We start from the raw sequence: 221,470 nt of genomic DNA on the forward strand, positions 1-221,470 counted from the left end.
TCAGCGGCTCGTTTGAGAGACACCCAAGTAGCACGGGGCCCGAGAAATCCCGTGTGAATCTGGCGGGACCACCCGCTAAGCCTAAATATTCCCTGGTGACCGATAGCGGATAGTACCGTGAGGGAATGGTGAAAAGTACCCCGGGAGGGGAGTGAAATAGTACCTGAAACCGTGTGCCTACAAGCCGTGGGAGCGTCGGATGGGAGCTTGCTTCCATCTCGTGACTGCGTGCCTTTTGAAGAATGAGCCTGCGAGTTTGCGGTGTGTTGCGAGGTTAACCCGTGTGGGGAAGCCGTAGCGAAAGCGAGTCCGAATAGGGCGTCTGAGTAGCACGCTCAAGACCCGAAGCGGAGTGATCTAGCCATGGGCAGGTTGAAGCGGAGGTAAGACTTCGTGGAGGACCGAACCCACCAGGGTTGAAAACCTGGGGGATGACCTGTGGTTAGGGGTGAAAGGCCAATCAAACTCCGTGATAGCTGGTTCTCCCCGAAATGCATTTAGGTGCAGCGTCGTGTGTTTCTTGCCGGAGGTAGAGCACTGGATAGGCGATGGGCCCTACCGGGTTACTGACCTTAGCCAAACTCCGAATGCCGGTAAGTGAGAGCGCGGCAGTGAGACTGTGGGGGATAAGCTCCATGGTCGAGAGGGAAACAGCCCAGAGCATCGACTAAGGCCCCTAAGCGTACGCTAAGTGGGAAAGGATGTGGAGTCGCAGAGACAACCAGGAGGTTGGCTTAGAAGCAGCCACCCTTGAAAGAGTGCGTAATAGCTCACTGGTCTAGTGATTCCGCGCCGACAATGTAGCGGGGCTCAAGCGTACCGCCGAAGTCGTGTCATTGCGATATATACCCCCAACGGGGATCGTGATGGGTAGGGGAGCGTCGTCTGCCGGGTGAAGCAGCCGCGTAAGCGAGTTGTGGACGGTTGACGAGTGAGAATGCAGGCATGAGTAGCGATTCACACGTGAGAAACGTGTGCGCCGATTGACTAAGGGTTCCTGGGTCAAGCTGATCTGCCCAGGGTAAGTCGGGACCTAAGGCGAGGCCGACAGGCGTAGTCGATGGATAACCGGTTGATATTCCGGTACCCGCTGTGAAGCGTCAAACATCGAGCCCGCTAATGCTAAGGCCGTGAAGCCGCCCCGGAGCCTTCGGGCAAAGGGGAGTGGTGGAGCCGCTGAACCAAGGTGGTAGTAGGTGAGTGATGGGGTGACGCAGGAAGGTAGTCCAGCCCGGGCGGTGGTTGTCCCGGGGTAAGGGTGTAGGCCGGTGTGTAGGTAAATCCGCACACCTTGTGGCTGAGACCTGATGCCGAGCCGATTGTGGTGAAGTGGATGATCCTATGCTGTCGAGAAAAGCCTCTAGCGAGTTTCATGGCGGCCCGTACCCTAAACCGACTCAGGTGGTCAGGTAGAGAATACCGAGGCGTTCGGGTGAACTATGGTTAAGGAACTCGGCAAAATGCCCCCGTAACTTCGGGAGAAGGGGGGCCACATCCGGTGACGGCACTTGCTGCCAGAGCTGGGGGTGGCCGCAGAGACCAGCGAGAAGCGACTGTTTACTAAAAACACAGGTCCGTGCGAAGCCGTAAGGCGATGTATACGGACTGACGCCTGCCCGGTGCTGGAACGTTAAGGGGACCGGTTAGCTCCATTTCGGTGGGGCGAAGCTGAGAACTTAAGCGCCAGTAAACGGCGGTGGTAACTATAACCATCCTAAGGTAGCGAAATTCCTTGTCGGGTAAGTTCCGACCTGCACGAATGGCGTAACGACTTCTCGACTGTCTCAACCATAGGCCCGGTGAAATTGCACTACGAGTAAAGATGCTCGTTTCGCGCAGCAGGACGGAAAGACCCCGGGACCTTTACTACAGTTTGATATTGGTGTTCGGTTCGGCTTGTGTAGGATAGCTGGGAGACTGTGAAGCGCTAACGCCAGTTAGTGTGGAGTCGTCGTTGAAATACCAGTCTGGTCGTGCTGGATGTCTAACCTGGGTCCGTGATCCGGATCAGGGACAGTGTCTGATGGGTAGTTTAACTGGGGCGGTTGCCTCCTAAAGGGTAACGGAGGCGCCCAAAGGTTCCCTCAGCCTGGTTGGCAATCAGGTGTTGAGTGTAAGTGCACAAGGGAGCTTGACTGTGAGACCGACGGGTCGAGCAGGGACGAAAGTCGGGACTAGTGATCCGGCGGTGGCTTGTGGAAGCGCCGTCGCTCAACGGATAAAAGGTACCCCGGGGATAACAGGCTGATCTTCCCCAAGAGTCCATATCGACGGGATGGTTTGGCACCTCGATGTCGGCTCGTCGCATCCTGGGGCTGGAGTCGGTCCCAAGGGTTGGGCTGTTCGCCCATTAAAGCGGTACGCGAGCTGGGTTTAGAACGTCGTGAGACAGTTCGGTCCCTATCCGCTGTGCGCGTAGGAGTCTTGAGAAGGGCTGTCCCTAGTACGAGAGGACCGGGACGGACGAACCTCTGGTGTGCCAGTTGTTCTGCCAAGGGCATGGCTGGTTGGCTACGTTCGGGAGGGATAACCGCTGAAAGCATCTAAGCGGGAAGCCTGCTTCGAGATGAGGACTCCCACCCACTTGATGGGGTAAGGCTCCCAGTAGACGACTGGGTTGATAGGCCGGATATGGAAGCACGGTAACGTGTGGAGTTGACCGGTACTAATAGGCCGAGGGCTTGTCCTCAGTTGCTCGCGTCCACTGTGTTGGTTCTGAAACCACGAACAGCCCCGTCATTGTTGGCGGTGTGGCGTTCACAGTTTCATAGTGTTTCGGTGGTTATAGCGTAGGGGAAACGCCCGGTTACATTCCGAACCCGGAAGCTAAGCCTTACAGCGCCGATGGTACTGCAGGGGGGACCCTGTGGGAGAGTAGGACGCCGCCGAACAATTATTGAAAAGGCCCACACCTTACGGTGTGGGCCTTTTTGTGTTTCAGGACGGTTGGACCAGTTTCGTGTCGTAGGCCAGGATGACCGCCTGGATGCGGTCGCGGGAACCGGTTTTTGCGAGGACGCGGCCCACGTGGGTCTTCACCGTCGACTCGGCCAGATGGAGGCGCGTGGCTATCTCCGTGTTCGTCCAGCCCTTGCCGATGACCGTCAGGATTTCCCGCTCCCGGTCGGTGAGAGCGGCCAGGCGGGGATCCTCCTGCACCGGCTCCGCCGAGGAATCGGTGGGCAGGTGGTGGACGTAGGCGTCGAGGAGGCGGCGGGTCAGGCTCGGGGCCACGACCGCGTCGCCCGTGGCGACCGCGCGGATGCCGGCCAGGAGCTCCTCCGGCTGGGCGTCCTTGACCAGGAAGCCCGAGGCGCCCGCGCGGAGGCCGGCGTAGGCGTACTCGTCCAGATCGAAAGTGGTGACGATCAGGATGCGGGTGCGGTCGCCCGCGGCGGTGATGCGGCGGGTCGCCTCGATGCCGTCCAGGCCGGGCATGCGGATGTCCATGAGGACGACGTCGGGGTGCAGCTCGGACGCCATGCGGACCGCTTCGCTGCCGTTCGCCGCCTCCCCCACGACCGTCATGTCGTCCTGGCTCTCCAGGAGCATGCGGGAGCCGAAGCGCTGCAAGGGCTGGTCGTCGGCGATGAGGACCGTGGTCACTGCGGGTTTTCCTCCGGGAGATGTAGGCGGACGCGCCAGCCCCGCTCCGGGTGAGGGCGAGGGCCGGCCTCAAGTGTGCCGCCGTAGAGGGCCGTTCGCTCGCGCATTCCGGGCAGTCCGCGGCCGCCCGCGGGGCTCTGAGGGCGGCTGCCGTTGCCGGTGTCCGTGATCGTGACGGTGACCGCGCCCCTGTCCTCGTAGGACAGCTCTATGTCCGCGGTGGCGTCCGGGCCGCCGTGTTTGAGGGTGTTGGTGAGGGCTTCCTGGATGACGCGGTAGACCGTGAGCTGGCGGCCCGGGGGAAGGGTGGGGCTTCCGTGGGCGGTGGTGTGGATGGTGAGGCCTGCGGAGCGGACGCCGTCGAGGAGCTGGTCGAGGTCCGTGAGGCCGGGTTGTGGGGTCCGGTCCGCCTGTTGTTTCTCCTCCTCGCCGAGGACGTCGAGGAGGCGGCGGAGTTCGGTGAGGGCCTGGCGGCTGGTGGTGGCGATGGCGTCGAGGGCCTGGGCGGCGCGTTCCGGGGACTTGGTGGCCGCGTACCGGCCGCCGTCGGCGAGGCCGGTGATGACGGAGAGGTTGTGGCCGATGATGTCGTGCATCTCGCGGGCGATGCGGGCGCGTTCGGCGGCGGTGGCGAGCTGGGCCTGCTGGTCGCGTTCCCGCTCCAGGCGGCGGGCGCGGTCCTCCAGGGCCTCGGTGTAATTGCGGCGGGTGCGGACCGTGACGCCGATGAGGGCGGCCACCGTGATGGACATCAGCTGCGAGCCGATCTGCTGGTCCCAGGTGCCTTCCCCGTGCCGGGCGACCGAGACCAGGACCGGGGCGATCACCAGGGCCGTCGCCCACCACAGATCGCGCAGGGCGCGGCGCAGGGCCAGGTGGTAGACGAGGACCAGTTGGAGCAGGGCGGCCTGGAGGGCGGCACCGGTCCAGGCGTTGACGAGGGCGAAGGGGACCGTCGCGGCGAGGGCGGCCCCCGGGTGGGTGCGGCGCCAGAGGAGGGGGAGGGAGAACCCGAGGCTCAGAGCCAGGAGGAGCCCGCCGGGGACGTCCAGGTTGTGGGCGTTGTGCCGCCAGCCGCCGCCCGCCCAGTCGATCAGGGCGGCCGTCACCCAGAAGCCGGCGAAGTGCAGGTCCCACAGCAGCGGATGGCGGTGGTCGAAGGCGCGCACCCGGCGGGTGAGGCGGTGGGCGTATTCGGTGAGGGGCTCCGTCGCCCGGTCTTCCGTCGTCACGGGGTCCATGGTGAGGGGTCCCGGGGCCGGGTGTCAGACGTCTCGGCGGCGCAGGACCCACGCGGCCATGGCCAGGGTGGTCGCCGTCCACAGGAGCATGGCGAGCAGGGCGCTTCCCGGGGAGGCGGCGCCGGGCATGGGCTGGGCCGTGGTGAGGGCCTCCAGGGCTTTGCCGGGGAAGTAGCGGACGGCGTTGTCGACGGCGTCGTAGGGGAGCATCGCCAGGACCTCCGGGAGGATCATGATCAGGCCGATGAAGGCGCCGATGGCCGTCGGGACCGAGCGGAGGAGGGCGCCGATGGCGAGGGCGAGGACGGCGAGGAGGGTGAGGCCGGCCGCGTTGCCCGCGAGGGCGCGCAGGACACCGGGGTCGCCGAAGGAGGCGGACAGGTCGGTGCCGGTGAGGAAGGACTGGGCGAGGGGGAAGGTCAGGAGGTTCGTCGCCAGGGTGAGGGGGAGGACGATCGCGGTCAGGACGGCGGCCTTGGACCACAGGACGGGCAGGCGGCGCGGGACGGCGGTCATCGTGGCGCGGATCTGGCCGGTGGAGTACTCGCCGGCGGTGGCCAGGATGCCCAGTACGCCGAGGTTGATCGTGGCGAACTGGGTGCCGAGGAGGACGAACATGACGGTGTCCATGCCGCCTTCGCCCGAGCCGTCGTAGGCGGCGCCGAGGCCCGCGCCCATCGCGGCGGTCAGGAGGCTCGTGACGGCGAGGTTGATCCAGGTGGAGCGCAGGGTCCGGAACTTGTGCCACTCGGAGTGCAGGACGCGTGCCGGGGTCACGCGGTAGGGGAGGGTCGCCGTGGTCATGCCGCTGCTCCTTCGAGGGTCGCCGGGTACTCCACGGCGTCGCGGGTGAGGTCCATGAAGGCCTCCTCCAGGGAGGCGGCGTTGGGAGTCAGTTCGTAGAGGGGGATGCCGTGGGCGGCTGCCGTGCGGCCGATGTGTTCGGCGTCCGTGCCGTGGACCTGGAGGGTGCCGGGGCTGTCGGGGGTGATGTCGACGCCGGGTGCGGTGAGGACGCGGACGAGGTCGGCGGCCTGCGGGGTGACGACCTTGACGGTGCCCGCGCCCGAGTCGCGGACGAAGTCGGCCACCGTGGTGTCGGCGAGGAGGCGGCCCCGGCCGATGATGACCAGATGTTCGGCGGTGAGGGCCATCTCGCTCATCAGGTGGGAGGAGACGAAGACCGTGCGGCCCTCGGCGGCGAGGGACTTGAGCAGGTTGCGGATCCACAGGACGCCCTCCGGGTCGAGGCCGTTGACCGGCTCGTCGAGGATGAGGACCGCCGGGTCGCCGAGGAGGGCCGCGGCGATGCCGAGGCGCTGGCCCATGCCGAGGGAGAAGCCCTTGACGCGGCGGTCGGCCACGTCGGTCAGGCCGGTGAGGCCGAGGACCTGCTCGACCCGTGCGCGGGGGATGCCGTGCGTGTGGGCGAGGGCGCGCAGGTGGTGGCGGGCCGTGCGGCCGGGGTGGACCGAGCGGGCCTCCAGCAGGGCGCCGACCTCGGTGAGGGGTGCCGGGTGGGTGGCGTAGGAGCGTCCGCCCACGGTCGCGTGGCCGCGGGTGGGGGCGTCGAGGCCGAGGAGCATGCGCATGGTCGTGGACTTGCCGGCGCCGTTCGGGCCGAGGAAGCCGGTGACCGTGCCGGGGCGGACCGTGAAGGACAGGTCCGTGACGACCGTGCGGTCGCCGTAGCGTTTGGTGAGTTCGTGTGCCGTCAGCATGCTTCGATGCTCGTGCGTGCGGGGGCGGCGGGCGTCGGACCGGCGGGGTAATCGGGGTGAGCGGTGTCGTACCCGGGTACTACCGTGACCCGCATGAGCTATGTGATCCGGTCCGTCCGTGCCGACGAGTGGCCCGCGGCGAAGGAGCTGCGGCTCGCGGCGCTGCGGGACCCGGTGGCGCACCTGGCCTTCCTGGAGACGTACGACGAGGCCGTGGCCAAGCCGGACTCGTACTGGCAGGAGCGGACGGCCAGGGCCGCCGACGGGGCGGACCAGGCGCAGCAGATCATCGCCGAGGGGCCGGACGGGCGGTGGGTGGGGACGCTGACCGTGCTCGTGGAGGAGCCCGGGACGACCGACTGGGCCGGGTTTCCGGTGGAGCGGAAACAGGGGCACGTGGTCGGCGTGTTCGTACGGCCCGAGGAGCGCGGAAGCGGGCTGACCGAGGTGCTGTTCGACGCGGCCCTGGAGTGGTCGTGGGGGCGGGGGCTTGAGCGGGTGCGGCTCATCGTGCACGAGGAGAACGGGCGGGCGCAGCGGTTCTACCGGCGGGCGGGGTTCCTGCCGAGTGGGGTGACGGTGCCGCTGGGGGACGCCGGGGAGCTGGAGCTGGAGTTCGTGCTCGAGCGCGAGTGACGGGCGGTCCTGGGGCGGTCTGGGGCGGTCCTGGACCGGCAGTTCGTCGTGCGGCCAGGTGACGGGAGCTGGACCGGCAGTTCATCGTGCGGCCAAGTGACAGGGGCTAGACCGGCAGTTCGTCGTGCGGCCAGCGGGCGCGGCCCTGTTCGCGGGACCGGAGCAGGGCCAGGGTCGGCATGCCCCGGTCCGCTCCGGTGGCCAGCAGCTCCGGGAGCTGGGGAAGCGGGGCCACGGCCGCGACGTCGTCCAGGACGAGCGTCAGTGGTGGGTCGAGGCGACCGGAGGATGACCGTTCGGCCATGCGCCGGCCGCGCTCGACCACGCTGGAGACGAGGGCCGTCAGGAAGGGCATCGCGCCCGGGTTGGTCCTGGGGTCCTCGATGGATTCACCCACCACATAAAGCGTGCCCCCTTCGTGGACGAAGGAATCCAGGGCGAGGGCGTCACTTCGGTTGGGAGTGCACGCGTTTCGGATGTTGACCGTGGAGAGGGCCGCGAGAGCGCGGGTGGTCAGTTGCTGGGCCATGTCGCGGCGTTCCGGGTGTGCCGTGAGGGCGCCTTCGAGTTCGCCCGCGGAGCCGGGGGCGGCCTTGGGGTTCGTGCGGAGGATGCGTACGGCGTCCTGGATCTGGGTGCCCTGGGACCAGCGGTGGACGTGGCGGATGGTGCGGCCGTCGACGGCGGCGGCGTGCAGGTAGCTCCGCAGGAGGGTGGTGGCCGTGTCGGTGACCGCCTGGTCGAGTTTGGCGGTGGGGCGTACGGGGGTGAGGAGGGCCGTGGCTCTCGCTGTCGCCGTTTCCCTGTCCTCGCAGCCGGTGGTGGGGGACCAGTGGAGACGGGACGGGGTGTCGCAGAGGTGGGTGGGGTCGTAGAGGTGGGTGGGGCCGAGTTTCCCTCGGGCGTCCTTTGTTTCCTGCCAGAGGGTGGGGTTGGACGTGACGACCAGGGTGGGGCCTTCCGCGTCGCGTACCGCCTGGGTGGCGGTTGTCTGGCGGGTTTCCCTTGGGGCTACGTGGATTTTTTCCCACCCGCCCACCCGTTCCTGGCCGAACAAAGAAGCCGGGGTCGTGGGGATGGCCGCCGGGGGTGAGGACGGAGTCGCCGTCGGGTGCGGGGGGTGGGTGAGAGGGGCTGTCGGGTCCAGGGGGTGCGGTGGTTGGGGGGCCGTTGCGCGGCGGGGAGTGGGGACGTCGTGCTGCGCCGACGTGGGGGTCGTGGGCGGCTGCGGTGATGCGGGTGCCCCGTGCTGCGCTGACGCCGATACCTCGGGCTGCGTCGGTGTCGGTGCCCCGTGCTGGGCGGGTGTGTGGGGCGCGTGCGGGGCCGGCGTCGGTGCCTCGTGCTGCGTCGGTGTCGGTGCCCCGTGCGGTGCCGGTGCGTCCTGCTGGGCCGGTGTGTGGGGCGCGTGCTGGGTCGGGGGATGGGGCTCCTGGTGTGCCGGCGGATAGGGCTCCTGGTGTGCCGGCGGTCGTTCCACCGCCGTCGCCTTCTCCGCCCGGCGTCGGGCTCGGCCCGCGCGCCAGCGGGCCACCGTGCCGAGGACGAACACCGTCAGGACGAACAGGACCATCAGCTGGCCGATGAACAGGCCCCAGAACAGGCCGTAGCCGGAGAGCTGGCCGGGGGGTGCGTCGGGCCAGGCGCCGGGGATGTCGTGGGGCTCGGCGATGAGGCCGCGCATGGCGAGGGGAGTGCGGGTGAAGGTGACGCCGGACGGCCAGGCGCCGTGGGCGAACCAGCCGGCGAGGCCGGTGGCCGTCCACACCAGCAGGGTCATGCCGAGGAGGAACGCGAGTATGCCGACCAGCAGCCCGTCGGGGATGCCTCCCTGGCCGTCCCGCTGGGTGCGGCGGTCGTCCGGTCTCACGCGTTCCTCCCCTGCGTACGCCTACGCCACCGTCGATTCGGAGCCGCCCATGTGGTGTTCCACGAAGGCCGCGGCCCGTTCCTCGGCCTCGATCTCGGCGGCGTGCAGGGCGTCGTCCGGGAGGTCGGCGGAGGACTCGGTCATCGCGCGGTCGGTGAAGACCAGGGGGCGTTCGGTCTCGGTGACCAGGTGTTTGACGACCTGGACGTTGCCGTTGACGTCCCAGACGGCGATGCCGGGGGTGAGGGTCGGGATGATCTCGACCGCCCAGCGGGGCAGGCCGAGGACCCGGCCGGTGGCCCTCGCCTCGTCGGCTTTCTGGGCGTAGATCGTCCTGGTCGAGGCCATCTTCAGGATCGCCGCGGCTTCCTTCGCGGCCGCGCCGTCGACGACGTCGGAGAGGTGGTGGACGACCGCGACGAAGGACAAGCCGAGGCGGCGGCCGAACTTCAGCAGGCGCTGGAACAGTTGCGCCACGAAGGGGCTGTTGATGATGTGCCAGGCCTCCTCGACCAGGAAGATGCGCTTCTTCCGGTCGGGGCGGATCCAGGTGTGCTCCAGCCAGACGCCGACGATCGCCATGAGGATGGGCATGGCGATGGAGTTGCGGTCGATGTGGGACAGGTCGAAGACGATCAGCGGGGCGTCGAGGTCGATGCCGACCGTCGTCGGGCCGTCGAACATGCCGCGCAGGTCACCGTCGACCAGGCGGTCCAGGACCAGGGCGACGTCGAGGCCCCAGGCCCGTACGTCGTCTATGGCGACGTTCATCGCCTCGGCCGACTCGGGCTCGGGGTGGCGCAGCTGCTCGACGATGTCGGAGAGGACCGGCTGGCGGTCGACGATCGTCTCGTTGACGTAGGCGTGGGCGACCTTGAGGGCGAAGCCGGAGCGTTCGTCCAGGCCGTGGCCCATGGCGACCTCGATGATCGTGCGGAGCAGCGCGAGCTGGCCCGTGGTGGTGATCGCGGGGTCGAGGGGGTTGAGGCGGATGCCGTGGTCCAGGGCGGCCATCGGGTCCAGGCGGATGGGAGTTATCCCCAGCTCCTGGGCGATGAGGTTCCATTCACCCACTCCGTCCTCGCCCTGGGCGTCCAGGACGACGACCTGACGGTCCTTGAAGCGGAGCTGGCGCAGGACGTACGTCTTCTCCAGCGCCGACTTGCCGTTGCCGGACTCGCCGAGCACCAGCCAGTGGGGGGCGGGGAGCTGCTGGCCGTAGAGCTGGAAGGGGTCGTAGATGTAGCCCTTCCCGGAGTACACCTCGCGGCCGATGATGACGCCGGAGTCGCCGAGGCCCGGGGCGGCGGTCGGGAGGTAGACCGCCTGGGCCTGGCCCGTGGACGTGCGCACCGGGAGCCGGGTCGTCTCGACCTTCCCGAAGAGGAAGGACGTGAAGGCCTCGGTGAGGACGGACAGCGGATCCCGCATCAGGTCCTACCTCCGAATGCCGGTGGCGAAGGGAAGGGTGTTCACGAAGGCGCGGTGGTGCTCGCGGTCGCACCACTCCAGCTTGAGGTACGACTTTCCGGCCGAGGCCCTTATCGTGCGCTTGTCGCGCGCGAGGGCGTCGGGGGAGCGGGAGCTGACGGTGATGTAGCCGACGAGGTTGACGCCGGCGGCGCCGCTGGCGAGGTCCTCGCCGCGCTGGTCGAGCCGGGAGTTCGCGGCCACGTCGCGCGGGTCGACGGTGCGGTTCATCTTGGCGGCGCGGGACGCCTCGGCCTCGTCGTTGGTCTTCTCCGTGAGCATGCGCTCGATGGCGACCTCGGTGGGTTCGAGGTCCATGGTGACGGCGACCGTACGGATGACGTCCGGGGTGTGGACGAGCAGCGGGGCGAGGAAGTTGACGCCGACGGGGGTCATCGGCCACTCCTTCACCCAGGCGGTGGCGTGGCACCAAGGGGCGCGGGTGGAGGACTCGCGGGTCTTGGCCTGGAGATAGGTGGGCTCCATGGCGTCCAGCTCGGCCGGCCAGGCATTACGTTTCGTCATCGCCTGGATGTGGTCGATCGGGTGGTCCGGGTCGTACATGGAGTGGATCAGCGAGGACAGCCTGCTCTGGCCGAGGGGCTGGCGGACGCGGATGTCGGCCTCCTGGAGGCGCGAGCAGATGTCCGTGAGCTCGCGGGCCATGACGACGGCGAGTCCGGCGTCCCGGTCGACCTTGCCGCCGTGGGCGCGGGCGGCCCGGGCCATGGCGTTGGCCTCGGCGGCGAGGTCGCGGGTGTAGTGCATGCAGGCGACGAGGTAGGCGCGGTGCTGCTCGCTGCTGGTGGACACCATCGACTGGAGCTGGTCGTACGACTGCTGGAGCCAGCCCGGTGCCTTGTCGTCGCCGCGGACGGCGACGTCCTTGGCGTGGGCGTCCGGGTCGGCGGGGAGGGTGCGGGCCAGCATCTGCAGGCGGGTGACGAAGCCGTCGCCGTTGGCCACGTGCTTGAGCAGCGTGCCGAAGCGGTCGACCAGGGCCTCCTGGTCCTCGCTGTCGCGCAGGCCGACGCCGGGGCCCTCGATCTCGATGGCGGCGGTGACGGTCTTGCGGTCCGCGTGCAGCAGCACGGCGATCTCGTCCGGGCCGAAGGGAGCGGACAGCCAGGTGATGCGGCCGATGCCGGGGGGCGGGCCGATCTCGACCTCGCGGCCGTCGAGGTGGGTGCCGGCCTCGACGGCGGTGGAGCGGTAGGTGGCGCCCTGCTTGAGGGTGCGCTTGTAGCTGCGGTTGATCTCGAACCACTTGTAGAACGTGCGGTGTTTGTACGGCACGTACACCGCGGCCAGCGCCAGCATCGGGAACCCGGCGAGCAGCACGATGCGCAGGGACAGCACCGGGACGAGGAGTCCGCACATCATGCCGAGGAACGCGCCCACGACGATCAGGGCGATCTCGCCGGTCTCGCGGTTGCGGCCGATGATCGCGTTCGGCCGGGCGCGGCCGATCAGATATGTCCGGCGGGGCGTGACCGGATGGGACACGTGTGACTCGGTCGTCAACGCCCTTCACCTCCCGTGCGGTTGGTACTGCTGTTGCGGGTGCTGCTGGCGTGGGGCGTGTTGACGGGGCTGCTCGAACGGGGGGCGGGTGCGGCGGAGGGGACAGATCCGCCGCCGCCGTTCGAGGGGCGCGTGCTGTGCGCGGCGACTCCGCCGGAGGCGGGGTTGCTGGGGCGCGGGGCGGAGGACTGGCTGCCTCCGCCGTTGTTGTCGGCGCGGGTGCTGTGGGTCTTGATGCCCTGCGCGACCAGGGACGCCGGGGAGCTGATGACGGCCGCGGCCTTGCTCTCGGCGCCTCGCATGATGCGGTTGTTGCGGGAGCCGGCGATCTCGTCGCCGAAGCCGGGGACGAAGCGGTAGATCATCGCGCTGGCGAAGATGGCGAGCAGGATGATGGCGAGGCCGGAGACGACGGCGGAGAAGGCGTCGGGGCCGTCGTCGGCGGAGAGCGCGCCGGCGAGGCCGAGGACGATGACGATGACGGGCTTCACGAGGATGACCGCGATCATGATGCCGGCCCAGCGGCGGACGTGGCCCCAGAGGTTCTTGTCGACGAGGCCGGCGTAGACGACGGTGCCGAGGAGGGCGCCGACGTAGAGGAGGGCCGCGCGGATGACGAGCTCCAGCCAGAGCACGCCGGCGGCGAGGATGCTGACCAGGGAGACGACGATCAGCATGATGGGGCCGCCGCCGATGTCCTCGCCCTTCTTGAGGGCCTCGGAGAAGGTGCCGAAGAAGGCGTCGGTCTGGTCGCCGGTGGCTTTGGCGAGGACCTCGGTGATGCCGTCGGTCGCGGAGACGACGGTGTAGAGGATCAGCGGGGTGAAGGCGGAGGCGAGGACCGTGAGCCAGAGGAACCCGATGGCTTCGGACAGGGCGGTGGTCAGGGGGACGCCGCGGACGGCTCGCTTGGCGACGGCCAGCAGCCAGAGCAGGAGCGTGAGGATCGTCGACGCGGCGAAGACGACCGCGTACTGCTGGAGGAACTTGGGGTTGGTGAAGTCGACGTTGGCGGTCTCCTTCACGGCGTCGCTGAGCTTGTCGACGGTCCAGGAGGCGGCGTCGGCACAGCCCTTGGCGAGGGAGGAGAGGGGGTCGAGGGTGGAGGTGGGGTTGATGGAGGGGTTGCCTCCGCCCGTACCGCTCCCGCTGCCGGTGTCGCCTTCGCAGATGTCGCGGGCCTCGCCCCTGAGGAGGTCGCACGCGTTGTTGCTGGGTGACGGGGACGGAGTGGGGGCGGCGAAGGCACGGGTTGCCAACAGGACCGTGGCCGTCTGCACCGCCGTGACCGCTGCGGCGAGCTTGAGTACGTGGCGCTTACCGGGCATAGGTGTACCCTCCGTACTCCTCGACAGCCTTGGTCATGTCCTCTGCGGTGGATGCTCTTTGGTCGCGTCCGACCGGGACGGGGCCGTCCTCCTGGGTGAAGTCGGTGACCTTCCAGTCACCGTCGACCCACTTCAACTGGTAGGTCGTCGTGTACCAGCTCTCGGTCACGGGGTTGGTGGAGCCCTCCCCCGACAGGCCGAAGAGGGATGTGTACCAGAGCGCGACCGTGGCGGTGCTGCCGCTGAAGGACGTGACCTTGGTGCCGACCGGGATGACGCGGGAGACGAAGGTCTGACCGCTTGGCGCGGCGCCGTCCTTGTCCAGGCCGATCTTCTCGAGGAAGCTCTGCCGGGAGTAGACCTGGTCGAAACGCGGCAGCTGGGCGGCAGCGACGTCGGGTGCGTACACGGTGTTGACGATCGCGTGCCGCTTTTCCGTGTTGTACATGTCAGCGGACCCGAGCGCGATGCCGTAATTGGTGGCGGCGGACTGGGCACCCTGCTTGTCCTGGGCATAGCCCGTGGGGATTCCGTCCGTCTTCGCCCCCACTGGTCGCTTTCCGGAGGGTGCCGTAGCCGAGGTCTCCGGCTTGCTGCCGGAACCGTCCGTCGAAGACGACGAATCACCACCCCCCCGATTCGCGAAGGCGATCGCTGCGATCAGGAGGACCACCACGCCTACCACCGTCACCAGGCTGCGGGATGAGGAGCGTGGGCCGCGGCGGGGGGTGCCGTAGGGGTCGGTGTCCGTGCCGGGCAGGCGGGTGCGGGTCTGGCCCGTGCCGCCGTAGGGCTCGCGCTCGTCACCGAGACTCATGCCGCGTACGCCCCCTCGACGTCGTGCGGAGACACTTCGTACTCCTCGTACGACGGTAGCCGTGCTGGTTCCCGCGCGGGCGCGGTGTGGTGACTCGACATCAGGGAAACGCAACCTCAGCCGGTGGGCACGACGGGCGGGTGGGATGGAGGGCGAGCCGGGCTTGCCCGGCCGGGGCGGACGGTGCCCGGCCTACACGGCCATGCCGTACACGATGGTGAAGAGCGTGCCGAGGGAGCCGATGATGAAGACTCCTGTGAGGCCGGCGATGATGAGGCCCTTGCCCTGTTCCGCGCTGAAGGTGTCGCGGAGGGCCGTGGCACCGATGCGCTGCTTGGCGGCGCCCCAGATGGCGATGCCGAGGCAGATCAGGATGGCCACCGCCATCACGACCTCGATCATCACCTTGGCCTCGTTGCCCAGGCTGCCGAAGGGGCCCCAGTCCGGAGCGATCCCGCCGATGATGGTGTTGATGTCTCCCTTATCGGCCGCAAAGAGCATGTAAGTCACCGCCCCTGTTGGGTAGTTCCGCATCCTCTGCGGTCGTGCAGAGGTCAGGCCTCATTCTCGCCGACAATGACGCTGTCGTATGTCGACTTGGCGTCATTGATTGGCGGGTTTCGTACGAATACCTTGCCACCGTTCGGCGCCGGCCCCTAAGGGAGGCGACGGACGGTGCACGAAGGATCGTATGGTCACTCTGTGTATCACGACAGGTCACGCCGGGCAATGAGGCCTGAGCGAAACCTGGGGTGCGGTTCCGTCGTTGTGCCCTCTTGCGATTTTTCTCACTTTTCCGTGCGGTTTCTGACGGCTGGTCGGGTGAGTGGTCGCGCCGGTGTTCCCCGGGTGAAGGCTACCCGGCACGGCGAACGGGCCGCGGCTGGGTTGCCGCGGCCCGTTCCTCCCCTGCCCGCCTCGGGCCCCCACGGCCCTCGGCGGTGTTCCTCGGTGACGGTCCGTCACGAGGTGGTGGGTGTCAGCCGGTGAAGGCGCCGAGTCCCTGGGGGGTGCCCCAGCCGGTCGGGCCGTCGTAGCCCGTCCGGGCGGTGCAGAAGTAGCTGGTGGCGCAGGTTCCGTTGCTGCCGCTGGTGACGTCGTTCAGGGCGGAGGTGTTCGCGTAGGGGAACGCGGCCGGGTAGGAGCCGCTGGACGGGGTGCCCGCGAGGGCGTAGACGCTCGCGATGATCGGGGCGGAGGCGCTGGTGCCGCCGTAGGTGGCCCAGCCCTGGCCGTCGGCGCCGTAGGTGTCGTAGACGGAGACGCCGGTCGCCGGGTCGGCGACGGCCGAGACGTCGGCGATGGTGCGCCTGGCGCAGCCGGTGTCGGTCTGCCAGGCGGGCTTGCTGTCGTAGGCGGAGCAGCCGGAGCCGGTGCCCTCGGTGCTGCTGGTCGACCAGACGCTCTCGGTCCAGCCGCGGGTGGTGGAGGAGGTGGTGAGCCTGGTGCCGCCCACGGCCGTCACGTACTTCGACGCCGCCGGGTACTCGGCGCCGTAGCCCGCGTCGCCCGCGCTGACGGTGATGGCGACGCCGGGGTGGTTGAAGTAGGTGGAGTCGTACGTCGCGTCGGCGGAGGACTCGCCGCCGCCGTAACTGTTGGAGACGTACTTCGCGCCCAGGGCGACGGCCTCGTTGACGGCCGTGCCGAGGTTGGTCATGGTGGCGGACTTGGCCTCGACGAGGGTGATGTGGCAGTTCGGGCAGACCGCGCCGGCCATGTCCAGGTCGAGGGAGATCTCGGCGGCCCAGCCGCTGTTGGGGGCGGGCAGGGAGGTGGTGGAGCCGGTCTGGCCGACCTTCCTGAAGCAGCCGTTCGCGGTGGTGCAGGCGGGCAGGCCGTAGTGCGAGCGGTAGGCGGCGAGGTCCGACTCGGCGTTCGGGTCGTCGTAGGCGTCGACGATGGCGATGGTCCGGCCGGTGCCGTTGTTCGCGGAGGCGGAGGTCAGGCCGTAGGCGGCGCGCAGGTCGGCGGGGCCGTAGCCGGAGGGGCTGGTGGCGTCGGCGGCCTTGGCGGAGATGCCGTGCTGCTGCTGGAAGGCGGTGCGGCCGCCCGTGACGCGCAGGGCGTTGCAGGCCATCTCGCCCTGGTGGCGGGGGAGGGCGCAGGAGCGGGTCCAGGTGACCTGGGGGGCGCTCGCCCGGGCGGTGTCCGCGTGGGCGGCGGTGGCGAGGCCGGTGAGGAGGAGGGCGGCGGTGGCGGTGACGGCGGAGCCGATGCGGCGCCATCTGCGGCGGCCGGCGGCGGAGTCGGTGGGTGTCGTGCGCAAGGTACAGCCTCCTGGCAGTGGTGGACAGAGGCCTGCGGGTGGGGTTCCGCCGGTGTGGTTCCCGGCGGGGGCGGCGACCCGCGACGACGATCGCTTGTTGGGTACGTGACAACAAGGCGGGTTTCGGAATCCTGACTTCCGCCTTACTGAAAGGGGTGCGGTGCATACCGGCCGATGACGGGCCGATGGCCGGCGAATGGCTGCGGCTTGACCCGGGGGGAGGAGGAGGGGCGGATCGGCTCGGCCCAAGGGGCCCGGAATCAGCGGGGCTTGAGGCCGTGCAGGAGGAGGTGGACCAGTTCGTCGATGCCGTCGAGGGCCGTCCCGGGCGCGAGCATGCCGCCCGCCGCGAAGGAGGCGATGCCCTGGAGGGTGGCGCCGGTCAGCAGGGTGAGGTGCTGCGGGTCGCCCGCGACGATCTCGCCGCGCTTCTGGGCGTCGGCGATGACCCGCTCGAGTGAGCCCACCGTTCGGTCGACGGCCGCCGCCATCTGCTCCGAGGCGTCCGGCTCGTGCTTGCGGGCGTACATCAGCTCCAGCAACTCGGCGTTGTCGATCGCGAAGGCGAGATAGGCCCGGGCGAGGCCGGTGAGCCGCTGTTCCAGGGGGAGGGCGGGGTCGTCGGCGCCCTCCAGGGACTGGCCCAGCCGGTCGTACCCGGCCAGCGCGAGGGCGTTGAGCAGGGCCTGCTTGTCCTTGAAGTGGCGGCCGGGGGCCGCGTGGCTCACGCCGGCCTCACGGGCCAGTTCGCGCAGCGAGAGCGCGCCCACCCCCTTCTCCCGCAGGGTGCGCTCGGCACCCGCGAGCAGGGTGGAGCGCAGGTCTCCGTGGTGGTAGGGGCGGCTCTCCGGCATGCGCACATCGTATCCCGATGTTGACGACGTCATCATTGTTGGCGCCGCCAGCATTGTTGTCATTGACAGCATTGTTGGCGGCGTCTACATTCGGTGCATGGCTGAGACAACGGACAGCAAGAGCAGCGCCGCGTGGAGCGCGCGCCGCCTCCCCGACCTCACCGGGCGGACCGTCGTCGTCACCGGTGCCAACAGCGGCATCGGCCTCACGGCGACCGACGCGCTGGCCCGCGCGGGGGCGCACGTCGTCCTCGCCGTCCGGGACCCGGAGCGCGGCCGGGCCGCGGCGGCCACCGTGCACGGCAGCACCGAGGTGCGCCGGCTGGACCTCGCGGACCTGTCCTCCGTACGGGCCTTCGCGGAGGCCTGGCGGGAGCCGCTGCACGTCCTCGTCAACAACGCCGGTGTGATGATGCTGCCGAGGCAGCGCACCAAGGACGGCTTCGAGATGCAGTTCGGCACGAACCACCTCGGGCACTTCGCCCTGACGAACCTGCTGCTGCCGCACCTCACCGACCGCGTGGTCACCGTCTCCTCGGGCGCCCACCGCTGGGGCGGCGCGCGGATCGCCTTCGACGACCTGGACATGACGTCGCACTACACCCCGCAGCGCGCCTACGCCCAGTCCAAGCTGGCCAACCTCCTGTTCACGCTCGAACTCCAGCGCCGGCTGACGGAGGCGGGCTCGACGGTCCGCGCCCTGGCCGCCCACCCCGGCTACGCGGCCACCAACCTCCAGAGCCACGCGGCCCACCCGGCGGCACGCGCCCTCATGCGCCTCGGCAACCGGTTCTTCGCCCAGGACGACAAGGCCGGCGCCCTCCCCACCCTCTACGCCGTCACCCAGGACCTGCCCGGCGCGAGCTACGTCGGCCCCGACGGCCTCGGCGAGCTGCGCGGCGCCCCGACCCTGGTGGGCCGTTCCCGCGCGGCCAGCGACCCGCTGACGGCCCGTCGGCTGTGGCGGGTGTCGGAGGAGCTGACGGGGACCTCCTTCCCCCTCGCGCGGGACGAACAGACCCGCGTCTGACGCTCTTCTCACCTTCGTCGGGCACAGTCCCTGCGATGAAGCGCGTCCTGGCCGTCGCCGTGCTCCTCGTCGCACTCGTCTCCGCGTCCACCGCGACCGCCGACGACGGGCTCGGGCCCTTCCGGGTGACCGTCGCCGCGGGGAACGCCCGGGTCGGGGTGCTCGTCCCCGCCGCGCGGGCGGGGCGGTTGGCCGGCGGGCACTTCTGCACGGCGTCGGTGGTGGCCGCGCCGCACCGGAACCTGGTCGTCACCGCGGCGCACTGCCTGGGCGGGGACGGCGGCCTGGTCTTCGTGCCGGGGTACCGGGACGGCCGCGCGCCCTACGGCGTGTGGAAGGTGAAGCGGCGGTTCCTGCCGGCGGGGTGGGTCCACGGGCGGCACGAGGACAGCGACGTCGGGTTCCTCGTGGTCGCCCCGCGGGACGGCAGAGAGGTCCAGGACGTCGTCGGCGGGAACGCGTTCACGACCGGTACGGCGACGGGCGCCACCGCGGTGACCGTCACCGGGTATCCCAACTCCCGTGAGACGCCCGTCAGCTGCACCGACAAGCCGGTCGCGCACAGTGCCACCCAGCAGCGCGTCGCGTGCCCCGGCTTCAGCGGCGGCACCAGCGGCAGCCCCTGGGTGAACGGGAACGGGCAGGTCGTCGGCGTCCTCGGCGGGCACGACGAGGGCGGTGCGACCCCGGGCGTCTCCTACAGCGTGGTGCTCGGCGCGGAGGCGGAGCGGCTGTACCGGGAGGCGGCGGGCGATCCGTGACGCCCGCCCTGCGCCGCCCGCTCCGGTCGTGCCACCGCCGTGCCGTCCGCTCCGGTCGTGCCCCCGTCGTGCCGCCCGTGCCGTGGCCCGTTCCTCCTTCCGTCCCCGACTTCCTCTCCGTGATCATTCCGGAGCCCGGTGGCCGCCTCTACACTGACCAGGCGACGGACTCCCGGTCGGTGAGGGGCGGTTGACAGTGCGTAAGGCGTGGATCGTGGCGAGCGTTGCGATCAGCTCCGCCCTGGCCTTCGTGATGCTGCTCGTCGTCGGGGTCTACGTCGTCGCCGGGAACCTGGTCAACGGCGTGGGCGGCGGGGCGAAAACGCTGGCCAAGGGGTCGGTGCCCGCCGCGTACGCGGCTCTTGTGCAGAAATGGGGCAATCTCTGCCCCGCCATCAGCCCGGCCCTGCTGGCCGCCCAGCTCTACCAGGAGAGCGGCTTCAACCCGAAGGCACAGAGCCACGCCGCCGCGCAGGGCATAGCGCAGTTCATCCCCGGCACCTGGGCCTCCCACGGCATCGACGGCGACGGCGACGGCGACCGGGATGTGTGGGACCCGAAGGACGCGATCCCCTCGGCCGCCTCCTACGACTGCGAACTCGCGTCGTACGTGAAGAAGGTCGGCGGGAATCTGACCGAAAACATGCTGGCCGCGTACAACGCGGGGGCGTACGCGGTGATCAAGTACGGGGGCGTGCCGCCGTACAACGAGACGCAGAACTACGTGAAGAGGATCACCACCCTCTCGAAGAGCTTCGCGGCGCCCGTCGGGCGGGTCGACCCCTCCGAGCAGGCCGCCGGCGCGATCGAGTACGCGCAGAAGAAGCTCGGCACGCTCTACCTCTGGGGCGGCACCGGTACCCCTGAGCAGGGCGGACGCTTCGACTGCTCGGGTCTGACCCAGGCCGCGTACAAGAGCGTGGGCATCACGCTCCCGCGCGTCGCCAACGACCAGTACAACGCCGGACCACACCCCTCCCGGGACGAACTGCTGCCGGGCGACCTCGTGTTCTTCTCGGACGACCTCACCAATTCGCGTGCCATCCGGCATGTCGGCATTTATGTCGGAGGTGGGTACATGATCGACGCGCCGCGGACGGGCGCGGTCATCCGGTTCGACCCGATCGACACCCCCGACTACTTCGGAGCCACCCGAGTCACCGAAGATGGCGCGAAAGCACTGCCCACGACGGTGTGAACCGAGTGTGAACCCACCCCCTGAGCTGCGAAGACGTGTCTCTCTTCGATAACGTCTGCGTGATCATTCGGTGGAGTGTGGAACGTATCAACGGGGACCATGCGTTCCTGGTGACGTAGCCGAGCAGACGTCACTGGGCACGTGTCACGCACGTGTGCAGCGGAAGCGGATCTACAACCACGGGGGTGGCAGGAACGGCGCACGCACAGGTGCGCCGGGAGAGACGACGAAGGGGCCGCAGCACCATGGCTGGACTCGCCGAATCCGGGTCGAACCCCGACGTCGACCTGCTCTACGACATCAATGGCCTGGCCAAGGACGCGCCGGCGTGGTTCGACCGCGTCATGGAGTACGTCGGTGAGTACGGGCTGCTGCTCGCCATCGTCCTGCTCGTCGTGTGGTGCTGGTGGTCGGTGCGGCGGCGCGGGGACGAGGACGCCGCGTCCACCGTCGCGGCCCTGATCTGGGCGCCGCTGGCGGCGGGCATCGCCGTGCTGGTGAACGTGCCGATACGGGGATTCGTGGAGCGGCCCCGGCCGTTCCTCGACCACCAGGGGCTCGAGGTGCTCGTCAAGGGCAAGACCGACTACTCCTTCGTCAGCGACCACGCGACGATCGTCATGGCGCTGGCGGTCGGCCTGTTCGTCGCCAACCGCAGGTTCGGGCTGATCGGGCTCGTGCTGGCGCTGTTCGGCGGTTTCATCCGCGTCTACATGGGCGTGCACTACCCGACGGACGTCGTGGGCGGGTTCGCGCTGGGAACGGCCGTGGCCCTGCTGCTGTCGCCGCCGGCCATGGCCCTGCTGACGCCGGTGACGACGGCGATCGAGCGGTCGCCGCGCGCGGGGTGGCTGATCCGGGCCCGGGGAAGAGGACCGGTGGACCAGGACACGGTGATCCCCGGGGCGCGCAGTGAGCAGTCCGGGGCGTCCGAGCGGGACCTCGCCGCGTAACGCTTCGGGCGGCCTCAGAGGGCTTGCGGGTAGGTGAAGAAGCGCGTCGGGTCGTACTGGTTCTTCAGCTTGGCCAGGCGGGTCGCCGCGTCGCCGTAGTACGCCTTGCGCCAGTCGGTCAGCGTGGGGTCCGTGTAGTTCTGGTAGGCCGCGCCCGAGGCGTGGGGCCGCATCGACCTGTGGGCGGCGGCCAGCCAGTCGCGGGCCGTGGCGCCGCTCGTGCCCGGGCGCCAGGAGGCGATGTACTGGGCCAGCATGCGGGAGCGGCGGTGCACGAACGCCGTGGAGGTCGGCGGGACGCGGTTGACCGCTCCGCCGAGGGCGGTGAGCGCGATGCTGCCCGTGCCGCCGCGGACCGCGCCGATCTGGGCCAGCAGGGCGCGGATTCCGGCCGTGGACAGGGAGCGGTCGAAGAAGTCCGACGCCGCGGCGTAGGTCTCGCGGCCCAGCGCGCCCTTCGGGGAGCGGCCGGGGGTCGAGCCGGGCAGGTGGCACTGCGCGTCCGTCGGGAACGAGGAGCAGCCGGCGTACACCTCCATCGACTCCTCGTACGAGCGGCGCTTGAGGGAGACGCTGCGGGCCGGGGCGCCGACGCGGTCGGCCAGGCGGTCGACGGCGTTCTTCAGGTCGCCGTAAGTGCCGAGGGAGAAGGCCGCGACCGAGACGGTCGGGGTGCCGCCGGCGGCGCTCGCCAGGTGCAGGGACGACCAGATCTCGTCGGGCTGTGCGGGGCCCCACTCCTGCCAGGCCTTCACCACCGCGGCCCCCTTCGACCAGGGCCAGGACAGGTAGGCCGAGACGCCCTGCGGGGCCGGGTGGGTCTTGAAGTGCAGTTCCGTGACGACGCCGAAGTTGCCGTTGCCGGCGCCGCGCAGGGCCCAGAAGAGGTCCTTGTGGTCGCGGGCGTTCGCGGTGAGCTGCTTGCCGTCGGCGGTGATCAGGGTGGCCTGGGTGAGACTGTCGCAGGTCAGGCCGTAGGCCCGGGAGACCACGCCGTGTCCGCCGCCGAGGGTGAGGCCGGAGACGCCGACGGTGGGGCAGGAGCCGGCGGGGATCGTGACGCCCTTCGCGGCCAGGGCGCGGTAGACGTCGATGAGTTTGGCACCGGCGCCGATCACCGCGGTGGTACCGGAGGCGCGGACGCGGTTGAGCTTGGAGACGTCGATGATCAGGCGGCCGTTGCCGGAGGACCAGCCGGCGTAGGAGTGGCCGCCGTTGCGGATCGCCACGCGCAGGGCGTGGCCGCGGGCGTAGGACAGGGCCGTGCGGATGTCGTCCGGGTGGGCCACGTAGGCGACGGCGGCGGGCTTCAGGGTGTCGAAGCGGGTGTTGTACAGCTGCCGGGCCGTCGCCCAACTGCTGTCGCCGGGGCGGACGAGGGGCCCGTCGAGATCGCGGGCGAGGGCGGACCAGTCGGCGGCCGCGCCGCGTGTGCGCGTGGTCGTGGCGGCGGCCGTGGCCGTGGAGTGGGTGTCCGACGCCGTGCAGGCGGTGGTGAGGGGGGCGGCGGCCGCGGCGATGCCCGCCGTGCCGACCGCGAGGAATGTACGCCGTTCCATGGGGCCTCCCGGTGGTTCCGTCGGGGGAGACGGGGTGGTGGGGTCCGGGGTTCCACGCGATGCGAACACACCTTAGGCGAGCCCCTCGTGCTGCTCCGCGTCCGAGCGGGCCTGGCTTCGGGCCCGTCTCGCCGGGCCGCGCCAGCCGCAGGTGCAGCGGGCCATGCAGAAGTGGCCCATCTCTGTTGTCGTCGTGCGGTGTTCCGGGAGGTTGGGGGGAGGTTCCAGCCCGTCCTGCTGCGCCACGGCGACCACGTTACCCAGCGCAGGTAAAGGCTTCGTATGGCGGTGGCGGCGCGCCGGCGTGACGAGGGCACATACCCGTCGTTAACCGGAACAACACGGGGGCCCGTGACGGACGTACCGGCTGGGGGTAGGCAGGCGATGACTGGGCGGCAGCGGGAACGGCGGCACAGGCGGACGGGTGCGGCACTCGCCGCGGCCGGGGCCGTGGCCGGTGCGGTACTGGGAGCGGGCGGGTGCTCCGGAGGAGACGCGGTCGCCGGGGACTCCCGCGGCGGGGACGCGGTCCTCGTGCTGCGCCGGGCCGCCGACCGGCTGGTGGACGCGGGGAGTTCGAAGGCCCGTACGTCGATGGAGATGGCCGCCGGTGGGACCCGGGTGACCATCCGGGGAGCGGGGGTCTACGACTACCGCAAGCGGCTCGGGCAGCTGAAGGTGCTGCTGCCGCAGGATCCCGCGGGGGCCGCCGAGCGCCGGCCCATCACCGAACTGCTCGCGCCGGGTGCCCTGTTCATGAAGAACCGGGGCGCCGGTGTGCCCCCGGACAAGTGGGTGCGGGTGGACACGCGGACCCTGTCCGACGGGAACCTCGTCACCGGCGGGGCCACCGACCCGTACGCCGCTGCCGAGGTGCTGCGCGGCACGAGGTCGGCGACGTACCTGGGTCGCACCGAGGTCGCGGGCACCGGGGTGCGGCACTACCGGGGCACGGCCGACCTCGGCGACGCCGCCCGGCGCGCCTCCGACGGCAACGCGGAGTCCCTGGGCGCGGCGGCGAAAGGGTTCGCCACGGCCGAAGTGCCGTTCGACGCCTACCTCGACGACGAGGGGCGCATCCGCAAGGTCCGCCACCGGTTCAGCTTCCTGAACGGGCAGCAGAAGAGCCCCGTCGCCGTCGCCTCGACCACCCTGCTCTACGATTTCGGGGCCTCGGTGCGCGTGCGGCTGCCGGACGACGGCGACATCTACGCGGGCAAGATCGCCGAGGAGTGACCGGCGCGAACTAGCCCGTCCGTGCCATGCGCGGTGTGTAGGCCGCTCCCTACTCTAGGAAGTCGGTAACGGCAGAGATGAGGTGATGCACGTGGCTCCGGTCGGCGGTACGGCAGTTCAGGACCACGTGGCCCTCGCCGAGATCGAGCTGTGCGGAGAGCTGATCATCGCGGCCTCGGCCGCCCAGGAGCGGCTCAGCCTGGAGAGCATCGACGAGGTGCTGAAAGTGGCCGAGGAACGGGCCACCTCCGGAAGCTGAACCGGGGCCGTGCTCACGTCCGCAGCATGCGGGCGATCGCCTGGGTCGCCTCCTTCACCTTCGCGTCGATCTCGTCACCACCCTTGAGGGCCGCGTCGGCGACGCAGTGGCGCAAATGCTCCTCCAGCAGCTGCAGGGCGAAGGACTGCAGGGCCTTGGTGGAGGCGGAGACCTGCGTGAGTATGTCGATGCAGTAGACGTCCTCGTCGACCATGCGTTGCAGGCCGCGGATCTGGCCCTCGATGCGGCGCAGGCGTTTGAGGTGTTCGTCCTTCTGCTTGTGGTACCCGTGCACGCCGTGGTCGTGATCGGTCACGACGTCCGCAGCGGTGGTGACTTCCGTGACGTTCGCGACATCCGTGCCGTCGGAGGGCGCTCCCGCGCCGGCCTTGGTGGTCGTCATCGCGTCCTCCTGGGCAGTGAGCCGACATATACCCCTAGTAGGTATATGGTACCGAACTTTACTGGGTATACGCCCCTTGGCCGATGCCGTACACAGGCGTACGGAACGGCTGGATCCTGCCCCTGGACCGCCCCCGTGCTCATCACTGTGCCTGATGGGCGACACTGGTGGGCGGCCCGATAGCCGTGGCCGGATGATGCGCCTAGCATCAGCCTGACCGAAACCGAAGCACCCCGAGGACCCCACGTGCGCTTTCGTCTGACCCCCAGGGAGACGAGCTTCTACGACATGTTCGCCGCCTCCGCGGACAACATCGTCACGGGCTCGAAACTCCTGATGGAACTGCTCGGGGCGGACGCTTCCGCCCGGGCCGAGATCGCAGAGCGTATGCGGGCAGCGGAACACGCAGGTGACGACGCCACGCACGCGATCTTCCACCAGCTGAACTCCTCGTTCATCACGCCGTTCGACCGCGAGGACATCTACTCCCTCGCGTCGTCCCTCGACGACATCATGGACTTCATGGAGGAGGCCGTCGACCTGGTCGTCCTCTACAACGTCGAGGAACTGCCCAAGGGCGTCGACCAGCAGATCGAGGTCCTGGCGCGCGCTGCCGAACTGACGGCCGAAGCGATGCCGCACCTGCGCACCATGGAGAACCTCACCGAGTACTGGATCGAGGTCAACCGGCTGGAGAACCAGGCCGACCAGATCCACCGCAAGCTGCTGGCGCACCTCTTCAACGGCAAGTACGACGCCATCGAGGTCCTGAAGCTCAAGCAGATCGTGGACGTGCTGGAGGAAGCGGCGGACGCGTTCGAGCACGTGGCGAACACGGTGGAGACCATCGCCGTCAAGGAGTCCTGAGCCCTTCATGGACACCTTCGCTCTGGTCGTGACCATCGGGGTCGCGCTCTTCTTCACGTACACCAACGGCTTCCACGACTCGGCGAACGCCATCGCCACGTCCGTGTCGACGCGGGCGCTGACGCCGAAGGCCGCGCTGGCGATGGCCGCGGTGATGAACCTCGCCGGTGCCTTCATGGGGTCCGGGGTCGCCAAGACCGTCAGTGAGGGGCTGATCCAGACGCCCGTCGGGTCGAAGGGGATGGGGATCCTCTTCGCCGCGCTGGTGGGCGCGATCGTCTGGAACCTCATCACCTGGTACTTCGGGCTGCCCTCGTCCTCCTCGCACGCGCTGTTCGGCGGCATGGTGGGGGCGGCGCTGGCCGGCGGCACGACGGTCTACTGGCACGGAGTGCTGGAGAAGGTCGTCATCCCCATGTTCATCTCCCCGGTGGTCGGTCTGCTGGCCGGTTACCTGGTGATGACCGCCATCATGTGGATGTTCCGGAAGGCCAACCCGCACAAGGCCAAGCGCGGGTTCCGCATAGCCCAGACCGTCTCGGCGGCCGGCATGGCGCTGGGGCACGGTCTGCAGGACGCGCAGAAGACCATGGGCATCGTCGTGATGGCGCTCGTCATCGCGGATGTCGAGGACTACGGCGACCCGATCCCGGTGTGGGTGAAGGTCGCCTGTGCGGTGATGCTGTCGCTGGGGACGTACGCCGGCGGCTGGCGGATCATGCGGACGCTGGGGCGGAAGATCATCGAGCTGGACCCGCCGCAGGGGTTCGCGGCCGAGACGACGGGGGCGTCGATCATGTTCGCCACCGCGTTCCTGTTCAAGGCGCCCATCTCCACGACCCACGTCATCACGTCGGCGATCATGGGCGTGGGGGCCACCAAGCGTGTGAACGCCGTGCGGTGGGGCGTCGCCAAGAACATCATCCTGGGGTGGTTCATCACGATGCCGGCCGCCGCGCTGGTGGCCGCCGCCTCGTTCGGGATCGTGAACCTGGCGTTCCTGTAGGCGTCCGGAGTACACGAACAGGCCCGCCCCCGGGAGCCAGGGGCGGGCCCTTTTTCGGCCTCGCGGTGGCACCGCCATGCAGCACCGCGAGGAGTCTCGGCGGAGTCGGACCGATCAGCCGAAGCGGCCGGAGATGTAGTCCTCCGTGGCCTGGACCGACGGGTTGGAGAAGATGCGCTCCGTGTCGTCGATCTCGATGAGCTTGCCGGGCTGGCCGACCGCCGCGAGGTTGAAGAACGCCGTGCGGTCGGAGACCCGCGCCGCCTGCTGCATGTTGTGCGTCACGATGACGATCGTGAAGCGCTCCTTCAGCTCGCCGATCAGGTCCTCGATCGCCAGGGTGGAGATCGGGTCCAGGGCCGAGCAGGGCTCGTCCATGAGCAGGACGTTCGGCTCCACCGCGATCGCCCGCGCGATGCACAGACGCTGCTGCTGACCACCCGACAGACCCGAGCCGGGCTTGTTGAGGCGGTCCTTGACCTCGTTCCAGAGGTTCGCGCCCTTGAGCGACTTCTCCACGACGTCGTCCAGCTCGGACTTCTTGTACGAACCGTTGAGCCTCAGGCCCGCCGCGACGTTGTCGTACACCGACATGGTGGGGAAGGGGTTCGGCCGCTGGAAGACCATGCCGACCTCGCGCCGCACGGCCACCGGGTCGATACCGGCGCCGTAGAGGTTCTCGTCATCGAGCAGGACCTTGCCCTCGACGCGGCCGCCCGGCGTGACCTCGTGCATCCGGTTCAGGGTGCGCAGGAAGGTGGACTTGCCGCAGCCGGACGGGCCGATGAAGGCGGTCACGGACCGGGGCTGGATGGTCATCGAGATGTCCTCGACGGCCAGGAAGGAACCGTAGTAGGCGTTGAGGCCGCTGATATCAATGCGCTTGGCCATGTGAATCACTGCTTCTTTCGGGGGTTCGGGTCGCTGATCGGCCACACGCGGCGGTAGCCGCACATTTACGGGCTAGCGGCCCGTCTTCGGGGCCTTCCAGCGGGCGATGCCCCGGGCCACCAGGTTGAGGATCATGATGAAGGCGATGAGCACCAGAGCCGCCGCCCAGGCGCGGTCGTACGCCGGGCCCTGACCGCCACTGTTCGCGAACTGCAGGTAGATGTACACCGGCAGGGACGCCTGCGGATCCTTGAACGGGTTGGCGTTGATGAAGTTCGTCACCCACACCACCAGCAGCAGCGGAGCGGTCTCACCGGTGATACGGGCGATCGCGAGCATCACACCGGTGGTGATACCGCCGATGGAGGTCGGCAGAACCACCTTCAGAATGGTGCGCCACTTGGGCACGCCCAGCGCCAGCGAGGCCTCGCGCAGCTCGTTCGGGACGAGCTTGAGCATCTCCTCGGTGGAGCGGACGACGACCGGCAGCATCAGGATGGACAGGGCCATCGAGCCGGCGAAGCCGGAGTAGCCCATGCCCAGGATGATGATCCACAGGCTCAGGATGAACAGACCCGCGACGATCGACGGGATACCCGTCATGACGTCGACGAAGAAGGTGATGGCCTTGGCGAGCTTGCCGCGGCCGTACTCGACCAGGTAGATGGCGGTCAGCACACCGATCGGCACGGAGATCACGGTGGCGATGCCGACCTGCTCCAGGGTGCCGAGGATGGCGTGGTAGATGCCGCCGCCGGGCTCGGTGTCGGCGATCACGCCCATCGAGTGGCTGAGGAAGTAGCCGTCGAGGACCTTGACGCCGCGCTTGACCGTCGCGTAGATGAGCGAGGCCAGCGGGATGACGGCGAGCAGGAAAGCGACCCAGATCAGGCTGGTGGCCACACGGTCCTTGGCCTGGCGGCGTCCCTCGACGCGCGCGGAGATGCCGTACGACCCGAGGACGAACAGCAACGCGGCGATCAGCGCCCACTGGATGTTGCTGCCCAGCCCGGCGGCCGTGCTGATGCCGAGGCCGAGGGCGATGGAGCCCGCGGCGACCGCCCAGGAGAACCACTTGGGCAGCGTGGCGCCCTTGAGGCTGCTCGGGCGCTTGGCGGAGAGAGTTGCGTTGCTCATGCGTTGGCCCCCGAGAACTCCTTGCGCCGCTCGATGATGAGTCGGGCGGTGCCATTGACCAGCAGTGTGATGACGAAGAGCACCAGACCGGAGGCGATCAGCGCGTCACGGCCGTTCTCGGTGGCCTCGTTGAACTTGCTGGCGATGTTCTGGGCGAAGGTGCCGCCGCCCGGGTCGAGCAGGCTGGCGTTGATGTCCATGATCGGCGACAGGACCATGGCGACCGCCATCGTCTCGCCGAGCGCGCGGCCGAGGCCGAGCATCGAGGCGGAGATGATGCCGGAGCGGCCGTAGGGGAGGACGGACATGCGGATGACCTCCCAGCGCGTGGCGCCGAGGGCCAGGGCCGCCTCCTCGTGCATCTGCGGGACCTGGCGGAAGATCTCACGGCTCACGTTCGTGATGATCGGCAGGATCATGATCGCGAGCAGGATGCCGACGGTGAACAGGGAGCGGGGCGCGCCGCCGTTCCACTCGAAGATGCCGGTCCAGCCGAGGTACTGGTCCAGCCAGCCGTACAGGCCGTCCAGGTTCGGCACGAGGACGAGGGCGCCCCACAGGCCGTAGACGATGGACGGTACGGCGGCGAGCAGGTCGATCACGTACGCGATGGGGCCGCCGAGCTTGCGCGGGGCGTAGTGCGTGATGAACAGGGCGATGCCGATGGAGATGGGCACCGCGATGGCCAGCGCGATGATCGACGACACGACCGTGCCGAAGGCCAGGACGGCGATGCCGAAGACCGGCGGGTCGCCGGTCGGGTTCCACTCGAAGGTGGTGAAGAAGTTCGCCTCGTCCTTGCTGATCGCGTTGACGGCGCGCAGGGTCAGGAAGACGGCGATGGCCGCCATGACGACCAGCAGGAAGATGCCGGACCCGCGGGAGAGGGCGAGGAAGACGCGGTCCCCGGGGCGGGTGGCGCCGCGCGCGGCGCGCTTCTGCTCGGTCTGGGACGGCTGTGGTGTGGGCGGAGCGGGCTTGTTCTCTGTCGATATATCCATTGAGGTCTCCGGTCTGCGAGCCACCGTCCTGGGCGGCTCATGACGGAGCCGCCCTTGGTCGGGAGGCTCCTTGCGGCGGTGCACCGGATCGTGCGGCCCGCTTCGGTGGGAGCGGGCCGCACTCAGGTCAGCTCAGGCCCTTGATGGTCTCGCGGACCTCAGTGATGATCTCGTCGGGCATCGGGGCGTAGTCGGCGTCGGTCAGCACGCCCTGGCCTTCCTCGGACGCCATGTAGCCGAGGAAGGACTTGACGGCCGGCAGGGTCTCCGCCTTGTTGCCCTTGTCGCAGACGATCTCGTACGTGACCAGCGTGATCGGGTAGGCGCCCTCGGCCTTGGTCGCGTAGTCCAGCTCCAGCGCCATGTCCTTGCCGGTGCCGACGCGCTTGGCGGCGGCGATGGCCTTGGTGGCGTTGTCGAGGGTGGCCTCGACCGGCGTGCCGGAGCCCGTGTCGAGCTTGACCGTCTTCATGCCGCCCTTGGCGTACGACAGCTCGAAGTACGAGATCGCACCCGCGGTCTGCGTCACCTGCTGCGCCAGGCCGGAGGAGCCCGACGCGGACTGGCCGCCCTTGGCCTCCCAGGACTTGCCCGGCTCGTACTTCCAGTCGTTCGGGGCCGCGGCGGCCAGGTACTTGGTGAAGTTGTCCGTGGTGCCGGACTCGTCCGAACGGTGGAACGCCTGGATCTTGAGGTTGGGAAGCTTCGCGTCGGGGTTCAGCTTCTTGATGGCCTCGTCGTTCCAGTTGGTGATCTTGCTGTCGAAGATCTTGGCGAGGGTGGCGGAGTCCAGGACGAGGCTGTCGACGCCCGGGACGTTGTAGCCGACGGCGATCGGGCCGCCGACCATCGGCAGGTCGATGGCCTGGCCGCCCTTGCAGACCTTCTTGGAGTCGGCGACCTCCTTGGAGTCCAGCGCGGAGTCCGAGCCGGCGAACGCGGTCTGGCCCTGGAGGAACGCGGTGATGCCCGCACCCGAGCCGGTCGGGTTGTAGTTCACCTGCACGCTCTTGCATGCCGCGGTGTACTGCTTGACCCAGGCGTCGACCGCGTTCTTCTGCGCGGAGGAGCCGGAGGCCTGGAGCTGGCCGCTGGCGTCGCCGCAGTCGATGTTGCCGGCCGCCGCGGTCTGGGTGCCGCCGCCGTTGCCGCCGGTGTCGTCGGAGCCGCACGCCGTGAGGGCCAGGGCGCCGGAGACGGCGAGAGCACCGAGAGCGAGGGCCCGCCGGTTCTTGCGCTGAAGCTTCACTTGAGTTCCTTCCAGGAGCCGCCGTCCTGAATTCGGCGGCGTGCGAAAGTCTGGGTGTCGCGGACGCGGACTCGCACCACCGCAGGCACGGCTCGCGTCGGTAAGGCCGAAATTAGGCAGATCAGGTGAAGCCGCCGATGGCCGCAAATGAACGGGGGGTGAACCCCTGCCTAAGGCCTGGTTAGGTCACGGAATGCTTACGGGGAGAGCACGTACGCGTTCCGCTTCCGGGGCGGACCGACGAGATCCGGTCAGCCGGCCGTGCGCGGCAGGTGCAGTACGGCGAGCAGCGCGTCGACCAGGGGGCGGTCGTAAGGCTGGGTGAGGCGGGCGCGGGCCGCCGCCGGGGCCAGCCACAGGATCCGGTCCACCTCGTCCGTCGGGGAAAAAGCGCAGCTCACCGCCTCGGCTGCCCAGTAGCGCACCTGCTTGGGGCGGCCGTTCGCCCGATAGCGCAGGGTGGGCAGCTCGGCGCCCGGCACGGCCCGGCAGCCGGTCTCCTCCGCGACCTCGCGCAGGGCGCCGGCGAGCGCGTCCTCGCCGCGCTTCAGCTTGCCCTTCGGCCAGGACCAGTCGTCGTATTTCGGCCGGTGGACGAGGCACAGTTCCAGCCCGCCGGTGACGGGGGAACGGCGCCACAGGACGCAGCCGGCCGCCTGCACGGTGCGGTCCTCGGGGGAGCTCACCGGGTGCTCACCGCCTCCTTCTGCCAGGCCTGCTGGAACGCGAACCGGGCCGCCTCCACCTCGTGCCGCTGGTCGGCGTGGAGCACGCCGAGGGCGTACGCCGTGGCCGGGGCGATGCGGGGGGTGCGGGCCGCCTGGGCCGCCGCCGCCGCTGCCTCCGAGGCGTCGCGGTGCCGGTTCAGGGCCTGGCCCGCGGAGAGCAGGCGCAGGTCGACGACGGTGTTGCCCTGGGGGCCGCAGGCGGCCTCGCGGGCGTAGCGGTGCAGGCGCAGCAGCAGGCGGACCTGGTGCCAGGGGGCGTCCTGCGGGTGCGGGACCGTGTCCGGGGACAGGCCGTGGACGAGCGCCGCGGCGTTGTACGGGCTGCCCGCGGTGATGAGCGGCAGGGCGGCCACGGCGTCCCTGAGGCGTTCCTCCGCCGCCCTGGCGTGGGGGCGGAGGTCGGCGGCGGCGGCCGTCGCGGTGAGGGGGACCTCGCTGGCCAGGACCGCGACCTTGTCCGCGATGGCGTGGAAGCGGCTGCTGCCCAGGGCTTGCAGGGCTGTGGAGTGGGCTCGGGTGCGGGCGAGGGTGAGCTGGCGGTCGAGCAGGGCGCCTGCTTTGGCCGCTCCCACGGTGAGGTTGCCGCGTTCCTGTGTCGCCGTCTGGCCGGCCGGGGCGCCGGCGCGATGGCCCGCGGCCGGCTCGGTCGCCTGTGCGGGGAACGCCGTCGACCCCGACAGGCGGTGCAGGGCCGACAGCAGGCGCTCCAGGCGGGCCGTGTACGCGTGTTCCATGGCCAGGGTGCCCGAGACCCAGGCCAGTTCCGGGCGCATGCCCTCGCACCAGTCCGTGTCCAGCAGGGGCTGGAACGTGTGCAGGCTGGCGCTGATGCGGCGGGCCGAGCGGCGCAGGGCGCGGGCCGCCTCGGCGGATCCCTCCGAGCCGTTCGCCCCCGACCCCGTCTCCCGGTGCAGGCGCAGCGCTCGGAGGAACTCCGTGGCCTGCGCCCGCAGGTAACCGGCGAGGACGTCACCGGTGGGGGCGGGACCGGCGGACCCGAGCTGGGGATCCGTCGGGTCAAGGTGTTGCTGTGCCACGCCGGCGCCTCCGGGCGTCTATGAGCATCTCCTGGACGTTGCGCAGGGGCTGGCCGTCCGCGTCGGTCGCATGCCGGGTCCAGTCGCCGTCCGGGCCGAGGTGCCAGGAGGCGGTGGCGTCGGACATGCCGGTCTCCAGCAGCCGGTTCAGGGCCGCCCGGTGGGCCGGGTCGGTGACCCGGACCAGGGCTTCTATCCGGCGGTCGAGGTTGCGGTGCATCATGTCGGCGCTGCCGATCCACACCTCGGGCTCGCCGCCGTTGCCGAAGGCGAAGACCCGGGAGTGCTCCAGGAACCGGCCGAGGATCGAGCGGACCCGGATGTTCTCCGACAGGCCCGCGACGCCCGGGCGCACCGCGCAGATGCCGCGCACCCAGATGTCCACCGGCACGCCCGCCTGGGCGGCCCGGTAGCAGGCGTCGATGACGGCCTCGTCGACCATCGAGTTGACCTTGATGCGGACGTACGCGGGCCGTCCCGCGCGGTGGTGCTGGGTCTCCTTGGTGATCCGCGAGACCAGGCCGTCGCGCAGTGACTTGGGGGCCACGAGCAGGCGGCGGTAGGTCTCCCGGCGCGAGTAGCCGGAGAGGCGGTTGAACAGGTCCGAGAGGTCCGCGCCGACCTGCGGGTCGGCCGTGAGCAGGCCGAGGTCCTCGTAGAGGCGGGCCGTCTTCGGGTGGTAGTTGCCGGTGCCGACGTGGCTGTAGCGGCGCAGCGTCTCGCCCTCCTGGCGGACCACCAGCGACAGCTTGCAGTGGGTCTTCAGCCCGACCAGGCCGTAGACGACGTGGCAGCCGGCCTCCTCCAGCTTGCGGGCCCACTTGATGTTGGCGTGCTCGTCGAAGCGGGCCTTGATCTCGACAAGGACCAGGACCTGCTTGCCGGACTCGGCGGCCTCGATGAGCGCGTCGACTATCGGGGAGTCGCCGGAGGTGCGGTACAGGGTCTGCTTGATCGCGAGGACGTCCGGGTCGCCGGCCGCCTGCTCCAGGAAGGCCTGGACGGAGGTGGAGAACGAGTCGTACGGGTGGTGCAGCAGCACGTCCCGTTCGCGCAGCGCGGCGAAGATGTCCGGCGCGGACGCCGACTCGACCTCGGCGAGGTCGCGGTGGGTGCCGGCGACGAACTTGCGGTACTTCAGCTCCGGGCGGTCCAGGGAGGCGATGCGGAACAGGCCCGTGAGGTCCAGCGGGCCGGGCAGCGGGTACACCTCGGCCTCGCTGATCTTCAGCTCGCGCACGAGGAGGTCCAGGACCTCGCGGTCGATGGACTCCTCGACCTCCAGGCGCACCGGCGGCCCGAAGCGGCGCCGCATGAGCTCCTTCTCCAGGGCCTGGAGCAGGTTCTCCGCGTCGTCCTCCTCGACCTCCAGGTCCTCGTTCCTCGTCAGGCGGAAGGCGTGGTGCTCCAGCACCTCCATGCCCGGGAACAGCTCCTCCAGGTGGGCGGCGATGACGTCCTCGATGGGGACGTAGCGGCCCGGGGAGCTCTCCAGGAACCGGGACAGCAGCGGCGGCACCTTCACGCGGGCGAAGTGCTTGTGGCCCGTGACCGGGTTGCGCACGACGACGGCCAGGTTCAGGGACAGGCCGGAGATGTACGGGAAGGGATGTGCCGGGTCGACCGCCAGCGGGGTCAGCACGGGGAAGATCTGGTGCCGGAACAGGGTGAACAGGCGGGCCTGCTCCTTCTCCTGGAGCTCGCTCCAGCGGACCAGGTGGATGCCCTCCTCCGCGAGTGCGGGGGCGACGTCCTCGTGGTAGCAGGCGGCGTGCCGGGCCATGAGCTCGCGGGAGCGGGCCCAGATCATCTCCAGCACCTCGCGGGGCTGGAGGCCGGAGGCGGAGCGGGTGGCCACGCCGGTGGCGATGCGGCGCTTCAGACCGGCCACCCGGACCATGAAGAACTCGTCCAGGTTGCTGGCGAAGATCGCCAGGAAGTTCGCCCGCTCCAGCAGCGGCGTGTTCGGGTCCTCGGCGAGTTCGAGCACACGCTCGTTGAACGCGAGCCAGCTGCGCTCCCGGTCGAGGAAGCGGCCCTGGGGCAGCTGCGGCCCGTCGTACGGCGACTCCTCGTACGCGTCGAGGTCGGCGTCGATGTCGGGTTCCAGGTCGGAGACGGCCGCGGCCACCGTGTGCGGGCGGTGGGCTGCGATGGAGCCCACGGAGGGCTGCGCGTGCTGGACCTGTGCCTGGGTGTTCGGCTGGCTCATGGACCCATTCTTCCGCGCCGCGAGCATCACGGGCGCGTCGGAGAGCGCGGGCGGGAGCGGGGGCGTCACATGAGTGTTCCCGTTTCCCTCAGGCCCCTGCTGGGGCGGCGAAGGCTCTGGCACGGCGGGAGTCATTGGCCGAGCGTCGCAAGCTCGTCTGAATCGATGGTTACGGAGACATGACGTGCGGGATAGCGGGGGGCGGCTCGCGGGCGTCCACAGGCCCGGGGCGGGGCGCGGGCGGCTGCCCACAGGCTGTGGACGGCTCCTCCCGCCGCCCGCCGGCGCCGGCCAAGCCGTGCTTTCTTGAATCCTCCCCTCCCTGAGGGGGAGGGGATTCCTGGCTCAGGCAGCCTCCTGGAGCAGCGCTCCAGGAGGTCTTGCGCCATCAGCACCAGCCGGGTTGAGACCAGCCCGGAGGAGCATCACGCGTGCGGAGTTCTTGTCCCGTGGGGAGACCGCCCCGCATGCGGTGCAGGTGTAGGTGCGCTCACCCAGCGGCAGTGCATGCTTGGCTCTCGACATGCAGTTGGCGCAGTCCATTGTGGTGTGCGCGGGGTGAACCAGGCGGACGTCACGCCCGTGCTTGCGGCCCATCTCCAGCAGAGCGGCCTTGCGGGCCATCGTGCTCTTGGCAAGAAACCGGGGCTTGAAGTCCTCGACCGCGATGGCGTCGTGGTCGCGGACCACCCTCTTGGCCCACTTACGGCCGGTGTCCTGGCGCTGCCGGGCCACCTTCTTGTACGCCCTCGCCCGCAGTTTTTTCGCCTCGCGGTAGCCCTTCGATGCGGGCTGGCCCTTCTTCGGCCTGCGACGGGCCATCATCCGGTCATACCGGATCAGCTTCGTGCCGGCCTTCCTGCCATGCTGGGCATGGGGCAGGTCGTGCGCGTCGGACGTGGTGGTCGCGGTCTGTCTCACACCCCAGTCGACACCGAGCACCCGACCGGTCTCCGGCAAGGGCTCGACGGCCGCAGGGAGGACGAAGGAGCCGTACCAGTGCCCGAGACTGTCCTGGTACACACGCACCGAGGACGGCTCAGCCGGCAGCTCCCGCGACCACACCACCCTCACCACGATGCCCCCGGCCAGGTGCAACCGGCCGTCCTTCAACCGGAAGCCGCGCCGGGTGTAGTTCAGGGTCGGCAGCGCCTCGCGCTTCTTCTTGTACGTCGGCATCCCCACCCGGCGCGCCACGGGCAGACGTTCCTTGATGTCCTTGTGCGCCTGGGCGCGGAATCGTCCTCCGGGCCTCGGTCAGCATCCGGTCGAGCTGCGCCGGGCCGCACGTCTGCTTCTCCCCCGTCTCCCGGTTGTGCAGGTACACGGCCCTGGACTTGGCGACACACTCGTTCCACAGCCAACGGCACCGGTCCCACTCCGCCACCAGCGCCGTCCGGGCAGCGCAGGACAGACGCAGCCGGAAGGTGTAGCGGGCATGCCCGGCCCCTCCACGTACGCCATCGCGCTCCCTCTCGTCATGACAAGGCGTCCCGAACCCTGCAAAGGACCATACGTACGATCGCCGTACGCACGTCCACAAATCCCGCGTCCATCACCCCGACCAGCGACAACAGGCACACGCGTTCGCATCACAAGAGAAACATCGGACAGCCCTACGGGCGCTCCGCGCTCAGAACGGGACACGGCGACGCTCCGCGTCGTAACACCCGGGATGCGATTCATCCCCGGCGTGAACGCCGGAGCATACTCGCAAGAAACAGGTTGAACCGTTCGGGCCGGGCGGGTCCTCGTCGTCCCGGCCGTGGCGGCCTGGTGGACGGTCGCGCTGCTGCTCGTACCGCCGGACATCCGGCCGCCGGTCGCCGCCCTGACCCTGGAGGCCGGTGCGACCTTCGTGCTGGCGGTGGCCGGTGCGGCGGCCATGGTGCGCTTCAGCGACCTCACCCGGCCCGGACCGCCGGCCGCGGCCGGCCTGCTGACCACGGCGCTGCTGGCCCTGCTGTTCTGACCGGGACGCTGGGCGCTGTTCGTACCGGTCGAGGACGACCGGTGGGCGGCGGCGCACGACCGGTGGGCGGTACTGCTGGCCGGGGCGGTGGTGGCGGGCGTGGTGTGGGTGACGGAGCCGGTGCGCCGATGGTCCTTGCGGCGGGCCGGGCCCCGTCAGGAGCATGCACCCGTGGACCTCAAAGCCGTACGGGCCTTCGTCGCGATCGCCGACTCCGGGCAGTTCCAGAAGGCCGCCGTGGACCTGTCCCTCACCCAGCAGGCCGTGTCCAAGCGGATCGCCGCGCTGGAGAAGGACCTCGGGGTGCGGCTGCTGGTCCGTACACCCCGGGGCGCGGAACTCACCATCGACGGACAGGCCCTCCTGCCCCACGCCCGCGCCCTGCTCCGGGCGGAGGAACGGGCGGTGGCCGCGGTACGCCCGGGGGACCGCGCGCTGCGCGTGGACGTCGTGGGCCGCAGGGCCGCCACGGCCGGCCTGGTGCGGGACTTCCACCGCACCCGCCCGGACATCACGCTGGACGTCATCGCGCTGTTCGGCGCGGACGCGGCGGTGACGGCCGTGCGGGACGGGGCGGTGGACGCCACGTTCCGCGCGGTGACCATGCCCGGGCACCGGCTGCCGGACGGCGTCTCGGCGGTTCCCGTCCTGGACGAACCACTCCGCCTGTGCGTCGGCCCCGACCACGAGTTCGCCGACGCGCCCTCGGTCACTGCGGCGCAGCTGAAGGGGCAGCGGATCTGGATGCCGGGCAACACGCCGGGCACGGAATGGTCCGCCTACTACGACGAACTCGCCGAGACCTTCGGCCCGACCATCGACACCATCGGCCCCAACTTCGGCATCGAGGCGCTCCTCGACACCATCGCGGACTCCCCGACCCTGGCGACGTTCCTCAGCGAACGCACGCCCCTGGTCTGGCCGGCCGACCACGACCTACGCCTCGTTCCGGTGATCGACCCGACCCCGGTCTACCCCCACTCCCTGCTCTGGCGAACGGACAATCCCCATCCGGGCCTGGCAGCACTCCGGGACCACCTGGTGGCCACACGGCCGAGGTTGACGGAGGGGGAGGTGTGGAAGCCGGGTTGGGCGAGGTGAGTCAGCCCTTCACTCCGCTGAGAAACGCCGCCCACGGCTCCGACCGGAACACGAGCACGGGGCCGTGCGGCGTCTTGCTGTCGCGGACGGGGACTATGCCGGGGTGGTTGTCGGCGACTTCGAGGCAGTTCGTCCCGCCCCCGTCGCTGTAGGAGGACTTACGCCACACAGTGGTGCTGGGGTCAGGTGTTTGGCTCATGATCTGTACTCCTCCAGAAGGCGCTTCATGAACGCCGTCGATTCCGCCGGGGTCAGCGCCGCGTCCCGGGCGAGATCGTAGGACAAACGGAAGCGCAGCACCTTGTCCGGATCATGGATCAGTTCGCCGTAGCCGATGCCCTCCGTCCAGGCAACGGGATCACCGACGCGTTGCCAGAAGAGCCAGAGGTGACTGTCCATGAGGTCGTGCACGCCCGCTGTGAAGGGGAGTACCTGGATGGCGACGTTCGGCAGCTCCGCCGCGTCCACCAGGTGTGACAACTGCTCTGCCCACACCTTCGCGTCGGGGACCGGCCGCCGCAGCGCACCTTCGTCCAGGATCACGCGCACGTTCGGTGCGGGGTCGCGATAGAGCAACTCCTGCCTTCCCATGCGCGCGGCCACCTGTTCCTCGAGTTCATCGCCGTTGCCAGCTGTTGTCTGGGCTCCAGACAACCCTGACAACACCGTGCGGGCGTAGCCCTCTGTCTGCAAGAGACCCGGCACCCTGAGCTGGAAGAGCCACATGATCCGTGCCGACGCCTCAAGGTCCATGAACGCCTTGTACTTGTCCTTGATGACCTCCCGTCGCGCCTCGCGCCACTCCCGAACCAGCAGGTCACCGGAGCCGTAATAGCTGTCCAGGTCCTCCATGACCGTCCGCTTGGAGAGCCGGTCCCCCTTCTCCAGACGGCTCAGGTAGCTCTTGTCGTAGCCGGTGTCCTCGGCCAGTTGCCCGAGCGACTTGCCCTCCTTCTCCCGCAGAAACCGCAGCGTCCGACCGAGCGCGGCACGCCCGGACTCTTCCGGTACGTCAACGACTTGGTCCACGTCACCCCTCCCCGTCGCCTGACCCGCCAGGCAACACCTGGCCTCTTCCGCAGCGTACGCGCGATCAGTGACGATCGAGACACGAACGGTAATCACGGCCCCCGCCCGTCCTCATGCCCACAAAGCCGGACAGTTGCCCCCAGCCAGCTGTCAATGTCCTGTCATACCCGTCGGTAGCGCGAACTCCCGCCTCTCATCTGACATCTTCATCGCCGTCAGAGAACCGCAAGCAGGAGTGAGCCCCCCACATGCGACTCACACGCAAGTCAACTCTCAAGAAATGCGGCGCAGTTGCCGCCTCCGTCGTCCTCGCCATAACCGGTCTGCTGGCCGGCGCGGGGACCGCCACCGCCGGGCCCGCCGGGGCCACCAACATCCGGGGCGTCGACCCGGGTGACACCGACCGGATGATCGAGCGGCTCTGCAGCCAGGAGACGAGCCTCACCGGCGTCTACGGCGCCCTGAACGTCGACACCGGTGAGTTCAAGACCCGCGACGAGTACCTGCGGGACGTCTTCGGGCTGTGGAAGCCCGCCGGGCCGTGGGAGTTGTTCCGCGGCTGGTGTGGATACGCCGAGGCCTCCACCTGGTCGATCAAGGGCGACACCGTCCGCACGTCCCGGTGGATCGGCAACAAGGGGTCCGCCGACGACAAGGAGACCTTCGTCAGCAGCTACAGCACCAAGACCTTCGCCAAGAAGAGCGTCGGCGGCACCATCAGCCTCTCCCTCGCCAAGAGCATCTTCTCCGGCACCGTGGGCGGCAGCGCCGGCTACGAGTGGGGCTGGGAGAAGGAGTCCCGGTTCGAGACCCGCAGCGAGAAGACCATTCCGCCCTGCCGGCAGGTCGCCGTGACCTGGACGCCGTACCAGCGCGTGGTGCGCGTGAACCCGGTGTTCTACGTCGAGGACTACGAGTGGAACAAGGGCAACGGCGACCGGACCGTGCACAGCTGGCGCGACCGGGGCTACCGCACGATCTACTCGCACGGGTACTACATCGACGGCATCTCCGACAAGCTCCTCCCCAACGGCCAGCCCGACGGCCGTGAGGACAAGATCGAGGAGAAGCTCGACCCCAAGTCCTGCACCCAGTAAACGGCTTGGGCAAGGCGGCAACCTTTTCGTGCGGGGCGGCGACCCCACCGCGGATCATCCCCCCGCACGGAACGGATTCGCCGCATGAGTGAGCCGCGCAGCACCCCCCGCCACCGCAGAAGCCGCACCGCCCTGGCGGTCGGGGTCCCCCTGGCCCTGACCGCCGCCGGCACCCTCGCCTACGGCACCGACCTCGGCGTCCTCGGCCTCACCGCGCAACAGGCCTCTGCCGCCGCCCCGTCCTGGGCCGCCGACACCGCCGACGGGTTCGCCTCCGTCAACTCCCTCGGCCAGAACGGGACGTACGGCGGGCGCGGCGGTCAGGTCGTCACCGTGAAGACGCAGGCCGAGCTGGAGAAGTACGCCACCGCGACCCAGCCGTACGTCATCGTCGTCGCCGGGGCCATCACCATGAACCCGGTCGGCAAAGAGATCAAGGTGCAGTCCGACAAGACCATCGTCGGGGCCGGGACCTCCGGGCACATCGTCGGCGGAGGGTTCTTCCTCGGCCAGGGCGTACACAACGTCATCATCCGGAACCTGACCATCCGGGACTCGTACCAGGGCGTCTGGAACGACAAGGACCACGACTTCGACGCGATCCAGATGGACGGCGCCCATCACGTGTGGATCGACCACAACGACCTGCGGCACATGGCCGACGGGCTCATCGACGTCCGCAAGGACTCGACGAACGTCACCGTCTCCTGGAACAAGCTGAGCGACAACAACAAGACCTTCGGCATCGGCTGGACCGAGAACGTCAAGACCGACATCACGATCCACCACAACTGGATCCGCGAGACCGAGCAGCGCAACCCGTCCACCGACAACGCCGCCCACGCGCACCTCTACAACAACTGGCTGGAGGACGCGCCCGGCACGAGCATCAACTCGTCGTACGGGAACTACTCGCGCGGCGCGACCAAGATGGTGCTGGAGAACTCCTACTTCCAGGGCGTGAAGAACCCCGTCATCAAGGACAGCGGCGCCGCCGTCGTGCAGCGCGGCAGCGTCTTCTCCGGGACCAGCGGGCGCAACGAGACCGGCGGGACCGCCTTCGATCCGAAGGCCTACTACCCGTACACCCTCGACAAGGCCGCCGACCTGCCGTCGATCCTCAAGTCCGGTGCCGGGCCCCGCGCCTCCCTCGGCACGACCGCCGCTTCCCCCAAGGCCGCCGCCGCGACCACCCTCACCGTCGCCAAGGACGGCAGCGGGCAGTACACGAGCGTCCAGGCCGCCGTGAACGCCGTGCCCGCCAACAATCCCTCCCGTGTCGTCATCGCCGTGAAGCCGGGGACGTACCGGGAGCTGGTGAAGGTGCCCTCCAACAAGCCGCACGTCACCATCCAGGGCACCGGCGGCAGCCGCAAGGACACGACGATCGTCTACAACAACGCGTCGGGTACGCCGAAGCCCGGCGGCGGCACGTACGGCACCGGCGGCAGCGCCACCGTCGCCGTCGAGGCCGACGACTTCCAGGCGCGGAACCTGACCATCTCCAACGACTTCGACGAGAAGGCCAACCAGAACCTCAACGGCCACCAGGCCGTGGCGCTGCGGACCGCCGCCGACAAGGTGTTCCTCGACGGGATCATCGTCAGCGGCGACCAGGACACCCTGCTCCTCGACACCGCGGCCAAGGACCGGCTGGGCCGCGTCTACGTCAGCAACTCCTACGTCATCGGCAACGTCGACTTCATCTTCGGCCGGGCCACGGCCGTCGTCGACAGGTCCGTCATCACGCTGAAGAAGCGCTGGGACGGCACCTCGGCCGGGTACGTCACCGCGCCGAGCACGGCCGCCAACCGCAAGGGCATCCTGATCGCCAACTCCACGGTGAACGGGGACGTCTCGGCCGGCAGCTTCTACCTCGGCCGGCCCTGGCACGCGGGCGGTGACGCCTCCCTCGACCCGCAGACCACCGTCCGCAACACGAACCTGAGCAACGCGATCAAGTCGACCCCGTGGACCGACATGAGCGGCTTCTCGTGGAAGGACGACCGGTTCGCGGAGTACAAGAACAGCGGTGCGGGCGCCGGTTCGGCGAGCTCGAACCGGCCGCACCTGACCGATGCGCAGGCCGCCGACCAGGAGGTCGCGGACTGGCTCGCGGGCTGGACGCCCTCGGCGTCCTGACGGCTCCCTTCCGGGTTCGGCTGACCATCCGCGCCGAACCCGGAAGGGCCACCACCCCTACTGCTTCCAGGCGTAGTGCAGCCGGTCCAGGCCGCTCTGGTTGTTCACCGTCAGGCTGAGGTTCGTGCCCGTGCCCTGGAGCGTGGTGAGGGAGTAGGTGTCACCGTTGCGCAGGCCGGGCCAGTAGACCGAGCCCAGGCCCAGCTCCCGGATGGTGTCGGTCGCGGCCTGGATGTACGCGACCTCGTTGGAGCCGCCCACCGGGCCGTTGTAGTCCAGGCCGGTGGTCATGGAGGCGCCGAACTCGTCGAGGATCGTGCGCGAGGCGCAGTCCCCGATGCGGGCCTTGAAGTCCTGCTTCCACTGGTCGACGCTGGTCCAGTCGGTGTGCCAGAAGCCGTAGTTGTGCAGGGCCAGGCGGGTGCCCTTCAGGCGCGGGTCGGCGCAGACCGGCTTGACGTCCTCGCTGTACTTGTAGCCGCCGATCAGGACCCGGTCGCGGGGCACGTTGTTGTGGGTGGTCACCCACTTCGCCGCTATGTCGGTCCACTCCTGCGCGGTGTAGCCGAACGGCTCGTTCATCGGCTCGAAGTACACCTTGGAGTTGCGGGCGTAGGCGGAGGTGAGCCGCGCCCACATCTGGTCCCAGGACGCCTGGTTGTCGATCTTGCCGTCCTTGGCGTTGTCGGCCTCCCAGTAGCCCAGGATGACCTTGAAGCCCTTGGCGGTGGCGGCGTCGATCGCGCCCCGGTACGACTTCCAGAACGGGCCGTTCACCGAGCTCGGGTTGACCGGGAGGCGGACGGTGTTGGCACCCAGCTCGGCGAAGCCGCCGATGATCGCCCGGGACTTGGCGTAGGTGGTGGCGTAGCTGTCGGAGGTGGACAGGCCCGAGGGCACGACCGCGTCGTCGGCGTAGTTGTCGCGCGGGTCGGCCCAGTTGACGCCCTTGAAGTCGCTGACGGGCGGCGGTGCGGTGGGGGAGGCGGCCGCGGGGGAGGCGAGGACCCCGCCGAATGCCGTGGCGCAGGCGAGCAGCGCCCCCAGGCCGGCTGTCCCCCGATGAGTCTTTCGTGACACGACGTCCCCTTCTGAGCAGTTGCGTGCGCGAGAACTCGCGTACTGATCGGCGGCTCGTTGGCTCCCGCAAAGTAGAAGAGGGGCCGAACAGAGGTCAACACATCTGCACACCAAATCTCATCAAGAACGCAGCCGTGCCCCGCTGTCGGCCGTCGGGCCCGGCTACGACCCCACCGAAAGCCCCGACCCCGACACCCGCACCCGGATGCCGTCCTCCTCCACCCGTACGTCGTCCAGCCGTACGTTCCCCTGCTCCGGCTTCGGCAGTTCGAACGCCAGGGACAGCCGGTCGGCCAGGACCGGGCGGGTCAGCCCGGACAGGGAGTCGAGGAGGTCGGGGTCGAGGCCGAGGCGGCGCAGCACCTCCGGGTTGTCCAGGGCCAGGTCGATGAGGTTGAGCTGTTGGGCCTGGCGGGCGAAGCGCGGGGAGCCGGTCAGTTCGGTGAGCTTGCCGTCGTCGGCCAGGGCCTCGCGGACCGTCGCCTCGGGCACGCCCATGCGCTGCACGATGGCCGGGACCGACAGCAGCGCCCTGGCCTTGCGGGTCTCCCGGGCCAGGTCGGCGCTCCCCCGGGGCGTCAGGTGCAGGCCCTCGGAGGCGCGGGTGCCGGGGCGGTAGGTGGCCAGGTCCCCGATGTCCAGGCGCATGCCGCCGATCTCCGTCGCGATGCCCCGTTCCCCCTGCCGCTGGATCCGGGCCTCGGCCCGCAGCCGCAGGTCGTGTCCGGCGACCGGCAGGGTGCCGCGGGCCCGGACCCGGTCGCGGCCCTCGCCGGTGAACGTCACCTGGGAGGCGCCGAGTTCGCGGTTGAGGTCGGCGAAGGACAGCAGGACGTCCCCCTCGAAGCGGGGGACACGGGCGCCGCGCACGGAGGTGAGCCCGTCGGCGTCCAGCCGGATGTCATGGGCCGTGGCCGACACCTTCGCGAGCGAGACCCGGTCGGCGGCGACGTCCGGGACGGTCACCTTCACCGAGTCCAGCCGCTTGTCGGCGAGTTGGGTGAGGAAGGGGAACCCGCCGATCTCCACCTCGGGCGCGGCCGCGAGGTCCAGGCGGTCCTTGAGCGTGTCGGCGGCCCTGTGCTCGGCGTACAGCACGGCCCAGCGGTCGCCGAGCGCGGTGAACGCGGCGAGCACGGCGAGGCCGACCACCGCCTTCACCGCGAGCGGCAGTCCGGCGAAACGATTCTTCCTTCGACGGCCGCCCCGGCGGTGCACCGGTGGGGCCCAGGCGTCCTCGGCGGCCTCCTCGGAGCCCTCGGGGTCCCAGGATTCCTTCCGGAACTCCTCCAGAGGGGTCTCCTCCAACGGCCCGTCGTCGAGGGCGCCGAGTTCCTCATAGGGGTTCGGACGCGGATGCGCATCAGTGTGGTGGGGGGTACGCATCGATCCATCCGACCATGCGCACCGCCCCCACCCGCAACCTGAACTCCAGGTATGCGATTTACTTCACGATCGTGATCCGGTCCGCCTTCGGCGGTGCGAGCGGGCTGCCGGCCGAGGAGTTGGCCGTCAGGTACTGCTCCAGCGCGGCGAGGTCGTCGCTGCCGACGACGTCGTTGGTGCCCTGGCCGAGCGTCGGGAAGCCGTCGCCGCCGCCCGCGAGGAAGCTGTTCGTCGCGACGCGGTAGGTGGCCGCCGGGTCGATGGCCGCGCCGTTCAGCCGGATCGAGTCCGTGACGACCCGGTCGGCACCGGACTTGGTGAGGTCCAGCGTGTAGGTCAGGCCGGACGAGACCTGGAGCACCTTCGGCGACGCGGCGTTCGCGCCGGACACCTGCTCCTTGAGCACCTGGATCAGCTGGGCGCCCGTGAAGTCCTGGAGGTTCACGGTGTTGGCGAACGGCTGGACCGTGAAGCCCTCGGCGTACGTCACGACACCGTCGCCCTCACCGGCCTTGGCCGCGTAGGTCAGCGGTGCCCGGATGCCGCCGGGGTTCATCAGCGCCAGGTCGGTCTCCGGGTCGAGCTGCTTGCCGTGGGCGAGCTGGGCGTCGGCGATGAGGTCGCCGAGCGGGGACTCGGTGCCCGTGTTGCCGATGTCGCCGGAGATGTAGCCGATCGGGCGGTTGCCGATGGGCGCGGCCAGGGCGTTCCACTTGCCGATCAGCTCGGTCATGTCGGGCGCCTTGGGGACGTCCCGGGTGACCACGTGGTTCGCCGACTTCACGGCCGTACGGGCGATGTCGCCGGTCAGCCGGTCGTACGTCAGCGTCGTGTCCGTGTAGAGACGGCCGAAGGACGCGGCCGAGGTGACCATGCGGGGCTTGCCCGCCGGGTCGTTGATCGTGCACACGTACGGGGCGTGGGTGTGCCCCGTCACCAGCGCGTCCACCTGCGGCGTGATGTTCTTGGCGATGTCCACGATCGGGCCGGATATGCCGTCGCCCGCGCCCGGGGCGTCGCAGTCGTAGTTGTACGACGTCGACGCCGGGAAGCCGCCCTCGTGGATGAGGGCGACGATCGACTTCACGCCCTGCCGCTGGAGCACCTTGGCGTACTTGTTGATCGTCTCGACCTCGTCCTTGAAGGCGAGGCCCTTGACGCCTTCGGCGGAGACGATGTCCGGTGTGCCCTCCAGGGTCACGCCGATGAAGCCGACCTTGACGTCCTTCTTCTTCCACACCCAGTAGGGCTTGAGGATCGGCTTCTGCGTCTTCTCGTCGAGGACGTTGGCGGCCAGGTAGGGGAAGTCGGCGCCCTCGAACTCCTCGTCCGTGTAGCAGCCGTCCTTCGGGTGGCAGCCGCCGTACTGCAGACGGGCCAGCTCCTTGGCGCCCTCGTCGAACTCGTGGTTGCCGACGGAGGTGACGTCCAGGTCGAGCTTGTTCAGCGCCTCGATGGTCGGCTCGTCGTGGAAGAGGCCGGAGATCAGCGGGGAGGCGCCGACCATGTCGCCGCCGGCGGCCGTGATGGAGTACTTCTCGCCCTGGCGGGCCTGCCGCAGGTGCGTGGCGAGGTACTCGACGCCGCCCGCGTCGATGGTCTTCGTCGTGCCGTCGTGCTGGTGCTCGGTGACCCGGCCGGACGAACCCGTCGGCGGCTCCAGGTTGCCGTGCAGGTCGTTGAAGGACAGCAGCTGCACGTCCTGGTAGCGGCCGGGCCAGTGGCCGCCCGTGCGGTGGTCCTCACCGGCGGTCGCCGCACCCGGCAGCGCCGCGGCGGCCAGCGCGCCGGCGGTGACGACACCGGCGGCAAGAGCGGCAAAACGGTACGTACGACGTCTCCGGCGCTCCGGATGCGCCGCGGAACTGGCTGGCATACGCCCCCCTGTGGGTCTGCTGGGACAGTGATGTCGTCCGGCGCAGCCTAGAGTCAACGCGCGTAGCGCGACAGGCCCTTCGTGGTTACGACCTGGTTGCTTCTTTGCCGCCGATTTGCCGGTGGCTCCCCGTACCCTCGTACGCATGACCAGCGACGACACCGTAAGGCCCGGCCGCCCCCGCTCGATCGAGACCCTTGCCGCGCTCTCCGCGGAGCAGACCGAGGCCGTGCTCGGACTGCTCGCCGAGGCGGCCCGGACCGACGGGCAGCAGGCGGTGTCCGAACAGGGCCGGTTGCAGTTGCGCGGCGGGGAACGGGAGGGCGTGTCCCATCTGCTGCTCACCGTCGACGGCGAACTCGTGGGCTATGCCCAGTTGGAGGACACCGACCCGGTGGAGCCGCCGGCCGCCGAGCTGGTCGTCCACCCCGGGCACCGCGGGCACGGGCACGGCCGGGCGCTCGGCTCCGCGTTGCTGGCCGCCTCCGGCAAGCGGCTGCGCGTGTGGGCGCACGGCGGCCACTCCGCCGCCCGGCACCTCGCCCAGGTCCTGGGCCTCACGCTCTTCCGCGAACTGCGCCAGATGCGACGCCCGTTGACGGACTTCGACGCACCCGAGCCGGTGCTGCCGCCGGACGTCACCGTCCGCACCTTCGTCCCCGGCCAGGACGACGCGGCCTGGCTCGCGGTCAACGCCGCCGCCTTCGCCCACCACCCCGAGCAGGGCTCCCTCACCCAGCGCGACCTCGACGACCGCAAGGCCGAGCCGTGGTTCGACCCGGCGGGTTTCTTCCTCGCCTTCCGCGGCGACGAACTCGTCGGCTTCCACTGGACGAAGGTGCACGCCGAGGAGGGCCTGGGCGAGGTGTACGTCCTCGGGGTCGCCCCGGGGGCCCAGGGCGGCGGCCTCGGCAAGTCCCTCACCACGATCGGGCTGCGGCACCTGGCGGGGCGGGGGCTGCCGACGGCGATGCTGTACGTCGACGCCGACAACAAGGCGGCGGTGTCGGTGTACGAGCGGCTGGGCTTCGCGACGCACGAGGTGGACCTGATGTACCGGACGGAGACGTGACGGTGCCGGGGAGCTGTGGTGTGGCTGCAGTGTGACCATGGCGGACAACACGACCATTCAGGGCCCAGGGCGGGAGGCATGCTCGGCGTCCACTGACCTGTCACCCGTCGCCCTCGGCGATGCGCTCGCCCCGGCTCACCGCGATGCGGAGCGTGTCACCCAGGGACTCCACGGCCCTGACGAGTGCGAAGCGCACGGCGCGTTCACCGGCCTTGGGGTCACCCAGCACGGCCCTGGAGCCGGCGAGCACCTGCTCCGCGGAGGCCAGTTGGGCGGCCTCGATGTCGTCGGCGAGCTGGGAGAGCAGGCTGTGCGGGTTGTCGGTGCTGAGGTAGCAGGGCTTGCCGTCGGTGTCGGTCCAGGGGAGCAGTCTCATATGGCGGTGCCCTTCGGCGTGAGCAGGGGGATGACGAGCGGTGATTACCGTTCGTGTCTCGATGGTCACTGATCGCGCGTACGCTGCGGAAGAGGTTCGGTGTTGTCTGGCGGGCAGGCAACGGGGAGGGGTGACATGGGGGAGAAGGTTGACGCTCAGCCGGTCTCCGGGCGGGCGATGCTCGGGCAGACGCTCAAGGTCCTGCGGGAGAAGGCCGGGAAGTCACTGGGGCAGCTGGCCGACGAGACCGGGTACGAGAAGAGCTACCTGAGCCGGCTGGAGTCCGGGGAGCGGCTGTCCAAGATCACGGTCATGGAGGACCTGGACGGCTACTACGGCACCGGTGACCTGCTGCTGAGCCACTGGAAGGCGGCTCGGCTGGACGCGTTCAAGGACCAGTACAAGGAGTTCATGGCGCTGGAGGCGACGGCGCGGATCATGTGGAAGTACTCGCTTGGCATTCCAGGGCTCCTGCAGACCGAGGACTTCGCCCGAGGGGTGTTGTCTGGGGCTCAGACAACGGCTGCCGGCGAGGAGGCCGTCGAGGAGCAGGTTGCGGCACGGCTCGGGCGTCAGCACCTGCTGCGGCAGAAGCCGGAGCCCGAGGTTCGGGTCATCGTCGACGAGTTCGCGCTCCGACGCCCCGCCGCCCAGGGCAAGACCTGGGAGGATCAGCTGCTGCACCTCGAGACCGCCGCGTTGTGGCCCAACATGGCGCTCCAGGTACTGCCGTTCTCGGCGGGAGCGCACCACCATATGAACGGATCGCTGACCCTGCTCTGGCAGTTGGACGGAAGCGCTGTTGCCTACACGGAAGGCAACAGCAGCGGTCGGCTGATCGAGGATCCGGGCGAGGTCCTTCGGGAGCGAGCGTCCTACGATCGGCTTCGCGACCTGGCGTTGTCCCCGTCGGACTCGCTCACGTTCATCAGGGACGTACGGGAGGAGCACCGATCATGACGAACACCCCCGACCTCACCACCGCCGTGTGGCGCAAGTCGAGCTACAGCGACGGGGGAGACAACAACTGCCTCGAAGTCGCCGACAACCACCCCGGCATAGTCCCCGTCCGCGACAGCAAGACACCCGCGGCCCGCCCACTGCTCTTCTCCGCCGCGTCCTGGTCCGCATTCGTGCGCGGCGTGCGGGAGACCGCGTGATCCCCGACCTCACCACCGCCGTGTGGCGCAAGTCGAGCTACAGCGAAGGGGGAGCCAACGACTGCCTCGAAGTCGCCGACGACCACCCCGGCATAGTCCCCGTCCGCGACAGCAAGCAGCCGCACGGACCTGTGGTCGTGTTCGGCGCACAGCCCTGGGCGTTGTTCCTGGCCGGCGTCAGGAATCCGTGACACCGCGCTGACCTTGACGGTCGTTTCCGTCAAGGCACCTCCGGCGGAGGCGTGGGCGCCCCCGGCAGTCGTACCGTCGCCACCGTGCCGCCGGTCTCCGCCGGGGACAGGGACACGTCGCCGCCCGCCTGCTGGACCGTGCGCGCCACGATCGACAGGCCGAGGCCCGAGCCGGGCAGGGCTCGTGCGCTGGGGGAGCGCCAGAAGCGGTCGAAGACGTGGGGGAGTTCGTCGGCGGGGATGCCCGGCCCGTGGTCGCGGACCGTGAGGACGCCCTCGGTCAGCCGGACCTCGATCGTGCCGCCCTCGGGGCTGAACTTCACGGCGTTGTCGAGGATGTTCACCACCGCCCGCTCCAGCGCGGTCGGTTCGGCGCGCACGAACCACGGCTGTACGTCCGCCGTGATCGTGAGTTCCGGGCCGCGCAGCCGTGCCCGCCGCAGCGCCGAGTCCACGATGTCCTGCCAGGCGACGATCTGGGTCCGGCCCGAGTGCTGGCCCGTGTCCGGGCGGGACAGTTCCTGGAGGTCGCCGATGAGCGCGGCCAGCTCCGTCATCTGCGCCTTCACCGAGGCGAGCAGCGCCTTGCGGTCCGCCTCCGGGATGGGGCGGCCCGTCTCCTCGCTGCGGGTGAGGAGTTCGATGTTGGTGCGCAGTGAGGTGAGCGGCGTGCGGAGTTCGTGGCCGGCGTCCGCGATGAGCTGTTGCTGGAGTTCCCGGGAGCTGGCCAGGGCCGAGGTCATCGAGTTGAAGGAACGGGAGAGGCGGGCCACCTCGTCGTCGCTGTCGTCGTCGACGGGGATGCGGACGTCCAGGTCCTCCGTGCGGGCCACGTGCTCGACGGCTTCGGTGAGTTTGTCCACGGGGCGCAGGCCCGCCCGAGCCACCGTGAGGCCGGCCGCCCCGGCGCCCACCACCCCGATGCCCGACACCAGCAGCAGGATCAGCGCCAGTTCGTTGAGCGTGGACTCCGTGCCCTTGAGGGGGACCGCGATGACCAGCGCGTAGTCGGCTGCGACGCTCTGGTCGAACGGGCTTTCCTTGACGATGACCGCCGTGGTCAGCACCCGCACCGAGTTGCCGTCGCTGTCCTTGCCGTTGCGCAGCCGGGCCGTCCTGGGGTCGGGATCCTTCGCCACGGCCTTGTCGGCGCTCGTGACCCGCACCTGCGGCATGTTGTTGCTGAACAGGCAGACCCTGCCGTCCACCCGCACCAGCTGCGCGTACGTCTGCGGGCGGGGAGCGCCGCCGAGCGTGCTGGACGGCGTCTGGGGGCATGTCCTGACCAGCGCCTCGAAGTCGTCCTCCAGGATGGTCCGGTAGGACGACTTCAGGTCCCCGTCCACCTGGTCGTACAGCTTCCCCTGCACGATGAACCAGCAGGTCACCGACACCGCGGCCACCGCGAACGCCACCGCCGCCGCCACCAGCAGCGCCAGGCGCGACCGGATCGGCAGCGAGCGGAAGCGGCGTACGACCTTGTTCACTCCGCGCCGCCCTGCCGCAGCACGTAGCCCACGCCCCGCACGGTGTGCACGAGCCGCGGCTCGCCGCCCGCCTCGGTCTTGCGCCGCAGGTACATCACGTACACGTCGAGGGAGTTCGACGACGGCTCGAAGTCGAAGCCCCAGACCGCCTTGAGGATCTGCTCCCGGGTGAGGACCTGGCGCGGGTGCGCCATGAACATCTCCAGGAGCGTGAACTCCGTGCGGGTCAGCTCCACCGGGCGGCCGCCCCGGGTGACCTCGCGCGTCGTGAGGTCCATGCGCAGGTCGCCGAAGGTGAGGGCGTCGTCGTCGCCCGCGCCGCCCGCGCCCACGGCCGCCGCGTAGGAGCTGCGGCGCAGCAGCGCGCGGATGCGGGCGAACAGCTCGTCGAGTTCGAAGGGCTTGACCAGGTAGTCGTCGGCACCCGCGTCCAGGCCCGTGACGCGGTCCCCGACCGTGTCGCGGGCCGTGAGCATCAGGATCGGGGTGGTGTCGCCGGTGGCGCGGATGCGGCGGGCCGCCGTCAGGCCGTCCATGCGGGGCATCTGGATGTCGAGCACGAGCAGGTCGGGGCGGTAGGCCGCGGCCTTCTCCAGGGCGTCCGCGCCGTCGACGGCGACCTCCGTGTCGTACCCCTCGAAGGCGAGGCTGCGCTGGAGTGCTTCGCGTACCGCCGGCTCGTCGTCGACGATCAGGATGCGCTGCGTGTCACGGTCGCCGTCTGCGGGGCTCATGGGTCGGGGTTCCTCGGGTGTGAAGGGGGAGGGGTGCTCTGACGCTCTCAGCCTCGCACGACCGCGGGCGGGGCCGGGAGGAGCGCAGGGCCCTTCTGGCGGGGCTCAGCCCCGTACGGTGCGGCGCCGGGCGGTCCGGTGCTGGTGGGTGGCCCCGGTGGAGGCGGGCGCCACCTCGGGCGCCCGGGCCGTCGGCGCGTGCAGTGCGTACGCCACCGCCAGGGCCAGCGCTACCCCCGCCGGGTCGGTGCCGGGCTGCGTGTGCGCGACCTGCTGGATCATCGCGGTGCTCCTCGTACGACTCAGTCGGTGGCGCCGGCCCGCAGCTTGGCGAGGTCGGCCTTGACGGTGTTGATCGGGATGGCGAAGCCCAGGCCCACGCTGCCCGCGTCGGAGGACGAGGAGGCGCTGCCCGTCGGCGAGTACATCGCGGAGTTGATCCCGATGATGTTGCCGTTCATGTCGATCAGCGCGCCGCCGGAGTTGCCCGGGTTGAGGGACGCGTCGGTCTGCAGCGCCTTGTACGTGGTCGTGTCGGAGCCGGTGTCGCCGTTGAACTGGCGTCCGCCGAACTCGAACGGCCAGCCGTCGCCCTGCTGGTACTGCTGCTGCCCCTGGTCCTCGTCGGTCGGGACGGTGACGTCACGGTCGAGCGCCGAGATGATGCCGCTGGTCACGGTGCCGGACAGCCCCTCGGGGGAGCCGATCGCCACGACCTGGTCGCCGACCTGGACGCCGGAGGAGTCGCCGAGCGTCGCCGCCTTCAGGCCGGAGGCGTTCTCCAGCTTGATCAGCGCCAGGTCCTTCTTGCTGTCGGTGCCGACGACCTTGGCGGTGTACGACGTGCCGTCGCTGGTCGTGACCTTGATCCGCGAGGCGCCGGATATGACGTGGTTGTTGGTGACGATCTCGCCGTCGCTCGTGATGATCACGCCGGAGCCGGTGGAGGACCCGGCGTTGGAGTTGGCGTTGATCTCGACGATGCTGGGGCTGACCGCCTTCGCGACTCCGGCGACCGTGCCCTTCTGGCTGGACGGCACCACGTTGGTGCTGGTCGAGCTGGAGGCGACCGTGTCGTTGCCGGTCAGCTCCTGGATGCCGTAGGCGGTGCCGCCACCGATCGCCGCGGCGACGATCGCCACCGCGGCGATCAGGGCGACGGGGCCGCGGTTGCGCTTCTTGGGCTGCGGAGCTGCCGGGGCGTGCGCCGGCGGGGGCGGCCACTCGGGGTTCACCGGGGCCTGCTGCTGACCCTCGTAAGGGTTCTCGTACTCGCCACTGCGGTGGAAGCTCTCGGTCATGGAACCGAGCTTGTCGCCCGACCATGAGAGCTTCCTGAGTGCTCGCTGAGAAGCCCGACAGAACCTCGTATGCCCGATATAAAGACGCCCGGGCCAGGGTCAGGCGCAGCCGCAGGACTGGCGGACCACCAGCCGTGACGGGAACACCTTCAGCCGCTCCCGCCGGGCGCCCGCGACCCGCAGCCCGTCGTCCAGGACGAGGTCCACCGCGGCCCGGGCCATCGCCGGGCGGTCGGAGGCGATCGTCGTCAGGGGCGGGTCGGCCAGCGCCGCCTCCTTGATGTCGTCGAAGCCGGCCACCGCCAGCTCGCCGGGGACGTCGATCCGCAGCTCGCGCGCCGCCCGCAGCAGGCCGATGGCCTGGTCGTCGGTGGAGCAGAAGATCGCCGGCGGCCGCTCGGGCCCGGAGAGGATCTTCAGGGCGGCCTGGTAGGCGTCGTAGCGGTTGTAGAGGGCCTCGAAGAGGCGGCCCTCGGTGGAGATCCCGGCGTCGTCCATCGCGCGGCGCCAGCCCTCGACGTGGTCGGAGACCGGGTCGCCGACCGCCGGGGTCTCCGCTATGCCGCCCATACAGGCCACGTACTCGTAGCCGTGCTCCAGCAGGTGCTGCACGGCGAGCCGGGCGCCCCCGAGGTCGTCCGTGACGACGGCGACGTCGTCGATGGCCTCGGGGCGTTCGTGCAGCAGCACCACCCGGGCGTCCCAGGCCTCGATCTCGGCGGCGGCCAGGTCGTTGAGCGCGTGGCTGACCAGGATGAGCCCGGAGACCCGCATCCCGAGGAACGCCCGCAGGTAGTGGACCTCGCGCTCGCCCACGTAGTCCGTGTTGCCGACGAGCACCATCTTCCCGCGCTCGGAGGCCGCCTGCTCGACCGCGTGCGCCATCTCCCCGAAGAAGGGCTGGCGGGCGTCCGGGATGATCAGGCCTATGAGATCCGTGCGCCGCGAGGCCATCGCCTGGGCCACCCGGTCGGGCCGGTACCCCAGTTCCTTGATCGCGGCGAGGACACGCTCGCGCGTGGCCGGGGCGACCGGCCGGGGTCCGTTGTTGATGACATAGCTGACCACGGCAGTGGAAGTCCCTGCCAGCCGCGCCACATCATCCCGAGTCACCTTGGCCACGCGCGGAGTCTACGCGGATATACCCGCTCTGGGCAGGGCGTAAAGGAGGTTCCGTACGATATCCCGACCGCCGTCCAGTGCGCTCCGTGCGAAGAGCGATGCCCAGGTCGGCGCCGGGATACGCCTTTCACGCCTCGGCGCGGACCTCGGCGGCGTCCAGATCGGCGGACTCGTCCTTGTTGTCCGGCTTTGCCTTGGCGGCCTTGGCCTTCGCCTCCTCGGCGGCCCGCTCCACCTTCTCCGGCGTAACGAATCGATAACCGACGTTCCGGACGGTGCCGATGAGCGACTCGTGCTCGGGCCCGAGCTTGGCGCGCAGCCGCCGTACGTGCACGTCGACCGTGCGGGTGCCGCCGAAGTAGTCGTAGCCCCAGACCTCCTGGAGCAGCTGGGCGCGCGTGAAGACACGGCCGGGGTGCTGCGCGAGGTACTTCAGGAGCTCGAACTCCTTGAAGGTGAGGTCGAGGACGCGGCCCTTGAGCTTGGCGGAGTACGTCGCCTCGTCGACCGACAGGTCGCCGTTGCGGATCTCCATCGGGGAGTCGTCGCTGACGATCTGCTGCCGCCCCATGGCCAGCCGCAGTCGGGCCTCGACCTCCGCGGGGCCGGCGGTGTCGAGCAGGACGTCGTCGATGCCCCAGTCCGCGGTCACGGCGGCGAGACCGCCCTCCGTGACGACGAGGATCAGCGGGCAGCCCGGACCGGTGGAGCGGAGCAGCTGGCACAGGCTGCGCACCTGCGGCAGGTCGCGCCGGCCGTCGACGAGGATGACGTCGGCACCGGGGGTGTCGACGAGGGCGGGGCCTTCCGCGGGGGCCACCCGCACGTTGTGCAGGAGCAGGCCGAGAGCGGGGAGCACCTCCGTCGACGGCTGGAGGGCGTTGGTCAGGAGCAGCAGAGAACTCATACGTCTGGTTCCTCCTCGGTCCCTGCGAGGACGTTTGTTGGCACAGCACTGCTCTGCGATCCCGAAGGCCCGTACACCTGCGGTTTCCCGCGTCGTATACAACGCTTCCGAAAGCACAAAAGGACCCGGGGGCTACGCTGCCCGAGTCCTCTGCCCAGCAGAATAGCCCACATGAGCTCTGGTCCGGCAGGTCATGTGGCGCGTTCCACCGATCGTCCGCATTCCGAGACGACCCGTGGAGCGTCTGTGCGGAGGTTCACACGGAGGTTTCTGCGCACCTCGGACGGTGTGGCGATCGACGCCGTATACGACCCGGGTGCCGCCGTATACGACGGTTCCCGGACACCTTCCGCTCATCCCGTGTTCGTCGTCGCCCACGGCTTCACCGGGGCCGTCGACCGGCCGCACGTGCGGCGGGTGGCCCAGGCGTTCACCCGGTTCGGGGCCGTCGTCACGTTCTCCTTCCGGGGGCACGGGGCGTCCGGCGGGCGGTCCACGGTCGGGGACCGGGAGGTGCTGGACCTCGCCGCGGCGGTGCGCTGGGCGCGGGAGTTCGGGCACGCGCGCGTGGGCACCGTCGGGTTCTCCATGGGCGGCTCGGTGGTGCTGCGGCACGCGGCGCTGCACCCACGGCAGACCGACGCGGTGGTGTCGGTGAGCGCGCCGGCCCGGTGGTACTACCGGGGCACCGCGCCCATGCGACGGCTGCACTGGCTCGTCACGCGGCCCGAGGGGCGCGTGGTGGGGCGCTACGGCTTCCGCACGCGCATCCACCACCGGGACTGGGACCCGGTGCCGCTGTCCCCGGTGCAGGCCGTGCCGCGGATCGCCCCGACCCCGCTGCTGATCGTGCACGGCGACGCCGACGGCTACTTTCCCGTCGACCATCCGCGCATGCTGGCCGCGGCCGCCGGTGACCAGGGCGAACTGTGGCTGGAGCCCGGCATGGGGCACGCCGAGCACGCGGCGAGCGACGAGCTGCTGGACCGGATCGGGGCGTGGGTCGTCGGCCGGGCGGGCTAGCCTGACTGGGTTCACCGTCGGGTGAGTCCGTTGTGACTGTGCGATTGAGGAAGCAGATGCCAAAGGTCACGGTGCGCTACTGGGCCGCCGCCAAGGCCGCGGCCGGGGTGGCCGAGGAGCCGTACGAGGCGGCCACGCTCGCCGAGGCGCTCGCGGGGGCGCGCGAGCGACACCCGGGCGAACTGGAGCGCGTCCTGCGGCGCTGCTCGTTCCTCGTGGACGGTGACCCCGTGGGCACCCGCGCCCATGAGACGGTACGGCTGGCCGACGGCGGCACGGTCGAGGTGCTCCCGCCGTTCGCAGGAGGGTGACGATGACCAACCAGCCGTACGACGGTTACGACGGTTACGACCCCTACGGGCAGCAGCCGCAGCACGCACAGCAGCCGCAGCACCCGCAGGGCCAGGCGCCGCAGGCGTGGCCCGGGCAGGGGTATCAGCAGGGGCACCAGGGGTATCCCGGGTACGAGGATCCGCACGCCGCTCAGCAGTACACGCAGCAGTGGCAGGGCCAGACGTGGGAGACGCAGACGCACCAGCAGGTGTCCGCCCCGGCCGCCGCCGACACGGCGTACCTGCCGCCGCAGGGGTACGCGGCTCCGGCGCCGGCTCCGGCTCCTGCCGAGGTCGCCGACGCGTCGGGTGACGGGTACGGTCCCGCCACGCTCGGCGGGAACACGCGCGTCACGGACGCCCAGCGGGCGCGGGCGGAGGGGCGGTCGCCGATCATCGAGCCCGGGATGCAGCCGGCCGCGCTGACCGCGCTGCTCGGGCTGCTGCTCGCCGGTGCGGCGGCGGTCGGGACGTACGCGCTGCTGGTGCCGCTCGTCGTCCTCCAGGCCGTCACCGCGGCGGGTTGGTTCCGGCTGAACGGGATGTGGCCGGCGCGGCAGGGCATCGCGCTGGGCTTCGCCGGGGCGCTGGCCGCGGACGCCGCGCTGCTGGCCTCGGGGCGCTCACCGGCGGCGATCCTCGGGACGCTGGGCGTGTGGGTGCTGCTCGCGCTGGTCCTGCAACTGCGGTCGCACGCGGATCCGGACGAGCGGATGTACGGCCTGATGGCGACGGTCGCGGCGGCGGCGCTGGCGATCGTGGCGGGTGGGTACCTCGCGGCCGACGCGGACGCCGTGACGGTGGGCGCGGTGGCCGTGGCGGTCGCCGTCCTGGCGCGGGCGCTGCCGTTGCCGACGGCGGCGTCGGTGGTGGTGGCGCTGCTCGCGGCGGCGGGCGGCGGTGGCGTGGCGGGTGCGATGACGGGCCTCGGCACCTCGGGCGCCCTGCTGGGCGCGGGCGCGGCGGCCTGCGCCCTGATCGGCCACCGGGTCGCGAGCTACGACTATCCCTCCCGCTTCGTCCACTTCACGGCGGGCGTGGCCCTGCCGCTGTCCGCCGCGGCGCCGGCGGTGTACGTCCTGGGGCGGGCCCTGGTCTAGGGCCCCTGTCACAGGTGATCGACAAACCCGGGGCCCGCGCGCGACACGGAGTTACCCTCACGCAAGGGACGGCCACCCGGTCGTCAGGGACCGCTGTCGAACGACTGGGTGGGGGACACACCGCATGCGCGCTCTGCGAATACTGCTGATCTTCGTCGTGATCCTGGGGGGACTCTTCGTCATCGCCGACCGCGTCGCCGTGAACTTCGCCGAGGGCGAGGCCGCCGACCGGCTGAAGACGACGGAGAACCTCGCGGCGACCCCGGACGTCAGCATCAAGGGCTTCCCGTTCCTCACCCAGGTCGTCGGCGGCTCCCTGGACGACATCGAGGTCGGCATCCAGAACTACGAGGCCGCCGCGGGCAACGGCGCCCAGAAGATCCGCATCGACGACCTCCGCGCCGACATGAAGGGCGTCGAGTTCTCCGGCGACTACAGCTCCGCCACCGCCACCAGCGCCACCGGCACGGCGACCATCTCCTACGACGAGCTGCTGAAGACGGCGAAGTCCGAGCCCACCCGGGTCGCCCCGGGTGTCACGGCCCACGTCGTCGGCCTCTCCGACGGCGGCAACGGCAAGATCAAGGTCACGGTCGAGGCCACCGTGCTCGGCACGGAGCTGCCCGAGCCGGTCTCCGTGCTCAGCACGGTGACGGTGGTCGACGGCGACACCGTGCGGGTGAAGGCCGACGGCCTGCCCGAGTTCGCCGGGGTCGACCTCGCCGAGAGCCGCGTCCGGGCGATCACCGACTTCCAGCAGAAGATCGACGGCCTGCCCGGCGGCATCAAGCTGGACAAGGTCCAGGCGGCCCCGAACGGTGTCGAGATCACGGTGAAGGGTTCCGACGTCCGGCTCGCCGGGTAGGAACGGGCACGGCGGAGCCGACCAGCGCCGTCCGGTGGACCCGACCAGCGCCGTCCGGTGGGCGAGACGGCGGCGTCCGCAGCTTAGATGTGACGGTGGATACAGGCGGCCGGAGGGGAGGCGTCGGGCGCCCTGACGGCGCCCTGATCCCACATCCCGGACCATCTCGTCTCAGTATGCGACACACCGGTGACACGCCCGCCCTGCCGTCCCTACGATCGACGGCATGAAGCGACAGGCGGACCTCACGAAGCGGCGGGCAGTAGACCTGTGCCGCGTCGCCGCCATGCTCTGTCGCACCTTCTGAGCGACCGCGTCGGCCCGTGAGCCGGCGCGCGCATCCCCGCCGCCCTGCATCAAGGGCACCCGTGCGCCGCCCTCGTCATGGGCGCGCGCCCCGCAGATCTCGCACGCCCCGCCGCAACTGCCCCGGAGGAGAAAGAGCATGAGCCGCAGCGACGTCCTGGTCGACGCCGACTGGCTCCAGGAGCACCTGGACGACCCGACCATCGCCATCGTCGAGGTGGACGAGGACACGTCCGCCTACGAGAAGAACCACATCAAGAACGCGATCCGCATCGACTGGACCAAGGACCTCCAGGACCCGGTCCGCCGTGACTTCGTCGACCAGGAGGGCTTCGAGAAGCTCCTGTCGGAGAAGGGCATCGCCAACGACCACACCGTGGTCCTCTACGGCGGCAACAACAACTGGTTCGCCTCGTACGCGTACTGGTACTTCAAGCTGTACGGCCACGAGAGCGTCAAGCTCCTCGACGGCGGCCGCAAGAAGTGGGAGCTCGACGCCCGCGAGCTGGTCGCCGGCGACGAGGTGCCGGAGCGCGCGAAGACCGAGTACAAGGCCAAGCCGCAGGACACGTCGATCCGCGCCTTCCGCGACGACGTCGTCGCCGCCATCGGTTCGCAGAACCTGGTCGACGTGCGTTCGCCCGACGAGTTCTCCGGCAAGCTGCTCGCCCCGGCCCACCTGCCGCAGGAGCAGTCCCAGCGCCCCGGCCACGTGCCGAGCGCCCGCAACATCCCGTGGTCCAAGAACGCCAACGACGACGGCACCTTCAAGTCGGACGAGGAGCTCAAGGCCCTCTACGAGGAGGAGAGCGTCGACCTGGCGAAGGACACCATCGCCTACTGCCGCATCGGTGAGCGCTCCGCGCTGACCTGGTTCGTCCTGCACGAGCTGCTCGGCGTGGAGAACGTCAAGAACTACGACGGCTCCTGGACCGAGTACGGCTCCCTGGTGGGCGTGCCGATCGAGCTCGGCGCCAACAAGTAAGCGACCCCGACCGACCTTTCCAGACCTCTTCAGGAGTACGACATGTGTGGTGCGAAGGCCGGCGGCCCCGACGCCTCGACGATCAAGCCCGGTGAGACCACGATCCAGGGTCAGGTGACCAAGGACGGCGAGCCCGTGGTCGGCTACGTCCGTCTGCTGGACTCGACCGGCGAGTTCACGGCCGAGGTGCCGACCTCGGCGACCGGACAGTTCCGCTTCTACGCGGCCGAGGGCACCTGGACCGTCCGCGCCCTTGTGCCCGGCGCCACCGCCGACCGCACGGTCGTCGCCCAGAAGGGCGGCCTGGCGGAGGTCGCGATCGCCGTCTGACGGCGACAGGTCCTCAAGGGCCGCACCCCGCGGGTTGGACGCCTGGGGTGCGGCCCTTCGGCCTGCCCGGACCTACGCTGGACGTATGTACGCACGGCGACGGCACACGTACTTCGCGATGATGGGCCTGTGCATCGGCCTCTTCGTCCTGGCCTGGGGCGTCGTGCGGCTGTGGTCCGTGCCCGTGGCCGTGGGGATGTGCGTCGTCGCCATGGTCATCCCGCCCGTGGCGGCCATGGTCGCGAACCGGCGCGGGCCGGAGGACCGGTGGTGGGACGACCCGTCCGGGGACCCGCAGTCCGACGAGTGGTGGGACGAGCTGGACGGCAAGAAGCGACCGCGGTGAGCGGCGTCCTCCCGGCGGCGCGGGGTAAGCGGGCTCCATGAGGCTGACAGCGGCGGTGCTGGACGCACCGAACGCCCGCGAACTCGCGGACTTCTACCTACGGCTGCTGCCCGGCTGGGCCGTCTGGCGGGACGAGGACGGCCCGGACTGGGTGCACATCCGGCCGCCCGGCGGCGGCACGGGGCTGTCCTTCCAGACCGAGCCCGCGTACGTCCCGCCCGTCTGGCCGAGCGGCCCGGACCGACAGCAGATGATGGTCCACCTCGACATCGAGGTCGACGACGTGGAGCGGGAGACCGCGCGGGCCCTCGCCGAGGGCGCGCGGCTCGCGGAATTCCAGCCGCAGGCGCACGTCCGCGTGCTGCTGGACCCGGTCGGGCACCCGTTCTGCCTGTACACAGAGCCTCAGTAGACCGGAGTCTCAGTAGACGAGCGCCTGCGTCTCGTCCGCCAGCGCCTCCTGGACGAAGACCTGCGCGCCCGCGATGCGGACGCCCTCGACGACGTCCTTCTCCGTGATCTCGCGCCGGGCCGCGCACTGCGTGCACAGCGTGACGCGGCCGGCCGCGAGGATCGAGTCCAGCAGGTCGGGCAGGGGCGCCGCGTGCGGCAGCTCGAACTCGGCGGCGCGGCCGGGGAGCGCGAACCAGGAGGACTCGCCGGTCAGCCACAGGGAGACGTCGACGCCGCTGGCCACCGCCACCGCCGCCACCGTGAACGCCTGGGAGCACCGCTCGGGGGCGTCCGCCCCGGCCGTCACCTTGATCACCAGCTTCTTCGCCATAGCCGGAATCGTAGTGCCGAAGGGGCCCGCGTAAGCTGGGGCCGGCCCTGTGCTTACATCCGCACCCCGCTCAAGGAGCACCCCGTGGAGCTTTTCTTCGAAATCCTGTTGGTCCTGGTCGCCGTCGGCGTCCTCGCGTTCGCCGGACTGACCGTGAAGAAGCTGTACCAGGGCCAGCGCTGACCCACCTCTAGGAAGTTCTGATGATCGAGATCCCGTCCGACCTCCACAAGGACCTCGTCCCGCTCGCCTTCCTGCTCGGGAACTGGGCGGGCGCCGGTGTGCACGACTTCCCCGGCTCGGAGAAGTGCAACTTTGGGCAGGAGGTCGCCTTCACCCACGACGGCCGGGACTTCCTGGAGTACCGGTCCCACTCGTGGGTCCTGGACAAGGACGGCAACAAGGTCCGCCCGCTGGAGTCCGAGCACGGCTTCTGGCGGATCGACGCCGACCGCAAGGTCGAGGTGACGATGACCCGCGACGACGGCGTCATCGAGATCTGGTACGGCGAGCTCGCCGACAAGAAGCCGCAGATCGACCTCGTGACCGACGCGGTGGCCCGCACGGCGGCCTCCCGGCCCTACAGCGGCGGCAAGCGGCTGTACGGCTACGTCAAGAGCGACCTCATGTGGGTCGGCGAGAAGCAGACCCCCGAGGTCGAGCTGCGCCCCTACATGTCGGCCCACCTGAAGAAGGCCGTCACCCCCGAGGAGGTCGAGCGCTGGGCCAAGGCCCTGCCGGACGACCTGCCCGACGACGGCATCGCTTTCTTCAAGTAGTTCTAGACTCGTCCGTGTGGTGAGCACCGACTGGAAGAGCGATCTGCGGCAGCGCGGCTACCGGCTGACCCCGCAGCGGCAACTCGTGCTCGAAGCCGTGGACACCCTGGAACACGCGACCCCCGACGACATCCTCGTGGAAGTGAGGAAGACGGCGTCGGGGGTCAACATTTCCACGGTGTACCGCACGCTGGAGCTGCTGGAGGAGCTGGGGCTGGTCAGCCACGCGCACCTCGGGCACGGGGCACCGACGTACCACCTCGCGGACCGGCACCACCACATCCACCTGGTGTGCCGGGACTGCCAGAACGTCATCGAGGCGGACGTCTCCGTGGCCGCCGACTTCACGGCGAAGCTGCGGGCCGAGTTCGGGTTCGACACCGACATGAAGCACTTCGCGATCTTCGGCCGCTGCCAGGACTGCACGCTCAAGGCTTCAACTACCGAGTCGTAGGCTTACGGATATGAAGAGCCCCCTGCTGACCCTGCCCGGCGCCGTCCCCGCCGAGGGCGTGGACGAAGGCGTCGCCGCCCACTACGGCGACCTGTTCCGCGAGCAGCGCGCCCTCGCCGACGGCACCGGCTTCGTGGACCTCTCGCACCGCGGGGTCGTCACCGTCACCGGCGAGGACCGGCTCGCCTGGCTGCACCTGCTGCTCACCCAGCACGTCAGCGAGCTCCCGCCGGGCCAGGCCACCGAGGCGCTGATCCTGTCCGCCAACGGCCACATCGAGCACGCGCTGTACCTCGTCGACGACGGCGCGACCGTCTGGGCCCACGTGGAGCCGAACACCCAGGACGCGCTGATCGCGTACCTGGAGTCGATGAAGTTCTTCTACAAGGTCGAGGTCGCCGACCGCACGGCCGACACCGCCGTCGTCCACCTCCCGGCCGGCTCCATCGCCGAGGTCCCCGAGGGCGCCGTCGTCCGCGAGACGCCGCACGGCCGGGACCTGTTCCTGCCGCGCGCCGGCCTGGAGCCGTTCGCCGCGCAGGCCGGGCCGCCCGCCGGGCTCCTCGCCTACGAGGCGCTGCGCGTGGAGCAGCACCGGCCCCGGCTCGGCTTCGAGACCGACCACCGCACCATCCCGCACGAGCTGGGCTGGATCGGCTCGGCGGTGCACCTGCAGAAGGGCTGCTACCGGGGCCAGGAGACGGTCGCCCGGGTGCAGAACCTGGGCAAGCCGCCGCGCCGGCTGGTCTTCCTGCACCTGGACGGCAGCGAGGTCCACCTGCCGCCGGCCGGCACCGAGCTGCGCCTCGCGGACGACGGCCCCGACGGACGGAAGATCGGCTTCGTCACGACCTCCGTACGCCACCACGAGCTGGGCCCGGTCGCCCTCGCCCTGGTGAAGCGGAACGTGCCCGTGGACGCGCCCCTGGTGGCCGGTGACACGGCCGCCGCCCAGGAAGTCGTCGTCGAGCCGTAACGCTTGTAGACCTTTCGGGTCAGATTTCGATCAGCACGGTGAACGGGCCGTCGTTCGTCAGTGATACATGCATCGCCGCCCCGAAACGGCCCGTGGCCACCGTCGCGCCCAGCGAGCGCAACTGGGCGACCACCTCGTCGACCAGCGGCTCCGCGACATCGCCGGGAGCCGCCGCGTTCCAGGTGGGGCGGCGTCCCTTGCGGGCGTCGCCGTAGAGCGTGAACTGGCTGATCACCAGGAGCGGGGCGTCGATGTCGCTGCAGGACTTCTCGTCGTGCAGCATGCGGATCGACCACAGCTTGCGGGCCAGCTGGGCCGCCTTCTCCTTGGTGTCCTCGTGGGTGACACCGACGAGGACGCACAGCCCCTCGCCCTGGATCTCCCCCACGGTCTCGCCGTCCACGACGACGCTCGCGCCGTCCACCCTCTGCACCACTGCTCGCATACGTCCATCATGCAGGGCGGTGAAGTCAGCGCCGCGCGTGGTGTGCGCATGGCCCGAAAGGGTGGTTTGCGCCGGGCGCCAACTGCCTGTGCTGGACCGTATTTTGCTGCTTACCCGCCCATCTGGGGTCTATCGGGGGCACTCGTTCCCATAGCGGCCACTTGGGGTGGCACGATGCATGCACACACCGGTCGAGGGGACGGTCGAGGCACATGAGCACACCAAGCACCGGGCAGCAGCCGGGGGCTGTCTGGTCGACGTACACGGGGATCACGGGGATCGGGGCGCCGGAGTACCACCGGCCCCCCACGCAGCGCACCGACAGCCCGCGCCTGCCCTCGGACACTCCCGAGCACCACCTGGCCGCACTGAGCCTGCCCGAGCTGCGCACGCTGCGCCGCGGGGCCCAGCGCGACGAGGCCGACCTCAGCTACGTACGGCGGCTGCTGCAGGGGCGGATCGACATCCTGCGCGCGGAGCTGGCACGGCGTACCCCGCAGGGCGAGGCCGCCGTCGCCGCGCCCGCCGAGGCGTCCGTCGTCGAGCGGCTCGCCGAGATCCTGCGCGACGCCCCCGCCCGGCACCGCTCCTCCGCCCGGCACGTGACCCTGGGCACGCCCCAGGGCGAGGAGTACCGGCGGCTGGCCGCCGAGATGCTCGCCGAGGTCGAGCTGTCCGACCTGGGCGCGCGCACGGACCTGGAACTGAACGCGGGGATCGGGCGGCTCGTGCGCTACGAGCAGCAGGTCTCCCGGCGCCGGCAGCGGCTCCAGCGCACGGCCGACGAGTGCAGCGCGGAGATCGCCCGCCGGTACCGCGAAGGGGAGGCGCAGGTCGACGACCTGCTGGTGTGAGCGCCCCTGGGGGCGTCGGGGAGGGCCGGTCGGATATTCACGCGACACCGACCGGCCCTCCCTTTAGCGTGAGGCCATGGACCCCACTTCCCGTGCCGACGGCGTCGACGTACGTCCCGTCACCGAAGCCGAGTTCACCGACTGGCTGCGGGCCGTGAACACCGGCTTCCTGCGGGTGCCCGTGCTGTCCGACGAGGAGATCGAGGGACGCCGCGAGCGGTTCGTCCCGGGCCGCTACCTCGGTGCCTTCGACGGCGGCCGGTGCGTGGCGACCTTCCGCTCCTTCGACCAGGAGCTCACGGCCGTGGGCGGGGCGAGGGTCGCGGCCGACGCCGTCTCGGGCGTCACCGTCCACCCCACCCACCGCCGCCGCGGGCTGCTCAGCGGCATGATGGCGCGGGACCTGGCCGCCGCGAAGGACCGTGGGGACGTCGTCGCGACACTGATCGCCGCCGAGTACCCGATCTACGGCCGCTACGGCTTCGGACCGGCGACCTGGACGGCCGAGTGGACGGTCGACGTGCCGCGCTCCGGCCTCGACGCCCGCTGGGCGGGCCCGGCGGACGGCGGGCGGATCCACCTGGTGGACGGCGAGGAGGTCCGCAAGCTCGGCCCCGACCTGCACGCGCGGCTGTGCCGCCGCCAGCCCGGCGCGATCGACCGCGACGAGCTGTGGTGGAAGTGGAACACCGGCGCCGTACGGGTCGAGCCGTCCTGGAAGCAGCCCTTCTTCGCCGTGTACCGCTCCGCGTCCGGCGAGGTCGAGGGCATGGCCGCCTACGACGTGGACGACAACTGGGGCGATGCCAAGCAGCCGTTGAACACGGCCACCGTGAGGTGGCTGATCGGCGTCACCCCGGCCGCCGAGCGCGCCCTGTGGCAGTTCCTCTGCTCCATCGACTGGGTCGTGCGGGTCAAGAGCGGCTACCGGGCGCCCGACGACCTGCTCCCGCTGCTCCTGCCGGACCCGCGCGCGGCCGCCGTCACGTCGCTGGCGGACTGGCTGTGGGTGCGGATCCTCGACGTCGAACGGGCGCTGGAGGCGCGGACGTACGAGGCGGAGGGGACGCTGGTGCTGGAGGTCGCCGGGGTGGACGGGCTGACCGGCGGGCGCTACCGGCTGGAGGCCTCCGCCGAGGGGGCGTCCTGTACGCCGACCCGCGAGAGCGCCGACCTCGTGGTGGGGCTGGGCGATCTGGGGGCGCTGTGGCTCGGGGACGAGTCGGCGGTGCGGCTCGCGGCGGTCGGGCGGGTGCGGGAAGAACGAGCGGGCGCCGCCCGGAAGGCCGACGCCCTGCTGCGTACGTCCAGGCGGCCGTGGTGCCCGGACCTGTTCTGAGCCGCTCCCTTCTGCCGGTGGACAGGGACCCGCATCCGTAGCGAGCTGTTCGGTTGTGGTTGTTGTGCGGTGCTGCCGGCTCGGCGGGGCTCCCGGCTCCCCTCCGGAAGGGAGTCCCGCGGCGGGTGGCCAACCTCCTGGAGGTCTGACCATGTCGCTCAAGTTGGCGACCAACTTCACTGTACTTATCTCCGCTTGGAAGCGTCTCATAACCACCTTTCCGTGAACTGCCGAAAGATGGCGGGAAGTTGTAGCGTTGAGTCGTGGACCCGGAACACGCCTCCGTCAATGGACGGAAGAGGTCGCTACGGCCACAGCGGACACATCACGAGGTGGCCGACGAGCTGCGCGCCCGGATCAGGTCGGGCGCGCTGCGGCCGGGTGAACGCATGCCCACCCAGGCCCAGCTGGCACAGGAGTTCGGCGTCGAGCGCGGGGCGGTGCGCCAGGCGTTGCGCATCCTGCAGTCCGAGGGGTTGCTCACCAATGTGTCCAAGGGCAGCCCGGCGACCGTGGCTCCCGATCCCGCCGGGGCGCTGACCGGCCCGGAAGCCCCGCCCCTGCCCACGACGGTGGCCCTCGCGCCCCGGATCGCGGCGGCGTTCGCGGCGGAGCACGTCGAGATCGACGCCGTGTGCCTCACCTCCATCTCCCTCACCCTCGCCATCGGCGAGCCGCTGCGCCAGATCCACGCCGGACGGCTGAAACCGGCCAAGGTCGACGTCCGGGTGCTGCTGCCGAGCCGGGACATCGACCTCGCGTTCCCGGTGCCGGTCGAGGGGCGCCGCGACGACTGGGTGCACGAGCGCTGGCTGGCGATGCGCAACGCGCAGGGGCAGGTGCTCCAGCACAACCTGCTGGCCCTGCGCGCCACGCACGGCATCGACGTCCAGGTGAGGTTCCGGGCGCTGCCCTTCACCCCGCCGGTGAAGCTGTACCTGCTCAACGGCACGGAGGCGCTGTTCGCGTACTACACGCTGACGCGCCGGGAGGCCGAGATCGACCACGAGCACCTGGAGATGTACGACGCCCAGGGCACCCAGTCGATGCTGTTCTCCTTCCAGCAGGGGCCGGGCCTGCGCGACACGACGTTCGTGGAGCAGTCGCACCTGTGGTTCAACGCGCTGTGGGAGACGATCAGTTCGGAGCTGGTGCTCACGAGCTGACCTACCGGGCGGGCCCTGTGATCAGCAGCGCGAGCACGACCGCTCCCGCGGAGCTGACAGCCGGGCTCTTGGCCTTGATGCCCACGGTGAGAAGGATCAGCCCGACGATTCCGGCCGGGCCGTACTTCCACTGGACGAGCTGCTCGAAGGCGACGACGAAGGCGGCGGAGAGGAGAGCGAGGGCGGGCATCGGATTCCCCCTTCGGAAGCAAAACTTCCGCCAACTGAGGTAAGTTGGCAACCAACTCTGATTGAGTTGTCCCCACTTGGCCCCTAGCTATAAACAACTTTCAAACAACTCCCGTCAGATGGATCAGAGTTGTAGCGTTTGGTCGTGACCCAGGAGAACGTGGCAGTGAACGGCAGCAGAAGGCTCTCGCCCCAGGAGATCGCCGACAACCTGCGGGAACGTATCCGCGCGGGTGAGCTCAGGCCCGGGGACCGCCTGCCCACCCAGGCCGAACTCGCCGAGGAGTTCGGTGTGGAACGTGGCGCCGTCCGCCAGGCCCTGAAGGCGCTCCAGGAGGACGGGCTCCTCACCAACGTCAGCAAGGGCAGCCCGCCGCGGATCGCCGCGCCCGCCCCGGCCCGGGGTGAACCCCAGCGGACCATGGTGGGGCTGGCGCCGCGTCTGACGGAGGCGTTCTCGGTCCCGCGCGTCCGCGTCGACGTCGTCTGCCACACCGCGGAGACGCTGATGGTCGCCATCGGAGAGCCGCTCCGGCTGATCCACGAGGGCCGTATCCGCCCCGAGTCGATCGACGTCCGCATCCTCGTCCCGTCCCGGGACATCGAACTGGCATTCCCCGTGCCCGTGGAGGCGCACGGCGACGACAACCCGGTCCACCAGCGCTGGCTGGCGATGCGCAACGCGCAGGGGCAGGTGCTCCAGCACAACCTGCTGGCCCTGCGCTCCACGCACGGCATCGACGTCCACGTGACGTTCCGGGCGCTGCCCTTCACGCCGCCGGTGAAGCTGTACCTCCTCAACGGGGAGGAGGCGCTGATCGGCTACTACATGCTGACCAGGCGCGCGGAGGAGTGGGGCAGTCAGACCCTGGACATGTACGACGTCCTGGGCTCGCAGTCCCTCCTCTTCTCCTTCGTGAAGCGGGCGGGGCGGCGGGACGCGGCGTTCGTGGAGGAATCCCAGAAGTGGTTCGACGCCCTCTGGGAAACCATCACCACGAACCTGACACTCTCCTAGTGACTTCTGATACGACGCAGACTGGTGCGGTGACGGCATCGACCGAAGACTTGCGGAAACTGCTCGCTCCTGTTCGTTACGTCCTCTGGGACCTCGACGGTCCGATCTGTCGGCTGTTCGCCGGTTACCCGGCGGACGATGTCGCCCGGAAACTGGTGAAGTTGATCCAGGGGCGTGGGCTGGGCGGGCTGCTCAGGGAGGAGGAACGTTCCCACCCGGATCCGCAGGCCGTGCTGCTCGGCGTCAACGAGCGGCACCCGGACAGCGATCTGATCACCCTGCTCGAGGACTGGCTCACCCAGCAGGAACTCGCCGCCGTTCCGACCGCGTGGCCCACGCCGTACGCGGATCCGCTGATCAGGACGTGGTCGGCGCTGGGGGCGAGGTTCGCCATCACCACGAACAACTCCGCGCTCGCGGCGGCCTCCTACATCGAGACCCGGTACCTCAAGGGCTGCTTCCCCTACATATACGGGCGCACCAAGGACCTCGCCCAGATGAAGCCGCACCCCCACTTCCTCTCCCAGGCCCTGAAGTCCCTGGGCGCGGACCCGTCGCAGGCGCTGATGCTGGGCGACGCGCGGACGGACTACGAGGCCGCGCAGGAACTGCACGTGCCGTTCCTGGGCTACGCGCGCGACGACGAGAAACTGAACCTGCTGGTGAACGCGGGCGTCGAACCGACCCACATCGTGCGCTCCCTGGAAGAGGTGCTGGTCGCGCTGAAGGGTGGGAACTGACCCACCGCGACCACGAATACCCCCTCTGGTCGAACGGGGCCGCCCCGAGGGACTACGTTCCGGCACGCCTTCCAACTCCCGGTCCCTGCCGACGCGTCGTGCTCGTCAATTGGGAGCGCGAGTGCGTTCTCACGGCGCGGGGCCGTACCCCGGTGCCGGTTCGGGCCGGCTGGGAGGTGGTTGCCTTGAGGCTTCTGCGGAGGTCGTGGACACGGTGGTGACCGTGAGGAACCAGCTCGGCTGGTGGTGACGACGGCCCCGACCGGGTGACCGGCCGGGACCACCGTTTTCCCATGCGCGTAACCGCACAGGTAGCGCAGCGTCACGGTTACCTCATTGAGACCAGGGATCACCCGACTCGAGTCGTGGGGGCATCGGTGCGGCGATAGGCTCTGCAAAACCTTCCGGAGTCTCGCACTTTGATCCAGGAGCAGCCGGTGCACGCGCAGCCGGTTCCCCCACCTCCCCCGGGGAGGTTCCCCGCGCACGATCCTTACGGGGAGTTCGTGCGGCGGGCGAAGACTGACGGCGTGATGTACGACGGCCATCACAACCGGAACTTCGTGTTGCCCCTGACCGAGCCCATGGCCCGGTACGTGGGGCGCGAGGCCGGTACCCCGGCCATAGTGCGGCTGCGGGTCCGCAACGCGCTGCCGGTGGTGATCCGCACCTGGGATGAGCCCGACGTCCTGCGTGCCATCAACGGCGTGCTGCCCAGGGCCCCCGAATGCCTGGCAAGGCGGAACGGTTCAGCGGTCCACAGCTATGTGGAGGGCGTCCCGCTCTCCAGCCTCCGCCGGAACGGCGAGCCGGTTGAACGCCCCCTGATCACCTCGCTGATGCGGACGGTCGCCCGGATGTCCCAGGTCCGCAGGGAGGCCCTGCCACCCGTGCCGGGCGCACGGCCGAGCAGCGACAAGGACAGCAGGGGATTCCTGCGGACCCTGGCCCTGCTGGCCGACCGTCAGGTCCGGCAGCCCAACTGGAGTGCCTTCGGCGGGCTGTTCGAGGCCCTGGGCGTCCCCGCCGACGCCCTGACCAGGCTGGCCGAGCGGATCCCCGCCATGGCGCGGCGGCCGTACACCCTGCTCCACACCGACCTGCACCGCGCCAACCTCATCGTCTCCGCGGAGGACCGGTCCGTCGCCTGCGTCGACTGGGAACTGGCCACCTACGGCGATCCGCTGCACGAGCTGGCGACCCACCTGGTCCGGATGCGGTACCCCGCGTCGCAGTGGGACGAGGTGCAGCAGGCCTGGGCCGAGGCCATGGAGGAGTGCCGGCCCTCGGCGGTCAAGGGCCTGGCCAGGGACCTGCGCCACTACGTCGCCTTCGAGCGGGCCCAGTCGGTCTATCCGGACGTGATGCGCGCGGCCCGGTCGCTGGACGACCGTCTCGACGACCGGAGCCTGGCCGAGGCCACGGCCACCGTGCACCGGGCGCTGGAGGCCGCCGCCGAGCCGCTCGGGCTGGCCAGGGTGCCGTGCGAGACGGAGATCGAGCGGGTGCTGCTGCGGCGCCGGGACTCCCGGCACCGGCGGACCACCGCCTTCCGGCCGGTCCCGCCCCTCGCCTGGACTCCCGACAAGCGGGTCCCCGAACATCCCGACTTCCCCCACACCGCCGTACGCGACGCCCTCCTCGCGGAAGGCACGGCCCCGGCCGGCCGGGTGTTCAAGGGCACCGCGCACCTCAACTCGGTCGTCCGTGTGCCGGGCGTCGACGTGCCCGTGGTGGTGCGGCGCAGGATCGCCTCGTTCCGCCGCCGGGAGCCGAGCCACCTCAGCGAGCACGCCGTGCTGCGCGCCATCGCGCGCTCCGAGGTCGATGTGACGGCCCCCCGGGTGCTGGCGCTGGGCAGGAGCCACGGCGGGGACGCCTTCGCCGTCCACACCTACGTCGGACCGCTGCACAGCGACCGGCCGCCCAGCCACCCGGTGAACGGCCTGCTGCCGCACGAGGCGGACGGGCTCGTGTACCAGCTCGGGCAGCTGACCCGGGTCGACTACACCGGGCTCGACCCCCTCGCCGGGGAATGGGACTTCTACACCTGGCTCAGCCGGCAACTGGTCGCCCTGGTCCGGGGACTGCCCAAGGAGTCGCAGCAGCGGGCCAAGGCGCTGGGCCTGCCGGACGCCGACCGGCTGAGCGAGATCCTCGCCCGGCACCGCGTCACCCCGCGCAAGCACGCCCTGCTGCACGGCGACCTCAACCCCTGGAACCTCGTCCGCCACTCCAGACGGGACCATCTGGCCCTCACCATCATCGACTGGGAGATGGCGATGGTCGGGGACCCGCTGTACGACCTGGTGCGGCACATCCACCTCACCCCGACCCGGCCGGAGATCCGGGAGCGCATGGTCCGGCAGTGGGAGAACGCGCTCCCCGCCGAGTACACCAGGGACTGGCGGCAGGACTGGCGGGTCTACCGCTGGGTCGAGATCGTCCGGTCCGCCTACGTCGACCTCGACCGGCTGGTCACGGGCGCCGGGCTGGACGCGCCCAACGTGCGCCGGGCGGTGGACTCGTACGCCATGACCCTCGCGGCCGCCACCGCCTCCCTCGGCCTGCCGACCCGCTCCGCCGCCCTGGCCCGCGCCCTCGCCTAGAGAGAGTCGGCGCGCTGCGTAGGCTCGCCCCATGAGCGAGACCGGGCTGCGTGAGCGCAAGAAGCGGCGGATGTACGAGACGGTGTCGGACATCGCCATCCGGCTCTTCCTGGAGAAGGGGTTCGACGCGGTGTCCGTCGCGGAGGTGGCGGCGGCGGCCGAGATCTCCAAGCCGACGCTGTTCCGGTACTTCCCGGCCAAGGAGGATCTGGTGCTGTACCGGATCGCCGACCACGAGGGGGAGGCCGCGCGGGTCGTGGCGGGGTCGGCGGCGGCGCCCGTGGAGGCGCTGCGGCGGCACTTCCTGGAGGGGCTGGAGCGGGGTGATCCCGTGACCGGACTCAACGACGACCCCCGGGTGCTCGCCTTCCACGGCCTGCTCTACGAGACGCCCTCCCTGGTCGCCCGGGCGCATCTGCACCAGGAGCGGTCCGAGGCCGCGCTCGCCGAGGTGCTCGGGGGTGATCTGGACGCGCGGCTCGCGGCCGGGCAGATCATGGCCGTGCAGCGGATCCTCGCGCTGGAGAACTGGCGGCGGATCGCCGCGGGGGAGCGGGCGGCGGAGCTGCGGGCCGAGGCGGTGGCGGCGGCGGAGCGGGCCTTCGGGCGGCTGGCGGCCGGGCTGCCGCCGGGCCTCTCAGTCGAAACTCAGTAATAAATTTAACTCGGTCACGTTTTTGGTATGCTCGGTGGAATGACGTCCACCGAGCCTGTCCTTCAGCACGCCCTCGACAAGGAACGCGCCCATCACGACCGCTGCCGCGACGCCCTCACCGCGATGGTCGAGGGCGCCGGTGAACAGGTCGTCGTCGGCGAGGACGTCTCGGCGTCCGGCGCCGACGCCGAGGTCCTCGGATACCAGCTGCGCAGCAGGGCCAAGGCGCTGCGGGAACTGCCCGAGGGGCCCCTGTTCTTCGGGGCGCTGCGGGGCGAGCAGGGCGAGTTGCACATCGGGCGGCTGCGCATCTCCGAGCACCCGGCCGAGCCGCCCCTCGTCGTCGACTGGCGCGCACCCGTCTCCCGCGCCTTCTACCAGGCCTCCGCCCGGGACCCGCAGGGCGTCGCCGTACGCCGCCGGTTCGGATGGGCGCCCGGCAGCCGGGGCGACTCCGCCGACCTCACCGGCCTGGAGGACGAGCACCTCGGGCAGGGGGAGAGCCGGGCCAGCGAGATCGTCGCCCGGGAGATCGAGCGGCCGCGCGTCGGGCCCATGCGGGACATCGCCGCGACCATCCAGCCCGAGCAGGACGACCTCGTCCGAGGGGACCTCGCGCTGTCGGTGTGCGTGCAGGGCGCGCCCGGCACCGGCAAGACCGCCGTCGGCCTGCACCGGGCCGCGTACCTGCTCTACACGCACCCGCAGCGCGTCCGGCGCGGCGGCCTGCTGATCCTCGGGCCCAACCGCACCTTCCTGTCGTACATCGCGGAGGTCCTGCCGGCGCTCGGCGAGACGGGGGTGCGGCAGTCGACGCTCGCCGAGGAGATCGCCCACTGGCCGGTCCGTGCCGTGGACGACGCGTCCGCCGCCGTCGTCAAGCACGACGCCCGGATGGCCGAGGTGCTGCGGCGGGCGCTGTACGCGAGGGTGCGCCCGGAGGGGGCGGGCGAACTCGCCGTGCCGGACGGGTCGTACCGGTGGCGGATGCGGGCGGAGGAGCTGGCGCGGATCGTGCGGGACGTACGGGAGGAGGAACCGCCGTACGGGGTCGGGCGGGAGCGGGTGCGGGCGCGGATCGTGCGGTGCCTGCGCGAGCAGGCCGAGCGGCGGGCCGGGCCGCCCCCGAACTCCTGGGTGCGCCGGGTCGAGCGGGCGCGGCCGGTGACCGCGTGCCTCGACGCCGTCTGGCCCCGGGTGCGACCCGAGGAGGTCGTGGCCGAACTGCTCGGCGACGCGGCGGTGTTGGCGTCGGCGGCCGCCGGGCTGCTGGATGCCGCCGAGCAGCGGGCGCTGCTGTGGGCCGTGCCGCCGCGGTCGTGGAAGTCGGCGCGCTGGTCGGCCGCCGACCTGGTGCTGCTCGACGAGGTGGCCGGGCTGATCGAGCATCCGGAGGGGTACGGGCATGTCGTCGTCGACGAGGCGCAGGACCTGTCCCCGATGGAGTGCCGGGCCATCGCCCGCCGCGCCCCCTTCGGGTCGCTGACGGTGCTGGGCGACCTGGCGCAGGGGACGACGCCGTGGGCGGCCCGCTCGTGGCGCACGGTCCTCGCGCACCTGGGGAAGCCGGACGCGGCCGTGGTCGAGCTGACCACCGGCTTCCGGGTGCCGCGGGCGGTCGTCGGGCTGGCCAACCGGCTGCTGGAGCGGCTGGACGTCGACGTGCCGAAGGCCCGCTCGCTGCGCGGGGACGGGGAGTTGCGCATGCGGGAGGCCGCTCCGGACGCGGTGCCCGCGGCGGTCGTGGACGCCGTACGGGACGCGCTGGAGCGGGAGGGCTCGGTCGGGGTCGTCGCCGCGGACGCCGACGTCCCCCGGGTGCGGGCGGCCCTGGACGCGGCCGGCATCGCGGCGGCGGGCCCGGAGGAACTCGGCGCGCGGGTCTCCCTGGTGCCGGCGAGCGTCGTCAAGGGCCTGGAGTACGACCAGGTCGTGGCCGTCGAGCCGGCCGCGATCGCCGAGGCGGAGGAGCGGGGGCCGCACCGGCTGTACGTGGTGCTGACGCGGGCGGTGTCGCGGCTGGAGGTGGTGTACGGAAAGCCGCTGCCCTTCTGATCACGGACGATTAGGGTCCGTGTCATGGCTGACGTCGACGCGTTCACGGACATACCCACGACCACGCTGGCCGATCTGCTGGGCCGCGGCCAGGTGATGGACATCGGGATCCGGCCGTTGTGGGGGCCGGTGCCGAGGGTGGCCGGGCCGGCCTTCACCGTGCGGTGCCCGCCCGGGGACAATCTGATGCTGCACGCCGCGATCTACCGGGCCGCCCCCGGCGCGGTCATCGTCGTGGAGTCGGGCGACCTGGACCACGCCCTGGCCGGCGGCAACGTCTGTGCCGTCGCCCAGCGCCGGGGCGTCACCGCGTTCGTCGCCGACGGGCTGATCCGCGACCTCGCCGAGGTGCGGGAGGCCCGCTTCCCGGTGTTCGCCCGCGGCGTCATCCCCATCCCGGGCACCAAGTCGGCGGCGCGGCCGCTGAACGAGCGGGTGCGCTGCGGCGGTGTGTCCGTCGACCCGGGCGACGTCGTCGTGGCGGACGAGGAGGGCGTCGTGGTGGTGCCCGCCGCCCGCCGCGAGGAGACCCTGACGGCGGCCCGGGCGAAGCTGGCGAAGGAGGCCGGGGAAACCCTGGACGCCTGGGAGTCGGACCACCGCGCACGCGTCGACGCCCTCCTGGCGGGGCAGGGGTTCGAGGACGTCCAGGGCTGAACGCGCCAGGCCCCCACGCCCTCCGCCCGGTCTCACCGTCGTCCGATGACCTCCGCGATACGCAGGAAACCGTCCTCCCCGTGGCCGAGCCCGATGGTCCGGCGGGCCATGCCCTCGGCCGCGCGCATCACGCCGGCGTCGATGCCGTGCTCCTCCGAGACGTGGACGATGTGCGCCATGGACGACACGGCCGACGTCAGTGGATTGCCCTCGCCGGTGTAGGTGCCGGCGTCGGCGTCCGCGGCGGTTTCCGCGAACAGCGGCGGCAGGATCGCGCCGATGCCCTGGGCGAAGGGCGCCAGTTCGGTCGCGGAGACGCCCTCGGCGCGGGCCACCGCCAGGGCGTGCGCGTAGCCCGCCATCGCGGTCCAGAAGATGTCGAGCAGGGCGATGTCGTAGGCCGCGGCCCGGCCCGGATCCTCGCCCAGGTGGGTGTGGGAGCCGCCCAACGCCGCGCGCACGGACGCCAGTTCCTCGTAGAGGCCGGCCGGTCCGCTGTGCAGGAACACGGCGTCGGGGGTGCCGATGGTGGTGGTCGGGGTCATGATCGCGCCGTCCAGGTAGCGGACGCCGTGCGCGGCCGCCCAGGCGGCGGTGTCCCGGGCCCGGGCCGGGGTGTCGGCCGTCAGGTTCACGACCGTCCGGCCCTTGAGGGCGGTGGCGACCTCGTCCTGGCGCAGGACGGCGTCGACGGCGTCGTAGTTCACCACGCAGACGACGGTCACCTCGCTCGCGGCCACCGCCTCCGCCACCGAGGCGGCGCCCCCCGCACCGCGGTCGAGCAGCTCCCGGTCCCGGCCCGGAGTGCGGTTCCAGACCGTGGTGCGCAGGCCCGCTTCCAGCAACGCCCCGGCCAGGGCCCGGCCCATCGGGCCGAGACCGAGGACGGTGACCGTGCCGGTGCCCTCGGCGAGCGGGTGGCCGGAATGCCCCGGGGACGATGCCGTGCTGTACGTGGACACGCTGGAAACTCCTTTGGAAGCAATGACCATGGACGGACCGTGACTGTCGAGTGCGGTGACCCATGGATGACGAAGAGGGGCGAGGATGACGCGCCGGCGCCAGGATCCGAACGTCTGCGGAGTGACGGCCGCGATCGCCGTGATCGACGGCAAGTGGAAGACGGCCCTGCTGTGGCTGTTGGAGTCGGGCCCGCGCCGCCCGGGCGAACTGCGCCGACAACTGCCCGGCCTCACCGAGAAGGTGCTGACCGAGGCGTTGCGGGAGATGGCGGCGGACGGGCTGGTGCACCGGGAGGTGTACGACGTCCTGCCGCCGAAGACGGTCTATTCCCTGACCCCGTTCGGCCGCGAACTCTCCGAGGCGCTGGCCCCGTTGTCCGACTGGGGCCACCGTCGTCTGGAGAAACTGGCGGAGGCCGCCCGGCCGGCCTCCTGATGTGTACGTCACCCCCGTCCCGTCCCGCTCCGGCGCCTCCTCGGCCGCCCTGCGACAAGCTTGGCCCGGAGCGCGGGCGCTGCCCAGTACCCACAAAAAAGTGGGTGTCGGGGAGGCCGCCTACGGGGGGCACCACCCGCCCCGTTCGGCCTCGTTCAACCTCGTTCCGCGAAGGCTCCGCCCGGGCCGAAGGCCAGTTCGCCGAAGCGCTCGCCGATGTGGTGGTGGGTCGCCGCGTCCGGGTGGAGGTTGTCGGGCAGGGGGTGTTCGGCCGCGTCGGACTCGCCGTAGAGGTCGAGGCCGTCGAGGTAGTGGAGGTGGGGGTCGTCGGACGCGCGCAGGCGCACGATGCGGGAGAGTTCCTCGCGGATGACGCCGAGCGTGAGCTTCCCCGCGGCCTTCTCCGCCGGGTCGCCCAGCGCGGCGAACTTCAGCCGGCCCTCGCCGATCCCGCCGAGGTCGGGGGCTGAGGGGCCGGGCGTGTCCTCGTGGATGGCGCAGTGGACGGGGGAGACGACCAGCAGCGGGGTGTCGGGGTGTCCCTCCCGGATCGTGTCGAGGAAGCCGTGCACGGCCGGACCGAAGATCCGCAGCCGCATCGCGTCGTGGTTGACGATGTTGATGCCGATCTTCACGCTGATCAGGTCCGCCGGGGTGTCCCGCATGGCCCGCGCGGTGAACGGGTCCAGCATCATGCTGCCGCCCATACCGAGGTTGACCAGCTCCACCCCGCCGAGGGACGCGGCGACCGCGGGCCAGATGGCCGTGGGCCCGGCGGCGTCGGAGCCCTGGCTGATCGAACTGCCGTGGTGCAGCCACACCCTGCGTCCCCGGTCCGGCAGGGGCGCGACGGGCGCGTCGGTGCGCAGCGCGACCAGCTCGGTGGTCTCGTTGTGCGGCAGCCAGATCTCGACGTCCTTCTCGCCCGCCGGCAGACCGTCGAAGCGGACCGTGCCGACCGGGCCGGGCGTGAACTCCGTTTTCCACGTGACCATGTCGACCGTGAGGACGTTGCCGCCGGTCGCGGAGGCCTGACCGGCCGGACGGCCGTCCACGAGCAGGTCGTAGCGTCCGTCCGGGCGGGGCGGGGCCCCGATGTAGTCGCGTTTGGTGCGCAGCGTGTCCAGTTCCACGGCGGTCGCGGCGGTACGGAAGGCCAGGCGTACGCCGGAGGGCTGGGCCTCGGCCATGGCCAGCTGCGCGTCCGAGTTCTGCGCGCGGGCCCGGGCCGGCAGCCGGTGCGGGAGCAGGCCGTGCTCGGTGCGCTCCACGTCGAGGGCGCCGCGCAGCAGCTCCGCGGTGAGGGGGGTGGTGATCCAGTCGGGCTCGGTGTGCATGGTGTCAGCCTTGGGTCTCTGTGGGGGGCGGGGGCCAGTTGCGCAGCAGCGTGTCGAGGGCGTCGATGACGCGTACCCACGTCTCGTCGGTGTCGGGGGCGCTGTGGCTGAAGCCGCCGCCCAGCTCCAGGCTCACGTACCCGTGGAAGACGCTGCCCAGCAGCCGGACGGCGTGGGTCTGGTCCGGTTCCGTCAGGTCGTAGCCGCGCAGCAGGGCCCGGGTCATCCGCGCGTGCCGAACGCCGGCGCTCGCGGCCGCGGTTTGCGGGTCGAGCCGCAGCTGGGCGGCGGCGTAGCGGCCGGGGTGTTCCCGGGCGTAGTCGCGGTACACATTGGCGAGGGCGGCCAGCGCCTCCTTGCCGGACCGGCCGGCCAGGGCGTCGGCGGCCCGGTCGGCCATCTCCGCGAGGGCGAGCAGGGCGATCCGGGTCTTCAGGTCCTGGGAGTTCCTCACGTGCGAGTACAGGCTCGCGACCTTGACGTCGAACCGCCGGGCGAGTGCCGAGACGGTCACCTGGTCGAAGCCGACCTCGTCGGCGAGTTCCGCGCCCGCCCGGGTCAGACGCTCCGCGGTCAGGCCTACACGTGCCATACGGCTTCTCCCTTCTGCCTGAAGGGAGTGTGCCCCCGCCTAATAGTTTTAGGCAAATCTTCTGATTCTTCAGGCATCCTTGAGGACGCGCCGGGCGGCTGTCCTCAGTCGCTTGCCGCGCCTGGTCAGACCCCATGGCTTCAGGACGGAGATCACCGTCATGAAGACGTAGGCGGACAGCGAGACGACCGGCCCGAACAGCACGTCACCGGCGTCGGGCAGCGACCCGCCCGCGGCGACGGCGGTGACCGCGGCGTTCACCCCGGGGCGCAGGGCGAACACCGTGGCGGTGGTCGTCGCGAGGGTCAGCCAGAACTTCGTCCAGACCCACCGGTGCCGGGCCAGGCCCCACGCCGTGCCCAGGGACAGGAGCAGTCCGCTGAGGAGCGTGAGGAACGCGACGGGGAGCAGGAGCCAGTCGGCGAAGAGCTTCATGGCCCGCACGGAGGCCGCCACGGTCACGGCGGACCCGGTGGTGGCGGCCGTGGTCCCGAGGGCGAGCAGCCCGAGCGTGAGCCCGAGCCAGCTCGCGGAGGCGGTGACATGGACGACGAGGACGGCCCGGCGCGCCGGGCGGCTGAGTTTCGGCATCACGTTCGCCTCCGGCGTCGGCAGCACGATCGGCTTCGGGTTCTTCGGCATCTGGTTCGGCTTTGTCTGCACGCGCAACACGGTGCCGGTGCGGGGCCGCGGGGTCGTCTGACGGCGGGAGTAACCCGGCGTACTGACGTGGGCGTACGCGTGTGCCGGGCGGTGTCGGTGCCGTGGGCTAGCGTCGCGGTATGAGTGAACCTGCCCACCTCGCCGCGGTCCGGGAGTCCTACGACGCCGTCGCCGTCGACTACGCGCGGCGCGTCAAGGAACCGGTCGAGCTGGACCCGGTGTCCCGGGCCATGCTGGGCGCCTTCGCCGACCTCGTACGGTCCCGGGGGCCGGTCGCCGACCTGGGCTGCGGCCCCGGCAAGGTGACCGCGCACCTGGCCGCCCTGGGGGTGCCCGTGTTCGGCGTGGACGTGTCATCGAGGATGATCGAGCTGGCCCGGGCCGCCTACCCGGAACTCCGCTTCTCCGTCGGCTCGATGACCGCGCTGGACATCGGCGACGGCGAACTCGGCGGCATCCTGGCGTACTACGCCACCCACCACACCCCGCCGCAGTGGCTGCCGACCGTGTTCTCCGAGTTCCACCGCACCCTCGCGCCCGGGGGCGTGCTGATGCTGGCCGGCCACGTGGGCGAGGAGGAGCACCTGCGCCCCACGCACGCGTACGGCGGTCACCCGGTGTCCTACGAGTCGTACCTGCTGCCGCCGGACCGGATCGCCGAACTGCTGCACCGGGCCGGGCTGGTGGTCACGACCCGGATGGTGCAGGAACCGGAGGGCGGGTCGAAGCGGCAGGTCGGCACGTTCCTGGCGCACAGGCCGGAGTGACCGACCCCGGCGACCCGGGCGCGGTTCAGGCGGTCGGGTCGTGCAGCCACACCCGCAGTGGGCCGAGTGCCTCGAAGCCGTTGCGGAGGGCGGTCGTCAGGTCCTCGCCCGTCTCGTAACCGACCACGGGCAGGGCAGGGAAGAGCCGGTGGAGCGTGTGCAGCACGAAGGGCCAGGCGGCGTCGGGTCCGCCGTCCCGCCCGAAGACGTTGGAGACGCCGACCACATGCTCGCCGCGACGGGCCACCGCTCCGGCGACCACACGCCCACCGGCGGACCGCCCGGCCAGCACGAAGACGTCCGGGTCGGCGAGCAGCCCGGCCCGGAAGAGGTCCGCGTGGCCGGCGCCGTCGTCCCAGGCCAGCGCCCAGGCCCGCAGTGTCTGCGGGTCGCCCGCCACCTCCCACGCGAGATCCGGGGCCATGGCGGGTGGCCCGGCCGGCCGGTGGATCCACCGCGCCTCGAACAGCACCCGGAACCCTGCCGCCGTCAGATCGAGGTCGGCGAAGCTGTCCTTGACCGAGGCGCCGGGCGACGCCAGGTCGATCCGGGCCGCGAGCGCGTCCGGGTCGGCGCCCGGCTCCAGTGTCACCGCGTCGGGGTAGAGGAGCGGCGTGCGGGCCGCGGCGGCCCAGGCGTCCTCCCCGAACTCCCCGGCCACGCCGTGCGCCCGGCACATCGCCGCGCACCATTCGGCGTTGTCGCGGGCGGCTGCGCGGGCGAGGAAGCGGTGTGAAGTCGTCGTCACGAGTGCGGATCATGACCGTGCGCGCCCGGCCCGTCGAGCGATTTACCGGCCGTGGGGCGTGGGCCGGGGCCGTAGGCGGCCGCTTCTAGGGTGTGCCTCGCCAGAGTTCCCGAAACGACCGGCCCGGAAGGCGGCGTGCCCGTGCACATGAAGCTGAGCGCGATCACCCTGGACTGCCCCGACCCGCTCGCCCTGGCGGCGTTCTACCAGCAGGCCACCGGCCTGGCACCGCACCCGGAGTCGAACGCCGACTTCGCCGCCCTGGACGGCGCGGACGGGCTCACCCTCGGCTTCCAGCGGGTCGACGACCACCGCCCGCCGAGCTGGCCCGACCCGGCGGTGCCGCAGCAACTGCACTGCTGCTTCCGGGTCGTGGACCTGGACGAGACGGAGGCCCGGCTGCTGGAACTGGGCGCCGGCAAGCCGGAGCGGCAGCCGGACGAGGACAGGTGGCGGGTCCTCACGGATCCGGCCGGGCACCCCTTCTGCATCGTCGGCGGCCTGGTCAGATGAGGCGGAACAGGTCGGCGGCGGCGTGCACGTCGGCCAGGTCCTCCACACCGCGGAGGTTGTCGCACAGGGCGTCCAGGACCGAGTCGGCCTCGGCGACGCGCGGGGCGCCCACGGCCACGCCGAAGACCCGGAAGCCCAGCCGCCGCTTGGCGTCGTTCCAGCGGCGCATCCACGCCTCGGTCACCCCGCAGTCGTCGTCCGTGATCATCACGATGTCGCCGCGCCCGCGGGCGGTGTCCTCGAACTCCTCCTCCAGCAACTCCGCGGCCGCCGTCAACGGCCTCTGGTAGCTGGTGCCGCCGCCGAGGAACGTCTCCGCGAAGTCGAGGGTGTCGAGGGTCCGCGCGATGCCGGCGGGCCGGTCGGCCGGGAAGCGGAACACCTGGAGCCGGTCGGCGGCGGAGAACAGGATGCCGACGAAGTCCCGTCTCGCGTGGCGGGCCTGGTCCAGCAACGCCAGGGCACAGGCCTTGGCCCACGCCTCCCGGGTGACGCCGCCCGGACCCGCCTCGTACATGGAGTGCGAGGTGTCCACGCACGCGATGATCGCGCCCCGGCCGGTGGCCTGCTCGCCCTGGCTGTCGTAGAGCATCAGCTCACCGGCGGCGTAGCGCGCGGCGAACACCGCGCGCAGTTCGGGCGAGCCGAGGGAGGCCAGTTCGGAGGGGATGACGCGGGAGAGGTCGTCGCCGAGCGTGACGCCGACGAGTTCCCCGGTGGCGTTCTCCACCTTGCGGGCGCGCTCGCCGTCGGCCATCTGCCGGAAGCGGCCGATGAGGTCGGCCCACCGGGCGAGCCGGCCGGTGCGCAGCCGCTCGGCCAGCCGGGCGCGCTCGTCGAACGGCATCCGCTCCAGCTCGCCGGACCCGACGCCCCAGGCCCGCATCAGCGCGGTCTCGCCCCGGACGGCCTCCGCGGCCTTCGCCGCCGCCGTCCGCACGGCGGCGCGGATGCCGGGGGCCGCTGTCGCCAGGGCCTGTTCGGCGTCCTGGTGCGCCTGCCGCGCCCGGGCTTCGGCGGCCTCGGCGGCCCGGACCGCCTGCCGTACGGCGTCGGTGGCCGGGGGTGGCACGGTGCCGTCCTCGTCGGCCTCGTCGGCGGCCTGCCGCAGCGCCTCGCTCACGGCGGTCGCCGCGGCGTCGGCGTCCCGCCGGGCCTCGTGCGCCCGCCCGGCCTGCTCCCGGGCCTGGCGGGCACGGTCCAGCAGGCCGCGCAGGGCACCGGACAGGGCGAGCACGGCCAGGGCGGCGGCGTACGGGTCGCCGGCCGTCTCACGGTGCAGTTCGGCGAAGCGCGGTGACTCCACCAGGGACGTGACGATCCGGTGGTCGACGAGCCGGGCGGGGTCCATCTCGCCGGGCTCGCGCAGCCGGGGCCGGGTCTTGTAGGCGGCCAGGAACACGTCGGTGAGCAACTCCGTGGCGTGCGGGCAGCGCTCGCCCAGCTCCCCGGCCAGCTCGCGCAGTCCGGCCGACTGCGCGTAGGTGTCGCGCCAGGTGATCCGGTCGAACCGGTCCGCGACCACGACCGCGGAGTACGGCTCGGGGACGGCGGCGACCCGGCCGAGCCACGCCCCGCCCGGGCTTGTCGACTCGTCGGGTCCGTCCTGTTCCGGCTGTGTTCTGCCTGGGCGTGTCGGCTCGTCGGGTCCGTCCTGTTCCGGCTGTGTTCTGCCCGGGCTCGTCGGCTCGTCAGGTCCGAATTGTCCCGGCCATGTCCCGCCCGGGCTTGTCGGCTCGTTGAGCGCATCCCGTCCCCGACGCGTCCCGCCCGGGCCGTCCGGCTCGTCGAGGCCGTCTCGTCCGCCGCTCGGTACTCCGTCGGTGGTCACAGCCGGTCCTGAACCATGCTCGCGTCCATGCCGAGGGCCTCCGTGAGGACGCGGGCGCGGACGGCGCGCTGGCGGCCGGTGACCCGGTCGATGGCGGCGGTGGAGCGGCCGGCGCCCGCCGCCTCGGCGCGGAGCTTCTCCAGCCGCTTGCCCGCCATGGCGAGCTGGTGGTGCGCCTTCTTGATGACCCATTCGCTCAGCGCCTCGCGGGACTGCCCGGCCATCGCGTCGAGCTGGGCCTCCAGCTCCTCGATGGTGTCGGCCAGGTCGAGCGCCTCCTTGGCGTCGGGGTTGACCAGGTGCAGCACCTCGCGTTCGACGGTGGGGCGTTCCGCGGGGGAGTTCCACAGCACGTGCGTCAGCACGGACAGGTCGGCCTCGGCGACCTCCGGGCGGCCGTCGAGGTACGCGGACGCCTGGAGCAGGCCGACCGCCTGCCGCCAGCGCCGGTCGGAGGCGACGAGTTCCCTGCGGCGCAGGGCGGCCCGCAGCGTGCACACCGCGTCCACGATCGCGTCGGGGACGTCCACGGCCGGGACGGCTTCGGCCACGGCGTGCCGCAGCGCGGCGAGGTCGACGGTGGTCCGACTCCGGGCCGCTGGGCGGGTGACGGCGGAGCGGACCAGCGCGGCGAAGTTCGCGGGGTCCTCCAGATAGCCGACCTCGATCCGTACCAGCAGCCGGTCGTAGATCGCGGCGGCGTCCTCCTCGGCGGGCAGTTCGTTGCTCGCCGTGATGGCCCCGATCAGGGGGCAGCGGATCGGCTCGCCGCCGTTCTCGGGGTGGTAGATCCGCTCGTTGAGGTAGCCCAGCGTCTCGTTCAGCGCGGCCGTGGAGCACTTGAAGATCTCGTCGATGAAGGCGACGTGCGCGGTGGTGGCGCGGCCGTCGTAGACCTGGCGGTACTCGCCCCGGGCCAGCGCGGCGACGTCGATGGGGCCGAACATCCTCGTCGGAGCGGTGAACTTCGACAGCAGGATCTCCCAGTAGGACGCCCCCTCGATCCGGCCCGTCAGCTCCCGGGCCAGCTCGGACTTGGCGGTCCCGGGCGGACCGAGCACCAGCGAGTGCTGCCCGGCCAGCAGCGTCACCACCAGCGTCCGCACGACGTCGTCCCGCTCGTAGAACCGCTCCGACAACTCCGCCACGATCGCCCGCAGCCGCTCGGCGGTGTCCTGCCCGTCCATCACCGACTCCTTGACCCCAAGTGAGATTGAGGTCCTAGCGTGCCGTGTCGTGGACGTGATCACCGGCTGACTACAGGAAGAGATGACGATGATCCTCGTGACCGGCGCGACCGGGAACATCGGAAGGGCTCTGCTGGGGGAGTTGCACGAGGCCGGTGCCGCACCGGTGCGAGGCCTGACGCGTGATGCGGGACGAGCCTCGTTCGCTGGGGGGTTCGAAGCCGTCGAGGGCGATCTCGCGCGGGCGGATTCGCTGAAGGCCGCGCTGGAGGGAGCGCGCTCCCTGTTCCTGCTGTCGGGTTGGGGTGCGGAAGCGGAGGTCCTGGCGGCTGCCCGGCAGGCAGGCGTGGAGCATGTGGTGCTGGTGTCGTCGATCACGGTGCACACCCATCCCCATATGCCCGCGGCCGGCGAGAACCTGGCCGTGGAGCGGTTGCTCCAGGACAGCGGCATGGCCTGGACCATCCTGCGGCCGACGCAGTTCGCCTCGAACACCCTGTGGTGGGCGCGGTCGATCCGCGATGAGGGCGTGGTCCGAGCGCCGTACGCGGACGTCGGTCTCCCCACCATCCACCCCGCGGACATCGCGGCGGTGGCCCGTGCGGCGCTGACCGAGCCGGGCCACCAGGGGCAGACGTACGCACTGACCGGGCCGGAGCGCATCACGGTCCGACAGCAGGTCGCGGCCATCGCTGCGGCGTCGGGGCGAGAGGTGGCCTGCATCGAGATCAGCCGGGAGGAAGCCCACCGGCAGATGGCTTCCTTCATGGACGACGAGACCGCGGACGCCGTCCTCGACCTGATGGGCGGGGACGTCAATGAGGAGTTGCTGAAGGTGCGCGACACCGTTCCCCGGGTCACCGGTGCCGCGGCGAGACCGTTCCGGCAATGGGCGTCGGAGCACGGTGCCGCCTTCCGCTGGGCGACATCTGTCGCCGAACGCACGATCACCTGACCCGGCGGTCCCGCCCCGCCTCCACTCCGAGGTGGGGCGTCAGTCCGCGGAGCCCCTCTCCGGCGCCCCGTCGCCCACGGTGTCCGGAGGTGAGACGCGGCCGGCGGACTGGTCGTCGGTGTGGTCCGCCCCTTGCGGATCGATCGTGGCCGCCCAGCGTTCCGCCCAGCGGACGAGGGGGTCCAGGGCGTGGCGCGCCTCATGTCCCAGCGGGGTGAGCTCGTAGCGGCTGTCCGGTAGTTGGTGAATCACCTGGGCATCCAGGAGTTCGGTCAGGCGCTGCCGCATCACGCTGGAGGACATGTCGTCGCACCGCTTCTGCAAGGGGCGGAATCCCAGCGGACCCGCGCGAAGCTCCCACAGGATGCGCAGGCTCCACCGCCGCCCGAACAGATCGAGTGCGGCCATGAGGGGGCGGCCGGTGGTCGAGCCGCGAACAGGACGGCCAGGTCTGGGTGTTGCCATGTCGGGATGTCCGGCTCTCCAGGGTTGATGCTTCGAATTCCGACACGCTAGCATCGGTGACCGCTTCGGAAATCGAAACGGGGAGGCTGATGACCACGACCGAGTTTCCCTCGGCGGCAGCACGGGTCGCCGTCGCCGCCGCCCTGGCCGAGGACGCGTCAGGGAAGGACATCACCACCGAGTGGAGCGTTCCCGAGGACCTGGCGGCCACGGCCGAGATCCGCACCCGGCACAGCGGCATCGCCGCCGGCCTCCCCGTGGTCGCCGAGGTTTTCGCGCAGGTCGACCCCGAGGTCAAGGTCGAGCCGGCCGTCGCCGACGGCGCCCGACTGGCCGACGGCCAGGTCCTGGTGTACTTATCCGGTTCGGCGCGCAGCCTGATCACCGGGGAGCGTACGGCGCTGAACTTCCTGCAGCGCATGTGCGGCATCGCGACGCTGACCGACCGCTACGTCCAGGCTGTGGCAGGGACCAGGGCGCGCATTCTGGACACGCGCAAGACGGCGCCGGGCCTGCGCGCCCTGGACAAGTACGCGGTCACCGCCGGCGGCGGCCACAACCACCGCCTCGATCTCGCGGCGATGGTCCTGCTCAAGGAGAACCACATCGCCGCGGCGGGCGGGGTGACCGCCGCGATCGAGGCGGTCAGGCGCGGGATGGCGCGCGCCGGGCAGACCGTGGAGAGCGATGTCGAGGTGCAGACCGTCACACAGGCCGTCGAGGCCCTCGACGCCGGAGCCCACTGGATCATGCTCGACAACATGCCGGTGGCCGACATGGAGCAGGTCGTGAAGCTCCGAGCCGGGCGGGCCGACGCTTCCCGGATCCTGCTGGAGGCCTCGGGCCCACCCGTCTGGACACAGTTCTCGCCATCGCCGGGACGGGCGTCGACCTCATCTCGGTCGGGGCGTCGACACCGTCTCACTGAGTGCGTTTCTGGTGATCAATTCCAAACACAGGAGGAACCGTGGCCAAGGGCTACTGGGTCAGCGTCTACCCCACCATCACAGACCCCGAGGGGTTTGATGTCTACAACGAACTGGCCGGTCTGGCCGTCAAGGCCGCAGGCGGGCGGCTGCTCGCCGGCATCGGCAGCCGGGTCGTCGCACACGAAGCCGGAATCGCCGAGCGCGTTGTCCTGATCGAGTTCGACAGCTTCGAACAGGCGGTCGCCGCATACGAGAGTGCGGCCTACCAGAAGGCGCTGGCCGAACTCCCCGACGGCTTCGAGCGCGACTTCCGCATCATCGAAGGCCTCGACTGACGACGAGCGTCAGGCCGGTGGCATCGGCGGTGATGTCCGGCCCGGCCGCGAGCCTGCTCACGGCTCAGCCGGACCATGCCGTCGGCGTCGCCGAACATCTACCGGCTGAGGGCTTCATGGCTGTCAGGGGTGAAGCGCCACTCCAGCAGAACCGAGTCGAGCTCCGGCTCGGTCAGCCAACCGTGCCAGGCGACCTCATCGGGATCGGGGACCATGGCGTCCGGCACCACGGCTTCGTGCACGCCGAGCCAGTGAGGGCTCAAGCCGCCGCGGTTGATGAACGCGAACAGCAGGCGCGGCAGCGCGCGAATGCCCAGCTCTTCGGCCAGCTCCCGCGCGGCGGCCTGTTCATAGGACTCGCCGACCCTTGCGGCGCCACCGACCTCGACCTCATGGAGCCCGGGGAAGCGCGATGCCTGCTCCGAGCGCCGGTGGACGAGGATGCGCCCACGCTCATCACGACACACCATCACGGCGACCCGGTGCAGCCAACCCTCCCGGATGGCCTCCCGACGGCTGACCACCCCCAGCACGCGATCTCGACCGTCGACACGCTCCACCCATTCATCCACGTCGCCCACCCTGGCACGTGGCGTGGCGCACTATTGCAAGCGGGTGCTTGCAATAGTTAGCGGGGTGGGGCACTGTGGAGGCATGGCATCGCTCAACGTCGGCAATCTCGGTGACTACCTGCGCGAGCAGCGGCGCAACGCGCAGCTGTCGCTGCGGCAGCTCGCCGACGCCGCCGGGGTGTCCAATCCGTATCTGAGCCAGATCGAGCGCGGGCTGCGCAAGCCGAGCGCGGAGGTGTTGCAGCAGGTCGCCAAGGCCCTGCGGATCTCCGCCGAGACGCTGTACGTCCGGGCCGGCATCCTCGACGCCGAGCGCGACCGGGACGAGGTGGAGACGCGCGCCGTCATCCTCGCCGACCCGACGCTGCACGAGCGGCAGAAGCAGGTGCTGCTGCAGATCTACGAGTCCTTCCGCAAGGAGAACGGGTTCGGGACCGACGGCGACGGCGACCTCGCCGGCGGCTCGGGCGGCTCCGCCGTCGTCGGCATCGTCGTCGGCGACGACGCGGCGGACGCGGACGGACCCGCCCCGGACGGCGGCACCGGGATACGACGGACCCGCACGGCCGACGGCGAACCGCCCGCCGAACGCCGTACCGGCGGGAACGACGGCGGCACGCCCACCGCCCGCCGCACCCGCAAGGCCACCGGAGGCACGCCCGCCACCCGCCGCCCTCGCGGCGACGACGGCGGCACGTCCACCACCCGCCGCGCCCGCAAGGGCACCGGCGGCAGCGACACCGATCCGCAGCAGACGGCCGGCTGAGCCGGACCAGGGCACCGGCCGCCGACTGCGGATCACACAACCCTCAGCCGAACCCTCAAGCGAGACAGAATCCGGGAGGACCATCACCATGGCCATCACCGACGACCTGCGCAAGACCTTCAGCGACCCGACCCCGCTCTACTTCGCCGCAGGCACCGCCGACCTCGCCCTTCAGCAGGCCAAGAAGGTGCCGGCCCTGGTGGAGCAGCTGCGCTCCGAGGCCCCCGCGCGGATCGACGCCGTACGCAACACCGACCCGAAGGCCGTCCAGGAGAAGGCGTCCGCCCGGGCCAAGGAGGCCTCCGCCCGCGTCAAGGAGACGCAGCAGACCCTCCAGCACAAGGTCACGGAGTTCATCGGCTCCATCGACGTCGACATCAAGAAGCTCGGCAGCACGATCGACGCGGACCTGAAGAAGGTCGGCGAGACCGCCCAGGACTTCGCGCTGCGCAGCGTCGGCGTGGCCGCCGAGTACGCCGTCAAGGCCCGCGAGACCTACGAGAAGGTCGCCGAGCACGGCGAGCAGGCCGTGCGGACCTGGCGCGGCGAGGCCGCCGAGGGCATCGAGGACGTCGCCGAGAGCGTCGAGGAACTGGCCGTGGCCGTCGAGCCGAAGCCCGAGCCGGTCGCGGTCAAGGAGGAGCCGGCGAAGCCCGCCGAGGCCAAGGCCGCCCCCGCGAAGAAGGCCCCGGCCAAGAAGGCCCCGGCGCGCAAGACCGCCACGGCGAAGAAGACGACGCCGTCGGCAAAGTAGGAACGCGAGCCGACGCGGGCCGGGCACCCTGGGGGTGCCCGGCCCGTTGTACGGGTACGGTGACCGCGTAGGGACGAGCCGAGTCAGGTGGTGGACGTTGTGCTGATGCAGGGCTTCGCAGGGTTGATGTGGCTTCTGAGCATGGCCCTGATCGTTTTCAGCGGCTTCGCGTTGATCGACGCGGCCGTGCGCCGGGAGGACGCCTACCGCGCGGCGGACAAGAAGACCAAGCCGTTCTGGCTGATCATCCTCGGGCTCGCCTTCGTGGTGAACCTGCTCTTCCCGATCCTGTCGTTCCTGCCGATCATCGGCCTGATCGCGACGATCGTGTACATGGTCGACGTCCGGCCCGCGATCCGGGCGCTCCCGGGCGGCGGCCGCAGCAGCCGCGGCTCCAGCAGCGACGGCCCGTACGGCCCGTGGAACGGCGGCCGGTAAAGGCCCTCGGCAGCTCCGAGGCCTCCCCCGGCAGCCGAGCCTCCCTCAGCAGCCAGCAGCCAGCAGCCAGCAGCCAGCAGCCAGGAGCCCGGGGCTACGGCACCCGGTCCAGCAGCAGTACCGCCACGTCGTCCGTCAGCTCGCCGCCGTTGAGGTCGCGGACCTCGTTCACCGCCGCCCGCAGCAGCTGCTCGCCCCGCAGGCCCTCGGCGAACTGGCGGCGGACCATCTCCGTCATGCCGTCCTGCCCGAGCCGCTCCCGGCCCTCGCCGACCCGGCCCTCGATCAGGCCGTCGGTGTAGAGCATCAGGCTCCACTCGGCGCCCAGCTCCACCTGCATCCGCGGCCAGCGGGCCCCGGGCAGCAGCCCGAGGGCCGGTCCGTTGTTGTCGTAGGGCAGCAGGCGGGCCGGCCGGCCCGGGCTGGCGAGCAGCGGCGAGGGATGGCCCGCCAGGCACAGGCCCGCCCGGCGACCGTCCGGCGCGATGTCCACCGTGCACAGGGTCGCGAAGATCTCGTCGTCGGCCCGCTCGTGCTCCAGCACCTGCTGGAGCGTGCCCAGCAACTGGTCGCCGCACAGGCCCGCCAGGGTCAGCGCGCGCCACGCGATCCGCAGCTCCACGCCGAGCGCGGCCTCGTCCGGGCCGTGGCCGCAGACATCGCCGATCATGGCGTGCACGGTGCCGTCCGGGGTGCGTACGACGTCGTAGAAGTCACCGCCGAGCAGGGCGCGCGAGCGGCCCGGGCGGTAGCGGGCGGCGAACCGCAGCGGGGAACCCTCCAGCAGCGGCGTCGGCAGCAGACCGCGCTCCAGGCGGCGGTTCTCCTGGGCACGCAGCCGGCCCTCGGCGAGCCGGCGCTCGGCCGACTCGGAGCGCTTGCGCTCCACCGCGTAGCGGATCGCGCGGCTCAGCAGCCGGCCGTCCAGCTCGTCGCGGAAGAGGTAGTCCTGGGCGCCCACGCGCACGGCCTCCGCGCCGCGCTCGGCGTCGCCCGAGGCGGTCAGCGCGAGGACGGCGTGCCGGGGCGCGAGTTCCAGCACGTGCTTGAGCACGGCGAGCTCGTCGTCGGAGTCGCTGCGGCCGGGCGCGGGCAGCGCCAGGTCCAGCAGGATGCAGTGGACGTCGTCGGTCAGCAGCCGCTCGGCCTCGGTGAGGTTGCGGGCCGTGCGGACGCGGATCGGCTTGCCCGCCTGGTCGAGCATGTCCGGCACGATCGGCGAACCGGCCGGGTCGTCCTCGATCAGCAGCAGGGTGAGATTGGTGTGGGCGGTGTGGTTCTCCACCTTGTCCGTGGTGTTTCCGGCCTTGTCCGTGGTGTCTCCGCCGGTGTCCGGCGTGCGCGGGGCCTGCGCCGAGGCGTCCGTGACGGAGTCCTCGGCGGAGCCGCCGCACGGGGACGCGGCCTGCGCCTGACCACTCTCCACGGCCGGGATGGCTCTCTGCCGCGGTATGGGTACGGGCATCGTCTTGGGTTCCTTCCCTCCCCCCGAGGGCATGGCGGGGGCGAGGGACCTCGACCCACCGACGGGGACCATAGCGGGTGTCGGCGGCGCATTGGAATGGTGTGAGCCACGCCGCTGCGCCACCGGCCAGTGTCATATGCCGCGATATGCCCCGCAGTTGGACAGCCCGGAGATGCCGCGGGGATGACGAACGTCACGTCGGCGCGGCGTTTGGCGGGTGGTTCTGGGTGGAGTGGGTCACGTGGGCCAGGTCACCGGGGGTCTCCGGTGTCCGATATCCGGTGTGCGCTCGGGCGTTCAGCCCGCGTCGGGCCGTACCACTCCGAGGATCGGCATGGATCCCGCCCCCGCGAGGGTCACGTCCCGCCCGGGCCGGGGCGCGTGCACGATCGCGCCGTCGCCGACGTACATCGCGACATGGCTGGCGTCGTCGAAGTAGATGATGAGGTCGCCTGGCCGCATGTCCTGGACGTCGATGTGGCGCAGCTGCTTCCACTGCTCCTGCGAGGTGCGCGGGATGCCGCGGCCGGCGGATATCCAGGCCTGTGAGGTCAGCCCGGAGCAGTCGTAGCTCTTCGGGCCCTCGGCGCCCCACCGGTAGGGCTTGCCGATCTGGGCCGTGGCGTACGCGACGGCCTTCTTGCCCTGCTCGGAGGCCTTTCCGCTGATGTCCTGGAGGATGCCGGAGTCGAGCCAGGCGGTCTGCGCCTTGTCCGCGGCCTCCTTCTCCAGCTCGGCGAGGCGCTCCTGCTCCTCCTTCCGCAGCTCGGATTCCAGCTTCTCCGCCTGTGCGATCTGCTTCTCGATCTTCTTCTGGGCGACGGCCTTGGCCTTGCGGCCCGCCTCCAGCTTCTTCCACTGCGCGGAGGCGTCCTCGGCGTACTGCTCCAAGTCCTCCTGGGTGCGGGTCAGTTCGCCGATCAGGCCCTTGGTGGCGTGCTGGCCCTCGCGGACCCGGCCCGCGCCGTCGAGGAACTCCTGCGGGTCGTCGCTGAGCATCAGATGGGCCTCGGGCGGGAGTCCGCCGCCGCGGTACTGGGCGGCGGCCGCGGCGCCCGCGCGCTCCTTGAGCTGCTCCAGCCTCTCCTGGCCCTTGACGATCTTCTTGGCCAGTTTCACGATCTCGTCGGACTGCTTGTCCGCCTTCTCCTCGGCGGCGTTGTACTCGTCGGTGGCGCGGGCCGCGGCGCGGTAGAGCTTGTCGAGCTTCTCGCGGACGGCTTCGAGGTCCTTGCCGGGGGCGAGCGTCGGGCCGGTGCTCGGGGTGGGGGAGGGGCTGGGACTCGCGAACGCCGTGCCCGGTGCCGCCAGCACGGTGACCGCGCAGACCACGGTCACGGCCGTCGCGAACAGGCCACGCTTGCCCCTGCGCATAAACCATCCCCCAAACTGATTAACCGTCAGTAACTTCCGGTTCGCCTGGGGATGCTGCCATGTCGGCGGCCAAAGCGACAGAGGTAGTGCTTCCCGCCGCCCCCTCCCTGGTATGCCTCCGGCATGATGATCCCCCCGCGTGTGTGACGAACGACTCAAAGAGATCGTTCCCCGCGGGTTCCGCCGGGTGGCTCGGGCCGCTCGGCGGGGCCTGCGGCCCGGGGTTCAGGACCGCGGTGCCAACGCCTCCCAGTGAACCGTCACTTCGCCCTGCCGCCAGCGCACCGGCCCGTCCGCCACCGGCCAGTCGGCCGTGAGGTCCCGTACCGCTCGGATCCAGCGCTGGCGGGTGCCGTAGGAGGCGTAGGGCGCGGCGGCGGCCCAGGCGCGGTCGAAGTCGCGCAGGAAGGCGTGCACCGGCTCGCCCGGGACGTTGCGGTGGATGAGTGCCTTCGGCAGGCGTTCCGCCAGGTCCGAGGGGCGTTCCAGGGAGCCGAGGCGGGTCGCGAAGGTGACCGTGCGGGGCCCTTCCGGTCCGAGCGCGACCCACACGTGCCGGCGGCCGATCTCGTCACAGGTCCCCTCGACCAGCAGCCCGCCGCGCGAACCGCGTACCGGGTCGGCCGGCGCGAGCCGCGCGCACAGGCGCCGCCACACGGCGGCGACCTCGCCCTCCTCGTACTGCCGCAGCACGTTCGCCGCGCGGACGAGCAGGGGCCGCTGCGGGATGGGGATCTCGAAGCCGCCGTGCCGGAAGGCGAGCCCCGCCCGCTCGTACGGCAGCGCCGCCGCGACCCGGGCCGGCTCGATCTCGATGCCCACGACACGCGCGCGTGGCGCGACCGTCCGCAGGCGGTGCAGCAGCTCGACGGCCGTCCACGGGGCGGCGCCGTAGCCGAGGTCGACCGCCACGGGGTCGACGGCGCGGCGCAGCTCCGCGCCGTGCGTGGCCGCGATCCAGCGGTCCATGCGGCGCAGGCGGTTGGGGTTCGTCGTCCCGCGCGTCACCGTTCCCAGCGGGCGGGACGCTGCGCGGGCTGTCATGCCAAAGAGGGTATGCGGCCTCCGGCCGGTCCCCGGCGCGGCCTCGGTGGGCCCCCGCCCCCTCCCACCCAGGCGACGCACTCCAGCCTCGAACGGTTGAGCGATCCTCGGTAATGGCTCGGCAAAAACGGCCCCGCCGGGCACCTCGCAGGAATGGGAACCCCTTCCTCCGGTGTTGCACCGGCTTGGAGGGCACCCGCGCCTCCGTCCGGTATGCCCGCAGCCAAGGAGGAACGCCACGTGAGCCAGTACATCGGCAGGCTCGGGCGGCGCTCCGCGTCCTCGCCCGCGCGCCTCCGGCTGCACCGCAGGCCCCGCCGGGTGGCCATGCTCTCCGTGCACACCTCCCCGCTCCACCAGCCGGGCACCGGCGACGCCGGCGGCATGAACGTCTACATCGTGGAACTCGCGCAGCGCCTCGCCGCGATCAACATCGAGGTCGAGATCTTCACGCGCGCCACCTCGGCGTCCCTCCCGCCGACCGTCGAGCTGGCCCCGGGCGTCCTCGTCCGGCACGTCGACGCCGGCCCCTACGAGGGCCTCGCCAAGGAGGACCTCCCCGCCCAGCTGTGCGCCTTCACGCACGGCGTGATGCAGGCCTGGGCCGGCCACCGCCCCGGCCACTACGACCTGGTCCACTCCCACTACTGGCTCTCCGGCCACGTCGGCTGGCTCGCCGCCCAGCGCTGGGGCGTCCCCCTGGTGCACGCCATGCACACCATGGCCAAGGTCAAGAACGCCAACCTGGCCGACGGCGACACCCCGGAACCGGCCGCCCGGGTCATCGGCGAGACCCAGATCGTCGACGCCGCCGACCGGCTCATCGCCAACACCACCGAGGAGGCCGACGAACTCGTCCGGCACTACGCGGCCGACACCGACAAGGTCGCCGTCGTCCACCCGGGTGTGAACCTGAGCCGCTTCTCGCCCGCCGACGGCCGCGCCGCCGCCCGGGCCCGCCTCGGCCTGCCGAGGGACGCGCTGATCCCGCTCTTCGCCGGCCGCATCCAGCCCCTGAAGGCCCCCGACGTGCTGCTGCGCGCCGTCGCCGTCCTCCTCGACGAGCGCCCGGAGCTGCGCTCGCGCATCCTCGTGCCGGTCGTCGGCGGCCCCAGCGGCAGCGGCCTCGCCAAGCCCGAGGGCCTGCAGAAGCTCGCCGCCCGCCTCGGCATCGCGGACGTCGTACGGTTCCATCCGCCGGTCGGCCAGGAGCAGCTCGCGGAGTGGTTCCGGGCCGCCTCCGTGCTGGTCATGCCCTCCTACAGCGAGTCCTTCGGCCTGGTCGCCATAGAGGCCCAGGCGGCCGGCACCCCGGTGCTCGCCGCGTCGGTCGGCGGCCTGCCGGTCGCCGTGCGCGACGGGCACACCGGCTTCCTGGTGCGCGGCCACGATCCGGCCGACTACGCGCGCGTGCTGCGCGACTTCGCCGACGACCCGCACCTGTCGCCGCGGATGGGCGCGCAGGCCGCCCGGCACGCCCAGTCCTTCGGTTGGGACACCGCGGCCGCCGCCACGGCGGACGTCTACACGGCCGCGCTGCAGGCACACCGCCGTCGCGTACGCTCGCACCATGGGTGACGCACAGAAAGCGGCAGCACAGACCGTCGAGGCCGTCCTGACGGACGCCGACCTGGAGTGGGAGAGCCCCGAGCCCGGCACCTACGTCGCGCAACTCCCCGGCACCCGCAAACTGAAGACGACGCTCTCCCTGATCGTCGGCCGCCACTCCCTGTCCCTGAACGCCTTCGTCATCCGCCACCCCGACGAGAACGAGCAGGGCGTCCACCGCTGGCTCCTGGAGCGCAACCTCAAGCTGTACGGCGTGAGTTACGCCGTCGATCAGCACGGCGACGTCTACGTCACCGGCCGCCTGTCCCTGTCCGCCGTCACCGCCGACGAACTGGACCGCCTGCTCGGCCAGGTCCTGGAGGCCTCCGACGGCAGCTTCAACACCCTGCTGGAGCTGGGCTTCGCCTCGGCGATCCGCAAGGAGTACGAGTGGCGGGTGTCCCGGGGCGAGTCGACCCGGAACCTGGACGCGTTCGCCCACCTCACGCAGCGCCCCGAGCGCTGACTCACCCCGCGCGGTAACGCCCGGGCGGCACCCCCACCAGCCTGCGGAAGTGCCGGGTGAGGTGCGACTGGTCGTAGAACCCGGTCGCCACCGCCACGTCACTCGGCGACCGCCCCTCCAGGAGCAGCCGCCGGGCGCGGCCCACCCGCAGGGACGTCAGGTACTGGTGCGGGGCGATGCCGTACGCGGTGCTGAACGCCCGTACCAGATGGGCCGGGTGGGCGCCCACCAGCCCGGCGGCCTCCGTCAGCCCGATGCCCTCGACGACCCGCTCGTCCAGCAGTTCGCGCAGCCGGCGGGCGAGGACCGGGTCCGCGGGGCGGGCCTGGTCGCTCTCGCCGCGCAGATGCCCGCGCAACCGCTCCCCGACGAACGTCAGCCTGCTCTCGGCCTCCAGCTCCTCACCGGGCCGCAGCAGCGCGCCGTGCAGCTGTCCGACGCGCCGCCGCAGCAGCGGATCACGCAGGTCGGGACGGTCGACGGCGGCCCCGATCAGCTCGTCCCCGAGGTGGGTCCCGTCGAGGTACAGCACCCGCTTGCGGAAGCCCTCCGGGGTGACGGGGGAGCCGTTGTGCGGCACGTGCGGCGGCAGCAGCGACACCGTGTCGTGCGGGGTGCCGTGCTCGTGCCGGTCGAGGTCGTACCGTACGGCGCCGGTGTCCACGATCAGCAGCGTCCAGGCCTCGTGGACGTGCATCGGATACGCGTACTCGGTGAACCGCGCGTGGAAGACCTCGACGACGCCCGGCACGGCCGGCCGCCAGGCGGAGACGATCCGCTGCCGGTCCGGGGACGTGCGGGCGGGCTGTGAGGCCATGCAAAGAACGTACAAGACCCCGTCGACCGCCGCCGGGCACGCTCGGACCATGAACACCGAACCGATCCGCTTCGACACGAAGATCGCCGTCCTGCTGCGCGTGGACCTGGAGCCCTGGCAGCGCCTCAACGTCACGTCGTTCCTGGTCAGCGGCTTGGGAACACAGATCCCCGAGGTGATCGGCGAACCGTACGAGGACGCGGACGGCGTGCCCTACCTGCCGATGTTCCGCCAGCCGGTCCTGGTCTTCGAGGCCACGAAGGAAACCCTCACCACGGCCCACACCCGCGCCCTTTCCCGCTCCCTGCCCCGCTCCGTCTTCACGTCCGACCTCTTCGCGACGGGCAACGACCGCGACAACCGCGCGGCCGTACGCGCGGTGCCGACGGCGGAACTGGATCTGGTGGGGCTTGCCGTCTACGGCCCGAAGAACGCGGTGGACAAGGTGGTGAAGGGGGCGCGGATGCATCCCTGAGCCGGGACCGCGGACGCCCCTGGAACCGGCGCGCGGACGGGGCGGCGACCAAAGTCGCGGGCCGGTAGACCAACGGCTGATGACAGGGCCGCGAGCCTTCCGCAGACTCGATGCCATGGAGGAAGCCAGGAACGTGACCATGGGCAAACGCCCCGAGCCGCAGGTGTCCATGGCCGGGAGTCGCGAGCCGCAGGCCGGCAGGGTCACGGAGCTCGCGGAATCGGCCTGGGTCATCGTGCTCTTCTGCGTCGCCTGCGGTGCTGTCGCGAGCGCGCTCCTGCCCCTCCTCGCCCGCCTGCTGCTGTCCCTGCGGTGGGCACCGCTGAAGGGCCCGGCCGAGCTGCTGACCTCCGTCCCGGAACCCGCCCTCACCCTCGGCACCATCGCGGTGGGCGTGCTGGGCGGACTGCTGCTCGGCCTCTCGGCGGTGCACGACTCGCTGTCGGTCCGTGTCGCCGACACCCACGTGACCCTGACGATCAGGGACGGCTCCCAGGAGTTCGCCCGCGAGGAGATCTCCGTGCTGTTCCGGGACGGCAAGCACCTCGTCGTGCTGGCCCCGAGCGGCATGGAACTGGCCCGGGAGCACTGCGGCCTGCCCTGGCGCCGCCTCGCGGACGCCCTCACCGAGCACGGCCACACCTGGGCGCGGGAGGACCCGTACCGCGCCCAGTTCCGCCGCTGGGTCCCCGGCACCCCCGGTCTTCCCCCGGGCGCGGACGCCCTGCTGCGGGCCCGTGCGAAGGCCCGGAAGGACGGGGACGGCGCCGAGGAGGCCCGGGAGCTGCGCGGGGAACTGCTGCGGCTGGGCGTGGTCGTACGGGACGAGGACAAGCGGCAGTTCTGGCGGGTCGTCAGCGGCTGACCTCGAAGGTGGCGGCGCGGGGCACGAAGGCCGTGCCGCCGTCCTCGGCGGTGGCCAGCGCGGAGACGTACCAGGTGCCGGTGCCCAGCTCCGCCGCCTCTTCCTGCGAAGCCCGCACGGTGTACGTGCAGCGGGACGTGCCCTCGCCGGTGCTCTCGCACGTGGCGCGCTCGGCGGACCGCAGCTCGGCCTCGGTCGGATCGAGCTTCGAACGCGCGGGCCAGGCCAGGACCTTGAGGCTGCGGACGCCCGAGTCGTCCGTCACGTCCGCGGTGAAGGTGAGCGTGCCGGTGCTGGTGCCGGTGCCGGTGAAGCGGGCCGAACCGTTCTGCAGGGCCGGCTCGGTGGTGCCGGAGGCGGAGGCCACGGCGATACCGCCCGCGGCGATCCCCCCGATGACGGCGACGCCGACGAACGAGGACACGAGAACGCGCTGGGACATGGGAGATCCTCCGGAAATCGGTGGGTGAACGCGACGTCTCCCGATGCGGGAGGTCGATGTGATCGAGCCTAGGGACGCCGCCCCGCACGGCCATCGGGCTCCGGAAGGGGCGTATCCGCAGGGTCTGTAACCCAGGTAAGAGACCCGGATCCGCCCTCAGCCGGAGGGGGACCGCCGGTCCGCGGTCCTAGCCTGGTCACCTCATGAATCGAACCGACGACCGACTTCTCCCGGTCGCGCTGTTCTGCGCCCAGGCCGCCGCATGGCCCGGCGCGGCACTGGCGCGCGGAACCGTACCGCCCGCGTCCGCGCTGCTCGTGGCGGCCCTGGTCGGCGGAGTGGTGACGGCCGCTCTCGCCCTGCGCCGATCCCGCCCGGTGACCGCCCTCGCCGTGGTCACCGCCGCCTGCGCTCTGGGCGCCGGCCCGCTGCCCACGGGCGCGGTGGCGGTCCTCGGCACCGCGGGCGTCGCCCTGGCCCTGTTCACCGCCGCGGCGGAACGCGACACGTTCACCGCCGTGCTGTGCGTCGTGACGCTCGCCGCCTGGCAGTCACTGCACGGCATCACCCTGCACGGACTGAGCGCCCCGGACGGCCTCGACCTCGCCCTGACCGCCCTGCTGTACGCCGCCGCGTGCGGCTCCGGCCTGCTGGTACGGCGTGCCCGTCGCGCCCGGCGGGCCGCCGAGCACCTGCTGCGGCGGGCCGAGGCCGAACGCCACCGGCTCCCGGAGGCCGAGCGGCGCCGTATGGAACGGGAGCTGCACGACGTCAGCGCCCACCACCTGACCGCCGTCGTCGTCACGGCCGGGGCGGCCCTCGGGCTGCGCGACCGTCGCCCCGAACTGGCCGCCGAGGCCCTGGAGTTCGCGAGGGACACCGGCCGTGAGGTCACCCGGGCCCTCGGAGCGGTCCGGGCACCGGCGCCGTCGCGGGAGGAACTGCCGTCGCCCCAGGAGCGGTTGCGGGCCCTGGTCGCCGGGTTCCGCCGGCTCGACCAGCGGGTGGACTGCGAGATCGACGCCCTCCCCGACGGCACCGTCGCGGACGCCGCGTACGGCATCGTCCGCGAGGCCCTGACCAACGTGACCCGGCACGCGCCCGGTGCGCACACCACCGTCCTGTGCCGGTACGGCGACACCCGCACGGACGTCGTGATCACCAGCGCGGCCCCACCCGCCGGCACGCCGTCGCACGGATCCGGTCTCGGCTCGGGCCGGGGCCAGGGCTTCCTGCGGTCCCGGGCCCGCGAGGCGGGCGGCACCCTCACCAGCGGCCCGACGGCGGACGGCGGCTGGGAGGTACGCGCGACCCTGCCCGGCCGGACCGCCGCCCCCGTGGAACGGACCGTGCCGCGCGGTTACCGCGCGGCCCAGCTGACGGCCGCCCTCGGCCTGTTCCTCCAGCCATTGCTGCCGGCCCTGGTCATCCGCGCGGAGAGCGCGTCGAGCGGACCGCAGGTCTCCGCGGGCGTCCTCTTCGCCCTGCTGGCCGCGGCCCAGGGCATCGCCCTGCTGTGGCTGCGACGGGCACCCCGGACGGCCTTCGCGACCCTCCTCGGCCTGGCCCTGCTCTGGCCACCGGCGATGTCCCTGGGCGAGTACGGCGGCCCGGTGCTGCTGCCGCCCCTGCTGAGCGTGCTGCCCACGGGTGGGGCGGTGGCGGCGGCCACGGCGGGGTGGCCGGGTGCGCGCGGCGCAGGGGGCCAGTCGCGCGGACATCCCGGGCGGCCCGCCTGGCAGGTCGGGCGGCCCGCGTGGCGGATCGGGTTCGGGCGGTCCACGAGGCAGATCGGGCGGCCCACAAGGCAGATCGGGCAGCCCGCGTGGCAGGTCGCGGCCGCGCTGGCGCACGCGACCGCCGCGACCGCCGCCGTCCTGGACCGGGGTACGGCGTTCCCCGTCTGGGCGGTCGCGCTGTGCGCGGCAGCCGGAGCGGCCCTGGCGATCGGCACGGCCCGCTGGTACGGGACCAGGCGCGGCCGCCGCGACCGGGCCGACCGGGACACGCGCGAGGAACGCCTGGCCGCCTGGACCGAGGAGGCAGTCCGGGAGGCCTGGGCGGAGCGCCGCCGTATCGCCACCGGCCTGGAGACCACCGTCCTGGCCCGCACCGCCGACATGGTCGCCGCTGCGGAGGCCGGCCGCCTCGACACGACGGCGGAACGGGCCCGCGAGGCACTGGCGGCGATGCGCGCCCTGCTGGACACGGTCACCGAGGGCGAGGCGACACCGCCCGGCCTCCGGCCGCAACCCACCCTCCAGGCCCTCGACCTGCTGGCCCACCAGTGCCGGGCCACCGGCAGGGACGTGGAGATACGACGGACGGACCGGGTCCCCGACCGCCTGCCCACGGCCGTGGACCTGGCCGCCTACCACGCCGCCGAGACCGTACTGGCGGCAGGCGGCCAGGAACCGGCCCTGCTCGAACTCGACACGGACGGCGATACGTTGACCCTCACGGCCACCGGGGTCCCCGAGGCAGCCGGACCCGCCCTGCGCGAGCGCCTGGCGACCCGGATCGAGGCCCTCGGCGGCACCCTGACCACGGGCCCGGACGGCACGCTCCGCCTCCGGCTGCCCCTGCCCGGAGAAGAGGGAACCGAGCGATGAGTCTCAAGGTGCTGGTCGTCGACGACCAGGGCATCGTCCGGGCGGGGTTCGCGGCCGTGATCGACGCCGAGGACGACATGACGGTCGTGGGCGAAGCCGCCGACGGTGCGGCAGCCGTACGCCTCGCCGACGAACTGTCCCCCGACGTCGTCGTCATGGACGTACGCATGCCGGAACTGGACGGCATCGCCGCCACCCGCATCATCACGGGCCGGGAGAACGCGCCCCGGGTCCTCGTCCTGACCACCTTCGACCTGGACGCCTACGTCTTCGACGCCCTGCGCGCCGGCGCCTCCGGCTTCCTCCTGAAGGACGTTCACGCCTCCGAACTCCTGCACGGCATCAGGGTCGTGGCGACGGGCGAATCGGTCCTGGCCCCCTCGGCGACCCGCCGCCTGATCTCCCACTACGCGTCCGCCCCGGAACGCCGGACCACCGGCGGCCCTCGCCAACTCGACAGCCTCACCACCAGCCAGCGGAACGTACTGGGCCTGCTCGCCGCGGGCCTCAACAACGCGGAGATCGCCGAGTCGCTGGGCATCACCGTGGGCACGGTCAAGTCCCACGTGAACGCGCTCCTGCGCAAACTCGGCCTGCGCGACCGCGTCCAGGCGACGATCCTCGCCTACGACCTCGGCCTGGCCCGCCCCAACCCGCCCGGCCCCCACCTCTGACCGCCCCGACCGAGGAGTCCCCCATGACGACCCCGGCTTCCGGCCGCTCGCTTCCCCGCGAGGCGGCCCACCGCCTGCGCCACGCCCTGCGGCACCCCGCCGCCCTCGTCTACCTCGCCGCCTGCGCGATCCTGCTCGGGTGGGCGGTGACGGTGACCCTGACGGACAGCTCGGACGAGTCGATGGCGGGCGTCATCCCGCTCCTCGCCACGGCCCCGGCCAGCCTGGTCCTGCTCGTCCTCCCGGACCACGGGGCGATGCTCATCACCGCCGTCGTACTCGGCGCGCTGGTCAACGCCACGATCATCGGCGCCTGCGCCCGGGCGCTGAGCCGGGGCCGCAGCGCGGACTAGGCATCAACGCGTCGAGGTACGCGGGCACAACGCCTCAAGGCGTGCAAGCCGCGGCGATCGACACGCTGTTCTCGTACAGGTGGTGCCGGGTGATCCGCCCGTTCTCCACGGTGAGCCGCAGGGCGAACGGCCCCGAGAAGGACTTGCCCGTCGCCCGGACCGTTCCCGAGAGGTGCCCCATCAGAACGGCGTCGGCACCGTCCACGAGGAAGGCGTCGACGGAAGCCCGCGCCTCCTCGGGCACGGTGTACCGGGCCAACTCCTCGGCCTGGGCGGCACAATCGGCGGCGGTGGAGCGCGGCCGGATCCAGGGCACCCCCGGATTGTCGGCCAGCATCCAGTCGACCTCGTCGGCGAAGAGCGCGGTGAGTCCCGCGGTGTCACCGGCGAGACGCAGCTGGAGGAACTTCTGGACGGTCGCGCGGGTGGCCTCTGACGTGCTGGTGGTTGTCGTCATGGGGCCAGCTTGCCGGGGGCCGCAGGGGACGTCGATTACGTCACGGGTAATGACGCCCGCGCCGCGCCCGCTAAGGAGGTTGTTTGCAGGTCAGTCCCATACTAGAGTTTTGGCATGGCTAGAACGCCGCGCATGACCCTGCAGACGCAAGTGGTCCTGCGGACCCTCCTGGAGACCCCGGCCAAGGCGCGCTACGGCCTGGAGCTCTCGAACGCCGCAGGCCTGCCCACCGGCACGATCCACCCGATCCTCGCCCGTCTCGAGGCGGCCGGCTGGCTCGAATCGTTCTGGGAGGACCAGGCCGCGATCGAGAAGACCGACCCGCCCCGCCCGCGCCGCCGTTACTACCGCTTCACCACCAACGGAGCGGAATCCGCCCGCCTGGCACTGGCCGCCGCCTACCAGGGCGGTGCCGCGTCCGCTCGACTCCGCCCCGCGCCCGACGGGTTGGGGAGCTGAAGCCGTCAGATGCCTGAGTACGAGCACCGGCACGAGCATCCCGCGTCCGCCCGACCCGCCGGCTCCCGGCGCCGCCGTGGCACGGACCTGGAGGACATGGTCCTGGCCGAGCTGCAACGGGTCGCAGCGGGACTGGGCATCAAGGACGCCACGCGGATGCGGAAGAAGACGCTGATCGACCTCATTCGCGAGGTGCAGGGCGAGGAGCCGCGGGCCGTCACACGCACGCGCCGTCGGACTGCCACGCCCGGCCGCCCGGCCACCCCTCCTCCGCCGGCCGCGTCCGCTCGACGAGCCCGTGGCAGGGGCCTCGAAGGGATGGTGCTGGCGGAACTCCAACAGGTGGCAGCGGGGCTCGGCATCCGGGGAACCGCGCGCATGCGCAAGGGCGAGCTGATCCAGGCCATCCGTGAACACCAGGGGGAGCAGGCCACGGCTGCCCAGTCCACCGAGGCCGCTGTCGCACAGCGCCCGGACACCCCACCCCGCCGCACGCGCTTCACCACGCTCGGACTCCGCGCCATCTCCCTCGGCACCCAGCTGCTGCCCGCCGCCGCCCGCGACCGCTGGCAGGAGGAGTGGAGAGCGGAGTGGGCCGACCTGGCCGACCGGCCGGGCCGCGCCCGCCTGATGTACCTCGTCCGCCTCACGGTGAACAGCGCACCGCGACTGGCCTGGAGCCTGCGCCGCGCTTCCCGCCGGGAGGCGGCGTGAACACCCGCGCCCCGTTCGCCTGCGAGGTGTGGGGAGGACGCGCAGGGCGTCCGCCCGAAAACAACCCGCCGCTTCCCTCTCGGCCTAGGAACCGTGGAAGCGGCGGGAACCACCAGATAGGAGACCACCTGATGTCGATCCAGGATCGCACGCCGCTTCCCCGCCCGGAAGCCCCGCCCGAGCCCGGCCGCCACCTGACCATCCCCCTGCGCTACCTCCCGGGAACCGGCTTCGCCCTCGCCGGCGCCATCACCGCCGGCATCACCTGGCAGTACGTCCCCCAGCAGAGCGTGTGGCCGCTGGCCGTCCTGGGCGCGGTGGCGATGCTCTGCGACGCGGTGATCCTGGGGTGCCGGGGGGTGCGGCGCAGCTGATCCGCTCCGGGGTGCGTGGCCCCCTGGCGCCGGCTGGGGGGCACGCGCCCGGCAAGCTGTGGCGATGAGCGACTACCGCCTGTGGCTCGCTGCGAACCCACAGCCCCTGGCCGAGGCCGACGCGCGGTCTACTGGAACCTCAAGAACCCCCTGGTGCCTGCTCCCTGAGGAGACGCCCCCGACCGGCCCGTGAGACCCGGCACCACGTCAGGAGTTCGATCCGCCTCCCGGCACGGTGGGGCCTTCCTGCATGCCGTTGATGTCAGCTGGTGGTGTCGGGTTGGATGGCCTGATGGAGCGCATCGAAGCCGAGCTGTTCACGGAGGGCGGCAACGACGCCGTGGTCCGTCTCCCCGGCAGACGGTTCCCCGGGGTCCTGGTGCAGGGCGACTCCCTGCACATCCTCCGCAGCGATGTGGACGAGGTGATGCGGGCCTGCGAGCGAGGCGACCTGGCCGAAGCTCGGGACTCCGCCGCCTTTCTCCTGACGAATTTGGACGCCCTCCTGGCTCGGTACGAGGTCGCGTTGAGCGAGCACGAGATCCCGCGACCGTACTGAGCTGCCGGGCCGGGTGAGCATCCGCCGTACCGGACCACGACGGTCCCGAGGCGGCCCCAGGCAGCGAAAAGCCCCCGACCTGCGGATAACCCGCAGGCAGGGGGCTTGATCAGTACCGCCTACTTCTTCTTCCCCTGGTTCTTGACCGCCTCGATGGCCGCCGCGGCCGCCTCCGGGTCCAGGTACGTGCCGCCCGGGTTCACCGGCTTGAAGTCGGTGTCCAGTTCGTAGGACAGCGGGATGCCCGTCGGGATGTTGAGGCCCGCGATGTCCGCGTCGGAGATGCCGTCCAGGTGCTTGACCAGGGCGCGCAGGGAGTTGCCGTGGGCCGCGATCAGGACCGTGCGGCCGGTCAGCAGGTCGGGGACGATCGCGTCGAACCAGTACGGGAGCATGCGGACGACGACGTCCTTCAGGCACTCCGTGCGGGGGCGCAGCTCCGGCGGGAGGGTCGCGTAGCGCGGGTCGGAGAACTGGGAGTACTCGGCGTCGATGTCCAGCGGCGGCGGCGGGGTGTCGTAGGAGCGGCGCCACAGCATGAACTGCTCCTCGCCGAACTCGGCGAGCGTCTGTGCCTTGTCCTTGCCCTGGAGGGCACCGTAGTGGCGCTCGTTCAGGCGCCACGAGCGGTGGACCGGGATCCAGTGGCGGTCCGCGGCCTCCAGGGCCAGCTGGGCCGTGCGGATCGCGCGCTTCTGGAGGGACGTGTGGACCACATCGGGGAGGAGATCGGCGTCCTTCAGGAGCTCGCCACCGCGGACTGCCTCCTTCTCGCCCTTCTCGTTGAGGTTCACGTCCACCCAGCCGGTGAACAGGTTCTTCGCGTTCCACTCGCTCTCGCCGTGGCGGAGGAGGATCAGCTTGTACGGTGCGTCGGCCATGCCCCAGAGCGTAATCCACGCATTCGCCCGTTCGCGTGGCTGCCCGGCAGGCGGACGTTTGACGGGTTCTGTTAATTGAGTGGTCCCCGTCAAGCAGGGACTTGTAACGTGCGATTACCGCCAGCGCCTCTTACCGCCGACGCCTCTCACCGTCAGCGCGTCGTACAGTCCTGTTGCATTCGGGGGAATCCGTGCCGTACGCCATGCGTGCCCGTCGTGCCGTCCGAGAGACGGTCTCCGGGCTGCCTCGCGAGTTCTGGTGGCTGTGGACCAGCACTCTGGTCAACCGGCTCGGCGCCTTCGTCGCCACTTTCATGGCGCTGTACCTGACGCTCGACCGCGGCTACTCCGCCACGTACGCCGGCCTGGTCGCCGCCCTGCACGGGCTCGGCGGGGTGATCTCCTCGCTGGGCGGCGGGGTGATGACCGACCGGCTGGGGCGGCGGCCGACCCTGCTGATCGCGCAGGCCTCGACGGCCGTGTCCGTCGCGCTGCTGGGGTTCGTGCGCGACCCGGTCGCGATCGCCGGCGTCGCCTTCCTCGTCGGCATGGCGAGCAACGCGTCCCGGCCGGCCGTGCAGGCGATGATGGCGGACATCGTCCGGCCCGAGGACCGCATCCGGGCCTTCTCCCTCAACTACTGGGCCATCAACCTCGGCTTCGCCATCTCCTCCATGGCCGCCGGGTTCATCGCCGAGGCCAGCTATCTCGCCGGGTTCCTGATCGAGGCGGCGATGACGATGGCCTGCGCGATCCTCGTCTTCCTGCGGCTGCCCGAGTCCAGGCCCGACGAGACGGTGGAGACGGCCACCGCCCGGTCCGACGACGCCGTCAGTCTCGGGACCGTCCTGCGCGACGGGCGTTTCATGAGCGTCGTCGGGCTGTCCTTCCTCGTCGCGCTGATCTTCCAGCAGGGATCGGTGGGGCTGCCGGTGGCGATGGGAGAGGGGTTCACGCCGGCCGAGTACGGCATGGCGATCGCCGTCAACGGCGTGCTGATCGTCGTGCTCCAGATCCCGGTCACCCGCTTCATCGAGCACCGGGATCCGCGCCGGCTGCTGGTCGTCTCGTCCATCCTGGCGGGGTACGGCTTCGGGCTCACGGCCTTCGCCGGGTCGGTGGGGGTCATCGCCCTGACGGTGTGCGTGTGGACGCTGGCCGAGATCGTCAACGCGCCGACGCAGACCGGGCTCGTCGTCCGGCTGTCCCCGCTGCACGGGCGCGGGCGCTACCAGGGCATGTACACGATGTCCTGGGCCGTCGCGGGCCTGGTCGCCCCGCTGCTGTCCGGCTTCGTCATCGACCGGTTCGGGGCGGAGTGGCTGTGGGCGTCGTGCGCCGTGGTGGGGACGGTGGCCGGGCTGGGGTACGGGGCGTTGATGAGGCGGGTGCCGGAGGAGAAGGCGGCAGCCGCCGGCGAACCCGAGGTGGGTGTGCGGGCGCAGCCGGAGGTCGGGGCGGGGTGAAGCGGGCAGACGTGCCGGCGACCCGGCTTTCGGGCCGGGCGTCGGCCGGCACCCCGCGGGACACCCGGTTTATGACCGATGGCTCGAGGCGCCGAAGCCGCCGAAACCGCCGAAACCGCCGAGCAGCTCCGCTGACGGCTCAACTCCGGCCCGCAGGCCCGATATTCGGTGGCGAGCCCGCCCCAGCCCGGTCCACCATGCCCGCATGGTCTCGCGTGAGCACACCACTGAAGCCGAGCACGCAAGCGAACCCGAGTACGCAAGCGAACCCGAGCACGCACGCGAACCCGAGCACGCCGGCGGCGAAGAAGCGGCGGCCCGGTGGACGCAGTCGACCGTCTACCCCGACATGTGGGTCGACCCGGACGACGACCCCCGCGAGACCGAAGATCCCCGCGGGACCGACGGCGAGCCCCTCGACGAGCGCGGCCTCCTGCTCGACTACCTGCGCGCCTACCGCCTCACCCTGGAGATGAAGTGCGCGGGCCTGGACGCCGAGCAGATGGCCCGGCGATCCGTACCGCCGTCCACGATGTCCCTGCTCGGGCTGGTGCGGCACCTCACCGAAGGCGAGCGGCACTTCCGGCGGGTGATGGCCGGGGAGGACGCGCCGAAGCTGTACCGCACGGACGAGGACCGCGACGGCGACTTCAACGGCGCGGTCGCCGACCAGGCGGTCGTGGACGAGGCCTGGCGGCAGTGGCGGACCGAGGTGGAACGCACCGACCGCTACCTCGCCGGCGTCACCGACCTCGGCACGCACAACGCCGGCCACTCCGACCTCGGCCCGGAACCCGGCGGGCAGCACCAGCTGCGCGATGTCCTGCTCGCGCAGATCGCCGAGTACGCCCGCCACTGCGGCCACGCCGACCTCCTGCGCGAACGCGTCGACGGCCGAGTGGGGCAGTGATCAGCGGAGCCGGCCGGCATCCCGAGTGCCACACCGAGCGGCTCCGGCTGCGCCAGTGGACGGACGCCGACCTCGGCCCGCTCGCGGAGATGGACGCGGACCCCGACGTCATGCGGTACATCGGGGACGGCTCGCCCGGCACCCAGGAGCGGACCGGTGGGACTGACCGTCCCCGCCTACCTGCCCGAGAACATGCCCGCGGTGGAGATCGGCTGGCGGCTGCGGCGCCGCTCCTGGGGCCGGGGCTACGCCACCGAGGCGGCCAGGGAGGTCCTGGCGTTCGCCTTCGACGACGTGGGCCTGGAACGCGTCGTCAGCATCTGCCACGTCGACAACCACGCCTCGACCCGGTCATGGCCAAGCTCGGCATGTCCCACGACCGCACCACGCGCGTACCCGCCCATGGGCAGCCGGTCCGGGTCAGGTCACTGACCCGGGCGCAGTACCGCGCCTCGGCGTAAGGCCCTGCCGACGGTCCGGGCCGCGGCGCTGCACCGAGTTCCGGCTCACTGCACCGTCAACGGCACCGGATGGATCTCGTCCGCCTTGTGCCCGGCCCGCTCGTGGATGCGCTGGACCGCTTCGGCCGAGGGGGCCTCGGAGAGGCAGTAGACGACACCGGACTCCGGGTCGGCCCACGCCCTCTCGAAGTGGACCTGCTCTTCCTTCTCTATGGCGAGGTCCGCGTCGTGGGCCTCGCGCAGCTGCTCCTCGGTGATGCCCTTCATGCTGTGGTGGACATCCATGAACTTGGCCATGGCCCGTGCCTCCTTCCCGGTTCGGCACTGCGTACGGCATTCCGTACGGCTCCACCCGGAGTTCCGTACGGAACTCCACCCCCGTCGCCCCGTACCTCCCATCGTCCGCCCGTACCGCCCCGCGGGCGACCTCAACGCCGAAGGGCCCCGGCGCACCGCCGGGGCCCTTCAGGTCGTACGGACGACGTGCCGGCGTCAGCCGCACTGGCAGGGGCTGCCCGACTGGCACCCGCAGCCGCAGCCCGAGCCGCAGCCGCAGGCGGCGACCAGGGGCAGGGCCCTGATCTCGGTGGGCTGCTCGGTCTCGCGCTGCTGCGTGGGGTCGGGCGTGATGCTGGGGGGTTCGGCCATGGGTCCCTCCTCAAGGCTGGTGCCTGTGCCCATTGGACGCCCGTTCCGCTGGGCGCATCAACGGCGCACAGAGGCGCCCGCGTGCCCCGGCCGATCCCGTCCGGCCCTTTCACGCCCTGGCAGGACGGGTGGTCAGGCGCTCTCCGCCCCGGAGACCGCCTGGATCTCCGGCTGCACATCCGTCTGGAGCTCGTCCGCGTGCTCGCCCGTCACCAGGTACACCACGCGCTTGGCGACCGACACCGCGTGGTCGGCGAACCGCTCGTAGTAGCGGCCCAGCAGCGTGACGTCCACGGCCGTCTCGATGCCGTGCTTCCAGCGGTCGTCCATCAGGTGCTGGAAGAGGGTGCGGTGCAGCAGGTCCATGGCGTCGTCGTCCTGCTCCAGCTGGAGCGCCAGGTCGACGTCCTTGGTGATGATCACCTCGGCGGCCTTGGCCATCAGGCGCTGGGCGAGCTGGCCCATCTCCAGGATGGTGGCGTGCAGGTCGCTCGGGACCGCGCGGTCCGGGTAGCGCAGGCGCGCGAGCTTCGCCACGTGCTGGGCGAGGTCACCCGAGCGCTCCAGGTCGGCGGACATCCGCAGCGACGTGACGACGATGCGCAGGTCCGTCGCGACCGGCTGCTGCCGCGCCAGCAGGGCTATCGCCCGGGCCTCCAGGTCGTGCTGGAGCTCGTCGACCTTCTGGTCGGCCTCGATGACGTTCTCGGCGAGCTTCAGGTCGGAGTCGAGCATGGCGGTCGTGGCGCGCCCGATCGCCGACCCGACCAGCCGGGCCATCTCCACCAGACCGTCGCTGATCGAGTCCAGTTCCTCGTGGTACGCGTCCCGCATCAGGTTTCCCTCTCGTGCGTTCAAGTCGGGGGTCCAAGGGCCGGGGCCCACCGACAAACCGGCGGTACGACCGTCTTCTAACCAACGGTCCGAACCCCACGCTCCCACGTTCCGGCCCGTACGCGTCCGTTTCCGGCATCCCAAATGAACCAATACTGGCTCCAAGGTGAACTCTGGGCGACGAGTGTTCGAGCCGGTGGCCCGACGGCTGTGGCCGGTGCCCGACCCATGCCTAACCTGGGTGCATGGACGTGAACGCGGCGGTCGCCGCAGCGGCTGCGATCGCCGGGGTACTCACCGGCGTCATCGCCATGCTGGCGTTCCGCTGGAGCGAGCGCGAGCAGAAGCGCCCCACACGTACCTCCCTGCACACGGACCCGGTGCTCCCGCCGGGCGTGGACACCGTCCTGTCGGTCCTCAGGTCCTCCGCCGTCGTGCTCGACGAGGCGGACGCCGTGGTCAAGGCCAGCTCGGCGGCGTACGCCCTCGGCCTGGTCCGCGGCGGCAAGCTCGCCGTCGAGCCGATGCTGCAGATGGCCCGGGACACCCGGCGCGACGGGGAGATACGCCAGGTCGAGTTGGATCTGCCGCGGCGCGGTACCGGACGCGGAGAGGCCCTGGCCGTCTCCGCGCGGGTCGCGCCGCTGGGCTCCCGGTTGGTGCTGCTGCTCGTCGAGGACCTCACCGAGGCCCGCCGCATCGAGGCGGTCCGGCGCGACTTCGTCGCCAACGTGAGCCATGAGCTGAAGACGCCCGTCGGCGCCCTGTCCCTGCTCTCCGAGGCCGTCATGGACGCCTCGGACGACCCCGAGGCCGTGGAGCGGTTCGCCGGCCGCATGCAGATCGAGGCGACCCGGCTCACCAGCCTGGTGCAGGAGCTCATCGACCTGTCGCGGGTGCAGAACGACGACCCCCTGGAGGACGCCGAGCCCGTCCGGGTCGACGAGCTCGTCGCGGAGGCCATCGACCGCTGCCGGCACCAGGCCGGCAGCAAGGAGATCACCATGGCCGCCGGCGGCACCGCCGACCTGGCCGTGTGGGGCAACCGCGGCCAGCTCGCCGCGGCCCTCGGCAACCTCGTCGAGAACGCCGTCAACTACTCGCCCGCCCGCACCCGCGTCGGCATAGCGGCCCGCAGGGTGAACGCGCCCGGCGGGGACCACATCGAGATCGCCGTCACCGACCAGGGCATCGGCATCTCCGACAAGGACAAGGAGCGCATCTTCGAGCGCTTCTACCGCGTCGACCCGGCCCGCTCCCGTGCCACGGGTGGCACGGGACTGGGCCTGGCGATCGTGAAGCACGTGGCCGCCTCGCACGGCGGGGAGGTCACGGTGTGGAGCGCCGAAGGCCAGGGCTCCACCTTCACCCTGCGGCTGCCGGAGGCCGGTGCGGCCCGCGACCGCGCACATCAGCAGTCCGCCCGGGACGAACGCGCTGCAGGCGCGGGCCTCGACGAGGAGGCCGGGCGGGCCACCCCCACATCCCCCGATTCCACCGCGTACGAAACGCTTCCCGCTCCGGAGGTCCTTCCGTGACCCGTGTGCTCGTCGTCGAGGACGAGGAGTCCTTCTCCGACGCCCTGTCGTACATGCTCCGCAAGGAGGGCTTCGAGGTCGCCGTCGCGACCACCGGGCCCGACGGACTCGACGAGTTCGAGCGCAACGGCGCCGACCTCGTCCTCCTCGACCTGATGCTGCCCGGCCTGCCGGGCACCGAGGTCTGCCGCCAGCTGCGCGGCCGCTCCAACGTCCCCGTCATCATGGTCACCGCCAAGGACAGCGAGATCGACAAGGTCGTCGGGCTGGAGATAGGAGCCGACGACTACGTCACCAAGCCGTTCTCCTCGCGGGAGCTGGTCGCCCGCATCCGCGCCGTGCTGCGCCGCAGAGGCGAGCCGGAGGAGGTCACCCCGGCCGCGCTGGAGGCCGGCCCGGTCCGCATGGACGTCGACCGGCACGTGGTCACGGTCGGCGGCACCAAGGTCGACCTCCCGCTGAAGGAGTTCGACCTGCTGGAGATGCTGCTGCGCAACGCCGGCCGCGTGCTCACGCGCATGCAGCTCATCGACCGCGTCTGGGGCGCCGACTACGTCGGTGACACCAAGACCCTCGACGTCCACGTCAAGCGCCTGCGCGCCAAGATCGAGCCGGACCCGGGCGCCCCGCGCTACCTGGTCACGGTCCGCGGCCTGGGCTACAAGTTCGAGCCGTAGACCGGCACCGGCATCACGAAAGGGCGGGACCTCTCCGAGGAGGAGGGGTCCCGCCCTTTCGCTACGACTGCTCCACGGGCCTCAGTGCCCGGCGCCGCCCGTCGCGCTCGCGGAGGCCGCGTCGGTCGGCGTGGCCGGCGACTCGTGGCCGCCCGGCGTCTCGCCCGCGGCGGGGCTCTCGGTGCCGGCCGGCGAACCCGAGGGGCTGCCCGACGGCGAACCGGACGGGGACGCCGAGCCGCCCGGCGCGGCCGGGACCTCGGTCGGGCCCCACTCCTTGAAGTAGTGCTCGGCCGGGACGACGAACGCGCGCAGGCTCACGTCACCCGTCTTGCTGAAGGTGAAGGTGACCTTCTGGGCGTTGCCGTCCTGCACGGCCTCACGGCTGCTCGGCAACAGGGCCTGGGCGTTGTCCTTGCCGCCCAGGATCAGCGAGCCGCCGGCCGGGACGGTGAGGCTGCCGCCCTTGGCGGGCTTGAGCTCGGCGGTCTTGCCGGTGCCCGGGAGGGTGATGGACTCCAGCGTCTCGTCGGTGCTGCCGGAGTTGAAGAAGGTCGCGGAGATCGCGGCCGGGCCGGTCGACTCGAGGTCGGGCTGCGTGATCACGATCGCGTTCTGGATCTTGATGTCGCCGACGCTCGTCGCCGCGTTGTCCGGCTTGATCTCCAGGGTCTGGGCGTTGTTGCCGGCTCCGCACGCGGCGAGCGAGGCGATCGAGAACGCGATGGCGGCAGCGGCGAGGGCGCCGCGTCGAAGGCTGCTGCTCACGGCGGCGGCAACTCCTTGACTCGAACGGAGCGGCCGATAAAGCCGCCCTAAGTGTCTGTCAGCAGGCCTCAGGTTACCGAGCCGTTCCCGCCCGGCCGCACCCGACCCCCCGGCACCCCGGCATCCCGCATCCGTCGCGCCTGTCTCGCAGGTCACAGGTGACTCCTCGGTCACATTGCCGGAGTGCTCGTCCGGCATTCACATAAGAGCGCCGGACGGCAGCGCGCATTTTCTGTGAAGGAATGCGCGGACGGCCTGGGAATTGATCACCGGGCGGCCCGCCCGGGAGACGTCGTGATCAATTCCCGATTCGACCGGAACCCCGCTCGGGCCGCCGAACGGAGTAGCGGAAGTCGATCACATGGAACCGGACATATGGGGATGTTCGGCCGTCTGGAGGGGGCTCCGGATGCGTGTAGCGTACGCGTTTCGCTCACCCCGGACAGCCGCTCCGACCTGCGAATACCTTCTTCCACTCCCTGTCCGAAGCACGTTCCTGTCGGAGTTGTCAAGCCCCGAGATATGCCCTGACCTGCGAAAACGCCATTCAGAACCGTCAGTTTCCGTGTTACCCTGGATAGCCACGGAAGGGGTACCTGTCACATGACGTTCAAGGTTGGCGACACCGTGGTCTATCCCCATCACGGGGCCGCGCTGATCGAGGCCATCGAAACTCGCCAGATCAAAGGCGTGGACAAGACCTACTTGGTGCTGAAGGTCGCCCAGGGTGACCTGACGGTACGTGTGCCAGCGGACAATGCGGAGTTCGTCGGCGTGCGTGATGTGGTCGGTCAGGACGGGCTGGACCGGGTCTTCGAGGTGCTGCGCGCGCCGTACGCCGAGGAGCCCACGAACTGGTCCCGTCGCTACAAGGCAAACCTGGAGAAGCTCGCCTCGGGCGATGTCATCAAGGTCGCGGAAGTGGTGCGTGACCTGTGGCGTCGTGAGCGCGAGCGCGGACTCTCCGCCGGAGAGAAGCGCATGCTCGCCAAGGCCCGCCAGATCCTGGTGAGCGAGCTCGCCCTCGCGGAGAACACCAACGAGGACAAGGCCGAGGCCCTGCTCGACGAGGTTCTCGCCTCCTGAGGCGAAGCCCGTCGCTCAGCACTCTGCTGATCAAGGCATCCTGCTGATCAAGGCTGATCAAGCGCCTGCACATCGAAATGCCGCGGTGCCCGATGACTCTTTCCTGTCGCCGGGCGCTGCGGCATGTTCGTACTCGGACGCCGATGCGCCGTCAGCCCGGGATGTGTTATCGCTCACGACCCGGTTGTCTGGCGTGCCGGGCCCGGGCAGCCGGCTCGACCAGCGTCACGGAAGGGTCCGGTCGAGCGCGTCGCGCCCGGCACTCCTCCAGGCCATACCCACGCCAGGCCAGCACACAAACCTGACAGGAACCGATGTCTGACGATTCGCGTCCCTCGCCGCCGGCCGCCCGCGCGGCGGCCCGTACGGCGGCCGTGATCCCGGCCGCCGGCCGGGGTGTACGGCTCGGCCCGGGCGCCCCCAAGGCGCTCCGCGCGCTGGGCGGCACCCCCATGCTCATCCACGCCGTCCGGGCGATGGCCGCCTCCCGCGCCGTCTCCCTCGTCGTCGTCGTGGCACCGCCCGACGGCGCCGCCGAGGTCAAGTCGCTGCTCGACGCGCACGCGCTGCCCGAGCGGACCGACTTCCTCGTCGTTCCCGGCGGGCAGAGCCGCCAGGAGTCCGTGAAGCTCGGCCTGGACGCGTTGCCGCCCGGCCACGACATCGTGCTGGTGCACGACGCGGCCCGGCCGCTGGTCCCGGTCGACACGGTCGACGCCGTGATCGAGGCCGTCCGCGAGGGCGCCCCGGCGGTGGTCCCCGCGCTGCCGCTCGCCGACACGGTCAAGCAGGTCGAGCCCGCCCGGACGCCCGGCGAGCCCGAGCCGGTCGTCGCGACACCGGAGCGCGCGCTGCTGCGCGCGGTGCAGACGCCGCAGGGCTTCGACCGGGCCACGCTCGTCCGGGCGCACGAGACGGTGACCGGCGAGGTCACCGACGACGCCGGCATGGTGGAGCAGCTCGGCCTCACGGTCGTGGCCGTCCCCGGCCACGAGGAGGCGTTCAAGGTCACGCGCCCCCTGGACCTGGTCCTCGCGGAGGCGGTCCTGGCCCGCAGGAGGCTCAACGATGGGTTCTGAGGGGATCCCGCTGCCCCAGGTCGGCATCGGCACCGACATCCACGCCTTCGAGGAGGGCCGCGAGCTGTGGTGCGCCGGCCTGAAGTGGGAGGGCGAGGGCCCGGGCCTGGCCGGCCACTCCGACGCGGACGTCGTCGCGCACGCCGCCTGCAACGCCCTCTTCTCCGCCGCCGGCCTCGGCGACCTCGGGCAGCACTTCGGCACGGGCCGCCCCGAGTGGTCGGGCGCGTCGGGCGTGACCCTGCTGACCGAGGCGGCCCGGATCGTCCGCGAGTCCGGCTTCCGGATCGGCAACATCGCCGTACAGGTGGTGGGTCCGCGTCCGAAGATCGGCAAGCGCCGGGACGAGGCGCAGAAGCTTCTGTCGGAGGCGGCCGGGGCACCGGTGTCGGTCTCGGGCGCGACGACGGACGGCCTGGGCTTCCCGGGCCGGGAGGAGGGCCTCATGGCGGTGGCGACGGCCCTGGTCGTGCGGGCGGTGTGAGGGACGGCCCCACCCACCCCCCACGGCCCACTACCCTAGGAACCGTGACTATTCGCCTGTACGACACCAGCGCCCGGCAGATCCGTGACTTCTCCCCGCTCCAGCCGGGTTGTGTCTCGATCTACCTGTGCGGCGCCACCGTGCAGGCCGCCCCGCACATCGGACACATCCGGTCCGGGCTGAACTTCGACATCATGCGCCGCTGGTTCGAGTACCGCGGCTACGACGTCACGTTCGTGCGGAACGTCACGGACATCGACGACAAGATCATCGCCAAGTCGGCCGACCAGAACCGCCCCTGGTGGGCCATCGGCTACGAGAACGAGCGGGCGTTCAACGAGGGCTACCGCGCCCTCGGCTGCCTGCCCCCGACCTACGAGCCGCGCGCCACCGGCCACATCACCGAGATGGTCGAGATGATGCGCGGCCTCATCGAGCGGGGGCACGCCTACGTCGCGGACGGCAGCGTCTACTTCGACGTCCGCTCCTTCCCGGAGTACCTGGCGCTGTCCAACCAGGACATCGACGACCTGCGCCAGCCCGACGAGGGCGTCTCCGGCAAGCGCGACCCGCGCGACTTCGCCATGTGGAAGGCCACCAAGCCCGGCGAGCCCGACTGGGAGACGCCGTGGGGCCGTGGCCGTCCCGGCTGGCACCTGGAGTGCTCGGCGATGGCGCACAAGTACCTCGGCTCCGCCTTCGACATCCACGGCGGCGGCCTCGACCTGGTCTTCCCGCACCACGAGAACGAGATCGCCCAGGCCAAGGCCTACGGCGACGACTTCGCCCGGTACTGGGTGCACAACGCCTGGGTCACCATGAGCGGCGAGAAGATGTCCAAGTCGCTCGGCAACTCGGTCCTGGTCAGCGAGATGGTCAAGCGGTGGCGCCCGATCGTGCTGCGCTACTACCTCGGCACCCCGCACTACCGCTCGATGATCGAGTACAGCGAGGAGGCCCTGCGCGAGGCCGAGTCGGCGTTCGCGCGGATCGAGGGATTCGTGCAGCGCGTGGTCGAGAAGGCCGGCGTCGTCGAACCCGCCGCCGAGGTGCCGCTCGCCTTCGCCGAGGCCATGGACGACGACCTGGGCGTGCCGCAGGCGCTCGCCGTGGTGCACACCACCGTCCGCCAGGGCAACAGCGCGCTCGCCGCCGACGACAAGGAAGCCGCGGTGGCCCGGCTCGCCGAGGTCCGCGCCATGCTCGGCGTCCTCGGCCTCGACCCGCTCGACGAGCACTGGGCCGGAGAGGGCGACCGCGGCGACGACCTGCACGGCGTGGTGGACTCGCTCGTGCGCATGGTCCTCGACCAGCGCGAGGCCGCCCGGGCCCGCAAGGACTGGCCGACCGCGGACGCCATCCGCGACCAGCTGGGCCAGTCCGGCCTGGTCATCGAGGACAGCCCGCAGGGACCGCGCTGGAGCCTCGGCCCGCGCTGAGCCGGCTCCACCCGGTGATCGATTGTGCCGCCCGGGCCTCCGGGCGGCACACTGCACAGACGTACGTACGAACGCTCACACAGACAGGTAGGTCATGGCCGCAAACAACCGCCGCATGTCCGGCAAGAAGGGCGCGCAGGTCGGCAGCGGCGGCAAGCGGCGCCGGAGCCTGGAGGGCAAGGGCCCGACGCCTCCCGCCGAGATGCGCAAGGGACACGCCAAGCAGCGCGCGGCGCAGGCCAAGTCGCGCCGCGCCCAGAGCCGCACCAAGGGGCCGCGCGGCAAGGGCACCTCCGAACTCGTCGTCGGGCGCAACCCCGTCGTCGAGGCCCTGCGCGAGGGCGTACCGGCCTCGACGCTGTACGTGCAGCAGTTCATCGACAGCGACGAGCGGGTCCGCGAGGCCCTGCAACTCGCCGCCGAGCGCGGGGGCATCAACCTCATGGAGGCGCCGCGCCCCGAGCTCGACCGGATGACGAACGGCCTGAACCACCAGGGGCTCGTGCTCCAGGTCCCGCCGTACGAGTACGCCCACCCCGAGGACCTCGCCGACGCCGCCGCCGACGAGGGCGAGGACCCGCTGATCGTCGCGCTCGACGGCGTGACCGACCCGCGCAACCTGGGCGCGGTCGTCCGGTCCGTCTCCGCCTTCGGCGGGCACGGCGTCGTCGTCCCCGAGCGGCGGGCCGCCGGGATGACGGCCGGAGCCTGGAAGACGTCCGCCGGTACGGCCGCCCGGACGCCCGTCGCCCGCGCCACCAACCTGACGCGCGCGCTGGAGGCGTACAAGAAGGCGGGCATCGTCGTCGTCGGTCTGGCCGCCGACGGGGACGTCGAACTGACCGAGCTGGACGCCCTGGAGGGGCCCGTCGCCATCGTCGTCGGCAGTGAGGGCAAGGGGCTGTCCCGGCTGGTCGGGGAGACCTGCGACTTCCGGGTGCGGATCCCGATGCCGGGCGGCGCCGAGTCGCTCAACGCCGGTGTGGCGGCGGGGATCGTGCTCTACGAGGCGGCCCGCCGACGCGCCTGAACGGACGTCCGACACCTCACCCGAACGGGTTCATTCCGGGGGCATCGGGGCGACGAGGACAAGCTTGACGGGGTCCGGACAGATCCGGCGGGTCAAAGCAGTGTCCTATCCCGACGTCACTCGGTTAGATGAGTGTGGACACCAGAACACCCCGCACACCCACGGGGGACCGCTCGTCGGGACTCGACGACGCTCCCGCGCTGAGCATGGTGAAGGTGCCGAGCGACCCGGCTCAGGTCATCGTCAATCACGCGAGTTTCCGCGTGCAGTTGGGCGTCTCGACGCGTCGCGTCCAGTCCCCCCGGGTCGCACGGCACCTGACCGCCACCGAGGACACCGCCCGCATCCCCGTCGTCGCCGGGAGCGAGGCGGACGGGGCCACCGCCCGCCGCCGGCCCGTCGTCTGGAGCGGCAGATCCGCGCCCGACGACACCGGCGCCCACCGCCTCCTGCAGGCCGCGCGGCACGAGAGCGTCCGCCACGCCGACGACCCCGCCTCCGACACCGGAGCCACCCAGGTCATCTCCCGCGTGGGCACCGGCCACGAGGACGCGGGCTACGGCTACGAGGACGACCTCACCCAGACCGTCGAGACCCCCGTCGTCGGCCGGCAGCGCACCCACGACCCCGCGGACGGCACCCGGCTGCTGCCCCCCATGCGCACGGTCGGCAGCGCCTACGACGAACCCGCCTACACCCAGAGCGACTTCGAGGGCCTCCCCGCCGAGGGGGACGAGGCCGAGCGGCGCGTCCGGCGGCACGGCGACGACCCGGCGCGGCACGCCTACTACCCGGGCCGCCGGATGAACCTCGGCGTCGTCCTGCTCCCGCTGCGCGTCTTCCTCGGCTTCATCTCCATCTACGCCGGCATGGGCAAGCTGTGCGACCCCGTCTACTTCGACGGCGGCAAGCGCGGCTCCATGGTCAAGTGGCTCAACACGCTGCACCCCTGGGAAGTCGCCGAGCCCCTGCGGCAGTTCGCCCTGGAGCACCCGGTGGGCTCCGGCCTGGTCATCGCCTTCGCGCAGGTCATCGTCGGCGTGCTGACGGTCCTGGGCTGCTGGCAGCGCGTGGCCGCGGCCTTCGGCGCCCTGCTCTCCGCCGCGCTGCTGGTCACGGTCAGCTGGAAGAGCGTCCCCGCCTACGAGACGCCCGACATCATCTACCTCGCCGCCTGGTCCCCGCTGATCATCGCCGGCGCCCCCGTCTACTCCGTCGACGGCCGCCTCGTCGGCAGCGCCTGGCGGCGCCTCGGGCCCCGCGCCGCCATCTGGGACCTGCGCCGCTACGTGCTGCGCCGCGGCGCCCTCGTCACGGCCATCGTCACCGGCCTCACCCTGCTCGTCGGCTCGCTGCTCGGCGGCGCCGTCCGCGACGCCGACCGGGTCGTCGTCCCGGGCCCCGGCGAGGCCCCGCGCAACGAGCTGCCCGGCTCCCCGCTCCCGGGCGAGCCCGGCAAGCGGCAGAAGAAGACCCCGTCCGCCTCCACCTCGCCCACCCAGGGCACCACGGCGGGATCGGCCAGCCCCAGCGCGGGCACCACGACCAGTCCGGGCGCCACTCGGGACGCGGGCACCGTCACCGGCGGCTCGCCCAGCCAGACCCAGGGCAGCGCGGGCCAGGCCCCGCCCCAGCAGTCCACCCCGGAGAACCAGGCGCCGAGCACCACGTCCGGCCCCACCTCCGGCGGCCCCACCTCCGGCGGCACGGCCACGGGCGGCACGGGCTCGACCGGCGGCTCGGGCACCGGCGGCTCCTCGTCCACCGGCCGGTCGGGCCTGGTGGGCGGCCTGCTGGGCTGACCGGCCGATCCACGGAGAAGGGCCCCGCACCACGAGGTGCGGGGCCCTTCTCATGTGACGCTCCGGGCTCTCAGCGCCCCAGCGCCGCCAGTTCCTTCGCGGCCTCCGTCAGGTCCTTCGCCGTGTCGATGGCCCGCCAGTACGACCCCTGGGGGATCGTGAACCCGGCGAGGCGCCGCTCCCGGGCCAGATGCGGGAACGTCGTCCGCTCGTGGTCCCCCCGATGCGGCAGCAGCCCGGCGAACTCGGGGGAGAAGACGTAGACGCCCGCGTTGATCTCGAACGTCGACGGCGGTGCCTCGATGAAGTCGGTGATCCGCCCGAAGCCGTCCGTCCGCACCGCGCCCCACGGCAGCCGGGGCCGCGCCAGCGCCAGCGTCGCGATGGCGTCCCGCTCCGTGTGGAAGTCCGCCATGTCGCGCAGCGAGAACCGCGTCCAGATGTCCCCGTTCGTGGCGTACCAGGGCTGGTCCGGGTGGGGGAGGTGCGCCGCGGCGTACTTGAGGCCGCCGCCGCGGCCGAGCGGCTCCGACTCCACGACGGTGGTGACGGAGACGGGCAGATCGGCCGTCTCCAGCCACTTCTGGAGGACCTCGGCGAGGTGGCCGCAGGAGACCACCACGTCCGTCACGCCCTCTTCGGCGAGCCAGGACAGCTGATGGCCGATGATCGGAGTCCCCGTCCCGGGGATCTCGACCATCGGCTTGGGCCGGTCGTCGGTGTACGGACGCAGCCGGGAACCCTGGCCACCGGCCAGAACGACGGCTTGAACGGGGCGGGACGCGGCGTTCGGATCGCTCATGAGACCGAACTGTACGGGGCGTCCCGCCCGGGACGACGGCGGACGACCGCTGCGGTCGTCCGCCGTTACCGACTTCCCACCCTTCTCACCCGGCGCCAGGGCGCTGCGCTCAGCGGTGCGCGGCGGCGACGCCGGTGGCGAAGGACGTGTCGCACACCGGACGTGCGTAGGACTGGGCGCGGGTCGGGCCGTAGACCCGGACGGCGGCCTGGCCGAGGGCGCGGGCGATGGACTTGCAGTGCCGGGCCAGCGACGGGCGGCCGTTGACGGCCTGCTGGAGGTGGGTGAGGGCGACGCCCGGGTTCTCCTCCTGCAGCTCGGTCAGCAGCTTGTCGCGCAGGACGTCCTGCGGGGCGCGCTTGGCGGCCCGAGGCGTGCCGACGGAGGTGTCCGCGGCGGTGAGCACCGGGTCGGTGGAGTTCCCCGACCAGTTGACTCGGGTGACCGCGAGGGTCCCGGAGAGCACCAGGACGACGGGCAGGACGAAAGCGAGGGTGCGGCCGATCCGGCGGGCGGGGCCCCGGCCGCGTCGCGTCTGTTGGGTGTTGGAGTGCTTCACGCGTGTGAGGGTAGCGCGGGGTAATGGTTTGTAGACATTTAGTCACCGGTTCGGGGGATGAGAGAGGGCCTCTTATTGGGTAGAGGGTTGACGCACACCGCTCGAAACGTCCGGTCTGTCAGGGTATTTGTCGACAACGAGAAGGGCCCCGCAGCACGCTGCGGGGCCCTCTTCGTCAACTTGGGTGAATCACCCGGGGTTGTGCCTTTGGTGACGCGTCAGTCCGACAGGCGCTCACCGGTCGACGTCGAGAACACGTGGGTCTCGCCGGAGCGGGGCACGACGCGCAGCTGACTGCCCTTCTCCGGGACGTCGCGGCCGTTGACGCGGACGACGAGGTCCTTGGAGTCGTCGCCGACCTTGGCGGTGCCGTAGACGTAGGCGTCGGCGCCGAGCTCCTCGACGACGTTGACGGTGACCGCGAGGCCCTGGTCGGACTCCGGGCCGGCCACGTCGAAGTGCTCGGGGCGGACGCCGACCGTGACGGTCTTGTCGCTGGTGGCGGCGAGCGCGTCACGCTGCACCGGCACGACCGAGTTGCCGAACTTCACGCCGCCGTCGGTGACCGGCACCTCGACCAGGTTCATGGCCGGGGAGCCGATGAAGCCGGCCACGAAGAGGTTGGCGGGCTTGTCGTACATGTTGCGCGGGGTGTCGATCTGCTGGAGCAGACCGTCCTTGAGGACCGCCACGCGGTCGCCCATCGTCATGGCCTCGACCTGGTCGTGGGTGACGTAGACGGTGGTGATGCCCAGGCGGCGCTGGAGGGACGCGATCTGCGTACGCGTCGACACACGGAGCTTGGCGTCCAGGTTGGACAGCGGCTCGTCCATGAGGAACACCTGCGGTTCACGCACGATGGCGCGGCCCATGGCGACACGCTGGCGCTGACCGCCGGAGAGCGCCTTCGGCTTGCGGTCCAGGTACTGCGTGAGGTCGAGGATCTTCGCGGCCTCCTCGACCTTCTGCCGGATCTCCGCCTTGTTGACGCCGGCGATCTTGAGCGCGAAGCCCATGTTGTCGGCGACGGTCATGTGCGGGTACAGCGCGTAGTTCTGGAACACCATGGCGATGTCCCGGTCCTTCGGCGGCAGGTGGGTGACGTCGCGGTCACCGATGCGGATGGCGCCGGCGTTGACGTCCTCGAGCCCCGCGAGCATGCGGAGCGACGTGGACTTGCCGCAGCCGGACGGGCCGACGAGGACGAGGAACTCGCCGTCCTCGATGTCGATGTCGAGCGCGTCGACGGCGGGCTTGTCGGAGCCCGGGTAGATCCGGGTCGCCTTGTCGAACGAGACAGTGGCCATGGTGAGTGAACCCCTTCTACCGGCAGGAACGTGCCGGACGATCCGAGTAGGAAGGCGGTGCCACGACGGTTTTCCGTTGTGGTGTAGTCCACGCGTGTGAACTGGCTCAGGACGGTACCCGGCGTTCACACGGATGTCAGTAGTTCCGGGCCTGTGAACTTCGCGGAAATTTTCGACAGGGCCCCCCGCTTCTGTCAGAGGAGGGCGACGTCGGCTTCGACGGCTTTCGTAACGATCGTGCTGAATTCTCCGTCCTTCGGAGCGAACACCGTCAAGTGGCTCTCGGCCCTGCTCACGGCGAGGTAGAACTGGGAGTACAGCGCCCTCATGGCGCTCCCTCCCTGGCCGTACTCGTGCAGCCCTCCGGCCCCGCCCATGACCACGACGTGCGAGAACTGCAGGCCTGCGGCGTACTCGGCGGCCGTGACGATCAAGGCGCGGCGTGAGTACCGCAGGCGGTCGATGTCGTCCCGCCCCTCGATCAGCACCACCGACGCCTTCGCGAACTCGGGGGCGTCCAGGGCTTGCTTCAGCGCCTCCAGGTCACTGTTGCCCACCCCGACCAGGGCGACCCGCTGGTCCTGCGAGCTGTTCCTGAGCTGTTCCAGCGAGGCGCGCAGCGCCGAGACGGCCAGTGACGTCCGGTTGTCGAAGACGACACGGGGCTTGCCCTGCGCATCGTCCTCGTCTGCGCGCGGGGGGTGGTATTCCCAGTCATGCCCCATCTCGACCATGTTGGGCATCGAGCTGTGCAGGTACTGGACGAATTCGAAGACAGGGTTCGAGAAGCGGTGGACCTTCTCGAGGTCGATGGAGTCGATCGTCTGGGTGCGCTGGAAGACCTTGCCCGATCCCCTGCTGAGGTCGTTCTCGGACAGGCCGGTCAGCAGTATGAAGATCGACTGGTGCGGGTCCATGGCCATGACCAGCCGGGGGTGGCGTTCCACGTCCCGTGTGAGGTGATGCAGGAGATACCGCTCGGAGTCGCTGAAGAGGTGGAACTCGTCCACGAAGACGAAGTCGTAGCCGCGTGTCTTCCGGTGCGTGTGCCAGGCGTACGTCTCCAGGTAGCGGCGGAAGTCGTCGACGACCTGGTCCGTGCTGAGTTGCTGTCTCGCGTTCAGGCTCTCGATGTAGAAGCGATAAGCGGTGAAGGCCAGCTCCCGGTCGGCGGGGGTGTCCAGCGGCACCATCCAGGGCTCCCGGCTCAGGCCTCGGTACTCCTCAAGGGCGTTGAATCCGGGCTTGATCTGATGGGTGTCGAAGACTTCGGCGTACTCCCGCAGCAGGGCCCAGCACAGACGGAGTCGCTCGGGCGCCCCGGGCTCCGCCTCGACGCCTTCGTGCACCCAGGGGCTCACGAAGGTCCGGTAGGACTGCCACGTGTTCGCCTTGATCCGTTCCACGGCGGCGTCGATGAGGCTCATCTGCTGCTGCTTGCCGTCGAGGCTGTCCTCGCCCAGCACCTCCAGTTCGGTGCCCTGAAGCCACTGGCACAGGAAGGTGAGCGGCATGACCTCGATCTGGTCGCACAGGCCCCGCTCGTCGAGCTTGTGGAGCGCTTCCTCCACCTGCTGGGCAATCGCCCAGCTGTGGGTGAGGAAGAGGATGCGGGGCAGCTCCTCGCTGGTGGCGTCGTCGGCTTTGTACAGCTCTTCGAGGGCCCTGAGCTGCAGGACCAGTGTCTTTCCGGACCCAGCCGCTCCGCGGATCTTCAGAGGGTTGGACAGGTCGTTGGAGAGGATGTTGCGCTGTGTCTCGGTCAGGTAGGGAAGCCACTCCGTGAAGGTCCGGCTCTTGAGCAGGGCGCCGGTGCCCACCCGCTCTAAATCGACCGAGTTCTGCACGCGCTGAGGACGAGGTGCCCGACTGGCGAAGGCTGCACGGGCGGCCTCCAGGGCTGTGCCGTACGCCTCCAGCGCGGTGTTCGCAGGGCCGATCTCGCGCTCGGCCCTGAACTGCTGCAAGGTCATGCGGTCGTCACGGCTGGTGAGCGCCCAGAAGCAGAAGTGACCACTGCCCAGCGACTCCGCTATCCATCGCAGGGAGTCGGGATTCATGTTCCTGGGCAGCGCGAAGAACGCCAGGAGGTTCTCGTGGGAGAACTTGCTCCATGCCGACGGCAACGAAACCGGAGGCCGGGACATGGCCTGTGCCGCCCGGTCGACCCGCTCAAGGAAACGGGACGCGGTGTATTCGTCGTAGTCATGGATGAAAGACCAGCAGAACTGGTCCACCAGCACGAGGCTGCTGTCCTCGGTGTCTTCCCGGTGCAGGAAGAACGTTGTCTCGCCCGCTTGCGCCATGAATACGTGGTCGGAGACGAAGCCGTTATCCGGCTCCATGTCGAAGCCGGCTGCGTACACCTGCTGAAGGTAGGCAGTGAGGCTGGATCGGGTAAATGCGATCAAGTCAGTATTCCCAGTTGTCCGAGATTTTCATCAGGTGGTGGTCGCGGGCTGTCTCGTAGTCCTCCGGGAGGCCGATGTCCGTAAAGACCTGGGCCATCTGTTGGACGATGCGATGGCAGAACAGGGTGTTGAGCCGGGCGACCCTGCGGGCTTCGGTGGCCGACGTCTCGTCCAGGGGCCTGATGGCCACCAGTGACTCGTGGATGCTGCTGATCAGGCGCAGCAGTGCCACATAGCCGGTGGGATGGTGCGGGCTCGGCCGGTGGACGTAGAGGAAGTCGCCCGGGAACCGCTTCAGCCTCTCCCGCACGCTGTTACGAAGGAGTTCGTCGGCGCTCTTCTTTGTCGGGCGGGCCTTGTCGAGCCGTCGGCAGTGGGCCTGCAGACAGCGGCAGAACGGGCGCTGATGCGTGCACAGGGACAGGTCCTTGACGGATTTCTCCAGCGCCAGCAGGGCCCGGATGTGGGAGGCCAGGTCCTCCCGGGTGCGACCGGCCGGAAGGAGGGTGACGATGTCCTCCGGGGCGTATCCCAGCCGCATCATCTCAAATGCGCGATCGAGTTGGTCGGTGCCGCCGCCGTTGAGGATGGTTTTGCGGATCGCCCGCTCGGTTGCGGCTCGCTGGGCGTCGATCTCCTTGGGGATGACGAACTGCTTCACATAGGAGTCGACGGGGACGGCCGGAACGTAGGTTATGAGGTTCCAGTGCTTTCCGTATGCCAGGTCGCAATTCGCCGTCACGACGAATCCGAGTGCTTCTTCCCCATCCAGCGGAAAATCCGCTTTGGTGGACAGGAACTGAAGGACATCACCCTGTCGAATGGGTTGGTCGGGGTCCACGATCGCCAGCTCGTGTTCGGCGAATAACCCCTCGTCCTCGGCGCTGCCGGGGGTGAGTGTGGTGTCGGTCACGGCAGGATACTACTGAGGCCGGGTCTGTTCCGAGGAGAGATGCGTGGTACGGGCAGGGAGCGACTGTGTATGGTGGGCGCGGCCCCTCGTCAGTGGTCGATGAAGGGGGCCTGCCGCCTTAGCTCAGTTGGCAGAGCAGTTGCCTTGTAAGCTCCAGGTCGTCGGTTCGATTCCGACAGGCGGCTCACCGTGCCCAGGTCAGTGTCTGACCTGGGCTTTTCATGTGCCGAGACGCCAGCCGGATCCTGCCGGCCGTAATTCGCATGCCTCTTCTGGCGGACGCCGCTACCGTGCGAGGGGTGATCGACATTCCACGGGAGCTGGCCGCATCACAGGAGAAGTACAACGGGGAGGCGGGCCGGGCCTTCATCGCCGGGCTGCCGGACCTGGCGGCCGCCTTTCTGGAGCGCTGGCGGCTACGGGTCGACGGTTCGCCCATGCACGGTGTCTCCGCCCTGGTCCTGCCGGTCGTCCGGGTCGACGGCACTCCGGCCGTCCTCAAGCTCCAGCTGCTGGACGAGGAGAGCAGGGACGAGCCGGTCGCGCTGCGCGTCTGGGGCGGTGACGGGGCGGTGCGGCTTCTGGGCCACGACGAGGCCACCGGCACCATGCTGCTGGAGCGCCTCGATCCGTCCAGGATGCTGTCGCACGAACCTGACACGCACCGAGTCGTCCTCACGATCGCCGAACTGCTCGCCCACCTGACCTCCTTCCCCGCCCCGCCGGGTATGCGGCGCCTGGGCGACATGGCCCGGGCGATGCTGAACCGGACGCCATGGGCGCTGGATCGCATCCCCGATCGCGAGTCCCGCCGTGTGGTCGCCGACTGTGCGGCAGCCGTGCGCGAGGTCGTGGACGAACCCGGTGAGAGCCTGCTGCACTGGGATCTCCACGACGGAAACGTTCTCGCTGCCGAGCGGTCCTCATGGCTGGCGATCGATCCCAAGCCTCTGGTCGGCGACCCCGGCTTCGAGCTGTGGCCGGCGCTGGACAACCGGTTCGACCCCAATGACATCTGCTGGCGCTTCGACGCCATGACGGAAGTCCTCGGTCTGGACCGCGCGCGGGCTCGGGCCTGGACGCTCGGGCGGCTGTTGCAGAACGCCCTGTGGGACGTTGAGGACGGCCGCCCCGTGGATGACGACCAGCTGGAGATCGCCCGGCGCCTGCGCACCCACGGCAGTTGACCTGAAGCCGACACCGGCGCCATCCCGGGCACGGACCGGGCACCCGTCGGGCCGCAGTCCGAGGGCTTCCCGCGCGGCCGGCCGTCAGGGTTCCAAGACCACCTTGCCCGTCGTCCCCCGGGTCTCCAGCGCGCGGTGCGCGGCCGCGGCGTCGGTGAGGGGGAAGCGGTGGACGGCCGGGGTGAGGCGGCCCGCCGCGGCCTCGGTGAGGGCGCGTAGTTCGAGGGTGCGGACGGGGTCGGGGCCGCCGGCCTTCTGGAGCATGACGGGGCCGAGGACCTCCACGGAGACGCCGTCGACGAGGTAGGGCCCGCCGTCGTGGATGCCCTCGCCGGACCAGCCGAAGACGACGTGCCTGCCGCCGGGGCCGAGCAGGGCTACGGCTTCGCGGGCCGCGTCGCCGCCCACGCCGTCGAAGACGACGGTGGCGGTCCGGCCGCCGAGGTGGGCGCGGACCTTCGCGGGCCAGGCGGGGTCGGTGTAGTCGACGGCGAGATCGGCGCCGTTGGCCTGGACGCGGGCGACCTTCTCCGGCCCGCCCGCGAGCCCGACGACGGTGGCGCCGGCGTTCTTGGCGTACTGCACGAGGAGGGTGCCGATGCCGCCCGCGGCGGCCGGGACGACCACGACCGAGTCGGGGCCGAGGTCGGCGAACTGCAGGATCCCCATCGTCGTACGGCCCGTGCCGATCATGGCGACGGCCTCGGCGAAGTCGAGGTTCTCCGGGATCTCGTGCAGGCGTTCGACGTTGGTGACGGCCAGTTCGGCATAACCGCCCGGGGCGAAGCCGAGGTGGGCGACGACCCGCTTGCCGAGCCACAGGCCGGCGACGCCCTCGCCCAGGGCCTCGACGACCCCGGCGACCTCGCGGCCGGGGATCGTGGGCAGGGGTGTCGGTTCGGGTGCCGGTCCCCGGGCGCCCTCGCGCAGGGCCGTGTCCAGGAGGTGGACGCCCGCCGCCCGTACGGCGACACGGACCTGGCCGGGGCCCGGGCGGGGGTCCTCGACCTGCTCGTAGGTGAGGTTCTCGGCCGGGCCGAAGGCGTGCAGGCGGATGGCGTGCATGCGGGGCTCCTCGTGGTGTCGTGGTCTGCGCCCCCAGCCTTCAACCTCAAGCATGCTTGAGGTCAAGCTCCCGCCTGCCGAGGGCCAGGGACACCGCCGTCAGGGCGCTGTTGAAGGAGACCTCCGACAGCACGCCGGGGGCCGCGACCTGGTCGCCCGCGAGGTAGACACCGTCGCCCCGGTCCACGGCGGGCCGGTCACGCCAGCTGGTGCCGGGCAGGTCGACCGCGCCCGTACGGCCGTTCGCCACGGCCCCGCGCCGCCAGGTGACCCGCTCGCGCCAGCCCGGGAAGCCCAGGTCGAGCAGCTCCTCGGCGCGCGCGGTGCCGTCGGCCTTGGACTCGCGCGGGGCGATGGGGATCTGCCCCTGGATCAGCTGCTCGCCGGCCGGCGCGAGGCTGCGGTCCTGGGCGGTGAACCGTTCCAGCCAGCCGGGCGCGTCGAGGTCGGAGACCACGAAGGCGTCCCCGCGCCGGGTGCGCACGGCCAGGTCGACGAGGACGGTACGGCCGCTCGGCCAGGTCAGCGAGTCGTCGCCGAGCAGCCGCCGGGCGGCGTCGAGGGAGGTGGCGACGACGACCGGCGTGTCGGTGGGGAGCGTGTCGACGCGGGACAGCGTCTCGATCCGCACGCCCAGGTTCCAGGCGCGGGCGGCCATGCGGTCGATGAGGCTCGCCCAGCCGCCGCGCGGGTAGTGCGCCTCGGGCGGCAGCTTGGTGGCGCGGCGCAGGCGCTCCTGCACGAACGCGGCCGAGAGGGATCCGGGGTCGTGGTGGAAGAGGGCGACGGCGGAGTAGTGGGCGGCGGCCCGGGCTCCCTCCTCCCCTGCGATGCCGGTCGCCCAGGTGAGGAAGTCGACGTCCACGGGGGCCTGCCGGCCGGTCCGGCGCAGCAGCTTCAGCATCGCGAAGGGCGGGGTGCGGCGCAGCGCGCCCTGGTGGCGCAGCCGCAGCCGGGCGGCCTCCAGGGGCGGGATCGGGGCGAGCGGGCCGATGAGGTCGCGCTGCCGTAGCCAGGCCCAGTGCGGGCCGCCGTTGTAGAGGGCGTGCGGGCCCTCGTTCGTGCGGTAAGGGCCCTCGGCGGTGCGGGCCCGGCCGCCGAGTGTGTGGTGGGCCTCGTGGACGGTGACCTTGGCGCCCGCCTCGGCGGCGGTGATGGCCGCGGTCAGTCCGGCGAAACCGCCGCCGATCACGGTGATGCGGTGCATGGCTGGGGGTCTCCCTGCGGTCGTCGTGGTGGCCTGGTGGTGGCCTGTCGGGAGTACGACGGGCCGAGGGCGCCGGTATGTGACATCGCGGGTGGTTGCCCAGGTCAGGGCGTGTTGTCAGTGGTGGCGTGCAGCATGGGGGCATGGCGAGGAGAGCGGCGGGCGGTACGGGTGTGAAGGGCGCGCGGCGACCGGAGCTGCGGCTGCCGGTGCCGGAGCCGTACGAGGGCGGTGGGCTGGAGCCGGACGGGGACTACGACGGGCTGGAGTTCAAGGACGCCGACCTCGGCGGGCAGGACGGCTCGGGCGCGCGCTTCATGGACTGCGCGCTGACGGGGTGCGCGCTGGACGAGACCCGACTGCGGCACGCCCGGATCCTGGATTCGGCCCTGAGCGGCGTCCGGGGAGTCGGCACGGACCTGGCCGAGGCGACCCTGCGGGACGTGGAGCTGACCGACGCCCGCCTCGGCGGACCGCAACTGCACGGGGCGGTGCTGGAGCGGGTGCTGATCCGCGGCGGCAAGATCGACTGTCTGAACCTGCGCACGGCCCGGCTCAGAGACGTCGTCTTCGAGGGCTGCGTCCTCGTCGAGCCGGACTTCGGCGGGGCTCGTCTGGAGCGGGTGGAGTTCGTCGACTGCGCGCTGAAGGGAGCCGACCTGCACGCGGCGACCCTCGTCGACGTCGACCTGCGCGGGGCCGCGCCGCTGGAGATCGGCCGAGGGCTGGACCGGCTGTCCGGGGCGGTGATCAGCCCGGCCCAACTGCTGGACCTGGCACCGGTGCTGGCGGCGCAGTGGGGGATCCGGGTGGAGGGGTGAGCGCGGACACTGCGGGCGTCCGGCCCCTCAGGGGATCCGTGGGAAGCGGGCCTGGAGGGTCCAGATCGCCGGGTTCTCGGCGAGGTCGTCGTGCAGGTCGGTCAGGTCGGCGATCAGGTCGTGCAGGAAGTCCCGGGCCTCCCGGCGCAGTTCGGCGTGGGAGACGGTGAGCGGGGGCTCCTCCGCGCGCATCCAGTCGGCCTCGATGTCCACCCATCCGAAGCGCCGCTCGAAGAGCATCCGGTCGGTCGACTCGGTGAAGTCCAGCTCCGCCCGCTGCGGCCGGGACGCCCGGGAGCCCGCCGGGTCCCGGTCGATGCGCTCCACGATGTCGCACAGCGCCCACGCGAAGTCGAGCACCGGCACCCACCCCCAGGCTGTGGACACCTCGTGGTCCGTCTTGGTGTCCGCCAGATAGACGTCACCGCAGAACAGGTCGTGCCGCAGGGCGCGGACGTCCGCGCGCCGGTAGTCGGTCTGCGGCGGGTCCGGGAAGCGGTTGGAGAGGGCGTAGCCGATGTCGAGCACGGATGTGATGGTGTCACGCGACCGTAGGATCGCGGCCGTGGCCCGAACTGTACGTCTTGTCCCCGCCCTGCTCGCCTCCGTGCTCACCCTCGCCGGGTGCGGCGGCGGAGTGCACGGCACACCGGGCGGCTCCGGCGTACGCGACCCGTACTTCCCGAAGGCGGGCAACGGCGGCTACGACGTCGCCCACTACGCCCTGCGCCTCACCTACGCCCCGGACGCGCACCACCTCACCGGCACGGCCACCGTGACGGCCCGTGCCACCCAGGACCTCTCCGCCTTCAACCTGGACTTCGAGGGCCTGGAGGTCGAGCGGGTCACGGTCGGCGGTGAGACCGCCCGCTGGAACCGCGCCGGACAGGAGCTCACCGTCCGGCCGCACGCCGACATCGACCGGGACGACACGTTCCACGTGACCGTCCGCTACTCCGGCGCGCCCGAGACCGTCACCGACCCGGACGGCTCCCGCGAGGGCTGGCTGCGCACCGCGGACGGGGCGCTCGCGCTCGGCGAGCCGACGGGGTCGATGACGTGGTTCCCCGGCAACCACCACCCCTCCGACAAGGCGGCGTACGACGTCACGGTGAGCGTTCCGCAGGGGCTGCGGGCCGTGTCCAACGGGGAGTTGCGGAGCGAGAGGACCGCACGGGGCCGTACGACGTACCGGTGGCACACCGGTGAGCCGATGGCGAGCTACCTCGCCACACTCGCGATCGGCCGCTTCGACATCAGCCGTTCCAGGACCCCGGACGGTCTGCCCGTGTACACCGCCGTCGACCCGGCCGAGGCGGCGGCGAGCCGGCCGGTGCTCGGGCGGATACCCGAGGTGCTGCGCTGGGCGGAGAAGCGGTTCGGGCCGTACCCCTTCTCCTCCACGGGCGCGATCGTCGACCGGGCGGCCGACCTCGGATACGCCCTGGAGACGCAGAACCGCCCGGTCTTCCCCGGCGCCCCCGACCTCACGCTCCTCGTCCACGAACTCGCCCACCAGTGGTACGGCGACTCGGTCTCGCCGAAGAGCTGGCGGGACATGTGGCTCAACGAGGGCTTCGCGACGTACGCGGAGTGGCTGTGGGAGGAGGACCACGGCGGGAAGAGCGCGCAGGAGACCTTCGACGCGCTGTACTCCGGCGACTCCTCGGACACCGAGGAGGCCGCGGAGTCCGTCTGGGCGTTCCCGCCGGCCGATCCGCCGAGCGCCGCGCGGATCTCCGAGGCGCCGGTGTACTGGCGGGGCGCGATGGTGCTGCAGAAGGTACGTCAGGTCGTCGGCGACGAGAAGTTCTGGCGGATCCTCAAGGGCTGGGCGGCCGCGTACCGGCACGGGAACGCGGACACGGCCGACTTCACGGCATACGTGGAGAAGCAGGCGCCCGGGGAGGACTTCGAGGGCATCTGGGAGGACTGGCTGTACGGGGAGGGGAAGCCGGAGCGGCCCTGAGCCCCCTACGGCGCGACCAGCGGCTTGCGCAGCACCGCGCACGGGCGGTCCAGCCGGCGGTCCCGGCGGTCGTCGATGGTCGCGTAGCCGAGGGCGGTCCAGAAGGCGAGGGCCTTCGGGTTGTTCGCCAGGACGGCGAGGCGTACGGCCGTCCGGCCGGCCTGGCGGAAGCGGTCCTCCACGAGGGTGGCCAGGCGGCGGCCGTGGCCCTGGCCCTGCAAGGTCGCGTCCACCATCAGCAGGCCGATCCACGGGTCCGGGTCGGCGGGGTCCGGGTGGTGGGCGAGGGTGACGGCGATGCCGATCAGGCGGCCGAAGCTGCGGGCGAGCAGGATCTCCGTGCCGGGCTGTTCCCACTCCTCGGCGAGGGCGGCCGCGACCTGCTCGGGGCGGATGTCCTTCGGGTCGGGGAAGTCGCCGGTGAGGGTGTGGAACTCGTGGTGGGAGGCGTAGAGGGCGGTCAGCTCCGCGAGGAGGGAGTCACCCAGGGGGGCCATGGGCAAGGGGTCGAGGATCACGTGGGGAACGTATCCCGGGTGGGCCCCCGGAAGGCGAAGCCCCCGGGCCCGTCACCGCGGCCGGGGGCTCCACACGTGGACGGAGGCGTCCGTCAGACGTTCACGCCGAAGTCCTGGGCGATGCCGACCAGGCCCGAGGCGTAGCCCTGGCCGACCGCGCGGAACTTCCACTCGGCGCCGTTGCGGTACAGCTCGCCGAAGACCATGGCCGTCTCCGTGGCGGCGTCCTCCGACAGGTCGTAGCGGGCGATCTCGGCGCCGCCGGCCTGGTTGACGATGCGGATGTAGGCGTTGCGGACCTGGCCGAAGTTCTGCGAGCGGTTCTCGGCGTCGTAGATCGAGACCGGGAAGACGATCTTGTCGATGTCGGCCGGGAGGGCGGCGAGGTTGACGTTGATCGCCTCGTCGTCGCCGGCGCCCTCACCCGTGCGGTTGTCACCGGTGTGGACGATGGAGTTGTCCGGGGTCTGCTTGTTGTTGAAGAAGACGAAGTGGGCGTCCGAGTAGACCTTGCCCTGGTTGTTGACCGCGATCGCGGAGGCGTCGAGGTCGAAGTCCGTGCCGGTGGTGGTGCGGACGTCCCAGCCGAGGCCCACGGTGACGGCGGTCAGGCCCGGAGCCTCCTTGGTGAGCGAGACGTTGCCACCCTTGGACAGGCTTACAGCCATTGTTGGGAGTCCCTTCCCTCGTTTACATGCGGCAAAGAAGCTGCGGAAATGAAGCTACAGCTACCCCCATGAACGTGGAGAGGGGTACGCGAGGTTCCAGGTCCTTTACTTTCTTTACCCGCGATATTCGGGTGACGTGGACCGGACAGGAGCGGGAACATGGACGGCATGTCCGGTCCCCATGTCATCCGCGGCTCCGTCTCCCTGCCCGAGGCCGAGCTCATGTGGCGTTTCTCGCGGTCGTCCGGGCCGGGCGGGCAGCACGTCAACACCAGCGACTCCAAGGTCGAGCTGAGCTTCGACCTGGCCGGGACCGACGCCCTGCCCCCGGTGTGGAAGCAGCGGGCGCTGGAGCGGCTCGCCGGGCGCCTGGTCGACGGCGTCGTCACCGTACGGTCCTCCGAGCACCGCTCCCAGTGGCGCAACCGCGAGGCCGCCGCCGTACGGCTCGCCGCGCTCCTCGCCGAGGCCACCGCACCCCCGCCCAAGCCCCGCAGGCCGACCCGCATCCCGCGCGGCATCAACGAACGCCGGCTGCGGGAGAAGAAGCAGCGCTCGGAGACGAAGCGGGGGCGCTCCCCGCAGAACTGGAACTAGACCGGACCGCAGCCGGACCGGACCGCAGCCGGACCGGACCGGAGCCAGACCGGAGCTAGACCAGCTCACGCACCCCGACCGTCTCGCCTTCCGTCGTCTCCCCGTTCGGCCGGAAGCCGAGCCCCAGGTAGAAGCCCTCCGGGCCGTCGGACCCCGGGTGCCAGGAGACGTAGAACTCCTTGGTGCCCCGTCGGCGGAGTTCCTCCGCGACCGACTCGACGGCGAACCGGCCGTACCCCCTGCCCTGCTCCCCGGCCGCGATGTTCAGCCGCCACAGGCCCGAGCGGCGGACGCTGCCGTCCTCGTACCAGTCGATGTCCAGGAAGGCCATCAGGAAGCCCACCGGGCGGTCCCCGTCGACGATCAGGCGGGGCCAGGCGACACCGGGGTGGACGTACGCCTCCGCGAGCGACTTCACGACCGGGGCGACCGCGTGCTCCTGGTCGGGGCGGACGCGGATGCCGAGGGCGGCTTCGAGGTTCGCCGGGGTGATCTCTTCGAGGCGCGGGCCGGTCGTGGTCATGCGCGCACCCTAGGCGGGCGGCTCAGCGCCCGGCCAATGGTTTCTTCAAGCCACGGGTTTCAGCTCAACTGCCGGTAGCGGCCCCGGAAGTACGTCAGCGGGCCGCCCTCCGCGCTGGGCACGCGGGCGGTCAGGACGCGGCCGATCACCAGGGTGTGGTCGCCGGCCGGTACGCGCTGCTCGGTGCGGCACTCCAGCACGGCCAGGGCGCCGCCCACCAGGGGCGCGCCGGTGTACTCGCCGCGGGTGTACGGGATGTCGGCGAACAGCAGCCGGTCGCTGACGCGGCCCTTCATGGCGAAACGGCCGGCGATGTGCCGCTGACTCTCGGACAGCACCGAGACCGCCCACAGCTCCTGCTCCTCCAGCAGCTCGTCCATGCGGGAGCCGTTGCGCAGGCTCACCAGCGCCAGGGGCGGGTCGAGGGACACCGACATGAAGGCCGTGGCTGTCATGCCCACGTCCTCACCGCTCGGCGCGCCGGGGTCGTCCGGGTCGAGCGGCGGCTCCTGGGCGGTCACCAGGACCACGCCCGAGGCCAGCCGGGACATGGCGGCGCGGAACTCGTCGTTGCTCACCCCCTCAGCATGCCCGGAGGCGGGCCTCGGAATGATCGGCGACGTGGCAGGGGGAGTGTTCGACACACCAGAGACGCTAATCTCCGTCCGGCACGCCCCGCATCGGGCTCCCGCCCGATCACGGTCCTAGGACTCCCGACGGACACCTGGGAAATAGATGTGCGCAACCTGACAAAGTTTGCGTTCGGTAGGCGCACGTGAAGAACGCAGAAACTCCACTCAATTGTTCAGGTTTGCCTGTGACTTGAGTCACAAGGGGCAGGAATTGTTGACCCTGTGTACCGAGTGGGCAGCGCGCTGTGATTCAGTGGCGGGGAAGCTGCCAGGACGATACGCCGATGAGAACCCTTGATTCGCTGCGAGGTACTCGGGGGGAGGGCGAGCATGGAGACCGAGTCGGAGCCCTACGTCCGTCTTGCGTCCCTGCGACAACTGCACCAGGTCATGGCCGACATGAACACGGCCCGCAGCCTGGCGGACACACTGCAGACCGTCGCCGAGGGCGTCGTCGCCGCCCTCGGGTACGAGCTGGCGTGCGTGAACCTCGTACGGCCGGACGGCGACCTCGTCGTCGCCGCCTTCGCCGGGAACCCGGCGGCCGAGGCCCTCATCACCGGCCGCGTCGGCTCGCGCGAGTCCTGGGAGCGCCGCCTCGGCATGGGTGAGCACTGGGGCGACCTGGTGTTCATACCGCACACCGAGGGCTGGGTCCTCGACGACGACGACGTCCCGCAGTGGTACACCGACGGCCCCGCCCCCCGCTTCGAGGACGAGTGGCACCCGGCCGACCGGCTCTTCGCACCCATGTACGCGCCCGCCCCGAAGGGCAGCGGGACGTGCGGCGAGCTGATCGGCGTGCTCTCCGTGGACCGGCCGCGCAACGGCCGCCGGCCCGGCGCCTGGGGCCGCGAGGCGCTCCAGATGTACGCCTTCCAGGCCGCCATCGCGATCAGCAACGCCCGGCTGCGCGCCAACATGCAACGCGCCCTGGTCCGGCTGGAGCGCGAGCAGCAGGCCCTGCGGGCGAGCGAGGAAAGCTTCAGGCAGGCCTTCGAGTACGCCCCGTCCGGCATGGCCATCGCCGAGATGGGCGGCGACCAGCACGGCCGGATCCTGCGCACCAACGACGCCCTGTGCCGGCTGCTGGGCCGCCCGGCCTCCGCGATGCGCCGCTACTCGTTCTCCGACCTGGTCCACCCCGAGGACATAGGCACGCTGCTGCGGACCTCCGCCGAGGGCGGCCGCGCCGAGCTCCGCCTGGGCCGCCGGGACGGCACGTACGTCTGGGTCAGCCTGCGCAACAGCGTCGTCGCGGACGCCGCCGACGGCCCGCGCTTCCTCCTGACCCACGTCGAGGACATCGAGGAGCGCAAGCGCCGCGAGCTCCAGCTCGCCCACCGCGCCTCCCACGACTCGCTCACCGGCCTGCCGAACTCCGCGGAGCTGCGCGCCCGGCTGTCCGCGCGCCTGTGCCAGCGCGCGACCCCGCACTCCGCCGTCGCGGAGTCCCACGACGCCGCCTACGGCCACCCGGCCTTCGACGTGGTCGGGCCCGGCTTCGACTACCGGCAGGGCGCCGAGCGGTACGACGCCTACGACCACCACGTGCACACCGTCGCCCCGGACGGCGACCACGACGACGGCACCAAGGGCCTCGCCGTGCTCTTCTGTGACCTCGACGGCTTCAAGTCGATCAACGACCGGTTCGGGCACAACGCGGGTGACGCGGTGCTCATCGAGGTCGCCCGGCGGCTGAGCAACGGCGTGCGCGACGGCGACACGGTCGCCCGGCTCGGGGGTGACGAATTCGTCATCCTGGCCGACGGGCTCGGCCGGGCCGACGCGCAGGACCTCGCGGTCCGCCTCCGCAACGAGATCATCCAGCCCATCCGCGCCGAGGGCCGGGCCGTCCGGGTCGGCGCCAGCTTCGGCATCGGATGGGCACACTGTGGAATGACGGCGGACGAAGTGTTGAAATCCGCTGACGAGCGGATGTACGTCGAGAAACGATCTCGTCCCAAACAACACAGACGCGCGGGGTGAACCCCAGGTCAGCGAGTTGATGCGGTCTGAGTCACCCGTTTGGGTCACTGGGAGCGGGTAGGCTCGCCCTCTCACCACCCGTACCGCATCGCACCGCACCTGACTGAGGAGACCAAGGGATGACGCCCGGCAACAACGGCGCGAGCACGCCCGAGGACGACGACCCGTTCGGCTATCTCTACGCCGACGGGCAGGCCAACGGAGCCCAGCCGCCGTCCGGGGGCTACGGCTACCCGAACTCGGTCAACCGGGTGCGAGCGGTCGGCACGCGCCAGTACGGCCAGCAGCCGCAGAGCGCGCAGACGGCGCCGTACGGGCAGGTCCCGCAGCAGCAGGGCGCCTACGGCCGGCCGAACGCGCACTACGCGGCGCCGGAGACGTTGCCGGGCGGCGCCCCCACCACCCAGACGGCGATGCCGTCCGGCGGCGGAGGCGGCCGGGGCGGTCGCGGGCCCAACACCAAGGGCCTGCTGATCGGCGCGATCGCGGTGGTCGCCGCGGTCGTCATCGGCATCGGCGTGGCCATTCTGAGCGGCGACAAGGACAAGGGCGACGCGGACAACGCGTCGGGCACGACCCCGACCCAGTCCGAGGAACCGAAGCCGAGCCCTTCGGCCAGCAAGAGCGGAGCGGCCCAGGCCGAGCTCCCCAAGATCGACGCGAAGGCGCTGCGACTCAGCCCCGGTGTGACGACGGCGTCGGACATCAAGGGCGCGAAGGCCGACGGCGGCGTCTACGTGACGGGCTTCAACCAGGTCGGCGCCAAGGTCACCTGGACGGTGAACGGCATCGACAAGAAGGGCACCTACCGGCTCTACGTCCGCTACGGCATCCCGGGCGTGGACGCCAACGCGACGCTGCTGGTCAACGGCGAGGCCCAGTCCCGCCCCGTGAACATGAAGAACTTCGGCGGGCTGCCCAAGGGAGACTGGGAAAAGGGCTGGCAGGAGACGTGGTCCAACGTCAACCTGACCAAGGGCACCAACACCATCGAGCTCGCCTGCAACGAGGGCAACCAGTGCGACGCGGTGCTCGACCAGCTGTGGCTGCAGAAGTGAGCGCTGCACTCACGCCGCGCTGACCTCCCCGGAGACCGACACCCTCCCCAGCAGCTCCTCGTACACCCCCCGGTCGAACTCCCCGGCCGCCGGTGCCGCCACCGTCGCCGTGGACAGGGCCGTCGCGCGGGTCAGGCGGTCCGGCCAGGGGAGGTGTTCCACCAGGGCCGACAGCAGGCCCGCGACCGCGGAGTCGCCGGCGCCTGTCGGGTTGCCGCGGAGAGGGGACGGTGGCGTGGCGCGCCAGCGGCCCTCTCGGGTGGCGGCGAGGAGGCCCTCCGGGCCGAGGGACGCGACCACCGCGCCGGCGCCCCGGCGGCGGGCGTCCTGGGTGGCGCGCAGGGGCTCGTGGGAGCCCGTCAGCTCCGCCAGTTCGTCCGCGTTCGGCTTGATGATGTCCGGGCGGGCCGCGACGCCCCGCCGCAGCGGTTCGCCGCTGGTGTCCAACAGGACCGGGACGCCCGCGGCTCGTGCCGTGCGGACCAGGCCCGCGTACGCGCCCACCGGCACGCCCGGCGGCAGGCTGCCGCACAGGGCCACGGCGGAGACCCCGTGGAGCAGGTCCCCGTAGGCATCCTGGAAGGCCGACCATTCGAGGGGCGTGACCGTCGGGCCCGGTTCGTTCAGCTGGGTCGTGTCGCCGGTCCGGTCGTCCACCACCGCGATGGTCCGCCGGGTCGCGCCCGCGACCGGCACCAGGGCGTCCGCCACACCGGGGACCGCCGCCAGCTTCTCCTGCACGACCCGGCCCGTCGCCCCGCCCGTGAAACCCGTCACCGTCACCTCGTGGCCGAGCGCCGCGAGGACCCGGGCCACGTTGAGACCCTTGCCGCCCGGTCGTTCCGTCACCTCGGAGACGCGGTGGGAGGCGTGCGGCGTGAGGGATCGCACGCGGTAGGTGATGTCGAGAGCGGTGTTCAGCGTCACCGTGAGGATCACCTGGGCCGACCTCCCCCGAGAACGCGCTCGCCGTCTGGTATTCCGAAAGCACGATCATGCCAAAGAGACGGCGGTCGGCCCAGTCCTGGCGTCGGCCACCGTCTCTCGACTGCGGGATGGATCAACCCAGTTGGGGACCGACCACCCATTCGCCCCGGCGCATCACGCCCTTCAGCTCGAAATCGGCGTCCAGCAGGACCAGGTCGGCGTCCTTGCCGGGTTCCAGGGAGCCGATCCGGTCGGACATGCCGAGCAGGCGGGCGGGGGTCGCCGAGAGTGCCTGCACCGCGTCCTCGACGGACAGGCCGTCGACCGTGACCGCCCGTTGGAAGGCACGGTCCAGGGTGAGGGTCGAGCCGGCGATCGTGCCGTCCGACGCGAGACGGGCCACGCCGTCGGCGACCTCCACCTCCAGCGGGCCGAGCCAGTAGCGTCCGTCGCCGAAACCGGCCGCGTCCATCGCGTCCGTGATGAACGCCACCCGGCGTGCGCCCGCGCGGTGGAAGGCCAGCTGGAGCGCGGCGGGGTGCAGGTGCGTGCCGTCGTTGATCAGCTCGACGGTGATCCGGTCGTCCTCCAGGAGTGCCGCGATCGGGCCGGGGGTGCGGTGGCCGAGCGGCGGCATCGCGTTGAAGAGGTGGGTGGCGACCGTGGCGCCCGCGTCGATGGCCTCGACCGTCTGCTCGTACGTCGCGTCCGTGTGGCCGATCGCCGCGATCACGCCGTGTTCGGCCAGCAGGCGTACGGAGTCGGTGCCGCCGGGCAGTTCGGTGGCGAGCGTCACCATCCTGGCCTGGCCGCGTGACGCGTCGAGCAGCTTGCGGACGTCCGCGGGGCGTGGGTCACGCAGGAGGTCCTCGGCGTGGGCGCCCTTGCGGCAGGGGGAGATGAACGGGCCCTCGAAGTGGATGCCGGCGATCTCGCCCTGCTCGGCGAGTTCGCTGAGCAGGCCCGCGCGCCGGGTGAGGAAGTCCATGTCGCCGGTGACGGTGGAGGCGACCAGGGTGGTCGTGCCGTGCAGGCGGTGGGTGTGGATGCCCTTGAGGATGTCGTCGACGGAGCCGGAGGTGAAGGAGGCCCCGCCGCCGCCGTGGTTGTGGATGTCCACGAAGCCGGGGACCACGTAGTGGCCGGTTACGTCGATGAACTGGGCGTTTGCCGGGGCTGTGCGGCCGATGCGGGTGCCGTCGATGATCAGCTGCCCGTTGTGGACCGTTTCTGGGGGAAGTACCACCGTCGCGCCGGTGAGGACCGTGGGCCGCGCGGCCGTCGCGGGGTGCGGGTGTGTCGTGGCTGGTCGCGCAGTTCCCCGCGCCCCTGAGTCGGCTCCCATCAGGGCGTTACCTCCGAACGGTCGGTCGATGACAGAAGATCCCAGGCGAGCAGGCCCGCTCCCAGACAACCGGCGCTGTCCCCCAGGGCCGCGGGGACGATCGGTGGCTGCTTCTGGAAGGTGATGCGGCTGCGGATCGCCTCCCGCAGCGGCGTGAACAGGGTTTCGCCCGCCTCCGCCAGTCCGCCGCCGATGATCAGGGTGCGGGGGTCCAGGAGGGTGAGGGCCGTGACCAGGCCGTCGGCCAGGGCGTCCACGGCCTGCCGCCAGACCGCGAGGGCCCGGGGGTCGCCGGCGTCCACCGCCTTCGCGCAGTCCGCCGCGTCCGCGCCTGGGGTGCCCGAGGCCGCGGCCCAGGCCTCGCTGACGGCCGCGGCCGAGGCGAAGCGCTCCAGGCAGCCGCGCTGGCCGCAGGGGCAGGGGGCCCCGCCGGGGCGTACGACGATGTGGCCGATCTCGCCCGCGAAGCCGTGCGCGCCCGCCTCCACCCGGCCGTCGACGCCGATGGCGCCCGCGATGCCGGTGCCCAGCGCCACGAACAGGAAGCGGTCGGCGCCCCGGCCGGCGCCCACCCGGCCCTCGGCGAGGCCGCCGGTGCGCACGTCGTGGCCGAGGGCGACCGGGACGCCCAGCCGCTCCGCCAGCAGGTCGCGCAGCGGGACGTCGCGCCAGCCGAGGTTCGCCGCGTAGGCGGCGACGCCGCGCGCCTCGTCGACGATGCCGGGGACGGCCACGCCGGCGGCGGACGCGGGCGTGCCGAAGTGCTCGGTGCCGTACGCGTGCAGCTCGGCGGCGAAGTCGAGGATGCCCGCGACCACGGCGTCCGGCCCCTGGGCGCGTCCGGTGGCCCGGCGGGCCCGGTGCAGGACCTCGCCCTCCGGCCCGGCCAGGGCGGCCTTCATTCCGGTGCCGCCCACGTCGAGGGCGATGACATGTCTCACGGAGAACAGTGTGACCCGGGGACCCGCGAGAGGTCTAGTCCACTCGCGTGGTGTAGACCTTAATCCGGATATCGAAAAGTTTCGGGTGGCGGAGCACGCCTGAGTGTGGCGCGGACGCCAGGGTTGGGGAAGAACAGCGGTGCAGCGGCGGCGGATGGCAGGAACGATCGCGGTGGTGTCCGCACTGGGCATGACGGCGGTCCTCGGCGGCTGCGGAGTCACGGGCGGTTCCGCCGACGTGACCCTGAAGCTGGTCGCCGCCGACTACGGCGACAGTGCGGCCAACAGCTCCCAGAAGTACTGGGACAAGCTCGTCCGGGAGTACGAGGCGGACAACCCCGGCGTCAGCATCGACGTCAGCGTCTACTCCTGGAACGACGTCGACCGCAAGGTCAGGGAGATGGTCTCCGCCGGTGACCCGCCGGACATGGCGCAGATCGGCGCGTACGCCGACTACGCGGCGCAGAACCAGCTCTACAAGGCCGACGACCTGCTCTCCATACCCGTGCAGGCCGACTTCGTCGGGCAGCTGGCCTCCGCCGGCCAGGTCAAGGGCGTGCAGTACGGCATGCCGTTCGCCTCCTCCACGCGCGTGCTCTTCTACAACAAGGCCCTCTTCGCCAAGGCCGGCATCACCCCGCCCAAGACGTGGGACGACCTGGCCGACGACGCCGAGGCGCTCAAGGCCGAGGGCGTGAAGTACCCCTACGCGCTGCCCCTCGGCCCGGAGGAGGCGCAGGCCGAGACCATGCAGTGGATGCTCAGCGGCGGGGGCGGCTACACCGACAGCGTCGACAGCTACGGCATCGACTCCCCGGAGAACATCGACACCTTCTCCTGGCTGAAGGAGGAACTGGTCGGCAAGGACCTGACCGGGCCGGTCGCGCCGGGCGAGCTCAACCGGGCCGACGCGTTCGCCGCCTTCGCCAAGGGCGAGGTCGGCATGCTCAACGGCCACCCCTCCCTGATGAAGATCGCCGCCAAGAAGGGCGTCGAGTACGGGATGGTGCCGATGCCGGGCAAGGAGGGCACGAGCAAGTCCACGCTCGGTGTCGCCGACTGGATGACGGCCTTCAAGAAGAACGGCCACCGCGACCAGATCGGCGACTTCCTCGACTTCGTCTACAGCGAGAAGAACGTGCTGGCCTTCTCCCGCGAGTACGATCTGCTGCCGGTCACCGCCTCCGCGTCCGCGACCATGACCGCATCCGACCGGGACCGGCACCTCCGGCCGTTCCTGGAGGAGCTGCTCACCTCCGAGCTCTACCCGGTCGGCAAGACCTCCTGGGCCGATGTCAGCGCCCAGATCAAGCAGCAGATCGGCAAGGCGGTCGCCCCCGGCGGCAGCCCCTCGGGCGTCCTGGGCCACCTCCAGGCGGTGGCGGCCCGGGCGGAGAGCGCCGAGTAGTCCCGCTGTCGGTGCCAGGGGTTACCGTGCCGGGCATGGACGAGGAGACCGACCAGGCCCGGCTCGGGCGCGCGGAGCAGGACATCCTCGCGCTCGAACGCCGGGGCTTCACCGGCCCCGGCGCGAAGGAACGGGCCATACGCGAGGAGCTGGGCCTCGCCCCCGTGCGCTACTACCAGCTCCTCAACGCCCTGCTGGACGACCCCCGGGCCCTGGCCCACGACCCGGTGACGGTCAACCGACTGCGCCGGATACGGGACAGACGCCGGGCGGAACGCTGAAGGGCGGACCCGGGCGCTCAGTCCAGCCGTTCCGCCAGCGCGGCGAGCAGCGCTACGACGCCCTCCGGGCCGTCCACCACCAGGTCCGCGCGTTCCCGCAGCTCGGTCACCTCGTCGCTGCCGCTGCACACCAGCAGGCCCGGGGTGCCGTCGGAGCGGAGCGCGTCCACCGCCGCGTAGGCGGGCAGGTCGCCCAGGTCGTCGCCGGCGTAGAGGACGGACCCGGCGCCGATCTCCCGGGCGAAGTCGCTCAGGGCGACGCCCTTGTCCATGCCGGGCGGGCGGAGTTCGAGGACCATGCGGCCGGGCTCGACGATCAGGCCGTGCCGGGTCGCCAGGTCGGTGAGCGGCGAGCGGAGTGCCTCGAAGGCGGCCTGGGGGTCGGGGGCCCGGCGGGTGTGCACGGCCACGGCCCGGCCCTTGTCCTCCACCCAGGTCCCGCTCCCTTCGAGCAGCCCGGGCAGCTCGGCGCGGACGGCTTCGACGCCGGGGTGCGGTGCGGGCGCGGTGATCTCGCCGCTGCGGGCGTCCCACCGCTCGGCGCCGTAGTGCCCGAGTACGACCAGGTGCTCAAGCCCCGGCACGTCCGCGAAGGCGCCGTTGCGTACCGCGACCTCGGCGGGCCGGCCCGTGACCACCGCCACGGCGGCCACCTTCGGCGCGAGCGCGGCCAGCGCCGGCACCGCCTCCGGGTGAGCCCGGGCCCGCTCCGGGTCGGCCACGATCGGCGCGAGGGTCCCGTCGAAGTCGAGGCCGATCAGGGCCTTGCCGGGTCCGGCGAGGAGCGCGTCGAGGCCCTCCTGTCCGGCCCGGGTGCGGGGCGTGGGCAGCGGCCGGGCCGCCGGAGTCGTGCCGCTCATCCCCGCAACGCCTCCAGCTGGTCCACGAACCACTGCGCGGGCGGCAGTGCCGTGGCCGCCGCCGCCAGCCGCTTGCTCCGCTCGGCGCGCTCCTCCGGGCCCATCGACAGGGCCTCGTGCAGGGCCGTCGCCGTGCCCGTGATGTCGTAGGGGTTGACCGTGATCGCGTCCTCGCCCAGTTCCTCGTACGCCCCGGCCTCCCTGGACAGCACCAGCGCGCAGCCCGCGTCGGAGACGACCGGGACCTCCTTGGCGACCAGGTTCATGCCGTCCCGGATGGGGTTGACCAGCGCCACGTCGGCCAGCCGGTACGCGGCCAGGGAGCGGGCGAAGTCGTCCTTCACGTGCAGGACGACCGGTGTCCAGCCGGGCGTCCCGAACTCGGCGTTGATCTCGTCCGCCAGCCGCTGCACCTCGGCCGTGTAGTCCCGGTACACCGCGAGGTCCTGCCGCGAGGGATAGGCGAAGGCGACGTGCACCACGCGCTCGCGCCACTCGCCGTGGGCTTCGAGGAGCCGCCGGTAGGCCAGCAGCCCGCGCACGATGTTCTTCGACAGCTCCGTGCGGTCGACCCGGACGATCGTGCGGCGGTCCTCGCCGATCTCCTCCCGGAGCGCGGCCATCCGCTCCTCGACGTCCTGCTCGTGGGACCGCTTGCGCAGGAAGTCGGCGTCGGCGCCCAGCCCGTGCACCCCGATCCGCGTGCCGCCGAGCCCGCCCGCGAACCGCTCGGCGCACGCGACGAAGGCGTCCGCCCAGCGCTGCGTGAGGAAGCCCAGCCGGTCCGCGCCCAGCATGCCGCGCAGCACCTGCCCGGCCACGTCGTCCGGCAGCATCCGGAAGTACTCGGGCGGTGCCCACGGCGTGTGCGAGAAGTGGCCGATCCTCAGGTCCGGGCGCAGCTCGCGGAGCATGCCCGGCACCAGCGTCAGGTGGTAGTCCTGCACGACGACCGCCGCGCCCTGCGCCGCCTCCTCGGCCAGCGCCTCGGCGAACGCCCGGTTGTACGTCTCGTAGGACGCCCACTGGCGCCGGAACTCCGCGTCGAAGACCGGCTCCAGCGGCGTCTGGTACAGCATGTGGTGCACGAACCACAGGACGGAGTTGGCGATGCCGTTGTAGGCGTCGGCGTGCACGTCGGCCGGGATGTCCAGCATCCGCACGCCGTCCTCTCCCGCCCGTCGCCCGCCGCCACCCCTCTGCGGAGGGGCCTCCGGCCCCGCCCCTACGATTCCGCGGCGGACCGCCTCCCGGTCGCCGTCGGACAGCGCCGAGCACACCCACAGCGCGTCCGCGTCCGACCCGATCGCGGACAGCCCCGAGACCAGTCCGCCACCGCCCCGCTTGGCGTTCAGCGAACCGTCCTCGCCCACCGCGTAGGAGACCGGACCGCGGTTGGAGGCCACCAGCACTCGTGCAGCACCGTACGTCGAAGCCATACGCCTCAACCTAGCCCGGCCTGTAAACGCTCAAACGTACGGACCTGCCGCGTCCGGCCGAAAACGACCCCGGTCAGGCCGCCTTCCGCTCCTGGTACTCGGCGATCTCCACCATCGGCGGACGTTCCTCGGTGTCGACCGAGTACGTCCGCGGCTCGAAGCCGTCCCCGCCCCGCTCGAACTGGGTCAGGGACGGCCGGATCAGGTGCCCGCGGGCCAGCCGCAGCTGGGCCGTGCGGTAGATCGCGGCGGCCATCCGGCCCAGCGCCTGCCCGTCCTGGTGCCGGTGCTTGCGCACGCCGACGTCCACCTGGGCGAGGGCGTCCAGCCCCACCAGGTGCAGGGCGTCCACCAGCATGCCCAGCTCGACGCCGTACCCGACGGGGAACGGCAACTGCTCCAGCAGTGAGCGGCGGGCCGCGTACTCCCCGCCGAGCGGCTGCACGAAGCCGGCCAGCTGCGGCCAGTGCATGTTCAGCAGCGGGCGCGCCATGAGTTCCGTGACCCGGCCGCCCTGCCCGGCCGCGCCGCCCAGCGGACGGTCGTACATGCCCTTGACCAGGTCCACGTCCGGCTCGGTGAGCAGCGGGCCCACGATCCCGGAGACGAAGTCGGACGAGAAGTCCCTCAGGTCGGCGTCGATGAAGCAGACGATGTCCCCGCGTGTGACGAGCAGCGAGCGCCACAGCACCTCGCCCTTGCCGGGCACCGCGGGCAGCCGGGGGAGGATGGTGTCCCGGTGCACCACCGTCGCGCCCGCGGCGGCGGCCACCTCCGACGTGCGGTCGGTCGACCCCGAGTCGACGACGACCAGCTCGTCGACGAGCGGGACCTGCCGCATCAGGTCGTGGCGGATGACGGCGGCGATGTCGCCGACCGTCTCCTCCTCGTTGAGCGCGGGCAGCACGACGCTGACCGTCTGGCCCGTGCGCTGCTTGGCGGCCAGGATCCGGTGGAGCGGACGCTCGGTCGCGGACCAGGAACGGGTGCTCAGCCAGCGCTCGACTTCTTCCAGCACCGTGGCGGCTCCTTAGCGTTCTCTCGGCGGGACGGACTGTGAGCCATCTCGCGGTTCGGACGACTATCTCAAGGGTCCTGGTCGTCGGTTACAGTCTTGAACAACGCGGATGACCATCGCATGTCCGGGGTCAACCGTCGTTTACAACCACATACAGCTCATCCAGAGGGGCAGAGGGATACGGCCCGATGAAGCCCCGGCAACCCTCCAGTCGGTACTCGTAGGTCACTGGCGACCACAGCGCGAGGCTCCCGGCTAGGGAAGGTGCCAAATCCGTCTCACGGCGAGATGCGTCGTGAGGAAGATGAGGAGAAAGGGCCTCGCCTCACATGGCTGTGCAGACTGTTGCAAGCACCACGAACTCCACCGTAGACCTCGGCCCGGCCGCCGCCCTGAGCTGCCGCGAGTGCGGTCACCGCGTCCCCCTCGGCCCGGTCTTCGCCTGTGAGGAGTGTTTCGGCCCGCTGGAGATCGCCTACGACTTCTCCGCGTACGACGCCGAGGAGCTCCGCAAGCGGATCGAGGCGGGCCCCGCGAACATCTGGCGTTACGCCCCGCTGCTGCCCGTCCCGGCCGACGTGGCGGACAAGCCGAACCTCAACCCGGGCTGGACGAAGCTGATCAAGGCCGACAACCTCGCCCGCGAGCTGGGTGTCGACGCCGGCAAGCTGTTCGTGAAGGACGACTCGGGCAACCCGACGCACTCCTTCAAGGACCGCGTCGTCGCGCAGGCCCTGGAGGCCGCCCGCGCCTTCGGCTTCACCACGCTCTCCTGCTCCTCCACCGGCAACCTCGCCGGCGCCGTGGGTGCCGCAGCGGCCCGCGCCGGCTTCCGCTCCTGCGTGTTCATCCCGCACGACCTGGAGCAGGGCAAGGTCGTCATGGCCGCGGTCTACGGCGGCGAGCTCGTCGGCATCGAGGGCAACTACGACGACGTGAACCGCTTCTGCTCCGAGCTGATCGGCGACCCGGCCGGCGAGGGCTGGGGCTTCGTCAACGTCAACCTGCGGCCGTACTACGCCGAGGGCTCCAAGACCCTCGCGTACGAGATCTGCGAGCAGCTCGGCTGGCAGCTGCCCGACCAGATCGTGGTGCCGATCGCCTCCGGCTCCCAGCTCACGAAGATCGACAAGGGTCTGCAGGAGCTGATCAAGCTCGGGCTGGTCGAGGACAAGCCGTACAAGATCTTCGGCGCGCAGGCCGAGGGCTGTTCGCCGGTGTCGACGGCGTTCAAGGCCGGGCACGACGTGGTGCGGCCGCAGAAGCCGGACACGATCGCCAAGTCGCTGGCGATCGGCAACCCGGCGGACGGGCCGTACGTGCTGGACATCGCGCGGCGGACGGGCGGTTTCGTGGAGGACGTGACGGACGAGCAGGTCGTTGACGCGATCAAGGTTCTCGCCCGGACCGAGGGAGTCTTCGCGGAGACCGCCGGTGGGGTGACCGTGGGGGTGACGCGCAAGTTGATCGAGAACGGGGTGCTCGACCCCACGAAGACCACTGTCGTACTCAACACCGGGGATGGTCTGAAGACGCTGGACGCGGTGGCGGGCACGGGGCTCACCGCGACCATTCGTCCCAACCTCGAGTCGTTCCGTGAGGCTGGGCTCGTCTGATCGTTCTCCGCTGGGGGCCGGTGGGGGTTGGTCGCGCAGTTCCCCGCGCCCCTAGGTAACTCGTCCAACCGGAGGTTTTGAAGTCATGAGCGTCACCGTTCGCATCCCCACCATCCTGCGTACCTACACCGGCGGGCAGGCCGAGGTCGCCGCCGAGGGGGCGACCCTCGGGGAGGTCATCGCCGATCTGGAGAAGAACCACACGGGGATCGCCGCCCGCGTGCTGGACGACCAGGGCAAGTTGCGGCGGTTCGTCAACGTGTACGTGAACGACGACGACGTGCGGTTCGAGCAGGGGCTGGAGACGGCGACGCCGGACGGTGCCGGCGTGTCGATCATCCCGGCCGTCGCCGGCGGCTGAACCGGTCGCCCGCCCCGATTGTTACTTGCGGTAACGGTCGTCACCGAGAGTTCATCGAATTGCCCCCTCCGTGAGAGAAGCGGAGGGGGCAATTCAGTGTGGTTGAGCGGGGTACAGTTGGGGAACGCGATGCCGATCCCCTGATCGGAAACCCTGAATTCCTGCCGCACGCCCGACAAGATGTAGCCAAAGTGTGTGCATCTTTCGCGGCTTTTGTTCCCTTTGCGTGGCCCGACTTGCCCTGAATTCAGGCGAATTCTCCCCACATTCCGGATGCCGCGCGTCCAGAATTCTCGTCCGATTGACCTGTTGCAGACGGCAGTTGGACAGATACATTCAGCCGCGGTCGACGCGTTCCGGCGCACGCCCCCAACCGTGGGGGGTGAGGTCTGACCCGGATCCGCGAAGTGTGGATCTGTGCAAGGGCCAGTAATAGGGGAGTTAGGCATGGCTCAGGGCACCGTCAAGTGGTTCAACGCGGAGAAGGGGTACGGCTTCATCGCGGTCGACGGTGGTGCGGATGTTTTCGTCCACTACAGCGCGATCCAGATGGACGGTTACCGCACCCTGGAAGAGGGCCAGCGGGTTGAGTTCGAGATCTCGCAGGGCCAGAAGGGTCCGCAGGCCGACATGGTTCGCGTCGCCGGCTGAACGCGTTCCACGACCAAACCGCAAGCGACCGGTCTTCTCTGAAGGGCCCGTACCCCCCGGGGTACGGGCCCTTCGGCCTGTTCGAAGGCCCTGTCGGACGGTGTTCGCGGGCGGCTGACGCCCCCGCCCGATCCAGGGCAGGCGCTTGCACTCGCAGGGGTCGAGTGCTAATCATTGGCGTTAGCACTCTGAAGGTGAGAGTGACAACGTAAGGACCGGGTCGGTGAGGCCACGGGCCGGGTGGGGCAAGGAACCACCGGTCGGGGCCGTCCGTCGCGGGCGCGGGCGCGGTCCGAAGTAATCACCCCCAGTCCTGGAGGGACCACTTCACATGGCCAAGATCATCGCGTTCGACGAGGAGGCGCGGCGCGGCCTCGAGCGCGGCATGAACCAGCTCGCGGACGCCGTGAAGGTGACGCTCGGCCCCAAGGGCCGCAACGTCGTCCTCGAGAAGAAGTGGGGCGCGCCCACGATCACCAACGATGGTGTCTCCATCGCCAAGGAGATCGAGCTCGAGGACCCGTACGAGAAGATCGGCGCCGAGCTGGTCAAGGAAGTCGCCAAGAAGACGGACGACGTCGCCGGTGACGGTACGACCACCGCGACCGTCCTCGCCCAGGCCCTGGTGCGCGAGGGTCTGCGCAACGTGGCCGCCGGTGCCAACCCGATGGCCCTCAAGCGCGGTATCGAGAAGGCCGTCGAGGCCGTCTCCGCCGCCCTGCTGGAGCAGGCGAAGGACGTCGAGACCAAGGAGCAGATCGCTTCCACGGCCTCCATCTCCGCCGCCGACACCCAGATCGGCGAGCTCATCGCCGAGGCCATGGACAAGGTCGGCAAGGAAGGCGTCATCACCGTCGAGGAGTCCCAGACCTTCGGTCTGGAGCTGGAGCTCACCGAGGGTATGCGCTTCGACAAGGGCTACATCTCGGCGTACTTCGCGACCGACATGGAGCGTATGGAGGCCGTCCTCGACGACCCGTACATCCTGATCGCGAACTCCAAGATCTCCAACGTCAAGGACCTGCTCCCGCTCCTGGAGAAGGTCATGCAGTCGGGCAAGCCGCTGCTGATCATCGCCGAGGACGTCGAGGGCGAGGCCCTGTCGACCCTGGTCGTCAACAAGATCCGCGGCACCTTCAAGTCCGTCGCCGTCAAGGCCCCGGGCTTCGGCGACCGCCGCAAGGCGATGCTGCAGGACATCGGCATCCTCACCGGCGGCGAGGTGATCTCCGAGGAGGTCGGCCTCAAGCTGGAGAACGCCACGCTCGACCTGCTGGGCAAGGCCCGCAAGGTCGTCATCACCAAGGACGAGACCACCATCGTCGACGGTGCCGGCTCCGCCGACCAGGTCCAGGGCCGCGTCAACCAGATCCGCGCCGAGATCGAGAACAGCGACTCGGACTACGACCGCGAGAAGCTGCAGGAGCGCCTGGCGAAGCTCGCCGGCGGTGTCGCGGTCATCAAGGCCGGTGCCGCCACCGAGGTGGAGCTCAAGGAGCGCAAGCACCGCATCGAGGACGCCGTGCGCAACGCCAAGGCGGCCGTCGAGGAGGGCATCGTCGCCGGTGGTGGCGTGGCCCTGCTGCAGGCCTCCCAGGTCTTCGAGAAGCTGGAGCTCGACGGTGACGAGGCGACCGGCGCCAACGCCGTGAAGCTCGCGCTGGAGGCCCCGCTGAAGCAGATCGCCGTCAACGGTGGTCTCGAGGGCGGCGTCGTCGTGGAGAAGGTCCGCAACCTCCAGGTCGGCCACGGCCTGAACGCCGCGACCGGTGAGTACGTCGACATGATCGCCGAGGGCATCATCGACCCGGCGAAGGTGACCCGTTCCGCGCTGCAGAACGCCGCCTCCATCGCCGCGCTGTTCCTCACCACCGAGGCCGTCATCGCCGACAAGCCGGAGAAGGCCGCCGCGCCCGCCGGCGGCGGCATGCCGGGCGGTGACATGGACTTCTGATCGACCCGGTCGATCAACGTCCTTTCCGAGGGCGGCACTCCCTGTTCCGACAGGGAGTGCCGCCCTCGGGCGTGTGCGGGATCACAGTGGGGGCGGGATGCCGTGGGCGGGGCCGGGCTGTTGGAATGAGCGCCATATGCGCATGCACATACCGACCGGTACCTCCTGAGGAGTCCCCACGTGACCGTCGCCGCCTCCCGCGCCGCCGAAATCCTGTCCCGGCCCGTCACCCTGGGCGGTCTGACCGTCCCCAACCGGATCGCCATGGCGCCCATGACGCGCATGTTCTCCCCGGGCGGCGTCCCCGGTGAGGACGTCGTCTCGTACTACGCGCGCCGCGCCGCCGCCGGAGTCGGTCTGATCGTCACCGAGGGCACCTACGTCGGCCACGAGTCGGCCGGGCAGAGCGACCGGGTGCCGCGGTTCCACGGCGAGGAGCAGCTCGCGGGCTGGGCGAAGGTCGCCGAGGCGGTGCACGCCGCGGGCGGCACGATCGTGCCGCAGCTGTGGCACATCGGCATGGTCCGCAAGCAGGGCGAGCCGCCCTTCGCCGACGCCCCGGCCGTCGGCCCCTCCGGTGTGCGCACGGACGGCACCGAGGGCACCGGCAAGGTCATGACGCAGGCCGACATCGACGCCGTCATCGGCGCGTTCGCCGAGGCCGCTGCCGCCGCCGAGCGCATCGGCTTCGACGGCGTGGAGCTGCACGGCGCCCACGGCTACCTGCTCGACCAGTTCCTCTGGGAGGGCACCAACCGCCGCACCGACGCCTACGGCGGCGACCGGGTCGCCCGCGCCCGGTTCTCGGCGGAGATCGTCGCGGCCGTCCGCGAGACCGTCTCGGCCGACTTCCCCGTCATCTTCCGCTACTCGCAGTGGAAGCAGGACGCCTACGACGCCCGCCTCGCCGAGACCCCGGAGGAGCTGGAGTCCATCCTCACCCCGCTCGCCGCCGCCGGCGTCGACGCCTTCCACGCCTCCACCCGCCGCTACTGGGTGCCCGAGTTCGACGACTCCGACCTCAACCTCGCCGGCTGGACCAAGAAGCTCACCGGCAAGCCCGCCATCACCGTCGGCTCGGTCGGCCTGAACGGCGACTTCCTCAAGGCCTTCCAGGGCCAGGGCGCCGAGCTGGGCGACCTCGACGACCTCCTGGACCGCTTCGAGCGCGACGAGTTCGACATGGTCGCCGTCGGCCGCGCCCTGCTGCAGGACCCCGAGTGGGCCCGGAAGGTCCTGGACGGCCGCTTCGCGGACCTGGCGCCGTACGACCCGGCGTCGCTGAAGTCGCTCAGCTGACCCCGGAACCCGAGGCTCTGGATCTGCTTGCGTCAGTCAAGGACACTGACCGAGCGCCTGTTCACCGGCACGTGAGGAGATCCAGATGACGACGACCGAGCCCCGCCCGTCGGCGGACGGTCCGGCCGAGCGGCCCGCCCCGGTGGTGCGCACCACCGCCGGGGCGGTACGGGGCCGCAGGGAGGAGGGGCTCGCCGTCTTCCGCGGCATCCCCTTCGCCGCGCCCCCCGTGGGCGAGGCCCGCTTCATGGCCCCGCGCCCCGCCCACCCCTGGGACGGCATACGGGACGCCCACGCGTTCGGCCCGCCGCCCCCGCAGGACCTCGGCCTGATCGGCGGCCCGGGCCTGTTCGACGTGCCCCAGGGCGACGACTGGCTCACGGTCAACGTCTGGACCCCGGACCCCGACCCGGCGGCCCGCCGCCCCGTGATGGTCTGGATCTACGGCGGCGCCTACAAGCTCGGCCACGCCGGCAGTCCCGGCTACGACGCCCGGCGCATCGCCACCGACGGTGATCTCGTCGTCGTCTCCCTCAACTACCGGGTCGGCATGGAGGGGTTCGCCCACATCGAGGGGGCGCCCGCCAACCGCGGTCTGCTCGACCAGGTGGCCGCGCTGGAGTGGGTGCGGGACAACATCGCGGCGTTCGGCGGCGACCCGGAGCAGGTCACCGTCTTCGGTGAGTCGGCGGGCGCGGGGTCGGTGGCCTCGCTGCTGGTGATGGACGCCGCGTCCGGACTGTTCCGGCGGGCGATCGCGCAGAGCGTGCCGGGCACGTTCTTCTCCGCCGAACTGGCCCGGGACATCGGTACGGCACTCGCCGCCGAGGTGGGCCTGCGCCCCACGGTCGCCGACCTGTCGTCGGTGGAGCCGCGCCGGCTGACCGCCGCGGGCGAGGCGCTGGGCCCGAAGATGCCGCAGTACCTCGACCGGTGGGGACAGGCCGCCCCCACCGTCACACCCTTCTCCCCGGTGGTCGACGGCGAGGTCCTGCCGACCACCCCCTGGCAGGCACTGGCGGCCGGTGCGGCGCAGGACGTCGACCTGCTCGTCGGCCACAACCGCGACGAGTACCGCCTCTTCGTCGCCATGGCCGGGCAACTGGGGCAGATCCCGGACGAGCGGGCGAGCGCGGCCCTGCGCCTGTTCGCCCCCGGCCCCGACGGTGAACAGGCCTACCGTGCGGCCTTCCCCGACGCCTCCCCGAGCGAACTGTACGAACGGGTCCAGACGGACTGGCTGTTCAACATGCCCTCCCTGCGCCTGGCCCAGGCGCAGCGCGCGGGCGGCGGCAGCGCGCACTTGTACGAGCTGACCTGGCCGGCCCCCGGCAACGGCGGCGCGCTCGGCGCGTGCCACGGGCTGGACATCCCGCTGCTGTTCGGCACGTACGGGGCGGACCTGGGCCTCCTGTTGTTCGCCGGGGTGGAGCCGTCCGCCGAGGCGCAGGCGCTGTCGGCCCGCTTCCGCTCCTCCTGGACGGCGTTCGCGCGGACGGGCGACCCGGGCTGGCCCGCGTACGACGACGAGCGGCGGCTCGTGCAGGTGCTGGACGCGGAGCCGGAGGTCAGGGCGTACCCGGAGGAGGCGTCGCGGCGCCTGTGGGAGGGGTACGACTTCCCTCCGCTGCCCCTGCTGTGACGGGCTAGAGGTTGCCCATCGGCTCGATGTCGACCCGTACGGGCGTCCCCCACACCCGCAGCACCTCGTAGTCGGTGAACTCGTGCACCAGCCGGTACGCCATGGCGGCCCGGGGCGCCCGGCGCTGGGCGGCGATGTACAGCTCGGCCTCGCGGCGGTCCCGGCGCGGGGTGCCGCACAGCTGCCACGTCTGGCCGTTCCACAGCTCCGGCAGCCAGCGCTGCTGGGGCTGGGGGCGGTCGCCGCGGGCGCCGTAGCGGGACTGGACGGGCTCGGTCTGCGGCTGCTGCGGGGCGGGCCCGTTGAACTCGTTCCGGCGGGCGGCCCGGCGCCGGGTCTCGCACAGCAGGCACAGGTCGGGGGCGCCCTCGTCGACCGGGCCGTTCGGGTGCTCGGGGCACCGGGTGCTGGGCGCGGCGTTCGAGACGCTCTCCTCCAGCAGGTCGAGAGCGCGCCGCAGATCGGCCTTCACCTCGTGCAGCTTGGCGTCCGGGGTGTCGGCGGTGAGGGCTTCCCCGTGTTCACCGAGAAGCCGGAGGGCACGGCCGAGGGCGGTCAGCTGGGCGTGGTTCATGCTGCCCATTGTCCTCAGCCGGCGGATTCTTCTCCCGGCGGCGTAGGGACATCGCGGCGCGGATCCTGGCCGCGTGGTCGTGTACGGAGGGGGCGGGCAGGGGTGCGGGGGGTTGCGCGGAGGCGCTTTCGCCTCGGCAGGCGCTGCAACGCCCCCCGGGCAGGGACTCCGGGCGTCCCGGCGCGCCGCAGTTCGCGCATTCCAGGACCCGTAGGGGTGGACGCGGGGCGGGTGGGGGCGGAAGTTTGCCGGTCAGGCGGGTGCGGACCAGGGCGGCGGGGTGGTGGACATCCATCAACTTCATCGAGCCCTCCATCGCGGCGTGCGCTCCCGCGTCGAACGGCAACACCTGGACGATGGTCCGACCACTGCGGCCCAGGTCTGCGATGTGGCGCAACGCCTCCGCCATCACCTTGCGTCCCCCTGTCACCCGCCGTAGCGCGGATTCGTCAATCACCGCCCACAACAAGGACTCTGTTGGATCGCTGAGGAGGCGGGCGCGCTCGATCCGCGCGGCGACGAACTCCTCGATCTTCTCCTCGGGAGCCGTCGGCTGGTAAGCCCGGCAGACGGATCGCGCGTAGGCGGGCGTCTGGAGCAGGCCGGGGATCAGGAGGGGCGCGTACTCCCGGATCTCGGTCGCCTGCAACTCTGCCTCCGCCGCCTCCGCGAAGTGCTCCGGGTACTTCGACTTCGCCGCCGCTCCGCAGTGCCGCTGGAAGAAGTCCTCCATCCCCAGCACCTCGTCCAGTAGCCGTGCGTACTCCCGCTGCATCCTTCGCGTGCCCGCCTCCAGCTGTCCGATGAACGAGCCGCTCACGAACAGTCGCTGTCCCAGTTCCTCCTGGCTCAGGCCGGCTTTCTCGCGGGCGCGGCGCAGTTCCGCGCCCAGGAGGGCCCGAGGGGAGGAGGAGTCGCTGCGGGAAGCCCTCGCGGGAGTCGGTGTCGTGCTGCCGTCCCTGTGCGTCGATCCGGTCACGGCCGCGAGCGACGAGCCGTTCGCACTGGTCGACCTGGGGCGCTGCAATGTACGGCCGGCCGAGCACCTGACCGATGTGCTCCGCTCGCTGCCGGTGGGGGAGGCGCTGCGGGCGCGGGTACGGCAGCTGAACCGGGAGGGGCGGTGCATGTCGTGAGCTTGGTGGCGCGGTGGTCCTAGGCTGGACGGCGTGGCGGACGACGGAAAGCTCGGTGAGAGCCAGTGGGCGCACTGGGAGCGGACGTACGGGGAGCACCCCGGGATGTACGGGGCGCGGCCGTCCGACGCCGCCGTCGATGCCGCCGGGGTGTTCCTGGACGCCGGGGCCACCGATGTCCTGGAGCTGGGCGCCGGGCACGGGCGCGACGCGCTGTTCTTCGCCCGGGAGGGCTTCTCCGTCCACGCCACCGACTTCAGCCCGGTGGCGATCGAGCAGCTGCGGGCCGCCGCCCGGGAGCAGGGCATCGCCCGGCGCGTGACGGGCGCGGTGCAGGACGTCCGGGAGCCGCTGCGCCTTCCGGACGCCTCCTTCGACGCCGTGTTCGCGCACATGCTGCTGTGCATGGCGCTGTCCACGGAGGAGATCCACCGGCTGGTGGGAGAGGTGCGGCGGGTGCTGCGGCCCGGCGGGGTGTTCGTCTACACCGTGCGCCACATCGGCGACGCCCACTTCGGTGCCGGGACCGGGCACGGCGACGACATCTGGGAGCACGGTGGGTTCGCCGTGCACTTCTTCTCCCGGGAACTCGTCGACGCCCTCGCCGGGGACTGGGTCCTGGACGACGTGCACGCGTTCGAGGAGGGCGAGTTGCCGCGGCGGCTGTGGCGGGTCACGCAGCGTGTTCCGGTGACCTGACAGGCCCTGGCTAGCCGGTCGTCGCCGCCGCGAGGGCCGCGCGCAGATGGCCGTCGGACTGCTCCAGCAGGCGGGCCGCCGTCGGGCCGTCCACGGCGGCCAGGATCGCCAGGATCGCGTTCTTCACCTCGCCGTCCGTCGCGGACAGGGCCCGTTCGATCTCCTGGTCGTCGGCGCCGGTGGCGAGGGCGACGATGCGGTGGGAGCGGGCGCGCAGCTTGTCGTTGGAGGCGCGGACGTCGACCATCAGGTTCCCGTAGGTCTTGCCCAGGCGGATCATCGTGATCGTCGAGATCATGTTGAGGACGAGCTTCTGCGCCGTACCGGCCTTCAGGCGGGTGGAGCCGGTGAGCAGTTCGGGCCCGACGACGATCTCGATGCCGTGGTCGGCCGCCGCCGCGAGCGGGCTGCCGGGGTTGCAGGCGAGGCCGATGGTGAGGGAGCCGCGGGCGCGGGCGTACTCGACGGCGCCGATGGCGTAGGGCGTGCGGCCGGAGGCGGAGATGCCGACCACCGTGTCGTCGGGGGTCAGGCCGAGGGGCTCCAGGTCGGCCCGGGCCAGCTCCCGGGAGTCCTCCGCGCCCTCCACCGAGGTGACCACGGCCTGCGGGCCGCCCGCGATCAGGCCGACCACCCTGGACGGGTCGGTGTTGAAGGTGGGCGGGCACTCCGAGGCGTCCAGGACGCCCAGCCGGCCCGCCGTGCCCGCGCCCGCGTAGACCAGGCGGCCGCCCCGGGCCATCCGCTCCGCCACGGCGTCGATCGCGGCGGCGATCCGCGGCAGCCGCGCCGCGACCGCCCCGGCCACGGTCGCGTCCTCGCCGTTCATCAGCCGCGCGATGTCGAGGGTGGGCAGCCGGTCGATGTCCGCGAGCTCCGGCCGGAAGGCCTCGGTGGTCAGGGACTCCAACTCGGCTCTGAGATCACGGGGGTCGGAGGTGGAGGTCATGGACGGCTCTTTCCGTGTCTTTCCGGTGCTGGGCGGGGCGGCTGCCTCAGGAACGGTGCCGGTGGGCCAGCGCCTCGTACGACGCCGACAGCGCCGGCGCCGCCGACTCGTACGTCCGCTGCGCCACCCCCACGAACAGGCAGTCCACCACAAGGAGCTGACCGGTCCGGGACGACATGGCCGCGGGGCGCAGCTCGCTCTCCCGCGCGGTGGACGTGGTGAGGACGTGGTCGGCGTACTGGGTGACGGGGCCGTCCGGGCGGCCGGTGATCGCCACCGTCGTCGCCCCGCGCTCGAAGGCGACGCGCAGCGGCTCGATGACGTCGCCCGTCGACCCCGAGTGCGTGATGGCGATCGCGACGTCGCCCGCGCGCAGCTGCACGGCGTTCGTGACGGCCAGGTGCGGATCGCTGTGGGCGTGCGCTACCAGCCCTATGCGCAGCAGCTTCTGCGTGAGGTCCTGGGCGACCAGCCCGGACGCCCCCACGCCGTACACGTCGGTGCGGCGGGCCGTGGCCAGCGCGGTGACGGCCGCGCCCAGTTGGACGGTGTCGAGACCGGCGGCCGTGTCGGCGAGGGTCTGCTGCTCGTCGTAGGCGAGCTTGGCGACCACGTCGGCGATCGGGTCGTCCACCGCGATGTCCGTCGTTATGGCGGGGGCCCGGCCGGACTGCTGCTGCGCGGCGAGGCCGGCGAGGGCCAGGCGCAGGTCCCGGTACCCCGGATAGCCGAGCAGGCGGGCGGTGCGTACGACGGTCGCCTCGCTGGTGCCGGTGAGCTCGGCGAGGCCGGTGACCGTGAGGGCCGCGCAGCCGGCCGGGTCGCCCGCGACGGCCTCGGCGACGCGCTGCATGGAACGCGTCATCGACGGGGCCAGCGTGCGGACCTTGGCCGCGAGTGCGGCGGGGGCGGGCGGGGTGCCGGCCGAGCCGGCCGGGCCGCCCCGCTCACTGGCGAAAATTTCCTTCACTCTGTTGGTCACTCTTGAAAGATATTTTCGGCTCGGCGTTGTGGTCAAGAGTGCGCACAATGGGTGCATGGACCCCATCAGCCCCCTGGAGCAGGCCCTGCACGCCGCGCGCGCCCTCGTGCTGGCCGACCTCGTCGCGGGACGCGTCGCCGAGGCGGACGTCGTCTCGCTGGTCGAGGAGTCCGTCACGCAGCGGCGGTGGTGGGTCGAGCAGTGGCCGGAGGGCGCGCCGTTCGTGGCCGGGCTGGTCGCGCAGGACGTCCAGGACGCCCTGCTGGAGCGGTACGGCCGCTGGCCGCTGTGCCCGGTGTGCGGCGCGGGCGACCCGCACGCGCTGGAGGTGGAACCGGAGTTGGGGCCCGACCCGCACTGGGTGTGCAGCGCGGCGGGCGTGAAGGTGGCGGCGGTGGGATCGCTGGGCGAGGCGCTCGGCGGGGCCGCGTCCTCGTGAGGCCCCGGTGACGATCTACATCGACCCGCCGACCTGGCCCGGCCACGGCCGCATGTGGTCCCACCTGGTCAGCGACGTCTCCTACGACGAACTCCACACCTTCGCCGCGCGCCTGGGCGTGCCCCGCCGCGCCTTCGAACGCGACCACTACGACATCCCCGCGCAGCGCTACGCGGAGGTGGTGGCGGCCGGGGCGGTGGAGGTCAGCAGCCGCGAGGTGGTGCGGCTGCTGTATGCGGCGGGGTTGCGGAGGCCGAAGGGGCGTTACCGGGCGCCGGACGCGCCCAGTTCGTAGGTCAGGTGCTCGGGGTCCTCGGCGACCCGCGTGAACCCGGCCCGCGCCAGGACGTTCTGCGAGGGCAGGTTGTCCCGCTCGACGTTCGCGACGACGGTGCGCACCTCGTCCCTGCCCAGCGCCCAGGCCGACAGCGCCCGCAGTGCCTCGGTGGCGTAGCCGTGGCCGCGGGCCGCCTCGACGAGGTCGTACCCGACCTCGACCCGCCCCGCCCCGTCCGGGACGCCGTGGAAACCCATGGCGCCGAGCGCGCGGCCGTCCTCGCGGCGGACCAGCACGTACATGCCCCACTCCGGCCGGTGGACGCCGTCCTCGTACTGCTTGTACACCAGCCCCGCGCCGACGCGGGTGCCCTCGACCGGGCCGCCCTCCAGCCACGCGAAGCCGCCGTCGCCGACCGTGGACAGGTCGGTGGCCGCCGCCGGGGTGACGCCCTCAAGGGTGAGCCGGTCGGTCTCGATCACCAGGTTGTTGCTCCAGCGCCACGTGGTGACAGGCGCGCGGCCGGGCAGCTCGCCGCGCCCCGTGGCCCACAGCAGGGTCCGCCACGGTGTGGGCCCCGGCTGGACGTGCGGGAAGATCCGGGTGAGCACGAAGTCGCACAGCGCGGGGTCCGGTTCGTACGCCACGCCCAGCCCCTCGGCGATGTCGTGGGTGTGCAGCAGCACCTCGGCCACGCCCATGGCGGCGAAGCCCTCGCGGTTCGCGCTGCGGAACGGGTACGGGTGGAAGGCCCGGACCTCGCGCGGGGCGGTCCGGATCGCGGCGGCGAGCAACGCCCCCATCGCGCGGATCACGCGGAGCGCGCCCGCGCTGTCGGTGCCCTCCTCCAGGGACAGCTCGAACGGCGTGTACCCCTCGGGCTCCCGGCCCGCTAGCTGCCCCGCGTACGCGATGAGATCCTCGGCGATGTGCAGGGCTGCCTCCCGGCAACTCCACTCCAGCCGCCCGGCCCGGGTCCCTTCCCAGTCCCGCTCGGTGACCGTCCCCAGCAGCCCGACGCACTCGTCGACGGCCTGCTCCACCTGTTCCGCACCCGTTGTCCACATGGTGGGCAGGCTACGGGCGCCACCGGATCAGGGCGACGGGTTTTCGGGCACCGGGAACCAGTCCTCGACCTCGTGCCGCATACCGAGTTCGGTGGCTTTGAGAGCGGTCTCGCGGAGGGTTTTCGCGGCGGACATGGCTACGACGGCCAGGGTTACGAGGGTGAGTGGGGGGTCGTCGGGGCGGGGGGTGAAGGCGGGGGCTTTCCCGTCGGCGAGGTTGTTGAGCAGGATCCCTTCCAAGCGGAGTTCTCTGACGTCGGCCTCCGACACGGCGACGACGTCATAGCCGAAGTCGGTGAGGGCCCTTGCCCGACTGCCCACAGCCTTCAGGGCGCCAAGGGACACCGGGCCGTAGGTGGCGGGGTCGGCGAACGGGCGGTGCCTGAACAGCGTGCTGTCGATGCCCAGGGCTGAGGAAACGGCTTCCGCTGTGACCGAGCAGCGGTAGCCCCACTTGGCGAGTACGGAGATCGCCTCGGGCAGTGGGATACCCGTCTGCCGTGCCCCGTAGGCAACGTCGAGCAGGCCCACCGGACCGGCCGTGCGCAGCACACCACTCTCACTGACGAGAGCGGTGTCAGTAGGCGAGGGCAACTGCCCTTCATCGTCGGGAACAGGCGCTACCGCGTAGCCGAGTTCCTCCAGTCGTGCCGCGATGGATCTGACGGGCTGGTGGAGATGGCGTGCCACAGCCGTCACGTAGAAGAGTGAAACCTCCTGATCCACCCAAGGGCGCTCGGAGTTGTACAGCAGGAGCGACCGGTCGTCCTCCGTGAGTTCAGGGCCATCCGCGGCGTCCGGAGGCAGCCGGAAGCCCAGCTCGGACAGGAACTCCCCGATGCGCAACACCGTCGTATCCGTCTCGTGGGCCACCGAGACCAACTGGGCGCGGGAGATCCTCAGAGCCGCTTCCGGGGGCGGCGCCACGGCGCATGACGACCACAGGCTCCTGAGGATGGCTCGCTCCTCGTCGGTCCAGTGCTCCCGTGTCGGCGGATCCTCCGGCACGGTGAAGCCCAGTTCCCGCAGACGCCGCGCGGCTCGGGCAGTGGACCAGGCGCGGTTCGCGGCACTGACACAGACCTGGGTCCCCGAAAGCACCGAGCCTGGAGCCAGCCAGCCCTCCGGGTCGCCCAACGGCCGTAGCAGCGGCAGGTCCTCGTGGTCGGCGGCACAGCCGGCCAATGGATCGACCTCGTATCCCAGGGCGGTGAGCCGGTCGGCGACTTCCGAGGGCGGGCGCTCCGCCCTGAGGCTCAGGGTGAGGACCTCCCCGGCGCTGAGCGGCCGGGTGGGGTCGCGCCAGTCGAAGAGCAAACTGAGGAGCAACGCGGGATGCTGCTCGTGCTGCCTCGACAGCCAGTCCCGGTACGCCATGTCCCAACGCCTGTTCTGACCTGCGGTGAGCAGCAACATGTCGGAAGGCCGGGCGCACAACTCGTCGGACGGGCACGATGCCGGCAGTGACACCGGGCCTCCGAGACCCGCGCGGTACAGCGCCCGCAGGCGCCAACGCAGCACATTCGGCGGCATGGTGCCGAGGAAACGGGCAGCGCGGAGCCCGAGCGTTTCGGATGCGTAGCTGCCGGTCACCAAGGAGATCAGGTCGCTGTCGGGGAGGAAGTAGCCGACTTCGTTCACGGGCACTGAGGTGTCGCTGATCTGCCACGTAAGCCCGGCCAGCTGGACGTGCCGGGCCACGAGATCGCCGAACCACATCGAGGCCGAGCTGACATGCGTAAGCCAGCGAAAGGTCGGTAGGGGAAGGTCCGGGCGGGTCAGACTGGGTGCCGCGGCGGCGACGACAGCCCTCACGTGATCGCGGGCGAAGGAACGCACCTTCTTCCGGTCGACGGTGAGTACCGGCGCATGCTCACCGTGCAGATTCAGGATGATGCCGTGAGGGAACTGTTCCACCGCGCGGAACACGGCTTCGGACTCCGTCAACAGGCCGTCGGACAGGACGATGCCTGGACTGTCGATCCACCAAAGGTCGGGTGATCCGGACGGCAGACAGACAGGGGCCTTGACGCGAGGGCCCGGTTTCCGTCTCGAGAGCTCGATCTCAAGGGCCGTACGGGACAACTCGCCCGGCACCCACTCATGCCCTCGAGCCCCCTGCACCGCCGAAGTTTGATACGGCGCCACCCACAGCAACCGCTGCAGCGCGTCCACGCACGACACGTGTTTGCCCTGGCGGGAGAGGAGCAGCCGGACCGTCGTCCCCGGCTCCGTGCCCTCCCCCAGATCCTCGACCCGGAACAGGTTCCCCGGCCCCGCGATCGTCACCTGGAGGAGGCGGCCGGGGCGGCCGTCGCGGGACATGCGGCAGGTGCGGACGACGATCTCGTCGGCGAGCATGAAGTAGCTGAGGACGCCGATGCCGAAACGGGAGTTGGGGTACAGGCGGAGCTTCGGCTCCGGGAGTTCGCTCCAGGCGACCTGTTCCTCGATGTACTCGGGCAGGTCGACGAAGCGCGTGCCGCCCTGGGAGAAGACGCTGCCGAGTTCGGTGATGCCCATGCCGATGCCGTTGTCGCGGCACTCCAGGTAGGGGCGACCGTCGGAGCCGACCCCCTGGACGAACTCGATCCGGCCCTCCCAGGGGGCCGTCGGCCGGCCCGTGCGCTCGAGGTACTGCGTGCGGCAGTCCCGGTAGCGCAGGGCGTCCAGCGCGTTCTGGTACAGCTCGCGGACGGCCAGCTCCCGGTCGCCGTAGAGCTGTTCGCCCATGAGGAGTTCCTGGACGCGGTCCTCGGCGAGCTGGAAGCGGATCCCGTCGGAGAGCTGGTCGGGCGTGTTGCCGTCGAGGCGCACCCGGCTGCCGTCGGCGTACGGCGGCAGCGCGCCGAGCGGCGCCAGGGCCGGGTTGTCGCCGCGGTTGATCTCGCGGAGGAGGGTGTCGACGCGGGTGGCGTGCTCCCGCAGGGCGATCTGGACGGCCGGGTGGGTGCACACCGCGTTCAGGGAGCGGCCCACACCGGAGTGGCGCCAGTCGGAGCGGCGCACGGTGATCATGAGCTCGCCGAGGTCGACACTGTCGTAGATGCCGATGTGCTCCACGACGATCTCGGGCAGGTCGACGGGGTCCACGGCCATGGCGTAGGCCGCCTTGAGCAGGGCGGAGACCAAGGGCGTGCGCAACTCGTGCTCGTCGCCCGTGGTGGCGGCGATGACGTCGTGGTCCTCGTGGGACGCGGCGCCGGAGAGGCGGGTGGCGGTCCGGCGTACCGAGAAGGGGGCCGTGCGGTGTTCCTTCAGCAGCCGCATCAGGCGGTCCGCGGCGAGCGCGTCGGCCACCCACGGCGGCTGGTCGGAGCCGCTCGTCACCTCGCCGAGGAGGGACTTGAGCGCCTCCGCCGCGTACAGCTCCGGCTGCTGGATCAGCCAGCGGTGGAACAGCCACCAGCGGATCCGCTCCACCGAACCGCGCGCCGCCGTCTTGTCGTGCAGGGTGAGCAGCCGCCGCTTCAGGCGCGGGAAGCCCTGCCCGAACTTGCGGAAGCGGCTGTGGTCGGGCCCGCCGGCGCACAGGTCCGTGCCGAGGACGCCGACGCGCTGCGCGGCCTCCTGCGCCCAGAAGGTCTGCTCGACCAGGGGCAGCAGGACCGCCAGCGCGGCCTCGGAGGGGGAGAGGTGGACGCCGTCGGCGAGCAGCCGGGTGAGGAAGCCCAGCCGGGCGTGGGTGCGCTGGGCCAGTTCGGCGTCGTGCCACGGGTCGTCGCGCAGGGCGGGCGCCGCGCTGTCGTACGCCGTGGCCAGGCGGGCCGCCAGGGTGGCGCAGGTCTCCTGGAGCAGGTGGCGGGCGGGGCCGTCGGGGGTGCGCTGCCAGATGGGGTGCCGTTCCGTGGAGCGGATCCACGGGTGGGCCTCGGTGCGACGGTCGGGGCCGGGCAGCAGCGGGAAGTCCTCGCCGCCCGGGGCGGCGGCGGTCTCCGTGACGACGGTGACCCGCTGCACGGGGCGGGTCTTGCCGTAGGCGCGGTGCAGTTCCTCGACGCGGGTCTGGATCCGCGCCGCGAACTCGTGCAGGCGCAGGGCGTGCGGGTCCGCCGCGATCGTGTCCGCGAGGGCGCGGGAGAACAGGCTGAACGACTCGCCCGGCTGCGTGCCGGGTTCGCAGCCCGGCCGGGCGGTCTCCTTCTCGCCGACGAACAGGGCGAGTTGGGGCGCCGTGCAGGCGTACACGTACGCCACCTTGCGGCGCAGCGCGTTGGCGACCTTGCGCCGGGCCCAGGGCTGCACGCCGGGCGGGGCCGCCATGGTGTCGCGGTCGACGCCCTCGCGGCAGGCGTCGACGAGGAAGACGACGTGGCTCGCCGGGGAGTCCTCCAGCTCGCGTTCCCAGCCGATCTCGATACAGCTGTCGGCGAAGACGCCGACGTCGAAGGTGGCGTCCTCCGGGATCAGGAAGTCCTTGCCCTCGAAGTGCTGGCCGTGCCCGCTGAGCAGGACCAGCAGGGTGTCGCCCTGGCCGGCGTCGCGCAGGAAGCCGCGGATGCGGGCGTTGACGGTGTTCGGTGTGATGCCGCGCTTGCTCTCTACGATGTCCGCGGACTGGAACCCGCGCTCGACCAGCGCGTCCCGGACCCGCTGCAGGTCGTCGCGGACGAACGGCAGGTCCTGGATGCGCGGGTCGTCGTACTCGCTCGCTCCGATGAGCAGGGCCTTGTGCTGGGGCATGCGCGGCGGGGTCAGACGGGGCGGACCGGCTCGGCTCCCGCGGCCGTCGTCGCCGTCCTGCTCCGGTTCGCCGCGTTGCCGCTCATGCCGTCCCCCTGACCCTCGGCCGTTCGTCCGACAACTTTAGTTCACGGGGCGGCTGTTGCGTCCCGGGATGAACGCTGTTCTCAATGCCGTTCTCGACGCCGTTTTCAGCGCCGTTCTCAGGGGCGTTTGAAGACCAGGGTCAGGCCGCGGGTGCCCTGCATCTGGCCTGTGCCGACCAGCTGGATGCCGCCGCTCGCCGTGACCTGGAAGGACAGCTGGGCCTCGGCGAGCGGCAGGGTGCCGCCCCGGGCCGCGGCGTCCTCGAAGAGCTGCTGGAGGGCGTCGATGGTCTCGGTGAGGTTCTTGCGCAGGGGACCGAGCGGGACGGACCGCAGGGCCGGTTCACCGCCGCCCCGGCCGAACATGCCCATCGAGTCGTCGTCGCCTTCCTCGGTGACGGTGACCCAGAACGGCAGGCTCGGCTCGATGACCTCGGGCTCGCTGGTGTCGTCCATCGTGCTCCCCTCCCCTGTGGCGTGGTGGGGCCAACCCTAGGGCGCCAAGGGGGCGTCGGAGGGAGAATCCTCCAGCAGCTCCAGTTCCGAGCGCAGGTTGTAGCGGGCCGTCGCCTCCCACTCGGCCGCCCCGTACGGCGTCCTGAAGAGCCTCGGCAGGGCGAGGAGCCGGCGCAGGATCGCGGCCCGCCCGGCGCGGAAGGCGTCGTTCGGGACGAAGTGGTACTCCTCGCGGACGGCGGCGGTGTAGGCGGCGTACGCCGACGGCGGCGAGGCCAGGACCGCCAGGTCGGCGTCGCACAGCACCTGGCCGTCGGGGTCGTCGTCGGCGGGGTCGTGGCCGATGGTGAGGCGGACCAGGCGGGCCACCTCGGCGGTCTTGGCGGCCGGGACGCCGGCCTCCGGGAGGGCGCGTTCGGCGAGGCGGGCCGAGCGTTCCTCGTTCTCGGAGCGGTCGGGCAGGTAGACCGCGTCGTGGAACCAGGCGGCCAGACGGACCACGTCCGGGTCCCGCGCGTACTCCTCCAGCACGTCGACGCGGTCCAGGACCGCCGCGAGGTGGGCGACCGTGTGGTAGCGGCGCTGCGGCTCCCGCCAGCGGGTGAGCAGGTTGTCGGCGTACGGCGTGGGGTCCGGGCCGCCGGCCGGTCCCCGGGCCGCTTCCAGGGCACGGGCGAAGCGGGTGCGCAGGGTGTCGAGATCGGCCATGGGGTCATTCTCCCGCCGACGGGTGTGTCGCACCTAGCGTGGGGTGTATGACGACTCCTGCTGATGTGCACGACGTACGGGACCCCGAGCAGCCCGGGCGGCTGCTCACGATCGAGCGTGACGCGCTGATCCCGCTGCTGCGGGGCAGGGCCGACGACGACTTCGCGCTGCCGGTCGCCGCGTGTCCGGGCTGGACGGTGCGGTCGGTACTGGCGCACTGCTCGGCCGCGCTCACCCGCGTGGTGGAGAACCGGTTCGAGCCGGGCGTGTTCTCGCCCGAGTCGAACGACCGGGACATCGCCGAACGGGACGGCTGGAGCAACGCGCAGGTCATCGACGAACTGGAGCGCGGGATGACCGAGGCCGGGGCGGTGATCGCCCGGGCCGACGGGAAGCTGGACGGGCTCGCCCTGGGGGAGTGGGTGCACGCCGGGGACGTGCGCGAGGCCTTCGGGGAGCCGGGGGCGTACGGCGGGGCCGGGCTGCCGGACGCGCTCGACCTGCTCGCCCGGATCACCCGCGAGCGGGGGCGCGTGCCGCTGCACGCCGACCTCGACGACCGGGACGAGCCGCTGCGGCTGGGTGAGAGCGGCGGGGAGCGGCCCCCGGGGCGCTTCATCGGGGACGGGCCGACCCTGATCCGGCTGTGCACGGGACGGCCGGTCGACGGCGCGCCCGCGTTCGAGCTGGCCGGGGTGGAGGCCGAGGAGCTGAACATCTTCGGGTGAGGGCGTGGCCCCGGGGGCTTGGGAGCCGGCGGGAGTGGGCAGCGTAGTCTTTGATTGGACTAGACCTGTCGCCGAACGCCGACGCCATGCCGACGAAGGGGCCCCATGAGCAAGCGTGCAGTCCTGGAGGTGATCGCCCTCGGGGTCGAGGACGCGGTCGCCGCGCAGGCGGGAGGCGCGGATCGCCTCGAACTGGTCACCGACATGGCGGCCGACGGGCTCACCCCGTCGGCCGCCACCGTCGCCGGGATCCGTCGTGCCGTGGACCTCGCGCTGCGGGTGATGATCCGGCCGGCCGCCGGATTCGCCGCGGGGGACGTCGAGCGGCTGGTGCGGGTGGCCGGTGAGCTGCGGGAGGCCGGGGCCGAGGAGTTCGTGCTCGGGTTCCTCGACGAAGGGGGCGCGCCGGATCTGGCAGCCGTGGAGCGGGTCGTCGCGGTGCTGGACGGCTGCCCCTGGACCTTCCACCGGGCCATCGACCGGGCCGCCGACCGGGACGCCCTGCGCAAGCAGCTGGACGGTATGCCGGGACTGGACACGTACCTGACGGCCGGGTCGGCGGACGGGGTCGACGGCGGGCTGCCCGTCCTGCTCGCGGAGGCCGGGCGGGCCGGGGAGCCGGGGTACGGGCAGCAGTTGCTGGTCGGGGGTGGGCTGCGGCTCGATCACGTGCCGGTGCTGTTGAAGGCCGGGGTCGACGGGTTTCACATCGGTGGGGCAGCTCGGCCGGGGGGATGGGACGAGCCGGTGTCGGCGGAGGCGGTTGCGGTGTGGCGGGCTGTGGTGGACGGGGCTTGAGGGGTGCTCGGCACGACTGCCCGCAGCTAAGCAGTGAGTTGGTCCGGCAAGGGTGCCGCGTGTGTCACCGTCAGGCCTGACACCGCTCGCGTGAGCGCCACGTACAGGCGGCGCAGGCCCGTCCGTTCGTCCGGTTCGCCGTCGACCACCGCGCTGGGCTCGTCCAGGACCACGTAGTCGTACTCCAGGCCCTTCGCCAGCGACGCGGGGACCAGGGTCAGGCGGGTGTCCTGGGTGGTCTCCTCGCCGGGACCGAGGTACGGGATCCCGGCGTCGGTCAGGGCCTTGGCCAGCTCGGGGACCCGCGCGTCCGCCGCGATGAGACCCGTCGAGCCCTCGTGGCGCAGCGACTCGCGGCAGGCGGCGACCACGTCGGCGGCTCCGGAGACCTCGCGGACCTCGAAGTGGCCGGGGTTCTCGCGGATCGACACGACGGGCGTGAGGCCCGGGGCGATGTGGGGCAGCAGGCGGGAGGCGTACGTGATGACGTCCGTCGGCACGCGGAAACCGGCCGTCAGCTCCTCGACCACCGCGTCCCGCTTGCCGAGGTGGGCGAGCGCCTCCTCCCAACTGCGCGTCGCCCACGGCGTCGTGCCCTGCGCCAGGTCGCCGAGGACCGTCGCGCTGCCGGTGGTGCAGCGGCGGCCCACCGCCCGGTACTGCATGGGGGAGAGGTCCTGCGCCTCGTCGAGGACGACGTGCCCCAGGGAGTGGGTGCGCTGGATCAGGTCGGTGGCCTCGTCGACCAGGACGGCGTCGGCGGCCGACCACTTCGCCGACTTCACGCTGCGCGCCGGCTTCGCCCAGAGGATCGCCTTCTGCTCGTCCTCGTCGAGGATCCCCTCCGCGTGCGCGGCGAGGAATTCCGCGTCCGACAGCAGGCGCAGCACCAGCTTCGCCGGGTCGACGGCCGGCCAGGTCTGCTTGACCGCCGCCTTCACCGCGCTGTTGCGGGCCACCGCGTCCTGCACCCGGTCGTCCGGCGCCTCGCCCGAGCGTTCCATCTGCACCAGCACCGCGTGCGCGATCCGCTGTGGCAGGGCCTCGCGGGCGGCGCCGTAGCGGATGTCGCGGTCGAGCAACTCGCGGACGATGTCCTCCAGTTCGTACGCCGGGACACGCCAGCGGCGGGAGCCGCGCACGACGACGACCGGCTCCGTGGGCATCGTGACGTGGGAGTAAAGGGCCCCGCGCAGCACCCGGGCCATGCGGGCGTCGCCCTTGACGACCGCGGCCGTCGCCTCGTCCGTGCCCTTGATCTCGACGTGTGCCACCAGGTCCTCGACCGTGGCCTGCTGGACGGTCAACTCGCCGAGCGCGGGCAGCACTTGCTCGATGTAGTGCAGGAAGGACCGGTTCGGGCCGATGACCAGCGTGCCCGTGCGGGCGAGGCGCTCGCGGTGGGCGTAGAGGAGGTAGGCGACCCGGTGCAGGCCGACGGCGGTCTTCCCGGTGCCCGGGCCGCCCTGCACGCACACCGTGCCGGAGAGACCGGACCGCACGATCTCGTCCTGCTCGGGCTGGATCGTCGCGACGATGTCCCGCATCGGTCCGACGCGCGGACGCTCGATCTCCTGCTGGAGCAGCTTGCTGGTCCGGGCCGCCTCGGCGGGGTCGGAGAGGTGCTCGTCCTCGTACGCCGTGATGTCGCCGCGGGTGTAGCCGAACCGGCGGCGCAGCGCGACGTCCATCGGGTCCTTCTTGGACGCCCGGTAGAACGGCTGGGAGACCGGGGCGCGCCAGTCGATGACCATCGGGTCGCCGTCGGCGTCGTGCACATGCCGCCGCCCGATGTAGAAGCGTTCTCCCCGCGCCCCCTCGGCCTGTTCGCTGCCCGGCGCGTGCAGGTAGTCGAGCCGGCCGAAGAACAGCGGGGTGTCGCTCAGGTCGGCCAGGGCCTTGATGCGCTCGTCGATCTGGCGGGCGAGGACTTCGGCGTTGACCCAGTTCGCGGTGACGTCGCTGATGTCGAGGGCCTCGACGTCCTCGCGCATCGCCCGCAGGGCGGACCGGGACGCGGCGAGGTGGGAGCGCTCACGGGACAGGGGGTCGTCGACGGGCGTGGACACGAGGGTGCCTCCGGAAGGAACCAGCTGAGGAGATGGCGGTGAGATGCCGGCCGGTTTCCGTCCGGTCGGCGGCACTCCGTGGAGGGAGGCGGGCAAGAGCGGAGATCTTAGAGGAGCGGGGACGGCGGGCGCGAACGGTTTTCCTCATCCCCTAGGGGACGCCGCCCTCCTCCCCGAGGGGCACGGGTCAGCCCGGGGGCGTACGCGGCCCCCTGCGAGGTTCGGCCCCGAGACCGACGCGGGTCTTACGGGGCGAAACGCACCATGGAGACATGAGCGCAGCAACCATCCACCCCGCCCCGGCACCGGGCCGCCCGCCCGGCGCCACCGCCGTGGCCGGCAGCCACCACCGCCACCTCCTCGGCGATGCCCTGCGCGCCGTCAAGGTCTTCGCGGGCGCCGCCTTCGACGTGATCATCCTCGGCCAGTACGAAGAAGAAGTGGGCGTGGTCCGGCGCCACCGGTGACCGGCCCTGCCGCGTCAGCTCTCCGTCAGCAGCTCGTCCGCGTCCACGATCCGGTACGCGTACCCCTGCTCCGCCAGGAAGCGCTGCCGGTGGGCGGCGAAGTCCTGGTCGATGGTGTCGCGGGCGACCACCGAGTAGAAGTGGGCCTGGTGGCCGTCCGACTTGGGCCGCAGCACCCGGCCGAGGCGCTGGGCCTCCTCCTGCCGGGAGCCGAAGGTGCCCGAGACCTGGATGGCGACCGTCGCCTCCGGCAGGTCGATCGAGAAGTTCGCGACCTTCGACACCACGAGCACGCTGATCTCGCCCTCCCGGAAGGCGTCGAAGAGCTTCTCCCGCTGCGCGTTCGACGTCTCGCCCTTGATCACGGGCGCGCCCAGGTGCTCACCCAGTTCGTCGAGCTGGTCGATGTACTGGCCGATCACGAGGATCTGCTGCCCGGCGAAGCGGCGGACGATCGCCTCCGTGACCTTCCGCTTGGTGTCCGTCGTCGCGCAGAAGCGGTACTTCTCCTCCGTCTCGGCCGTGGCGTACGCGAGCCGCTCGGAGTCGGTGAGGTTGACCCGGACCTCGACGCAGTCGGCGGGCGCGATGTACCCCTGCGCCTCGATCTCCTTCCACGGCGCGTCGAACCGCTTGGGCCCGATCAGGGAGAACACGTCCGACTCGCGGCCGTCCTCGCGGACCAGGGTGGCGGTGAGCCCGAGCCGGCGGCGCGCCTGCAGATCCGCGGTGAACTTGAAGACCGGCGCGGGCAGCAGGTGCACCTCGTCGTAGACGATCAGGCCCCAGTCGCGCGAGTCGAACAGCTCCAGGTGCGGGTAGACGCCCTTCCGCCGGGTGGTCAGCACCTGGTACGTGGCGATCGTGACGGGCCGGATCTCCTTGCGCGTCCCGCTGTACTCGCCGATCTCGTCCTCGGTGAGCGACGTCCGCCGCACCAGCTCGTGCTTCCACTGCCGGGCCGAGACCGTGTTCGTGACGAGGATCAGGGTGGTGGACTTCGCCTGCGCCATCGCCCCGGCGCCCACCAGCGTCTTCCCGGCGCCGCAGGGCAGGACGACGACGCCCGACCCGCCGTGCCAGAAGTTCTCCACCGCCTGCTTCTGGTACGGCCGCAGCGCCCAGCCGTCCTCCGCCAGCTCGATCGGGTGCGCCTCGCCGTCCACGTACCCGGCGAGGTCCTCGGCCGGCCAGCCCAGCTTCAGCAGGGTCTGCTTGATCTGCCCGCGCTCGGAAGGGTGCACGGCGACCGTGTCCGGGTCGATCCGGGCGCCGACCAGCGGCGCGATCCGCTTCGAGCGCAGCACCTCCTCCAGCACCGGGCGGTCCGTGGACGTCAGGACCAGACCGTGCGCCGGGTGCTTGACCAGGGACAGCCGCCCGTAGCGGTCCATCGTCTCGGCGATGTCGACGAGCAGCGCGTGCGGCACCGGATAGCGGCTGTACTGCACCAGCGCGTCCACGACCTGCTCGGCGTCGTGGCCCGCCGCGCGGGCGTTCCACAGGCCCAGCGGGGTCACCCGGTAGGTGTGGATGTGCTCCGGTGCCCGCTCCAGCTCCGCGAACGGGGCGATGGCCCGACGGCAGTCGTCGGCCTGCTCGTGGTCGACTTCCAGGAGCAGGGTCTTGTCGGACTGGACGATCAGCGGACCATTCACGCGCGGCACCCTTTCTGCGGCCGGACGACTCGGACGGCTCGGCCAAACGTCCAGTGTGCCTGATCGACCGCTTCCGGTGGTGTGATCTGCGCAGCCGGTCGTACTTAATGCCTTTTCATTCCAACGTGTGGTGTGAATTCAGTTTTTCCGCTGTGACCCCGAAGAATGGCCAACCGTGCGGAACCCCACCACCACCACGCTCGGATACGCCCTGTTCGCCACCCGCTGGCTCCAGGCCCCGCTGTACTTCGGGCTCGTGGCAGCGCAGGGCGTCTACGTCTACAAGTTCTTCAAGGAGCTGTGGACGTTAATCCTCATGTGCGTGAGCGGGCACGCCACCGAGACGTACGTGATGCTCGCCGTGCTCAAGCTGGTCGACGTCGTCATGATCGCCAACCTGCTGATCATGGTGATCGTCGGCGGCTACGAGACGTTCGTCTCGCGCATCGGCCTCCAAGGCCACCGCGACCAGCCCGAATGGCTCTCGCACGTCAACTCCAACGTGCTGAAGGTCAAGCTCGCCACGGCGATCGTCGGCATCTCCTCCGTCCACCTGCTGCAGATGTTCGTGGACGTCCACCACACCCCCCGCCACGCCCTGCTGTGGGGGACGGTGATCCACATGGCGTTCATCGCGTCGGCGGCGATCCTCGCCTACATGTCGGGTCCGATGGCCGCGCACGCGGACCGCGGGCACGCCGACCGTACGCCCCTCAGGCACCCCCGGGCGGAGCCGGAACCCGGCGACCGGCGGCACGGGCAGCCGGAGCGGGAGACCCCGGCGGCCACACCCCCCGCCCCCCGGCGGCCGGAGCCCGACGCCGACGCCGAGGAACGGATCCGGGCGGCCGGCTTCCCGGCCCGCAAGCTGCTGGAGGACTTCGACGAACGGCACCCCCGGGGCTTCGACCGGGAGGCCGTGGCCCGGCTCGGCAAGGCGGACTTCGTCGCCGCCCGGCGCAACGTCGTCTTCGTCGGCCCGCCCGGCACCGGCAAGACCCACCTGGCCATCGCCCTCGGCGTCCGGGCCTGCCAGGCCGGGCACCGGGTGCTGTTCGCGACCGCCGCCGACTGGGCCGCCCGGCTGTCCGACGCCCGGGCCGCCGGCCGGCTCGACGCGGAGCTGGCCGCTCTCGACGAGCACGCCCTGCTGATCGTCGACGAGGTCGGCTACACGCCGTTCGACGCGGCCACCGCCGGTCTGTTCTTCCAGCTGGTCGCGCACCGCTACGAGCGGGCCTCGCTGATCGTGACCAGCGACCGCCCGCTCGGCCGCTGGGACGAGGTCTTCGGCGCGTCCGCCCCGGCGCTGGCGGACCGCCTGGCCCACCACGCCGAGGTCGTGCGGCTGGACGGGGACAGCTACCGGACGCGGCGCGCTACTTCAGCGTGGGCAGACTGACGTTCTGGATCAGCGGGCCCTCGATGCCGATCGCCTCGGAGACCAGGGGCTCGGTGCCGGCGGCCGGCAGAGGCAGCGGCAGTGCCGGGGCCGCGGCGGCGGAGGGCGCGAGCGCGCCCACGAGGGCGACGGCGGACAGGGCGACGGCGGGCAGCTTTTCACGCATGCGGACGGCACGGCCTTTCTCGGACGTTCGCGGACGCGGAGACGGAGGGAGAGACGCGGACGGAGAGACGAGGTGCCGCCGCACCGTGGGCCGGCCCACAGACGCCGGGGCCGGCCCGATGGGCGCGGAGGCGATCAGATCTGCGGTGTCTCCAGGACGAGGCCGGCGACATCGATGCTCACCGCGGCGGCCGGAGTGGCCAGCCCCCCGAACGTCATCAGGGCGGCGGCGGCCAGGACGGCGGCGACTCGACGAACAGCGTGCATGCGGGGAGTTCCTTTCGACAGCGTTCACAGGGACACCCGGTGGCTGCCCCCGGGCACCCGGCGTGATGCGACACGCCCGGCAAGGTCGCCCGAGCGTGGGAAATCCCCGGCGTGGCGTGCATGAACGCCGGTGTGCACCCGAACGGGTGAGAAGCCGCCCGAGCCCCCGGCCCGGTGCTCAGCCCGCGTCGTCGGCGAGCTCCGCGACCCCGGTGATCCGGTGCAGCGGGTACGTGCGGACCTCGTCCGCGGTGTGGTCGTACGCCGTGACGAAACCGCCCTCGACGCGGATCGGGGCGATGACCCGCTGGCTGGCGGCGCCCTCGGCGTTGACGTAGCCGATCCACAGGGCCTCGCCGGTCAGGACGGCGGCCTGCACGGTGGCGAGGGTCTCGGCGGAAGCGGTGCGGGGCAGCTCGCCGTCGGCCGCCGGGGCCGTGCCGGGCTTGCGCGGGGTCGTGGAGGCCAGGTCGCCGGCCCGGATGGCGCGCAGTGCAGCGGCGAGCAGGGTGTCGTCGGGGACCGGCGGGCCGTCCGGCACCGGCTCGGGCGCGGAGCGCGCCGGGGTGCGGTGGGCGAGGGCGCGGGTGATCAGCACATCGCCCTCGGCGGACTCGGCCGCCGGCGCGAACCCCATCGCCCGCAGCCCCTCCAGCAGCCCCGCGGGGTCGGTCTGCGCGGCCAGCACGGTCGGGGCGAGCCGGCGCAGGCCCAGGGCGGCGGCCCGCTTGTCGGCGAGGATCTCGTTGAGTACCGCGTCGTCGTCGCAGCGGACGTAGGCCGAGGCCGCGCCGACGCGCAGGTGGCCGTGGCGGCGGGCCACGTCGTCGATGAGGTACGCGAGCGGCTGCGGCACCGGCGTACGGGAGTGCGCGGCGAGGAAGGCGTGCAGGTCGGAGGCGGTCTGCCCGGCGTCGAGGGCGCGCCGCACCGAGCCGGGCGTGAACCGGTAGACGGTGGCCCCGCCCTTGGACTCGACGTCCGCGAGCACGCCCAGCATGTCGGCGAGCGGGCGCCGCAGGGGACCCGGCGCCACCGCCGTCAGGTCGGCCTGGAGCAGCACGTGGTCCAGCGGCTCGGGCAGCAGCGGCGTGAGGAGCCGGGCCGCGGCGGCGGAGGCGACGGCCTGCTCGGCGGGGGAGAGGGGCGTGAGCGGGGCGGTGCGGTGGTGGTGGACGGGCAGCTTGTCCCCCGGACCGGACGGACCGGAGGCACTGGATGGCCCGGACGCACCGGATGGCCCGGACGCACCGGATGGCCCGGACACACCGGACGGCCCGGACGCACCGGACGGCTCCGCCGCCGGGCCCTTCGCGGGTGCCGCCGCCGCGCCCAGCAGCGCCCGGCCGTGGGCCGAGAGCGCGCCCCGGCCCGTGACGCCCAGCAGCTCCGCCTCGGACAGCGCCCACCGGGCGAGGCGCGTGCGCAGGTCGTCCTCCTGCTGCCGGGCGCCGCGCAGGGGGCGCTCCCAGCGCAGCCGGGCCAGCACCGACTCGGGAGCCGGCGCGGCCCCCTCCGGCAGGGCGGCCAGCAGCGCCAGCACCCGGTGCCGCACCTCCGGCGCAGCCGAGCGGTCCAGGCCCGGCCCGAGCGCCGACAGCGTGCGGTCCTTCGCGTCCCGGCCGCCGACCAGCCCGGCCGTGCGGGTCGCCGCCAGCCACGCCGTGGCCAGCCGCGACCAGCGCTCGGCGGGGGGCCGCTCCAGCCACTCGTCGTAGGCGGGGGTCGCCGCGTACCGCTCGTCGGCCTCACCGTCGGAGGCGATCAGGCCCGCCGCGTACGCCAGCTCCACCCAGAACGCGGCGACCGGTTCCGGCACGTCCAGGGCGACGGCGGTCCGCTTCAGGTCCCGCACGCTCAGCCCGCCGGCCCGCAGCACCGCAGGACCGCCCTCGTCCCAGTCCTTCAGCAGCTCCTCGACGGTGGCGAGCGCGGTGTACGCCTGCCCGGCCGCGGTGCTGTCCACAACCTGTGGGTGATGCGCGGCGGCCGCCTCGACCACCGGCGGCACCGGCTCGGGCGTCCGGTGTGCGAGACCCCGCCGCAGATGCAGGGCGACCTCGCGCGGCAGTACGACCGTCCCCGGGGCCGTCGGCAGCAGCAGTCCGCGGTCCAGCAGCCAGCGCAGCCGGGGCGCCGGATCCGGCGTGACCTGGCCGTACGGCGGCCCCCACACCAGGCGCTCCAGGACCTCGCGGGACTCGGCGGGGGCGTCGGCGAGCAGCGCCGCCATCCGCGCCCGGTCCGTGAACAGGCCGGTCAGGGCGGTCACCGCGGAGACCGAGTCATGGGTCGAGGGCAGTCCGGCGGCCGTGACGATCTCCTGGATGCGCCCCGGCGACATCCCGGCCGTGGCCTCCTGCACGGTGGGCCCGAGCCCCGTCGGCGACGGGTGCTGCGGCGAGGGCGCCAGCAGCTCACGGGCCGTGCGGACCAGCCGCAGCCGGTCGTCACCGCCCCAGACCAGGGCCTGCTCGCGCAGGACGTCCAGGGCGTGCGGCAGGGCGGCGGTGACGGCCGGGTCGCCCGCGTCCCCGGCCATGAGCCCGAGCAGTTCCTCGTACGTCGCCGGGTCCGCCGCCACGGCCAGCGCCTCCGCCGTCTGCAGCGTGAACCGGTCCAGCCGCTCCAGGGCGCGCACGACCGAGGCACGGGTGCCGGCGCGGGTCGCGAGCTGGGTGAGGTCGGTGGGCACGGGCGTGATGAGATCCGGTCGGCTGCGCAGCAGAGCGCCCAGCGCGGCGTCGCCCCGGGCGCGGAGCGCTTCCGCGAGGGAGCGGGGGGCCGAAGGCGTGTCCTCGGTGCTCATCCGGCCAACGGTAGCGGGTCGCCCCCGGCGGGTGAGCCGACTGTGTACGACGGGCTTTTGGCGGCACTGTCGGTGCTCGCGGTACCGTCGTCCGACGGGCTTCCCAAGGCACCCGCCCCGGAGGGGACTTCGTGGGGATCGAGAGCGACCAGGTCGTTTACGAGTATCTGAGCCGCGTCGGCGACGTGGCTCAGCAGCGGCAGTTGTCGTCGGCCACCCGCATGCGCCTGGTCGCGGACCTGCGGAACGAGATCGACCGGCGCCGCGCGAAGGCCACCGTCGACTCGCCCGCCGCCGTCCGCCGCATCCTGACCCGCCTCGGTAGCCCCGACGAGGTCGTGGCCGCGGCAGCGGACGGCACTGGATCCACGGGATCCGGCACGGGCGGCGAGCCGCGGGGTGCCGCCCCCGCTTCCCTCCCGGTGCAGCCCGACCGAGAGCCGGAGGAGCGGGGCGAGCGGGCTAAGGGTGTCCTGCGGCGCGTCGTGCCCCGGCCCCGCCCGGCCCGGCCCGCCGAGGAGCCGCGCCCCGCCGCCTCCGAGGGTGCCGCCCCGCCGCACCTGGCCGCCGCTCATGAACTCGGGGACAGCGCCGTCCAGCCGGACTGGTGGCGGGTGGACAGCAGCCCGTTCGGCGCGGCCGACGAGGTGCCGGGCTTCGTGGGCGGGGTCGAGCTGCCGGACCTGCTGAAGCCGCCGCCGCAGCGGAAGGCGGAGAAGGAGAGGCAGACGGCCGAGGAACCGGCTCCGGCCGTCGAGGCGGCGGAGGAGGCCGCCGCGCCCGGGAAGCGCCGCCGGCTCCCCCGCCTGCCCGCGAGTGGCTGGAGCAACCCGCTCCTCCTCGTCGCCGCCGGGCTCCTCGTCGCCGGCGCGGTGCTCGGCAACTGGTTCGTGCTGCTCCTGGGCTGGCTCATCGCCTACGCGTCCCGTCGGCTGACCCCGGCGGAGACGAAGTGGGCGGTGGTGATCCTGCCCAGCACGGCCGTCGTGGCGGGCCTGGTCTGGCTGTGGGGCCGGATGAACGACCGCTGGGGCGATCCCATCGCCGAGGGCCACATGAACGACGCCGTGGCGGAGACCTGGCCGTGGGTGGTGCGGGGAGCGGCGGTGGCCTCCGCGCTGTTCCTGGTGTGGCGCTCACAGCGCTCCCGCTAGCCGATCACAGGCGGATGCCTGCCGTTCACACCGCCTGGGCACAATGGCCCATATGGCCTCCACGACCTCGCGCGCACTCACCGTCGGCTTCGATCTCGACATGACCCTGATCGACTCCCGCCCCGGCATCCGCGCCTGCTACCAGGCGCTGTCCGAGCGGACGGGGACCTACATCGACGCCGATCTGGCGGTCACGCGGCTCGGGCCGCCGCTGGCCGAGGAGCTGATCAACTGGTTCCCGGCCGAGGAGGTCGCGACGGTGGCGGACGTGTACCGGGAGATCTACCCGACGATCGCGATCGCCGAGACCCCGGCGCTGCCCGGCGCCCGGGAGGCCATCGCGGCCGTACGGGAGGCCGGGGGGCGCGCGATCGTCGTCACCGCCAAGTACGAGCCCAACGCCAAGCTGCACCTCGCCCACCTCGGCATCGAGCCCGACGCGGTCATCGGCGACCTGTGGGCCGAGCAGAAGGCGGAGGCGCTGCGCGAGCACGACGCGGGTGTCTACGTCGGCGACCACGTCGGCGACGTGCGGGGCGCCCGGGTCGCCGGCGCGCTGTCGGTCGCGGTGGCCACCGGCCCCTGCCCCGAGGAGGAACTGCGGGCGGCGGGCGCGGACGTCGTCCTCACCGATCTGACCGAATTCCCCGGGTGGCTTTCGGACTACCGCCCCGCACGCGCCTGACGGCGCCCGGCCGCCACGGAACGCAGCACTCCCGCACCGGCCATCAGGAAACCGACTGCCATGAGCATGCTCAATCCGAACATGTACGTCGGAAAGGGCGTCGTCCCGAGGAACAGCGGGGCGACCGTGACCAGTGTGGCCACGGCGCCGATGAAGAAGACGATGGCACCGGCACGGACCAGGCGGTCACCGGGAGCGGCGGAATTCGTTTGGGTTTTGTCACGCACCGGACCAGGGTAGTTCCCAGCGCGAAGGAACAACCGGGTGACGTCTTGTCACCGGCCTGAAGACCATTAGCCTTGGTACCGGCGGGTCCGTACGGCCCGCCCGAGTGCTATCAAGAGCCGTTTCAGAAGCAGTTTTCCGACGAGTACGAGGACGAGGACAGACGTGCCTACCGGCAAGGTCAAGTGGTTCAACAGCGAGAAGGGCTTCGGCTTTCTCTCCCGCGACGACGGCGGTGACGTCTTCGTCCATTCCTCGGTCCTCCCCGCCGGAGTCGAGACGCTCAAGCCGGGGCAGCGAGTGGAGTTCGGGGTGGTCGCCGGGCAGCGCGGCGACCAGGCGCTGTCCCTGACGATCCTGGACCCGACCCCGTCCGTCGCCGCCGCGACCCGCAAGAAGCCGGACGAGCTGGCCTCCATCGTCCAGGACCTGACGACGCTCCTGGAGAACATCACCCCGATGCTGGAGCGGGGCCGCTACCCCGAGAAGACCGCCGGCAAGAAGATCGCCGGCCTGCTGCGCGCGGTCGCCGACCAGCTGGACGTGTGACGCCCGCTCAAGGACCCGCTTGAGGGCCCGCTCAAGGACCCGATCAGGGAAACGCGAGCGCGTTCGGGCCGAGGGGCGGCACCAGCCCCTCGGCCGCCGCGCGCGTCAGCAGCCCGCGCACGGCCGCGTAGCCGTCCTCGCCGAGGTCGGCGGTGAACTCGTTGACGTACAGCCCGATGTGCTGGTCGGCGACGGCCGGGTCCATCTCCTGGGCGTGCTCCATGACGTACGGGCGGGACGCCTCGGGGTCGTCCCAGGCGGCGCGCACGGAGGTCCGGACGGAGTCGGCGAGGAGCCGCAGCTTCTGCTCGCCCAGCGTCCGCTTGGCGATGATCGCGCCCAGCGGAATCGGCAGCCCGGTGGTGTGCTCCCAGTGCTCGCCCATGTCGGCGAGCTTGTGCAGCCCGTAGTTCCGGTACGTGAAGCGCGCCTCGTGGATCACGAGCCCCGCGTCGACCTTCCCGTCCCGTACGGCCGGCATGATCTCGTGGAACGGCATGACGACGATCTCGCCGACCCCGCCGTCCAGGGTGTCCGCGGCCCACAGCCGGAACAGCAGGTACGCGGTCGACTTCTCACTCGGCACGGCGACGGTCCGCCCCGTGAGGTCGACGTCCGCCTCCCGCGTCAGCACCAGCGGCCCGCAGCCCCGCCCCAGCGCGCCGCCGCAGGGCAGCAGGGCGTACTGGTCGAGGACGTAGGGCAGCACGGCGTACGACACCTTCAGCACGTCGAACTCGCCGCGCTCGGCCATGCCGTTGGTGACGTCGATGTCGGCGAAGGTCACGTCGAGCTCGGGGGCGCCGGGGACGCGGCCGTGGGCCAGGGCGTCGAAGACGAAGGTGTCGTTCGGGCAGGGGGAGTACGCGATCTTGAGCTGCTCAACGGTCATGCCGGTTCCAACCCACCAGTACGGGCACGAGCTTCCCGAAACCCTCGGTCAGGACCGCCAGGGCGTCCGGGATGCGCCAGGCGGCACGGTCCCTCGGCCCGACGGGATTGGAGACCGCCCGGATCTCCAGCACGGGCACGCCCTGCGCGACGGCGGCCTCGGCGACCCCGAACCCCTCCATGGCCTCGGCGAGGGCGGTCGGGTGCCGCTCGCGCAGGGCCGCGGCCCGGGCGGCCGTCCCGGTCACGGTGGACACGGTGAGCACGGCGCCGGTACGGGCCCCGGTCGCCTCGGCGACCCGCCGCACGAGCTCCCCGGGCGGCCGGTGTCGGACACTCCCGAACCCCAGCTCGGTGACGGAGAGGAACCCGTCCTCGGTCTCCGCCCCCAGATCGGCCGCGACGATCTCGTCGGCGACGACGAGGGCCCCCACGGGCGCGTCGGGCTGGAACCCGCCCCCGATCCCGGCGGAGACGACGAGGTCGTAGGGGCTGCCCTGGAGGGCGGCGGCGGTGAGCACGGAACCGGTGGAAGCACCGGCAAGCCCGGGCCCGACACCCACAGTGATCACATCGACCCCGCTGCCGCTGCCGCCGTGCGGCAACGCCCTGGCCACCGCGTCCCTCTCCACAGGGACCGCGGTGGCCACCAGCACCCGGCCAAGCCCAGCGGCAGCGATCAGGCGTCCTTCTCGAGCTTGAAGTTCCAGAGCCCCGACGTGTCCTTCTCGCCCTCCTTGATGGACACCAGCGTCGAGTTGCCCTGCGCACCGTACTGGGCGTTGAAGAACACGCTGCCCGGGATCGTGCGGTACGTCTTCGTGCTGGAGTCGGTCAGCGGCTGACCGTTCATCAGGATCGTCCAGCCGTTGTCGGCGATCTCCGGGTCGACGCCGAAGCGGACGGTCTCGTCGGGGTCGACGGAGATGCTCTTGATGCCCTTGTCCTTCAGGCACTGGGTCAGGTCGGCGGACTTCAGGGTCTTGCCATCGCCGCCACAGGTGGCCTCGGAGTTCACCGAGGAGCTGCCCACGGTGACCGTGGCCATCGCCGTCGGCTTGTCACAGGCCGACAGGACGAGCAGTCCGGCGGAAACGACGCCGGCGGCGGCGACGGCGCGGCGGCGTCGCACAGCGGATTGCAACGTGTTCATGGGCGAAGGCTATCGGGCGTGTCGAGCCCTCTCCCCACCTGGGGTGGGACGTGCCCCTCGCGTTACGCCACTCGCGGCCGCCCCGCACCCCCGCGCCGGGCCGAGCCGATCAGCCCCCGGACGGTCGTCAGCCAGCCCGTGCCGACGATCGTGGCGCCCACCGCGAGGCCGAGCGTGCCGTTGAGCGGCATGACGATGCCGATCGCGCCGCCCAGCACCCAGGACATCTGCAGCAGCGTCTCGGAGCGGGCGAAGGCCGAGGTGCGGACCAGTTCGGGCACGTCCCGCTGGATCAGCGCGTCCAGGGACAGCTTGGCCAGGGCCTGCGCGAAGCCGGCGATCGCGGCCAGACCGGCCACCAGGACCGCGCCGAAGAACACCGCGGCCGTGATCGCCGCGCCCAGCACGCACGCCACGACCGTCACGATGATGATCTCCGGCGCCCGGGAGCGCAGCCACGCCCCGACCGCCGTACCGAGGGCGTTGCCCGCGCCCGCGCAGACGCCCACTATCCCCAGGGACACGGCGGCGCTCTGCCCGGAGATCGGGTGCTCGCGCAGCAGGAAGGCCAGGAAGAAGATCAGGAAGCCGGTGAGGCAGCGGATGGAAGCGTTGACGGCCAGGGCGTGGGTGACGGCCGGGCCGACCGTGCGCAGCCCCGGGCGCTTGACCGGCTTGCGGTGCGGCCCGTGCAGGTGCTGCTCGTCCGCCGCGAGCAGCGCCCGGTCCTCGCCCTTGGCGGAGTCGACCTTCGGCGGCAGCGTGAACGACAGGATCGTCCCGGCCACGAAGATCAGGAAGGCGCCGTAGAGCGGCCAGCGCGGCCCGATCTGCTGGAGCCCGGCCCCGATGGGCGCGGCGATGCCGGTGGCGAGGAGGCCGCCGAGGGTGACCCGCGAGTTGGCCTTCACCAGGGAGAAGCCGGGCGGCAGCAGCCGGGGCACGACCGCGCTTCTGACCACGCCGTACGCCTTCGACGCGACCAGGACGCCGAGCGCGGCCGGGTACAGCTCGATGCTGCCGGTGACGACCGCGCCGGACAGCACGATCGCGAGCAGCGCCCGGGCCAGCATCGCCCCGGCCATCGCCGCCCGGCGGCCGTGCGGGATGCGGTCGAGGAGGGGGCCGATCACCGGCGCGAGGAGGGTGAAGGGCGCCATCGTGATGGCGAGGTACAGCGCGACGCGCCCGCGGGCCTCGTCGGTCGGTACGGAGAAGAAGACGGTCGAGGCGAGGGCGACGGTGATCATCACGTCGCCGGCGCCGTTCACGCCGTGCAGCTCGATCAGCTTGCCGAGGCCGGACTCGCCGGCGCCGTGCGCGTGGGTCGCCTTGCGGATGCCGCGGGCGGTGCCGGTCACCGGGAAGTGCAGAGCACGGCCGACCGCGCGGAGGGAGCCGCCCACGCGGCCCGGTCCGCTCGGTCGGCTGCTTCCCTTGAGCCCTTTCGGCCCACCGGTCCCGGTGGCGCCCTGGGGCGTCTTCGCGGCTGCCACGACGTCATAGTGCCCCGATAAGGCTGTGGCTAGTGCCATTACCGCTTGTATAGGGCCTGTGGGGTGACTGTCCGGGGCGGGGCGGGCCACGACCGGGCCGACGGCGAACAGAACCGTCGGTGTACGCGACGTGGGGCGGAAGGGTAGCGTGCGTATCTCCGCCATCCCGCAGAATGGATGAAGGACGTCGACGCGGTCCCCCGGTCCGCTCCGTCCCGCCCCGGCGCTGGGAGTGGCGCACTCGTGAGACGGCGTATGGAGAGAAGCGATACCTGTGAGCGCAGCGACAACGCGAAGCCGCACCCCTGACCGCCTGTGCGCCGAGGCCGTCGACCTCGCACGCGCCGCAGCCGAGGAGGCCGCAGCGCCAGGGATCGTCGGCGAGCACGTGGGGCTGGTCTCCGAGGGGGACCGCGTTGTCACGCACTTCTTCGAGTGCCGGGAGCTCGGCTACCGGGGCTGGCGCTGGGCCGTGACGGTGGCCCGGGCCTCCCGCGCGAAGATCGTCACGGTGGACGAGGCGGTGCTGCTGCCCGGCCCGGACGCGGTGCTCGCGCCCGAGTGGGTGCCGTGGAGCGAGCGGCTCCGCCCCGGCGACATGGGCCCGGGCGACCTGCTCCCGACGGACGCCGAGGACCTGCGCCTGGAGCCCGGCTACTCGGGCGAGGACGAGCCCGCGCCGAACTCCGCCGTGTCGCACGAGATGGCCGACCTGGTGGAGGCGGAGGACGCCGACGTCACCGAGGGGCCCCCGTCCCGCCTGCCGGTCACCCCGTCCCGCGGGTCGATCGCGGCGGTCGCCGAGGAACTGGGCATGCGTCGCGCCCGGGTGCTCTCCCGCTACGGCCTGCACACCGCGGCCGACCGCTGGGAGGAGGCGTTCGGCCCCAAGACGCCCATGGCCCAGTCGGCGCCCGCGGCGTGCGTCAGCTGCGGTTTCCTCGTCCCCGTCGGCGGCTCCCTGGGCCAGGCCTTCGGCGTCTGCGCCAACGAGTTCTCCCCGGCCGACGGCCGCCTGGTCTCCCTGGCCTACGGCTGCGGCGGCCACTCCGAGGCCGCGGTCATGCCCAAGCCCCCGCAGCCGGCCCCGCCGGTGATCGACGAGACCCGGGTGGACCCGTTCCCGCTGCGCCCGGCCTCCGACTCGGGATCCGTGCCGGTCACGGAGGACGAGTCGTCGGCGGAGCTGGGGCACTCCTAGGACCTGGTCCGAGGGCCGGTCCCGCTCGCGGTACCTTCAACCTCACGGCCCACGCCGCCGACGAGGAGAGTGAACGTGAGCAAGTTCGTGCGCCCGGCCGCCGAGGGTGCCGACCCGTTCGGTACGGCACGTCTGCGGCGCGGTGTCCTCGACGCCTGGGCGACCAGCCCGGCCCGGTTCCGTGAGGACGCCAACGCCGAGGAGGACCTCGTCCTCGGCGGCTACCGGGACCGGCTCGTCGTCGAGCTCGCCCAGAACGCCGCCGACGCGGCGGCCCGCGCCGGCGTACCGGGTCGGCTGCGGCTCACCCTGCGCGACGGGGTGCTCGTCGCCGCCAACATCGGCGCCCCGCTGGACGCGGCCGGCGTCGAGTCGCTGTCCACGCTGCGCGCCTCCGCGAAGCGGGAGACCCACGAGCGGGCCGTCGGCCGGTTCGGCGTCGGCTTCGCCGCCGTCCTCGCCGTCACCGACGAGCCCGCCGTCGTCGGCCGGCACGGCGGTGTCCGCTGGTCCCTCGCCGAGGCCCGGGAACACGCCGCCGAGACCGCCCGGCACAGCCCCGGGCTCGGGGACGAGATCCGGCGGCGCGACGGGCACGTACCGCTGCTGCGGCTGCCGTTCGCCGCCGAGGGCACCGCCCCCGACCCGTACGACACCGCCGTCATCCTGCCGCTGCGCGACGCGGCCGCCGCCGATCTCGCCGAGCGGCTCCTGCACGCCGTCGACGACGCCCTGCTGCTCACCCTCCCGGGCCTGGAGGAGCTCGTCGTCGAGGTGAACGGGGAGAGCCCCCGGACCCTCACCCGCCGCACCGACGGCCCGTTCACGGTCGTCGACGACTCCGGCAACGGCGTCACCCACTGGCGTACCGCCGCCGCCCACGGCCCCCTCACCCCCGAGCTGCTCGCCGACCGGCCCGTCGAGGAGCGGCTGCGGCCCCACTGGTCGGTCACCTGGGCCGTGCCTGTCGACAGCGACGGCAGCCCGGCCCGGCCCCGCACCAGCCCGGTGGTGCACGCCCCCACGCCCAGCGACGAGCCGCTCGGCGTCCCGGCCCTGCTCATCGCCTCGTTCCCGCTGGACTCCACCCGCCGGCACGCCGCCCCCGGCCCGCTCACCGACTTCCTGGTGCAGCGCGCGGCCGACGCCTACGCCGAACTCCTCGCCGACTGGCGGCCCGTCACCGCCGGGATCATCGACCTCGTGCCCGGCCCGCTCGGCAAGGGCGAGCTGGACGGCGCCCTGCGCCAGGCCATCCTGGAGCGGCTGCCCCGCACGTCCTTCCTGCCGCCCGCGGCCCCGCCCCACGACGGTGACGACCTGCCGGAATCCCTGCGGCCGCGGGACGCCGAGCTCGTCGAGGGCGCCGGCGCGGACACCGTGGGCGTCCTCGCCGAGGTGCTGCCCACGCTGCTGCCCGCCGGGCTGGAACGCCGCGCGGAGCTGCGGACCCTGGCGGTCGCCCGGGTCCCGCTGACCGACGCGATCGACCGGCTGGCCGGGCTGGAGAAGGACCCGGGCTGGTGGCGGCGGCTCTACGACAGCCTGGCCGGCGTCGACCCGGACCGGCTGTCGGGGCTGCCGGTGCCCCTCGCGGACGGCCGGACCACGATCGGGCCCCGGCAGGTGCTGTTGCCCAGCGCGGGGGCCGCCCGGATCGACCCGGAGGTGCTGGCCCGGCTCGGGCTGAAGGTCGCCCACCCGGACGCCGCCCACCCGATCCTGGAGAAGCTCGGCGCCCTGCCCGCGACCCCGCGGGCCGTTCTCACCACCCCGCAGGTCCGGGCCGCCGTCGCCGCGTCCCTGGACGACGAGGGCGGCGTGAACTGGGAGGAGGACGCCCTCGACGCCGACGAACTGGCCGACACCGTCCTCGCCCTGGTGCGGGACGCCGGCCTGGAGCCCGGTGACGAGCCCTGGCTCGGCGCGCTCGCCCTGCCCGACGAGGACGGCGAACCGGCCCCGGCCTGCGAACTCGTCTTCCCCGGCGGCCCCTTCGCCCAGGTCATGCGCGAGGGCGAACTGGCCGCCGTCGACGCGGAGCTGGCCGCCAAGTGGGGCGAGCAGCCGCTGGCCGCCTGCGGGGTCCTGGTGAACTTCGCGGTCGTCCGGGCCACCGACGTCGTCCTCGACCCGGACGAACTGGAGCCCCGCGAGGCGGACTTCGCCGAACCCGACGACGCGGGCCTGCTGGACGCCGTCGACGTGTGGTGCGAGGACATCCTCGACCGCTTCCCGGACAGCCCGGTGCCGCCGGTCGCGACCGAGATCGTCGCCGTACGGGACCTGGACCTCGTCGACGAGGACAAGTGGCCGCAGGCGCTCGCCCTGTTGTCCCGGCCGCCCCTTCGGGACGCGATCGTGCAGCCCGTGCGGATCCTGCTGCACGACGGAACGCACGAGGTCGTCCGGCCGTACACGGCGTGGTGGCTGCGCGGGAACCCGGTGCTCGACGGCCGCCGCCCGGCCGGACTGCGGGCCGCCGGCGGCGACCCGCTGCTGCGCGGCCTGTACGACGAGGCCGACGCGACCGGCTTCGAGGACGAGCAGGTGCTGCGGGCGCTCGGCGTGCGCACGTCCGTTGCCGCGCTGCTCGACGAGCCCGGCGGCGCCGCCGAGCTGCTCGACCGGCTCGCCGACCCCGAGCGGGAGGTGACCGGGGCTCAGCTGCACGCCCTGTACGGGGCACTGGCCGAGCTGGACCCGGAGCAGGTGACCCTGCCGGACGAGCTGCGCGCGGTCGTCGACGGCCGGGTGGAGGTCGTCGACGCGGCCGACGCCGTGGTGTGCGACTCGCCCGACCTGCTGCCGTTCACCGAGGGCGTCCCGCTGCTGCCCGTGCGGCCGTCCCGCGCCGCCGAGCTGGCCGAGCTGTTCCAGGTGCGGCGGCTGAGCGAGTCCGTCACCGGGCAGGTCACCTCCGAGGGCACCGAGCACGAGGTGCCGGAGCCAGTGCGGGTGCTGCTCGGCCGGCTGACCCCCGCCTCCTACGTGGAGCACGAGGAACTCGTCGTGGACGGCGTGGAGATCGACTGGCGGCTCACGGACGACGGCGTCCTGCACGCCGCCACCCTGGAGGGCGTCGCCGCGGGGCTGGCCTGGGCGGCGGGGCAGTGGCCGCGGCGGTTCGAGGTGGCGGCGCTGCTGGAGGATCCGTCCCGGACGGAGGAGCTGGCGCGGGACCGGTGGTTCGACTGATCCGGTGGGTGGACCGATCCGGCGGTGACGTACGGCTGTTGGTGAAAAGTTCCGCACATATTTTTCACCAGTCGTACAACCAAGCGCATCGCTGAGGTATCTGATCACGTGAGTCAACAGACTCCACGATCACTTGGGCCCCAGGAGCCGACGACGAGCGCCGGGGCCCCTCTCCACCTGGAGAACGCATGCGTATCCGAGCCACCGTGGCCGCCGTCACCGGCGCCCTGGCCCTCTCCGCCCTCGCCGTGCCGGCCGCGCAGGCCGCCGAGCCGAAGGTGCCCGCGGACATCGCCGCCGCCAGCAAGGCCGTCCATGCCGACGCCGGCCGGTCGGCCTTCGCCGCCGCCGTGGACGGCGAGCCGTACGCCCTGGACGCGACCTTCTCCTCCGTGAAGGTCAACAACGGCAAGAACATCGCCGTCGGTACCACCAACGTGGTCAAGGTGCCCGTCTCCTTCAAGCTGACGCACGGCGCGGACGTCGACATCCACGCGGCCGACTTCTTCGCGGCCGTCGAGCTGTACCGCGGCCCCTCGTTCGACGAGTCGATCTTCTTCTTCGACAGCAACGACGCGACCTGCACCGACTCCTCCGCGACCGTGGCCAACTGCAAGGCCACCGTCGAGATCGACCCGTTCGCGCTGCTGAACGAGGACGCCGGTTCCTGGAAGGCGGCGGCCTTCGCGGTCGCGTTCAACGGCGAGGACCCGGAGAACCCGAACCTGGACAACGTCGGTGTCGCGGTGACGGACCCGACCAACTCCTTCAAGCTGCAGCGCTACTCGAAGCTGACGGTCAACGCCTCGCCCGAGCCGGTGAAGAAGGGCAAGACCATCACGGTCACCGGCAAGCTCTCCCGCGCCAACTGGGACGACAACAAGTACCACGGCTACACCAACCAGCCGGTGAAGCTCCAGTTCCGCAAGAAGGGCACGGACACCTACACCACGCTGAAGACCATCAAGTCCAACTCCACGGGCGAGCTGAAGACCACCGTCACGGCCTCCACCGACGGCTACTTCCGCTACTCCTTCGCGGGCACGACGACCACCCCGGCGGTCAACGCCACGGGTGACTTCGTCGACGTGCGATAACCCCGTCTTCACGCGGATGCCGACCGCCGGTCCCGGAGCCGTTCCGGGGCCGGCGGTCATCGTCCGTGCACCGGCCTGCCCCGCGCCTGCCCCGTGCCTGCACCATGGGCGTGTCAAACATCACGGATGACATGGCAAAACCCGGACCGCGCCCTACAACCCGGCGGGGGGCTCGTGGATCTGATCACGTGAGTCAACAGACTCCACGATCACTTCTCCACCTGGGGAACACATGCACATGCGAGCCACCGTGGCCGCCGTCGCCGGCGCCCTGACTCTTTCCGCCCTCGTCGTCCCGGCCGCCCAGGCCGCCGACGCCCCGTCCGGCAAGGCGGCCTTCAGCTCCGCAGCCGCGGACGCCGACTCGGGCAGCACCGCGTCGACCCTCGACGTCACCTTCTCCAACATGAAGGTGAACAGCGGCAAGAACATCGTCGTCGGCACCACGAACGTGGTCAGCTTCCCCGTCACCTACACCGTGACGCACCCGGCCGACCTCGACACCAGCTCCGACAACTTCGCCACGGGCCCGCTGATCTACCACGGCTCCTCGATCGACACCGCGGACAACCTCTTCATCAGCGACGAACCGGCCACCTGCACCGCCGCCTCGTCGACCGTCCTCAACTGCAAGGGCGTCATCAGCATCCGCCCGGCCGACGGCGACCTGTACAACTCCGACGCCGGCACCTGGGGCGCGGGCGCCCTCGCCGTCACCAGCGACGGCGACCAGAAGGAGCAGGGCGGCCTGGGCACCACCAAGGTCCAGCGCTACTCCAAGCTGACCGTGAACGCCGGCCCCGAGCCCGTCTACAAGGGCAAGACGATCACGTCCACCGGCAAGCTGTCCCGCGCCAACTGGGAGGACAACGCCTACCGCGGCTACACCAACCAGCCGGTCAAGCTCCAGTTCCGCAAGGCGGGCACCAGCACGTACACCACCATCAAGACGGTGTACTCCGACCAGTACGGCAATCTGAAGGCCACCGCCACGGCCCAGTACGACGGCTACTGGCGCTTCAGCTTCGCCGGCACCACGACGACCCCGGCGGTCAACGCCACGGGCGACTACGTCGACGTGCGCTAGGACCGGCCAGGCCGGGAACAGGACCGGCCAGGCCCGGAACAGGACCGGCCAGGCCCGGAACAGGACCGGCTAGGCCGGGAAGCGGCGGTCCACCCACTTCCATGTGAACTCCAGGGTGGCCGCCGCCACCACGGCGATGCCGACCGCGATCCACGGCATCGTCATCCCGACCAGCTTCAGCGCGAAGAACTCCTGGAGCCACGGCACGACCAGCACCAGCAGGAACGCCCCGGCCATCGCGGCCACCAGCGCGATCCGCCACCAGGTGTACGGCCGGGCGATGATCGCCAGCACCCAGATCGAGATGAGGAACAGCGTCAGCGTCGCCGCACTGGTCTCCGCGTCCAGCGCGCCCGCGCCCGTGTAGTGCTGCCGCGCGATCAGATACGTCGCGAACGTCGCCACCGCGGCCACGATCCCGCCGGGGATCGCGTACCGCATGACCCGCCGCACGAAGTTCGGCTTCGCGCGCTCCTTGTTGGGCGCGAGCGCCAGGAAGAACGCCGGGACGCCGATCGTCAGCGTCGACAGCAGGGTCAGGTGGCGCGGCAGGAACGGGTACTCGACCTGCGAGCAGACCACCAGGACGGCCAGCAGCACCGAGTACACCGTCTTGACGAGGAACAGGGTCGCCACCCGCGTGATGTTGCCGATGACCCGGCGCCCCTCGGCCACCACCGACGGCAGCGTGGCGAAGCTGTTGTTCAGCAGCACGATCTGCGCGACCGCCCGGGTCGCCTCCGAGCCGGAGCCCATCGCCACGCCGATGTCGGCGTCCTTCAGCGCTAGGACGTCGTTCACGCCGTCACCGGTCATCGCGACCGTGTGCCCGCGGGACTGCAGCGCCCCCACCATGTTCCGCTTCTGCTGCGGGGTGACCCGCCCGAACACCGTGCCGTCGTCGAGGGCCCCGGCCATCCCGTCCTGGTCGGCGGGCAGCCGCCGCGCGTCCACGGTGGTCCCGGAGAGCCCCAGCTTGGCGGCGACCGCCCCGACCGACACTGCGTTGTCGCCGGAGATGACCTTGGCCCGGACGTTCTGCTCGGCGAAGTAGCGCAGCGTGTCGGCGGCGTCGGGCCGCAGCCGCTGCTCCAGCACGACCAGGGCGGTGGGCTTCGCCCCCTCGGCCACCTCGGGATCGTCCAGGTCCCGCTCGACCCGGGCCAGCAGCAGCACCCGCAGGCCCTGCTCGTTCAGCCGCTCGGTCTCGGCGAGGGCCGGGTCCTCCTCGGGCAGCAGCACGTCGGGCGCGCCCAGCAGCCACGTGCTGCTCTGCCCGTCGTCCTCGCCGAACGCGGCGCCGCTGTACTTGCGGGCGGAGGAGAAGGGCAGGGCCTGTGTGACGCGCCAGTCCTCCACGGCCGGGTAGGTGTCGATGATCGCCTGCAGCGAGGCGTTCGGCCGCGGGTCCGACGCGCCGAGGGCGCCGAGCACCTGCCGGACGTACGTCTCGTCGGTGCCCTGGAGGGGCCTCAGCTCGGTGACGTCCATGCCGCCCTCGGTGAGGGTGCCGGTCTTGTCCAGGCAGACCGTGTCGACGCGGGCCAGGCCCTCGATCGCGGGCAGCTCCTGCACCAGGCACTGCTTGCGGCCGAGCCGGATGACGCCGATGGCGAAGGCGACCGACGTGAGGAGGACGAGCCCCTCGGGGACCATCGGGACGATGCCGCCGACCGTGCGGGCCACGGAGTCCTTGAAGGCGTTGTCCTTCACGAACAGCTGGCTGATGATCAGCCCGATCGCGGTCGGGACCATCATCCACGTGACGTACTTCAGGATCGTGGAGATGCCGGAGCGCAGCTCGGAGTGGACGAGGGTGAACCGGGACGCCTCCTCGGCGAGCTGCGCGGCGTACGCCTCACGGCCGACCTTGGTCGCCTGGAAGGCCCCGCCGCCCGCGACCACGAAGCTGCCGGACATCACCTGGTCGCCGGGGCGCTTGAACACGGGGTCGGCCTCCCCGGTGAGCAGCGACTCGTCGATCTCCAGCCCGTCGGCCTCGACGCAGACGCCGTCGACGACGACCTTGTCGCCCGGGCCGATCTCGATCAGGTCGTCGAGGACGATCTCGGAGGTGCTGACCTGTCCGGCGGCCCCGTCCCGGCGGACGGTGGGCCGCACCTCGCCGATCAGCGCGAGCGAGTCCAGCGTCTTCTTCGCCCGCCACTCCTGGATGATCCCGATACCGGTGTTGGCGAGGATCACGAAGCCGAACAGGCTGTCCTGGATCGGCGCGACCACCAGCATGATCAGCCACAGCACGCCGATGATCGCGTTGAAGCGGGTGAAGACGTTGGCCCGGACGATGTCGACGGTGGAGCGGCTGCTGCGCACCGGCACGTCGTTGACCTGGCCGCGCTCCACCCGTTCGGAGACCTGAGCACTGGTCAGGCCGGTCTCGCGTGAGGTGACCGTCGCCGGCCGCGCGGAGTCGGGCCGGGCACCCGCGTCGAGATGCGTCATGCATTCGACGGTACGTGCGGATTTACGGGTTCACCTGCCGAATGCGCGGAAGATCCGACCTGGGAAGGACGGACTTCGTGCCGTGGTCGTACGGCAGTTGTACGCCGTCGGACCCCGGTGCCGTTCCGCTCGTCAGCCGGCCCGGCGGGCGGTCAGCAGCAGGTACTCCCAGTCCAGGACCGTCCCGCCCTGCCCGGTCCCGAGGTCGGCGTCGCGGGCCAGGGCCGCCAGGTCGCGGTCGAGGGCGGCGACGCGGTCGGGGTCGCCGGCGATGCTCTTGTAGACGGTGATGGTCGGGCCGTAGCGCTCCTTGAAGTAGTCGCGGAACATCTCGGGCGTCGCGAAACGCTCGACCCGGACGGTCCGGCGCTCGGCGCGCACGTCCGTGACCCGGTCGCCGAGGAGCCCGCGCACATGGTCCTCGTCGCCCCACAGCGGGGGCGGCTGGGCGCCCGGTGGGGGCGGTGGCGCGTACGGCTTCATGGTGGCGAACATCCGCCCGATGAACCCCTGCGGCGTCCAGCTCAGCAGCCCGATGGTGCCGCCCGGCCTGCACACCCGGACGAGTTCGTCGGCGGCCCGCTGGTGGTGCGGGGCGAACATGACCCCGACGCAGGACAGCACGGTGTCGAACTCCGCGTCCCCGAAGGGCAGCGCCTCGGCGTCGGCCTCCTGCCAGGTGAGCCGCGCGCCCTGCCGCTCGGCCACGCGCCGGCCCGCCTCGAACAGCTCGGGGGTGAGGTCGGAGGCGACCACGTCCGCGCCGGCCAGGGCCGCCGGGATCGCGGCGTTGCCGGAGCCGGCGCCCACGTCCAGCACCCGTTGGCCCGGACCCACCCCGCACGCCTCGACCAGGATCGCGCCGAGGCTGGGGATGATCTCGGCGGCCAGGGACGGGTAGTCGCCCTGGGCCCACATCGCCCGGTGCTTGGCCTTCAGCGCACGGTCGGCCTCGGCCTCACTGTTCTGCATCGTCATGGCTGCGCTCCTCACCGGTCGGCCGGCGCTTCCGCACGCCGGGTCGCGAGCGTTTTCCGCCGCCTCTTTCGAGCGTAGGGAGGGGGCGCGAGTGTGTCTTGCCGGGCGGCCTGTGCGGCTGGGGGGCGCGTCTTCGCCTGCGCCGGGTGGTGGGTCGGGGCCGCGCCGGGGGGTGTCCGTCCTCGGAACGGCGCGATGGGGTTGGGTACCGACTCGCTGTTCGTTGACGCGCCAACCGCTGCGGGCGGACACCCCCCGACACGTCCCCTTGCGTCGTCCGGCGGGTGCGGGCGCGTTCGTCGCCCCCCCGGGGCCTACCGCGCCGAGGGAGCCGGAGGGGTCGGGGGAGCCGAAGGGGTGCCCTGCGCGGCCGCCCGCTTGATCGCGGCGTCGCGCTTGCGGACGTACCAGATGCCGATCAGGCCGAGTCCGCCGCCGGCCAGGCAGGTCCACACCCACCAGGTCTGCCCGCGGTCGTCGAACCAGCCGTAGAAGGGGAGCTGGACGAGGAAGAGGACGAACCACAGGATCGTGCCGCCGGTGATGGTGGCGACCACGGGGCCCTCCAGGGGCTCCGGCGCCTCGTGTCGGGGGGTCCACTTCGCCATGGGGACAGCTTACGAGGCGATCAGGTCTACGCGCGGAGATGGCCGAGTGGGGCGTTATATGTTCATACTGAAACGGTTTGTGTCTGACCACTTCTCTTCGTAGGAACCCCCAAAACATGTCCTCCTCGGCTCCCGCCAAGGTCCCCGCCCCTGAACAGCCGGGAGCCGGGCCGTACGGCGCGCTGGACCGCTTCTTTCGCATCTCCGAGCGGGGCAGCACCCTGCCCCGCGAGGTGCGGGGCGGTCTCGCCACCTTCTTCGCGATGGCCTACATCATCGTGCTGAACCCGATCATCCTCGGCAGCGCCAAGGACATGTACGGTGACCAGCTCGACAACGGTCAGCTGGTCACCGCGACGGCGCTGACGGCCGCGTTCACCACCCTCCTCATGGGCGTCATCGGCAACGTCCCGATCGCGCTCGCCGCCGGCCTCGGAGTGAACTCGGTCGTCGCCCTCCAGCTCGCCCCGCGCATGTCCTGGCCGGACGCGATGGGCATGGTCGTGCTCGCCGGGTTCGTCGTCATGCTGCTGGTCGCCACGGGCCTGCGCGAGCGCGTCATGAACGCCGTCCCCTACGGGCTGCGCAAGGCCATCTCCATCGGCATCGGCCTGTTCATCATGCTGATCGGGCTCGTCGACGCCGGTTTCGTCTCCCGGATACCGGACGCCGCCCAGACCACCGTGCCGCTCCAGCTCGGCGGCGACGGCCACCTCAACGGCTGGCCGGTCCTCGTCTTCGTCCTGGGCGTGCTGCTCACGCTCGCGCTGATCGTGCGCAAGGTGTCCGGCGCGATCCTGATCTCGATCGTGGCCATGACGGTCGTCGCGGTGGTCATCAACGCGGTCGCGAAGGTGCCGAGCTGGGGCCTGACCACGCCCAAGTGGCCCGGCAACCCCGTCGCCAGTCCCGACTTCGGGCTGATCGGGCAGGTCAGCCTGTTCGGCGGCTTCGACAAGGTCGGCATGCTCACCGGCGTGCTCTTCGTCTTCACCGTGCTGCTGTCGTGCTTCTTCGACGCGATGGGCACCATCATGGGCGTCTCCGACGAGGCCAAGCTGACCGACGGCGAGGGGCAGATGCCCGGCATCAACAAGGTGCTGTTCGTCGACGGCCTCGCGGTCGCCGCCGGCGGTGCCAGCTCGTCGTCGGCCACCACCGCCTTCGTCGAGTCCACGGCGGGTGTCGGCGAAGGGGCCCGGACCGGCCTCGCGAACGTCGTCACCGGCGGTCTCTTCGCCATGGCCCTCTTCCTGACGCCGGTCGCCACCATGGTGCCGTCCCAGGCGGCCACCCCGGCGCTGGTCGCGGTGGGCTTCCTGATCCTGGCCGGCTCGGTCAGGGAGATCGACTGGGCCGACCACACGATCGCGATCCCGGCCTTCGTGACGATGCTGATGATGCCGTTCACCTACTCGATCACCAACGGCATCGGCATGGGCTTCATCACCTTCGTGGTGCTGCGCCTCGCGGCCGGACGGGGCCGGGAGGTGCCGACGGCGATGTACGTGGTGGCGGCGGTGTTCGCGTTCTACTACCTGATGCCGGCGCTGGGTCTGACCTGATCCTCGTCGCCCGCGTCGGGTGACCCGTAGAACCGCTCCGTCTCCTCGACGGCGGTCTGGAACCGCTCGTCGAAGTCATCTCGAACGAGCGTCCGGACGACGTAGTCCTGGACGCTCATTCCCCTCTTCGCGGCGTGGTGCCGGAGCCGTTCCAGCAGGTCGTGGTCTATTCGTAGGCTGAGCACACTGGTCCCCATGACCATGAGGGTCGCGGCACCCTTCGGTCCGGTGTGTCGCGTTCCGCCAGCGGATCACCCATATGAGTGATGTCACGGTTCAGTGGCGGGGGTCACGGCCGATCCGGGGTGTTCCCATTGGTCTTTAGCGAGAGTAATGAGTTACGCTAAAGAACATGCCGGACCTCAGCCATGGCGACGACGTAGCCGCCGTGAACGCCCTCCGCTCCGCCGTGATGCGGCTCTCCCGTCGGCTCAAGCACCAGCGGGTCGACGAGTCGCTCAGCCCCACCGAGATGTCGGTGCTGGGCACCCTGTCCCTGTGCGGCAGGGCCACCCCGGGCGAACTCGCCCGCAAGGAGCACGTGCAGCCGCCGTCGATGACCCGCATCGTGGCCCTGCTGGAGGCCAAGGGGCTGGTCCGGCTGGAGCCGCACCCCGAGGACCGGCGCCAGAAGGTCGTCACGCGCACCGAGCAGGCCGAAACGATGCTCGAGGAGAGCCGCGCCAAGCGGAACGCATTCCTGGCCTCGCTGGTGGAAAACCTCGACGAGGACGAGTGGGCGAAACTTCGCGCCGCCGCCCCCGTACTGGAGAAGCTCGCGCATCTGTAAGTCGTACGTCGCAAGGAGGCGAACCCTTTGAGTTCGGGACCCGGAGCAGCTTCCGTCCCCGCACCTGAACCCCACGACTCCCCGCCCGCCTCCGACCCACCCGCCGGCCGACCCGCCCGCAAGTCCTCGATGTTCTCCTCCCTGAAGGTGCGGAACTACCGCCTCTTCTTCATAGGGCAGGTCGTCTCCAACATCGGCACCTGGATGCAGCGCATCGCCCAGGACTGGCTGGTCCTCAGCCTCACCGGCTCCTCCGCCGCCGTCGGCATAACGACCGCCCTGCAGTTCCTGCCGATGCTCCTCTTCGGCCTCTACGGCGGTGTCCTCGTCGACCGGCTCCGCAAGCGGCCCACGCTGCTGGTGACGCAGTCCTCGATGGCGCTCACGGCGATCGCCCTGGCCGTCCTCACGCTCACCGGCCACGTCCAGGTGTGGCACGTGTACGTCGCCGCCTTCGCGGTCGGTCTCGCCACGGTCGTCGACAACCCGGCCCGGCAGTCCTTCGTCTCCGAGCTGGTCGGCCCGAAGCAGCTGCAGAACGCGGTCAGCCTGAACTCAGCGAACTTCCAGTCGGCCCGCCTGGTCGGCCCGGCCGTCGCGGGCATACTGATCACCGGCGTCGGCACCGGCTACGCCTTCCTCCTCAACGGCCTGTCCTTCATCGCGCCGCTCACCGGCCTGCTGCTGATGCGCGCCCGCGAGCTGCACGCCGTCGAGCGCGCCCCGCGCGGCAAGGGACAGCTGCGCGAGGGCGTCCGCTACGTCACCGGCCGCCCGGAGCTGATCTGGCCGATCGTCCTGGTCGGCTTCGTCGGCACGTTCGCCTTCAACTTCCCCGTCTACCTCTCGGCCTTCGCGGACGACGTGTTCCACGCGGGCGCCGGCGCGTACAGCATGTTCAACACGCTGATGGCGGTCGGCTCGGTCGCGGGCGCGCTGCTCGCCGCGCGGCGGGGCACGGCCCGGCTGCGGCTGCTGATCGCGGCGGCGATGGCCTTCGGCGCACTGGAGATACTGGCCGCGACGATCCCCACCCTGTGGATGTTCGCCCTGCTGATGGTCCCGCTGGGCCTGTTCGGCATGACGGTCAACGTCACGACGAACACCAGCATCCAGATGTCCACCGACCCGGCCATGCGCGGCCGTGTCATGGCCCTCTACATGATGGTCTTCCTCGGCGGCTCCCCGGTCGGCGCCCCGATCGTGGGCTGGATCACCGACACCTACGGTGCCCGGATCGGCCTGGCCGCCGGCGGGGCGGTGGCGGTCCTGGCCGCGGCCGTGATCGGCCTGATCCTGGCCCGGGTCGGCAACCTCCGCCTGTCGATCGGCTGGCACCGCGGGCATCCCCGGGTGCGGTTCGTACCCCGGGAGCAGCAGGAGCAACTGGCTCCCGCCGCATAGCGGCGCGGGGGGCGCGGGAGGCCGCCGGGCCGGTGCCGGGCGGCCTACACCCTGCGGGCCAGCAGCCGGCCGGGCCAGTCGTTCTCGCCGACCGTGAAGGACTGGACGGGGGTGAAGCCGTTCGTCTCGTAGTAGCGGACGAGTTTGCCGTCGTCCCCGGCGTAGCAGTCCACGCGGAGCAGGGACACCCCGGCCCGGCGGGTCTCCTCCGCGGCGTGCGTGAGGAGGGCGCTGCCCACGCCGTGCCCCTTGAAGCGACGGTCGGAGGCCAGCCAGTGGATGTAGCGCTCGGGCTCCCCGGCCGGTGCGAGGTCCGACAGGTAGGCGCCGGGCGAGTCGGTGAGGGTCAGGGTCGCGGCCGGGACGCCGTCGGCCTCGGCCATGTACACGCTGCCCTCCGCCATGTACCGCCTGACCGACTCCACCGTCTTCGGGCTCTGCGACAGGGGCTTCGTCCCCCACTGCCCGGTGCGCCCCTGCGAGACGAGCCACTCCACACAGCTGTCGAGCATGCCGAGTATCGCGGGAATGTCGTCCGGCCCGCCGTCCCTGATGGTGATCTCCATGGCCTCATGGTGCCAGGCTGGCGCCATGAGACTCTTCGCCGCCGTGCTGCCCCCCGACGAGGTGCGTCGTGAACTCGGTGCCGTGGTCGACGCGTTGCGCGCACTGCCCGGGGCGGACGGGATGCGCTGGACCGGCCGGCCCGGCTGGCACTTCACGCTCGCCTTCTACGGGGAGGTCGACGACGGACTCGTGCCGGAGCTGTCGGCCCGGCTGGAGCGGGCCGCGCACCGGACCCCTCCCTTTCCGCTGGCCGTGCGGGGCGGCGGCCAGTTCGGGCACGGCAAGGCGCTGTGGGCCGGCGCCGAAGGCGACCTGGCGACCCTGCGGCTGCTGGCCGAGCGGGCGGAGGCGGCGGCCCGGAAGGCGGGGCTGCCGATGGGGGAGCACCGGCGGTACAAGCCCCACGTGACCGTGGCCCGGAGCCGGGACGCCCGGGACGTGCGGGCCTGCCTCGACGCGCTGAACGCCTTCGTGAGCCGGACCTGGACCGTCGACGAGCTGGTGCTGGTGCGGAGCAACCTGCCGACGTCGGGTGTGCCGGGGGAGCAGCCCCGGTACGAGGCGGTCGGGCGGTGGGCGCTCGGGAGCGCCGGTTAGGCTCGGTGTCGTGGACCCGAAAACCCGTAACCGGATCATGGCCGGTGTGCTTGTGCTGATGCTGCTGGTCGTCGCCCTGGCTTCTCTGCTCGGGAGGTAGGCCGGCCGGGGGGGAACTGAGGACGGCTGTTCCCCGGCCGCGGGCCGGTGGGCGCCGGTCGCGCCCACGCGGCGGAGCCGCATGTCAAGAACAGCCCCGCGCCCCTTCAGGGGCACCTACCAGGCGAAGGCCTCCGGGCTCGGGCCCGGGCCCGGGAAGATCTCGTCCAGGCCCGTCAGGAGCTCCTCGGACAGCTCCAGCTCGGACGCCCGTACGGCGGAGGCGAGCTGCTCGGCCGTGCGCGGGCCGACGATCGGGCCGGTCACGCCGGGGCGGGTGAGCAGCCAGGCCAGGGCGGCCTCGCCGGGCTCGACGCCGTGCTTGTCGAGCAGGTCCTCGTAGGACTGGATTCGCGCGCGGGTCGCGGGGTCGGCGAGTGCGTCGGCGGCGCGGCCGGAGGCGCGGCGCCTGCCCTCGACCTCCTTCTTGAGGACACCGCCCAGCAGACCGCCGTGCAGCGGCGACCACGGGATGACACCGAGGCCGTACTCCCGCGCGGCCGGGATGACCTCCATCTCGGCACGCCGCTCGGCGAGGTTGTACAGACACTGCTCACTGACCAGCCCGATGGTCCCGCCGCGCCGGGCGGCGATCTCGTTGGCCTGGGCGATCTTGTAGCCGGGGAAGTTCGACGACCCGACGTAGAGGATCTTGCCCTGCTGGACCAGGACGTCGATCGCCTGCCAGATCTCGTCGAACGGGGTGTCCCGGTCGATGTGGTGGAACTGGTAGACGTCGATGTGGTCGGTCTGCAGCCGCTTGAGGCTGGCGTCGACGGCCCGCCGGATGTTGACGGCGGAGAGCTTGTCGTGGTTGGGCCAGGCCGGGCCGTCGGCGCCCATGTTGCCGTAGACCTTGGTGGCGAGGACGACCTTGTCGCGTCGACCCCCGCCCTTGGCGAACCAGGTGCCGATGATCCTCTCGGTACGGCCCTTGTTCTCGCCCCAGCCGTACACGTTGGCGGTGTCGAAGAAGTTGATGCCCGCGTCCAGCGCCGCGTCCATGATGGCGTGGCTGTCGGCCTCGTCGGTCTGCGGGCCGAAGTTCATGGTGCCGAGGACGAGCCGGCTGACCTTGAGTCCCGTGCGTCCGAGCTGCGTGTACTCCATGACGTCCTAGCCAACGTCTTGAAGTGCGCTCCAAGCAAGCACGCCCTCATGCGAGCGTGCTCTCCTCCACGTTCTCCGTCCGGCCGTACAGCACCTGCTCGTTGACCTCCAGGTCGTTGACCAGGCGCAGGCACGCCGTGATGCCGCGCCCCACCAGTTCGCCGGCGACCTCGCCGTACTCGATCTGGAACAGCAGGTTCGGGGCCCGCTCGTCGTGGGCCCGGCCCGCCGGGTCCCGCCAGGTGCCGACGGCCCCGATCTCGGTGGCGGCGCGCAGCATGAAGGCGACGGTGTGGGCCTTGTCGCGGGGCAGCGTGAGGGTGAGCAGCTCGCGTTCGACGCGGTCGAGGACGACGCCGTCCGCCGGTTCCCCGAACAGCAGGGCGTAGAGGAGGTCCTTGGCCTCGCGCAGGAGGCCCTCACCGGCGGGGGAGCGGTGGGCCGGGGTGATGAGGGGGCCGCCCTTGGGGGGCGGGGTGAGGAGCAGGCCCTCGGCCTCCAGGCGGTCGCGGGTCCAGGACGTGAGGCGGCTGACGCGCTCGTCCAGTGCCGCGTGGTCCAACTGCCAGGAGCGGATGCGGTCGAGACGCCCGGAGCGGTCCTCGTCGGACTCCGCCGGCCGGGGCTCCCGCGATGGGCGCGGCCGCGGTACGAACGACTCGTCGGGCAGGCGGGCGAGGAGTTCGTCCGCCAGCCACTCGGCTGGCTGCCGGAGCAACTCCTCGCGCAGCCGGCTGCGGAACTCCCCGCGCAGTCCGTCCGCCACCCGCCGGGCCAGTTCCTCGACCGTTGGTTGTGTCGCCATGGAGGGGACCGTAGGGCGGGACGGGAGGAGACGGGAGCGGGCGGTGCGCAAACCCCACGTGGGGGTGAACCTCCCCTCGCGCCGGGGGACGGCACCCGGTACGAATCGGGTGGCAGCCTCAGCGATTCGAGCCGCTCACGTCCCTACCGTGCTGGTCATGAGGACTCCCGCGTCACCCACCCCGCGCCGCACCGTGCTCGCGCTCGGCACGGCCGCCGCGGCCACGCCGTGGCTCGGCCCGGCCACGGCCCGGGCCCGCACCGGCGGCCCCGAGGGCTCCGCCGGCACCGCACCAGGAGAACCGGACGAGCCGGGCATCGACGAGCTGCGCCGCCGCATGGCCGACGGGCGCCTCGACGCCGAACGCCTCACCCGCCACTACCTGGAGCGCCTCGAGCGCCTCGATCCGCTCCTGCACTCCGTGATCGAGGTCAACCCCGACGCTCTGCGCGAGGCCCGCCGCCTGGACGCCCGGCGGCGCGCCCGGGGGCCGCTGCACGGCATGCCCGTCCTGCTGAAGGACCTGGTGGAGACCGCCGACCGGATGCACACCACGGCCGGCTCGTTCGCCCTGGAGGGGCTGCGGCCGGCCGCGGACGCCACGGTCGCCGCCCGGCTGCGGGAGGCCGGTGCCGTCATCCTCGGCAAGACCAACCTCAGCGAGTGGGCGGGCGGCATGTCCCTCACCCACCACGCCGGTTGGAGCGCCCGCGGCGGCCAGACCCGCAACCCGTACAAACTCGACCGCTCCCCGAACGAGTCCAGCTCCGGTACGGGCGTCGCCGTCGCGGCCGGCCTGTGCGTCGCCGGCATCGGCACCGAGACCAACGGCTCGATCATCGACCCGGCCTCGGCGAACTGCGTGGTCGGGGTGAAGCCGACCGTGGGACTGGTCGGGCGCGGCGGTGTCATCCCGGGCGTGCCGAGCCAGGACAGCGTGGGCCCGATGGCGCGCACGGTCCGGGACGCGGCGATCATGCTCGGCGTGCTGGTGGGCCTCGACGACCGCGACCCGGCGACGCGGGCGGGCCGCGGCCACCACCACCGCGACTACACCCGCTTCCTGGACGCCGACGGGCTGCGCGGCGCCCGCATCGGCGTGCCGCGCTCGGTGTACTTCGGCTACGACCACCACGCCGACGAGATCGCCGAGCGGGCGATCGCGATGCTGCGCAAGGGCGGTGCCACGATCGTCGACCCGGCGGACATCCCCACGGCCGAGCGCCTGGAGGACCTGCCGAGCTCGGTGGTGGTGCAGGTGTACGAGATCAAGCGGGCGCTGAACGCGTACCTCGCCGCCGCGCCCGGCGACCACCCGCGCAGCCTGCGGGAGTTGATCGAGTTCAACCGCGCACACGCCGACCGGGAGCTGCGCTACGTACGGCAGGACGGCCTGGAGACCGTGGAGAAGCTGGAGTTCAGCGCACGCGAGTACCGGGAGGCCCTGGCCCTCAACCACCGGCTGTCGCGCGCCGAGGGCATCGACGCCGTACTGCGCGAACACCGGCTGGACGCCCTGGTGATGCCGACCTGCGGCCCGCCCGCCAAGATCGACCTGGTCCGCGGCGACGCCCACGGCGGCGGCTCCTCCACGCCCGCGGCCCTCGCCGGCTACCCGGCGATCAGCGTCCCCGCCGGGTTCGCCTTCGGTCTGCCGGTCGGGCTGACGTTCATGGGCACGGCGTGGAGCGAGCCGACGCTGCTGCGGCTGGCGTACGCGTACGAGCGGGCGAGCCGGGTGCGGCGGCCACCGGCCTATCGGGCGGCCGACGTGGGGTTCTGAGGGGTGTGGCCGGTTCGTGGGGGGAAGGTGCCCGGCGTAGGTGACCAGAACACGGAGGAAACCGCACATGCCAGAGACCGGCACCGGCCACCTCGTGGAGCTTCTCCACGGCGTCCTCGGCGACTCCGTCCTCGGCGTCTACGCGCACGGTTCCGCCACGCTCGGCGGGCTGCGGCCGCACAGTGACGTGGATGTGCTGGCCGTGGTGCGCGAGCCCACGACGCACGGGCAACGCCGGGCCCTGGTCGAGGAGTTGCTCAAGGTGTCCGGCCGGGGTCGGCGGCCCGTCGAGATGACCGTCGTCGTGCAGGACCGGGTACGGCCCTGGCGGTACCCGCCCACCTGCGACTTCCTCTACGGGGAGTGGCTGCGGGAGGACTTCGAGCGGGGAGCGGTCCCGGACCCCGGGCCGAACCCGGACCTCGCCCCCGTCCTCACGATGGTGCTGCTCGCCGACGCCCCGCTGCACGGCCCCCGGCCCGCCGAACTGCTCGACCCGGTTCCGGCGGCCGACCTCAGGCGGGCGATCGCCGAAGGGGTGCCGGAGCTCATGGCCGAGCTGGAGACGGACACGCGCAACGTGCTGCTCACCCTCGCCCGGGTGTGGAGCACCCTGGAGACCGGCGGCATCCGGTCGAAGGACGCGGCCGCCGCGTGGGCGATCGAGCGGCTGCCCGCCGCGCACCGGCCCGTCCTCGTCCGCGCCCGGGCCGTCTACCTCGGGGACGAGGACGAGCAGTGGGACGACCTGGACGTCCGGCCCTGCGCGCAGCACCTGGCGCGGATGATCGAGGAGAGTCGCGGGTGATCGAGGAGAGTTACGCCTCGTAGGGTCCGCCCAGGTCCCAGCCCTGGTGCATCGCCTCCGCGAACGCCGCCGCGATCTTGTGCTCACCGCTCGGGCCGGGGTGGGTGCCGTCGTAGGTGTCGGTGTCGACGTCGTACGACGGCGGGGGTGAGGCGAGGAGGACGGGGGAGCCGGGCTCGTCGAGGTCGGCGGCCGTCTTGGCCAGCAGCTCGTTGAAGCGGGCGACCTCGGTGGCGAAGGCCGCGTCCGTGGCGGCCCGCACGTTCGGGGTGACCGGCAGCCACACCATCCGCACCCGCCGGTTCACGGCTCGCGCCTCGGCCGCGAACGCCCGGACGTTCTCGGCGGTCTGCTCCGCGTTCGTGTAGAAGCCCAGGTCGATCAGGCCCAGGGAGACCAGGAGCACGTCCGCCCGGCAGGAGCGCACCGCGTCGCCGATCAGCGGCGCCATGTGCAGCCAGCCCTCGCCCCAGCCGGCCAGGTGGGCGCGCGGGAAGTCGGGCTCGGCGTAGGCGTACGACGTCGGGGCCTCGGCCAGCTTGTCGTAGAGCGTCTCGCGGGGGCCGACGAGGGTGAAGGGGCCGCCGTAGGAGCGGCACAGGTGCTGCCACATCCGGTAGCGCCACGTGTGTTCGCCCGCGCTTCCGATCGTCATGGAGTCACCGACGGGCATGAACCTGAGCATCCGCTCATCATGGACGATCACGACCGCCGGCGGGATACGGAGGGGTGTGAGTCGGGCCACGCGCCCGTTCCGGCCACCGGTGGTGATCCGCACTGCCCGGTGATCCGCACTGCCCGGTGAACCGCCCGGTGAACCGCGCGGCGGGATGGCAGGCTTGGGGTCATGCGCAGACCCTCCGTCTTCCTCGCCGCGGCCCTTCTCGTGGGCGCCCTCGCCGTGCCCGCCTCCGCCGCCGACGGGGACGAGGAGTTCACCATCAAGGACCCGCGCATCACCGAGTCCAGCGGCCTCGCGGCCTCGCGCCTGCACCCGGGCATCTACTGGACGCACAACGACAGCGACGACGGGGCGTACCTCTACGCCGTCGACAGCGCGACGGGCGAGACGGTCGCGACGATCACCATGACCGGCGTGGGCAGCCCGCGCGACGTCGAGGCCATCTCCATCGGGCCCGGCAACCAGATCTACGTCGGGGACATCGGCGACAACCTCGGCGGCACCTGGCCGCACGTCTGGATCTACCGGCTGCCGGAGCCGAAGGACCTGCGCGACCAGACGATCCGGGCCACGCAGTACGTCGTGAAGTACTCCGACGGCGCGCGCGACGCCGAGTCGCTCGTCGTGCACCCGAAGACGGGCCGCGTCTACATCCTCGACAAGAACGAGAAGGGCGGGCACCTCTACGAGGGCCCGGCCGAGCTCTCCGCGTCCGGGACGAACGTCTTCCGGCCCGTCGCGGCCGTCCCCGACCTGGAGGCCACCGACGCCACGCTCTCCCCGGACGGCGAACACCTCGTCGTGCGCAGCTACTTCGGCGCGATCGCCTACGACTGGGACGGCGGCGACATCAAGCGGAAGCAGCGGCTCGGCGTGCCGTTCCTGGGGCAGGGCGAGTCCGTCACCTACACCGCCGACGGGAAGAAGCTCATGTACGGCGCCGAGGGCGCCGACAGCCCCGTGGAGCCGCAGGACGCCCCCGGGGCCGAGGGGACCGACTCGCCCTCCGGCAACGGCGGTTCGTCCGCCTCGGACGGCGGCGCGGGCGCCGACGGGCTGAGCGGCAACCTCAAGATCGGCGCCATCGCCGCGGCCGCCGCCCTGGTCGTCCTCTTCGGCCTGCGACGCCTGCGGCGGCGGAACTAGGAGCGATCCTCCGACGGCTGCGCGTCCTGGTCCCGGCGCCGTGCCACCAAGACCTCCAGGCCGTCCAGGATCCGCTGGAGCCCGAACTCGAAGTGGTCGAAGTCGGGTCCGAAGGTGTCCTCGGAGAGTGACGCCATGACCGGGTAGCGGCCCGAGGCCATGACCTTCTCCAGGACCGGCACCTGCGCCTGCCAGAACTCGGCGTCCGTCAGGCCCGTCCGGCGCTCCGCCTCCCGCTGGTACAGGTGCGAGCGGGCGGCCCCGACGACGTACCCGTCGATCATGATGACCGCGGAGAGCAGCTCGGGGTCGCTCAGCCCCATCGGGCGGATGCGGGTGAGGATCTTCTCCATGCCGTCGAGGGCGCCCGGGCCGAGGATCTGCCGGGACTGGTTGACCTGGAGCAGCCAGGGGTGGCGGCGGTAGAGGGCGAGGGTCTCGCGGGCCAGTGTCTCCAGGGCCGTGCGCCAGCCGCCGTCGCCGAAGTCGGCCGGGTCCTCGGAGGTGCGCTGCACCCGGTCCAGCATGAGGTCGAGCAGCTCGCCCTTGCCGGGCACGTACCGGTACAGCGACATGGTGCCGGTGCCCAGCTCGGCCGCGACGCGGCGCATGGAGAGCCCCTCGAGCCCCTCGGCGTCCGCCACCTGGATGGCCGCTTCCACGATCCGGTCCAGGGTCAGGGTCGGCTTGGGGCCCCGGCTGGGCCGTCGGCCGGTGTCCCACAGCAGTTCGAGGGTGCGGGCGATATCGCCGCTGCCGCTGGTCTCCGTGCTGCCCGTGCCACTCGTACCGCTCGTCATGGCACCCAGCTTAGGTCCCCGCGAAAAAACTGGGTACAACGTACGCGTAATCGGGTACGCTGTACTCAGTTCGGGATGCCGGGCACGGCACGAGCACACGGGAGGGGCGGCATGGACGGATACGCGGTGCGGGCCGAGGCGCTGGAGAAGCGGTACGGCGAGAAACGCGCCCTCGACGGCTTCGACCTGGCGGTACGCGAGGGCACGGTGCACGGCCTGCTCGGGCCGAACGGCGCGGGCAAGACCACGGCGGTCCGCATCCTGTCCACGCTGATCCGGCTGGACGGGGGCGCCGCGACGGTCGCCGGTCTGGACGTGGTCCGGCAGCCGCGCGAGGTCCGGGCCCGGATCGGGCTCACCGGCCAGTACGCGGCGGTCGACGAGGTCCTCACCGGCCGGCAGAACCTGGAGATGTTCGGCCGCCTGTTCCACCTGGGCGGCAGGCGCGCGAAGCTCCGGGCGGCCGAGCTGCTGGAGCAGTTCGACCTGACCGACGCCGCCGACCGGGGCGTCGGCAAGTACAGCGGCGGCATGCGGCGCCGCCTCGACCTCGCCGCGTCGATGATCCTGGCCCCGGCCGTGCTCTTCCTCGACGAGCCGACGACCGGCCTGGACCCCCGCAGCCGGGGCGAGGTCTGGGACTCCGTCCGCGCGCTGGTGGCGAGTGGCACGACCGTGCTGCTGACCACGCAGTACCTGGAGGAGGCCGACAAGCTCGCCTCGCACATCACCGTCATCGACCAGGGGCGGGCCATCGCCGACGACACCCCGGACGGGCTGAAGAACCTGGTCGGCGGCGACCGTGTCGAGGTCGTGGTCGCCGAGCGGTCCGAGATCCCGCGCGTGGTGAAGGTGATCGCCCGGGTCACGGACGGCGAACCCGAGGCGGACGAGACCGAGTTGCGGGTGCACGCCCCGGTCACCGACCGGGTCACGGCCCTCACGGAGGTGGCGCGGACCCTCCAGGACGAGGGCGTCCGCGTCGAGGACATCGGACTGCGCAGGCCCAGCCTCGACGACGTCTTCCTGCGCCTGACCGGACACCGCACAGAGAAGGAGGCCGCCGCGTGAGTGCCGTCGACCTGAGCACCCCGAGCTCCCGGAGCGGCACGTACTGGCTGCTCGCCGACTGCTGGAACATCGTCCGCCGCGGACTGACCCACTACCAGCGCCAGCCGGTCAACATCGCCTGGCAGCTGGGCTTCCCGATCCTGTCCGTGCTGCTCTACGGCTATGTCTTCGGCAGCGCGATGACGGTGCCGGGCGGCGGGGACTACAAGGACTTCCTGATGCCGGGCATGTTCGTGATGACCATGGCGTTCGGCTTCATCAACACGGCCACGGTCGTGGTGTACGACTCCACCAAGGGCGTCATCGACCGCTTCCGCTCCATGCCGATGGCGTCCTCCGCCGTCGTTGCCGGGCGCGGGATCACCGATCTGATCGTCGCCTGCGCCGAGTTGGCCATCATGATGCTCACCGCGTTCGCCATGGGCTGGCGCCCGGACGGCGGCTTCGGCTTCCTCGCCGCGTTCGGGCTGCTGCTGTGGCTGCGGTTCGCGCTGATCTGGATCGGCGTGTGGCTCGGCCTGCTGGTGCCCAACCCCGAGGCGGCGGGCGGGCTGTTCGCGGTCGCCTTCCCGCTGACGATGATCTCCAGCATCTTCGTCGCGCCGCAGCTCATGCCCGACTGGCTGGGCTGGGTGGCGGCCTGGAACCCGATCTCCTCCACGGCGGCGGCGACCCGCGACCTGTTCGGCACGCCGGTCGGGGGCGGCGACTCCTGGGTGGAGCAGCACGCGCTGCTGATGGCCGGGGTGTGGCCGGTGATCCTCACGGTGGTCTTCCTGCCGCTCGCGGTACGGCGGTTCAAGAAGCTCAGCCGCTGAGGCGCGGGCTCGCGCAGGGTTCGGAGGAGCGCCCGGGGGCGGGGGTGTGCCGGGGGTGACGTGCACGGCGACGTGACGCGGCGGTGAAGGGGCGCCCGGCGTGGGCCGGGCGCCCGGTGGTCGACAGGGTCACTCGGCATGGGCGAGGGTGGGGGGCGTGGACAGCCAGATGATCTCCGTTCCGGCCGGGCAGGTGAGGCTGTCGGACCGGCGGACACAGCGCAGTTGGCCCGTCGAGGTCGCGCCCTTCCGTCTGTCGGTGTTCCCGGTCACCCAGGAGCGGTACGCCGACGTCACCGGTCACCGGCCGAGCACGGCCGACGGCGACCGGCTGCCCGTCGAGGGCGTGTCCTGGTGGGACGCGGTGCGCTTCTGCAACGCCCTGTCCCGCCGGGAAGGTCTGACCCCCGCCTATCACCTGCCGTGCGACACCGGGACGGCCGACTGGGACACCTCCGCCGACGGGTACCGGCTGCCGACGGAGGCCGAGTGGGAGCACGCCTGCCGCGCCGGCGGCACGGGCCCGCGCTACGGCCCCCTCGACGACATCGCCTGGTACCGGGGGAACTCGGACGACAGGATCCACCCCGTGGGCGGCAAAGAGCCCAACGCCTGGGGCCTCCACGACATGCTGGGCAACACCTGGGACTGGTGCTGGGACCTCTACGACCCCGAGGTCTACGGCACCTACCGGGTGCTCCGCGGCGGCGGCTGGTCCGACGAACACTGGAGCTGCCGCGCTTCGGTGCGCCGCCGCAGCCATCCGACGTTCCGGATCGACGACGTGGGGTTCCGCGTGGCGCGGACGCCCCGACCGTGAGCGGGACGCGGGGCTTCGCGGAACGGCGGGTTTCGCGGAACCGGCTTGACCCTCACGTTGCGTGAGGCCGGAGAGTCGGCCGCATGAGCGACCACTACAACGCGTTCGAGATCAGCCCCGTACCCGCTCCCGGCCCGGACGCGGTTCCACCCGAGCCGTTCCGCGGCATCTACGGGATGCCCGCGTTCGTGACGATCCCCACCGGCGACCTGGCGGCGTCGGTGGAGTTCTGGACTCGTGGGCTCGGGTTCATCGAGCTGTTCAGCATCCCCGGCAGCGTGGTGCATCTGCGCAGGTGGGCGTTCCAGGACGTACTCCTCGTCCCGACGGCGAGCGTCCCGGAGCGGGCACCGGCGATGAGCGTCACCTTCGCGTGCGTGCTCAGTCAGATCGATTCCCTCGTCGAGGCCTGTCGTGCGTTGCGCCCGGACTCGGTCGACGGTCCGCGGGACACTCCCTGGACCACCCGCGACGTGGAGGTGATCACCCCCGAGAACGCACGGATCGTCTTCACGGCGGCGCGGCCCGTCGACCCGGACAGCCAGGAAGCGCGGGACCTGGCAGCCGTCGGGATCACTCCACCGGGCGTCGGGCGCGGCGACAATGAGGAGCATGCCTGACTCCACCGACACCGATGGCCTGACCGTCGGTCAGGTCTCGGCGCGGCTGGGCGTGACCGTCCGGGCGCTGCACCACTGGGACGAGATCGGTCTGGCGCGCCCGTCGCTGCGCACGACCGCCGGATACCGGCTCTACACCGCCGGTGATCTGGAACGCCTGCACCGCATCGTCGTCTACCGCGAGATCGGCCTCGGCCTGGACCGGATCCAGGCCGTCCTGGACGACTCGACGGCGGACGTGCCCGGCGCGCTGCGGGCGCAGCGCCACCAGATCGCCGAACGGATCGAGCGCCTCCAGCGGCTCAGCGCCGGACTGGACCGGATGATCGACGCCCACGAGCGCGGCCTGCTGCTCACCGCGGAGCAGCAGGCCGCGATCTTCGGCCCCCAGTGGGACCCGGACGGGCCCGCCCAGGCCCGTGAGCGCTACGGGGACACGACGCAGTGGCGGCAGTACGCCGAACGCTCGGCCTCCCGCACAGCGGAGGAGTGGCAGGCCGTCGCCGACGAGGTGGCCGACCTCGACCGGGCCCTCGCGAAGGCGATGGACGCCGGTGTCACACCCGGCAGCGAGGAGGCGAACCACCTCGTCGAGCGGCACCGCGAGGTGTTCGCCTCGTACTTCCCCCTCAGCAGGCAGATGCAGGTCTGTCTCGGCCGCATGTACGAGGCCGATCCGGGATTCGCCGCCCACTACGACGGCATCCGCCCCGGCCTCGCCACGTGGTTCCGCGGCATCGTCGACGCCGCCGCGCGCGCCCATGGGATCGACCCGGACACCGCGACGTGGCAGTAGGGGGCTGGGGCCTGATCCAAACGACAAGCTCTAGCTCTCCGGCCCCGCCGCCTCCAGCCCCTTCGTCTTCCCCCGGCTCACCTGCGTCCGCACCGCCCCCATGCTCGCCGCGATGACCAGGGCGATCGCCGCGGCCTCCGGGGCGGTGAGGGCCTGGTCCAGGAGGAGGAAGCCGGCCGTCGCCGCGATGGCCGGTTCCAGGCTCATCAGGATCGCGAAGGTGGAGGCGGGCAGGCGGCGCAGGGCGAGGAGTTCCAGGGTGTAGGGCAGGACGGAGGAGAGCAGCGCCACCGCCGCGCCGAGGCCCAGTGTCACCGGGTCGGCCAGCTTCGCGCCCGACTCGGCGATGCCCAGCGGCAGGAACAGCACCGCGCCCACCGCCATCGCCAGGGCCAGCCCGTCCGCCTGCGGGAAGCGGCGGCCCGTGCGGGCGCTGAAGACGATGTATGCCGCCCACATGGCGCCCGCCCCCAGGGCGAACGCCGCTCCGGCGGGGTCGAGACCGTCGAAGCCTCCGCCGCCGAGGAGGAAGACACCGGCGAGGGCCAGGGCCGCCCACACGACGTTGATCGCGCGGCGGGACGCCAGGACCGACAGGGCGAGCGGGCCGAGGACCTCCAGGGTGACCGCCGGGCCCAGCGGGATACGGGCGACGGCCTGGTAGAAGAGGCCGTTCATCGCGGCCATGGTGATGCCGAAGACGACGACCGTGCCCCAGTCGGTGCGCGAGTGGCCGCGCAGTCGCGGGCGGCAGACCAGCAGCAGGACCACCGCCGCCACGAGCAGCCGCAGCGCGACCACCCCGAGGGCACCGGCCCGCGGCATCAGCGTCACCGCCAGTGCGCCGCCGAACTGCACGGAGACGCCGCCCGCGAGCACCAGGCCCAGGGGTCCGAGGGAACCGAGCCGGCCCGGACCGGCGGCCGGTGCGGCGCCGGTCGTGGCGGTCGCGGGCTGGGGCGTGGTGACGCTGTCGGGGGTGGTCACGGGCGGTCCTGTGGTCGTCGGCGCTGATGCGGGGCGCGTACACCGGCCTGCACGTGACGTACATCCCGATGTACTGCACAGTCCAGGGTAATGGACCCGGTCAGGTGCGTGAAGCCCTTTTGCCTCTGTCTCGGGGCGTGAGACGCCGGGTGGGCCGGACCTCGCCTCCTCAGCGGCGGGACAGATAGAGGTCGAACGCCTTGTAGAGCAGCCGGTTGAGCGGGAAGTCCCATTCACCGAGGTACTCGACGGCCTCGCCGCCGGTGCCCACCTTGAAGCGGAGCAGGCCCAGCAGATGGCTGGACTCCTCCAAGGTGTCGGTGATGCCGCGCAGGTCGTAGACCGCGGCCCCGAGCTCGTGGGCGTCGGTCATCATGCGCCACTGCAGGGCGCTGCTCGCCTGGACCTCGCGCCGGCGGCCGGTGGAGGCGCCGTAGGAGTACCAGACGTGGTCGCCGACGGTCAGCATCGTGGCCGCGGCGAGCACCTCGCCGTCGTGGTACGCGAGGTAGAGCCGCATCCGGTCCGGGTGCTCGGCGGTGAGCGCGTTCCACATGCGCTGGAAGTACGGCAGCGGGCGCGGGCGGAAACGATCCCGCTCGGCGGTCTCGCCGTACAGCTCGTGGAAGGCCGGCAGGTCCTCGTAGCCGCCGCGCACGACCTTCACGCCGGCCGTCTCGGCCTTCTTGATGTTGCGCCGCCACTGCTGGTTCAGGCCGTTGTGGATGTCGTCCAGCGAGCGTCCGGCGAACGGCACCTGGAAGACGTACCGGGGCTGCCCCGCGGCGAAGCCGCCCTCGCCGCCGGCCTCGGTCTGCCGCCAGCCCGTCCGGCGCAGACCGTCCGCGACCTGCCCGGCGCGCGGTTCGTACGACGTCGCCCGCACGTCCCGCAACCGCCGGGCGGCCGGGTCCGCGATCGCCGCCTTGACCGCCTCCGCGCTCCAGCGGCGCACCACGACCGGCGGGCCCATCCGCACCGCGAAGGCGCCCCGCCGCCCCAGGTGCGCCAGCATCGGCTCCAGCAGGCGCTCCAGCTCCGGCTCGTGCCAGTCGATCAGCGGGCCCTCGGGCAGATACGCGAGGTAGCGGCGCAGCCCCGGCAGCCGCGGCCCGGGCAGCGGGCGCAGCAGGACCAGTCCCGCGCCGACGAGCTGCCCGCCCTGGTCGAACCAGCCCAGGCTCTCCGCACGCCAGTCGGGCTTCACCTCGCCCCAGGACGGGATCTGCGTGTGGCTGGCGGAGGGGCGGGCCGAGACGAACGCCAGGTGCTCGTCACGGGTGATCGGCTGGACGCGTACGCTCATGCGCGGGCTCCTTCGAGCAGCGGCCCTCGACGGGCAGTGGCTGGTCCCGCGAGCCTAGGAGCGGCCTCGGCCGTCCCCCGGCTCAGACACTCCGGGCCCGCCCACGGCATGGCCCGAACGCCTCAAGCGTGGGCCCGGACGCCCGGGCGCTCGCTCCCGCGCGTCAACCCCCGTCCCCCGGCTCATCCCTCACCGCAGGCTCACCGTCACCCCCCACCTCCTCCAACGCCGCCGCCAGCACCTCCGCCAGGTGCCTCCCCCGCACCCCCGCCAACTGCTCCAGCTGCGTGCGGCAGGAGAAGCCGTCCGCCAGGACCACCGCGCCGTCCGGGGCGTTCCGCACGGACGGCAGGAGCTGTTCCTCCGCGCACGCGGCGGACACCTCGTAGTGGCCCTTCTCGAAGCCGAAGTCGCCCGCGAGACCGCAGCAGCCGCCGCTCAGTTCGCCGGAGAGCCGGGCGGCCCGGCGCAGCCGGCGGTCCGCCGCGTCGCCCAGCACCGCGTGCTGGTGGCAGTGCGTCTGGCCGGCCACCGGGCGGTCCAGACGCGGCGGCGTCCAGCCGGGGGCATGGCGCTCCAGCGTCTCCGCGAACGTCAGGACCTTCGCGGCGAGGCGCGCCGCACGCGGGTCGTCGTGCAGCAGCTCGGGCACGTCCGCGCGCAGGGCCGCGGCACAGCTCGGCTCCAGAACCACGACCGGGGCGTCGGTCTCCAGCACCGGTTCCATCAGGTCGAGCGTGCGGCGCAGGACGGCCCGGGCCCGGTCGAGCTGGCCGGTCGAGACGTACGTCAGCCCGCAGCAGACGCGGCCCCGGCCCCGCAGCAGCGACAGCGGGTCGAGGGCGACCGTCCGGCCGTCGCCCACCGGGGGTTTCTCCAGCCGCACGGTCGGCGGCAGCGCCACCCGCAGCCCGGCCGCCTCCAGCACCCGCACGGCGGCCTGCCCCACGGACGGCGAGAGGTGCTCCGTGAAGGTGTCGGGCCACAGGACGACCAGGTCGCCGCCGGCGGAGGGCCGTTGCGCGGGCTGGCCGTCACCGGAGGGCCGGTGCGCGCGCCGCTGCTCCCACCACCGGCTGAACGTCCGCGACGCCACCCGCGGAATCTCCCGCTCCGGCGCGATCCCGCCCAGCCGCTTGGCCACCCACGCGAGGGGCCGCAGCCGCGACAGCGCGTTGACCAGCCACGCCGTGCGCGTACGCGCCACCGCCCGGAGCCACACCGGCAGCCACCCCATGACGTAGTGCGCGGCGGGCCGGCGCCGCCCGGCGTAGTGGTGGTGCAGGAACTCCGCCTTGTACGTGGCCATGTCGACCCCGACCGGGCAGTCCGAGCGGCAGCCCTTGCAGGACAGGCACAGGTCCAGCGCGTCCCGCACCTCGGCCGAGCGCCAGCCGTCGGTCACCACCTCACCGGCGAGCATCTCGTGCAGCAGCCGGGCCCGCCCGCGCGTGGAGTGCTCCTCCGCGCCGGTCGCCCGGAAGGACGGACACATCACGGCGGAGCCGGACACCGACGTCGTACGGCACTTGGCGACGCCCACGCAGCGCCGCACCGCCGCCGAGAAGTCGCCGCCGTCGGCGGGGTAGCCGAAGGCGACGTCGACGGGCTCGCGCGGCAGGACGGAGAAGCGCAGGCCGGTGTCCAGGGGCGCGGGCCGCACCAGCATCCCGGGGTTGAGCAGGTCGTCCGGGTCCCACACGCCCTTCACCCGCTCGAACAGGCGCACCGTCTCCGCGCCGTACATCCTGGGCAGCAGCTCCGCCCGCGCCTGCCCGTCCCCGTGCTCCCCGGACAGCGATCCGCCGTGCGCCACCACCAGCTCCGCGAGCTCCTCCGAGAAGCGGCGGAAGCGGGCGACACCGGCCTCCGTCAGCAGGTCGAAGTCGATCCGGACGTGGATGCAGCCGTCCCCGAAGTGCCCGTACGGCGTGCCGCGCAGCCCGTGCGCCGCCAGCAGCGCCCGGAAGTCCCGCAGGTACGCGCCCAGCCGGGCGGGCGGCACCGCGCAGTCCTCCCACCCCGGCCACGCCTCGCTCCCGTCGGGCATGCGCGTCGCCGTACCGCTGGCGTCCTCCCGGATCCGCCACAGCGCGCGCTGCCCGGCGGCGTCGGTGACCACCAGCGCGTCCAGGACGTCGGCGGCCCGCACGATCGCCTCCGCACGCGCGCGTGCCTCCGCCGCCGACTCCCCGCCGGTCTCGACGAACAGCCAGGCCCCGCCCCGGGGGAGCGCCGCCGCCGACGGCACCAGGTCCGCCGCCATGCCCTCCACGGTCAGCGGAGACAGGGGCAGCAGCCCGGCAGCGGCCTCGGCCGCCGCGCTCTCGTCGGCGTACCCGAGCACGGCCAGGGCCCGCGCGCGGGGCGCCTCGACCAGGCGTACGACCGCCTCCGTCAGCACGCCGAGCGTGCCCTCGGAGCCGCAGAACGAGCGGGCCACGTCGGCGCCCCGCTCGGGCAGCAGGGCGTCCAGCGCGTATCCGGAGATGCGGCGGGGCAGTTCCGGAAAGCCCGTGCGCAGCCGGGCGAGGTCGCCCTCCACCAGCGCCCGCAGGCCGTCCGGCGCCCCGGCCCAGTCCCGCCCGAGCCGCAGCCGCTCGCCGCGCGCGGTGACGACGTCCAGCTCGCGCACGCTGTCGGCGGTCGTGCCCCACGCCACCGAGTGCGAGCCGCAGGAGTTGTTGCCGATCATGCCGCCGAGCGTGCACCGGCTGTGCGTCGACGGATCCGGCCCGAACCGCAGCCCGTGCGGGGCGGCGGCCTCCTGGAGCCGGTCGAGCACCAGGCCCGGCTGCACCACGGCCGTCCGCGCCCCGGGGTCCAGGGCGAGCAGCCGGTTCATGTGCCGGGTGAAGTCCAGCACCACGCCCGTGCCCGTCGCCTGCCCGGCGATGGACGTGCCCCCGCCGCGCGGCACCACCGGCACGCCCTGCCGCCGGCACACCTCCAGCACCGCCGCCACGTCGTCGGCGTCCACGGGCGCCACGACCCCGTACGGCACCCGCCGGTAGTTGGACGCGTCCATGGTGACCAGCGCGCGGTCCAGGGCACCGAACCCCACGTCCCCGCGGACGGCCGCGCGCAACTCGCCCTCGAGAGCCGTCAGATCCCTGCCGTGCGGAAGATCCGTCATGCCTCCAGCATGCACGCGGCCACCGACAGTGACGCCGTCGCGGTCGGCGGCCCTCCGCACCACCGTCCATGCCGCGTCTCATCCGACGGACGACGTTTCGCCCAGGTTTCCCGAAACGGCTACGCTCCCCTCCGTGGCTGAGATCCAGATTCCCTCTGACATCAAGCCCGCGGACGGACGTTTCGGCGCGGGTCCCTCCAAGGTGCGGACGGAGGCGCTGGACGCCCTCGCCGCCACCGGCACCTCCCTCATGGGCACCTCCCACCGCCAGGCTCCCGTCAAGAACCTGGTCGGCCAGGTGCGCGAGGGCATCCGCGAGCTGTTCCAGCTCCCCGACGGCTACGAGGTGATCCTCGGCAACGGCGGCTCCACCGCGTTCTGGGACATCGCGACGCACGGCCTGATCGAGAACAGGTCGCAGCACCTCACCTTCGGCGAGTTCTCCTCCAAGTTCGCCAAGGCCGCGGGGCTCGCCCCGTGGCTGGCCGAGCCGGACGTCATCTCCGCCGACCCGGGTACGCACCCCGAGCCGGTCGCCGAGGCGGGCGTGGACGTCTACGCGTTCACCCACAACGAGACCTCGACCGGTGTCGCCATGCCGATCAAGCGCGTGGCCGGGGCCGACGAGGGCGCCCTCGTCCTTGTCGACGCCACCTCGGGCGCCGGCGGCCTGCCGGTCGACATCGCCGAGACGGACGTCTACTACTTCGCCCCGCAGAAGTCCTTCGCCTCCGACGGCGGCCTGTGGATCGGCGTCTTCTCCCCGGCCGCGATCGAGCGCGCCGAGCGGATCCACGCCTCCGGCCGCCACGTCCCGGAGTTCTTCTCGCTCCCGACGGCGATCGACAACTCCCGCAAGAACCAGACGTACAACACCCCGGCGCTGGCCACGCTGTTCCTCCTGAACCAGCAGCTGGAGTGGATCAACGGCCAGGGCGGCCTGGACTGGGCGGTCCGCCGCACGGCCACCTCCGCGCGGACGCTGTACGGCTGGGCCGAGGACATCAAGTACGCGAACCCGTTCGTCACCGACCCGGCCAAGCGCTCGCAGGTCATCGGCACGATCGACTTCACGGACGAGGTCGACGCCGCCGCCGTCGCCAAGGTCCTGCGCGCCAACGGCGTCGTCGACACCGAGCCGTACCGCAAGCTCGGCCGCAACCAGCTGCGCGTCGCGATGTTCCCGGCGATCGACCCGGCGGACATCGAGGCGCTCACCAAGTGCGTCGACTACGTGATCGAGAAGCTCTGACCCTTCCCGCGTACGTGACCGAGGGCGCCCCGCGTGTGCGGGGCGCCCTCGCTCGTGCTCAGGCCGCCACGCCCCCGCCGAACACCTCGAACAGCCGGGTCAGGCTGTCCTCCTCGTAGCCCTCCGCCGCCGCGCGCCGGAAGGTCTCCAGCACCGCGGCGGGCAGCGCCGGGTCCGCACCCGAGTCGCGCGTCGTGTGCACGACGTGGTCCAGGCTCGCCACGGCCATCGAGATCCGCTCGACGTCCCCCGCGTGCCGCCCCGCCTCGATCCGCGGTGTGTAGAAGTCGAGGAACTGGCCCATCCCGCCCAGCGTCCCGGCCGCGTACGGCGTGATCTCGGAGGGCTTGATGCCGTTGGCGTCCGCCAGCGCCAGCATGTGCAGCCAGGCGGTGAGGGTGGTCCAGAACAGGTCCATCTGGAGCTGGTAGTACAGCGCGGCCAGGCCCGGGTCCTCGCCCCGGTAGTCGGTGCCGGTGAGCACCTTCAGGACGTCCTCGTACTGCTCGAAGAGGTCCCGCGGGCCGCTGTAGAAGGTGTCGAACTCCTGCGAGCCGATGCCGGACGGCGGTGTCTGGACCCCGCCGGTGAGATGGCGCGCCCCGTGCCGTGCCGCCCAGGCCGCCCCCGTCCGGGCCCTGGTCGGCGTGTCCGAGCTGAGGTTGACCAGGACCCGGCCCTCCAGCGCCGCGGCGGCGGGCTCCAGCACGGCGTACATCGCGGCGTAGTCGGTCAGGCTCAGCACGACCACCTCGTGGGCGGTCAGCGCCTCCTCGACGGTGGCGGCGCACACCGCGCCCCGGGCCACCAGTTCGTCGGCGCGGCCCGGGGTGCGGTTCCAGACGGTGACCCGGTAGCCGGCGTCCAGATAGGCACCGGCCATGGCGCGGCCCATGGGGCCGAGGCCGATGACGGTCACGGACTTGTTCATGGAGATCCCCCTCAGTTCACGGAACGGACGTAACGGACGACGGGAGCACCCGTCGACTAGAACGAACGCTCTATCCGGAGAGGAACGTAGCACAGCGACTAGAGCGATCGCTCTAGCCCGGTAAGGTGGTGGCGTGAAGACGAAGGCCCCGCACGACCTCGACACCGCCGGCACCCGCGAGCGGATCGTCCGTACGGCGTCACTCCTGATGCAGCGCCAGGGCTACGAAGGCACCGGCATCAAGCAGATCTCCCGCGAGGCCGGGGCGACACTCGGCTCCGTCTACCACTTCTTCCCCGGCGGCAAGCAGGAGCTCGGCACGGCCGCCGTGCGGCTCGGCGACGAGGAGTTCACCGAGCTGCTGCGCGAGACCCTCGACGCCGAGCCGGATCCGGCAAAGGCCCTGCTCGCCCTCACCGCCTCCCTCGCCGAAGGGCTGCGCGACTCCGACTGGCTCGACGGCTGCCCGGTCACCTCCGCCGTCGTGGGCACGGCGACCAGCGCCCCCGCCATCCAGCAGGCGGCGGCCGAGGCGTTCGCGCGCTGGCGCGGAGTGGTCGCCGCGAAGCTCGTCACCGCCGGCTTCGCCGACACGGACGCCGAGGAGCTGGCCCACACGGTGATCGCCACCCTGGAGGGCGCCGAGCTGGCGGCCCAGGTCGCGCGCAGCGCGACGCCGCTGGAGGTGGCGGGCCGGCACCTGGCGCGGCTGGTGGCCTCGTACCGGAACGGCTGATCCCGCCGCCGGAGCACGTGCTTCCCCGCTCCGACTCGGCCCCATATTTTCATGCAAGCATGCTTGATTGTTTACGGCCGCGCTGCCATGCTCCTCAGCACGCCGCACCACCCCGCACACCGCAGTGCCCCGAGGGGAGCGCCCGTGTCCGATCCGACGCCCGTGATCGACGACCTGCGCCGGGAGAGCGAGGAACTCGACGGCCTCGTGGCCGGGTTGAGCGCCCGGCGCTGGACGCTCGCGACCCCCGCACCCGGCTGGACCGTGGCCCACCAGATCGCCCACCTCGCGTGGACCGACCGCTCGGCCCTGCTCGCCGTCACGGACGCCGACGGCTTCCGCGCGCTGGTCGAGAAGGCCCTCGCCGCACCGGACTCCTTCGTCGACCAGGGCGCCGAGGAGGACGCCGGACTCCCGCCCGCCGCCCTGCTCGCCCGCTGGCGCGCGGGCCGTACGGCACTGGAGGAGGCCCTGCGCACCGCCCCGCCCAAGGCGCGCTTCCCCTGGTACGGGCCACCCATGTCGGCCGCCTCCATGGCAACGGCCCGCCTCATGGAGACCTGGGCCCATGGCCAGGATGTGGCCGACGCCCTGGGTGTGGTGCGCCCACCCACCGACCGGCTTCGGCATGTGGCCTGGCTCGGAGTACGGACCCGGGACTTCGCCTTCGGCGCGCACGGGCTGACTCCGCCCACCACCCCCTTCCGCGTCGAACTCCGCGCCCCCTCCGGTGACCTGTGGACGTACGGCCCCGACGACGCCCCGCAGTCCGTCACCGGCCCCGCCCTCGACTTCTGCCTCCTGGTCACCCAACGCGCCCACCGCACCGACCTCGCCCTGCGCGCCGACGGCCCCGACGCCGACCGCTGGCTGGACATCGCGCAGGCCTTCGCCGGACCGCCGGGAGGCGGCCGCCCGCCGAAGGGAGCCGCATCGTGACGACCGTTCCCACCGGTGGCCGGACGCGCCCGGAGCCCCTGCGCATCGGCAACGCCTCCGGCTTCTACGGCGACCGCTTCGACGCGATGCGCGAGATGCTCACCGGCGGTGAACTCGACGTCCTCACCGGCGACTACCTCGCCGAGCTGACCATGCTGATCCTCGGCCGGGACCGGCTGAAGGACCCCGGAGCCGGGTACGCCCGCACCTTCCTGCGGCAGCTGGAGGAGTGCCTCGGCCTCGCGCACGAGCGGGACGTGAAGATCGTCACCAACGCGGGCGGGCTGAACCCGGCCGGACTCGCCGACGCCGTACGGGCGTTGGCCGACCGGCTCGGCATCCCCGTGCGCGTCGCCCACGTCGAGGGCGACGACCTCACCGCCGCCCACCCCGGGAGCCTGGCCGCCCACGCCTATCTCGGCGGCTTCGGCATCGCGGCCTGTCTGCGGGAGGGCGCGGACCTCGTGGTGACCGGGCGCGTGACGGACGCGGCCCTGGTCACCGGGCCCGCCGCCGCCCACTTCGGCTGGACACCGGCGGACCACGACCGGCTCGCGGGGGCCGTCGTCGCCGGGCACGTCCTGGAGTGCGGGGCGCAGGCCACCGGCGGCAACTACGCCTTCTTCCGCGACGGCGACGTCCGCCGCCCCGGCTTCCCGCTCGCCGAGCTCCACGAGGACGGGAGCTGCGTGATCACCAAGCACCCCGGCACCGGCGGTTTCGTCGACACCGGCACGGTCACCGCCCAGTTGCTGTACGAGACGGCCGGTGCCCGGTACGTCGGGCCGGACGTCACCGCCCGGCTGGACACCGTGCGGCTCGGCCAGGACGGACCCGACCGGGTGCGGATCGAGGGTGTGCGCGGCGAGGCACCTCCGCCGACCCTCAAGGTCGGGCTCAACAAGTTCGGCGGCTTCCGCAACGAGGTCGTCTTCGTGCTCACCGGTCTCGACATCGAGGGCAAGGCCGCCCTGGTACGGGACCAGATGGAGCCCGCGCTGCGAGAAGTCGCGGACGCTCGCTGGGAGTTGGCCCGCACCGACCGGCCCGACGCCGACACCGAGGAGAGCGCGAGCGCGCTGCTGCGGCTCGTCGTACGGGACGCGGACCAGCAGGCCGTGGGGCGGGCGTTGAGCGGGGCCGCGGTGGAGCTGGCCCTGGCGAGCTACCCCGGCTTCCATGTGCTGGCACCACCCGGGAAGGGCGCGCCCTATGGGGTGTTCGAGGATGTGTACGTCCCCCATGGCGCGGTCGACCATGTGGCCGTCCTCAATGACGGACGGCGGATCACGGTGCCCCCGCCCCAGGACTCCCGCGTCCTGGACGACGTCCCGGAGCCGCCCCTTCCGGAGCCCCTGCCGCCCGGGCCGAGCCGCAGCGCCCCGCTGGGGCTGGTCGCGGGCGCCCGCAGCGGCGACAAGGGCGGGAACGCCAACGTCGGCGTCTGGACCCGCACCGACGACGCCTGGCGGTGGCTCGCGCACGAGCTGACCGCCGAGCGGTTCCGGGAGCTGATCCCCGAGAGCCGCCCGCTGAAGGTGACCCGGCACGTGCTGCCGAACCTGCGCGCCCTGAACTTCGTCGTCGAGGGCGTCCTCGGCCAGGGCGTCGCCGCCCAACACCGCTTCGACCCGCAGGCCAAGGCGCTCGGCGAATGGCTGCGCTCCCGCCACCTGGAGATACCGGAGGCTCTGCTGTGACCGTCCTGACCTCCGCGCTCGACACCGCCGGCGCCGACTTCCGGGCCAACCGGGAGGCGATGCTCGCCAAGCTCGCCGCACTCGACGCCGAGCACGCCAAGGCCCTCGCGGGCGGCGGCGAGAAGTACGTCGCACGGCATCGGGGGCGCGGCAAGCTCCTCGCCCGCGAGCGCATCGAACTGCTCCTCGACCCCGACACGCCCTTCCTGGAGCTGTCCCCCCTGGCCGCCTGGGGCAGCGACCACACCGTCGGCGCGTCCCTGGTCACCGGCATCGGGGTCGTCGAGGGCGTCGAATGCCTGATCACCGCCAACGACCCGACCGTGCGAGGCGGAGCGAGCAACCCCTGGTCCCTGAAGAAGGCCCTGCGCGCCAACGACATCGCGCTCGCCAACCGGCTGCCCTGCATCAGCCTCGTCGAGTCCGGCGGCGCCGACCTGCCCTCCCAGAAGGAGATCTTCATCCCCGGCGGCGCCATCTTCCGCGACCTCACCCGGCTGTCGGCCGCCGGCATCCCGACCCTCGCGGTCGTCTTCGGCAACTCCACCGCGGGAGGTGCCTACATCCCCGGCATGTCCGACCACGTGATCATGGTCAAGGAGCGGGCCAAGGTGTTCCTCGGCGGTCCGCCCCTGGTGAAGATGGCGACCGGGGAGGAGAGCGACGACGAGTCCCTGGGCGGCGCCGAGATGCACGCCCGCACCTCCGGCCTCGCCGACTACTTCGCCGTCGACGAGCAGGACGCGCTGCGCCAGGCCCGCCGCGTGGTCGCCCGCCTCAACCACCGCAAGGCCTACGACGATCCGGGCCCGGCCGAGCCGCCCAAGTACGACGCCGACGACCTCCTCGGCATCGTCCCCGGCGACCTGAAGAGCCCCTTCGACCCGCGCGAGGTCATCGCCCGGATCGTCGACGCCTCCGACTTCGACGAGTTCAAGCCGCTGTACGGCACGAGCCTGACGACCGGCTGGGCCACCCTCCACGGCTATCCCGTGGGAGTGCTGGCGAACGCCCGGGGCGTCCTCTTCAGCGAGGAGTCCCAGAAGGCCGCCCAGTTCATCCAGCTCGCCAACCAGCGCGACATCCCGCTGCTCTTCCTGCACAACACCACCGGCTACATGGTCGGCAAGGAGTACGAGCAGGGCGGCATCATCAAACACGGCGCGATGATGATCAACGCCGTGTCCAATTCGAAGGTGCCGCACCTGTCGGTCCTCATGGGCGCCTCCTATGGCGCCGGCCACTACGGCATGTGCGGCCGCGCCTACGACCCGCGCTTCCTGTTCGCCTGGCCCAGCGCCAAGTCCGCCGTCATGGGCCCGCAGCAGCTCGCGGGCGTGCTGTCGATCGTCGCCCGCCAGTCGGCCGCCGCGAAGGGACAGCCGTACGACGACGAGGCCGACGCCGCGCTGCGCGCCATGGTCGAGCAGCAGATCGAGTCCGAGTCGCTGCCGATGTTCCTGTCCGGGCGGCTCTACGACGACGGCGTCATCGACCCGCGCGACACCCGCACCGTCCTCGGCCTGTGCCTGTCCGCGATCCACACCGCCCCCTACGAGGGCGCGCGCGGCGGCTTCGGCGTCTTCCGGATGTGAGGAACCTTCAGTGATCACTTCTGTGCTGGTCGCCAACCGGGGCGAGATCGCCTGCCGCGTCTTCCGCACCTGCCGCGAGCTGGGCATCCGTACGGTCGCCGTGCACTCGGACGCCGACGCGCACGCCCTCCACGCGCGCGTGGCCGACGCGAGCGTCCGCCTCCCGGGGGAGGCGCCCGCCGACACCTACCTGCGCGGCGACCTGATCGTGAAGGCGGCCGTCGCGGCCGGAGCGGACGCCGTGCACCCCGGCTACGGCTTCCTCTCCGAGAACGCCGACTTCGCCCGGGCCGTCCTGGACGCCGGCCTGACCTGGATCGGCCCGCCCCCCGAGGCCATCGAGGCGATGGCGTCCAAGACCCGCGCCAAGCAACTCATGGGCATCGAGCCCCTCACCGAGGTCACCGAGGCCGACCTGCCC

General features: G+C 71.6%; 220 protein-coding genes, 1 tRNA gene, 2 rRNA genes, 3 pseudogenes and 1 riboswitch (2 of these 227 running past the window's edge). Of the genes and pseudogenes, 119 read left to right on the plus strand and 107 right to left on the minus strand.

Features of this window, described 5'->3' with window-relative positions:
* Together ACSUPV_RS21640 and rrf are read left to right on the plus strand one after the other, a co-directional pair.
* Positions 1-2,689: ribosomal RNA gene (locus tag ACSUPV_RS21640) — 23S ribosomal RNA — on the plus strand (it extends 432 nt beyond the left edge of the window).
* A gap of 85 nt (positions 2,690-2,774) precedes the next feature.
* Positions 2,775-2,891: ribosomal RNA gene (gene rrf / locus ACSUPV_RS21645) — 5S ribosomal RNA — on the plus strand.
* A 46-nt stretch (positions 2,892-2,937) separates the two neighbouring features.
* On the opposite strand, the gene ACSUPV_RS21650 is transcribed toward rrf, so the two are convergent.
* The 4 genes from ACSUPV_RS21650 to ACSUPV_RS21665 are packed head-to-tail and all read right to left on the minus strand — an operon-like array spanning position 2,938 to position 6,568.
* Complete coding sequence (locus ACSUPV_RS21650; protein ID WP_031113017.1) at positions 2,938-3,606, minus strand: response regulator; 669 nt, start codon at positions 3,604-3,606, stop codon at positions 2,938-2,940.
* A complete protein-coding gene (locus ACSUPV_RS21655; RefSeq protein WP_436948238.1) occupies positions 3,603-4,847 on the minus strand; it encodes a sensor histidine kinase in 1,245 nt (414 codons plus the stop codon). The genes ACSUPV_RS21650 and ACSUPV_RS21655 overlap by 4 nt, the downstream gene beginning before the upstream one ends.
* A 24-nt stretch (positions 4,848-4,871) precedes the next feature.
* The gene (locus tag ACSUPV_RS21660) at positions 4,872-5,651 is read right to left on the minus strand and encodes an ABC transporter permease (RefSeq protein WP_031113014.1); all 780 of its coding nucleotides are present in this window, start codon (positions 5,649-5,651) and stop codon (positions 4,872-4,874) included.
* Positions 5,648-6,568 (minus strand): ABC transporter ATP-binding protein, encoded by a 921-nt coding sequence (locus tag ACSUPV_RS21665; protein ID WP_382617980.1) that lies wholly within the window; start codon positions 6,566-6,568, stop codon positions 5,648-5,650. Before ACSUPV_RS21665 ends, ACSUPV_RS21660 begins: the two co-directional genes overlap by 4 nt.
* A gap of 93 nt (positions 6,569-6,661) precedes the next feature.
* Between ACSUPV_RS21665 and ACSUPV_RS21670 the strand changes: the two genes are divergently transcribed.
* A complete protein-coding gene (locus tag ACSUPV_RS21670) occupies positions 6,662-7,204 on the plus strand; it encodes a GNAT family N-acetyltransferase (RefSeq protein ID WP_031113010.1) in 543 nt (180 codons plus the stop codon).
* A 106-nt stretch (positions 7,205-7,310) separates the two neighbouring features.
* Here ACSUPV_RS21670 and ACSUPV_RS21675 read toward each other — a convergent pair whose 3' ends face one another.
* From ACSUPV_RS21675 to ACSUPV_RS21710, 8 genes are all read right to left on the minus strand, one after another.
* Positions 7,311-9,074 carry a TraM recognition domain-containing protein gene (locus ACSUPV_RS21675; protein ID WP_436948239.1) on the minus strand — a complete coding sequence of 588 codons (1,764 nt, stop codon included), beginning with the start codon at positions 9,072-9,074 and terminating at the stop codon, positions 7,311-7,313.
* 21 nt (positions 9,075-9,095) lie between these two features.
* A complete protein-coding gene (locus ACSUPV_RS21680; RefSeq protein WP_031113008.1) occupies positions 9,096-10,505 on the minus strand; it encodes an ATP-binding protein in 1,410 nt (469 codons plus the stop codon).
* Positions 10,506-10,511: 6 nt separating this feature from the next.
* Positions 10,512-12,068 (minus strand): SCO6880 family protein, encoded by a 1,557-nt coding sequence (locus ACSUPV_RS21685; RefSeq protein ID WP_031113005.1) that lies wholly within the window; start codon positions 12,066-12,068, stop codon positions 10,512-10,514.
* Positions 12,065-13,396 (minus strand): membrane protein, encoded by a 1,332-nt coding sequence (locus ACSUPV_RS21690; protein WP_037759290.1) that lies wholly within the window; start codon positions 13,394-13,396, stop codon positions 12,065-12,067. Before ACSUPV_RS21690 ends, ACSUPV_RS21685 begins: the two co-directional genes overlap by 4 nt.
* Positions 13,386-14,213, minus strand: a complete 828-nt coding sequence (locus ACSUPV_RS21695; protein WP_037759293.1) for a hypothetical protein — start codon at positions 14,211-14,213, stop codon at positions 13,386-13,388. Before ACSUPV_RS21695 ends, ACSUPV_RS21690 begins: the two co-directional genes overlap by 11 nt.
* Before the next feature lie 192 nt (positions 14,214-14,405).
* Positions 14,406-14,714, minus strand: a complete 309-nt coding sequence (locus tag ACSUPV_RS21700) for a hypothetical protein (RefSeq protein WP_004000049.1) — start codon at positions 14,712-14,714, stop codon at positions 14,406-14,408.
* 478 nt (positions 14,715-15,192) lie between these two features.
* The gene (locus tag ACSUPV_RS21705; protein ID WP_436948242.1) at positions 15,193-16,482 is read right to left on the minus strand and encodes a S53 family peptidase; all 1,290 of its coding nucleotides are present in this window, start codon (positions 16,480-16,482) and stop codon (positions 15,193-15,195) included.
* 260 nt (positions 16,483-16,742) lie between these two features.
* Positions 16,743-17,336 (minus strand): TetR/AcrR family transcriptional regulator, encoded by a 594-nt coding sequence (locus ACSUPV_RS21710; RefSeq protein WP_382617968.1) that lies wholly within the window; start codon positions 17,334-17,336, stop codon positions 16,743-16,745.
* Positions 17,337-17,433: 97 nt separating this feature from the next.
* Here ACSUPV_RS21710 and ACSUPV_RS21715 point away from each other — a divergent pair, with 97 nt between their 5' ends.
* The 4 genes from ACSUPV_RS21715 to ACSUPV_RS21730 all read left to right on the plus strand — a co-directional run bounded on the left by ACSUPV_RS21715 (position 17,434) and on the right by ACSUPV_RS21730 (position 21,278).
* Entirely contained in the window at positions 17,434-18,366 is a 933-nt protein-coding gene (locus ACSUPV_RS21715; protein WP_436948244.1) for an oxidoreductase, read from the plus strand.
* Between the two features lie 35 nt (positions 18,367-18,401).
* A complete protein-coding gene (locus ACSUPV_RS21720; protein WP_037759299.1) occupies positions 18,402-19,127 on the plus strand; it encodes a trypsin-like serine peptidase in 726 nt (241 codons plus the stop codon).
* Positions 19,128-19,323: 196 nt separating this feature from the next.
* Positions 19,324-20,325: a bifunctional lytic transglycosylase/C40 family peptidase gene (locus ACSUPV_RS21725; protein WP_031112995.1), complete on the plus strand. Its 1,002-nt coding sequence runs from the start codon at positions 19,324-19,326 to the stop codon at positions 20,323-20,325.
* 245 nt (positions 20,326-20,570) lie between these two features.
* Positions 20,571-21,278, plus strand: coding sequence for a phosphatase PAP2 family protein (locus ACSUPV_RS21730; RefSeq protein WP_031112994.1), 708 nt, complete (start codon positions 20,571-20,573; stop codon positions 21,276-21,278).
* A gap of 14 nt (positions 21,279-21,292) precedes the next feature.
* Here ACSUPV_RS21730 and ACSUPV_RS21735 read toward each other — a convergent pair whose 3' ends face one another.
* Positions 21,293-22,837, minus strand: a complete 1,545-nt coding sequence (locus tag ACSUPV_RS21735) for an FAD-binding oxidoreductase (protein ID WP_436948246.1) — start codon at positions 22,835-22,837, stop codon at positions 21,293-21,295.
* Between the two features lie 72 nt (positions 22,838-22,909).
* Positions 22,910-23,083 (minus strand): hypothetical protein, encoded by a 174-nt coding sequence (locus ACSUPV_RS21740; protein WP_436948248.1) that lies wholly within the window; start codon positions 23,081-23,083, stop codon positions 22,910-22,912.
* Between the two features lie 138 nt (positions 23,084-23,221).
* On the opposite strand from ACSUPV_RS21740, the gene ACSUPV_RS21745 reads away from it, so the two are divergent.
* Complete coding sequence (locus ACSUPV_RS21745) at positions 23,222-24,073, plus strand: hypothetical protein (protein ID WP_031112992.1); 852 nt, start codon at positions 23,222-23,224, stop codon at positions 24,071-24,073.
* Positions 24,074-24,164: 91 nt separating this feature from the next.
* Positions 24,165-24,332 (plus strand): hypothetical protein, encoded by a 168-nt coding sequence (locus ACSUPV_RS21750; protein WP_359789755.1) that lies wholly within the window; start codon positions 24,165-24,167, stop codon positions 24,330-24,332.
* A gap of 13 nt (positions 24,333-24,345) precedes the next feature.
* Here the strand turns inward: ACSUPV_RS21750 and ACSUPV_RS21755 are convergent, their stop codons facing one another.
* Positions 24,346-24,735, minus strand: a complete 390-nt coding sequence (locus ACSUPV_RS21755) for a metal-sensitive transcriptional regulator (protein ID WP_031112991.1) — start codon at positions 24,733-24,735, stop codon at positions 24,346-24,348.
* Positions 24,736-24,981: 246 nt separating this feature from the next.
* On the opposite strand from ACSUPV_RS21755, the gene ACSUPV_RS21760 reads away from it, so the two are divergent.
* Both ACSUPV_RS21760 and ACSUPV_RS21765 read left to right on the plus strand, forming a co-directional pair.
* Complete coding sequence (locus ACSUPV_RS21760; RefSeq protein WP_010036288.1) at positions 24,982-25,602, plus strand: DUF47 domain-containing protein; 621 nt, start codon at positions 24,982-24,984, stop codon at positions 25,600-25,602.
* A 7-nt stretch (positions 25,603-25,609) separates the two neighbouring features.
* On the plus strand, positions 25,610-26,608 hold the full coding sequence (locus tag ACSUPV_RS21765) for an inorganic phosphate transporter (protein WP_031112990.1): 999 nt from the start codon (positions 25,610-25,612) through the stop codon (positions 26,606-26,608).
* A 114-nt stretch (positions 26,609-26,722) separates the two neighbouring features.
* Here the strand turns inward: ACSUPV_RS21765 and pstB are convergent, their stop codons facing one another.
* The 8 genes and pseudogenes from pstB to ACSUPV_RS21805 form a co-directional block, all read right to left on the minus strand.
* Positions 26,723-27,499 (minus strand): phosphate ABC transporter ATP-binding protein PstB, encoded by a 777-nt coding sequence (gene pstB / locus ACSUPV_RS21770; protein ID WP_436948251.1) that lies wholly within the window; start codon positions 27,497-27,499, stop codon positions 26,723-26,725.
* Positions 27,500-27,571: 72 nt separating this feature from the next.
* Entirely contained in the window at positions 27,572-28,636 is a 1,065-nt protein-coding gene (pstA, locus tag ACSUPV_RS21775) for a phosphate ABC transporter permease PstA (protein WP_037759307.1), read from the minus strand.
* Positions 28,633-29,637 (minus strand): phosphate ABC transporter permease subunit PstC, encoded by a 1,005-nt coding sequence (gene pstC / locus ACSUPV_RS21780; protein ID WP_031112985.1) that lies wholly within the window; start codon positions 29,635-29,637, stop codon positions 28,633-28,635. The genes pstA and pstC overlap by 4 nt, the downstream gene beginning before the upstream one ends.
* Before the next feature lie 127 nt (positions 29,638-29,764).
* Positions 29,765-30,886: a phosphate ABC transporter substrate-binding protein PstS gene (pstS, locus tag ACSUPV_RS21785; RefSeq protein ID WP_031112983.1), complete on the minus strand. Its 1,122-nt coding sequence runs from the start codon at positions 30,884-30,886 to the stop codon at positions 29,765-29,767.
* A 251-nt stretch (positions 30,887-31,137) separates the two neighbouring features.
* Positions 31,138-31,572: an NUDIX hydrolase gene (locus ACSUPV_RS21790; RefSeq protein WP_436948254.1), complete on the minus strand. Its 435-nt coding sequence runs from the start codon at positions 31,570-31,572 to the stop codon at positions 31,138-31,140.
* A complete protein-coding gene (locus tag ACSUPV_RS21795; protein ID WP_436948255.1) occupies positions 31,569-32,651 on the minus strand; it encodes a CHAD domain-containing protein in 1,083 nt (360 codons plus the stop codon). The genes ACSUPV_RS21790 and ACSUPV_RS21795 overlap by 4 nt, the downstream gene beginning before the upstream one ends.
* Complete coding sequence (locus tag ACSUPV_RS21800; protein WP_382617953.1) at positions 32,632-34,998, minus strand: RNA degradosome polyphosphate kinase; 2,367 nt, start codon at positions 34,996-34,998, stop codon at positions 32,632-32,634. The genes ACSUPV_RS21795 and ACSUPV_RS21800 overlap by 20 nt, the downstream gene beginning before the upstream one ends.
* A gap of 210 nt (positions 34,999-35,208) precedes the next feature.
* Positions 35,209-36,283, minus strand: a pseudogene (locus ACSUPV_RS21805) (RNA-guided endonuclease InsQ/TnpB family protein).
* Positions 36,284-36,628: 345 nt separating this feature from the next.
* On the opposite strand from ACSUPV_RS21805, the gene ACSUPV_RS21810 reads away from it, so the two are divergent.
* Together ACSUPV_RS21810 and ACSUPV_RS21815 are read left to right on the plus strand one after the other, a co-directional pair.
* The gene (locus tag ACSUPV_RS21810; RefSeq protein ID WP_436948257.1) at positions 36,629-36,835 is read left to right on the plus strand and encodes a hypothetical protein; all 207 of its coding nucleotides are present in this window, start codon (positions 36,629-36,631) and stop codon (positions 36,833-36,835) included.
* A gap of 171 nt (positions 36,836-37,006) precedes the next feature.
* Positions 37,007-37,936 carry a LysR family transcriptional regulator gene (locus tag ACSUPV_RS21815; protein WP_436948259.1) on the plus strand — a complete coding sequence of 310 codons (930 nt, stop codon included), beginning with the start codon at positions 37,007-37,009 and terminating at the stop codon, positions 37,934-37,936.
* 1 nt (position 37,937) lies between these two features.
* Here the strand turns inward: ACSUPV_RS21815 and ACSUPV_RS21820 are convergent, their stop codons facing one another.
* Positions 37,938-38,135 carry a DUF397 domain-containing protein gene (locus ACSUPV_RS21820; RefSeq protein ID WP_382617948.1) on the minus strand — a complete coding sequence of 66 codons (198 nt, stop codon included), beginning with the start codon at positions 38,133-38,135 and terminating at the stop codon, positions 37,938-37,940.
* Positions 38,132-38,965 (minus strand): helix-turn-helix domain-containing protein, encoded by an 834-nt coding sequence (locus tag ACSUPV_RS21825; RefSeq protein ID WP_382617947.1) that lies wholly within the window; start codon positions 38,963-38,965, stop codon positions 38,132-38,134. The genes ACSUPV_RS21820 and ACSUPV_RS21825 overlap by 4 nt, the downstream gene beginning before the upstream one ends.
* A 248-nt stretch (positions 38,966-39,213) precedes the next feature.
* Here ACSUPV_RS21825 and ACSUPV_RS21830 point away from each other — a divergent pair, with 248 nt between their 5' ends.
* Both ACSUPV_RS21830 and ACSUPV_RS21835 read left to right on the plus strand, forming a co-directional pair.
* Positions 39,214-40,062, plus strand: coding sequence for a hypothetical protein (locus ACSUPV_RS21830; RefSeq protein WP_031121654.1), 849 nt, complete (start codon positions 39,214-39,216; stop codon positions 40,060-40,062).
* Between the two features lie 84 nt (positions 40,063-40,146).
* Complete coding sequence (locus ACSUPV_RS21835; protein WP_382617944.1) at positions 40,147-42,204, plus strand: pectinesterase family protein; 2,058 nt, start codon at positions 40,147-40,149, stop codon at positions 42,202-42,204.
* Positions 42,205-42,261: 57 nt separating this feature from the next.
* On the opposite strand, the gene ACSUPV_RS21840 is transcribed toward ACSUPV_RS21835, so the two are convergent.
* The 3 genes from ACSUPV_RS21840 to ACSUPV_RS21850 all read right to left on the minus strand — a co-directional run bounded on the left by ACSUPV_RS21840 (position 42,262) and on the right by ACSUPV_RS21850 (position 46,546).
* Positions 42,262-43,284, minus strand: a complete 1,023-nt coding sequence (locus ACSUPV_RS21840; RefSeq protein ID WP_436948261.1) for a glycoside hydrolase family 5 protein — start codon at positions 43,282-43,284, stop codon at positions 42,262-42,264.
* 162 nt (positions 43,285-43,446) lie between these two features.
* Positions 43,447-44,670, minus strand: a complete 1,224-nt coding sequence (locus ACSUPV_RS21845) for an LmeA family phospholipid-binding protein (protein ID WP_037759315.1) — start codon at positions 44,668-44,670, stop codon at positions 43,447-43,449.
* A gap of 58 nt (positions 44,671-44,728) precedes the next feature.
* Positions 44,729-46,546, minus strand: coding sequence for a bifunctional metallophosphatase/5'-nucleotidase (locus tag ACSUPV_RS21850; RefSeq protein WP_037759316.1), 1,818 nt, complete (start codon positions 46,544-46,546; stop codon positions 44,729-44,731).
* 145 nt (positions 46,547-46,691) lie between these two features.
* Between ACSUPV_RS21850 and mshD the strand changes: the two genes are divergently transcribed.
* Positions 46,692-47,618 (plus strand): mycothiol synthase, encoded by a 927-nt coding sequence (gene mshD / locus ACSUPV_RS21855; protein WP_436948264.1) that lies wholly within the window; start codon positions 46,692-46,694, stop codon positions 47,616-47,618.
* 100 nt (positions 47,619-47,718) lie between these two features.
* Here mshD and ACSUPV_RS21860 read toward each other — a convergent pair whose 3' ends face one another.
* On the minus strand, positions 47,719-47,994 hold the full coding sequence (locus tag ACSUPV_RS21860) for a hypothetical protein (protein WP_436948266.1): 276 nt from the start codon (positions 47,992-47,994) through the stop codon (positions 47,719-47,721).
* A 135-nt stretch (positions 47,995-48,129) separates the two neighbouring features.
* On the opposite strand from ACSUPV_RS21860, the gene ACSUPV_RS21865 reads away from it, so the two are divergent.
* From ACSUPV_RS21865 to ACSUPV_RS21875, 3 genes are read left to right on the plus strand one after another with little or no spacing between them, the layout of a single operon-like run.
* Positions 48,130-48,954 (plus strand): helix-turn-helix domain-containing protein, encoded by an 825-nt coding sequence (locus tag ACSUPV_RS21865; RefSeq protein WP_436948268.1) that lies wholly within the window; start codon positions 48,130-48,132, stop codon positions 48,952-48,954.
* Positions 48,951-49,154 (plus strand): DUF397 domain-containing protein, encoded by a 204-nt coding sequence (locus ACSUPV_RS21870; RefSeq protein WP_037759325.1) that lies wholly within the window; start codon positions 48,951-48,953, stop codon positions 49,152-49,154. The genes ACSUPV_RS21865 and ACSUPV_RS21870 overlap by 4 nt, the downstream gene beginning before the upstream one ends.
* Positions 49,151-49,345 carry a DUF397 domain-containing protein gene (locus tag ACSUPV_RS21875; RefSeq protein WP_436948270.1) on the plus strand — a complete coding sequence of 65 codons (195 nt, stop codon included), beginning with the start codon at positions 49,151-49,153 and terminating at the stop codon, positions 49,343-49,345. Before ACSUPV_RS21870 ends, ACSUPV_RS21875 begins: the two co-directional genes overlap by 4 nt.
* 29 nt (positions 49,346-49,374) lie before the next feature.
* Here the strand turns inward: ACSUPV_RS21875 and ACSUPV_RS21880 are convergent, their stop codons facing one another.
* The 6 genes from ACSUPV_RS21880 to ACSUPV_RS21905 form a co-directional block, all read right to left on the minus strand.
* Complete coding sequence (locus ACSUPV_RS21880; protein WP_436948272.1) at positions 49,375-50,832, minus strand: HAMP domain-containing sensor histidine kinase; 1,458 nt, start codon at positions 50,830-50,832, stop codon at positions 49,375-49,377.
* Positions 50,829-51,566 carry a response regulator transcription factor gene (locus ACSUPV_RS21885; RefSeq protein ID WP_037759328.1) on the minus strand — a complete coding sequence of 246 codons (738 nt, stop codon included), beginning with the start codon at positions 51,564-51,566 and terminating at the stop codon, positions 50,829-50,831. Before ACSUPV_RS21885 ends, ACSUPV_RS21880 begins: the two co-directional genes overlap by 4 nt.
* Positions 51,567-51,671: 105 nt before the next feature.
* A complete protein-coding gene (locus tag ACSUPV_RS21890; RefSeq protein WP_436948274.1) occupies positions 51,672-51,848 on the minus strand; it encodes a hypothetical protein in 177 nt (58 codons plus the stop codon).
* 20 nt (positions 51,849-51,868) lie between these two features.
* On the minus strand, positions 51,869-52,867 hold the full coding sequence (locus ACSUPV_RS21895; RefSeq protein ID WP_037759329.1) for a S1C family serine protease: 999 nt from the start codon (positions 52,865-52,867) through the stop codon (positions 51,869-51,871).
* 99 nt (positions 52,868-52,966) lie between these two features.
* A complete protein-coding gene (locus tag ACSUPV_RS21900; RefSeq protein WP_078650687.1) occupies positions 52,967-53,989 on the minus strand; it encodes a LacI family DNA-binding transcriptional regulator in 1,023 nt (340 codons plus the stop codon).
* Between the two features lie 127 nt (positions 53,990-54,116).
* The gene (locus ACSUPV_RS21905; protein ID WP_031121423.1) at positions 54,117-54,896 is read right to left on the minus strand and encodes a response regulator transcription factor; all 780 of its coding nucleotides are present in this window, start codon (positions 54,894-54,896) and stop codon (positions 54,117-54,119) included.
* 171 nt (positions 54,897-55,067) lie between these two features.
* Here ACSUPV_RS21905 and ACSUPV_RS21910 point away from each other — a divergent pair, with 171 nt between their 5' ends.
* From ACSUPV_RS21910 to ACSUPV_RS21950, 9 genes are all read left to right on the plus strand, one after another.
* The gene (locus tag ACSUPV_RS21910; protein ID WP_031121422.1) at positions 55,068-55,919 is read left to right on the plus strand and encodes an alpha/beta hydrolase; all 852 of its coding nucleotides are present in this window, start codon (positions 55,068-55,070) and stop codon (positions 55,917-55,919) included.
* A 56-nt stretch (positions 55,920-55,975) separates the two neighbouring features.
* The gene (locus ACSUPV_RS21915; RefSeq protein ID WP_037759332.1) at positions 55,976-56,230 is read left to right on the plus strand and encodes a MoaD/ThiS family protein; all 255 of its coding nucleotides are present in this window, start codon (positions 55,976-55,978) and stop codon (positions 56,228-56,230) included.
* A 2-nt stretch (positions 56,231-56,232) separates the two neighbouring features.
* Positions 56,233-57,351, plus strand: a complete 1,119-nt coding sequence (locus ACSUPV_RS21920; protein ID WP_436948278.1) for a hypothetical protein — start codon at positions 56,233-56,235, stop codon at positions 57,349-57,351.
* A 124-nt stretch (positions 57,352-57,475) separates the two neighbouring features.
* A complete protein-coding gene (locus ACSUPV_RS21925; RefSeq protein WP_031121419.1) occupies positions 57,476-58,216 on the plus strand; it encodes an LmeA family phospholipid-binding protein in 741 nt (246 codons plus the stop codon).
* A 226-nt stretch (positions 58,217-58,442) separates the two neighbouring features.
* Positions 58,443-58,523 (plus strand): putative leader peptide, encoded by an 81-nt coding sequence (locus ACSUPV_RS21930; protein ID WP_350310325.1) that lies wholly within the window; start codon positions 58,443-58,445, stop codon positions 58,521-58,523.
* A 138-nt stretch (positions 58,524-58,661) separates the two neighbouring features.
* Positions 58,662-59,507, plus strand: coding sequence for a sulfurtransferase (locus ACSUPV_RS21935; protein ID WP_436948280.1), 846 nt, complete (start codon positions 58,662-58,664; stop codon positions 59,505-59,507).
* A 42-nt stretch (positions 59,508-59,549) separates the two neighbouring features.
* On the plus strand, positions 59,550-59,837 hold the full coding sequence (locus tag ACSUPV_RS21940; protein ID WP_031121416.1) for a DUF1416 domain-containing protein: 288 nt from the start codon (positions 59,550-59,552) through the stop codon (positions 59,835-59,837).
* 85 nt (positions 59,838-59,922) lie between these two features.
* The gene (locus tag ACSUPV_RS21945; RefSeq protein WP_037759339.1) at positions 59,923-60,183 is read left to right on the plus strand and encodes a DUF3099 domain-containing protein; all 261 of its coding nucleotides are present in this window, start codon (positions 59,923-59,925) and stop codon (positions 60,181-60,183) included.
* A 37-nt stretch (positions 60,184-60,220) separates the two neighbouring features.
* A complete protein-coding gene (locus ACSUPV_RS21950) occupies positions 60,221-60,595 on the plus strand; it encodes a VOC family protein (protein ID WP_037759341.1) in 375 nt (124 codons plus the stop codon).
* A gap of 9 nt (positions 60,596-60,604) precedes the next feature.
* Here ACSUPV_RS21950 and ACSUPV_RS21955 read toward each other — a convergent pair whose 3' ends face one another.
* The gene (locus ACSUPV_RS21955; RefSeq protein WP_037759343.1) at positions 60,605-60,967 is read right to left on the minus strand and encodes a DsrE family protein; all 363 of its coding nucleotides are present in this window, start codon (positions 60,965-60,967) and stop codon (positions 60,605-60,607) included.
* Positions 60,968-61,170: 203 nt separating this feature from the next.
* On the opposite strand from ACSUPV_RS21955, the gene ACSUPV_RS21960 reads away from it, so the two are divergent.
* From ACSUPV_RS21960 to ygfZ, 3 genes are read left to right on the plus strand one after another with little or no spacing between them, the layout of a single operon-like run.
* Entirely contained in the window at positions 61,171-61,746 is a 576-nt protein-coding gene (locus ACSUPV_RS21960) for an FABP family protein (RefSeq protein ID WP_031121412.1), read from the plus strand.
* A gap of 16 nt (positions 61,747-61,762) precedes the next feature.
* Positions 61,763-62,200 (plus strand): Fur family transcriptional regulator, encoded by a 438-nt coding sequence (locus ACSUPV_RS21965; RefSeq protein ID WP_031121411.1) that lies wholly within the window; start codon positions 61,763-61,765, stop codon positions 62,198-62,200.
* Positions 62,201-62,210: 10 nt separating this feature from the next.
* Positions 62,211-63,176: a CAF17-like 4Fe-4S cluster assembly/insertion protein YgfZ gene (gene ygfZ / locus ACSUPV_RS21970; RefSeq protein ID WP_359789714.1), complete on the plus strand. Its 966-nt coding sequence runs from the start codon at positions 62,211-62,213 to the stop codon at positions 63,174-63,176.
* Between the two features lie 19 nt (positions 63,177-63,195).
* Here ygfZ and dtd read toward each other — a convergent pair whose 3' ends face one another.
* Entirely contained in the window at positions 63,196-63,621 is a 426-nt protein-coding gene (gene dtd, locus ACSUPV_RS21975; RefSeq protein ID WP_382613017.1) for a D-aminoacyl-tRNA deacylase, read from the minus strand.
* A gap of 212 nt (positions 63,622-63,833) precedes the next feature.
* Between dtd and ACSUPV_RS21980 the strand changes: the two genes are divergently transcribed.
* The 3 genes from ACSUPV_RS21980 (at position 63,834) to ACSUPV_RS21990 (ending at position 66,980) form a co-directional block, all read left to right on the plus strand.
* Entirely contained in the window at positions 63,834-64,475 is a 642-nt protein-coding gene (locus ACSUPV_RS21980) for an RsiG family protein (protein ID WP_037759348.1), read from the plus strand.
* Positions 64,476-64,551: 76 nt separating this feature from the next.
* A complete protein-coding gene (locus ACSUPV_RS21985) occupies positions 64,552-65,814 on the plus strand; it encodes a GNAT family N-acetyltransferase (protein WP_436948284.1) in 1,263 nt (420 codons plus the stop codon).
* A gap of 263 nt (positions 65,815-66,077) precedes the next feature.
* On the plus strand, positions 66,078-66,980 hold the full coding sequence (locus ACSUPV_RS21990) for a FadR/GntR family transcriptional regulator (RefSeq protein WP_436948286.1): 903 nt from the start codon (positions 66,078-66,080) through the stop codon (positions 66,978-66,980).
* Between the two features lies 1 nt (position 66,981).
* Here ACSUPV_RS21990 and ACSUPV_RS21995 read toward each other — a convergent pair whose 3' ends face one another.
* Positions 66,982-67,170, minus strand: coding sequence for a hypothetical protein (locus tag ACSUPV_RS21995; protein WP_031113840.1), 189 nt, complete (start codon positions 67,168-67,170; stop codon positions 66,982-66,984).
* 138 nt (positions 67,171-67,308) lie between these two features.
* On the opposite strand from ACSUPV_RS21995, the gene ACSUPV_RS22000 reads away from it, so the two are divergent.
* From ACSUPV_RS22000 to ACSUPV_RS22025, 6 genes are all read left to right on the plus strand, one after another.
* Positions 67,309-68,187, plus strand: coding sequence for a winged helix-turn-helix domain-containing protein (locus ACSUPV_RS22000; protein ID WP_078650690.1), 879 nt, complete (start codon positions 67,309-67,311; stop codon positions 68,185-68,187).
* A gap of 29 nt (positions 68,188-68,216) precedes the next feature.
* Complete coding sequence (locus ACSUPV_RS22005) at positions 68,217-68,927, plus strand: HAD family hydrolase (RefSeq protein ID WP_037759355.1); 711 nt, start codon at positions 68,217-68,219, stop codon at positions 68,925-68,927.
* A 533-nt stretch (positions 68,928-69,460) separates the two neighbouring features.
* The gene (locus tag ACSUPV_RS22010; RefSeq protein ID WP_051648456.1) at positions 69,461-71,536 is read left to right on the plus strand and encodes an aminoglycoside phosphotransferase family protein; all 2,076 of its coding nucleotides are present in this window, start codon (positions 69,461-69,463) and stop codon (positions 71,534-71,536) included.
* Between the two features lie 31 nt (positions 71,537-71,567).
* Positions 71,568-72,191, plus strand: coding sequence for a TetR family transcriptional regulator (locus ACSUPV_RS22015; protein ID WP_031113830.1), 624 nt, complete (start codon positions 71,568-71,570; stop codon positions 72,189-72,191).
* Between the two features lie 39 nt (positions 72,192-72,230).
* Positions 72,231-74,246, plus strand: coding sequence for a HelD family protein (locus ACSUPV_RS22020; RefSeq protein ID WP_436948289.1), 2,016 nt, complete (start codon positions 72,231-72,233; stop codon positions 74,244-74,246).
* Between the two features lie 24 nt (positions 74,247-74,270).
* Complete coding sequence (locus ACSUPV_RS22025) at positions 74,271-74,903, plus strand: RraA family protein (RefSeq protein WP_436948291.1); 633 nt, start codon at positions 74,271-74,273, stop codon at positions 74,901-74,903.
* A 32-nt stretch (positions 74,904-74,935) separates the two neighbouring features.
* Here ACSUPV_RS22025 and ACSUPV_RS22030 read toward each other — a convergent pair whose 3' ends face one another.
* Positions 74,936-75,865 (minus strand): NAD(P)-dependent oxidoreductase, encoded by a 930-nt coding sequence (locus ACSUPV_RS22030; RefSeq protein ID WP_436948293.1) that lies wholly within the window; start codon positions 75,863-75,865, stop codon positions 74,936-74,938.
* A gap of 85 nt (positions 75,866-75,950) precedes the next feature.
* Between ACSUPV_RS22030 and ACSUPV_RS22035 the strand changes: the two genes are divergently transcribed.
* Positions 75,951-76,301: a winged helix-turn-helix transcriptional regulator gene (locus ACSUPV_RS22035; protein WP_031113826.1), complete on the plus strand. Its 351-nt coding sequence runs from the start codon at positions 75,951-75,953 to the stop codon at positions 76,299-76,301.
* Between the two features lie 155 nt (positions 76,302-76,456).
* On the opposite strand, the gene ACSUPV_RS22040 is transcribed toward ACSUPV_RS22035, so the two are convergent.
* The 3 genes from ACSUPV_RS22040 to ACSUPV_RS22050 all read right to left on the minus strand — a co-directional run bounded on the left by ACSUPV_RS22040 (position 76,457) and on the right by ACSUPV_RS22050 (position 78,821).
* On the minus strand, positions 76,457-77,638 hold the full coding sequence (locus tag ACSUPV_RS22040) for a GDSL-type esterase/lipase family protein (protein WP_359789722.1): 1,182 nt from the start codon (positions 77,636-77,638) through the stop codon (positions 76,457-76,459).
* A gap of 4 nt (positions 77,639-77,642) precedes the next feature.
* Positions 77,643-78,230 (minus strand): TetR/AcrR family transcriptional regulator, encoded by a 588-nt coding sequence (locus ACSUPV_RS22045; RefSeq protein ID WP_031113823.1) that lies wholly within the window; start codon positions 78,228-78,230, stop codon positions 77,643-77,645.
* A 69-nt stretch (positions 78,231-78,299) separates the two neighbouring features.
* A complete protein-coding gene (locus tag ACSUPV_RS22050) occupies positions 78,300-78,821 on the minus strand; it encodes a hypothetical protein (protein WP_031113822.1) in 522 nt (173 codons plus the stop codon).
* 191 nt (positions 78,822-79,012) lie between these two features.
* On the opposite strand from ACSUPV_RS22050, the gene ACSUPV_RS22055 reads away from it, so the two are divergent.
* Positions 79,013-79,660, plus strand: a complete 648-nt coding sequence (locus ACSUPV_RS22055) for a class I SAM-dependent methyltransferase (protein ID WP_037759364.1) — start codon at positions 79,013-79,015, stop codon at positions 79,658-79,660.
* A 25-nt stretch (positions 79,661-79,685) separates the two neighbouring features.
* Here ACSUPV_RS22055 and ACSUPV_RS22060 read toward each other — a convergent pair whose 3' ends face one another.
* Positions 79,686-80,339: a hypothetical protein gene (locus ACSUPV_RS22060; RefSeq protein ID WP_436949925.1), complete on the minus strand. Its 654-nt coding sequence runs from the start codon at positions 80,337-80,339 to the stop codon at positions 79,686-79,688.
* 216 nt (positions 80,340-80,555) lie between these two features.
* On the opposite strand from ACSUPV_RS22060, the gene ACSUPV_RS22065 reads away from it, so the two are divergent.
* On the plus strand, positions 80,556-80,921 hold the full coding sequence (locus tag ACSUPV_RS22065) for a VOC family protein (protein ID WP_037759621.1): 366 nt from the start codon (positions 80,556-80,558) through the stop codon (positions 80,919-80,921).
* Here the strand turns inward: ACSUPV_RS22065 and ACSUPV_RS22070 are convergent.
* A complete protein-coding gene (locus ACSUPV_RS22070; protein ID WP_037759368.1) occupies positions 80,914-82,446 on the minus strand; it encodes a VWA domain-containing protein in 1,533 nt (510 codons plus the stop codon). The genes ACSUPV_RS22065 and ACSUPV_RS22070 overlap by 8 nt on opposite strands.
* A gap of 302 nt (positions 82,447-82,748) precedes the next feature.
* Positions 82,749-83,939: an AAA family ATPase gene (locus ACSUPV_RS22075; protein WP_359789725.1), complete on the minus strand. Its 1,191-nt coding sequence runs from the start codon at positions 83,937-83,939 to the stop codon at positions 82,749-82,751.
* A gap of 88 nt (positions 83,940-84,027) precedes the next feature.
* On the opposite strand from ACSUPV_RS22075, the gene ACSUPV_RS22080 reads away from it, so the two are divergent.
* Positions 84,028-84,894: an SDR family oxidoreductase gene (locus ACSUPV_RS22080; RefSeq protein ID WP_436948297.1), complete on the plus strand. Its 867-nt coding sequence runs from the start codon at positions 84,028-84,030 to the stop codon at positions 84,892-84,894.
* A 39-nt stretch (positions 84,895-84,933) separates the two neighbouring features.
* On the opposite strand, the gene ACSUPV_RS22085 is transcribed toward ACSUPV_RS22080, so the two are convergent.
* Positions 84,934-85,302 carry a winged helix-turn-helix transcriptional regulator gene (locus tag ACSUPV_RS22085; protein WP_382613039.1) on the minus strand — a complete coding sequence of 123 codons (369 nt, stop codon included), beginning with the start codon at positions 85,300-85,302 and terminating at the stop codon, positions 84,934-84,936.
* A 146-nt stretch (positions 85,303-85,448) separates the two neighbouring features.
* Between ACSUPV_RS22085 and nadC the strand changes: the two are divergent.
* Positions 85,449-86,144 (plus strand): annotated as a pseudogene (nadC, locus tag ACSUPV_RS22090) (carboxylating nicotinate-nucleotide diphosphorylase); the annotation flags it as partial.
* A 182-nt stretch (positions 86,145-86,326) separates the two neighbouring features.
* Complete coding sequence (locus tag ACSUPV_RS22095) at positions 86,327-86,623, plus strand: DUF1330 domain-containing protein (RefSeq protein WP_031113807.1); 297 nt, start codon at positions 86,327-86,329, stop codon at positions 86,621-86,623.
* 98 nt (positions 86,624-86,721) lie between these two features.
* Here ACSUPV_RS22095 and ACSUPV_RS22100 read toward each other — a convergent pair whose 3' ends face one another.
* Positions 86,722-87,195, minus strand: a complete 474-nt coding sequence (locus tag ACSUPV_RS22100) for an NUDIX hydrolase (protein WP_436948300.1) — start codon at positions 87,193-87,195, stop codon at positions 86,722-86,724.
* An 82-nt stretch (positions 87,196-87,277) separates the two neighbouring features.
* On the opposite strand from ACSUPV_RS22100, the gene ACSUPV_RS22105 reads away from it, so the two are divergent.
* From ACSUPV_RS22105 to ACSUPV_RS22115, 3 genes are all read left to right on the plus strand, one after another.
* Positions 87,278-87,961, plus strand: a complete 684-nt coding sequence (locus tag ACSUPV_RS22105; protein ID WP_359789728.1) for a helix-turn-helix domain-containing protein — start codon at positions 87,278-87,280, stop codon at positions 87,959-87,961.
* A gap of 88 nt (positions 87,962-88,049) precedes the next feature.
* Positions 88,050-88,715, plus strand: coding sequence for a hypothetical protein (locus ACSUPV_RS22110; RefSeq protein ID WP_359789730.1), 666 nt, complete (start codon positions 88,050-88,052; stop codon positions 88,713-88,715).
* 105 nt (positions 88,716-88,820) lie between these two features.
* Positions 88,821-89,153, plus strand: coding sequence for a DUF2516 family protein (locus tag ACSUPV_RS22115; protein WP_078650698.1), 333 nt, complete (start codon positions 88,821-88,823; stop codon positions 89,151-89,153).
* 94 nt (positions 89,154-89,247) lie between these two features.
* Here the strand turns inward: ACSUPV_RS22115 and ACSUPV_RS22120 are convergent, their stop codons facing one another.
* The 3 genes from ACSUPV_RS22120 to ACSUPV_RS22130 all read right to left on the minus strand — a co-directional run bounded on the left by ACSUPV_RS22120 (position 89,248) and on the right by ACSUPV_RS22130 (position 93,036).
* The gene (locus tag ACSUPV_RS22120) at positions 89,248-90,618 is read right to left on the minus strand and encodes a PP2C family protein-serine/threonine phosphatase (protein ID WP_436948303.1); all 1,371 of its coding nucleotides are present in this window, start codon (positions 90,616-90,618) and stop codon (positions 89,248-89,250) included.
* Between the two features lie 297 nt (positions 90,619-90,915).
* Positions 90,916-91,992 (minus strand): C40 family peptidase, encoded by a 1,077-nt coding sequence (locus ACSUPV_RS22125; RefSeq protein WP_031113792.1) that lies wholly within the window; start codon positions 91,990-91,992, stop codon positions 90,916-90,918.
* 225 nt (positions 91,993-92,217) lie between these two features.
* Entirely contained in the window at positions 92,218-93,036 is an 819-nt protein-coding gene (locus ACSUPV_RS22130; RefSeq protein ID WP_436948305.1) for a class I SAM-dependent methyltransferase, read from the minus strand.
* Positions 93,037-93,276: 240 nt separating this feature from the next.
* Between ACSUPV_RS22130 and mshA the strand changes: the two genes are divergently transcribed.
* Both mshA and ACSUPV_RS22140 read left to right on the plus strand, forming a co-directional pair.
* The gene (mshA, locus tag ACSUPV_RS22135; protein ID WP_037759378.1) at positions 93,277-94,614 is read left to right on the plus strand and encodes a D-inositol-3-phosphate glycosyltransferase; all 1,338 of its coding nucleotides are present in this window, start codon (positions 93,277-93,279) and stop codon (positions 94,612-94,614) included.
* Positions 94,607-95,110 carry a YbjN domain-containing protein gene (locus tag ACSUPV_RS22140; protein WP_031113789.1) on the plus strand — a complete coding sequence of 168 codons (504 nt, stop codon included), beginning with the start codon at positions 94,607-94,609 and terminating at the stop codon, positions 95,108-95,110. Before mshA ends, ACSUPV_RS22140 begins: the two co-directional genes overlap by 8 nt.
* Before the next feature lies 1 nt (position 95,111).
* Here ACSUPV_RS22140 and ACSUPV_RS22145 read toward each other — a convergent pair whose 3' ends face one another.
* Positions 95,112-95,927 carry a helix-turn-helix transcriptional regulator gene (locus ACSUPV_RS22145; protein WP_037759380.1) on the minus strand — a complete coding sequence of 272 codons (816 nt, stop codon included), beginning with the start codon at positions 95,925-95,927 and terminating at the stop codon, positions 95,112-95,114.
* A 49-nt stretch (positions 95,928-95,976) separates the two neighbouring features.
* Here ACSUPV_RS22145 and ACSUPV_RS22150 point away from each other — a divergent pair, with 49 nt between their 5' ends.
* Both ACSUPV_RS22150 and ACSUPV_RS22155 read left to right on the plus strand, forming a co-directional pair.
* A complete protein-coding gene (locus ACSUPV_RS22150) occupies positions 95,977-96,402 on the plus strand; it encodes a DUF2000 domain-containing protein (RefSeq protein WP_031113786.1) in 426 nt (141 codons plus the stop codon).
* Positions 96,403-96,517: 115 nt separating this feature from the next.
* Positions 96,518-97,267 (plus strand): YqeB family protein, encoded by a 750-nt coding sequence (locus tag ACSUPV_RS22155; RefSeq protein WP_436948308.1) that lies wholly within the window; start codon positions 96,518-96,520, stop codon positions 97,265-97,267.
* Here the strand turns inward: ACSUPV_RS22155 and ACSUPV_RS22160 are convergent.
* Complete coding sequence (locus tag ACSUPV_RS22160) at positions 97,257-97,709, minus strand: DUF5707 domain-containing protein (protein ID WP_436948310.1); 453 nt, start codon at positions 97,707-97,709, stop codon at positions 97,257-97,259. The two genes, ACSUPV_RS22155 and ACSUPV_RS22160, sit on opposite strands and share 11 nt — an antisense overlap.
* Positions 97,710-97,912: 203 nt before the next feature.
* Between ACSUPV_RS22160 and ACSUPV_RS22165 the strand changes: the two genes are divergently transcribed.
* From ACSUPV_RS22165 to ACSUPV_RS22175, 3 genes are read left to right on the plus strand one after another with little or no spacing between them, the layout of a single operon-like run.
* Positions 97,913-100,321 carry a histidine kinase gene (locus ACSUPV_RS22165; protein WP_436948312.1) on the plus strand — a complete coding sequence of 803 codons (2,409 nt, stop codon included), beginning with the start codon at positions 97,913-97,915 and terminating at the stop codon, positions 100,319-100,321.
* Positions 100,318-100,995, plus strand: a complete 678-nt coding sequence (locus ACSUPV_RS22170; protein WP_359789740.1) for a response regulator transcription factor — start codon at positions 100,318-100,320, stop codon at positions 100,993-100,995. The genes ACSUPV_RS22165 and ACSUPV_RS22170 overlap by 4 nt, the downstream gene beginning before the upstream one ends.
* Before the next feature lie 23 nt (positions 100,996-101,018).
* A complete protein-coding gene (locus ACSUPV_RS22175; protein ID WP_031113779.1) occupies positions 101,019-101,348 on the plus strand; it encodes an SCO4225 family membrane protein in 330 nt (109 codons plus the stop codon).
* A gap of 34 nt (positions 101,349-101,382) precedes the next feature.
* On the opposite strand, the gene ACSUPV_RS22180 is transcribed toward ACSUPV_RS22175, so the two are convergent.
* The gene (locus ACSUPV_RS22180) at positions 101,383-101,805 is read right to left on the minus strand and encodes a nuclear transport factor 2 family protein (RefSeq protein WP_436948314.1); all 423 of its coding nucleotides are present in this window, start codon (positions 101,803-101,805) and stop codon (positions 101,383-101,385) included.
* A gap of 114 nt (positions 101,806-101,919) precedes the next feature.
* Here ACSUPV_RS22180 and ACSUPV_RS22185 point away from each other — a divergent pair, with 114 nt between their 5' ends.
* From ACSUPV_RS22185 to ACSUPV_RS22200, 4 genes are all read left to right on the plus strand, one after another.
* Positions 101,920-102,264, plus strand: coding sequence for a helix-turn-helix transcriptional regulator (locus ACSUPV_RS22185; protein WP_031113777.1), 345 nt, complete (start codon positions 101,920-101,922; stop codon positions 102,262-102,264).
* 9 nt (positions 102,265-102,273) lie between these two features.
* Complete coding sequence (locus ACSUPV_RS22190; RefSeq protein WP_031113775.1) at positions 102,274-102,978, plus strand: transcription termination factor Rho; 705 nt, start codon at positions 102,274-102,276, stop codon at positions 102,976-102,978.
* 131 nt (positions 102,979-103,109) lie between these two features.
* The gene (locus ACSUPV_RS22195; RefSeq protein WP_031113774.1) at positions 103,110-103,352 is read left to right on the plus strand and encodes a hypothetical protein; all 243 of its coding nucleotides are present in this window, start codon (positions 103,110-103,112) and stop codon (positions 103,350-103,352) included.
* 292 nt (positions 103,353-103,644) lie between these two features.
* Positions 103,645-103,911 (plus strand): DUF6959 family protein, encoded by a 267-nt coding sequence (locus ACSUPV_RS22200; RefSeq protein WP_382613070.1) that lies wholly within the window; start codon positions 103,645-103,647, stop codon positions 103,909-103,911.
* A 119-nt stretch (positions 103,912-104,030) separates the two neighbouring features.
* Here the strand turns inward: ACSUPV_RS22200 and ACSUPV_RS22205 are convergent, their stop codons facing one another.
* Entirely contained in the window at positions 104,031-104,792 is a 762-nt protein-coding gene (locus ACSUPV_RS22205; RefSeq protein WP_031113741.1) for a phosphoglyceromutase, read from the minus strand.
* A gap of 203 nt (positions 104,793-104,995) precedes the next feature.
* Between ACSUPV_RS22205 and ACSUPV_RS22210 the strand changes: the two genes are divergently transcribed.
* From ACSUPV_RS22210 to ACSUPV_RS22220, 3 genes are all read left to right on the plus strand, one after another.
* Positions 104,996-106,258 (plus strand): MDR family MFS transporter, encoded by a 1,263-nt coding sequence (locus ACSUPV_RS22210; RefSeq protein ID WP_436948317.1) that lies wholly within the window; start codon positions 104,996-104,998, stop codon positions 106,256-106,258.
* 349 nt (positions 106,259-106,607) lie between these two features.
* Positions 106,608-107,168: a DinB family protein gene (locus ACSUPV_RS22215; protein WP_031113739.1), complete on the plus strand. Its 561-nt coding sequence runs from the start codon at positions 106,608-106,610 to the stop codon at positions 107,166-107,168.
* Positions 107,169-107,324: 156 nt separating this feature from the next.
* Complete coding sequence (locus tag ACSUPV_RS22220) at positions 107,325-107,600, plus strand: GNAT family N-acetyltransferase (protein WP_051648459.1); 276 nt, start codon at positions 107,325-107,327, stop codon at positions 107,598-107,600.
* 74 nt (positions 107,601-107,674) lie between these two features.
* Here the strand turns inward: ACSUPV_RS22220 and ACSUPV_RS22225 are convergent, their stop codons facing one another.
* The 3 genes from ACSUPV_RS22225 to phoU all read right to left on the minus strand — a co-directional run bounded on the left by ACSUPV_RS22225 (position 107,675) and on the right by phoU (position 109,111).
* Positions 107,675-107,926 (minus strand): SCO4226 family nickel-binding protein, encoded by a 252-nt coding sequence (locus tag ACSUPV_RS22225; RefSeq protein ID WP_031113738.1) that lies wholly within the window; start codon positions 107,924-107,926, stop codon positions 107,675-107,677.
* A gap of 195 nt (positions 107,927-108,121) precedes the next feature.
* Positions 108,122-108,277, minus strand: a complete 156-nt coding sequence (locus ACSUPV_RS22230; protein ID WP_436948320.1) for a hypothetical protein — start codon at positions 108,275-108,277, stop codon at positions 108,122-108,124.
* 132 nt (positions 108,278-108,409) lie between these two features.
* Positions 108,410-109,111: a phosphate signaling complex protein PhoU gene (phoU, locus tag ACSUPV_RS22235; protein WP_031113736.1), complete on the minus strand. Its 702-nt coding sequence runs from the start codon at positions 109,109-109,111 to the stop codon at positions 108,410-108,412.
* 245 nt (positions 109,112-109,356) lie between these two features.
* On the opposite strand from phoU, the gene ACSUPV_RS22240 reads away from it, so the two are divergent.
* Together ACSUPV_RS22240 and ACSUPV_RS22245 are read left to right on the plus strand one after the other, a co-directional pair.
* The gene (locus ACSUPV_RS22240) at positions 109,357-110,649 is read left to right on the plus strand and encodes a sensor histidine kinase (protein WP_031113734.1); all 1,293 of its coding nucleotides are present in this window, start codon (positions 109,357-109,359) and stop codon (positions 110,647-110,649) included.
* Positions 110,646-111,326: a response regulator transcription factor gene (locus tag ACSUPV_RS22245; protein WP_004929857.1), complete on the plus strand. Its 681-nt coding sequence runs from the start codon at positions 110,646-110,648 to the stop codon at positions 111,324-111,326. Before ACSUPV_RS22240 ends, ACSUPV_RS22245 begins: the two co-directional genes overlap by 4 nt.
* A gap of 81 nt (positions 111,327-111,407) precedes the next feature.
* On the opposite strand, the gene ACSUPV_RS22250 is transcribed toward ACSUPV_RS22245, so the two are convergent.
* Complete coding sequence (locus ACSUPV_RS22250; RefSeq protein WP_031113732.1) at positions 111,408-112,094, minus strand: hypothetical protein; 687 nt, start codon at positions 112,092-112,094, stop codon at positions 111,408-111,410.
* Between the two features lie 603 nt (positions 112,095-112,697).
* On the opposite strand from ACSUPV_RS22250, the gene ACSUPV_RS22255 reads away from it, so the two are divergent.
* The 6 genes from ACSUPV_RS22255 to ACSUPV_RS22280 all read left to right on the plus strand — a co-directional run bounded on the left by ACSUPV_RS22255 (position 112,698) and on the right by ACSUPV_RS22280 (position 119,014).
* Entirely contained in the window at positions 112,698-113,180 is a 483-nt protein-coding gene (locus ACSUPV_RS22255) for a CarD family transcriptional regulator (RefSeq protein ID WP_003953493.1), read from the plus strand.
* Positions 113,181-113,494: 314 nt separating this feature from the next.
* Complete coding sequence (gene ispD / locus ACSUPV_RS22260) at positions 113,495-114,259, plus strand: 2-C-methyl-D-erythritol 4-phosphate cytidylyltransferase (protein ID WP_031113731.1); 765 nt, start codon at positions 113,495-113,497, stop codon at positions 114,257-114,259.
* Positions 114,249-114,743, plus strand: coding sequence for a 2-C-methyl-D-erythritol 2,4-cyclodiphosphate synthase (gene ispF / locus ACSUPV_RS22265; protein WP_031113730.1), 495 nt, complete (start codon positions 114,249-114,251; stop codon positions 114,741-114,743). Before ispD ends, ispF begins: the two co-directional genes overlap by 11 nt.
* 44 nt (positions 114,744-114,787) lie before the next feature.
* Positions 114,788-116,182: a cysteine--tRNA ligase gene (gene cysS, locus ACSUPV_RS22270; RefSeq protein WP_436948324.1), complete on the plus strand. Its 1,395-nt coding sequence runs from the start codon at positions 114,788-114,790 to the stop codon at positions 116,180-116,182.
* Positions 116,183-116,276: 94 nt separating this feature from the next.
* Positions 116,277-117,212: a 23S rRNA (guanosine(2251)-2'-O)-methyltransferase RlmB gene (rlmB, locus tag ACSUPV_RS22275; RefSeq protein WP_031113727.1), complete on the plus strand. Its 936-nt coding sequence runs from the start codon at positions 116,277-116,279 to the stop codon at positions 117,210-117,212.
* Between the two features lie 128 nt (positions 117,213-117,340).
* Entirely contained in the window at positions 117,341-119,014 is a 1,674-nt protein-coding gene (locus ACSUPV_RS22280) for a DoxX family membrane protein (RefSeq protein ID WP_436948326.1), read from the plus strand.
* Between the two features lie 70 nt (positions 119,015-119,084).
* On the opposite strand, the gene ACSUPV_RS22285 is transcribed toward ACSUPV_RS22280, so the two are convergent.
* The 5 genes from ACSUPV_RS22285 to ACSUPV_RS22305 form a co-directional block, all read right to left on the minus strand.
* Positions 119,085-119,816 (minus strand): nucleotidyltransferase family protein, encoded by a 732-nt coding sequence (locus ACSUPV_RS22285; protein WP_031113724.1) that lies wholly within the window; start codon positions 119,814-119,816, stop codon positions 119,085-119,087.
* 109 nt (positions 119,817-119,925) lie between these two features.
* The gene (locus ACSUPV_RS22290) at positions 119,926-120,375 is read right to left on the minus strand and encodes a hypothetical protein (RefSeq protein WP_031113723.1); all 450 of its coding nucleotides are present in this window, start codon (positions 120,373-120,375) and stop codon (positions 119,926-119,928) included.
* A 218-nt stretch (positions 120,376-120,593) separates the two neighbouring features.
* Positions 120,594-121,682, minus strand: coding sequence for an ABC transporter ATP-binding protein (locus ACSUPV_RS22295; protein WP_031113722.1), 1,089 nt, complete (start codon positions 121,680-121,682; stop codon positions 120,594-120,596).
* Positions 121,683-121,876: 194 nt separating this feature from the next.
* Positions 121,877-124,048: a UvrD-helicase domain-containing protein gene (locus ACSUPV_RS22300; protein WP_031113720.1), complete on the minus strand. Its 2,172-nt coding sequence runs from the start codon at positions 124,046-124,048 to the stop codon at positions 121,877-121,879.
* A gap of 46 nt (positions 124,049-124,094) precedes the next feature.
* On the minus strand, positions 124,095-125,006 hold the full coding sequence (locus ACSUPV_RS22305; protein WP_436948328.1) for a hypothetical protein: 912 nt from the start codon (positions 125,004-125,006) through the stop codon (positions 124,095-124,097).
* Positions 125,007-125,118: 112 nt separating this feature from the next.
* Here ACSUPV_RS22305 and ACSUPV_RS22310 point away from each other — a divergent pair.
* Positions 125,119-125,191, plus strand: a tRNA-Thr gene (locus ACSUPV_RS22310).
* Between the two features lie 78 nt (positions 125,192-125,269).
* Positions 125,270-126,193, plus strand: a complete 924-nt coding sequence (locus ACSUPV_RS22315; RefSeq protein WP_031113718.1) for an aminoglycoside phosphotransferase family protein — start codon at positions 125,270-125,272, stop codon at positions 126,191-126,193.
* An 84-nt stretch (positions 126,194-126,277) separates the two neighbouring features.
* Here the strand turns inward: ACSUPV_RS22315 and ACSUPV_RS22320 are convergent, their stop codons facing one another.
* Both ACSUPV_RS22320 and ACSUPV_RS22325 read right to left on the minus strand, forming a co-directional pair.
* A complete protein-coding gene (locus ACSUPV_RS22320) occupies positions 126,278-127,258 on the minus strand; it encodes a zinc-binding dehydrogenase (protein WP_037759412.1) in 981 nt (326 codons plus the stop codon).
* A gap of 46 nt (positions 127,259-127,304) precedes the next feature.
* Positions 127,305-128,465: an FAD-dependent oxidoreductase gene (locus ACSUPV_RS22325; RefSeq protein ID WP_037759413.1), complete on the minus strand. Its 1,161-nt coding sequence runs from the start codon at positions 128,463-128,465 to the stop codon at positions 127,305-127,307.
* Positions 128,466-128,608: 143 nt separating this feature from the next.
* Here ACSUPV_RS22325 and ACSUPV_RS22330 point away from each other — a divergent pair, with 143 nt between their 5' ends.
* Positions 128,609-129,286, plus strand: coding sequence for a pentapeptide repeat-containing protein (locus ACSUPV_RS22330; RefSeq protein ID WP_382613098.1), 678 nt, complete (start codon positions 128,609-128,611; stop codon positions 129,284-129,286).
* Positions 129,287-129,313: 27 nt separating this feature from the next.
* Here the strand turns inward: ACSUPV_RS22330 and ACSUPV_RS22335 are convergent, their stop codons facing one another.
* Complete coding sequence (locus tag ACSUPV_RS22335; protein ID WP_031113712.1) at positions 129,314-129,814, minus strand: hypothetical protein; 501 nt, start codon at positions 129,812-129,814, stop codon at positions 129,314-129,316.
* Between ACSUPV_RS22335 and ACSUPV_RS22340 the strand changes: the two genes are divergently transcribed.
* Positions 129,804-131,255, plus strand: coding sequence for a M1 family metallopeptidase (locus ACSUPV_RS22340; RefSeq protein WP_436948331.1), 1,452 nt, complete (start codon positions 129,804-129,806; stop codon positions 131,253-131,255). The two genes, ACSUPV_RS22335 and ACSUPV_RS22340, sit on opposite strands and share 11 nt — an antisense overlap.
* 5 nt (positions 131,256-131,260) lie before the next feature.
* On the opposite strand, the gene ACSUPV_RS22345 is transcribed toward ACSUPV_RS22340, so the two are convergent.
* Complete coding sequence (locus ACSUPV_RS22345; RefSeq protein ID WP_436948333.1) at positions 131,261-131,773, minus strand: GNAT family N-acetyltransferase; 513 nt, start codon at positions 131,771-131,773, stop codon at positions 131,261-131,263.
* A 92-nt stretch (positions 131,774-131,865) separates the two neighbouring features.
* Positions 131,866-132,441 carry a TerD family protein gene (locus ACSUPV_RS22350; protein ID WP_031113707.1) on the minus strand — a complete coding sequence of 192 codons (576 nt, stop codon included), beginning with the start codon at positions 132,439-132,441 and terminating at the stop codon, positions 131,866-131,868.
* 159 nt (positions 132,442-132,600) lie between these two features.
* Here ACSUPV_RS22350 and arfB point away from each other — a divergent pair, with 159 nt between their 5' ends.
* Positions 132,601-133,038, plus strand: coding sequence for an alternative ribosome rescue aminoacyl-tRNA hydrolase ArfB (arfB, locus tag ACSUPV_RS22355; RefSeq protein ID WP_436948335.1), 438 nt, complete (start codon positions 132,601-132,603; stop codon positions 133,036-133,038).
* 55 nt (positions 133,039-133,093) lie between these two features.
* On the opposite strand, the gene ACSUPV_RS22360 is transcribed toward arfB, so the two are convergent.
* A complete protein-coding gene (locus ACSUPV_RS22360) occupies positions 133,094-133,561 on the minus strand; it encodes a GNAT family N-acetyltransferase (protein ID WP_037759417.1) in 468 nt (155 codons plus the stop codon).
* Between the two features lie 59 nt (positions 133,562-133,620).
* Positions 133,621-134,205 (minus strand): flavin reductase family protein, encoded by a 585-nt coding sequence (locus tag ACSUPV_RS22365; RefSeq protein WP_031113703.1) that lies wholly within the window; start codon positions 134,203-134,205, stop codon positions 133,621-133,623.
* A gap of 318 nt (positions 134,206-134,523) precedes the next feature.
* Between ACSUPV_RS22365 and cdgB the strand changes: the two genes are divergently transcribed.
* Positions 134,524-136,182 (plus strand): diguanylate cyclase CdgB, encoded by a 1,659-nt coding sequence (cdgB, locus tag ACSUPV_RS22370; protein ID WP_037759421.1) that lies wholly within the window; start codon positions 134,524-134,526, stop codon positions 136,180-136,182.
* 119 nt (positions 136,183-136,301) lie between these two features.
* A complete protein-coding gene (locus ACSUPV_RS22375; RefSeq protein WP_031113699.1) occupies positions 136,302-137,240 on the plus strand; it encodes a CBM35 domain-containing protein in 939 nt (312 codons plus the stop codon).
* Between the two features lie 9 nt (positions 137,241-137,249).
* On the opposite strand, the gene ACSUPV_RS22380 is transcribed toward ACSUPV_RS22375, so the two are convergent.
* From ACSUPV_RS22380 to ACSUPV_RS22390, 3 genes are all read right to left on the minus strand, one after another.
* The gene (locus ACSUPV_RS22380; protein WP_436948338.1) at positions 137,250-138,179 is read right to left on the minus strand and encodes a 1-phosphofructokinase family hexose kinase; all 930 of its coding nucleotides are present in this window, start codon (positions 138,177-138,179) and stop codon (positions 137,250-137,252) included.
* 121 nt (positions 138,180-138,300) lie between these two features.
* Positions 138,301-139,512 (minus strand): N-acetylglucosamine-6-phosphate deacetylase, encoded by a 1,212-nt coding sequence (gene nagA / locus ACSUPV_RS22385; protein WP_382613114.1) that lies wholly within the window; start codon positions 139,510-139,512, stop codon positions 138,301-138,303.
* Positions 139,512-140,453, minus strand: coding sequence for an ROK family protein (locus ACSUPV_RS22390; RefSeq protein WP_031113695.1), 942 nt, complete (start codon positions 140,451-140,453; stop codon positions 139,512-139,514). Before ACSUPV_RS22390 ends, nagA begins: the two co-directional genes overlap by 1 nt.
* Before the next feature lie 154 nt (positions 140,454-140,607).
* Between ACSUPV_RS22390 and ACSUPV_RS22395 the strand changes: the two genes are divergently transcribed.
* Positions 140,608-141,861 (plus strand): ABC transporter substrate-binding protein, encoded by a 1,254-nt coding sequence (locus ACSUPV_RS22395; protein WP_031113694.1) that lies wholly within the window; start codon positions 140,608-140,610, stop codon positions 141,859-141,861.
* A 35-nt stretch (positions 141,862-141,896) separates the two neighbouring features.
* On the plus strand, positions 141,897-142,142 hold the full coding sequence (locus ACSUPV_RS22400; RefSeq protein WP_031113692.1) for a DUF3263 domain-containing protein: 246 nt from the start codon (positions 141,897-141,899) through the stop codon (positions 142,140-142,142).
* A 17-nt stretch (positions 142,143-142,159) separates the two neighbouring features.
* Here the strand turns inward: ACSUPV_RS22400 and otsB are convergent, their stop codons facing one another.
* The 3 genes from otsB to ACSUPV_RS22415 all read right to left on the minus strand — a co-directional run bounded on the left by otsB (position 142,160) and on the right by ACSUPV_RS22415 (position 145,459).
* Positions 142,160-143,002, minus strand: coding sequence for a trehalose-phosphatase (otsB, locus tag ACSUPV_RS22405; RefSeq protein WP_436948341.1), 843 nt, complete (start codon positions 143,000-143,002; stop codon positions 142,160-142,162).
* Positions 142,999-144,441, minus strand: a complete 1,443-nt coding sequence (locus ACSUPV_RS22410) for an alpha,alpha-trehalose-phosphate synthase (UDP-forming) (RefSeq protein ID WP_436948343.1) — start codon at positions 144,439-144,441, stop codon at positions 142,999-143,001. The genes otsB and ACSUPV_RS22410 overlap by 4 nt, the downstream gene beginning before the upstream one ends.
* 73 nt (positions 144,442-144,514) lie before the next feature.
* On the minus strand, positions 144,515-145,459 hold the full coding sequence (locus ACSUPV_RS22415) for a glucosyl-3-phosphoglycerate synthase (protein WP_382613125.1): 945 nt from the start codon (positions 145,457-145,459) through the stop codon (positions 144,515-144,517).
* A 155-nt stretch (positions 145,460-145,614) separates the two neighbouring features.
* Positions 145,615-145,770: riboswitch (SAM riboswitch) on the plus strand.
* A gap of 18 nt (positions 145,771-145,788) precedes the next feature.
* Between ACSUPV_RS22415 and thrC the strand changes: the two genes are divergently transcribed.
* The 6 genes from thrC (at position 145,789) to ACSUPV_RS22445 (ending at position 152,982) form a co-directional block, all read left to right on the plus strand.
* Positions 145,789-147,075, plus strand: a complete 1,287-nt coding sequence (gene thrC, locus ACSUPV_RS22420; RefSeq protein WP_037759435.1) for a threonine synthase — start codon at positions 145,789-145,791, stop codon at positions 147,073-147,075.
* A gap of 85 nt (positions 147,076-147,160) precedes the next feature.
* Entirely contained in the window at positions 147,161-147,436 is a 276-nt protein-coding gene (locus ACSUPV_RS22425) for a ubiquitin-like small modifier protein 1 (protein WP_010035955.1), read from the plus strand.
* A 447-nt stretch (positions 147,437-147,883) separates the two neighbouring features.
* The gene (locus tag ACSUPV_RS22430) at positions 147,884-148,087 is read left to right on the plus strand and encodes a cold-shock protein (RefSeq protein WP_003986833.1); all 204 of its coding nucleotides are present in this window, start codon (positions 147,884-147,886) and stop codon (positions 148,085-148,087) included.
* Between the two features lie 331 nt (positions 148,088-148,418).
* Complete coding sequence (gene groL / locus ACSUPV_RS22435; protein WP_037759437.1) at positions 148,419-150,041, plus strand: chaperonin GroEL; 1,623 nt, start codon at positions 148,419-148,421, stop codon at positions 150,039-150,041.
* 180 nt (positions 150,042-150,221) lie between these two features.
* A complete protein-coding gene (locus ACSUPV_RS22440; protein ID WP_037759445.1) occupies positions 150,222-151,340 on the plus strand; it encodes an NADH:flavin oxidoreductase in 1,119 nt (372 codons plus the stop codon).
* Positions 151,341-151,425: 85 nt separating this feature from the next.
* The gene (locus ACSUPV_RS22445) at positions 151,426-152,982 is read left to right on the plus strand and encodes a carboxylesterase/lipase family protein (protein ID WP_382613130.1); all 1,557 of its coding nucleotides are present in this window, start codon (positions 151,426-151,428) and stop codon (positions 152,980-152,982) included.
* A 4-nt stretch (positions 152,983-152,986) separates the two neighbouring features.
* Here the strand turns inward: ACSUPV_RS22445 and ACSUPV_RS22450 are convergent, their stop codons facing one another.
* Both ACSUPV_RS22450 and ACSUPV_RS22455 read right to left on the minus strand, forming a co-directional pair.
* Positions 152,987-153,556 carry a hypothetical protein gene (locus ACSUPV_RS22450; RefSeq protein WP_037759449.1) on the minus strand — a complete coding sequence of 190 codons (570 nt, stop codon included), beginning with the start codon at positions 153,554-153,556 and terminating at the stop codon, positions 152,987-152,989.
* A gap of 226 nt (positions 153,557-153,782) precedes the next feature.
* Positions 153,783-154,448, minus strand: a pseudogene (locus ACSUPV_RS22455) (helix-turn-helix domain-containing protein); the annotation flags it as partial.
* Positions 154,449-154,503: 55 nt separating this feature from the next.
* On the opposite strand from ACSUPV_RS22455, the gene ACSUPV_RS22460 reads away from it, so the two are divergent.
* Both ACSUPV_RS22460 and ACSUPV_RS22465 read left to right on the plus strand, forming a co-directional pair.
* Positions 154,504-154,692 carry a hypothetical protein gene (locus tag ACSUPV_RS22460; RefSeq protein ID WP_436948347.1) on the plus strand — a complete coding sequence of 63 codons (189 nt, stop codon included), beginning with the start codon at positions 154,504-154,506 and terminating at the stop codon, positions 154,690-154,692.
* Between the two features lie 33 nt (positions 154,693-154,725).
* Positions 154,726-155,391, plus strand: coding sequence for a class I SAM-dependent methyltransferase (locus tag ACSUPV_RS22465; RefSeq protein WP_037759452.1), 666 nt, complete (start codon positions 154,726-154,728; stop codon positions 155,389-155,391).
* Positions 155,392-155,401: 10 nt separating this feature from the next.
* On the opposite strand, the gene murQ is transcribed toward ACSUPV_RS22465, so the two are convergent.
* Together murQ and ACSUPV_RS22475 are read right to left on the minus strand one after the other, a co-directional pair.
* Positions 155,402-156,340 carry an N-acetylmuramic acid 6-phosphate etherase gene (gene murQ / locus ACSUPV_RS22470; RefSeq protein WP_037759454.1) on the minus strand — a complete coding sequence of 313 codons (939 nt, stop codon included), beginning with the start codon at positions 156,338-156,340 and terminating at the stop codon, positions 155,402-155,404.
* A 46-nt stretch (positions 156,341-156,386) separates the two neighbouring features.
* Positions 156,387-157,322 (minus strand): MurR/RpiR family transcriptional regulator, encoded by a 936-nt coding sequence (locus ACSUPV_RS22475; protein ID WP_031113670.1) that lies wholly within the window; start codon positions 157,320-157,322, stop codon positions 156,387-156,389.
* Between the two features lie 55 nt (positions 157,323-157,377).
* Between ACSUPV_RS22475 and ACSUPV_RS22480 the strand changes: the two genes are divergently transcribed.
* On the plus strand, positions 157,378-157,761 hold the full coding sequence (locus ACSUPV_RS22480) for a hypothetical protein (protein WP_031113669.1): 384 nt from the start codon (positions 157,378-157,380) through the stop codon (positions 157,759-157,761).
* A 7-nt stretch (positions 157,762-157,768) separates the two neighbouring features.
* The gene (locus tag ACSUPV_RS22485; protein WP_031113668.1) at positions 157,769-158,056 is read left to right on the plus strand and encodes a DUF4031 domain-containing protein; all 288 of its coding nucleotides are present in this window, start codon (positions 157,769-157,771) and stop codon (positions 158,054-158,056) included.
* Here ACSUPV_RS22485 and ACSUPV_RS22490 read toward each other — a convergent pair.
* The 4 genes from ACSUPV_RS22490 to ACSUPV_RS22505 form a co-directional block, all read right to left on the minus strand.
* Positions 158,026-159,081 carry a GNAT family N-acetyltransferase gene (locus tag ACSUPV_RS22490; protein WP_436949926.1) on the minus strand — a complete coding sequence of 352 codons (1,056 nt, stop codon included), beginning with the start codon at positions 159,079-159,081 and terminating at the stop codon, positions 158,026-158,028. The genes ACSUPV_RS22485 and ACSUPV_RS22490 overlap by 31 nt on opposite strands.
* A 51-nt stretch (positions 159,082-159,132) precedes the next feature.
* Positions 159,133-163,788, minus strand: coding sequence for an HD domain-containing protein (locus ACSUPV_RS22495; RefSeq protein WP_436948350.1), 4,656 nt, complete (start codon positions 163,786-163,788; stop codon positions 159,133-159,135).
* 203 nt (positions 163,789-163,991) lie between these two features.
* Positions 163,992-164,330 carry a Pepco domain-containing protein gene (locus tag ACSUPV_RS22500; protein ID WP_031113665.1) on the minus strand — a complete coding sequence of 113 codons (339 nt, stop codon included), beginning with the start codon at positions 164,328-164,330 and terminating at the stop codon, positions 163,992-163,994.
* Positions 164,331-164,366: 36 nt separating this feature from the next.
* Complete coding sequence (locus tag ACSUPV_RS22505; protein WP_037759466.1) at positions 164,367-165,038, minus strand: HD domain-containing protein; 672 nt, start codon at positions 165,036-165,038, stop codon at positions 164,367-164,369.
* Positions 165,039-165,085: 47 nt separating this feature from the next.
* On the opposite strand from ACSUPV_RS22505, the gene ACSUPV_RS22510 reads away from it, so the two are divergent.
* Positions 165,086-165,766, plus strand: coding sequence for a maleylpyruvate isomerase family mycothiol-dependent enzyme (locus tag ACSUPV_RS22510; protein ID WP_382613145.1), 681 nt, complete (start codon positions 165,086-165,088; stop codon positions 165,764-165,766).
* 105 nt (positions 165,767-165,871) lie between these two features.
* On the plus strand, positions 165,872-166,564 hold the full coding sequence (locus tag ACSUPV_RS22515; protein WP_436948353.1) for a copper homeostasis protein CutC: 693 nt from the start codon (positions 165,872-165,874) through the stop codon (positions 166,562-166,564).
* A gap of 26 nt (positions 166,565-166,590) precedes the next feature.
* On the opposite strand, the gene ACSUPV_RS22520 is transcribed toward ACSUPV_RS22515, so the two are convergent.
* Positions 166,591-168,633 (minus strand): HelD family protein, encoded by a 2,043-nt coding sequence (locus ACSUPV_RS22520; protein WP_436948355.1) that lies wholly within the window; start codon positions 168,631-168,633, stop codon positions 166,591-166,593.
* 272 nt (positions 168,634-168,905) lie between these two features.
* On the opposite strand from ACSUPV_RS22520, the gene ACSUPV_RS22525 reads away from it, so the two are divergent.
* Positions 168,906-169,100 carry a hypothetical protein gene (locus ACSUPV_RS22525; RefSeq protein ID WP_031113658.1) on the plus strand — a complete coding sequence of 65 codons (195 nt, stop codon included), beginning with the start codon at positions 168,906-168,908 and terminating at the stop codon, positions 169,098-169,100.
* A 14-nt stretch (positions 169,101-169,114) separates the two neighbouring features.
* Here the strand turns inward: ACSUPV_RS22525 and ACSUPV_RS22530 are convergent, their stop codons facing one another.
* A complete protein-coding gene (locus ACSUPV_RS22530; protein ID WP_031113656.1) occupies positions 169,115-170,758 on the minus strand; it encodes a DNA repair helicase XPB in 1,644 nt (547 codons plus the stop codon).
* Positions 170,759-170,933: 175 nt separating this feature from the next.
* On the opposite strand from ACSUPV_RS22530, the gene istB reads away from it, so the two are divergent.
* Positions 170,934-172,160 (plus strand): IS21-like element helper ATPase IstB, encoded by a 1,227-nt coding sequence (gene istB, locus ACSUPV_RS22535; RefSeq protein WP_436948358.1) that lies wholly within the window; start codon positions 170,934-170,936, stop codon positions 172,158-172,160.
* On the opposite strand, the gene ACSUPV_RS22540 is transcribed toward istB, so the two are convergent.
* The 3 genes from ACSUPV_RS22540 to ACSUPV_RS22550 all read right to left on the minus strand — a co-directional run bounded on the left by ACSUPV_RS22540 (position 172,138) and on the right by ACSUPV_RS22550 (position 175,401).
* Positions 172,138-172,326 (minus strand): hypothetical protein, encoded by a 189-nt coding sequence (locus ACSUPV_RS22540; RefSeq protein ID WP_382613157.1) that lies wholly within the window; start codon positions 172,324-172,326, stop codon positions 172,138-172,140. The genes istB and ACSUPV_RS22540 overlap by 23 nt on opposite strands.
* 134 nt (positions 172,327-172,460) lie before the next feature.
* The gene (locus ACSUPV_RS22545) at positions 172,461-172,592 is read right to left on the minus strand and encodes a hypothetical protein (RefSeq protein ID WP_436948360.1); all 132 of its coding nucleotides are present in this window, start codon (positions 172,590-172,592) and stop codon (positions 172,461-172,463) included.
* Between the two features lie 178 nt (positions 172,593-172,770).
* Positions 172,771-175,401, minus strand: coding sequence for a helicase-associated domain-containing protein (locus tag ACSUPV_RS22550; protein ID WP_436948362.1), 2,631 nt, complete (start codon positions 175,399-175,401; stop codon positions 172,771-172,773).
* A 131-nt stretch (positions 175,402-175,532) separates the two neighbouring features.
* Between ACSUPV_RS22550 and ACSUPV_RS22555 the strand changes: the two genes are divergently transcribed.
* Both ACSUPV_RS22555 and ACSUPV_RS22560 read left to right on the plus strand, forming a co-directional pair.
* The gene (locus ACSUPV_RS22555) at positions 175,533-176,555 is read left to right on the plus strand and encodes a membrane protein (protein ID WP_037759481.1); all 1,023 of its coding nucleotides are present in this window, start codon (positions 175,533-175,535) and stop codon (positions 176,553-176,555) included.
* Between the two features lie 52 nt (positions 176,556-176,607).
* Entirely contained in the window at positions 176,608-177,240 is a 633-nt protein-coding gene (locus ACSUPV_RS22560) for an HAD family hydrolase (protein ID WP_436948364.1), read from the plus strand.
* Here ACSUPV_RS22560 and ACSUPV_RS22565 read toward each other — a convergent pair.
* A complete protein-coding gene (locus tag ACSUPV_RS22565; RefSeq protein WP_010035898.1) occupies positions 177,219-177,467 on the minus strand; it encodes a hypothetical protein in 249 nt (82 codons plus the stop codon). The genes ACSUPV_RS22560 and ACSUPV_RS22565 overlap by 22 nt on opposite strands.
* A 163-nt stretch (positions 177,468-177,630) precedes the next feature.
* Between ACSUPV_RS22565 and ACSUPV_RS22570 the strand changes: the two genes are divergently transcribed.
* Complete coding sequence (locus ACSUPV_RS22570) at positions 177,631-178,014, plus strand: cold-shock protein (RefSeq protein ID WP_010035896.1); 384 nt, start codon at positions 177,631-177,633, stop codon at positions 178,012-178,014.
* A gap of 43 nt (positions 178,015-178,057) precedes the next feature.
* Here the strand turns inward: ACSUPV_RS22570 and ACSUPV_RS22575 are convergent, their stop codons facing one another.
* The 4 genes from ACSUPV_RS22575 to ACSUPV_RS22590 all read right to left on the minus strand — a co-directional run bounded on the left by ACSUPV_RS22575 (position 178,058) and on the right by ACSUPV_RS22590 (position 181,554).
* Entirely contained in the window at positions 178,058-178,906 is an 849-nt protein-coding gene (locus tag ACSUPV_RS22575) for a 1,4-dihydroxy-6-naphthoate synthase (RefSeq protein ID WP_037759485.1), read from the minus strand.
* The gene (locus ACSUPV_RS22580) at positions 178,896-179,615 is read right to left on the minus strand and encodes a futalosine hydrolase (protein WP_436949927.1); all 720 of its coding nucleotides are present in this window, start codon (positions 179,613-179,615) and stop codon (positions 178,896-178,898) included. The genes ACSUPV_RS22575 and ACSUPV_RS22580 overlap by 11 nt, the downstream gene beginning before the upstream one ends.
* A complete protein-coding gene (locus ACSUPV_RS22585) occupies positions 179,585-180,058 on the minus strand; it encodes a hypothetical protein (RefSeq protein ID WP_031113640.1) in 474 nt (157 codons plus the stop codon). Before ACSUPV_RS22585 ends, ACSUPV_RS22580 begins: the two co-directional genes overlap by 31 nt.
* A 62-nt stretch (positions 180,059-180,120) precedes the next feature.
* Positions 180,121-181,554: an MFS transporter gene (locus ACSUPV_RS22590; protein WP_037759490.1), complete on the minus strand. Its 1,434-nt coding sequence runs from the start codon at positions 181,552-181,554 to the stop codon at positions 180,121-180,123.
* 274 nt (positions 181,555-181,828) lie between these two features.
* On the opposite strand from ACSUPV_RS22590, the gene ACSUPV_RS22595 reads away from it, so the two are divergent.
* The 4 genes from ACSUPV_RS22595 to ACSUPV_RS22610 all read left to right on the plus strand — a co-directional run bounded on the left by ACSUPV_RS22595 (position 181,829) and on the right by ACSUPV_RS22610 (position 188,137).
* Complete coding sequence (locus ACSUPV_RS22595) at positions 181,829-182,755, plus strand: DUF3027 domain-containing protein (RefSeq protein ID WP_031113637.1); 927 nt, start codon at positions 181,829-181,831, stop codon at positions 182,753-182,755.
* A 75-nt stretch (positions 182,756-182,830) separates the two neighbouring features.
* Positions 182,831-185,953, plus strand: coding sequence for a sacsin N-terminal ATP-binding-like domain-containing protein (locus ACSUPV_RS22600; RefSeq protein WP_436948368.1), 3,123 nt, complete (start codon positions 182,831-182,833; stop codon positions 185,951-185,953).
* A gap of 188 nt (positions 185,954-186,141) precedes the next feature.
* A complete protein-coding gene (locus ACSUPV_RS22605; protein WP_037759495.1) occupies positions 186,142-187,050 on the plus strand; it encodes a hypothetical protein in 909 nt (302 codons plus the stop codon).
* A 232-nt stretch (positions 187,051-187,282) separates the two neighbouring features.
* Complete coding sequence (locus ACSUPV_RS22610) at positions 187,283-188,137, plus strand: hypothetical protein (protein ID WP_037759498.1); 855 nt, start codon at positions 187,283-187,285, stop codon at positions 188,135-188,137.
* A gap of 69 nt (positions 188,138-188,206) precedes the next feature.
* Here the strand turns inward: ACSUPV_RS22610 and ACSUPV_RS22615 are convergent, their stop codons facing one another.
* From ACSUPV_RS22615 to ACSUPV_RS22625, 3 genes are all read right to left on the minus strand, one after another.
* A complete protein-coding gene (locus tag ACSUPV_RS22615) occupies positions 188,207-190,600 on the minus strand; it encodes an HAD-IC family P-type ATPase (RefSeq protein ID WP_436948370.1) in 2,394 nt (797 codons plus the stop codon).
* A gap of 132 nt (positions 190,601-190,732) precedes the next feature.
* Positions 190,733-191,578 (minus strand): class I SAM-dependent methyltransferase, encoded by an 846-nt coding sequence (locus ACSUPV_RS22620; protein ID WP_037759503.1) that lies wholly within the window; start codon positions 191,576-191,578, stop codon positions 190,733-190,735.
* Positions 191,579-191,892: 314 nt separating this feature from the next.
* Positions 191,893-192,186, minus strand: coding sequence for a DUF2530 domain-containing protein (locus ACSUPV_RS22625; RefSeq protein WP_436948372.1), 294 nt, complete (start codon positions 192,184-192,186; stop codon positions 191,893-191,895).
* A 116-nt stretch (positions 192,187-192,302) separates the two neighbouring features.
* Between ACSUPV_RS22625 and ACSUPV_RS22630 the strand changes: the two genes are divergently transcribed.
* On the plus strand, positions 192,303-193,751 hold the full coding sequence (locus ACSUPV_RS22630) for an NCS2 family permease (RefSeq protein WP_031113624.1): 1,449 nt from the start codon (positions 192,303-192,305) through the stop codon (positions 193,749-193,751).
* Here ACSUPV_RS22630 and ACSUPV_RS22635 read toward each other — a convergent pair.
* Positions 193,721-193,954 carry a ribbon-helix-helix protein, CopG family gene (locus tag ACSUPV_RS22635; protein ID WP_037759507.1) on the minus strand — a complete coding sequence of 78 codons (234 nt, stop codon included), beginning with the start codon at positions 193,952-193,954 and terminating at the stop codon, positions 193,721-193,723. The two genes, ACSUPV_RS22630 and ACSUPV_RS22635, sit on opposite strands and share 31 nt — an antisense overlap.
* A gap of 149 nt (positions 193,955-194,103) precedes the next feature.
* On the opposite strand from ACSUPV_RS22635, the gene ACSUPV_RS22640 reads away from it, so the two are divergent.
* Both ACSUPV_RS22640 and ACSUPV_RS22645 read left to right on the plus strand, forming a co-directional pair.
* The gene (locus ACSUPV_RS22640) at positions 194,104-194,541 is read left to right on the plus strand and encodes a MarR family winged helix-turn-helix transcriptional regulator (RefSeq protein WP_031113621.1); all 438 of its coding nucleotides are present in this window, start codon (positions 194,104-194,106) and stop codon (positions 194,539-194,541) included.
* 27 nt (positions 194,542-194,568) lie between these two features.
* On the plus strand, positions 194,569-195,945 hold the full coding sequence (locus ACSUPV_RS22645) for an MFS transporter (RefSeq protein ID WP_436948374.1): 1,377 nt from the start codon (positions 194,569-194,571) through the stop codon (positions 195,943-195,945).
* Between the two features lie 44 nt (positions 195,946-195,989).
* Here ACSUPV_RS22645 and ACSUPV_RS22650 read toward each other — a convergent pair whose 3' ends face one another.
* Positions 195,990-196,511, minus strand: coding sequence for a GNAT family N-acetyltransferase (locus ACSUPV_RS22650; RefSeq protein WP_436948375.1), 522 nt, complete (start codon positions 196,509-196,511; stop codon positions 195,990-195,992).
* A gap of 25 nt (positions 196,512-196,536) precedes the next feature.
* Between ACSUPV_RS22650 and thpR the strand changes: the two genes are divergently transcribed.
* Positions 196,537-197,109 carry an RNA 2',3'-cyclic phosphodiesterase gene (gene thpR, locus ACSUPV_RS22655; protein WP_031113616.1) on the plus strand — a complete coding sequence of 191 codons (573 nt, stop codon included), beginning with the start codon at positions 196,537-196,539 and terminating at the stop codon, positions 197,107-197,109.
* Positions 197,110-197,325: 216 nt separating this feature from the next.
* Here thpR and ACSUPV_RS22660 read toward each other — a convergent pair whose 3' ends face one another.
* Entirely contained in the window at positions 197,326-198,318 is a 993-nt protein-coding gene (locus ACSUPV_RS22660; protein ID WP_436948377.1) for an aldo/keto reductase, read from the minus strand.
* 46 nt (positions 198,319-198,364) lie between these two features.
* Positions 198,365-199,123, minus strand: coding sequence for a hypothetical protein (locus ACSUPV_RS22665; protein WP_359790170.1), 759 nt, complete (start codon positions 199,121-199,123; stop codon positions 198,365-198,367).
* 157 nt (positions 199,124-199,280) lie between these two features.
* Here ACSUPV_RS22665 and ACSUPV_RS22670 point away from each other — a divergent pair, with 157 nt between their 5' ends.
* Together ACSUPV_RS22670 and ACSUPV_RS22675 are read left to right on the plus strand one after the other, a co-directional pair.
* Positions 199,281-200,906, plus strand: coding sequence for an amidase (locus ACSUPV_RS22670; RefSeq protein ID WP_436948379.1), 1,626 nt, complete (start codon positions 199,281-199,283; stop codon positions 200,904-200,906).
* A 67-nt stretch (positions 200,907-200,973) separates the two neighbouring features.
* A complete protein-coding gene (locus ACSUPV_RS22675) occupies positions 200,974-201,714 on the plus strand; it encodes an aminoglycoside adenylyltransferase family protein (protein ID WP_436948381.1) in 741 nt (246 codons plus the stop codon).
* 10 nt (positions 201,715-201,724) lie between these two features.
* Here the strand turns inward: ACSUPV_RS22675 and ACSUPV_RS22680 are convergent, their stop codons facing one another.
* Positions 201,725-202,399 (minus strand): SGNH/GDSL hydrolase family protein, encoded by a 675-nt coding sequence (locus tag ACSUPV_RS22680; RefSeq protein WP_037759642.1) that lies wholly within the window; start codon positions 202,397-202,399, stop codon positions 201,725-201,727.
* Positions 202,400-202,561: 162 nt separating this feature from the next.
* Between ACSUPV_RS22680 and ACSUPV_RS22685 the strand changes: the two genes are divergently transcribed.
* A complete protein-coding gene (locus tag ACSUPV_RS22685; RefSeq protein WP_436948383.1) occupies positions 202,562-203,542 on the plus strand; it encodes a WD40 repeat domain-containing protein in 981 nt (326 codons plus the stop codon).
* Here the strand turns inward: ACSUPV_RS22685 and ACSUPV_RS22690 are convergent.
* Positions 203,539-204,342 carry a TetR/AcrR family transcriptional regulator gene (locus ACSUPV_RS22690; RefSeq protein ID WP_037759520.1) on the minus strand — a complete coding sequence of 268 codons (804 nt, stop codon included), beginning with the start codon at positions 204,340-204,342 and terminating at the stop codon, positions 203,539-203,541. The genes ACSUPV_RS22685 and ACSUPV_RS22690 overlap by 4 nt on opposite strands.
* A 111-nt stretch (positions 204,343-204,453) precedes the next feature.
* Here ACSUPV_RS22690 and ACSUPV_RS22695 point away from each other — a divergent pair, with 111 nt between their 5' ends.
* The 5 genes from ACSUPV_RS22695 (at position 204,454) to ACSUPV_RS22715 (ending at position 208,467) form a co-directional block, all read left to right on the plus strand.
* Positions 204,454-205,413, plus strand: a complete 960-nt coding sequence (locus ACSUPV_RS22695; protein WP_031113601.1) for a daunorubicin resistance protein DrrA family ABC transporter ATP-binding protein — start codon at positions 204,454-204,456, stop codon at positions 205,411-205,413.
* Positions 205,410-206,231, plus strand: a complete 822-nt coding sequence (locus ACSUPV_RS22700; protein WP_037759522.1) for an ABC transporter permease — start codon at positions 205,410-205,412, stop codon at positions 206,229-206,231. Before ACSUPV_RS22695 ends, ACSUPV_RS22700 begins: the two co-directional genes overlap by 4 nt.
* 169 nt (positions 206,232-206,400) lie before the next feature.
* Positions 206,401-207,051 (plus strand): formylglycine-generating enzyme family protein, encoded by a 651-nt coding sequence (locus ACSUPV_RS22705; protein WP_436949928.1) that lies wholly within the window; start codon positions 206,401-206,403, stop codon positions 207,049-207,051.
* 83 nt (positions 207,052-207,134) lie between these two features.
* Positions 207,135-207,671 carry a VOC family protein gene (locus ACSUPV_RS22710; RefSeq protein ID WP_037759524.1) on the plus strand — a complete coding sequence of 179 codons (537 nt, stop codon included), beginning with the start codon at positions 207,135-207,137 and terminating at the stop codon, positions 207,669-207,671.
* Positions 207,664-208,467 carry a MerR family transcriptional regulator gene (locus tag ACSUPV_RS22715; RefSeq protein WP_436948386.1) on the plus strand — a complete coding sequence of 268 codons (804 nt, stop codon included), beginning with the start codon at positions 207,664-207,666 and terminating at the stop codon, positions 208,465-208,467. The genes ACSUPV_RS22710 and ACSUPV_RS22715 overlap by 8 nt, the downstream gene beginning before the upstream one ends.
* 30 nt (positions 208,468-208,497) lie before the next feature.
* Here ACSUPV_RS22715 and ACSUPV_RS22720 read toward each other — a convergent pair whose 3' ends face one another.
* The 3 genes from ACSUPV_RS22720 to ACSUPV_RS22730 form a co-directional block, all read right to left on the minus strand.
* On the minus strand, positions 208,498-209,454 hold the full coding sequence (locus ACSUPV_RS22720) for an EamA family transporter (RefSeq protein WP_436948388.1): 957 nt from the start codon (positions 209,452-209,454) through the stop codon (positions 208,498-208,500).
* A gap of 169 nt (positions 209,455-209,623) precedes the next feature.
* Entirely contained in the window at positions 209,624-210,760 is a 1,137-nt protein-coding gene (locus ACSUPV_RS22725) for a lipid II:glycine glycyltransferase FemX (protein WP_037759530.1), read from the minus strand.
* Positions 210,761-210,923: 163 nt separating this feature from the next.
* Positions 210,924-213,869 (minus strand): FAD-binding and (Fe-S)-binding domain-containing protein, encoded by a 2,946-nt coding sequence (locus tag ACSUPV_RS22730; RefSeq protein ID WP_436949929.1) that lies wholly within the window; start codon positions 213,867-213,869, stop codon positions 210,924-210,926.
* A gap of 160 nt (positions 213,870-214,029) precedes the next feature.
* Between ACSUPV_RS22730 and serC the strand changes: the two genes are divergently transcribed.
* Positions 214,030-215,148 (plus strand): phosphoserine transaminase, encoded by a 1,119-nt coding sequence (serC, locus tag ACSUPV_RS22735; protein WP_382613234.1) that lies wholly within the window; start codon positions 214,030-214,032, stop codon positions 215,146-215,148.
* Between the two features lie 58 nt (positions 215,149-215,206).
* Here the strand turns inward: serC and ACSUPV_RS22740 are convergent, their stop codons facing one another.
* Entirely contained in the window at positions 215,207-216,079 is an 873-nt protein-coding gene (locus tag ACSUPV_RS22740; protein WP_436948390.1) for an NAD(P)-dependent oxidoreductase, read from the minus strand.
* A 133-nt stretch (positions 216,080-216,212) separates the two neighbouring features.
* On the opposite strand from ACSUPV_RS22740, the gene ACSUPV_RS22745 reads away from it, so the two are divergent.
* The 5 genes from ACSUPV_RS22745 to ACSUPV_RS22765 all read left to right on the plus strand — a co-directional run.
* Positions 216,213-216,815: a TetR/AcrR family transcriptional regulator gene (locus tag ACSUPV_RS22745; protein ID WP_031113584.1), complete on the plus strand. Its 603-nt coding sequence runs from the start codon at positions 216,213-216,215 to the stop codon at positions 216,813-216,815.
* A gap of 144 nt (positions 216,816-216,959) precedes the next feature.
* Positions 216,960-217,754, plus strand: coding sequence for a TIGR03084 family metal-binding protein (locus tag ACSUPV_RS22750; protein WP_382613240.1), 795 nt, complete (start codon positions 216,960-216,962; stop codon positions 217,752-217,754).
* Complete coding sequence (locus tag ACSUPV_RS22755) at positions 217,751-219,454, plus strand: acyclic terpene utilization AtuA family protein (RefSeq protein ID WP_436948392.1); 1,704 nt, start codon at positions 217,751-217,753, stop codon at positions 219,452-219,454. Before ACSUPV_RS22750 ends, ACSUPV_RS22755 begins: the two co-directional genes overlap by 4 nt.
* Positions 219,451-221,049, plus strand: coding sequence for an acyl-CoA carboxylase subunit beta (locus ACSUPV_RS22760; protein ID WP_037759537.1), 1,599 nt, complete (start codon positions 219,451-219,453; stop codon positions 221,047-221,049). Before ACSUPV_RS22755 ends, ACSUPV_RS22760 begins: the two co-directional genes overlap by 4 nt.
* Before the next feature lie 10 nt (positions 221,050-221,059).
* A protein-coding gene (locus ACSUPV_RS22765; protein WP_436948395.1) for a biotin carboxylase N-terminal domain-containing protein crosses the window boundary here: on the plus strand, positions 221,060-221,470 show its beginning. It continues 1,440 nt past the right edge of the window; only the first 411 of its 1,851 coding nucleotides appear in the window; it begins with the start codon at positions 221,060-221,062; its stop codon lies beyond the right edge, outside the window.

It is taken from the genome of Streptomyces sp. SudanB52_2052, assembly GCF_964272415.1.
Lineage (GTDB): Bacteria > Actinomycetota > Actinomycetes > Streptomycetales > Streptomycetaceae > Streptomyces > Streptomyces olindensis.

Coding starts and splice junctions, on each gene's coding strand:
- ACSUPV_RS22035 (WP_031113826.1), top strand. CDS start 75,951: ATGACGCGCCGGCGCCAGGATCCGAACGTCTGCGGAGTGACGGCCGCG.
- ACSUPV_RS22280 (WP_436948326.1), top strand. CDS start 117,341: ATGAGTGTGGACACCAGAACACCCCGCACACCCACGGGGGACCGCTCG.
- arfB (WP_436948335.1), top strand. CDS start 132,601: ATGGACGGCATGTCCGGTCCCCATGTCATCCGCGGCTCCGTCTCCCTG.
- ACSUPV_RS22165 (WP_436948312.1), top strand. CDS start 97,913: ATGAATCGAACCGACGACCGACTTCTCCCGGTCGCGCTGTTCTGCGCC.
- ACSUPV_RS22480 (WP_031113669.1), top strand. CDS start 157,378: ATGGACCCCATCAGCCCCCTGGAGCAGGCCCTGCACGCCGCGCGCGCC.
- ACSUPV_RS22705 (WP_436949928.1), top strand. CDS start 206,401: ATGATCTCCGTTCCGGCCGGGCAGGTGAGGCTGTCGGACCGGCGGACA.
- ACSUPV_RS22295 (WP_031113722.1), bottom strand. CDS start 121,682: ATGGCCACTGTCTCGTTCGACAAGGCGACCCGGATCTACCCGGGCTCC.
- ACSUPV_RS22105 (WP_359789728.1), top strand. CDS start 87,278: ATGGCATCGCTCAACGTCGGCAATCTCGGTGACTACCTGCGCGAGCAG.
- ACSUPV_RS21720 (WP_037759299.1), top strand. CDS start 18,402: ATGAAGCGCGTCCTGGCCGTCGCCGTGCTCCTCGTCGCACTCGTCTCC.
- ACSUPV_RS22140 (WP_031113789.1), top strand. CDS start 94,607: ATGGGTGACGCACAGAAAGCGGCAGCACAGACCGTCGAGGCCGTCCTG.
- ACSUPV_RS21800 (WP_382617953.1), bottom strand. CDS start 34,998: ATGACTCCCGCCGTGCCAGAGCCTTCGCCGCCCCAGCAGGGGCCTGAG.
- ACSUPV_RS21835 (WP_382617944.1), top strand. CDS start 40,147: ATGAGTGAGCCGCGCAGCACCCCCCGCCACCGCAGAAGCCGCACCGCC.
- ACSUPV_RS22350 (WP_031113707.1), bottom strand. CDS start 132,441: ATGGCTGTAAGCCTGTCCAAGGGTGGCAACGTCTCGCTCACCAAGGAG.
- ACSUPV_RS21950 (WP_037759341.1), top strand. CDS start 60,221: ATGAGGCTGACAGCGGCGGTGCTGGACGCACCGAACGCCCGCGAACTC.
- pstA (WP_037759307.1), bottom strand. CDS start 28,636: ATGAGCAACGCAACTCTCTCCGCCAAGCGCCCGAGCAGCCTCAAGGGC.
- ACSUPV_RS22025 (WP_436948291.1), top strand. CDS start 74,271: ATGGCTGACGTCGACGCGTTCACGGACATACCCACGACCACGCTGGCC.
- ACSUPV_RS22120 (WP_436948303.1), bottom strand. CDS start 90,618: ATGCCCGTACCCATACCGCGGCAGAGAGCCATCCCGGCCGTGGAGAGT.
- ygfZ (WP_359789714.1), top strand. CDS start 62,211: ATGAAGAGCCCCCTGCTGACCCTGCCCGGCGCCGTCCCCGCCGAGGGC.
- ACSUPV_RS22540 (WP_382613157.1), bottom strand. CDS start 172,326: ATGCGTGAAAAGCTGCCCGCCGTCGCCCTGTCCGCCGTCGCCCTCGTG.
- ACSUPV_RS21745 (WP_031112992.1), top strand. CDS start 23,222: ATGACTGGGCGGCAGCGGGAACGGCGGCACAGGCGGACGGGTGCGGCA.
- ACSUPV_RS22675 (WP_436948381.1), top strand. CDS start 200,974: ATGCCAGAGACCGGCACCGGCCACCTCGTGGAGCTTCTCCACGGCGTC.
- ACSUPV_RS22505 (WP_037759466.1), bottom strand. CDS start 165,038: ATGGCCGATCTCGACACCCTGCGCACCCGCTTCGCCCGTGCCCTGGAA.
- ACSUPV_RS21700 (WP_004000049.1), bottom strand. CDS start 14,714: ATGCTCTTTGCGGCCGATAAGGGAGACATCAACACCATCATCGGCGGG.
- ACSUPV_RS21935 (WP_436948280.1), top strand. CDS start 58,662: ATGAGCCGCAGCGACGTCCTGGTCGACGCCGACTGGCTCCAGGAGCAC.
- ACSUPV_RS22400 (WP_031113692.1), top strand. CDS start 141,897: ATGGACGAGGAGACCGACCAGGCCCGGCTCGGGCGCGCGGAGCAGGAC.
- ACSUPV_RS22085 (WP_382613039.1), bottom strand. CDS start 85,302: ATGGCCGCACTCGATCTGTTCGGGCGGCGGTGGAGCCTGCGCATCCTG.
- ACSUPV_RS22180 (WP_436948314.1), bottom strand. CDS start 101,805: ATGACGACAACCACCAGCACGTCAGAGGCCACCCGCGCGACCGTCCAG.
- ACSUPV_RS22175 (WP_031113779.1), top strand. CDS start 101,019: ATGACGACCCCGGCTTCCGGCCGCTCGCTTCCCCGCGAGGCGGCCCAC.
- ACSUPV_RS22650 (WP_436948375.1), bottom strand. CDS start 196,511: ATGGAGATCACCATCAGGGACGGCGGGCCGGACGACATTCCCGCGATA.
- ACSUPV_RS22585 (WP_031113640.1), bottom strand. CDS start 180,058: ATGAACACGTTGCAATCCGCTGTGCGACGCCGCCGCGCCGTCGCCGCC.
- ACSUPV_RS22210 (WP_436948317.1), top strand. CDS start 104,996: ATGCGTGCCCGTCGTGCCGTCCGAGAGACGGTCTCCGGGCTGCCTCGC.
- ACSUPV_RS21845 (WP_037759315.1), bottom strand. CDS start 44,670: ATGCGTACCCCCCACCACACTGATGCGCATCCGCGTCCGAACCCCTAT.
- ACSUPV_RS22325 (WP_037759413.1), bottom strand. CDS start 128,465: ATGCACCGCATCACCGTGATCGGCGGCGGTTTCGCCGGACTGACCGCG.
- ACSUPV_RS22285 (WP_031113724.1), bottom strand. CDS start 119,816: ATGAGCGATCCGAACGCCGCGTCCCGCCCCGTTCAAGCCGTCGTTCTG.
- ACSUPV_RS22080 (WP_436948297.1), top strand. CDS start 84,028: ATGATCCTCGTGACCGGCGCGACCGGGAACATCGGAAGGGCTCTGCTG.
- ACSUPV_RS22660 (WP_436948377.1), bottom strand. CDS start 198,318: ATGGAGTACACGCAGCTCGGACGCACGGGACTCAAGGTCAGCCGGCTC.
- ACSUPV_RS21850 (WP_037759316.1), bottom strand. CDS start 46,546: ATGCCAGCCAGTTCCGCGGCGCATCCGGAGCGCCGGAGACGTCGTACG.
- ACSUPV_RS22515 (WP_436948353.1), top strand. CDS start 165,872: ATGAGCAAGCGTGCAGTCCTGGAGGTGATCGCCCTCGGGGTCGAGGAC.
- ACSUPV_RS22075 (WP_359789725.1), bottom strand. CDS start 83,939: ATGGACGGGCAGGACACCGCCGAGCGGCTGCGGGCGATCGTGGCGGAG.
- ACSUPV_RS22665 (WP_359790170.1), bottom strand. CDS start 199,123: ATGGCGACACAACCAACGGTCGAGGAACTGGCCCGGCGGGTGGCGGAC.
- ACSUPV_RS22145 (WP_037759380.1), bottom strand. CDS start 95,927: ATGGCCTCACAGCCCGCCCGCACGTCCCCGGACCGGCAGCGGATCGTC.
- ACSUPV_RS22150 (WP_031113786.1), top strand. CDS start 95,977: ATGAACACCGAACCGATCCGCTTCGACACGAAGATCGCCGTCCTGCTG.
- ACSUPV_RS22195 (WP_031113774.1), top strand. CDS start 103,110: ATGTCGATCCAGGATCGCACGCCGCTTCCCCGCCCGGAAGCCCCGCCC.
- ACSUPV_RS21915 (WP_037759332.1), top strand. CDS start 55,976: ATGCCAAAGGTCACGGTGCGCTACTGGGCCGCCGCCAAGGCCGCGGCC.
- ACSUPV_RS22015 (WP_031113830.1), top strand. CDS start 71,568: ATGAGCGAGACCGGGCTGCGTGAGCGCAAGAAGCGGCGGATGTACGAG.
- ACSUPV_RS21925 (WP_031121419.1), top strand. CDS start 57,476: ATGCGCGCTCTGCGAATACTGCTGATCTTCGTCGTGATCCTGGGGGGA.
- ispD (WP_031113731.1), top strand. CDS start 113,495: ATGTCTGACGATTCGCGTCCCTCGCCGCCGGCCGCCCGCGCGGCGGCC.
- ACSUPV_RS21690 (WP_037759290.1), bottom strand. CDS start 13,396: ATGCCCGGTAAGCGCCACGTACTCAAGCTCGCCGCAGCGGTCACGGCG.
- ACSUPV_RS22200 (WP_382613070.1), top strand. CDS start 103,645: ATGGAGCGCATCGAAGCCGAGCTGTTCACGGAGGGCGGCAACGACGCC.
- ACSUPV_RS22430 (WP_003986833.1), top strand. CDS start 147,884: ATGGCTCAGGGCACCGTCAAGTGGTTCAACGCGGAGAAGGGGTACGGC.
- ACSUPV_RS21735 (WP_436948246.1), bottom strand. CDS start 22,837: ATGGAACGGCGTACATTCCTCGCGGTCGGCACGGCGGGCATCGCCGCG.
- ACSUPV_RS22725 (WP_037759530.1), bottom strand. CDS start 210,760: ATGAGCGTACGCGTCCAGCCGATCACCCGTGACGAGCACCTGGCGTTC.
- ACSUPV_RS22185 (WP_031113777.1), top strand. CDS start 101,920: ATGGCTAGAACGCCGCGCATGACCCTGCAGACGCAAGTGGTCCTGCGG.
- ACSUPV_RS22670 (WP_436948379.1), top strand. CDS start 199,281: ATGAGGACTCCCGCGTCACCCACCCCGCGCCGCACCGTGCTCGCGCTC.
- ACSUPV_RS22360 (WP_037759417.1), bottom strand. CDS start 133,561: ATGACCACGACCGGCCCGCGCCTCGAAGAGATCACCCCGGCGAACCTC.
- ACSUPV_RS22375 (WP_031113699.1), top strand. CDS start 136,302: ATGACGCCCGGCAACAACGGCGCGAGCACGCCCGAGGACGACGACCCG.
- ACSUPV_RS21820 (WP_382617948.1), bottom strand. CDS start 38,135: ATGAGCCAAACACCTGACCCCAGCACCACTGTGTGGCGTAAGTCCTCC.
- pstB (WP_436948251.1), bottom strand. CDS start 27,499: ATGGCCAAGCGCATTGATATCAGCGGCCTCAACGCCTACTACGGTTCC.
- ACSUPV_RS21870 (WP_037759325.1), top strand. CDS start 48,951: ATGACGAACACCCCCGACCTCACCACCGCCGTGTGGCGCAAGTCGAGC.
- ACSUPV_RS21985 (WP_436948284.1), top strand. CDS start 64,552: ATGGACCCCACTTCCCGTGCCGACGGCGTCGACGTACGTCCCGTCACC.
- ACSUPV_RS22550 (WP_436948362.1), bottom strand. CDS start 175,401: ATGAGCACCGAGGACACGCCTTCGGCCCCCCGCTCCCTCGCGGAAGCG.
- dtd (WP_382613017.1), bottom strand. CDS start 63,621: ATGCGAGCAGTGGTGCAGAGGGTGGACGGCGCGAGCGTCGTCGTGGAC.
- ACSUPV_RS21930 (WP_350310325.1), top strand. CDS start 58,443: ATGAAGCGACAGGCGGACCTCACGAAGCGGCGGGCAGTAGACCTGTGC.
- ACSUPV_RS22050 (WP_031113822.1), bottom strand. CDS start 78,821: ATGCCGAAACTCAGCCGCCCGGCGCGCCGGGCCGTCCTCGTCGTCCAT.
- ACSUPV_RS22340 (WP_436948331.1), top strand. CDS start 129,804: ATGTCGAGCACGGATGTGATGGTGTCACGCGACCGTAGGATCGCGGCC.
- ACSUPV_RS22320 (WP_037759412.1), bottom strand. CDS start 127,258: ATGCACGCCATCCGCCTGCACGCCTTCGGCCCGGCCGAGAACCTCACC.
- ACSUPV_RS21665 (WP_382617980.1), bottom strand. CDS start 6,568: ATGCTGACGGCACACGAACTCACCAAACGCTACGGCGACCGCACGGTC.
- ACSUPV_RS22205 (WP_031113741.1), bottom strand. CDS start 104,792: ATGGCCGACGCACCGTACAAGCTGATCCTCCTCCGCCACGGCGAGAGC.
- ACSUPV_RS22575 (WP_037759485.1), bottom strand. CDS start 178,906: ATGACCGTTGAGCAGCTCAAGATCGCGTACTCCCCCTGCCCGAACGAC.
- ACSUPV_RS21715 (WP_436948244.1), top strand. CDS start 17,434: ATGGCTGAGACAACGGACAGCAAGAGCAGCGCCGCGTGGAGCGCGCGC.
- ACSUPV_RS22495 (WP_436948350.1), bottom strand. CDS start 163,788: ATGCCCCAGCACAAGGCCCTGCTCATCGGAGCGAGCGAGTACGACGAC.
- ACSUPV_RS22545 (WP_436948360.1), bottom strand. CDS start 172,592: ATGCACGCTGTTCGTCGAGTCGCCGCCGTCCTGGCCGCCGCCGCCCTG.
- ACSUPV_RS22155 (WP_436948308.1), top strand. CDS start 96,518: ATGGAGGAAGCCAGGAACGTGACCATGGGCAAACGCCCCGAGCCGCAG.
- nagA (WP_382613114.1), bottom strand. CDS start 139,512: ATGGGAGCCGACTCAGGGGCGCGGGGAACTGCGCGACCAGCCACGACA.
- ACSUPV_RS21940 (WP_031121416.1), top strand. CDS start 59,550: ATGTGTGGTGCGAAGGCCGGCGGCCCCGACGCCTCGACGATCAAGCCC.
- mshD (WP_436948264.1), top strand. CDS start 46,692: ATGACCAGCGACGACACCGTAAGGCCCGGCCGCCCCCGCTCGATCGAG.
- ACSUPV_RS22020 (WP_436948289.1), top strand. CDS start 72,231: ATGACGTCCACCGAGCCTGTCCTTCAGCACGCCCTCGACAAGGAACGC.
- ACSUPV_RS22560 (WP_436948364.1), top strand. CDS start 176,608: ATGGCCTCCACGACCTCGCGCGCACTCACCGTCGGCTTCGATCTCGAC.
- ACSUPV_RS22510 (WP_382613145.1), top strand. CDS start 165,086: ATGACGACTCCTGCTGATGTGCACGACGTACGGGACCCCGAGCAGCCC.
- ACSUPV_RS22630 (WP_031113624.1), top strand. CDS start 192,303: ATGTCCTCCTCGGCTCCCGCCAAGGTCCCCGCCCCTGAACAGCCGGGA.
- cdgB (WP_037759421.1), top strand. CDS start 134,524: ATGGAGACCGAGTCGGAGCCCTACGTCCGTCTTGCGTCCCTGCGACAA.
- ACSUPV_RS22190 (WP_031113775.1), top strand. CDS start 102,274: ATGCCTGAGTACGAGCACCGGCACGAGCATCCCGCGTCCGCCCGACCC.
- ACSUPV_RS21895 (WP_037759329.1), bottom strand. CDS start 52,867: ATGACCGAGAGCTTCCACCGCAGTGGCGAGTACGAGAACCCTTACGAG.
- groL (WP_037759437.1), top strand. CDS start 148,419: ATGGCCAAGATCATCGCGTTCGACGAGGAGGCGCGGCGCGGCCTCGAG.
- ACSUPV_RS22685 (WP_436948383.1), top strand. CDS start 202,562: ATGCGCAGACCCTCCGTCTTCCTCGCCGCGGCCCTTCTCGTGGGCGCC.
- ACSUPV_RS22065 (WP_037759621.1), top strand. CDS start 80,556: ATGAAGCTGAGCGCGATCACCCTGGACTGCCCCGACCCGCTCGCCCTG.
- ACSUPV_RS22330 (WP_382613098.1), top strand. CDS start 128,609: ATGGCGAGGAGAGCGGCGGGCGGTACGGGTGTGAAGGGCGCGCGGCGA.
- phoU (WP_031113736.1), bottom strand. CDS start 109,111: ATGCGGGACGCGTACCACGAGGAACTGGACTCGATCAGCGACGGTCTG.
- ACSUPV_RS21710 (WP_382617968.1), bottom strand. CDS start 17,336: ATGCCGGAGAGCCGCCCCTACCACCACGGAGACCTGCGCTCCACCCTG.
- ACSUPV_RS22615 (WP_436948370.1), bottom strand. CDS start 190,600: ATGACGCATCTCGACGCGGGTGCCCGGCCCGACTCCGCGCGGCCGGCG.
- ACSUPV_RS22715 (WP_436948386.1), top strand. CDS start 207,664: ATGCCTGACTCCACCGACACCGATGGCCTGACCGTCGGTCAGGTCTCG.
- ACSUPV_RS22255 (WP_003953493.1), top strand. CDS start 112,698: ATGACGTTCAAGGTTGGCGACACCGTGGTCTATCCCCATCACGGGGCC.
- ACSUPV_RS22740 (WP_436948390.1), bottom strand. CDS start 216,079: ATGAACAAGTCCGTGACCGTCATCGGCCTCGGCCCCATGGGCCGCGCC.
- ACSUPV_RS22110 (WP_359789730.1), top strand. CDS start 88,050: ATGGCCATCACCGACGACCTGCGCAAGACCTTCAGCGACCCGACCCCG.
- ACSUPV_RS22625 (WP_436948372.1), bottom strand. CDS start 192,186: ATGGCGAAGTGGACCCCCCGACACGAGGCGCCGGAGCCCCTGGAGGGC.
- ACSUPV_RS21655 (WP_436948238.1), bottom strand. CDS start 4,847: ATGGACCCCGTGACGACGGAAGACCGGGCGACGGAGCCCCTCACCGAA.
- ispF (WP_031113730.1), top strand. CDS start 114,249: ATGGGTTCTGAGGGGATCCCGCTGCCCCAGGTCGGCATCGGCACCGAC.
- ACSUPV_RS22410 (WP_436948343.1), bottom strand. CDS start 144,441: ATGGCTTCGACGTACGGTGCTGCACGAGTGCTGGTGGCCTCCAACCGC.
- ACSUPV_RS22160 (WP_436948310.1), bottom strand. CDS start 97,709: ATGTCCCAGCGCGTTCTCGTGTCCTCGTTCGTCGGCGTCGCCGTCATC.
- ACSUPV_RS22225 (WP_031113738.1), bottom strand. CDS start 107,926: ATGGCCAAGTTCATGGATGTCCACCACAGCATGAAGGGCATCACCGAG.
- ACSUPV_RS22125 (WP_031113792.1), bottom strand. CDS start 91,992: ATGCGCAGGGGCAAGCGTGGCCTGTTCGCGACGGCCGTGACCGTGGTC.
- ACSUPV_RS21830 (WP_031121654.1), top strand. CDS start 39,214: ATGCGACTCACACGCAAGTCAACTCTCAAGAAATGCGGCGCAGTTGCC.
- ACSUPV_RS22635 (WP_037759507.1), bottom strand. CDS start 193,954: ATGGTCATGGGGACCAGTGTGCTCAGCCTACGAATAGACCACGACCTG.
- ACSUPV_RS22395 (WP_031113694.1), top strand. CDS start 140,608: ATGGCAGGAACGATCGCGGTGGTGTCCGCACTGGGCATGACGGCGGTC.
- ACSUPV_RS22215 (WP_031113739.1), top strand. CDS start 106,608: ATGTGGGTCGACCCGGACGACGACCCCCGCGAGACCGAAGATCCCCGC.
- ACSUPV_RS21660 (WP_031113014.1), bottom strand. CDS start 5,651: ATGACCACGGCGACCCTCCCCTACCGCGTGACCCCGGCACGCGTCCTG.
- ACSUPV_RS22610 (WP_037759498.1), top strand. CDS start 187,283: ATGCACATGCGAGCCACCGTGGCCGCCGTCGCCGGCGCCCTGACTCTT.
- ACSUPV_RS22230 (WP_436948320.1), bottom strand. CDS start 108,277: ATGGCCGAACCCCCCAGCATCACGCCCGACCCCACGCAGCAGCGCGAG.
- ACSUPV_RS22690 (WP_037759520.1), bottom strand. CDS start 204,342: ATGACGAGCGGTACGAGTGGCACGGGCAGCACGGAGACCAGCGGCAGC.
- ACSUPV_RS21885 (WP_037759328.1), bottom strand. CDS start 51,566: ATGAGCCCCGCAGACGGCGACCGTGACACGCAGCGCATCCTGATCGTC.
- ACSUPV_RS22170 (WP_359789740.1), top strand. CDS start 100,318: ATGAGTCTCAAGGTGCTGGTCGTCGACGACCAGGGCATCGTCCGGGCG.
- ACSUPV_RS22055 (WP_037759364.1), top strand. CDS start 79,013: ATGAGTGAACCTGCCCACCTCGCCGCGGTCCGGGAGTCCTACGACGCC.
- ACSUPV_RS21920 (WP_436948278.1), top strand. CDS start 56,233: ATGACCAACCAGCCGTACGACGGTTACGACGGTTACGACCCCTACGGG.
- murQ (WP_037759454.1), bottom strand. CDS start 156,340: ATGACCTCCACCTCCGACCCCCGTGATCTCAGAGCCGAGTTGGAGTCC.
- rlmB (WP_031113727.1), top strand. CDS start 116,277: ATGGCCGCAAACAACCGCCGCATGTCCGGCAAGAAGGGCGCGCAGGTC.
- ACSUPV_RS21695 (WP_037759293.1), bottom strand. CDS start 14,213: ATGAGTCTCGGTGACGAGCGCGAGCCCTACGGCGGCACGGGCCAGACC.
- ACSUPV_RS22130 (WP_436948305.1), bottom strand. CDS start 93,036: ATGACAGCCCGCGCAGCGTCCCGCCCGCTGGGAACGGTGACGCGCGGG.
- otsB (WP_436948341.1), bottom strand. CDS start 143,002: ATGAGCGGCACGACTCCGGCGGCCCGGCCGCTGCCCACGCCCCGCACC.
- ACSUPV_RS22010 (WP_051648456.1), top strand. CDS start 69,461: ATGTACGACGGCCATCACAACCGGAACTTCGTGTTGCCCCTGACCGAG.
- thrC (WP_037759435.1), top strand. CDS start 145,789: ATGGCTGTGCAGACTGTTGCAAGCACCACGAACTCCACCGTAGACCTC.
- ACSUPV_RS21955 (WP_037759343.1), bottom strand. CDS start 60,967: ATGGCGAAGAAGCTGGTGATCAAGGTGACGGCCGGGGCGGACGCCCCC.
- ACSUPV_RS22525 (WP_031113658.1), top strand. CDS start 168,906: ATGAGCGCAGCAACCATCCACCCCGCCCCGGCACCGGGCCGCCCGCCC.
- ACSUPV_RS21670 (WP_031113010.1), top strand. CDS start 6,662: ATGAGCTATGTGATCCGGTCCGTCCGTGCCGACGAGTGGCCCGCGGCG.
- ACSUPV_RS22060 (WP_436949925.1), bottom strand. CDS start 80,339: ATGTGCCGGGCGCACGGCGTGGCCGGGGAGTTCGGGGAGGACGCCTGG.
- ACSUPV_RS21960 (WP_031121412.1), top strand. CDS start 61,171: ATGATCGAGATCCCGTCCGACCTCCACAAGGACCTCGTCCCGCTCGCC.
- ACSUPV_RS22450 (WP_037759449.1), bottom strand. CDS start 153,556: ATGAACCACGCCCAGCTGACCGCCCTCGGCCGTGCCCTCCGGCTTCTC.
- ACSUPV_RS22425 (WP_010035955.1), top strand. CDS start 147,161: ATGAGCGTCACCGTTCGCATCCCCACCATCCTGCGTACCTACACCGGC.
- ACSUPV_RS22710 (WP_037759524.1), top strand. CDS start 207,135: ATGAGCGACCACTACAACGCGTTCGAGATCAGCCCCGTACCCGCTCCC.
- ACSUPV_RS22045 (WP_031113823.1), bottom strand. CDS start 78,230: ATGGCACGTGTAGGCCTGACCGCGGAGCGTCTGACCCGGGCGGGCGCG.
- thpR (WP_031113616.1), top strand. CDS start 196,537: ATGAGACTCTTCGCCGCCGTGCTGCCCCCCGACGAGGTGCGTCGTGAA.
- ACSUPV_RS21910 (WP_031121422.1), top strand. CDS start 55,068: ATGAGCTCTGGTCCGGCAGGTCATGTGGCGCGTTCCACCGATCGTCCG.
- ACSUPV_RS21905 (WP_031121423.1), bottom strand. CDS start 54,896: ATGAGTTCTCTGCTGCTCCTGACCAACGCCCTCCAGCCGTCGACGGAG.
- ACSUPV_RS22640 (WP_031113621.1), top strand. CDS start 194,104: ATGCCGGACCTCAGCCATGGCGACGACGTAGCCGCCGTGAACGCCCTC.
- ACSUPV_RS21945 (WP_037759339.1), top strand. CDS start 59,923: ATGTACGCACGGCGACGGCACACGTACTTCGCGATGATGGGCCTGTGC.
- ACSUPV_RS22445 (WP_382613130.1), top strand. CDS start 151,426: ATGACGACGACCGAGCCCCGCCCGTCGGCGGACGGTCCGGCCGAGCGG.
- ACSUPV_RS21680 (WP_031113008.1), bottom strand. CDS start 10,505: ATGCGGGATCCGCTGTCCGTCCTCACCGAGGCCTTCACGTCCTTCCTC.
- ACSUPV_RS22040 (WP_359789722.1), bottom strand. CDS start 77,638: ATGCACACCGAGCCCGACTGGATCACCACCCCCCTCACCGCGGAGCTG.
- ACSUPV_RS21860 (WP_436948266.1), bottom strand. CDS start 47,994: ATGAGACTGCTCCCCTGGACCGACACCGACGGCAAGCCCTGCTACCTC.
- ACSUPV_RS21730 (WP_031112994.1), top strand. CDS start 20,571: ATGGCTGGACTCGCCGAATCCGGGTCGAACCCCGACGTCGACCTGCTC.
- ACSUPV_RS22605 (WP_037759495.1), top strand. CDS start 186,142: ATGCGTATCCGAGCCACCGTGGCCGCCGTCACCGGCGCCCTGGCCCTC.
- ACSUPV_RS22115 (WP_078650698.1), top strand. CDS start 88,821: ATGCAGGGCTTCGCAGGGTTGATGTGGCTTCTGAGCATGGCCCTGATC.
- pstC (WP_031112985.1), bottom strand. CDS start 29,637: ATGGATATATCGACAGAGAACAAGCCCGCTCCGCCCACACCACAGCCG.
- ACSUPV_RS22620 (WP_037759503.1), bottom strand. CDS start 191,578: ATGACGATGCAGAACAGTGAGGCCGAGGCCGACCGTGCGCTGAAGGCC.
- ACSUPV_RS21995 (WP_031113840.1), bottom strand. CDS start 67,170: ATGCCCGCCCTCGCTCTCCTCTCCGCCGCCTTCGTCGTCGCCTTCGAG.
- ACSUPV_RS22695 (WP_031113601.1), top strand. CDS start 204,454: ATGGACGGATACGCGGTGCGGGCCGAGGCGCTGGAGAAGCGGTACGGC.
- ACSUPV_RS21890 (WP_436948274.1), bottom strand. CDS start 51,848: ATGATCCAGCAGGTCGCGCACACGCAGCCCGGCACCGACCCGGCGGGG.
- ACSUPV_RS21755 (WP_031112991.1), bottom strand. CDS start 24,735: ATGACGACCACCAAGGCCGGCGCGGGAGCGCCCTCCGACGGCACGGAT.
- ACSUPV_RS22315 (WP_031113718.1), top strand. CDS start 125,270: ATGCCTCTTCTGGCGGACGCCGCTACCGTGCGAGGGGTGATCGACATT.
- ACSUPV_RS22680 (WP_037759642.1), bottom strand. CDS start 202,399: ATGCTCAGGTTCATGCCCGTCGGTGACTCCATGACGATCGGAAGCGCG.
- ACSUPV_RS21865 (WP_436948268.1), top strand. CDS start 48,130: ATGGGGGAGAAGGTTGACGCTCAGCCGGTCTCCGGGCGGGCGATGCTC.
- ACSUPV_RS22500 (WP_031113665.1), bottom strand. CDS start 164,330: ATGGACGACACCAGCGAGCCCGAGGTCATCGAGCCGAGCCTGCCGTTC.
- ACSUPV_RS22240 (WP_031113734.1), top strand. CDS start 109,357: ATGGACGTGAACGCGGCGGTCGCCGCAGCGGCTGCGATCGCCGGGGTA.
- ACSUPV_RS21980 (WP_037759348.1), top strand. CDS start 63,834: ATGAGCACACCAAGCACCGGGCAGCAGCCGGGGGCTGTCTGGTCGACG.
- ACSUPV_RS21765 (WP_031112990.1), top strand. CDS start 25,610: ATGGACACCTTCGCTCTGGTCGTGACCATCGGGGTCGCGCTCTTCTTC.